200 protein-coding genes, 1 tRNA gene, 3 pseudogenes and 2 riboswitches (1 of these 206 only partly in view) are annotated in these 230,686 nt (G+C 65.8%); of the genes and pseudogenes, 77 read left to right on the top strand and 127 right to left on the bottom strand.

Going from position 1 to position 230,686, the window contains the following annotated elements; all coding sequences use genetic code 11:
• Window positions 1-304: 304 nt before the first annotated feature.
• From SR870_RS03285 to SR870_RS03240, 10 genes are all read right to left on the bottom strand, one after another.
• A complete protein-coding gene (locus SR870_RS03285; protein WP_322516620.1) occupies window positions 305-997 on the bottom strand; it encodes a DUF2848 domain-containing protein in 693 nt (230 codons plus the stop codon).
• 95 nt (window positions 998-1,092) lie between these two features.
• Window positions 1,093-2,172: an ABC transporter substrate-binding protein gene (locus tag SR870_RS03280; protein ID WP_322516619.1), complete on the bottom strand. Its 1,080-nt coding sequence runs from the start codon at window positions 2,170-2,172 to the stop codon at window positions 1,093-1,095.
• 118 nt (window positions 2,173-2,290) lie between these two features.
• Complete coding sequence (locus SR870_RS03275; protein WP_322516618.1) at window positions 2,291-3,052, bottom strand: ABC transporter ATP-binding protein; 762 nt, start codon at window positions 3,050-3,052, stop codon at window positions 2,291-2,293.
• Window positions 3,049-3,819, bottom strand: coding sequence for an ABC transporter ATP-binding protein (locus tag SR870_RS03270; RefSeq protein ID WP_322516617.1), 771 nt, complete (start codon window positions 3,817-3,819; stop codon window positions 3,049-3,051). The genes SR870_RS03275 and SR870_RS03270 overlap by 4 nt, the downstream gene beginning before the upstream one ends.
• On the bottom strand, window positions 3,816-4,676 hold the full coding sequence (locus SR870_RS03265; RefSeq protein WP_322516616.1) for a branched-chain amino acid ABC transporter permease: 861 nt from the start codon (window positions 4,674-4,676) through the stop codon (window positions 3,816-3,818). The genes SR870_RS03270 and SR870_RS03265 overlap by 4 nt, the downstream gene beginning before the upstream one ends.
• 1 nt (window position 4,677) lies before the next feature.
• Window positions 4,678-5,550, bottom strand: a complete 873-nt coding sequence (locus SR870_RS03260) for a branched-chain amino acid ABC transporter permease (protein ID WP_322516615.1) — start codon at window positions 5,548-5,550, stop codon at window positions 4,678-4,680.
• A 139-nt stretch (window positions 5,551-5,689) separates the two neighbouring features.
• On the bottom strand, window positions 5,690-6,070 hold the full coding sequence (locus SR870_RS03255; RefSeq protein ID WP_322516614.1) for a cupin domain-containing protein: 381 nt from the start codon (window positions 6,068-6,070) through the stop codon (window positions 5,690-5,692).
• 15 nt (window positions 6,071-6,085) lie between these two features.
• Window positions 6,086-7,558: a 4-hydroxyphenylacetate 3-hydroxylase family protein gene (locus SR870_RS03250; RefSeq protein ID WP_322516613.1), complete on the bottom strand. Its 1,473-nt coding sequence runs from the start codon at window positions 7,556-7,558 to the stop codon at window positions 6,086-6,088.
• A 34-nt stretch (window positions 7,559-7,592) separates the two neighbouring features.
• The gene (locus tag SR870_RS03245) at window positions 7,593-8,114 is read right to left on the bottom strand and encodes a flavin reductase family protein (RefSeq protein ID WP_322516612.1); all 522 of its coding nucleotides are present in this window, start codon (window positions 8,112-8,114) and stop codon (window positions 7,593-7,595) included.
• A gap of 182 nt (window positions 8,115-8,296) precedes the next feature.
• Window positions 8,297-9,136: a MarR family winged helix-turn-helix transcriptional regulator gene (locus SR870_RS03240; RefSeq protein ID WP_322516611.1), complete on the bottom strand. Its 840-nt coding sequence runs from the start codon at window positions 9,134-9,136 to the stop codon at window positions 8,297-8,299.
• A gap of 180 nt (window positions 9,137-9,316) precedes the next feature.
• Here SR870_RS03240 and SR870_RS03235 point away from each other — a divergent pair, with 180 nt between their 5' ends.
• Window positions 9,317-10,210 carry an ABC transporter substrate-binding protein gene (locus SR870_RS03235; RefSeq protein ID WP_322516610.1) on the top strand — a complete coding sequence of 298 codons (894 nt, stop codon included), beginning with the start codon at window positions 9,317-9,319 and terminating at the stop codon, window positions 10,208-10,210.
• Between the two features lie 34 nt (window positions 10,211-10,244).
• Here the strand turns inward: SR870_RS03235 and SR870_RS03230 are convergent, their stop codons facing one another.
• A complete protein-coding gene (locus SR870_RS03230) occupies window positions 10,245-10,571 on the bottom strand; it encodes a cysteine-rich small domain-containing protein (protein ID WP_322516609.1) in 327 nt (108 codons plus the stop codon).
• 222 nt (window positions 10,572-10,793) lie between these two features.
• Window positions 10,794-11,002, bottom strand: a riboswitch (cobalamin riboswitch).
• Window positions 11,003-11,162: 160 nt separating this feature from the next.
• Window positions 11,163-11,372, top strand: a riboswitch (cobalamin riboswitch).
• A gap of 200 nt (window positions 11,373-11,572) precedes the next feature.
• On the opposite strand from SR870_RS03230, the gene cobT reads away from it, so the two are divergent.
• Together cobT and SR870_RS03220 are read left to right on the top strand one after the other, a co-directional pair.
• Window positions 11,573-12,637 (top strand): nicotinate-nucleotide--dimethylbenzimidazole phosphoribosyltransferase, encoded by a 1,065-nt coding sequence (gene cobT / locus SR870_RS03225; protein WP_322516608.1) that lies wholly within the window; start codon window positions 11,573-11,575, stop codon window positions 12,635-12,637.
• Window positions 12,634-13,410, top strand: coding sequence for an adenosylcobinamide-GDP ribazoletransferase (locus tag SR870_RS03220; protein WP_322516607.1), 777 nt, complete (start codon window positions 12,634-12,636; stop codon window positions 13,408-13,410). Before cobT ends, SR870_RS03220 begins: the two co-directional genes overlap by 4 nt.
• Here the strand turns inward: SR870_RS03220 and SR870_RS03215 are convergent.
• Window positions 13,401-13,934: a protein tyrosine phosphatase gene (locus SR870_RS03215; protein ID WP_322516606.1), complete on the bottom strand. Its 534-nt coding sequence runs from the start codon at window positions 13,932-13,934 to the stop codon at window positions 13,401-13,403. The genes SR870_RS03220 and SR870_RS03215 overlap by 10 nt on opposite strands.
• Window positions 13,935-14,037: 103 nt before the next feature.
• Here SR870_RS03215 and SR870_RS03210 point away from each other — a divergent pair, with 103 nt between their 5' ends.
• Both SR870_RS03210 and SR870_RS03205 read left to right on the top strand, forming a co-directional pair.
• Window positions 14,038-15,615, top strand: coding sequence for a cobyric acid synthase (locus SR870_RS03210; protein ID WP_322516605.1), 1,578 nt, complete (start codon window positions 14,038-14,040; stop codon window positions 15,613-15,615).
• Between the two features lie 302 nt (window positions 15,616-15,917).
• A complete protein-coding gene (locus tag SR870_RS03205) occupies window positions 15,918-17,198 on the top strand; it encodes a DUF892 family protein (RefSeq protein ID WP_322516604.1) in 1,281 nt (426 codons plus the stop codon).
• Between the two features lie 666 nt (window positions 17,199-17,864).
• Here SR870_RS03205 and SR870_RS03200 read toward each other — a convergent pair.
• From SR870_RS03200 to SR870_RS03170, 7 genes and pseudogenes are all read right to left on the bottom strand, one after another.
• Window positions 17,865-17,940: transfer RNA gene (locus tag SR870_RS03200), tRNA-Lys, on the bottom strand.
• Window positions 17,941-18,106: 166 nt separating this feature from the next.
• Window positions 18,107-18,754: a Spy/CpxP family protein refolding chaperone gene (locus SR870_RS03195; protein WP_322516603.1), complete on the bottom strand. Its 648-nt coding sequence runs from the start codon at window positions 18,752-18,754 to the stop codon at window positions 18,107-18,109.
• Between the two features lie 152 nt (window positions 18,755-18,906).
• Window positions 18,907-20,194 (bottom strand): annotated as a pseudogene (locus SR870_RS03190) (TRAP transporter large permease).
• Window positions 20,191-20,751 carry a TRAP transporter small permease gene (locus tag SR870_RS03185; protein ID WP_322516602.1) on the bottom strand — a complete coding sequence of 187 codons (561 nt, stop codon included), beginning with the start codon at window positions 20,749-20,751 and terminating at the stop codon, window positions 20,191-20,193. The pseudogene SR870_RS03190 and the gene SR870_RS03185 overlap by 4 nt, the downstream one beginning before the upstream one ends.
• An 85-nt stretch (window positions 20,752-20,836) precedes the next feature.
• Window positions 20,837-21,835, bottom strand: a complete 999-nt coding sequence (locus SR870_RS03180; RefSeq protein WP_322516601.1) for a TRAP transporter substrate-binding protein — start codon at window positions 21,833-21,835, stop codon at window positions 20,837-20,839.
• A gap of 196 nt (window positions 21,836-22,031) precedes the next feature.
• Complete coding sequence (locus SR870_RS03175) at window positions 22,032-23,606, bottom strand: 2-isopropylmalate synthase (RefSeq protein ID WP_322516600.1); 1,575 nt, start codon at window positions 23,604-23,606, stop codon at window positions 22,032-22,034.
• A 108-nt stretch (window positions 23,607-23,714) separates the two neighbouring features.
• On the bottom strand, window positions 23,715-23,888 hold the full coding sequence (locus SR870_RS03170; protein ID WP_322516599.1) for a hypothetical protein: 174 nt from the start codon (window positions 23,886-23,888) through the stop codon (window positions 23,715-23,717).
• A 255-nt stretch (window positions 23,889-24,143) separates the two neighbouring features.
• On the opposite strand from SR870_RS03170, the gene bioB reads away from it, so the two are divergent.
• Window positions 24,144-25,154, top strand: coding sequence for a biotin synthase BioB (gene bioB, locus SR870_RS03165; protein ID WP_322516598.1), 1,011 nt, complete (start codon window positions 24,144-24,146; stop codon window positions 25,152-25,154).
• A 79-nt stretch (window positions 25,155-25,233) separates the two neighbouring features.
• Here bioB and SR870_RS03160 read toward each other — a convergent pair whose 3' ends face one another.
• The 4 genes from SR870_RS03160 to SR870_RS03145 all read right to left on the bottom strand — a co-directional run bounded on the left by SR870_RS03160 (window position 25,234) and on the right by SR870_RS03145 (window position 28,784).
• A complete protein-coding gene (locus SR870_RS03160) occupies window positions 25,234-25,950 on the bottom strand; it encodes an NUDIX hydrolase (RefSeq protein WP_322516597.1) in 717 nt (238 codons plus the stop codon).
• A gap of 11 nt (window positions 25,951-25,961) precedes the next feature.
• Window positions 25,962-26,984: an ABC transporter substrate-binding protein gene (locus SR870_RS03155; protein WP_322516596.1), complete on the bottom strand. Its 1,023-nt coding sequence runs from the start codon at window positions 26,982-26,984 to the stop codon at window positions 25,962-25,964.
• A gap of 53 nt (window positions 26,985-27,037) precedes the next feature.
• On the bottom strand, window positions 27,038-27,835 hold the full coding sequence (locus SR870_RS03150; RefSeq protein WP_322516595.1) for an ABC transporter permease: 798 nt from the start codon (window positions 27,833-27,835) through the stop codon (window positions 27,038-27,040).
• A gap of 163 nt (window positions 27,836-27,998) precedes the next feature.
• Window positions 27,999-28,784 (bottom strand): ABC transporter ATP-binding protein, encoded by a 786-nt coding sequence (locus SR870_RS03145; RefSeq protein WP_416221181.1) that lies wholly within the window; start codon window positions 28,782-28,784, stop codon window positions 27,999-28,001.
• A gap of 123 nt (window positions 28,785-28,907) precedes the next feature.
• On the opposite strand from SR870_RS03145, the gene SR870_RS03140 reads away from it, so the two are divergent.
• Window positions 28,908-29,699 carry an ATP-binding cassette domain-containing protein gene (locus tag SR870_RS03140; RefSeq protein WP_322518393.1) on the top strand — a complete coding sequence of 264 codons (792 nt, stop codon included), beginning with the start codon at window positions 28,908-28,910 and terminating at the stop codon, window positions 29,697-29,699.
• Window positions 29,696-31,243, top strand: coding sequence for an ABC transporter permease/substrate-binding protein (locus SR870_RS03135; protein ID WP_322516593.1), 1,548 nt, complete (start codon window positions 29,696-29,698; stop codon window positions 31,241-31,243). Before SR870_RS03140 ends, SR870_RS03135 begins: the two co-directional genes overlap by 4 nt.
• 92 nt (window positions 31,244-31,335) lie before the next feature.
• Here the strand turns inward: SR870_RS03135 and SR870_RS03130 are convergent, their stop codons facing one another.
• From SR870_RS03130 to SR870_RS03110, 5 genes are all read right to left on the bottom strand, one after another.
• The gene (locus tag SR870_RS03130) at window positions 31,336-32,187 is read right to left on the bottom strand and encodes an SDR family NAD(P)-dependent oxidoreductase (RefSeq protein WP_322516592.1); all 852 of its coding nucleotides are present in this window, start codon (window positions 32,185-32,187) and stop codon (window positions 31,336-31,338) included.
• 210 nt (window positions 32,188-32,397) lie between these two features.
• On the bottom strand, window positions 32,398-33,630 hold the full coding sequence (locus tag SR870_RS03125; protein ID WP_322516591.1) for an ABC transporter substrate-binding protein: 1,233 nt from the start codon (window positions 33,628-33,630) through the stop codon (window positions 32,398-32,400).
• 69 nt (window positions 33,631-33,699) lie between these two features.
• The gene (locus tag SR870_RS03120; protein ID WP_322516590.1) at window positions 33,700-34,464 is read right to left on the bottom strand and encodes a FadR/GntR family transcriptional regulator; all 765 of its coding nucleotides are present in this window, start codon (window positions 34,462-34,464) and stop codon (window positions 33,700-33,702) included.
• Window positions 34,465-34,841: 377 nt separating this feature from the next.
• On the bottom strand, window positions 34,842-35,861 hold the full coding sequence (ilvC, locus tag SR870_RS03115) for a ketol-acid reductoisomerase (RefSeq protein ID WP_322516589.1): 1,020 nt from the start codon (window positions 35,859-35,861) through the stop codon (window positions 34,842-34,844).
• Window positions 35,862-36,039: 178 nt separating this feature from the next.
• Window positions 36,040-36,915, bottom strand: a complete 876-nt coding sequence (locus tag SR870_RS03110; RefSeq protein ID WP_322516588.1) for an EamA family transporter — start codon at window positions 36,913-36,915, stop codon at window positions 36,040-36,042.
• Window positions 36,916-37,131: 216 nt separating this feature from the next.
• On the opposite strand from SR870_RS03110, the gene SR870_RS03105 reads away from it, so the two are divergent.
• A complete protein-coding gene (locus SR870_RS03105; RefSeq protein ID WP_322516587.1) occupies window positions 37,132-37,530 on the top strand; it encodes a host attachment family protein in 399 nt (132 codons plus the stop codon).
• A 9-nt stretch (window positions 37,531-37,539) separates the two neighbouring features.
• Here the strand turns inward: SR870_RS03105 and ilvN are convergent, their stop codons facing one another.
• From ilvN to miaA, 3 genes are all read right to left on the bottom strand, one after another.
• Window positions 37,540-38,082, bottom strand: coding sequence for an acetolactate synthase small subunit (gene ilvN / locus SR870_RS03100; RefSeq protein WP_322516586.1), 543 nt, complete (start codon window positions 38,080-38,082; stop codon window positions 37,540-37,542).
• Window positions 38,083-38,268: 186 nt separating this feature from the next.
• Window positions 38,269-40,047, bottom strand: coding sequence for an acetolactate synthase 3 large subunit (locus SR870_RS03095; protein ID WP_322516585.1), 1,779 nt, complete (start codon window positions 40,045-40,047; stop codon window positions 38,269-38,271).
• 447 nt (window positions 40,048-40,494) lie between these two features.
• Window positions 40,495-41,442 carry a tRNA (adenosine(37)-N6)-dimethylallyltransferase MiaA gene (miaA, locus tag SR870_RS03090; RefSeq protein WP_322516584.1) on the bottom strand — a complete coding sequence of 316 codons (948 nt, stop codon included), beginning with the start codon at window positions 41,440-41,442 and terminating at the stop codon, window positions 40,495-40,497.
• Here miaA and serB point away from each other — a divergent pair.
• The 12 genes from serB (at window position 41,441) to SR870_RS03030 (ending at window position 55,393) form a co-directional block, all read left to right on the top strand.
• Window positions 41,441-42,334, top strand: coding sequence for a phosphoserine phosphatase SerB (serB, locus tag SR870_RS03085; protein WP_322516583.1), 894 nt, complete (start codon window positions 41,441-41,443; stop codon window positions 42,332-42,334). The two genes, miaA and serB, sit on opposite strands and share 2 nt — an antisense overlap.
• A gap of 1,133 nt (window positions 42,335-43,467) precedes the next feature.
• On the top strand, window positions 43,468-45,219 hold the full coding sequence (locus SR870_RS03080) for an ATP-binding protein (protein ID WP_322516582.1): 1,752 nt from the start codon (window positions 43,468-43,470) through the stop codon (window positions 45,217-45,219).
• Window positions 45,220-45,306: 87 nt separating this feature from the next.
• The gene (locus tag SR870_RS03075) at window positions 45,307-45,885 is read left to right on the top strand and encodes a peroxidase-related enzyme (RefSeq protein WP_322516581.1); all 579 of its coding nucleotides are present in this window, start codon (window positions 45,307-45,309) and stop codon (window positions 45,883-45,885) included.
• Between the two features lie 188 nt (window positions 45,886-46,073).
• On the top strand, window positions 46,074-46,394 hold the full coding sequence (locus SR870_RS03070) for a hypothetical protein (protein ID WP_322516580.1): 321 nt from the start codon (window positions 46,074-46,076) through the stop codon (window positions 46,392-46,394).
• A gap of 167 nt (window positions 46,395-46,561) precedes the next feature.
• Window positions 46,562-46,843, top strand: a complete 282-nt coding sequence (locus tag SR870_RS03065; RefSeq protein ID WP_011442233.1) for an acyl carrier protein — start codon at window positions 46,562-46,564, stop codon at window positions 46,841-46,843.
• 25 nt (window positions 46,844-46,868) lie between these two features.
• The gene (locus tag SR870_RS03060; protein ID WP_322516579.1) at window positions 46,869-47,339 is read left to right on the top strand and encodes a 3-hydroxyacyl-ACP dehydratase FabZ family protein; all 471 of its coding nucleotides are present in this window, start codon (window positions 46,869-46,871) and stop codon (window positions 47,337-47,339) included.
• On the top strand, window positions 47,332-48,534 hold the full coding sequence (locus SR870_RS03055; RefSeq protein WP_322516578.1) for a beta-ketoacyl-ACP synthase: 1,203 nt from the start codon (window positions 47,332-47,334) through the stop codon (window positions 48,532-48,534). The genes SR870_RS03060 and SR870_RS03055 overlap by 8 nt, the downstream gene beginning before the upstream one ends.
• Before the next feature lie 28 nt (window positions 48,535-48,562).
• Window positions 48,563-49,843 carry a beta-ketoacyl-ACP synthase gene (locus SR870_RS03050; protein WP_322516577.1) on the top strand — a complete coding sequence of 427 codons (1,281 nt, stop codon included), beginning with the start codon at window positions 48,563-48,565 and terminating at the stop codon, window positions 49,841-49,843.
• Between the two features lie 34 nt (window positions 49,844-49,877).
• Window positions 49,878-50,900: a zinc-binding dehydrogenase gene (locus tag SR870_RS03045; protein ID WP_322516576.1), complete on the top strand. Its 1,023-nt coding sequence runs from the start codon at window positions 49,878-49,880 to the stop codon at window positions 50,898-50,900.
• Window positions 50,900-51,832, top strand: a complete 933-nt coding sequence (locus SR870_RS03040; RefSeq protein WP_322516575.1) for a lipid A biosynthesis lauroyl acyltransferase — start codon at window positions 50,900-50,902, stop codon at window positions 51,830-51,832. The genes SR870_RS03045 and SR870_RS03040 overlap by 1 nt, the downstream gene beginning before the upstream one ends.
• Before the next feature lie 112 nt (window positions 51,833-51,944).
• Window positions 51,945-53,114 (top strand): diguanylate cyclase, encoded by a 1,170-nt coding sequence (locus tag SR870_RS03035; protein WP_322516574.1) that lies wholly within the window; start codon window positions 51,945-51,947, stop codon window positions 53,112-53,114.
• Between the two features lie 317 nt (window positions 53,115-53,431).
• Window positions 53,432-55,393 (top strand): B12-binding domain-containing radical SAM protein, encoded by a 1,962-nt coding sequence (locus SR870_RS03030; RefSeq protein ID WP_322516573.1) that lies wholly within the window; start codon window positions 53,432-53,434, stop codon window positions 55,391-55,393.
• Window positions 55,394-55,405: 12 nt separating this feature from the next.
• On the opposite strand, the gene SR870_RS03025 is transcribed toward SR870_RS03030, so the two are convergent.
• The 9 genes from SR870_RS03025 to SR870_RS02985 all read right to left on the bottom strand — a co-directional run bounded on the left by SR870_RS03025 (window position 55,406) and on the right by SR870_RS02985 (window position 64,617).
• Complete coding sequence (locus SR870_RS03025; protein WP_322516572.1) at window positions 55,406-56,518, bottom strand: polyamine ABC transporter substrate-binding protein; 1,113 nt, start codon at window positions 56,516-56,518, stop codon at window positions 55,406-55,408.
• 10 nt (window positions 56,519-56,528) lie between these two features.
• Window positions 56,529-57,683, bottom strand: coding sequence for an aminotransferase (locus SR870_RS03020; RefSeq protein WP_322516571.1), 1,155 nt, complete (start codon window positions 57,681-57,683; stop codon window positions 56,529-56,531).
• Between the two features lie 7 nt (window positions 57,684-57,690).
• On the bottom strand, window positions 57,691-58,017 hold the full coding sequence (locus tag SR870_RS03015) for a rhodanese-like domain-containing protein (protein WP_322518392.1): 327 nt from the start codon (window positions 58,015-58,017) through the stop codon (window positions 57,691-57,693).
• A gap of 237 nt (window positions 58,018-58,254) precedes the next feature.
• Window positions 58,255-59,076 (bottom strand): flagellar motor protein MotB, encoded by an 822-nt coding sequence (locus SR870_RS03010; RefSeq protein ID WP_322516570.1) that lies wholly within the window; start codon window positions 59,074-59,076, stop codon window positions 58,255-58,257.
• 30 nt (window positions 59,077-59,106) lie between these two features.
• On the bottom strand, window positions 59,107-59,880 hold the full coding sequence (locus tag SR870_RS03005; protein WP_322516569.1) for a motility protein A: 774 nt from the start codon (window positions 59,878-59,880) through the stop codon (window positions 59,107-59,109).
• A 221-nt stretch (window positions 59,881-60,101) separates the two neighbouring features.
• Window positions 60,102-60,821, bottom strand: a complete 720-nt coding sequence (locus SR870_RS03000) for an RraA family protein (protein ID WP_322516568.1) — start codon at window positions 60,819-60,821, stop codon at window positions 60,102-60,104.
• Window positions 60,822-60,964: 143 nt separating this feature from the next.
• On the bottom strand, window positions 60,965-61,834 hold the full coding sequence (gene pssA, locus SR870_RS02995; protein ID WP_322518391.1) for a CDP-diacylglycerol--serine O-phosphatidyltransferase: 870 nt from the start codon (window positions 61,832-61,834) through the stop codon (window positions 60,965-60,967).
• 75 nt (window positions 61,835-61,909) lie between these two features.
• Entirely contained in the window at window positions 61,910-62,608 is a 699-nt protein-coding gene (locus tag SR870_RS02990; protein WP_322516567.1) for a phosphatidylserine decarboxylase, read from the bottom strand.
• Between the two features lie 47 nt (window positions 62,609-62,655).
• A complete protein-coding gene (locus SR870_RS02985; protein WP_322516566.1) occupies window positions 62,656-64,617 on the bottom strand; it encodes an ABC transporter ATP-binding protein/permease in 1,962 nt (653 codons plus the stop codon).
• A gap of 194 nt (window positions 64,618-64,811) precedes the next feature.
• On the opposite strand from SR870_RS02985, the gene SR870_RS02980 reads away from it, so the two are divergent.
• Entirely contained in the window at window positions 64,812-65,411 is a 600-nt protein-coding gene (locus SR870_RS02980; RefSeq protein WP_322516565.1) for a TIGR00730 family Rossman fold protein, read from the top strand.
• 228 nt (window positions 65,412-65,639) lie between these two features.
• Window positions 65,640-67,715, top strand: a complete 2,076-nt coding sequence (locus SR870_RS02975; protein WP_322516564.1) for a c-type cytochrome — start codon at window positions 65,640-65,642, stop codon at window positions 67,713-67,715.
• Window positions 67,716-67,766: 51 nt separating this feature from the next.
• Here SR870_RS02975 and cimA read toward each other — a convergent pair whose 3' ends face one another.
• From cimA to cysS, 5 genes are read right to left on the bottom strand one after another with little or no spacing between them, the layout of a single operon-like run.
• Window positions 67,767-69,365 (bottom strand): citramalate synthase, encoded by a 1,599-nt coding sequence (gene cimA / locus SR870_RS02970; protein WP_322516563.1) that lies wholly within the window; start codon window positions 69,363-69,365, stop codon window positions 67,767-67,769.
• Entirely contained in the window at window positions 69,362-69,871 is a 510-nt protein-coding gene (locus SR870_RS02965; RefSeq protein WP_322516562.1) for a GNAT family N-acetyltransferase, read from the bottom strand. The genes cimA and SR870_RS02965 overlap by 4 nt, the downstream gene beginning before the upstream one ends.
• A gap of 3 nt (window positions 69,872-69,874) precedes the next feature.
• Window positions 69,875-70,006: a hypothetical protein gene (locus tag SR870_RS02960; protein WP_322516561.1), complete on the bottom strand. Its 132-nt coding sequence runs from the start codon at window positions 70,004-70,006 to the stop codon at window positions 69,875-69,877.
• Complete coding sequence (locus tag SR870_RS02955) at window positions 70,003-70,359, bottom strand: hypothetical protein (protein ID WP_322516560.1); 357 nt, start codon at window positions 70,357-70,359, stop codon at window positions 70,003-70,005. Before SR870_RS02955 ends, SR870_RS02960 begins: the two co-directional genes overlap by 4 nt.
• On the bottom strand, window positions 70,356-71,777 hold the full coding sequence (cysS, locus tag SR870_RS02950; RefSeq protein ID WP_322516559.1) for a cysteine--tRNA ligase: 1,422 nt from the start codon (window positions 71,775-71,777) through the stop codon (window positions 70,356-70,358). The genes SR870_RS02955 and cysS overlap by 4 nt, the downstream gene beginning before the upstream one ends.
• A gap of 311 nt (window positions 71,778-72,088) precedes the next feature.
• Between cysS and SR870_RS02945 the strand changes: the two genes are divergently transcribed.
• The 3 genes from SR870_RS02945 (at window position 72,089) to SR870_RS02935 (ending at window position 75,318) form a co-directional block, all read left to right on the top strand.
• Complete coding sequence (locus SR870_RS02945; protein WP_322518390.1) at window positions 72,089-72,397, top strand: hypothetical protein; 309 nt, start codon at window positions 72,089-72,091, stop codon at window positions 72,395-72,397.
• Between the two features lie 186 nt (window positions 72,398-72,583).
• The gene (locus SR870_RS02940) at window positions 72,584-73,735 is read left to right on the top strand and encodes a DUF2865 domain-containing protein (RefSeq protein ID WP_322516558.1); all 1,152 of its coding nucleotides are present in this window, start codon (window positions 72,584-72,586) and stop codon (window positions 73,733-73,735) included.
• Between the two features lie 245 nt (window positions 73,736-73,980).
• Complete coding sequence (locus SR870_RS02935; RefSeq protein ID WP_322516557.1) at window positions 73,981-75,318, top strand: FAD-dependent oxidoreductase; 1,338 nt, start codon at window positions 73,981-73,983, stop codon at window positions 75,316-75,318.
• On the opposite strand, the gene SR870_RS02930 is transcribed toward SR870_RS02935, so the two are convergent.
• Window positions 75,315-76,064, bottom strand: a complete 750-nt coding sequence (locus SR870_RS02930) for a helix-turn-helix transcriptional regulator (protein ID WP_322516556.1) — start codon at window positions 76,062-76,064, stop codon at window positions 75,315-75,317. The genes SR870_RS02935 and SR870_RS02930 overlap by 4 nt on opposite strands.
• A gap of 206 nt (window positions 76,065-76,270) precedes the next feature.
• Between SR870_RS02930 and SR870_RS02925 the strand changes: the two genes are divergently transcribed.
• The 3 genes and pseudogenes from SR870_RS02925 to SR870_RS02915 all read left to right on the top strand — a co-directional run bounded on the left by SR870_RS02925 (window position 76,271) and on the right by SR870_RS02915 (window position 77,741).
• Window positions 76,271-76,519: an antitoxin gene (locus tag SR870_RS02925; protein WP_322516555.1), complete on the top strand. Its 249-nt coding sequence runs from the start codon at window positions 76,271-76,273 to the stop codon at window positions 76,517-76,519.
• A 45-nt stretch (window positions 76,520-76,564) separates the two neighbouring features.
• Window positions 76,565-76,687: pseudogene (locus SR870_RS02920) on the top strand (VapC toxin family PIN domain ribonuclease); the annotation flags it as partial.
• 34 nt (window positions 76,688-76,721) lie between these two features.
• Window positions 76,722-77,741, top strand: a complete 1,020-nt coding sequence (locus tag SR870_RS02915; RefSeq protein WP_322516554.1) for an HNH endonuclease — start codon at window positions 76,722-76,724, stop codon at window positions 77,739-77,741.
• Window positions 77,742-77,837: 96 nt separating this feature from the next.
• Here SR870_RS02915 and SR870_RS02910 read toward each other — a convergent pair whose 3' ends face one another.
• The 6 genes from SR870_RS02910 to rpiA all read right to left on the bottom strand — a co-directional run bounded on the left by SR870_RS02910 (window position 77,838) and on the right by rpiA (window position 84,538).
• Entirely contained in the window at window positions 77,838-79,595 is a 1,758-nt protein-coding gene (locus SR870_RS02910; RefSeq protein ID WP_322516553.1) for an NAD+ synthase, read from the bottom strand.
• A gap of 44 nt (window positions 79,596-79,639) precedes the next feature.
• Window positions 79,640-79,993, bottom strand: a complete 354-nt coding sequence (locus tag SR870_RS02905) for a diacylglycerol kinase (protein WP_322516552.1) — start codon at window positions 79,991-79,993, stop codon at window positions 79,640-79,642.
• Between the two features lie 138 nt (window positions 79,994-80,131).
• The gene (locus SR870_RS02900; protein WP_322516551.1) at window positions 80,132-81,520 is read right to left on the bottom strand and encodes a class II 3-deoxy-7-phosphoheptulonate synthase; all 1,389 of its coding nucleotides are present in this window, start codon (window positions 81,518-81,520) and stop codon (window positions 80,132-80,134) included.
• Window positions 81,521-81,717: 197 nt separating this feature from the next.
• A complete protein-coding gene (gene gor, locus SR870_RS02895; protein WP_322516550.1) occupies window positions 81,718-83,103 on the bottom strand; it encodes a glutathione-disulfide reductase in 1,386 nt (461 codons plus the stop codon).
• Between the two features lie 203 nt (window positions 83,104-83,306).
• The gene (locus SR870_RS02890) at window positions 83,307-83,816 is read right to left on the bottom strand and encodes a DUF2059 domain-containing protein (RefSeq protein ID WP_322516549.1); all 510 of its coding nucleotides are present in this window, start codon (window positions 83,814-83,816) and stop codon (window positions 83,307-83,309) included.
• Window positions 83,817-83,839: 23 nt separating this feature from the next.
• Window positions 83,840-84,538 carry a ribose-5-phosphate isomerase RpiA gene (rpiA, locus tag SR870_RS02885; RefSeq protein WP_322518389.1) on the bottom strand — a complete coding sequence of 233 codons (699 nt, stop codon included), beginning with the start codon at window positions 84,536-84,538 and terminating at the stop codon, window positions 83,840-83,842.
• 148 nt (window positions 84,539-84,686) lie between these two features.
• On the opposite strand from rpiA, the gene SR870_RS02880 reads away from it, so the two are divergent.
• The 5 genes from SR870_RS02880 to SR870_RS02860 all read left to right on the top strand — a co-directional run bounded on the left by SR870_RS02880 (window position 84,687) and on the right by SR870_RS02860 (window position 89,776).
• Complete coding sequence (locus SR870_RS02880; protein WP_322516548.1) at window positions 84,687-85,364, top strand: HAD-IA family hydrolase; 678 nt, start codon at window positions 84,687-84,689, stop codon at window positions 85,362-85,364.
• A gap of 160 nt (window positions 85,365-85,524) precedes the next feature.
• Window positions 85,525-85,989, top strand: a complete 465-nt coding sequence (locus SR870_RS02875) for a PEGA domain-containing protein (RefSeq protein ID WP_322516547.1) — start codon at window positions 85,525-85,527, stop codon at window positions 85,987-85,989.
• 105 nt (window positions 85,990-86,094) lie between these two features.
• Window positions 86,095-87,132 carry a GTP 3',8-cyclase MoaA gene (gene moaA, locus SR870_RS02870; RefSeq protein WP_322516546.1) on the top strand — a complete coding sequence of 346 codons (1,038 nt, stop codon included), beginning with the start codon at window positions 86,095-86,097 and terminating at the stop codon, window positions 87,130-87,132.
• Between the two features lie 171 nt (window positions 87,133-87,303).
• Window positions 87,304-87,906, top strand: a complete 603-nt coding sequence (locus SR870_RS02865) for a TRAP transporter small permease subunit (RefSeq protein ID WP_322516545.1) — start codon at window positions 87,304-87,306, stop codon at window positions 87,904-87,906.
• A 28-nt stretch (window positions 87,907-87,934) separates the two neighbouring features.
• Complete coding sequence (locus SR870_RS02860; RefSeq protein WP_322516544.1) at window positions 87,935-89,776, top strand: TRAP transporter large permease subunit; 1,842 nt, start codon at window positions 87,935-87,937, stop codon at window positions 89,774-89,776.
• A 288-nt stretch (window positions 89,777-90,064) separates the two neighbouring features.
• Here SR870_RS02860 and SR870_RS02855 read toward each other — a convergent pair whose 3' ends face one another.
• Both SR870_RS02855 and SR870_RS02850 read right to left on the bottom strand, forming a co-directional pair.
• A complete protein-coding gene (locus SR870_RS02855) occupies window positions 90,065-91,153 on the bottom strand; it encodes a TRAP transporter substrate-binding protein (protein ID WP_322516543.1) in 1,089 nt (362 codons plus the stop codon).
• A 218-nt stretch (window positions 91,154-91,371) separates the two neighbouring features.
• Window positions 91,372-92,490, bottom strand: coding sequence for an Mrp/NBP35 family ATP-binding protein (locus tag SR870_RS02850; RefSeq protein ID WP_322516542.1), 1,119 nt, complete (start codon window positions 92,488-92,490; stop codon window positions 91,372-91,374).
• 346 nt (window positions 92,491-92,836) lie between these two features.
• Between SR870_RS02850 and SR870_RS02845 the strand changes: the two genes are divergently transcribed.
• The 5 genes from SR870_RS02845 to SR870_RS02825 all read left to right on the top strand — a co-directional run bounded on the left by SR870_RS02845 (window position 92,837) and on the right by SR870_RS02825 (window position 98,488).
• Window positions 92,837-93,706, top strand: coding sequence for an NAD(P)-dependent oxidoreductase (locus tag SR870_RS02845; RefSeq protein WP_322516541.1), 870 nt, complete (start codon window positions 92,837-92,839; stop codon window positions 93,704-93,706).
• A gap of 172 nt (window positions 93,707-93,878) precedes the next feature.
• On the top strand, window positions 93,879-95,471 hold the full coding sequence (locus SR870_RS02840) for a HAMP domain-containing sensor histidine kinase (RefSeq protein WP_322516540.1): 1,593 nt from the start codon (window positions 93,879-93,881) through the stop codon (window positions 95,469-95,471).
• A gap of 45 nt (window positions 95,472-95,516) precedes the next feature.
• A complete protein-coding gene (locus SR870_RS02835; protein ID WP_322516539.1) occupies window positions 95,517-95,723 on the top strand; it encodes a DUF1289 domain-containing protein in 207 nt (68 codons plus the stop codon).
• A gap of 10 nt (window positions 95,724-95,733) precedes the next feature.
• Entirely contained in the window at window positions 95,734-96,270 is a 537-nt protein-coding gene (locus SR870_RS02830; protein ID WP_322516538.1) for a TIGR02281 family clan AA aspartic protease, read from the top strand.
• Between the two features lie 229 nt (window positions 96,271-96,499).
• Entirely contained in the window at window positions 96,500-98,488 is a 1,989-nt protein-coding gene (locus SR870_RS02825) for an adenylate/guanylate cyclase domain-containing protein (RefSeq protein ID WP_322516537.1), read from the top strand.
• A 302-nt stretch (window positions 98,489-98,790) separates the two neighbouring features.
• Here SR870_RS02825 and dusA read toward each other — a convergent pair whose 3' ends face one another.
• The 6 genes from dusA to SR870_RS02795 all read right to left on the bottom strand — a co-directional run bounded on the left by dusA (window position 98,791) and on the right by SR870_RS02795 (window position 107,428).
• Window positions 98,791-99,777 (bottom strand): tRNA dihydrouridine(20/20a) synthase DusA, encoded by a 987-nt coding sequence (gene dusA, locus SR870_RS02820; RefSeq protein ID WP_322516536.1) that lies wholly within the window; start codon window positions 99,775-99,777, stop codon window positions 98,791-98,793.
• Window positions 99,778-99,963: 186 nt separating this feature from the next.
• A complete protein-coding gene (locus SR870_RS02815; protein WP_322516535.1) occupies window positions 99,964-100,089 on the bottom strand; it encodes a hypothetical protein in 126 nt (41 codons plus the stop codon).
• A gap of 15 nt (window positions 100,090-100,104) precedes the next feature.
• Window positions 100,105-100,359, bottom strand: coding sequence for a hypothetical protein (locus tag SR870_RS02810; protein ID WP_322516534.1), 255 nt, complete (start codon window positions 100,357-100,359; stop codon window positions 100,105-100,107).
• A 176-nt stretch (window positions 100,360-100,535) separates the two neighbouring features.
• Window positions 100,536-104,219, bottom strand: coding sequence for an autotransporter outer membrane beta-barrel domain-containing protein (locus tag SR870_RS02805; RefSeq protein WP_322516533.1), 3,684 nt, complete (start codon window positions 104,217-104,219; stop codon window positions 100,536-100,538).
• Between the two features lie 504 nt (window positions 104,220-104,723).
• Complete coding sequence (locus tag SR870_RS02800) at window positions 104,724-104,951, bottom strand: ATP-binding cassette domain-containing protein (protein WP_322516532.1); 228 nt, start codon at window positions 104,949-104,951, stop codon at window positions 104,724-104,726.
• A 311-nt stretch (window positions 104,952-105,262) separates the two neighbouring features.
• Complete coding sequence (locus tag SR870_RS02795; protein WP_322516531.1) at window positions 105,263-107,428, bottom strand: TonB-dependent receptor; 2,166 nt, start codon at window positions 107,426-107,428, stop codon at window positions 105,263-105,265.
• A gap of 509 nt (window positions 107,429-107,937) precedes the next feature.
• On the opposite strand from SR870_RS02795, the gene SR870_RS02790 reads away from it, so the two are divergent.
• From SR870_RS02790 to SR870_RS02765, 6 genes are all read left to right on the top strand, one after another.
• Window positions 107,938-108,441: an SAM-dependent methyltransferase gene (locus SR870_RS02790; protein ID WP_322516530.1), complete on the top strand. Its 504-nt coding sequence runs from the start codon at window positions 107,938-107,940 to the stop codon at window positions 108,439-108,441.
• Window positions 108,438-109,490, top strand: a complete 1,053-nt coding sequence (locus tag SR870_RS02785; RefSeq protein WP_322516529.1) for an iron ABC transporter substrate-binding protein — start codon at window positions 108,438-108,440, stop codon at window positions 109,488-109,490. Before SR870_RS02790 ends, SR870_RS02785 begins: the two co-directional genes overlap by 4 nt.
• A gap of 1 nt (window position 109,491) precedes the next feature.
• The gene (locus tag SR870_RS02780) at window positions 109,492-110,514 is read left to right on the top strand and encodes an iron ABC transporter permease (protein ID WP_322516528.1); all 1,023 of its coding nucleotides are present in this window, start codon (window positions 109,492-109,494) and stop codon (window positions 110,512-110,514) included.
• Window positions 110,511-111,311, top strand: coding sequence for an ABC transporter ATP-binding protein (locus tag SR870_RS02775; protein WP_322516527.1), 801 nt, complete (start codon window positions 110,511-110,513; stop codon window positions 111,309-111,311). Before SR870_RS02780 ends, SR870_RS02775 begins: the two co-directional genes overlap by 4 nt.
• A gap of 3 nt (window positions 111,312-111,314) precedes the next feature.
• On the top strand, window positions 111,315-111,938 hold the full coding sequence (locus tag SR870_RS02770; RefSeq protein WP_322516526.1) for a DUF2478 domain-containing protein: 624 nt from the start codon (window positions 111,315-111,317) through the stop codon (window positions 111,936-111,938).
• 138 nt (window positions 111,939-112,076) lie between these two features.
• A complete protein-coding gene (locus tag SR870_RS02765) occupies window positions 112,077-112,868 on the top strand; it encodes a TOBE domain-containing protein (protein ID WP_322516525.1) in 792 nt (263 codons plus the stop codon).
• 396 nt (window positions 112,869-113,264) lie between these two features.
• On the opposite strand, the gene mntR is transcribed toward SR870_RS02765, so the two are convergent.
• The gene (gene mntR, locus SR870_RS02760) at window positions 113,265-113,732 is read right to left on the bottom strand and encodes a manganese-binding transcriptional regulator MntR (RefSeq protein ID WP_322516524.1); all 468 of its coding nucleotides are present in this window, start codon (window positions 113,730-113,732) and stop codon (window positions 113,265-113,267) included.
• A gap of 169 nt (window positions 113,733-113,901) precedes the next feature.
• On the opposite strand from mntR, the gene SR870_RS02755 reads away from it, so the two are divergent.
• The 5 genes from SR870_RS02755 to SR870_RS02735 are packed head-to-tail and all read left to right on the top strand — an operon-like array spanning window position 113,902 to window position 118,521.
• Window positions 113,902-114,906: a hypothetical protein gene (locus tag SR870_RS02755; RefSeq protein ID WP_322516523.1), complete on the top strand. Its 1,005-nt coding sequence runs from the start codon at window positions 113,902-113,904 to the stop codon at window positions 114,904-114,906.
• Between the two features lie 54 nt (window positions 114,907-114,960).
• On the top strand, window positions 114,961-115,890 hold the full coding sequence (locus SR870_RS02750) for a metal ABC transporter substrate-binding protein (RefSeq protein WP_322516522.1): 930 nt from the start codon (window positions 114,961-114,963) through the stop codon (window positions 115,888-115,890).
• 18 nt (window positions 115,891-115,908) lie between these two features.
• The gene (locus tag SR870_RS02745) at window positions 115,909-116,790 is read left to right on the top strand and encodes a manganese/iron ABC transporter ATP-binding protein (protein ID WP_322516521.1); all 882 of its coding nucleotides are present in this window, start codon (window positions 115,909-115,911) and stop codon (window positions 116,788-116,790) included.
• Window position 116,791: 1 nt separating this feature from the next.
• The gene (locus SR870_RS02740) at window positions 116,792-117,667 is read left to right on the top strand and encodes a metal ABC transporter permease (RefSeq protein ID WP_322516520.1); all 876 of its coding nucleotides are present in this window, start codon (window positions 116,792-116,794) and stop codon (window positions 117,665-117,667) included.
• A complete protein-coding gene (locus SR870_RS02735; protein ID WP_322516519.1) occupies window positions 117,664-118,521 on the top strand; it encodes a metal ABC transporter permease in 858 nt (285 codons plus the stop codon). The genes SR870_RS02740 and SR870_RS02735 overlap by 4 nt, the downstream gene beginning before the upstream one ends.
• Before the next feature lie 83 nt (window positions 118,522-118,604).
• Here SR870_RS02735 and SR870_RS02730 read toward each other — a convergent pair whose 3' ends face one another.
• From SR870_RS02730 to SR870_RS02710, 5 genes are all read right to left on the bottom strand, one after another.
• Complete coding sequence (locus SR870_RS02730) at window positions 118,605-119,186, bottom strand: hypothetical protein (protein ID WP_322516518.1); 582 nt, start codon at window positions 119,184-119,186, stop codon at window positions 118,605-118,607.
• Between the two features lie 54 nt (window positions 119,187-119,240).
• Window positions 119,241-120,437: a patatin-like phospholipase family protein gene (locus SR870_RS02725; RefSeq protein WP_322516517.1), complete on the bottom strand. Its 1,197-nt coding sequence runs from the start codon at window positions 120,435-120,437 to the stop codon at window positions 119,241-119,243.
• A gap of 309 nt (window positions 120,438-120,746) precedes the next feature.
• Window positions 120,747-123,803: an efflux RND transporter permease subunit gene (locus SR870_RS02720; RefSeq protein ID WP_322516516.1), complete on the bottom strand. Its 3,057-nt coding sequence runs from the start codon at window positions 123,801-123,803 to the stop codon at window positions 120,747-120,749.
• Window positions 123,800-124,873: an efflux RND transporter periplasmic adaptor subunit gene (locus tag SR870_RS02715; protein WP_322516515.1), complete on the bottom strand. Its 1,074-nt coding sequence runs from the start codon at window positions 124,871-124,873 to the stop codon at window positions 123,800-123,802. The genes SR870_RS02720 and SR870_RS02715 overlap by 4 nt, the downstream gene beginning before the upstream one ends.
• Window positions 124,870-125,946, bottom strand: a complete 1,077-nt coding sequence (locus SR870_RS02710) for an efflux RND transporter periplasmic adaptor subunit (protein WP_416221120.1) — start codon at window positions 125,944-125,946, stop codon at window positions 124,870-124,872. The genes SR870_RS02715 and SR870_RS02710 overlap by 4 nt, the downstream gene beginning before the upstream one ends.
• 95 nt (window positions 125,947-126,041) lie before the next feature.
• On the opposite strand from SR870_RS02710, the gene SR870_RS02705 reads away from it, so the two are divergent.
• The 3 genes from SR870_RS02705 to SR870_RS02695 all read left to right on the top strand — a co-directional run bounded on the left by SR870_RS02705 (window position 126,042) and on the right by SR870_RS02695 (window position 129,572).
• Window positions 126,042-126,662, top strand: a complete 621-nt coding sequence (locus SR870_RS02705) for a TetR/AcrR family transcriptional regulator (protein WP_322516513.1) — start codon at window positions 126,042-126,044, stop codon at window positions 126,660-126,662.
• Between the two features lie 168 nt (window positions 126,663-126,830).
• A complete protein-coding gene (locus SR870_RS02700) occupies window positions 126,831-128,351 on the top strand; it encodes an ATP-binding protein (protein ID WP_322516512.1) in 1,521 nt (506 codons plus the stop codon).
• A 111-nt stretch (window positions 128,352-128,462) separates the two neighbouring features.
• On the top strand, window positions 128,463-129,572 hold the full coding sequence (locus SR870_RS02695; protein ID WP_322516511.1) for an S-(hydroxymethyl)glutathione dehydrogenase/class III alcohol dehydrogenase: 1,110 nt from the start codon (window positions 128,463-128,465) through the stop codon (window positions 129,570-129,572).
• A 451-nt stretch (window positions 129,573-130,023) separates the two neighbouring features.
• Here SR870_RS02695 and pqqE read toward each other — a convergent pair whose 3' ends face one another.
• The 9 genes from pqqE to SR870_RS02650 form a co-directional block, all read right to left on the bottom strand.
• Entirely contained in the window at window positions 130,024-131,205 is a 1,182-nt protein-coding gene (gene pqqE / locus SR870_RS02690) for a pyrroloquinoline quinone biosynthesis protein PqqE (RefSeq protein WP_322516510.1), read from the bottom strand.
• The gene (gene pqqD, locus SR870_RS02685; RefSeq protein ID WP_322516509.1) at window positions 131,202-131,510 is read right to left on the bottom strand and encodes a pyrroloquinoline quinone biosynthesis peptide chaperone PqqD; all 309 of its coding nucleotides are present in this window, start codon (window positions 131,508-131,510) and stop codon (window positions 131,202-131,204) included. Before pqqD ends, pqqE begins: the two co-directional genes overlap by 4 nt.
• A gap of 10 nt (window positions 131,511-131,520) precedes the next feature.
• Window positions 131,521-132,285 (bottom strand): pyrroloquinoline-quinone synthase PqqC, encoded by a 765-nt coding sequence (pqqC, locus tag SR870_RS02680; protein ID WP_322516508.1) that lies wholly within the window; start codon window positions 132,283-132,285, stop codon window positions 131,521-131,523.
• Window positions 132,282-133,205, bottom strand: coding sequence for a pyrroloquinoline quinone biosynthesis protein PqqB (gene pqqB, locus SR870_RS02675; protein ID WP_322516507.1), 924 nt, complete (start codon window positions 133,203-133,205; stop codon window positions 132,282-132,284). The genes pqqC and pqqB overlap by 4 nt, the downstream gene beginning before the upstream one ends.
• Before the next feature lie 137 nt (window positions 133,206-133,342).
• Window positions 133,343-133,423: a pyrroloquinoline quinone precursor peptide PqqA gene (pqqA, locus tag SR870_RS02670; protein WP_041798311.1), complete on the bottom strand. Its 81-nt coding sequence runs from the start codon at window positions 133,421-133,423 to the stop codon at window positions 133,343-133,345.
• 168 nt (window positions 133,424-133,591) lie between these two features.
• Window positions 133,592-143,620, bottom strand: coding sequence for a hypothetical protein (locus tag SR870_RS02665; RefSeq protein ID WP_322516506.1), 10,029 nt, complete (start codon window positions 143,618-143,620; stop codon window positions 133,592-133,594).
• A gap of 40 nt (window positions 143,621-143,660) precedes the next feature.
• Window positions 143,661-144,065: a hypothetical protein gene (locus SR870_RS02660; RefSeq protein ID WP_322516505.1), complete on the bottom strand. Its 405-nt coding sequence runs from the start codon at window positions 144,063-144,065 to the stop codon at window positions 143,661-143,663.
• 34 nt (window positions 144,066-144,099) lie between these two features.
• Complete coding sequence (locus SR870_RS02655; protein WP_322516504.1) at window positions 144,100-144,516, bottom strand: hypothetical protein; 417 nt, start codon at window positions 144,514-144,516, stop codon at window positions 144,100-144,102.
• Window positions 144,500-145,351 (bottom strand): hypothetical protein, encoded by an 852-nt coding sequence (locus tag SR870_RS02650; protein ID WP_322516503.1) that lies wholly within the window; start codon window positions 145,349-145,351, stop codon window positions 144,500-144,502. The genes SR870_RS02655 and SR870_RS02650 overlap by 17 nt, the downstream gene beginning before the upstream one ends.
• A gap of 252 nt (window positions 145,352-145,603) precedes the next feature.
• Between SR870_RS02650 and SR870_RS02645 the strand changes: the two genes are divergently transcribed.
• From SR870_RS02645 to SR870_RS02595, 11 genes are all read left to right on the top strand, one after another.
• Complete coding sequence (locus tag SR870_RS02645; protein WP_416221119.1) at window positions 145,604-146,308, top strand: GntR family transcriptional regulator; 705 nt, start codon at window positions 145,604-145,606, stop codon at window positions 146,306-146,308.
• Between the two features lie 128 nt (window positions 146,309-146,436).
• Window positions 146,437-147,714 carry a formyl-CoA transferase gene (frc, locus tag SR870_RS02640; RefSeq protein ID WP_322516501.1) on the top strand — a complete coding sequence of 426 codons (1,278 nt, stop codon included), beginning with the start codon at window positions 146,437-146,439 and terminating at the stop codon, window positions 147,712-147,714.
• Window positions 147,715-147,942: 228 nt separating this feature from the next.
• A complete protein-coding gene (locus tag SR870_RS02635) occupies window positions 147,943-148,956 on the top strand; it encodes a tripartite tricarboxylate transporter substrate binding protein (RefSeq protein WP_322516500.1) in 1,014 nt (337 codons plus the stop codon).
• 83 nt (window positions 148,957-149,039) lie between these two features.
• Window positions 149,040-149,537 carry a tripartite tricarboxylate transporter TctB family protein gene (locus SR870_RS02630; RefSeq protein ID WP_322516499.1) on the top strand — a complete coding sequence of 166 codons (498 nt, stop codon included), beginning with the start codon at window positions 149,040-149,042 and terminating at the stop codon, window positions 149,535-149,537.
• 90 nt (window positions 149,538-149,627) lie between these two features.
• Window positions 149,628-151,160 carry a tripartite tricarboxylate transporter permease gene (locus SR870_RS02625; RefSeq protein WP_322516498.1) on the top strand — a complete coding sequence of 511 codons (1,533 nt, stop codon included), beginning with the start codon at window positions 149,628-149,630 and terminating at the stop codon, window positions 151,158-151,160.
• Between the two features lie 122 nt (window positions 151,161-151,282).
• Window positions 151,283-152,257, top strand: coding sequence for a 2-dehydropantoate 2-reductase (locus SR870_RS02620; protein ID WP_322516497.1), 975 nt, complete (start codon window positions 151,283-151,285; stop codon window positions 152,255-152,257).
• Window positions 152,258-152,424: 167 nt separating this feature from the next.
• Window positions 152,425-153,210 (top strand): fumarylacetoacetate hydrolase family protein, encoded by a 786-nt coding sequence (locus SR870_RS02615; RefSeq protein WP_322516496.1) that lies wholly within the window; start codon window positions 152,425-152,427, stop codon window positions 153,208-153,210.
• Window positions 153,211-153,605: 395 nt separating this feature from the next.
• A complete protein-coding gene (locus SR870_RS02610) occupies window positions 153,606-154,601 on the top strand; it encodes a nitronate monooxygenase family protein (protein ID WP_322516495.1) in 996 nt (331 codons plus the stop codon).
• A 38-nt stretch (window positions 154,602-154,639) separates the two neighbouring features.
• Entirely contained in the window at window positions 154,640-155,608 is a 969-nt protein-coding gene (locus tag SR870_RS02605) for a quinone oxidoreductase family protein (protein ID WP_322516494.1), read from the top strand.
• A gap of 131 nt (window positions 155,609-155,739) precedes the next feature.
• A complete protein-coding gene (locus tag SR870_RS02600; protein WP_322516493.1) occupies window positions 155,740-157,119 on the top strand; it encodes a cation diffusion facilitator family transporter in 1,380 nt (459 codons plus the stop codon).
• Between the two features lie 217 nt (window positions 157,120-157,336).
• Window positions 157,337-159,652 (top strand): PAS domain-containing sensor histidine kinase, encoded by a 2,316-nt coding sequence (locus SR870_RS02595; RefSeq protein WP_322516492.1) that lies wholly within the window; start codon window positions 157,337-157,339, stop codon window positions 159,650-159,652.
• A gap of 61 nt (window positions 159,653-159,713) precedes the next feature.
• On the opposite strand, the gene SR870_RS02590 is transcribed toward SR870_RS02595, so the two are convergent.
• Window positions 159,714-163,181 (bottom strand): autotransporter domain-containing protein, encoded by a 3,468-nt coding sequence (locus SR870_RS02590; protein ID WP_322516491.1) that lies wholly within the window; start codon window positions 163,179-163,181, stop codon window positions 159,714-159,716.
• A gap of 413 nt (window positions 163,182-163,594) precedes the next feature.
• Between SR870_RS02590 and SR870_RS02585 the strand changes: the two genes are divergently transcribed.
• Both SR870_RS02585 and SR870_RS02580 read left to right on the top strand, forming a co-directional pair.
• Complete coding sequence (locus SR870_RS02585) at window positions 163,595-164,626, top strand: helix-turn-helix domain-containing protein (RefSeq protein WP_322516490.1); 1,032 nt, start codon at window positions 163,595-163,597, stop codon at window positions 164,624-164,626.
• Window positions 164,627-164,737: 111 nt separating this feature from the next.
• Window positions 164,738-165,019, top strand: coding sequence for a hypothetical protein (locus SR870_RS02580; protein WP_322516489.1), 282 nt, complete (start codon window positions 164,738-164,740; stop codon window positions 165,017-165,019).
• Window positions 165,020-165,023: 4 nt separating this feature from the next.
• Here SR870_RS02580 and SR870_RS02575 read toward each other — a convergent pair whose 3' ends face one another.
• From SR870_RS02575 to SR870_RS02550, 6 genes are all read right to left on the bottom strand, one after another.
• Window positions 165,024-167,993 carry a bifunctional [glutamine synthetase] adenylyltransferase/[glutamine synthetase]-adenylyl-L-tyrosine phosphorylase gene (locus SR870_RS02575; RefSeq protein WP_322516488.1) on the bottom strand — a complete coding sequence of 990 codons (2,970 nt, stop codon included), beginning with the start codon at window positions 167,991-167,993 and terminating at the stop codon, window positions 165,024-165,026.
• Window positions 167,990-169,459 (bottom strand): sensor histidine kinase, encoded by a 1,470-nt coding sequence (locus SR870_RS02570; RefSeq protein WP_322516487.1) that lies wholly within the window; start codon window positions 169,457-169,459, stop codon window positions 167,990-167,992. Before SR870_RS02570 ends, SR870_RS02575 begins: the two co-directional genes overlap by 4 nt.
• Before the next feature lie 112 nt (window positions 169,460-169,571).
• Window positions 169,572-169,913 (bottom strand): hypothetical protein, encoded by a 342-nt coding sequence (locus tag SR870_RS02565; protein ID WP_322516486.1) that lies wholly within the window; start codon window positions 169,911-169,913, stop codon window positions 169,572-169,574.
• Between the two features lie 221 nt (window positions 169,914-170,134).
• Entirely contained in the window at window positions 170,135-171,256 is a 1,122-nt protein-coding gene (locus tag SR870_RS02560; protein ID WP_322516485.1) for a hypothetical protein, read from the bottom strand.
• A 123-nt stretch (window positions 171,257-171,379) separates the two neighbouring features.
• Window positions 171,380-172,060, bottom strand: coding sequence for a response regulator transcription factor (locus tag SR870_RS02555; protein WP_322518388.1), 681 nt, complete (start codon window positions 172,058-172,060; stop codon window positions 171,380-171,382).
• Between the two features lie 273 nt (window positions 172,061-172,333).
• Window positions 172,334-173,923, bottom strand: coding sequence for a Do family serine endopeptidase (locus SR870_RS02550; protein WP_322516484.1), 1,590 nt, complete (start codon window positions 173,921-173,923; stop codon window positions 172,334-172,336).
• 350 nt (window positions 173,924-174,273) lie between these two features.
• Here SR870_RS02550 and SR870_RS02545 point away from each other — a divergent pair, with 350 nt between their 5' ends.
• Together SR870_RS02545 and SR870_RS02540 are read left to right on the top strand one after the other, a co-directional pair.
• Window positions 174,274-175,179, top strand: a complete 906-nt coding sequence (locus SR870_RS02545) for a ferritin family protein (protein WP_322516483.1) — start codon at window positions 174,274-174,276, stop codon at window positions 175,177-175,179.
• Window positions 175,180-175,247: 68 nt separating this feature from the next.
• Window positions 175,248-175,736 (top strand): ferritin family protein, encoded by a 489-nt coding sequence (locus SR870_RS02540; RefSeq protein ID WP_322516482.1) that lies wholly within the window; start codon window positions 175,248-175,250, stop codon window positions 175,734-175,736.
• Window positions 175,737-175,766: 30 nt separating this feature from the next.
• Here SR870_RS02540 and SR870_RS02535 read toward each other — a convergent pair whose 3' ends face one another.
• The 12 genes from SR870_RS02535 to SR870_RS02480 all read right to left on the bottom strand — a co-directional run bounded on the left by SR870_RS02535 (window position 175,767) and on the right by SR870_RS02480 (window position 188,325).
• Complete coding sequence (locus SR870_RS02535) at window positions 175,767-176,228, bottom strand: cytochrome c-type biogenesis protein (RefSeq protein ID WP_322516481.1); 462 nt, start codon at window positions 176,226-176,228, stop codon at window positions 175,767-175,769.
• A gap of 148 nt (window positions 176,229-176,376) precedes the next feature.
• Window positions 176,377-178,359, bottom strand: coding sequence for a heme lyase CcmF/NrfE family subunit (locus SR870_RS02530; protein WP_322516480.1), 1,983 nt, complete (start codon window positions 178,357-178,359; stop codon window positions 176,377-176,379).
• A complete protein-coding gene (gene ccmE / locus SR870_RS02525; RefSeq protein WP_322516479.1) occupies window positions 178,356-178,853 on the bottom strand; it encodes a cytochrome c maturation protein CcmE in 498 nt (165 codons plus the stop codon). The genes SR870_RS02530 and ccmE overlap by 4 nt, the downstream gene beginning before the upstream one ends.
• Window positions 178,854-178,982: 129 nt before the next feature.
• Window positions 178,983-180,086, bottom strand: a complete 1,104-nt coding sequence (gene ccmI / locus SR870_RS02520; RefSeq protein ID WP_322516478.1) for a c-type cytochrome biogenesis protein CcmI — start codon at window positions 180,084-180,086, stop codon at window positions 178,983-178,985.
• A 161-nt stretch (window positions 180,087-180,247) separates the two neighbouring features.
• Window positions 180,248-181,648, bottom strand: a complete 1,401-nt coding sequence (locus SR870_RS02515) for a hypothetical protein (protein WP_322516477.1) — start codon at window positions 181,646-181,648, stop codon at window positions 180,248-180,250.
• A gap of 213 nt (window positions 181,649-181,861) precedes the next feature.
• The gene (locus SR870_RS02510; RefSeq protein WP_322516476.1) at window positions 181,862-182,365 is read right to left on the bottom strand and encodes an RT0821/Lpp0805 family surface protein; all 504 of its coding nucleotides are present in this window, start codon (window positions 182,363-182,365) and stop codon (window positions 181,862-181,864) included.
• 110 nt (window positions 182,366-182,475) lie between these two features.
• Window positions 182,476-183,645, bottom strand: a complete 1,170-nt coding sequence (locus SR870_RS02505; protein WP_322516475.1) for a Fic family protein — start codon at window positions 183,643-183,645, stop codon at window positions 182,476-182,478.
• A 163-nt stretch (window positions 183,646-183,808) separates the two neighbouring features.
• Window positions 183,809-185,206 (bottom strand): sensor histidine kinase, encoded by a 1,398-nt coding sequence (locus tag SR870_RS02500; RefSeq protein WP_322516474.1) that lies wholly within the window; start codon window positions 185,204-185,206, stop codon window positions 183,809-183,811.
• Between the two features lie 37 nt (window positions 185,207-185,243).
• The gene (locus SR870_RS02495; RefSeq protein WP_322516473.1) at window positions 185,244-185,933 is read right to left on the bottom strand and encodes a response regulator transcription factor; all 690 of its coding nucleotides are present in this window, start codon (window positions 185,931-185,933) and stop codon (window positions 185,244-185,246) included.
• 109 nt (window positions 185,934-186,042) lie between these two features.
• Window positions 186,043-186,615, bottom strand: coding sequence for a 3TM-type holin (locus SR870_RS02490; protein ID WP_322516472.1), 573 nt, complete (start codon window positions 186,613-186,615; stop codon window positions 186,043-186,045).
• 2 nt (window positions 186,616-186,617) lie between these two features.
• Window positions 186,618-187,385 (bottom strand): glycoside hydrolase family 19 protein, encoded by a 768-nt coding sequence (locus tag SR870_RS02485; RefSeq protein WP_322516471.1) that lies wholly within the window; start codon window positions 187,383-187,385, stop codon window positions 186,618-186,620.
• Window positions 187,386-187,602: 217 nt separating this feature from the next.
• On the bottom strand, window positions 187,603-188,325 hold the full coding sequence (locus SR870_RS02480) for a class I SAM-dependent methyltransferase (RefSeq protein WP_322516470.1): 723 nt from the start codon (window positions 188,323-188,325) through the stop codon (window positions 187,603-187,605).
• Between the two features lie 168 nt (window positions 188,326-188,493).
• On the opposite strand from SR870_RS02480, the gene SR870_RS02475 reads away from it, so the two are divergent.
• Complete coding sequence (locus SR870_RS02475; protein ID WP_322516469.1) at window positions 188,494-189,612, top strand: class I SAM-dependent methyltransferase; 1,119 nt, start codon at window positions 188,494-188,496, stop codon at window positions 189,610-189,612.
• Between the two features lie 203 nt (window positions 189,613-189,815).
• Entirely contained in the window at window positions 189,816-190,643 is an 828-nt protein-coding gene (locus SR870_RS02470) for a hypothetical protein (RefSeq protein WP_322516468.1), read from the top strand.
• Window positions 190,644-190,758: 115 nt separating this feature from the next.
• On the opposite strand, the gene SR870_RS02465 is transcribed toward SR870_RS02470, so the two are convergent.
• The gene (locus SR870_RS02465) at window positions 190,759-192,108 is read right to left on the bottom strand and encodes a DUF2793 domain-containing protein (RefSeq protein ID WP_322516467.1); all 1,350 of its coding nucleotides are present in this window, start codon (window positions 192,106-192,108) and stop codon (window positions 190,759-190,761) included.
• Between the two features lie 15 nt (window positions 192,109-192,123).
• The gene (locus SR870_RS02460; RefSeq protein WP_322516466.1) at window positions 192,124-195,990 is read right to left on the bottom strand and encodes a baseplate multidomain protein megatron; all 3,867 of its coding nucleotides are present in this window, start codon (window positions 195,988-195,990) and stop codon (window positions 192,124-192,126) included.
• Between the two features lie 527 nt (window positions 195,991-196,517).
• Here SR870_RS02460 and SR870_RS02455 point away from each other — a divergent pair.
• On the top strand, window positions 196,518-197,009 hold the full coding sequence (locus SR870_RS02455) for a hypothetical protein (RefSeq protein WP_322516465.1): 492 nt from the start codon (window positions 196,518-196,520) through the stop codon (window positions 197,007-197,009).
• 261 nt (window positions 197,010-197,270) lie between these two features.
• Here SR870_RS02455 and SR870_RS02450 read toward each other — a convergent pair whose 3' ends face one another.
• From SR870_RS02450 to SR870_RS02405, 10 genes are all read right to left on the bottom strand, one after another.
• The gene (locus tag SR870_RS02450; RefSeq protein ID WP_322516464.1) at window positions 197,271-197,714 is read right to left on the bottom strand and encodes an NlpC/P60 family protein; all 444 of its coding nucleotides are present in this window, start codon (window positions 197,712-197,714) and stop codon (window positions 197,271-197,273) included.
• Window positions 197,715-197,753: 39 nt separating this feature from the next.
• On the bottom strand, window positions 197,754-198,683 hold the full coding sequence (locus tag SR870_RS02445) for a DUF2163 domain-containing protein (protein ID WP_322516463.1): 930 nt from the start codon (window positions 198,681-198,683) through the stop codon (window positions 197,754-197,756).
• A gap of 149 nt (window positions 198,684-198,832) precedes the next feature.
• The gene (locus tag SR870_RS02440) at window positions 198,833-199,468 is read right to left on the bottom strand and encodes a DUF2460 domain-containing protein (protein WP_322516462.1); all 636 of its coding nucleotides are present in this window, start codon (window positions 199,466-199,468) and stop codon (window positions 198,833-198,835) included.
• 185 nt (window positions 199,469-199,653) lie between these two features.
• Window positions 199,654-200,238, bottom strand: coding sequence for a phage tail tape measure protein (locus SR870_RS02435; RefSeq protein ID WP_322516461.1), 585 nt, complete (start codon window positions 200,236-200,238; stop codon window positions 199,654-199,656).
• Window positions 200,235-200,438 carry a rcc01693 family protein gene (locus tag SR870_RS02430; RefSeq protein ID WP_322516460.1) on the bottom strand — a complete coding sequence of 68 codons (204 nt, stop codon included), beginning with the start codon at window positions 200,436-200,438 and terminating at the stop codon, window positions 200,235-200,237. The genes SR870_RS02435 and SR870_RS02430 overlap by 4 nt, the downstream gene beginning before the upstream one ends.
• Window positions 200,435-200,749, bottom strand: coding sequence for a gene transfer agent family protein (locus SR870_RS02425; RefSeq protein ID WP_322516459.1), 315 nt, complete (start codon window positions 200,747-200,749; stop codon window positions 200,435-200,437). Before SR870_RS02425 ends, SR870_RS02430 begins: the two co-directional genes overlap by 4 nt.
• A 96-nt stretch (window positions 200,750-200,845) precedes the next feature.
• Complete coding sequence (locus tag SR870_RS02420; protein WP_322516458.1) at window positions 200,846-201,253, bottom strand: phage major tail protein, TP901-1 family; 408 nt, start codon at window positions 201,251-201,253, stop codon at window positions 200,846-200,848.
• Window positions 201,254-201,266: 13 nt separating this feature from the next.
• Window positions 201,267-201,677, bottom strand: a complete 411-nt coding sequence (locus SR870_RS02415; protein WP_322516457.1) for a DUF3168 domain-containing protein — start codon at window positions 201,675-201,677, stop codon at window positions 201,267-201,269.
• Between the two features lie 185 nt (window positions 201,678-201,862).
• Complete coding sequence (locus tag SR870_RS02410; RefSeq protein ID WP_322516456.1) at window positions 201,863-202,183, bottom strand: head-tail adaptor protein; 321 nt, start codon at window positions 202,181-202,183, stop codon at window positions 201,863-201,865.
• Entirely contained in the window at window positions 202,180-202,749 is a 570-nt protein-coding gene (locus SR870_RS02405) for a head-tail connector protein (protein WP_322516455.1), read from the bottom strand. The genes SR870_RS02410 and SR870_RS02405 overlap by 4 nt, the downstream gene beginning before the upstream one ends.
• A 61-nt stretch (window positions 202,750-202,810) precedes the next feature.
• Here SR870_RS02405 and SR870_RS02400 point away from each other — a divergent pair, with 61 nt between their 5' ends.
• Together SR870_RS02400 and SR870_RS02395 are read left to right on the top strand one after the other, a co-directional pair.
• On the top strand, window positions 202,811-203,578 hold the full coding sequence (locus tag SR870_RS02400; RefSeq protein WP_322516454.1) for a S1 family peptidase: 768 nt from the start codon (window positions 202,811-202,813) through the stop codon (window positions 203,576-203,578).
• A 264-nt stretch (window positions 203,579-203,842) separates the two neighbouring features.
• On the top strand, window positions 203,843-204,160 hold the full coding sequence (locus SR870_RS02395; RefSeq protein ID WP_322516453.1) for a hypothetical protein: 318 nt from the start codon (window positions 203,843-203,845) through the stop codon (window positions 204,158-204,160).
• A 28-nt stretch (window positions 204,161-204,188) separates the two neighbouring features.
• On the opposite strand, the gene SR870_RS02390 is transcribed toward SR870_RS02395, so the two are convergent.
• From SR870_RS02390 to SR870_RS02375, 4 genes are all read right to left on the bottom strand, one after another.
• The gene (locus tag SR870_RS02390; protein ID WP_322516452.1) at window positions 204,189-204,437 is read right to left on the bottom strand and encodes a hypothetical protein; all 249 of its coding nucleotides are present in this window, start codon (window positions 204,435-204,437) and stop codon (window positions 204,189-204,191) included.
• Window positions 204,438-204,622: 185 nt separating this feature from the next.
• The gene (locus tag SR870_RS02385; RefSeq protein WP_322516451.1) at window positions 204,623-205,918 is read right to left on the bottom strand and encodes a DNA-packaging protein; all 1,296 of its coding nucleotides are present in this window, start codon (window positions 205,916-205,918) and stop codon (window positions 204,623-204,625) included.
• Entirely contained in the window at window positions 205,860-206,753 is an 894-nt protein-coding gene (locus tag SR870_RS02380) for a hypothetical protein (protein WP_322516450.1), read from the bottom strand. Before SR870_RS02380 ends, SR870_RS02385 begins: the two co-directional genes overlap by 59 nt.
• 71 nt (window positions 206,754-206,824) lie before the next feature.
• Window positions 206,825-207,091 (bottom strand): hypothetical protein, encoded by a 267-nt coding sequence (locus SR870_RS02375; RefSeq protein WP_322516449.1) that lies wholly within the window; start codon window positions 207,089-207,091, stop codon window positions 206,825-206,827.
• A 246-nt stretch (window positions 207,092-207,337) separates the two neighbouring features.
• On the opposite strand from SR870_RS02375, the gene SR870_RS02370 reads away from it, so the two are divergent.
• Window positions 207,338-211,672, top strand: coding sequence for a hypothetical protein (locus SR870_RS02370; RefSeq protein ID WP_322516448.1), 4,335 nt, complete (start codon window positions 207,338-207,340; stop codon window positions 211,670-211,672).
• 92 nt (window positions 211,673-211,764) lie between these two features.
• On the opposite strand, the pseudogene SR870_RS02365 reads toward SR870_RS02370, so the two are convergent.
• A pseudogene (locus SR870_RS02365) lies at window positions 211,765-212,049 on the bottom strand (phage major capsid protein); the annotation flags it as partial.
• Window positions 212,050-212,160: 111 nt separating this feature from the next.
• On the opposite strand from SR870_RS02365, the gene SR870_RS02360 reads away from it, so the two are divergent.
• Window positions 212,161-212,832, top strand: a complete 672-nt coding sequence (locus SR870_RS02360) for a DUF4433 domain-containing protein (RefSeq protein ID WP_322516447.1) — start codon at window positions 212,161-212,163, stop codon at window positions 212,830-212,832.
• A gap of 11 nt (window positions 212,833-212,843) precedes the next feature.
• Window positions 212,844-213,881: a macro domain-containing protein gene (locus SR870_RS02355; RefSeq protein WP_322516446.1), complete on the top strand. Its 1,038-nt coding sequence runs from the start codon at window positions 212,844-212,846 to the stop codon at window positions 213,879-213,881.
• A gap of 176 nt (window positions 213,882-214,057) precedes the next feature.
• Here the strand turns inward: SR870_RS02355 and SR870_RS02350 are convergent, their stop codons facing one another.
• From SR870_RS02350 to SR870_RS02275, 16 genes are all read right to left on the bottom strand, one after another.
• A complete protein-coding gene (locus SR870_RS02350; protein ID WP_322516445.1) occupies window positions 214,058-215,311 on the bottom strand; it encodes a phage major capsid protein in 1,254 nt (417 codons plus the stop codon).
• Between the two features lie 127 nt (window positions 215,312-215,438).
• The gene (locus SR870_RS02345) at window positions 215,439-215,885 is read right to left on the bottom strand and encodes a hypothetical protein (RefSeq protein ID WP_322516444.1); all 447 of its coding nucleotides are present in this window, start codon (window positions 215,883-215,885) and stop codon (window positions 215,439-215,441) included.
• Window position 215,886: 1 nt separating this feature from the next.
• A complete protein-coding gene (locus tag SR870_RS02340) occupies window positions 215,887-216,561 on the bottom strand; it encodes a hypothetical protein (RefSeq protein WP_322516443.1) in 675 nt (224 codons plus the stop codon).
• 97 nt (window positions 216,562-216,658) lie between these two features.
• Entirely contained in the window at window positions 216,659-217,315 is a 657-nt protein-coding gene (locus tag SR870_RS02335; protein WP_322516442.1) for an HK97 family phage prohead protease, read from the bottom strand.
• A gap of 316 nt (window positions 217,316-217,631) precedes the next feature.
• On the bottom strand, window positions 217,632-217,820 hold the full coding sequence (locus tag SR870_RS02330) for a hypothetical protein (RefSeq protein ID WP_322516441.1): 189 nt from the start codon (window positions 217,818-217,820) through the stop codon (window positions 217,632-217,634).
• Window positions 217,821-217,829: 9 nt separating this feature from the next.
• A complete protein-coding gene (locus SR870_RS02325) occupies window positions 217,830-218,048 on the bottom strand; it encodes a hypothetical protein (protein ID WP_322516440.1) in 219 nt (72 codons plus the stop codon).
• 1,131 nt (window positions 218,049-219,179) lie between these two features.
• The gene (locus SR870_RS02320; RefSeq protein ID WP_322516439.1) at window positions 219,180-220,043 is read right to left on the bottom strand and encodes a hypothetical protein; all 864 of its coding nucleotides are present in this window, start codon (window positions 220,041-220,043) and stop codon (window positions 219,180-219,182) included.
• Between the two features lie 103 nt (window positions 220,044-220,146).
• Complete coding sequence (locus tag SR870_RS02315) at window positions 220,147-221,322, bottom strand: phage portal protein (protein WP_322516438.1); 1,176 nt, start codon at window positions 221,320-221,322, stop codon at window positions 220,147-220,149.
• A 196-nt stretch (window positions 221,323-221,518) separates the two neighbouring features.
• Complete coding sequence (locus SR870_RS02310) at window positions 221,519-222,790, bottom strand: DNA-packaging protein (RefSeq protein ID WP_322518387.1); 1,272 nt, start codon at window positions 222,788-222,790, stop codon at window positions 221,519-221,521.
• On the bottom strand, window positions 222,783-223,736 hold the full coding sequence (locus SR870_RS02305) for a hypothetical protein (protein ID WP_322516437.1): 954 nt from the start codon (window positions 223,734-223,736) through the stop codon (window positions 222,783-222,785). Before SR870_RS02305 ends, SR870_RS02310 begins: the two co-directional genes overlap by 8 nt.
• Before the next feature lie 120 nt (window positions 223,737-223,856).
• Window positions 223,857-225,536 carry a PAS domain-containing methyl-accepting chemotaxis protein gene (locus SR870_RS02300; protein ID WP_322516436.1) on the bottom strand — a complete coding sequence of 560 codons (1,680 nt, stop codon included), beginning with the start codon at window positions 225,534-225,536 and terminating at the stop codon, window positions 223,857-223,859.
• 285 nt (window positions 225,537-225,821) lie between these two features.
• Window positions 225,822-225,977, bottom strand: coding sequence for a hypothetical protein (locus SR870_RS02295; RefSeq protein ID WP_198135124.1), 156 nt, complete (start codon window positions 225,975-225,977; stop codon window positions 225,822-225,824).
• 438 nt (window positions 225,978-226,415) lie between these two features.
• Window positions 226,416-226,550 carry a twin-arginine translocation pathway signal protein gene (locus SR870_RS02290; protein ID WP_322516435.1) on the bottom strand — a complete coding sequence of 45 codons (135 nt, stop codon included), beginning with the start codon at window positions 226,548-226,550 and terminating at the stop codon, window positions 226,416-226,418.
• 142 nt (window positions 226,551-226,692) lie between these two features.
• Window positions 226,693-226,857 (bottom strand): Flp family type IVb pilin, encoded by a 165-nt coding sequence (locus SR870_RS02285; RefSeq protein ID WP_322516434.1) that lies wholly within the window; start codon window positions 226,855-226,857, stop codon window positions 226,693-226,695.
• Between the two features lie 240 nt (window positions 226,858-227,097).
• Window positions 227,098-228,495: a TAXI family TRAP transporter solute-binding subunit gene (locus tag SR870_RS02280; RefSeq protein WP_322516433.1), complete on the bottom strand. Its 1,398-nt coding sequence runs from the start codon at window positions 228,493-228,495 to the stop codon at window positions 227,098-227,100.
• A gap of 182 nt (window positions 228,496-228,677) precedes the next feature.
• Complete coding sequence (locus SR870_RS02275) at window positions 228,678-230,273, bottom strand: MDR family MFS transporter (RefSeq protein WP_322516432.1); 1,596 nt, start codon at window positions 230,271-230,273, stop codon at window positions 228,678-228,680.
• 340 nt (window positions 230,274-230,613) lie between these two features.
• Between SR870_RS02275 and SR870_RS02270 the strand changes: the two genes are divergently transcribed.
• Window positions 230,614-230,686, top strand: the 5' portion of a protein-coding gene (locus SR870_RS02270) for a linear amide C-N hydrolase (RefSeq protein WP_322516431.1). It continues 995 nt past the right edge of the window; 73 of the gene's 1,068 nt are visible here — the first part of the coding sequence; the start codon lies at window positions 230,614-230,616; its stop codon lies beyond the right edge, outside the window.

Below are 230,686 nucleotides of genomic sequence, written 5' to 3'. Positions count from 1 at the left end.
ACATGCAAAGGCGGTAGCCGCTAGTCCATGCGGTTTTCAGAATGACGTCCCGAGCGGGATGACCCGACGCCCTCCCCATTCGCAATTTTCGTTTTATGTTTCGTATTCTTCAAAATTCGGACGCAAGCGTCAAGAGAGTTGCGCGATTGTGTTGCATTCGCACCGCCCGTAACCGAACGCAGCCCTGAAACGACAGAAGACAGTCCTTGCGGCAGCAAGAATCGAAAACGCCCGGTGACGAGCACCGGGCGCTTCAGCCTGTCGGAGAATTGCTATCAACTCGAACCGCGACGACGCTCGCCGATCAGCCGAGCACCGGCAGCGTCTCGACATCGTAGCCGTGCGCGATGCGACGGCCCAGAACGGGATCGAAGAGTTCGTAGTCGAAGCGCGAAGCCGGCCTGATGCCGCCTTTCGCCGCGAAGGTTCCGCCGAAGATCGCGGCTCGCTCCGGAAGCCCGGAACCGCCGAAGCCGCGGACGATCAGATCGGCGGGCGGCAGCATGCCCGCGAGCGTGCCCTCCTGATAGAGCACCCGCTTGTCGGCGATCGTCGCGTAGGAGCGCAGCACGAGCTGGTCCCAGTGGTTCGCGACGTCGTCGAAGCACCACAATTCGGGGGCGATCGGCTTGTCGCACATCTGCTTCGAGACGGTGATGTTGTAGGTCTCGACCTTGCGATCGGTGTGATCGGAGCCGACGCCGACATACATCCGTCCATCGAAGCGCATCAGCACGAATTCGACCTCGCCGCTCGAATGCTCGTCGCTGACTTCGATCGCCGGCCTCGTCGTCAGCCGGCTCGCCGCCACACGGTAGTAGATCGGCGTCGAGGCGGGCGGCGCGATTCCGAGCTCCGCGAGTTCGGCAATGTGCTTGTCGCGAGCCACCGGATCGCGGCCGGTCCAGCCCGCGATGATCAACGCATCGAACTGCAGGGATCGCGTGACCTGTCGGTCCTGATCGTGAATGACGAAGTCGATTGGCACGGAATGCATGGTTTCTCTCGTGACGAATGACGGAACGACGCCGACCGGATTCGGCGACCCGCGGGGGCTCGGCTGCCTCCGCGGGCGCTGCCGAACGCTGCGGGCTATTCGCCCTTGCGGGTGTCGAGCAGGCTCCACTGCGCGTCGCGCGCTTCGATCACGTAGATCGGCTTGATGGAGTCGTGGTCATCGCCGAACGAGATCTCGCCCTCGAGAGCGGGAAAGCCCTTCAGCTTCGCCAGCGCGTCCCGGATCGCGGTCCGATCCGCGGCCACCTTGTCCGGCTCGCCGGTGACCGCCGCAACCTTGATGGCTTCTGCGAACAGATAGACGATGTCGTACGCGGATGCATCCTGCTGGTTCGGCTCGTGCCGGGTCATCCCTGCGGCCGAGGTCTTGGCCGCGAACTGCTTGGCGAAGGATCTGGTCCGGTCGTTGAGATCGGCGAAGAACGTGGTGCCGATGGTCATCGAATTTCCGGCTCCCGCCATCCGGCGCGGCAGATCCGGATCGGCGACCGTGGTGCCGCCGATCAGTCGCGCGCTGACGCCCTGGCGCTTCAGCTCCTTGGCGAGGTTGATCGCCGCTTCCGGCGGAGCGCCAAGACCGATGATGTCCGGCTTCATCTGTGCCAGTTGCGAAACCTGCGGCGACAGATCGAACGCATTGTACTGGAAGTCCACCGCCCCCTTGTTGTCGATGCCGTATTTCTTCAACAAGACGGGCAGCACCGCCGTGCCGATCGCTTTGGACACCGTGTCGTCGGTCGCGAAGGCCGTGGCGGCCGTGCCCATCGGCAGCTTCTTGTCGCGCAGCGCCGCCAGCACCTCGTCGATCACCGTCTTTTCGTCACGGGTGTTGCGGAAGGCGTAGCTGAAGCCTTTCGTCAGCCCGGGCGCCGACGACGACATCGACATCTGCACGATGCCGAGACGCTCGCCGGCCGGGAACGCCACACGCACTTCGCCGGAGCTGAACGGTCCGATCACCGCCAGCGCCTTGTTGTCCTCGGCGAACTGGCGCACCGCGAGCGCCGCCTGCTTCGGATCGCCGCCGGTGTCGAACTTCACCAGCTTGAGCTTGCGGCCGCCGATGCCCCCCTTGGCGTTGATCTCGTCGACCGCGAGATCGACGGCGACCTCGTTGGTGTTCGCGAGACTGACATAGGGTCCCGTCTTCGCCATTGAAAAGCCGAGGATGAGATCCGCCGCTCGTGTCGCTCCCGTCGAAACCAATGTCAGTCCCAGTGCGACACCCGCCGCCAAGACGCCGTTTGCTTTCATCACCCCTGCTCCTTTTGCTTCATTGAGAGTTCGCTCGCATCGACGAAGGCTCGTCCGCAATGTCCGCGGCTCCGCCGAGATAGGCTTCCAGCAACCTGTGATCGTTCCGCAGCGCCTCCGACGGGCCGGCGATCGCGACCTTGCCGAGTTCGAGCACGGTCGCACTGTGCGCAACCGACAGCGCCTTGCCGGTGTTCTGCTCGACCAGCACGATCGTCAGGCCGCTGCGATTCATCTCCTCGATCAGATCGAACACCTTCGAGACGAACAGCGGCGACAGCCCGAGGGAGGGTTCGTCGAGCATCAGCACCTGCGGCCGCGCGACCATCGCCCGGCCGATCGCCACCATCTGCTGCTCGCCGCCCGACAGCGTGGCGGCGGCCGTGTGCCGGCGCTGGCCCAAATTCGGAAAGCGTTCATAGATCGCGGCGATCTCGTTGCGGACCGCCTGCCGGTCGCGGCGCAGATGCGCGCCGAGCAGGAGATTTTCTTCGACGGTCAGCGACACCAGAACCTGCCGGCCCTCGGGAACGAGCACCAGTCCCTGCGCCAGGCGGTGGTGCGCGCGGGAGCGCGACACATCCGTTCCCCGCAATGCGATCCGTCCCCGGCTCGCCGGGACGGCGCCCATGATCGCCAGCAACAGCGTGGTCTTGCCGGCGCCGTTCGCTCCGAGCACCGTGACGATCTCGCCGTCGTCGACGGACAGCGATACGCCGTCGATGGCGGTCACCCCGCCGTAGGCCACGGTCAAATCCGAAACCGAGAGGATGGCCGTCATGCCGCCGCCTCCGATCCGAGATAGGCCGCGCGGACCACCGCATCGCGCTGAACCAGCGAAAGCGGCCCCTCCGCGATCTTCTCGCCGAAATTGAGCACGACGACGTGGTCGCAGATCTTGTCGACGAAGTGCATGTCGTGCTCGACGATCAGCAGCGTCACGCCGCGCGCCTTGAGCAGTTCGAGATGCGAGGTCAGGCCCTGCGTCTCGACGGGATTGAGGCCCGCGGCCGGCTCGTCGAGCATCAGCAGCGAGGCCCCGGCGAGCGTCGCCCGCACCAGATCGATCCGCTTGCGAATGCCGTAGGGAAGTTCGCCGACCATCGCGTCCGCATAGCCGTCCAGCCCCATCTCGGCGAGCGCAGCGACCGCCTCCTGCCGCCAGCGGTGATTGCGAAACGGCCGAAACGGCGTCAGCAGATCGACCAGTCCGGAAGTGCGGACGTGCTGCCCGACCAGCAGGTTTTCCCAGACCGTGAGATGCTGCATCAACCGGACGTTCTGGAAGCTGCGCGCGATTCCCAGCGCGATCCGGCGGCGTGATGGAACGGACGTGATATCACGCCCGTCGAAGGTGACTTTGCCGGCATCGGGACGGAACACGCCGCTGACGATGTTGAAGGCGGTGGTCTTGCCGGCGCCGTTGGGCCCGATCAGTCCGACGGTCTGGCCGCGCGCGACGGCGAAGCCGAGATCGCGAATGACACGAACGCCGCCGAACGACTTGCCGACGCCGTCGAGCGCGAGAAGCGGGGCGGCCGCGCTCATGACCGCACCCGCGACGTCGCAGCACGCCGTCCGACGGCGCGGAACAGAGCGCGGATTCCCGTCGGGGTGACGAGCCCCTGCGGACGAACCGCCATGAAGGCGACGATCAGGGCCGCGAACAGAACGTAGCGCCAGGATTCTCCGGCTCGCAGCAGTTCCGGGGCCAGACTGAAGAAGATCGCCCCGACCAGCGGACCCCAGACCGTCTGCGTGCCGCCCAGCAACACGTACAACACGGTGTAGATGCTCAGGCTGACGCTGAAATGCTGCGCCTCGATGAAGCTGAAGTGATGGGCGTAGAGACCACCGCCGATGCCGGCGATCACCGCGCCGATCGTGAAGGCGGCGACCTGCAGGGCGCGAACCCTCAGCCCCAGCAGATCGGCGACCAGGCGATCGTTCTTGATCGCGGTCAGATAGAGCGTGAAGCGGGTCTGCGACAGCGCGACCACGAACAACACCACGGCGGCCGTCATCGCATAGACCGCGATCGGCGGCGCGTAGAGCGGGACCTGATAGCCGGCCGCGGCACCGACGACTTCGAGATTCAGGAACACGGCCGAAATCACCTGGCCGAGCGCAAAGGTGGCGAGCGCCAGATAGATACCGTGGGTGCGCAGGATCGGAATGGCCACGACCAGCGCGATCGCGCCCGCCGCAGCGCCGCCCATCGGAAGCGCGGCTGCCAGCGGCCAGCCCGTCTCGGTGGTGAGATACGCCGCCGTATAGGCACCGATCGCCATGAAGCCGGCGATGCCGAGATTGAGCTGCCCGGCGACCAGCGGCAGATACACCGCATAGGCCGCCATGATGTTGAAGCAGAGGATGATCAGAACGCCGGTCTGGTAGCCGCTCATCTCAGAGCTTCTCCCGGATCGCCGGCCGGCCGAACAGACCGTGGGGCCGCAAGATCAGAAGGGCGAGCAGAGAGCCGTACACCGCGATGTTGACGGTGTCGGCGCCGAACGCCCAGATCGATCCGACTTCGATCACGCCGATGATCAGGCCGCCGATCACCGCGCCCCAGACGCTTCCCATGCCGCCGATGATCATCGCGGCGACGCCCTTGAAGCCGACGCCCTCCCCCATGAACGGCGAGACCTGGAGATAGCTGAGCGCGAACATCACGCCGCCGAGCGCGGTGAACATGGCGGTCAGCACGAAGATCTTCGGCACCAGCCGCCCGACGTCGACGCCGAGAAGGACGGCGGTGCTTCGGCTCTCGGCGATCGCCCTGATCTGCCGCCCGAGATTGGTCCGGCCCAGCACGATTGACAGGCCGATCACGAGCAGGAACGTCACGACCAGGCTGATGGCTTGCGCGGCGCCGATGACGAGGCCGCCGATGCGGAAATTGAAATCACCCAGCAACGACGGAAACGCCTGCTGGTCCGAGCCGACGCCGAGCAGCGCCAGATTCTCGAGCAGCACGAGGAAACCGAGCGACGACACCAGCGGCACTTCCGGGTCGGCGCCCCGGGTCCGGCGATAAGACAATTGCTCGACCGCCAGCGAGACCAGCGCCGCCGCCGCGAGCGCGGCGCCGATCGCGAACGCCCAGTGCCACCCGCCGGTGAGCATCACCCAGGTCACCATTCCCCCCACCATGAACAGGCCGGGAATGGAGAAATTGAGGAAGTTGAGGATACCGATCGCCAGCGTGAACGACACGCCCACCAGCACGTAGATCGAGCCGAGCATCACGCCGTTGATGAGCTGCTGGGCGATCATGCCACACGCCTCCGGCGGACGACGCGCCGCAGCTCTCCGCCGAGCGCCAAGTGGCGGCGAGATTCCGCGGAGGAGCGAACGGCAGCGCGCCCGTCCGCAAGGCGAATGGTCGTGATGACTGTCGGCATCGCGGCGGGCATCAAACCGGATCGAAGTAATGGAGTTCGAACAGCACGCAGCCCTGCTCCGACTTGAACGGTCCGTGGAACGCCCCCGGCGGACGGCAGGCATAGGTGAACGGCTTGAAGCTCTCGCCGCCGTTTCCGTTCTCGTCATTGCCGACCGTCAGGTCGCCGGAAACCAGAAACACTTCTTCCCAATACTCGTGGACGAACGGCTTGGTGGTGAACTCGCCGGGCTCGAAGCGAAGGAGCCGGCTGCGCGAGCCGCGGCGGTTCTCTTCGTCGAGGCCGCCGGACAGAATCTTCTGCTGAATGCCCTTGGGATAGCCCGCCGGCACTTCCCACCCGGTCGTCATGTCGACCGCCCGGAATTCGTCGTGGATCTTGTTGACAGCCATGTTGTTCTCCCTGGATCAGGCGGCTTGAGAGGTCTGGAGCTCGTCGGCGAGCTGGTAGCCGGACAGCATTCCGTCGACGAGCGATCCCGCGCCGTCCCAGTCGTAGCAGCGGAACGAATGTCCCTTGGTCACGAAGGTCGCGCCGGCGTAGAACATCTCGTATTGCTGGTGACGCGACGCGAATTCGGAACCGACGGCGTCCCAGGCGAGCTTGTAGAACTTGACCTTGTCGATCGCACTCGCGGCCGGCGATTGCTGGGTGCGCTCCACCAGCGCGGCGATCTCCGGATTGGCGAGGTCCTGGATCGACGACGGCAACATGATCATGCCGCCGCCGGCGAGATCGCGCAGCGTATTCAGGATCTTCGGATAGAGCTGCTGGGTGAGCGTCTGCGCGGCGTACAACGTGTGCCGGTCCGGCACGAAGTAGCGCCCGTAGTGAACGCCCTTTGCCTCCATCGCGGCGACGAACGCGTCGATCATGCCGCCTTCCGCGGCGAGCTGCCCCAACGTTTCGCGAACCTGCGGGAAGCCGAGCACGCCGTTGATTTCGGCGGTCCGGCGCGCCAGGCCGATCAGAAAGCGAACCTTGACCGACAGCCGCACCATCGCCTGATAGTTCTGATAGACGTGCGCCGGAGTCGCATGGAACTGCTTCTGGCACATCTCGATGTTCTTGAAGACGAAGATGCGATCCCACGGCACCTTGACGTCTTCGAAGTGCAGCACGGCGTCGTTCTCGTCGAACCGGCTGGACAGCGGATTGTCGAACACTGACGGCGACGACGCTTCGTAGGATTTGCGCGAGAGGATCGACAGGCCCTTGGTGTTCATCGGAATCGCGAAGGACAGCGCGTAGGCTTCGTCGCCCGGCTGCAGCGGCTGAATGCAGGTGACGAACACCTCGTCGGCCATGATGCCGCCGGTGGCCAGCATCTTGGCGCCGCGCACCGTGATGCCTTCCGCGTCCTGATCGACCACGCCCGTGGTCAGGAAAGCGTCCTTCTGCTGGCTGGCGCTCTTCGACCGGTCCGCCTGCGGATTGATGATGACGTAGGTCAGATAGAGGTCCCGGTCGCGGGCGTAGGCGTAGTAGTCCGCCAGCGCCTTGGCGCGCGCCTCGTCGTAGGCCTCGAACTGATCGAGCCCCATGTACATCCCGGCGATGCAGGAAGCGACGTGATCGGGAGCCCGTCCGAGGAAGCCGGCATGCAAGCCGCCCCAGGCCTCCAACGCGCGGCGCCGGTCCCGCAGTTCCTCGAAGCTCTCCGGCAACTGCCAGATCCGGTTCGCCCGCTCGCCGGTCGGCGTCGCGAAGGTCATCAGATCGCGGTTGCCTTCGTCCGTCGCGAAATCGAACAGCTTTGCGACCGAGCGGATCGACCGCTGGAACGCCGGATGCCGCGTGGTGTCATCCACCTTGCGACCGTCGATGAACACGGCGCGCCCGTCGCGGAGCCCTGCGATATGCTGATTTCCTGTCTTCATCGTCCGTCGTTTCCTTTGCTTTGCCCGTCGTCGATCAGTAGTGAATCGGCAGCGGCCACATCGGCTCGCTGCCTCCCTGCCGACCGAGGCACTGATATTTGCCGCGGAAGAACACCAACGGCTCCTCGTCTTCGCGAACGCCGAAGCGCACCACCCGGCCGACGAAGATGACGTGATCCCCGCCGTCGTATTGCGCATAGGGCGCGCATTCGAAGTGCGCGAGCGCCCCCGCCAGCAGCGGCGCCTCGGCGTGTCCTATCGAATGCGAGACGTTGCTCCATTTGTCGCTGGACGCCTTGGCGAACTGATTGGACAGCGCCTCCTGCCCGCGGCTCAGGATGTTGACCGCGTAGCCGTCGGCGGCCTGCATCGCCGCCAGGCTCAGCGCGCGGCGGTCGACGCTGAACAGAATCAGCGGCGGATCGAGCGAGACCGAGTTGAACGAACTCATCGTCATCCCGATTAAGGCGTTCGCTTCGCCGCGGGCGGTGATGACCGCCACGCCCGTCGCGAACTGCGACAACGCCGAACGAAAGCTTCTCTGATCCAGACTCATCGATGACCCGCGACCTCAACTAGCTTTGATCCAAAGCTATCTTCCAAAGCCAGTCAAGCGCGAATGCGATGCATTCGCCCAAAAAAGATGCGGCAGCGCGGCATCAAAACGGGCAATGGCGCATCGGCCGCCGCGCGCGGCAGCCGGCCGTCATGTCGGGGATGGGAAGAACTGCGGCGGCGTCAGCGCCGGCGGGCGACCTTGCGCGGCACTTCCGGCACAGCCGGAGCCGAGGGCGCGGTCAGGAAGCTCATCAGCGTCACCGCCTTGTCGCCGCACGGCACCAGTCGCGCCATCATCGAGGACAATTGCCGGAATTCCGACGCGCTCAGGCAGTCGAACAGCGCGTCGTTCACCGGCGCCTGCATCTCGACCAACTGGTCGAGCAGCTTCCGGGCCTTCGGCGTCACGGTGAGAAGGACGCGCCGACGATCTTCCTGATTGGCCCGCTTGTGGAGCAGACCGGCCTTGACGAGTTTCGATACCTCGATCGTGACGAAGGCGCCGGAGAGATGCAGATGTTCGGCCACGCGACTCACTCCGACTCCCTCTTCGCCCTGCAGATGCGCCACCGAAATCAGGGTCGTGTAGGCGATCCCGGAGATACCAAGCCGATCGCCGAACCCGGCGCGGCATTGGTCCACCCGCGCGCTGAACGCGAGGAAATCATGAATGAAGGTCCGGAAGATCCGATCGTCCCCTCCCGGCATCAGTTCTGATTTCGAAACGGTTGGGCGGCGCAAGGTTTCAACTCCCTGGATTGTCGCGGCCGAGAGGCAGTCGACCTTGTCGTACAGAAAGAGCCGTTTGTACAGATTCGCGTCGGCAGCCATCTGCGCGAGGGGAACAGACCGTGCGGAACGGGTGGTCGCACGCGCGCGCCCGTGGCGCGGAGCATCGATCAGAGAGATAGCAGAATTGGCGCGGCTGCGGTTGCTGATCGAGGCCCGATCGACGCCGCGTCCGCAGAATCTGTCGAAACTCGCCGGCCCCCGCCCGACGGCGTCGGTGTCTTGCGTCAAATCAAGTGCGAGAAGGAACGGACGTGCTTAGTCCGTGCACCGCATCGAAGCCACGCGCGAGCAGTGAGATTCCGAACGCAACGCGGCCGCGTCTCGCGCCGCCGGACCGAAGCCGCCACAGCGGACGCCCCGGCCTCGGGGTCAAGGTCTCGACTGAACTAAGGACTTGGACGTCGCGCCATGAATTCCCCGATCAGGCATCTGAAGCGCGTGCTGCTGTTCGGCGCGCTCGTCTTGGCCGCCGGCACTGCGCTGCCCGGCCCGGCGATCGCAGCCAGCGCCCGGATCGCCTCGATCAACATGTGCACCGATCAGCTTCTGATCGCATTGGCCGATCCGGTGCAGATCGTCGGCCTCGGCCCCTATGCCCGCGACCCACATCTGTCCTGGTCGGCGAAGCAAGCGCGCAGTTTTCCACGGCTGTCGGGCGAAGCCGAAGACCTGTTGCTGCTGGCGCCCGACATCGTTCTCGCCGGGCGCTACGGCAAGGCGGCGACGCGCGAGCTGTTGCGCAGCAATGGAATCGCGATCGAAGAATTCGACGTCCCGCGCAACATCGACGACGTGAAGGCGCAGATCCGGCGTGTCGGCGATCTCGCAGGCCACCCCGAACGGGCCGACGCGATCATCGCGCGGATCGATCGATCCGTCGCGCGCACCCGAGCGATGGCGTCGCGTTGGCGCGACCGCATTCTTCCGGTGTCGCGACGCGGCTGGATCGCGGGCAGCGACGGCTTGCTGAGCTCGCTGCTGGAGGTCGCCGGCCTCTCCAATGCGGCGGCGGAGATCGGCCTGACCTATGGCGGTTTCGCGTCGCTCGAAACGATCGTCGCGTCGCGGCCGGATCTGCTGCTCGTCGCAGACGACAAGCCTTTCGCGGAAGATCAAGGCAAGGCGCTGCTGCTCCACCCGGCGATCCAGCGCGCCTACCCGCCGAATCGCCGTCTCGTCTTCCCGGATCAACTGACGATGTGCGGCGGGCCGATGCTGCCCGATGCACTCGACCAACTCGCCGATTCGATCGCGCGGATTCACCAGGACGAGGACGCCTCCGTGCCCCGGCAGCATCCCTGACGAGGCCTGCGCGCGTCGCGCAGCGGCGGGGGCGTCATTCTTGCGACGCCTCCTTGATCCGCTTCGGATCCTGATCGCCGCCATCCCACAGCTTCGGCTTCTCGAGCCACCGCTGGATGAAATTCCACGAGCGGCGATAGCCGTTGTGAGGCAGCGTGCAGGCGCTGCAGTCCTTGCGCTTCAGGCCGTTGCGATCGGTGAACACCTGATAGGGCCCGGGGCACTCATAGGCGATCAGCGGGCAGTAGCAGAACAGGCAGTTGAACTCCCGCGCGACGCCCTGATGGCACGGCAGGAACGGGCAGGCCTCGTTGGTGAAGCCCTTGAAGGCCTCGTTCGTCGTCGTGTCTTTGGGTTCCATGTCCACTCCATGGCAAGGCCCTCTCCATCGCTCGGCGGCATCGCATCGACGCACCGGCGTGCGTCGCGCGAACCGCCGTTCTGGTGACGGCCAACGCACGGCGAATGCCCGCGATGCGCTATCAGCGATCGGTCAGGCGATAGCGGCGATCTGCGCTGCGACGACTTCGAACTACGTCTGAATCATCATGAGGTTCTCCGCTGTCGACCCGCCGTCGACATCAAGTGGACGATTGCCTGCGGCCGGTCTCCTGGCTCGCGGATATGGTCCGGATCGCCTTCCCGAGCGCGACAACGATCGCTCAGTGGCAGCTTGATCGCGGACGATCCGCCTACAGTTGCGGGGGCAGCCGCGGAATTGGCGATCGCTCGCCGCACCGCATTCCCTGTTTCACCTCTCTTCCGAGAGGCACCGAAGGCAATGCAACCAGAGCACGCCTCGCGTCCCCACGCAAGCGCGATCCGGATTCGGAAACGACTACCAAGATGCGCGCCGGGAGCCCGCCGCGCACGATCAGCAGGATCGCTTGCACCTTCGTCTGACAGGCCGCCTCGAGCCTCCTCTCGTCTTGCGTCCGCCGGGGCATCGTGCTGTTGTCGGTCCGTCTACGGTGCCTCTCGGAAGAGAGGTGAAACAGGGAATGCGGTGCGGCGCGAAAGCGCCAAAGCCGCGGCTGCCCCCGCAACTGTAAGCGGATCGCTTCCGATCACACGCGCCACTGAGACCGCCGAAGCGGCTTCGGGAAGGCGATCGGGACAACATCCGCGAGCCAGGAGACCGGCCGTAGATCCGTGCAATGCCATTCGACGGTGGGTCGAAGAAGGACGTTCAGATGCCGCATCAGCTTTCCACGTAGCGCCCTCATCATCGTCGTCGAATTCGTTCCGTCGATGCTGTCCGAGCCTGCTCGCGACGGCGCGGAGATGTTTGTCCGACGACTTCGAAGCGTCTTCCGCCTGCGCGGAGGTACGCGCTTGTCTCCTCCTCACTCTCGCAGCCCCATGCACGCACCACCAAGCGACCCGCGTTTCTGCACGATCACGGCCGTCGATCACGCGCTCGAGCCGCTGCTACGCAGCCGGATCGACGCCAAGGCAAAACCGCCGGGCTCGCTCGGCCGGCTGGAAGACCTCGCCGTGCAACTCGGGCTGATCTGGCATCCGGCGCCGCCGCGCGCGGACCGCGCCACGGTTTTCATCTTCGCCAGCGATCACGGGATCGCGGCCGAAAGCGTGTCGCCCTATCCGGTGAGCGTGACGCGGTCGATGGTCAGCGCCTATCTCGCCGGATGCGTCGGCGTGAATGTCCTGGCGAAAGCCACAGGCGCCGATGTCTGCGTGGTCGATGCGGGGATCGACGACGACCTGCCGCCCTGCCCCGGGCTGATCGATCGCAAGATCCGGCGCGGCACCCGCAATGCCAGCCGCGAGCCGGCGATGACCATTGACGAGGCGCGGCGCGCGATCGACACCGCAGTCACACTGGTTGCCGATGAGATCGACGGCGGCGTGGACATCGTCGCGATCGGCGAGATGGGCATCGGCAACACCACCTCGGCCGCGCTGATCACCCATCGTCTCGCCGCGGCGCCGATCGCCGACTGCGTCGGCCGCGGCGCGGGGCTCGACGACGCCGGCGTCGCCCACAAGCGCGCCGTGGCGGAGCGAGCGGCGGCGCGGACGACTGCCACCGCCCCGCTCGACGTCCTCGCCGAATTCGGCGGTTATGAAATCGCGATGATGGCCGGCGCCGTGCTGGCGGCGGCGGCGCGGCGCCGTCCGGTGGTGATCGACGGCTTCATCGCCAGCGCCGCAGCGCTGGTCGCGGTGCGGCTGCATCCCGAGGCACGGGATTATTGCGTGTTCTCGCATCGCTCGGCCGAGCGCGGTCACAAGGTCCTGCTCGAGACGATGGCGGCGACGCCCTATCTCGATCTCGGCCTGCGGCTCGGCGAAGGCACCGGCGCGCTGATGGCGATCCCGCTGGTCCGCGCCGCCGCCGGGATCCTCACCGAATTCGCCGACCTCTCCGACGTTCTGGCCGGCACGATCGGGCAGCGTTCGTGATCCGCCGGCTGCAGCCTCTGCTGAACGCGATCCAGTTCATGACGCTGATTCCGACGATGGGCGCCTCGCGCCTCGACGACGACTGGGTGCTGCCCGCCGCCAAGTACTTCCCTCTGGTCGGCGCGCTGATCGGGCTCGTTAGCGGCGGCGTGCTGCTGATTGCCTCCACGATCTGGACGGGCCTAGTGCCCGCCACGCTCGCGGTGCTCGCCGGCGTGATCCTCACCGGCGCGCTGCACGAAGACGGCGTCGCCGACACCGCCGACGGGCTGTTTGGTGGCCGGACGCGCGAGCAGCGGCTCTCGATCATCAAGGACAGCCGGATCGGCAGCTACGGCGCGGTGACGCTGGTGGCGAGCCTCGTTCTCCGCATCGTGCTCCTTGCGAGCCTGCCTCCCTGGCTCGGCGCCGCGGCGCTGGTGGCAGGCCACAGCCTCGGTCGTGCCGGCATCGTGCTGGTGATGTCGCTGCTGCCCTATGCGGGCAATGTCGCGACCGCCAAATTGAACTACCCGACCGCGCGGATCGGCGGCGGCGGCGCAGCAGCGGCCGCGGCGTTCACCGTGCTCGGCCTGCTATGGCTGGCGATCGCCGCCCCTGCGGCCGCGATCTTCGGACTGGCCGGCGCTGTGACCCTGGCACTATTACCAGCCTTGGCGGCGCAGCGTCTGCTCGGCGGCTATGTCGGCGACGTGCTCGGCGCCACCGAACAACTCGCCGAGATCGGACTGCTGCTCGGCGTCGCCGCGATTGCAGGCGGGGGTCAGATCTGATGCGCCGGACCGTCGCGCCAGTCGAGCGGCAGGCAGAACGGGCTCGCTTCGCCGTCGTACTCGCAGCCCCGCCCGATGCGCTCGATCGCCTCGACCATGCGGCCGTTGCGCGCGAGAATGTCGTCGGCGATCGCGACCATCAGCCGGTTCGGCGTCGCGACCGGCGAACAGCGGCGCAGTTCCTCGGCGATCGCGTGCTCGTCTCCCGGCGCGCGCGCGCAGGCGATGATATAGGCCGCGGCCGGCGAGCGGCTGACGCCCATCCAGCAATGCACCAGAACGTCCTCACCGCTTTCGCAACCGTGCGCGAAATCGATGATCCTGCGCACGATCGCATCGTCCGGCGCGACATGGACGGAGCCGGTCTCGACGACGTCGTTGAAAGCGAGGATCAGCCGTTGTTCGGGCAGCCAGTCTTCGTTGAAGACGACGCGCTGCCACGGCGCCATCAGCGACAGCGAGCGCGCCGGCCGCAGCCGCGCGACGAGATCCTGAGCATGGCTGAGGGCGCTGACGATGATCACGCCGGCGTCGTATCGCCGACGCCGCGCCGGCGTCAAGCCGGCTTTGGATCGCCTCGCGATTCCTCCGCACCCATTTTGCTTCCCTCCCCTGACGAGTTTCCCCATGACCGCACCCGACGTCGATGAGTTGATCTCCCGCATCCAGTTCACGCCGCGCGCGAGCGCAGGTCCGCGGCGCGCCCGCGCGCTGATGATCCAGGGCACCAGCAGCGACGTCGGCAAGAGCATGGTGGTCGCCGGCCTGTGCCGCGCCTACAGCCGCCGCGGGCTGGTGGTGCGTCCGTTCAAGGCGCAGAACATGAGCAACAACGCGGCGGTCGCCGGCGATCCCGATCTGCCGCCCGGCCCCGACGGCGAGGCCGCGCGCGGCGAGATCGGCCGCGCCCAGGCGCTGCAGGCGCGGGCCTGCCGGACCGCGCCGTCGATCCACATGAACCCGGTGCTGCTCAAGCCGCAAACCGAGATCGGCGCGCAGGTGGTGCTGCGCGGCCGCGTGCTCGGCAATTGTCCGGCGCGGATCTATCACCACATGCGGCAGCGGCTGATCCCGGCGGTGCTCGACAGCTTCGAGCGGCTCGCCGGCGAGGCCGATCTCGTGCTGGTGGAAGGCGCCGGCAGCGGCGCCGAGGTGTATCTGCGCGCCTCGGACATCACCAATATGCGCTTCGCCGAGGCCGCCGATCTGCCGGTCGTGTTCCTCTCCGATATCGACCGCGGCGGCACGATGGCGGCGCTGGTCGGCAGCTACGTGCTGCTGAACGACGGCGACCGCGCCCGCGTCGCCGGCTATCTGATCAACAAATTCCGCGGCGACTTCTCGCTGTTCGAGCCCGGCTGCCGCACCATCACCGAACAGACCGGCTGGCCGTTTCTCGGCGTGCTGCGCTGGTTTCCCGGTGCCGATCGATTGCCGGCGGAAGACTCGCTGGCGCTCGAGCGCGCCGCGGCCGCGAGCCGCGGCCGGGTGAAGATTGCGGTGCCGCGGCTGCAGCGCGTGGCGAATTTCGACGATCTCGATCCGCTGGCGGCCGAACCCGACGTCGATCTGCGCTGGATTCAGCCCGGTTCGCCGATCCCCGGCGACGTCGATGTCGTGGTGCTGCCGGGCTCGAAGGCGACGCGCACCGAACTCGACCTGATCCGGCGCGAAGGCTGGGATATCGACATCCGCGCGCATGTGCGCCGCGGCGGCCGGGTGATCGGCCTGTGCGCGGGTTTTCAGATGCTCGGACGGGTCGTGCGCGATCCGCTGGGCATCGAGGGGCCGGCGGGCGAAACGCCCGGCCTCGGCCTGCTCGATGTCGAGACCGAGATCTCGGACGACAAGCGCCTGACCGAGATCGACGCCATCGACCGGCGCGGCGGCTGTCGCGTCACCGGCTACGAAATGCACATGGGGCGCACCACCGGCGCGGGCCTGGCGCGGCCGTGGCTGCTGCTCGACGACGGCCGCGGCGAACCGCGGCCCGAAGGCGCGGTGTCGCCGGACGGGCGCGTCATGGGCGCGTATCTGCACGGCCTGTTCGGTGGCGACGCGTTCCGCTCGGCGTGGCTGACCGAACTCGGCGCCGCGACCTCCGGCCTCGACTTCGAGCGCCGCGTCGAAGACGCGCTCGACACCCTTGCCGACCATTGCGAGGACAATCTCGATCTCGACGCCCTGCTGGCGCTGGCGCGATGAGGCCGCGGCCGGGGCACCGCCGTTGAACGGCGCGAGGTCCCGGCGCGTTCTCGTCGGGTGATTGTTGAACGACAGGCGCCGGATCGCGTTCCCCGCCGGCGAGACCGGCTCATTTGAGACGCGAGCGCCGTGCGGCGCCGCGACTGCAGCCGTTTGCGGGCGTCATCGGTACACGATCATCGTTCCGTTTCGGGCCGGCGCCCGTTCCATCCAGACGTTCGCATCCTCCCGGCGGAACGTCCGACAGTGGAGACGGTTGAGCAAGAACTTCCCGTCGCGCAAACACTCAAGAAGGCCTGGCCATGTATCACCACGTGAAAAAACTCATGTACACCGTACGTGTCGATGAACCCGATGTGCGTTTCGGCAATATGTTGCTGGAACAATTCGGCGGCGCCAATGGCGAACTCGCGGCCGCGATGCAGTACTCGATTCAGGGGCTCAACTGCGAAGATCCCGACCGCAAGGATCTGCTGATGGACATCGGCACAGAGGAGCTCAGCCACCTCGAAGTGGTGGGCTGCCTGGCGCGATTGCACCTCAAGCCGTCGAAGTTCGACCGGCAGGCGGCGGAGACCGATCCGTTGATCGCCATCGCCGGCGGCGGTGGCGTCAATCTCTTCAACTCCCAGGGCAATCCATGGACGGCCGACTATCTGAAAATCACCGGAGAGCTGGATGTCGATCTGCGTAGCAACATCGCGGCCGAGGCGCGCGCCAAGATCGTCTACGAAAGGCTGATCAATTTCTGCGACGATTCCGGCACCAAGGACGCGTTGCAGTTTCTGATGACGCGCGAAATCACGCATATGAAGGCGTTCGCCGCCGCGCTCGAAAGCATGAAGAAGCCGGCCTTCTCGATCGGCGCGATCGCGCCGACACCGGGCCTGGTGAATCAGTACTTCAACGATTCGACCGGCGTCGGCGATGAGGGCGAGCTTGATACCCGGGGTCCGTGGAATGAGGGCGGCGATTGGGAACTGGTCGATTCCCCCGCACTGCAACAATCCAGCGACGCCGAGGCCGCGAGTTCGATCCGCACCGAAAGCTCGCCGCCGACCGCCCCCGACGGGCTGGACGACCTGCTGATCGACGAGCTTCGCGACATCCTGCATGGTGAAAAGCAGCTCATCAAGGCGTTGCCGAAAATGGCGAAGGCCGCGCGCTTCGATCAGCTTCGCGAGTTGTTCGAGCTCCACCTCCACGAAACCGAGCAGCAGATCGAGCGTCTCAACGAGTGCTTTTCGCTGCTCGGCGTCAACGCCCGCGCCAAACCCTGCAAAGGCATGATGGGTCTCGTCGAAGAGGGACAAGAGATCATGGCGGATGGCCAGGAGAAGACCGACGCCGCAGCGGACCTTTCGCTGATCGGCGCCGCCCAGCGGGTCGAGCACTACGAGATTTCCGGCTACACCACGGCGAAGAATCTGGCTCAGCAACTCCGCCACTCCGCGGTGGTTGCGCTGCTGTCCAAATCATTGGCCGAGGAGCAGAATGCAGATCAGTTGCTCAACCAAATCGCACGCTCGCTGATGTCGGTGGCGAAAATGCCGGCGGCCATCGAGCAGACCGAGGAAGCTTGACTCAACGGAGCCGGCGTCCGCGCCGGCTCCGCCTTCCCGCCGACGGACGCACAGGAGCGTTTGATCGATTGATTGAACCGATATGGCTCTCACCGGATGCACGGACCCCTCACCCTGAGAGCCTGACCGGAAATGACGGCCGCCAGATCAACGCCCTAACCCGTCTGCGAGCGAAGCGAAGCAATCCAGAGGCGCCGTATGGGGCGCATGGTTCGAGACGGCGCTTCGCGCCTCCTCACCATGAGGTTTGCTGCGGCGAGTATCCCTGAACTCCAATGCTGATTCCATTGGAGACAGAACGGCTCTTGAGCGCTTCATCGATTGATTGAAGCAATCCGGCCTTTCCAGAGGCACTGAGTCCTCATCCTGAGGAGCCCGGCGAAGCCGGGCGTCTCGAAGGATGGGGCAACGCAGTGCCGGTGGCGCATGGTTCGAGACGGCGCTGCGCGCCTCCTCACCATGAGGATGTAGTGGTGGCTGCGCATCATCAATCCTGATGCCACCTAAACCAGAACGGCCCTAACCGTCCCCCGCACCGACCTCTTGGGTCGAGGTCTTCGCGAGACATCACGCAAACACAACGTCAAAGGCATGTCACATGCCCGCTGATCGCCCGGGCAAATGCCAGGTCGCGTTTAGTGAAGTGTTTGATTTCTCAGGGAAACATGGTGGGCGCACCAGGGCTCGAACCTGGGACCCGCTGATTAAGAGTCAGCTGCTCTACCAACTGAGCTATGCGCCCGGAACCGATCCGGAATTTCCCGTGCGGGACGGCTGCGTTTAGCAAAGCAGGCCGGGGATGTCCAGCAAGCCGGGCGACTTTTTCCCGCTCCGGATCGATCTTTTTGGAAGGCGGAAAACCGCCGGACGCCCGGCGGTTTTCGCGGCCGACAGGGCTGGCGCCGCACTCAGAGCTGGCGCGGGCCCGGACCGTCGTCGATGTCGTCGCGGTCGTCCATCATGCCGGGGCGGGAGCCACGGTCACGATCACCGTCACGATCCCAGTCGCGATCCCGGCGCCGGTCGCGGTCGCCGTCATCGTGCATGAATCGCGGATGGTGCCGCCCCATGCCCCAGCCGTGGTGGGCGCCTTCGAACCGTGTCAATGCCCGCAGCCGGCGCTTCTGGGCGTCGTCGAGCGACTTGTAGAGCGGATCGGCGGCGTCGGCGATCTTCTTCATTGCCGCGGCGGTGGCGGCCATGCCGTCGGCGCGGTCGCGCAGCCGCTCAACCGGATTGCCCGGCCCGCGGCTGTCGCGGTCGTCGTCGCGCGCCTTCATCCGCGCCTCGGCGCGGTCGATCCGCAGCTTGGCGAGTTCCTTGACGGCGGTTTCGAGCGGCGGCCAGAGCTTCTCCTGATCCGGCGTGAGCCGGAGCCCCGCCCTCACCGCTGCGATCCGCGCATCGGCGAAGGCGGCGCGGTCCTCCGCGCTGGCCCAGGAACGATCAGCGCGATGATCGCGATGATGATCGAGCCAGCCGCGGTGCTGCGCATAGGCGGCGGACGTCCCGGCGAGAACCAGCGCGGTGGCGCCGGCGAACAGAACCTTCTTCATGGAAGCCTCCTTGCAAAGGTGCCCTGAAGATGTGGTCCGCCCGGCGCCCGATCAACTTACGGTTTCGACAGAATGCCGCTGATTACCAAGATGTAATCCGGCGGAAACATATCGACCGCGTTCGGAAGCAATCGCAACATTCCGTCACGCGCCTACTTGATCGCCGGCCCGAACACGAGATTGGGCAGGAAGGTGGAGATCTCCGGAATGTAGGTGATGATCATCAGGAAGCTGAGCAGCACCAGCAGGCGCGGCCGCGCGCACCACCTTGGTGAGCGGCATGCCTGTGATGCCTGAGGCGACGAACAGATTGAGCCCGACAGGTGGGGTCACCAGCCCGATCTCCATGTTCACGACATAGATGATACCGAGATGGATCGGATCGATGCCGAGCTGCATCGCGGTCGGGAACAGGATCGGCGCGGTGATCAGCACGATCGCGGTCGGATCCATGAAATTGCCGGCGACCAGCAGGATGATGTTGACGATCAGCAGGAAGTGCCACGGCTGCAGCTGGGCGTCGGTGATCAGCCGGGCGATGTCCTGCGGAATTTGCGCCGTGGTCAGGACGTGGGCGAACAGGAAGGCGTTGCAGATGATGAACATCAGCATCACCGAGACCCGGCCGGAATCCAGCAGCACCCGCGGCACCTCGACGATCTTGAGGTCGCGATAGATGAACACGGCAGCGACGAAGGCATAGACCGCGGCCACCGCGGCGGCTTCGGTCGGCGTGAAGATGCCGCCATAGATGCCGCCCATCACGATCAGGATCAGCAGCAGCCCCCACGAGGCCTGGCCGAACAGCGACAGCCGCTCGCCCCAGGAGGCCTTGGGCTGTCGCGGCAGCTTCTTGATCCGCGCCGTGACATAGATCGCCACCATCAGCGCGAGGCCGAGCAGCAGGCCGGGAATGATGCCGGCGATGAACAGCCGCCCCACCGACGATTCGGTGGCCGCCGCAAACACCACCATCACGATCGAGGGCGGGATCAGAATGCCGAGCGTGCCGGCGTTCACGATCACGCCGGTGGCGAAGGACTGGGTGTAGCCGACCTTGACCATGCCGGCGATCACGATCGAGCCGATCGCCACCACGGTAGCCGGCGACGATCCCGACACCGCCGCGAACAGCATGCAGGCCAGCACCGAAGCGATCGCCAGGCCGCCCGGCAGATGGCCTACGGCGGAGATCGCGAAATTGATCATCCGCTTGGCGACGCCGCCGGTGGTGAGAAAATTGCCGGCCAGAATGAAGAAGGGAATCGCCAGCAGCGTGAACTGCTCGGTGGTCTGAAAGAACTTGAGCGACAGCGAGGCCAGACTGTCGTTCTGGAACAGCAGGATGGTCAGGATCGACGACAGGCCGAGCGACATCGCGATCGGCATGCCGAGGCCGAGCATCGCGAACAGCGCGGCGAACAGAAAGACGGTGTTCATCGCTGCACCGTCGTGGCGTCGAGTTCTTGATGATTGGGGAGGTGATGCTCCACCGCTTCCTGGGCCTCGTTGGCGAGTTCATAACCGCCGGATTGCCCGGTGATGATCCGCCATCCCATTTCGAGCAGACGGATGAACAGCGCCGCGAAGCCGAGCGGCAGGCAGATGCTGAGAATCCAGCGCTTGACCGGAATATCCTCGGCCTCGACGTCGATGATCATCAGGCGGTTGATGTATTCGTAGGAGCCGTAGACCATCAGGCCGGCATAGAGCAGCGCCAGCGCCACGACGATCAGGCCGACGATGCGCCGGCCGCCCGCGGGCAGCAGATTGACGGCCGCATCGACGCCGATATGGGCCCGGACGCGGACGCAATAGGCGATGCCGATCATCACCAGCCAGGCGAACAGATAGAAGTTCGCCTCGAGCGCCCAGATGAAGCCGGAGTTGAAGCCGTAGCGCAGGACGACCTGCACGAATGTCAGAATCGTCATCGCGCCGAGGATCAGGGCGATCAGCCCCTCCTCGATGCGATGGAACAGCGTCCGCAACGTCACCGGCTTCCTCCCCCAAGGTCGTCACAACGGCGGCCGCGGAATTCCGCGACCGCCGTCATTCAATCGATCGATCGATAGCGCTCGATCAGTTGGTCTTCGATTCGTTCGACGCCACCGCAGCGTCGATCAGGTCCTTGCCGATCGCGCCTTCGAACTTGGCCCACACCGGCTTCATCGCGGTGACCCACTGCTTGCGCTGCTCGGGCGTGAGCTGATGGATCTTGCTGACGCCCGAAGCGGCGATCTTCTGCTTGGCTTCGTCGTTGAGCTTGCCGGCGACGTCGTTATTGACCTTGGTGGCCTCGTCCATCGCCTTCTTCATGGCGTCCTGCAGGTCCTTCGGCAGAGCGTTCCACCACTTGGCGTTGACCACGACCATGTAGTCGATCACGCCGTGGTCGGACTCGGTGATGTCCTTCTGCACTTCATAGAACTTTTGCGAGAAGATGTTGGACCAGGTGTTCTCCTGGCCGTCGACGGTGCCGACCTGCAGCGCCTGATAGACTTCCGAGAAGGCGAGCTTCTGCGGGGTGGCGTTCAGAGCCTGGAATTGCGCGGCGAGAATGTCGGACGCCTGGATGCGGAACTTCAGACCCTTGGCGTCTTCCGGCTTCAGCAGCGGCTTGTTGGCCGAGATCTGCTTCATGCCGTTGTGCCAGTAGGCAAGGCCGAGGAAGTTCTTCGATTCCATCGAGCGGAGCAGATCCTGTCCGGCCTTTCCGGCCTGGAAACGATCGACCGCGGCGATGTCGTTGAACAGGAACGGCAGATCGAACACCTGAATCTGCTTGGTGAACTTGTCGAACTTCGACAGCGACGGCGCGATGAACTGCACGTCGCCGAGCGCGACCGCTTCCATTTCCTTGGCGTCGCCGAACAGCTGCGAGTTCGGATAGACTTCGACCTTCACCTTGCCGTTGGTGTATTTCTCGGCCAGTTCCTTGAACTTGATCGCGGCCTGCCCCTTCGGCGTATTGTCCGCCACCACGTGGCTGAATTTGACGATCACCGGCTGCTGCGCGGCAGCAGGGCCGGTCAGCGCGAGCGCTGCGATCGATGCAACTACAAATATGGATTTACGCATGTTCTCTCCCAAATCGTTTGAGGAATGCGCCCCGGCGCTCCTCCATCATTCGACTACCAGCCGCACCAATATAGAGAAGCGCTACGAAAGGCTATTGCCCCTTTAGCAGGGGCGCGGCAAAAAGTTGCTGCAACGCAAAAAGGCGGTGCAACATGCACCGCCTCGGTCGTTTTGCGGGTCGCGTGACCGATGCCGATCAGCCGGCCACGGCGACCGCCGGCGCGTCCTGACGGACGTCGCGCTGGCGCTTGGCGACGATCTTGTTGAGCGCCCCCAGATAGGCCTTGGCCGACGCTACCAAGGTATCGGGATCAGCGGCCCGCGCGGTCATCGAGCGGCCCTCGTGCGACAGCCGGACCGAGACTTCGGCCTGGGCATCGGTGCCTTCGGTGACGGCGTGGACCTGATACAGCTCCAGCTTGGCCTCGTGCGGCACCAGCGCCTTGATGCAGTTGAACACCGCGTCGACCGGGCCGTTGCCCTCGGCTTCCTCGATCCGGATCTGGCCGTCGACGTCGAGCTTCATGGTGGCGCGCTGCGGGCCATGGGTGCCGGCGATCACCGTCAGCGATACCAGCTTGATCTGGTCCTGACCGTGCAGCAACTGCTCGTCGACCAGCGCCTCAATGTCCTCGTCGTAGACGTCCTTCTTGCGGTCGGCCAGCGCCTTGAACCGCACGAACACGTCCTCGATCTGGTTGCGCGACAATTTGTAGCCCAGCTCTTCCATCTTGTGGATCAGGCCGGCCCGGCCGGAATGCTTGCCCATCACCAGCGAGGTGCCCTTCACGCCCACCGTCTCCGGCGTCATGATCTCGTAGGTCTGTGCGTTCTTGATCATGCCGTCCTGATGGATGCCGCTCTCGTGGGCGAACGCGTTACGGCCGACGATCGCCTTGTTGTACTGCACCGGGAACGAGGTCGCCGCCGACACCGTCTTGGAGGCGTGGGTCAGCATCTTGCTCTCGATGTTGTTCCAGTAGGGCAGCGAGTCCTGACGCACCCGCATCGCCATCACCACTTCTTCCAGCGCGGCATTGCCGGCGCGCTCGCCGATGCCGTTGATAGTGCACTCGATCTGGCGCGCCCCGCCCTGCACGCCGGCGATCGAATTCGCCACCGCCATGCCGAGGTCGTCGTGACAGTGCACCGAGAACCTCGCCTTGTCGGCGTTCGGCACCGTCTCGCGCACCTTGCGGAACATCTCGCGATATTCCTCGGGCACCGCATAGCCAACCGTGTCCGGCAGGTTGATGGTGGTGGCGCCGGCCTTGATCGCGGCCTCGATGCAGCGGCACAGGAAGTCGAAATCGGTGCGGGTGGAGTCCTCGGCCGACCACTCGACATCGTCGGTGTGGTTGCGCGCCCGCGTCACCGACGAGATCACCATCTCGTAGACTTCCGGCGCTTCCATCTTCAGCTTGTACTTCATGTGCACCGGCGAGGTGGACAGGAAGGTGTGGATGCGGCCGCGCTCGGCCGGCTTGATCGCCTCGGCGCAGCGGTCGATGTCCTTGTGCGCCGCGCGGGACAATCCACAGATCACCGAATTCTTCGAACGCTTGGCGATTTCGTGTACCGCCTCGAAGTCACCGTCCGAAGCAAATGGATAGCCCGCCTCGATCACGTCGACGCCCATGTCGTCGAGCATCTTGGCGACGTTCAGCTTCTCTTCGAAGGTCATGGTGGCGCCGGGGCACTGCTCGCCGTCGCGCAAGGTGGTGTCGAAAATGATGACGCGGTCCTGCTCGGACTTCGGGGTCGTGGTCATGAGAGATTTCCTTGGTTCGGTGCGCCGTCTCTGCGGAGATTTCGGCGCGAGTGGGTCTGGCATTCTTGCGATCCCCTGAGTGCCCAGGCGCATGCGCCCAGACGGCCCTCAGGGGCGAATAAGCAGAAGCAGCCCGCCAAGCGCGAGGGTGATCAGCGCGAGGGTCTGAAGCGCGGCCTGACCGATCGGCGCAGCCGGAATCGCGGACGCGGCGATCGCCACCGTCCTCTTCATCCCAGCCTTGTCGCCGCGAATCGCCATATCCGACACCTTGAGGTCCATATCGTGCGCGACAACCCATAACGGAAGGTTGACGAAAGAGAGTTGACGCAAGTCGCCGACGGACCGGACAGTTATCCTTCTAGACGACCTCACCGAGGGTTCGCAACGGCAAATGATGGACAAAATCCGCGAATAAACGTCAGAAATCCTGACCTAAACCATCGTCGGCCCGCCCCTGCGCCGGAGCGGGTTTCCTCTCTGGGCGAAACCCCTTATGGCTTTGCGCAAGCTGACAACACAGCATGGAGCGATGCGTTGAACTCGATCGATCTGGCCTCGCTGGCCGCCGCCACCCCGACCCTGCGCCATGACTGGACCCGGGAAGAAGCCGCCGAGATCTATAACTCGCCGTTCGCCGACCTGATCTTCCGGGCGCAGACCATTCACCGCCAGAGCTTCGACGCCAACGCGGTGCAGTGCAATCAGTTGCTCAACGTCAAGACCGGCGGCTGCGCCGAGGATTGCGGCTATTGCAGCCAGTCGGCGCATCACGACACCGCCCTGCCCGCCTCCAAGCTGATGGACCCGCAGAAGGTGATCGAGGGCGCCAAGGCCGCGCGCGACGCCGGCGCCACGCGCTATTGCATGGGCGCGGCCTGGCGATCGCCGAAAGAGCGCGACATGGCACCGGTCATCGAGATGGTGAAGGGCGTCAAGGCGCTCGGCATGGAAGCCTGCATGACGCTCGGCATGCTCACCGAGGATCAGGCGCAGCAGCTCGCCGACGCCGGCCTCGACTACTACAACCACAACATCGACACCTCGGAAGAGTTCTACTCGTCGGTGGTGAAGACCCGCAGCTTCGGCGACCGGCTCGACACCCTGGCGAAGGTGCACGACGCCGGCATCAAGGTCTGCTGCGGCGGCATCCTCGGCCTCGGCGAGAAGCCGACCGACCGCGTCGAGATGCTGCGCACCCTCGCCAACCTGCCGCAGCATCCGGAGAGCGTGCCGATCAACATGCTGATCCCGATCGAGGGCACGCCGATCGCGTCGACCGCCAAGCCGGTCGATCCGTTCGAATTCGTCCGCACCATCGCGCTGGCGCGGATCATGATGCCGAAGTCGGACGTGCGGCTGGCCGCCGGCCGCACCGCGATGAGCGACGAGATGCAGGCGCTGTGCTTCCTCGCCGGCGCCAATTCGATCTTCATCGGCGACACGCTGCTGACCACGCCGAATCCCGGCGACAGCAGGGACCGCGCGCTGTTCGCCCGCCTCGGCATCACCCCGCGCGACGACCTCGGCGTCCACGCCCACGGCTGAGGCCCGGACGACAAAGTTCGTCATGGCCGGGCTTCATCCCGGCGGGACGAGCCCGGCCACGACGGTTTGATGGTGGCGACTAATCCTCGCCGTGCAGCAGCATCGTGAGGTAGGCGGTGACGAAGCGCGGCATCGATGGCAGAAGATCGGCCTCCGACCGCACCAGATGCACCCGGCTGAATTCCGGGTGCGCGTCGCGCGCCAGATGCGCCTCGATCCGCGACTGCAGCGCCTCGCCGGGCAGATAGACATCCAGCAGGCGCAGCATCGCCACATAGGGGCCGGCCTCGACGCAGTGCCAATGATCGGCCGCGCGATAATCCGAACGCCGCAACCCGGTCTCCTCCTCGACCTCGCGCGCGACACTGGCGGGAATATCGAGCCGCTTGCCGCGGACGTCGGACGGGTCGGGCGTGCCGCCGGCGAAATACACCTTGCCGGCATTGGCGGTGTGCGCGCCCATCTCGCCGAGCACGATCGCGCCGTCGCTCGAGCGGATCACCCCCATGCCGAAGCCGTTGAACACCGACAGATCCGGAAACTCCCATTCGCGCCAGCACAGGAAGCTGGCGAAGTCGGTCTCGAAATAGTCGGCGCTGAAGCGGCCGCCCTCGAAGCGCGGCCGGCGCCCCATCAGCACGCGGCCGTTCCACAGCTTCGGCTGCTCCAACTGCCGCGCCGCGAAGTATCCATCGATCTTCGACCGGTGCGTTTGCGCGAACGGCCACGCATGGTCGTCGACCCACAGGTCGAGTTGCGTCACACGATGGATCGTGACCGGCGCGGACGCGCTCATCGCGGTCGCTGCTACTTCGCCACACCCGACGTCTTCGCCTGCTCGACGAAGGCGTTGGTGTAGGTCCTGGTGACGTCGATATTGGCCTTCGCCACATCCGGCGAGCTGGTGCTGAACACCGCGAGCACCGCGTCGGCGCCCTTCGGGTCCATCAATCCGGTGGTCGAATACATCGGGATCGTGTTCTTCAGCGCGGCGACGTATTGCGCCTTGTCCTTGCCGACGATGTTCGGCGGCATCTTGTCGGCGATCTCTTCGGCCGAATGCGCGTGGATCCAGTTCAGCGTATTCAGGATCGCGTTGGTCAGGCCCTGCGCCTCCTTCGGATGCGCCTTGATCCACGCCACCGTCGAATACAGCGCGCCGCCGGGATAGTCGCCGCCGAACACCTCGCGGGTGTCGTGCTCGGTCCTGGTGTCGCTGAGGATGCGCAGATCGGCGTGTGCCGCCTGCAGGATCGTCACCGCCGGATCGAGCATCACCGCGGCGTCGATCTGGCCCTGCTGAATCGCCGCCACCGCGGTGGCGCCGAGGCCGACGCCGATCACCGAGACGTCGTTCGGATCGACGCCGTTCTTCTTCAACAGATACTTCAGGAAAAAATCGGTCGACGAGCCCGGCGCGCTGACGCCGACCTTCTTGCCGGCGAGGTCCTTGACCGACTTGACCTCCGCGGTGTGCCGCGGCGACACCACCAGCACCAGCCCCGGATAGCGGTCGTAGACCACGAAGGACTGCATCTCCTGCTTCTTGGCGGCGAGATTGACGGTGTGGTCGAAATAGCCGGAGACGACGTCGGCGCTGCCGCCGAGCACCGCCTTCAGCGCATCGGAGCCGCCCTTGAGGTCGACCAGTTCGACGCTCAGTCCGGCCTTGTCGTATTCGCCGAGCTGCTTGGCCAGCACCGTCGGCAGATAGCACAGGCACGCCCCGCCGCCGATCGCGATCGTCACCTTGCTCTGCGCGGCCGCGAGCGTGGTCGTCAGCAGCAGCGCCGACAGCAGCGCGGCGACCTTGGCGAGTATCGTTTTCATGACGTTTCTCCCGGAACGAAGCGGTGCAGGATAGGCGAAAGCCGCCGAGGACTCTAGTCGGTCTGCTGGACGGCGCCGCCCGGCTGCGGCCGCCACACCAGCAGCCGCTTTTCGACCAGGCTGACCACCAGGTCGATCAGGATCACGAATACCGACAGCACGAACATGCCGGCGAACACGCCGGCGACGTCGAAGCTGCCTTCAGCCTGCTGGATCAGATAGCCGAGCCCGGCGGCGGCGCCGAGATATTCGCCGACCACCGCGCCGACCACGGCGAATCCGACCGCGGTGTGCAGCGACGAGAACATCCACGACAGCGCCGACGGCCAGAACACGTGCCGCATCATCTGCCGCTCGCTCATCCCCAGCATCCGCGCATTGTCGACCAGCGTCGCGCTGGTTTCCTTGACGCCCTGATAGACGTTGAAGAACACCACGAAGAAGACGAGGGTCACGCCGAGCGCGACCTTCGACCAGATCCCGAGGCCGAGCCACAGCGTGAAGATCGGCGCCAGCACGACGCGCGGCAGCGCGTTGAACATCTTCACATAGGGATCGAACACCGCCGCGACCCGCGGCTGCCGCGCGAACCAGAACCCGACCAGCACCCCCGCCACGGAGCCGATCACGAACGCCAGCAGCGATTCCCACAGCGTGATCATGAGATGCTTCCAGATCACGCCCGAGGCGAACCAGGCATAGACCTGCTTGGCGACGTCCACTGGATTGGAAAAGAAGAACGGCGGCAGCAGCAATTTGCCGGCGATCGGCACGGTGGTGAGCAACTGCCACACGCCGAGCGCGACAACCGCGACGAGGAGCTGCAACGACAGGAGCTTCAGCCGCGACATGGCGAGGCCCCCGCGTACTCCCCTCCCCCTTGCGGGGAGGGGTCGGGGGTGGGGGTCAACGGGCACTGAGCCCGTCGCCACCCCCCACCCCAACCCTCCTCCGCAAGGGGGGAGGGAGTTCGCCGTGCGAGGGTCAAGTCAGCGGCCTTCACGAACACTCCCATCACGCCACCGCCTGCCCATACGCCTTCATCACCTGCTCACGCAGCACGCCCCAGATCTCGCGATGCAGCGCGTGGAACTCGTGCGTCAGCCTGATCTCGAAAATGTCGCGCGGCCGCGGCAGCTCGACGCGCCAGTCCCCGATGATGCGCGACGACGGCCCCGACGACATGATCACCACCCGATCGGCCAGCGCGATCGCCTCCTCGAGATCATGCGTGACGAACAGCACCGCCTTGCGATGCGCGCTCCAGAGCTGCAGCAACAGATTGCCCATGATCTGCCGCGTCTGCGCGTCGAGCGGGCCGAACGGCTCGTCCATCAGCAGGATCTTCGGATCGCGGATCAGCACCTGCGCGAGGCCGACGCGCTTGCGCTGGCCGCCCGACAGCATGTGCGGATAGCGGCCGGCGAAGGCGCCGAGCCCGACCGTCTCGAGCCAGCCCTGCGCCCGGCTCAGCGCCTCGGCGCGCGGCGTGCCGACGACGTCGAGGCCGATCGCGACATTGTCGATCGCGGTCTTCCACGGAAACAGCGCGTCGGCCTGAAACAGATAGCCGGCGTCGCGATTGAGCCCGTCGAGCGGCGCGCCGAAGATCCGCGCCTCGCCCGCCACCGGCCGCAGCAGCCCGGCGGCGACGTTGAGCAGCGTGGACTTGCCGCAGCCCGTCGGTCCCACGATGGCGACGAACTCGCCATCGGCGATTTCGAGCGACGCCTTCTCGACGGCGGTGTAGATGCGGCCGTCGGCGAGCCTGAACGCCACCGTCGCGTCCCGCAAAGCGATTGCCGTCGATGCCTTTCCGCCCACGCCTCGTCCTCCATTCCCGCGCGGACCATTCAACGCCGCGTGGCAAACTGCAAGTGCGGCTTGCGCTTTGCCGCGACCCGCCGTCATGTAGCCGGCATGATGCGCGACGCCACGCCGATGATCGCCTATGACCGCGTCGACAAGAGCTTCGACGGCGGCCGGACCAAGGCGGTCGACGGCCTCTCGCTCGGCGTCGCGCGCGGCGAGTTGCTCGCCATCGTCGGCGGCTCCGGCTCGGGCAAGACCACGCTGCTGCGGCTCGCCAACCGGCTGATCGACGCCGACACCGGCACGATCACGATCGATGGCGAGGACATCCGCGCCGCCGATCCGATCGCGCTGCGCCGGCGCATCGGCATCGTATTTCAGGCCGGGGCGCTGTTCCCGCATCTGTCCGTCGCCGGCAATATCGGCATCACGCCGAAGCTGCTCGGCTGGCCGCGCGACAGGATCGCCGCCCGCATCGACGAACTGCTCGATCTGGTGCGGCTCGACCCCGCTCAATATCGCAACCGCTTTCCGCACGAACTCTCCGGCGGCCAGCGCCAGCGCGTCGGCGTCGCCCGCGCGCTCGCCGCGAAACCCGCCATCGTGCTGATGGACGAACCGTTCGGCGCGCTCGATCCCTTGACCCGCGACGCGCTGGCCACGGATTTTCGCGCGCTGCACGAACGGCTCGGGCTCACCACCGTGCTGATCACCCACGACATCACCGAGGCGCTGCTGCTGGCCGACCGCATCGCGGTGATGCGCGCCGGCCACCTGCTGGCGCAAGGCAGCGCCGCGGAGCTGGCGCACAGCACCGATCCTTATGTCACCGAACTGCTGCAGACGCCGCGCCGGCAGGCGCAAAAGCTATCGGCACTGCTGCCGCAGGACGGCGCGGCATGAGCCTGTTCGGCGATCCGCGCTGGAGCGAGGCGCTGGCCAATCTGCCCAACTACCTCGGCGCGCATGTCCGCGTCAGCCTCGCCGCGCTGACGCTCGGCCTCGCGATCAGCCTGCCGCTGGCGATGGTCACGCGACGCAACGCGATCTTGCGCGGCGCCCTGCTCGGCTTCGCCGGTGTGGTGCAGACCATTCCCGGCCTGGCGCTTCTCGCGCTGTTCTATCCGCTGCTGCTGGCGCTGGCGGCGCTGAGCCTGAGCGCTTTCGGCGTCGGCTTCTCGGCGTTCGGCTTCCTGCCCGCGGTGCTGGCGCTGGCGCTGTATGCGATGCTGCCGGTGCTGCGCAACACCATCACCGGGCTCGACGGCGTCGATCCAGCGCTGCTCGAGGCCGCGCAAGGCGTCGGCATGACGCCGCGGCAGACGTTGACGATGGTCGAGCTGCCGCTGGCGCTGCCCGTGATCATGGCCGGCATCCGCACCAGTGCGGTGTGGGTGATCGGCACCGCGACGCTGTCCACTCCCATTGGCCAGACCAGCCTCGGCAACTACATCTTCGCCGGGCTGCAGACGCAGAACTGGGTGCTGGTGCTGTTCGGCTGCGCCGCCGCCGCGGTGCTGGCGCTCGCGGTCGATCAACTGCTGGCGCTGATCGAGACCGGCCTGCGGCTGCGCAGCCGTGTCCGCACAGCCCTCGGCGGCGTCGGCCTCGCCGCGCTGGTGATCGCGACGCTGGCGCCTTCGCTGGCCGGCACGCGATCGACCTACGTCGTCGGCGCCAAGACCTTCACCGAGCAATATGTGCTCGCGGCCCTCCTCCAGCAACGGCTCGAAGCCGCCGGGCTGTCGGCCACGACCCGCGCCGGCCTCGGCTCCAGCGTGATCTACGACGCGCTGAAGAGCGGCGACATCGACGCCTATGTCGACTACTCCGGCACGCTGTGGGCGAATCAGTTCAAGCACCCCGGCATCGCCGCGCGCGAACAGGTGCTGGCCGATCTGAAGCAGGATCTCGCCAAGGACGGTGTCACTTTGCTCGGCGATCTCGGCTTCGCCAACGCCTATGCGCTGGTGATGCCGCGCGCCAGGGCCGAGGCGCAGGGCATTCGCTCGATCGCCAATCTCGCCGCCCGCGCGCCGACGCTGACCATCGCCGGCGACTACGAATTCTTCTCCCGGCCGGAATGGGCCAATTTGCGCAAGGCCTACGGCCTCGCCTTCGAGACCGAGCGGCAGATGCAGCCCGATTTCATGTACGCCGCCGTCGCCTCCGGCGAGGTCGACGTCATCGCCGGCTACACCTCGGACGGGCTGATCGCCAGATACGATCTCGTCGTGCTCGACGATCCGCGCGCCGCGATCCCGCCTTACGACGCGGTGCTGCTGCTGTCGCCGCAACGCGCCGGCGATGCGAAGCTGCGCGCCGCGCTGACGCCGCTGCTCGGCCGGGTCGGCATCGACGCGATGCGCGAAGCCAATCTGCAAGCAGGGTCGGGCAAGACGCCGGACGTGGTGTCGCGAGCGCTGTGGGAGAAGGTGAAGCCGTAGGGCGGATAAGCGAAGCGCCATCCGCCACCTACGCTTCGACTCGCAAGGCGGCGGATGGCGCCTTCGGCTTGTCCGCCCTACCGGACATTCGCTTACTTCGCCGGCTGCAGCCCCAACCTGCGCGCGACGATCCTGTCCACCCATCGCGGCGGCAACTTGGTCGAGAGCCAGAATTGCAGCGGCCCTGGCGTGATCACGTCGTGGGCCTTCGGCTTCGGCGACGTCAGCGCGTCGAGGACGTGCTGCGCGATCGTCTCCGGCGGCAGCCCGCTTTCATCCATTTTCGGCAGCATCGCGCGGATCTTCAGCAGCGCCGGATAGAACGGCGAATTCGCGAAACGCGAGACGTCCTCCTGCTCGGCCTTGGCCCAGATCGGCGTCTTCACCGCGCCGGGCGCAACGATCACCACGTCGATGCCGAACAGCATCATCTCGCGGCGCAGCCCGTCGGACAGGCCGTTGAGCGCGTGCTTCGACGCCGAATACGCCGCCATCAGCGGATTGCCGAATTTACCTGCGATCGACGACATCATCACGATCCGCCCCGGCGACCCGCGCAGCGTATCGTCGGTGCCGAGCAGCGGCGCGAACGCCTGCGTCGCCACGATCGGGCCGATCACATTGACCTCGAACTGCCGGCGGAAATCATCCGCCGACAGATCGATCACCGCGCCCGACACCGCGATGCCGGCATTGTTGATCAGCCCGGCGAGCCGCTCACCGCCGAGCGCGGCGCGCACCTCGGCCGCTGCAGCGTGCACCGCCGCCTCGTCGGTGACGTCGAAGATCAGCGGCGTGAAGTTCGCGCCGAATTCATGAATCAGCCGCTCCGCATCCGCCGGCTTGCGGACGCTGCCGAACACGCGAAAACCCTTGTCCAGCAGCAGCTTCGCGATGGCGTGACCGATCCCGGTGGAGACCCCGGTGACGACGACAGATGGCATGATCCGCTCCTCTCGAACGCATGACCGTAGCACAGCCAAATGAAAACGGGACCGCGTCACCGCGATCCCGTTCGCATTGGATGTGACGCGAAGTCTTGCGCCGAGCACGGCGAGCTCCCTCGCCCCGCTCTTGCGGGGAGAGGGGTGGGGTGAGGGGCGACACGAGTCGCTGGCTCTCGGCTCCGCCGAGACGCCCCCTCACCCTCGCGCTTACTGTCCCGCGACCGCGACTTCGCCCTTGATGACGTCGCCGAAACGCTGCCAGCGTTCGCCCTTGAAGGACATCATCTGGAACTGATCGATCGGCGAAAAGTCGGTCGCGCTGGTGTTGACGGTCACGCCCGGCAAGAGGCCGTCGAGCTTGACGTCCTTCATGCTCGCGGCCTGCTTCATCAGGTTCGCGCGGCTGAGATCGTCGCCGCACATCCGCAGCGCCTCGGCCATGGTCTGGGCGATGCTGTAGCCGGACAGCACGGTGCTCTCCATCGCCTTGCCTTCGGGAATGTACTTCTCGACGAAGGCGTGGAAGACCTTCATCCCCGGATCCTCGTTCCACTGCGGATCGGTCGGGTCCTTGGCGAAGGTCGCGGACACCAGATCCTGCGCATTGTCGAGGCCGGCCGGGCGCAGCACGCTGCCGAGCGACGAGCTGGCGTTCGGCACGATGTGCAGCGGCTTCCAGCCGAGTTCGGCGACCTTCTTGATCGCCTGCGCGGCGAACTTGCCGGTCGCGAACGAGAGCAGCGTGTCGGCGCCGGCCGCCTTCATCTTGACGATGTGGGAATCCACCGTCGGCTCGGAGACCTCGTAGCTGGATTCGGCCACGATCATCGTCGCCGCCTTGTCGCCGAGGCCATCCTTGAGACCGCGAACGTAGTCCTTGCCGAAATCGTCGTTCTGGTAGAACACGCCGATCTTGGCGTCGGGCTTTTCCTTCAAGAGATACTTCGCGTAGGCGGCGGCTTCGGCCTGGTAGCTCGGCAGCCAGCCCATCGTCCACGGAAACGCCTTGGGGTCGTTCCAGCGCGACGCGCCGGTGGCGAGGAACAGTTGCGGGGTCTTCTTGGCGTTGAGATATTTCTGGATCGCGATGTTCGAGGCGGTGCCGACATTGCCGACGATCGCCAGCACCTCGTCGCTCTCGACCAGCTTGCGGGTCTGCTCGACCGTCTTCGGCGGCGAATAGGCGTCGTCATAGGAGATCAGGTTGATCTTGCGGCCGTTGATGCCGCCCTCGTCGTTGATCTTCTTGAAATAGGCCGCATAGGTCTTGCCCAGAATGCCGTAGGCCGAGGCCGGGCCGCTATAGGGCACGGTGTTGCCGAGCTTGATCTCGGTGTCGCTGGCGCCGGGGCCGTATTTCTTCTGGGCCAATGCCGGGCTCGCGGCCAGCATCGCGATCGCAGCCGCAAAAGCGGCTACGGAAGTCGTCTTGATACGCATTTTTGATCCTTCTTTTTGCGTTTCCCCGAAGCGGCTGTCGGCCGCGCGAAGTTCTCCCGTTGACCGGGGTTAGGTCGGCGCGTCGGATGCGCGCGTGTCTGATTTGGGTGGCGTGTCGGTCGCGGTCGCGCCGCCCTGCTCCGCCAGTGCCCGCACGTCCGCGGCGGCGGTCTGGACGTGGCGCTGCACCAGCGACGCTGCGGCCGCTTCGTCGCGCGCTTCCACGGCGGCCACGAAGGCGCGGTGATCGTCGAGCGAGCGGCGGCGGATCGCAGCCGAGTCGAAATAGCGCCGCCGCCAGGTCGTGCTCATCAGCATCAGCGGCGTCAGCGTGCGCACCAGAATGCGGTTCTGGCTGGCGGCGACCAAAGCGAGGTGAAACTCGACATCGGCATCGGACGGATTGCGGTCGGCGTCGACCAGCGCCGCATAGGCATCGAGCAATCGGTGCAGCTTCGCCAGGTCGGCCTCGGTCCGCCGCCGGCAGGCCAGCCGCAGCGCCTGCTCTTCACAGATGATCCGCGCCTCGGTGACGTCGCGCGTCACCTGAGGATCGAACGCCAGCCCGAGATCGGCCTGCAGCACCAGCGCATCGAGCCCGCCGTCCTCGACCGCGTTGCGCAGGAAGATGCCCGATTTCGGCCTGCGCTCGGTGATCCGCATCGCGTCCAGCACCGCCAGCGCCTCGCGCACCGAACTGCGCGCCACGCCGAACCGCTCCGACAATTCCCGCTCCGACGGCAACCGGTCGCCCTTCGCCAGCCGATGGTGCTGCACGAATTCGAGCGTCCTGCGGACCGTGTGGGTGGCTTCGGAATTGAGCGGGGTCGCCATAACTGACCCTACCAATCTGGTCTGACCAGATCAAGACACCGAGGCTGCGGCGGATTGCACCGCGTTTTGGGCAGTGCCTCGTAGGGCGGATAAGGCGCCCTTGCGCCGCCATCCGCCACTCCGGCCCCACGCGCAAAACAGCGGATGGCGCCTTCGGCTTATCCGCCCTACGGAGGCAAACCCGTCGCAAACGAAAACGGGACCGCGTCGCCGCGGTCCCGCTTCGATTGCCACCATCATCGTGTCGTCATCCTGAGGTGCTCGCCCGGCAGGGCGAGCCTCGAAGGATGCGGCGGCGGGTGCAAGCGGCCCATCCTTCGAGGCCACCGCTTCGCGGTGGCGCCTCAGGATGACGGTGAGCGCGTGGTTGCCCTCGCTTAGTTCTTGCTCTTGTCCACGAGCGCGCCCTTCTTGATCCAGGGCATCATCTCGCGCAGCTTGGCGCCGACTTCCTCGATCGGGTGGGCGGCGAGTTTGGCGCGGGTGGCCTTGAACGAGGTCTGGTTGACCTTGTTCTCGAGCATCCAGTTGCGGGTGAAGATGCCGTTCTGGATGTCGGCGAGCACGCGCTTCATCTCCGCCTTGGTCTCGGCGGTGACGATGCGCGGGCCGGTGACGTATTCGCCGTATTCCGCGGTGTTGGAGATCGAGTAGTTCATGTTGGCGATGCCGCCTTCATAGATCAGGTCGACGATCAGCTTCACTTCGTGCAGGCACTCGAAATACGCCATCTCCGGCGCGTAGCCGGCTTCCACCAGCGTTTCGAAGCCGGCCTTGATCAGCTCGACCAGGCCGCCGCACAGCACCACCTGCTCGCCGAACAGATCGGTCTCGCACTCTTCCTTGAACGAGGTCTCGATGATGCCGGCGCGGCCGCCGCCGATCGCCGAGGCGTAGCTGAGACCGAGGTCGTGGGCGTTGCCCGACGGATCCTGGTGGATCGCGATCAGGCTCGGCACGCCGCCGCCGCGCTGATATTCCGAGCGCACGGTGTGGCCCGGGCCCTTCGGCGCGACCATCAACACGTCGAGATCGGCGCGCGGCTCGATCAGGTTGAAGTGGACGTTGAGGCCGTGGGCGAACAGCAGCGCCGCGCCCTGCTTCATGTTGTCGTGCAGGTGGTCGCGATAGATCTCGCCCTGCAATTCGTCGGGCGTCAGCATCATCATCACGTCAGCCCACTTCGCGGCCTCGGCGACTTCCATCACCTTGAAGCCGGCGGCTTCGGCCTTCTTGGCCGTGGCCGAGCCCTTGCGCAGCGCGATCGCGACGTCCTTGACGCCGGAATCCTTCAGGTTCAGCGCGTGGGCGTGGCCCTGGCTGCCATAGCCGACGATGACGACCTTCTTGCCCTTGATCAGGTTCAAATCGGCGTCGCGATCGTAGTAAACTCGCATTCTCGTTCCTCTCTTCGGCGGCCCGTCCCGCCCCCTGCTGTGGTGATCGGGCCAGTCCCGGCCGACCGTGAAATTGCTGCCGGTTTCTAGGGCGCTAGGTGCCCTGAGACAAGCCCGCAGCGGTGTTTTGTGGCCGCGGCATGGCTGCCGCACTGCGAAGCCGGGGCGCCTACGACTTTCAGGCGGTCTCCGGCAGCGCCGGCCGGGCGCGGCCGAACAGCAGCATGATGGCGAGGCCGGCGACAACGATCAGCATCCCGGCCAGCCGCAGCGGGCCGAAGGTCTCGCCGAACACCAGGCTGGAGGCCCCCGCCCCGATGAACGGCACCAGCAGCGCGAACGGCACCACCTGGACGGCGCTGTAGCGCTGCAGCAGCCGGCCCCAGATCCAGTAGCCGATCGTGGTCGAGCCGATCGACAGCGACAGCATCGCCGCCATCACCCCCGGCGACAGACCGCTCACCTCCCGCCAGATCGCCGGGCCGCCATCGGCGGCGAAGGCGGCGAGCGCCAGCGGCGGCAGCGACACCAGGCTGATCCAGGCGAACAAATCGAGCATCGGCACGTCGCGGGCCTGTCGCAGCAACAGGTTGGTGAAGGCGAAGGCGATCGGCGCCGTCATGGTGACGGCGAAGGCCAGGAAGGTGAAATCGTAGCCGACGGTGAAGCAGATCATCAGCAGGCCGCAGGCCGCCACGCCGATGCCGATCAGTTGCACCCGGGTCGGCCGCTCGCCGAGCAGCACCGCAGCAAACGCAATGGTGAACAGCGCCTGGCTCTGCACGATCACCGCGGTGAGCCCCGCCGGCACGCCCTGCGACATGCCCCAGCTCTGGGTGAGATATTGCCACACCAGCAGCAGGCTGATGCCGATCCAGATCGACCAGGCGAGCTTCGGCCGCGGCAGCAGCAGGCACGGCAGCGCGGTGATGGCGAAGCGCAGCAGATTGAGCACCGTCGGCGACATCTCGGTCAGCGCATAGCGCGTGAACACGAAGCCCAGCCCCCAGATCAGCGCAACGACGAGCGCGAGCGCGATGTCGGCTGGCCTCATGATGTCTCCGCCCTGAATCGGCCGCGCGTTGCGCGCGCCGTTGCCGGGTTCGTAGCCGATCCCGCGCTGATGCGTCACCCGCCGTCCGCGCGGAACAGCCTCCCGCGCGACGATGGCGCGACCGGAACGGCGGAACCAAGGCCGGCACAGCCGGTTGCCTCGGTTGAGCCGGCGGCCGCGACTGCGGCCGGCGAAATCACCAGGAGAGCTTCCCCCATGACCCTTATTCCGCACAACGCACTGATCGTCGTGGCCGATGGCGGCGGAGCGATTCTGCTTCGAAACACCGGCAAACCGGCCAGCGTTGTGCTGCGCGAAGAACGCAGGCTGGCGCCGGAAAATCTCGATGACGACGGCCCGTCGGGCTCGCGCCCCGAGGATCAGACCCAGAGCCAGACCGACGAAGCCACCTTCGCCAAGCAGCTCAGCCTGCTGATCAACAAGATGAAGCTCGCCGGCGAGTTCGACAGTCTGGTGCTGATCGCCGACCCGCAGACGCTCGGCCAGATGCGCCCGATCCTGCACAAGACCGTCGAAGCCTCGCTGATCCGCTCGCTGGCGAAGGACTACACCAACAGTTCGTTCGACGACATCGCCGAGGCGATCGCGGCGTAGCTCCCCCGCTTACATCCCCTCCGCGCCGCGGCCGATCGCGGCGACGCCGGTGCGGACCACTTCGACCAGGCCGAGCGGCCGCATCAGTTCGATGAACTGATTGATCTTCGACGTGTTGCCGGTGATCTCGAACACGAAGCTCTCGGTCGAGGCATCGATCACCCGGGCACGGAACGCCTCGGCGAGCCGCAGCGATTCGACGCGGTGGTCGCCGGTGCCGCGCAGCTTGACCATTGCCAGCTCGCGCTCGATCGAGCGGCCGGTCAGCGTCATGTCGACCACGCGATACACCGGGACCATGCGGTCGAGCTGATTCTTGATCTGCTGGATCACCATCGGCGTGCCGGTGGTGACGATGGTGACGCGCGACAGATGTTTCTGGTTCTCGGTCTCCGAGACGGTGAGGCTCTCGATATTGTAGCCGCGCCCCGAAAACAGCCCGATCACCCGCGCCAGCACGCCGGGCTCGTTCTGCACCAGGACGGACAGCGTGTGGGTCTCGTTCGGGTCGTGGCGATCTTCCATGAAATAGGCGGATGCGGGCTGGGTCATTGTGGCGTTCTCAGGTTTGAGCCGAATTATTCTTGGCCGTCATTCTGTTGTTTGCCGTCATTGCCGGGCTTGACCCGGCAATCCATCCGCTTCGGAAAGTCGATTTTGCGAAGAGCGATGGATGCGCGGGTCGAGCCCGCGCATGACGCCGTCAATGTTGCGAAGCGGTGCGCGACGCCATCATCCTCACACCAGCGCCTTGCCGCCGGCGAAGGCCGCCGCGGTGGCTTCGTCGGTGGCTTCCGCCGGCAGCAGCATTTCGTTGTGGGCCTTGCCAGACGGGATCATCGGGAAGCAGTTCTCCAGCGCGGCGACGCGGCAGTCGAACAGCACCGGCTTGTTGACCTTGATCATGTCCATGATGGCGCCGTCGAGATCGGCCGGCTTGGTCACCTGCATGCCGACGCCGCCATAGGCCTCGGCGAGCTTGACGAAGTCCGGCATCGCCTCGGTGTAGGAATGCGACAGCCGGTTGCCGTGCAGCAATTGCTGCCACTGCCGCACCATCCCCATGTACTGATTGTTGAGGATGAAGATCTTGATCGGCAGTTCGTACTGCACCGCCGTCGCCATCTCCTGCATCGTCATCTGCACCGAGGCGTCGCCGGCGATATCGATCACCAGCGAATCGCGATGCGCGACCTGGACGCCGAGCGCCGCCGGCAGGCCGTAGCCCATGGTGCCGAGCCCGCCCGAGGTCATCCAGCGCTTCGGCTGTTCGAAGCCGAAGAACTGCGCCGCCCACATCTGATGCTGGCCGACTTCGGTGGTGATGTAGGTGTCGCGGCCGCGCGTCGCCTCGTACAGCCGCTGGATCGCGTATTGCGGCATGATCAGGTCGTTGTTCTTCTTGTACGCCAGCGAATTGCGCGCGCGCCAGGTCGCGACCTGCTGCCACCACGGCTTGATGTCGGGCTTCTTCGCCTCGGCCTTGAACACCGCGAGCAGATCGGTCAGCACGCTGGCGACGTCGCCGATGATCGGCACGTCGACGCGGATGTTCTTGTTGATCGACGACGGGTCGATATCGATGTGGATCTTCTTGGCGGTCGGCGCGAACGCGTCGGTGCGGCCGGTGATGCGGTCGTCGAAGCGCGCGCCGATGCACAGCATGACGTCGCAACCGTGCATCGTCATGTTGGCTTCGTAGGTGCCGTGCATGCCGAGCATGCCGAGCCAGTTCTTGCCGGACGCCGGATACGCGCCGAGCCCCATCAGCGTCGAAGTGATCGGGAAGTCGGTGACCTCGACCAGTTCGCGCAGCAGGCGGCACGCCTCGTCGCCGGAATTGACCACGCCGCCGCCGGAATAGATCACCGGCCGCTTGGCGGCGGCGAGCATCGCCACCGCCTTGCGGATCTGGTTCGGATCGCCCTTGGTGACCGGCTTGTAGGAGACGTGGACGTCGTCCTTGCGCGGCGGGTGATAGGTGCCGGTGGCGAACTGCACGTCCTTCGGCACGTCGACCACGACCGGGCCCGGACGGCCGGAGGTCGCGACGTAGAACGCCTCGTGCAGCACGCGCGCCAGATCCTTGATGTCCCGCACCAGCCAGTTGTGCTTGGTGCACGGCCGGGTGATGCCGACGGTGTCGCATTCCTGGAAGGCGTCGTTGCCGATCAGGTGAGTGGGAACTTGTCCGGTGATGCAGACGATCGGGATCGAATCCATCAGCGCATCGGCGAGCGGCGTCACCATGTTGGTGGCGCCCGGGCCCGAGGTCACCAGCACGACGCCCGGCTTGCCGGTCGAGCGCGCATAGCCCTCGGCGGCATGGCCGGCGCCCTGCTCGTGGCGGACCAGGATGTGCTGCACGTCGGACTGCTGGAAGATCTCGTCATAGATCGGAAGCACCGCGCCGCCGGGATAGCCGAAGATGTGCTCGACGCCGTGATCCTTCATCGCGCGGACGATCATCGCGGCGCCGGTCATCTGGTTGGGATCGTGGCTGGTGCTGTCGCTCATGGTGGGCTCCGGGGGCGCCGTCTGGCGCTGACGTTCGGGTGGTTCGGACAGGTTCGGGTCGAAAGCGTTCGGACAATAAAAAAGGGCCCCAGAAAGGCCCTCAGCGCACCGTCCGTTCGCGGGATGGACTCTAGCCATCCCCGGCGGTGCGCCTGGGTACGATGACGAGAAGCAGATCGGTAATTTTGTGTCGCATGTGGCCAGCTCGGCTTCCCAAAGGTTGCGCGGGACCATACCGCTCAAACTTCCAATGTCAAGGCGGTGAAACGCCGTAAGGATCAAACCTTAGCCGGATTTCGGCGCCCTCGCGAGCGGTAAATAGGTGCAGGCGGGTGCGATTGATAGCCGGGTCATTCCGGGGCACGCGCAAAGCGCGTGAACCCGGAATCTCGAAGTTCGGCGCACTCGGCATGCCTCCACAACATCGAGATTCCGGGTTCGCGCGTTTCACGCGCGCCCCGGAATGACATCCTCCAGCGCCCTCCCCGCCTCCTCCGGCGTCACCCAGCGAAACTCCGGTAACTGGTGCCGGAACCAGGTGAACTGCCGCTTGGCGTAGTGCCGCGTGTCGGCGGCGCCGATGACGGCGGCCTCGTCCAGCGACAGTTCTCCCCGCAGATGCCGGATCAGCGCCGGGACGCCGTGGGCCTTCATCGCCGGCAGCAGCGGATCGAGATCGCGCGCGGCCAGCGCCGCGACTTCGTCCAGCGCGCCGGCCCGCAGCATCGCGGCGAATCGGGCGTCGATCCGGGCGTACAGCGCCTCCCGCTCGGGGGCGAGAAACACCGCGGTAACGCCGTCTAGCGGCAGCAGCGGCGGCGAGGCCTCGCCATGCCAGTCGGCCAATGGCCGACCGGTCGCCAGCACCACCTCCAGCGCCCGCGCAATGCGCGAACGATCCGCCGGCGCCAGCCGCTCGGCTGCGGCCGGATCGTGCCGGGCCAGTTCGGCGTGCAACGCCGCCACGCCGTCGCGGTCGAGCCGCAGCCGGACCGCGTCGCGGACCTCGGCGGCAACCGGTGGCACCAGAGACAGCCCGCGGGTCAGCGCCTTGAAATACAGCCCGGTGCCGCCGATGAAGATCGGCAGCCGGCCCGAAGCGCGCGCCTCGGCCAGTGCCCCGGCCGCCGCCTCGACATAGGCGCCGGCGGAGAAATTCACCGCGGCGTCCACCGTGCCATAGAGCCGATGCGGGACCAGCGCCTCCTCGGCCGGGGTCGGCCGGGCGGTGATGATCCGCAGATCGCGGTACATCTGCATCGAATCGGTGTTGATGATGACGCCGCCATGCGCCTGCGCCAGCCGCAGCGCCAGCGCCGACTTGCCGCTGGCGGTCGGCCCTGCGATAAGCACGGCCGCCGGCTTTTGCCCCTGCTCCGGAACCGTTTTCCCCATGTCGCTCGTCGCCACGCTCATCTGCAATCCGAACAGTCCCGCGCTGGATTCCACCGTGCTCGAAGGCGCGCGCGCCGTGCTGCCGCAGCCGAATGCCGCGGTCTGGCTGCACGACGAGGTCGCCGCCGACATCAGCTTCAGCAGCGACGAAACCCCCCTGGCCCTCGCCGACCGGCTGCGCGAAGCACGCGGCGATCTGCCGATCGACGTCGTGGTGCAGCCTCTCGCCACAAGGCGCAAGAAGCTTTTTCTCGCCGACATGGATTCGACCATGATCGGCCAGGAGTGCATCGACGAACTCGCCGACTTCGTCGGGCTGAAGAGCCACGTCGCCGCGATCACCGAACGCGCGATGCGCGGCGAGATCGAGTTCGAGCCGGCGCTGCGCGAGCGCGTGGCGCTGCTGAAGGGGCTTTCGCTCGACATCATCGACAAGGTGTTGGCGACCCGCATCACGCTCAATCCCGGCGGCCGCGCGCTGGTGCAGACGATGCGCGCAAACGGCGCCTATACCTGCCTCGTCTCCGGCGGCTTCACCCAGTTCACTCACGCGGTGGCGGAGCGCCTCGGCTTCGCCGAGCATCGCGCCAACGAATTGCTGAGCGAGGACGGCATGCTCACCGGCCGCGTCGCCGAGCCGATCCTCGGCCGCGAAGCCAAGCTGGCGACGCTGCTGGAACTGCGCGAGGCCGACGACCTCGACGCCATCGACACGCTGGCGATCGGCGACGGCGCCAACGACCTCGGCATGATCCAGGCCGCCGGCCTCGGCATCGCCTATCACGCCAAGCCCGCCGTCGCCGCCAGCGCCCACGCCCGCATCGACCACGCCGACCTCACCGCACTGCTCTACGCGCAAGGCTACAAGCGCAGCGAATTCGTCGGCGATTAGTATGCTCAGCAGTCCGTAGGGTTGGCAAAGTAGCGCAGCGACGCACCCACGCGAGACAAACACGCTCTTTTTCCCGCGGCGCACCTCCTCTCGTTCGTCATTCCGGGGCGCGAGCGCAGCTCGCGAACCCGGAATCCATAACCCCGGTCGACGCGTTGAGGCACGGCCTGACAGGCGGCCTGCCGACTACGCAACGACGGTGGCTATAGATTCCGGGGCGCGCCGACGCGCGTGACCGCGCGTCGGCGCGCCCCGGAATGACGAACGCGAAGGCATGGGTGGATCGGCGAGCGCCGCAATCCTTCGTTGCATCGCTTGACAACATTCCTATTATGATTATAGTCCGCATCGTCCTGTCCGTGAGGGGCGCTTCGCGAGGCGTCGTACAAGCGGGACAGATCGGCGGGCCGGGCAACCGGTCCGGAACGATGGTTCGATCAAGCCGGCGCTGTGCCGGTGGAATCGGATTGATGCGGCGTCCTGCGCGTTGCGGTTCGCACCCGCGCGTCCGGGAGGCTTCGGGTACCCGTCCGGGCCTACTACGAGGCTCTGCGACTTGTTAGTTCGCTGGACGGGGGCAGGTGAAGGCGGCGTAATCCGCCGGATCCGTGGGGTTTCATTACCCTTGCCTGTCCCCGGAAGCACGGGCCTGACAGCCTAAAATCGCCGCAGGTGGGCGCGCCGACGAGGCGTCGCGCGATCCTTCGCAAGAAGTGATCGCGAGAACCACCACAACCCGCGCCACGCGGCGCGCCCCCACCCCTCGCTGTGACAGCGACGGGTGCACAGCTCGGGCTCGGCAGAGCCGCGAGAGCAAATCGTCGTGGCTGTTTGACAATCGAATCGAAGCCCACGATGAGGCGGATTGCGACGACGCCCGCGAAGGCGCATCACGCTCTTCCGTCATCTCCCGTCACCGGCCAGGCGGCGCACCAGTTTTCCGCATGGTCAACGCCGGGTTAACGCCGACGCGCCCGGCCGCGACGCATTGTCCGCAAAAGCGAGCACAACCTCCAGCCGCATACCACGTTCGGCGCTGCGCGGACGCTGTGTGACCGCCGCCACTTAACATTTTCTCAGCAAGGCGTCCGCATAGTCGCAACCTGAACAGACAGACCGGACGAGCTCAATCCATGGTAGAAACTAAGTCCCAGCCGGCGTTCGGCAAGATCATCTCGGTGCGCGGGTCGATGGCGCGCGCCGGGCTGATGCCCGAAAGCCGGCTGTCGCCCGCCGCGTTGCGCGCCACGGTCGGACGTTTCATCAGCATCCGCACCGCGACCTCGACCATCATCGCGATGATCACCGAGGCGACGAGCGAGAACATCTCGCCGAACGAGCCCCATATCGCGATCGCGTCGGTCGATCTGCTCGGCGAAATCCTGCCCGGTCCGGTGCGCGCGAAGTTTCAGCGCGGCGTCACCAACTATCCGACGATCGGCGACGCTGTCGAACTGATCTCGAGCGAAGATCTGCGCATCGTCTACGCGCCGACCGGCTCCGACCAGATCAATGTCGGCATGCTGCAGCAGGATCCTTCGGTGATCGCCTATGTCGACATCGAGGAAATGCTGTCGAAGCACTTCGCCGTGCTGGGCTCCACCGGCGTCGGCAAATCGAGTGGCGTGTCGCTGCTGCTCAACGAAATCCTGAAGTCGCGGCCGGCGCTGCGGATCTTCCTGCTCGACGTCCACAACGAATACGGCCGCTGCTTCGGCGACAAGGCGCTGGTGCTCAATCCGCGCAATCTGAAGCTGCCGTTCTGGCTGTTCAATTTCGACGAGATCGTCGACGTGCTGTTCGCCGGCCGCCCCGGCGTGCCGGAAGAACTCGACGTGCTCGCCGAAGTGATCCCGATCGCCAAGGGCCTGTATGTGCAATACACCAGCGCCGACCGGCTCGGGCTGAAGCGGGTCGATCCGAAATCGGTCGGCTACACCGCCGACACGCCGGTGCCGTATCGCCTGGTCGACCTGATCTCGCTGATCGACGAGCGCATGGGCAAGCTCGAGAACCGCTCGTCGCGCATCATCTATCACAAGCTGATCTCGCGCATCGAGACGGTGCGCAACGACCCGCGCTACGCCTTCATGTTCGACAACGCCAATGTCGGCGGCGACACCATGGCGGAGGTGATCAGTCATCTGTTCCGGCTGCCGGCCAATGGCCGCCCGATGACGATCATGCAGCTCGCCGGCTTCCCGGCCGAAGTCGTCGACTCGGTGGTGTCGGTGCTGTGCCGGATGGCGTTCGACTTCGGGCTGTGGAGCGACGGCGTCTCGCCGCTGCTGTTCGTCTGCGAAGAGGCGCATCGCTACGCCAGCGCCGATCGCGCGATCGGCTTCGGCCCGACCCGCAAGGCGGTGTCGCGGATCGCCAAGGAGGGCCGCAAATACGGCGTCTATCTCGGTCTGGTGACGCAACGCCCGGCCGAACTCGACGCCACCATCCTGTCGCAATGCAATACGCTGTTCGCGATGCGGCTCGCCAACGACCGCGATCAATCGCTGCTGCGCTCGGCGGTGTCGGACGCGGCCGCCAATCTGCTGTCGTTCGTGCCCTCGCTCGGCACCCGCGAAGTGCTGGCGTTCGGCGAAGGCGTCGCGCTGCCGACGCGGCTGCGCTTCAAGGAAGTGCCGCCGCAGCAATTGCCGCGCTCGGAAGCCGCGACCTCGACGGTGCCGTCGACCGCCGCGGGGCACGACATGCACTTCGTCAGCGCCGTGCTCGAACGCTGGCGCGGCGCCACCTCGCACCGCGACGTGCCGAATGATCCCGGCACGATCGAACGTCCGCTGGCCCGCACGGTCGAAGCGCCGATGTTGCAGCCGTCGCTCGGGCTCGATCCCGACCGCTTCTCGCTGCTGAAGAAGCCGCTGCGCTGACGCAGTGCAACATCGCGCGCGCTTTGCCGCGCGCGCGCCGATCGCCTAAGCTCCGCGCAGCGCATGTCGCGCCTTGCGGAACCTTCGATGACATCAGCAGCCGTCTCCCGTTTTCCCGTCCCTGCGCTTGCCGATATGCCCGACGACATCCGCACCCGGATCCTCGGCGTGCAGGAGAAGTCCGGCTTCGTGCCGAACGTGTTTCTGTCGCTGGCCGGCCGGCCGGACGAGTTCCGAGCCTTCTTCGCCTATCACGACGCGCTGATGGAGAAGGACAGCGGGCTGTCGAAGGCCGAGCGCGAGATGATCGTGGTCGCGACTTCGGCGGCCAATCAGTGCCAGTATTGCGTGATCGCGCACGGCGCGATCCTGCGCATCCGCGCCAAGAATCCCCGGATCGCCGACCAGATCGCCGTCAACTATCGCAAGGCCGAGATCACCGAACGGCAGCGGGCGATGCTCGACTTCGCCATGAAGGTGAGCCGCGAGGCCGAGCGGGTCGGCGACGCGGATTTCGATACGCTCAGGGAACACGGCTTCGGCGACGACGACATCTGGGACATCGCAGCGATCGCGGCGTTCTTTGCGCTGTCCAACCGCATGGCCAATGTCACCGGGATGCGGCCGAACGACGAGTTCTATCTGATGGGACGGCTGCCGAAGTGATGACGCTGCCGATCGCAGCGGGAGCCTGATGCTGTGCTGCCGTGGTGGGATTCAAATGCGTCTCGTCGGGTCGCGCGAGGCACAGCGCGCGACAAACGCACTTCCGTCAAGTTGCGGAGTTTGCCTCGCGACCTACATCCACTAGGATAACCGATCGAACAATCTCGCCGCCGCGAGGGCCGGCCGCCATGAAAAACCACCGCCTCAGCCTCCCCGACGACGACCACCGCGTGCTGCCGTTCCGGCCACGGAGGACGGGCCCCACCGCCCATGTCGGGAAACTCCCGCCGGTCCAGAACGATCTGGCCGCCTACGAGCGCGGCCACGACGAATCTCAGGACGATTTCCGTCACCGGATGCTGACGAACATCGCCGCGCTGGCCTTCACCATCGTATTGACGGCGGTCGGGTTCTGGCTCGCCACCAGCATCGCCGACCTGCGCAAGACACAGGATTGCGTATTGATGGGCCGAAGCAATTGCGCGCAGATTGCGACGCCGCCGGGCTGATTCCCTGAAACCGGCACAAATGGGCCAAAGCCGGGCCAAAGGGGCTGTGGCCCACGTGCCATTGAACTCGGGGCAGCGCTCCGTTATACGGGCATTCACCTGTCGTCACGACCACCGCCGCGCTCGACGTGGGCGGCCATTTCCGACACAATTTCAAAGGCTTAATGATGACTTCCACATTCGATCGGGTGGCCACCATCATCGCGGAAACCTGCGACATCCCGCGCGACACGATCACCCCGGAAAGCCACGCGATCGATGATCTGGGGATCGACAGCCTGGACTTCCTCGACATCGCCTTCGCGATCGACAAGGCGTTCGGTATCAAACTGCCGCTCGAAAAGTGGACCCAGGAGGTCAACGACGGCAAGGCGACCACCGAACAGTATTTCGTCCTGAGCAATCTCGCCGCCCGCATCGACGAATTGGTCGCCGCCAAGGGCGCGTAGTGGCGGTTCGAAAGCCGCCCGCGCCATGAACCTCGAATATTTCCATCTGATCGATCGGATCGCCGAGCTTCGTATCGAGCAACGCAGCATCACGGTCGAAGCGCTCGTACCCCAGACGAGCACGATCTTCGAAGGTCATTTCCCCGGCTATCCGCTGATGCCGGGCGTGCTGCTGATCGAGACGATGGCGCAGACATCGGGCTGGCTGCTGATCGCGCTGATGCAGTTCCAGCGCATGCCGTTTCTCGCCGCGGTCAAGGAAGCCAAGATGCGCAGCTTCGTCACGCCCGGCGAGACGCTGTCAGTCGAGGCCACGGTGATCCACGAGGGCTCGGGCTACACCATGACCGAAGCGAACATCAAAAGCGGCGGCAAGCTGGCGTGCAACGCGACGCTGACCTTTCGCCACGTGCCCTTCCCTCATCCGGATCTGCGCGGGCACATGGAAGTGATGGCCAGACAGATCGGATTTCCGGAGCAGATGATCCATGGCTGAGACGTCGCACAAACAACCTGTGGAAGCCTGGATCACCGGCATCGGTCTCGCGACCTCGTTGGCCGAAGGCCTCGACGCGCATTGGGACGTGCTGGCGCAGCGCCGCGTCAACGTCGACACCACCGGCTTTGCGCCCTACATCGTGCACCCGCTGGCGCCGCTGAGTTTCGACAAGCAGATTCCAAAGAAGGGCGATCAGCGCCAGATGGAAGCCTGGCAGCGGATCGGCACCTATGCGGCCGGCCTCGCGCTGGATTCGGCGGGGATCAAGGGCAACACCGAGATCCTGTCGCGGACCGACATGATCGTCGCCGCCGGCGGCGGCGAGCGCGATCTTTCGGTCGACTCCGCGGTGCTCAACTCCGAGGCCCACGGCGATTCTCCGCCCGGCGCGCTCAACGAGCGGCTGATGAACGACCTGCGGCCGACGCTGTTTCTGGCGCAGCTTTCCAACCTGCTCGCCGGCAACATCGCCATCGTCCACGGCGTGACCGGCTCGTCGCGCACCTTCATGGGCGAGGAAGAAGCCGGCGTCGACGCGGCGAGAATCGCGCTGGCGCGCATCGCCGCCGGACAGAGCGACATCGCGCTGATCGGCGCCGCGCAGAACGGCGAGCGCAAAGACCTGCTGATGCTCTACGAATTCGGCGACTTCAATCTCAAGGACAACTACGCGCCGGTGTTTTCGCGCGGCGACAAAGGCGGGTTCGCGCTCGGCTCCGGTGGCGCCTTCCTGGTGATCGAATCGAAGGCGCATGCCGAGGCGCGCGGCGCCAAGCCCTATGCGCGGCTGACCAATGTCGTCGCCGACATGTCGCGCCGGCGCGCGCCGGGCGACGTCACCGTTTCGATGGACAAGCTGTGGGCGCAGCTAGGCCCGTTGCACGACAACGCCGCGATCATCACCGGCGCGACCGGCGCTGAGCCGGCGACGGCTGAAGAAGCCGCATTCCTGCGGGCGCATGCCGCTCATCCGGTCCGCGCGACGGGCACGGCGTTCGGGCACGTCATGGAAGCGCAGTTTCCGCTCGGCATCGCACTCGCGGCGCTGTCGCTGTCGCGCGGCGCGCTGTTTCCGGCCAACGATCCGAGCGGGCTGGAGATTGAAACCGCGACGGCCCCGGACCAGATTGTGGTGGTCGGCGCCGGCCATTGGCGCGGCGAAGGCATGGCGCTGGTCGAGGCCATTCGGTGAGCTCGACCGACCGAGCGAGGGGAACGCGATGACCGCGACGCACGACAAATTCGGCAGGCCGATCGTGGTCGTCACCGGCATGGGCGTGGTGACATCGCTCGGCGCCGGCAAGACCGACAATTGGTCCAAGCTCACCGCGGGCGAATCCGGCATCCGCACCATCACGCGGTTTCCGATCGACGGCCTGAAAACCACGATGGCCGGCACCGTGGATTTCGTCCCGGTGGAGCCGTTCTCCTCCACCGTGCTCGGCGAAAAGCTCGCCGACATCGCCACCGAGGAAGCGATCGCGCAGGCCGGCATCGGCCGCAAGGGCGACTTCCCCGGCCCGCTGTTTCTCGCCGTGGCCCCGGTCGAGCTCGAATGGCAGCCGCGCCAGGAACTGGCGCGCGCCACCGGCGCCAACACCGCGATCGACTACGACGCCCTGCTCCGCGTCAGCGGCGGCGGACGGTTCACGCACTATCACCGCCGCTTCCAGTTCGGCTCGGTCGCCGATCATCTCGCCGAAACGTTCGGCACCAAGGGTTCGCCGATCTCGCTGTCGACCGCCTGCGCCTCGGGCGCGAGCGCGATCCAGCTCGGCGTCGAGGCGATCCGCCGTGGTGAAGCCGACGCCGCGCTGTGCGTCGCCACCGACGGCTCGGTCAACGCCGAGGCGCTGATCCGGTTCTCGCTGCTGTCGGCGCTTTCGACCCAGAACGACCCGCCGCAGGCCTCGGCCAAGCCGTTCGCCAAGAACCGCGACGGCTTCGTGATGGCGGAAGGCGCCGGCGCGCTGGTGCTCGAAAGCTACGAATCCGCGGTGGCGCGCGGCGCGGCCATTCTCGGCGTCGTCGCCGGCTGCGGCGAACTCGCCGACTCGTTTCACCGCACCCGCTCGAGCCCCGACGGCAAGCCGATCATCGGCTGCATCAAGAAGACGCTCGCCGACGCCGGCCTCGGCGTCGAGCAGATCGACTACATCAACGCCCACGGCACCGGAACGCCCGAAAACGACAAGATGGAATACAACGGCATCTCCGCGATGTTCGGCGAACGCGCCTCGACGATTCCGGTGTCGTCGAACAAGTCGATGGTCGGCCACACTTTGTCCGCCGCCGGCGCGGTCGAGGCGATCTTCTCGCTGCTGACGCTCGAGCATCAACGGATTCCGCCGACCATCAATTACGACGTGCCGGATCCGCTGATCCCGCTCGACGTGGTACCGAACAAGGCGCGCGACGCCCGCGTCACCGCGGTGATGTCGAACTCGTTCGGGTTCGGCGGCCAGAACGCTTCCCTGATCCTGACGCGCGAGCCGGTCTAGCCGCGTCAGGACGCAACTGCTTCGGACACGATTCATGCGCGCGCTCACTCTCGTTGCCGATCGCGATCTCGCGGTCTCCGATCTGCCGCCTCCCCCGCCGCCCGCGGCCGGCGAGGTGCAGATCCGCGTCGCCGCGGTCGCGCTCAACCACATCGACGTCTGGGGCTATCGCGGCATGGCCTTCGTCAAGCGCAAGCTGCCGATCGTGGTCGGCGCCGAAGCGTCGGGCACGATCGAGGCGGTCGGCGACGGCGTCACGCGCTTTGCACCCGGTCAGAAAGTCGTGATGTATGGCGCGCTGACCTGCGGCCACTGCAAGCCGTGCCTCGAAGGCCGCGATAATTTCTGTGAGAATGTCGGCGGACTGATCGGCTTCCACGTCGACGGCTTCGCGCGCGAACTGATGAACATCCCGGCTCGGCTGGTGATCCCGGTGCCGGACGGCGTCAGCCTGCGCGACGCCGCCTGCGCGCCGATCGCGTTCTCCACCGTGCAGCACATGCTGTTCGACAACGCCAAACTGCAGCCGGGAGAGACCATTCTGGTGCATGCCGGCGGCTCGGGCATCGGCACCGTCGCGATCATGATGGCCAAGGCGATCGGCTGCACCGTGATCACCACGGTCGGCGACGACAGCAAGATCGAAGGCGTCAAGAAGCTCGGCGCGGACTACGTCATCAACTACCGCAACGACCGCTTCGAGCACGAGACGCGAAAGATCACCAAGAAGAAGGGCGTCGACGTCGTGTTCGAACACGTCGGCGCCGACACCTTCAACGGCTCGCTGCTGGTGATGAAGCGCGGCGGCAGGCTCGTGACCTGCGGCTCGACCTCGGGCCCGACCGCGACCATCAATCTGATGCAGCTGTTCCAGCAGCAGTACCGCATCTTCGGCTCGTTCGGCGCGACGATGAAGAACATCGCCGAAAGCCTCGACAAGATGGCCGCAGGGATGCTGCCGGTGATCGACACCGAGGTGCCGCTCGACGACGTCGGCGCCGCACTGAAGCGGATGGAAAGCCGCCAGGTGTTCGGCAAGATCATCGTCCACTTCTGATGAAACTACACCTGCTCCGCGCCAAGCTGCGTGCGCAACGCGCGGCCAAGACGGCTGCCGGTAATGTCGCCGGCTCGGCGGCGATCGGGGCATTGCATCTGGCGCGGAAATTCGATCCGACCAAGACCGCCGACTTCTTCGGCGCCCTGGTGCGCAAGCTCGGCCCGCGATTGCCCGAGCAGCGGATCGGCCGCGCCAATCTCACCGCCGCCTTCCCCGAGAAGTCGCCCGAGGAGATCGAGGCGATCCTCGCCGGCGTCTGGGACAATCTCGGCCGCGCCGGGGCGGAATTCGCGCATCTGGATTCGGTGTGGGATTACGACCCCGAACATCCGGAGCAAAGCCGCGTCGAAGTCACACCCCGCTCGCTCGAATTGTTCGAGCAGCTCCGCACCGACGGCAAGCCGGCGCTGATCTTCGCCAGCCACCTCGGCAATTGGGAACTGCCCGCCGTCGCTGCCGTCGCGCATGGACTCGACACCGCGGTGCTGTATCGCCGGCCGAACATCGCAGCCGCGGATCGGATCGTCGAGGAAATCCGCTCGGTCAAGATGGGCCAACTCGTCGCCGCCGGCGGCACCGCGCCGTTCAAGCTGGCGCAGGCCCTGCAAGAGGGCAAGCACGTCGGCATGCTGATCGATCAGCACTACACCAGGGGCGTCGACGTCACCTTCTTCGGCCGCACCTGCAAGGCCAACCCGATGCTCGCGCGACTGCTGCGCCAGATCGACTGCCCGCTGCACGGCGCCCGCGTCATCCGCCTGCCCGGCCATCGTTTCCGCGCCGAACTCACCGAACAGATCCAACCCGTGCGCGACGCCGACGGCCAGATCGACATCCAAGGCACGATGCAGGCGGCGACGTCGGTGATCGAAGGCTGGATCCGCGAGACGCCCGAGCAGTGGCTGTGGCTGCATCGACGGTGGCGCTAGTCAGCCGGATATCGACGCCTGAGTTAGTCGTGCATTAACTACCTACTCCGAATTTCGCTCGCCCATCGACAGGTTGTTGTCGGTCGTTACACAACCGATAGTGTATTGATCGATGCGCGTCGCGGAGGCGATCACCATGCAGAGTGGTCAAGGACCGGTGGAGGAAACGGAAAGCTCGAACGGATCGAACGCGGATCCGGTAGGATTCGCGCGCCTGAATCGCGAGCTCACCGAAGCCAAGCAGGCCCTCGAGACGCTCTACAGCGCCCTCGACAACGTCGATAGCGGCCTGCTGATCCTCGACCAAGACCTCCGCGCGATCTACAGCAATCCGGTGCTTCACGTGATGTTCAGGGCCAACAGCACGGAGGAGATCCGGACGGAGCGACCGCGATATGCGGACATGCTCGGTGCCGCTGCCCAGGCGGTCGCGGTGAACCTCGAAGACTACGTCGAGCGGCGCCTGGCATGGGTCCGGTCCGGCGATCCGAGACCGATGGATCTGACGATGGCGGACGGGACGACGCTGCGCTGTCACCTAGCCGTCCTGCCCGGCGGTGGGCGAATGCTGATCTACAGCAATGTCACCGACATCGTGCGAAATGCGCAGGAACTCGAGCGGCTGGCGACGACGGACGGCATGACGGGCGTCTACAATCGCCGCCACTTTATGACCCTGGCGAATCGTGAGTGGGCCAGAGCTCGTCACAATGGATGGCCGGTGTCGTTCCTGATGATCGACATCGATTACTTCAAATCGATCAACGACGGTTTCGGCCACCAGGTGGGCGACGACGTCATCGTGCACCTGGCGAACCTCGCGCGCGGCTGCAAGCGTCAATACGACGTTCTCGCGCGGATCGGCGGCGAAGAGTTCGCTCTGCTGATGCCGGAAACGGATTTGCAACAGGCAAGGATCGTCGCGGAGCGATTGCGGCGAGAGGTCGCCGCGAACGCGATGGTGGTGGCCTCGCGCCCGGTCTCAGCCACGGTCAGCATCGGCGTTGCGACTTCTACGCCGGCGATGCACGAGGTATCCGATCTGGTCACGGCGGCAGATCGAGCTCTCTACGACGCAAAGCACGCCGGCCGCAATCGGGTGATCTGCCGCGTTCAGCGCGAATGCGCGCCGAGCGTTGCGGTGTTTCATTCTGATCCTCAGTACGAACAGGCGGGCATCGATGTGGAAGACGATTCCAACCGAACCCATCAGGCAGATCGGCTGCCGGAACGGGCTCGCCTGACCGCCCCGTCCTCACCCGCATCCACAGCCGGTCGATGATGCGCTGCGTCGCGAGCGGAGATCACGAGCAGCCTTGCATCACTTCAAGAGCGATTTTCGGGCGATGCAGCAAGTTGGTCAGATCCTGCAACGCCGCGACCGATCGCGTAGCGGATATCGACGCCGGTGTTCGCCCCATCACGCCACTGAGGGCATTTGGCGACCGAGTGCAAACAGCACCTGCAACGCGTGTGCGCTGGGAACGCTGAGGGCCATTCATGCCCCACGGACCGCGCCAGGCGGCCGTCAACTTGACCCAGGCGCGTATTAACTTCAAACTGATAGGATAAATAGGTCGGCGAGGAACGAGGCATTACATGGAACTTCCCAGGCGTGCCCGTGGTGACGAACTACTGATTCCCGGCAAGATGCTGGCGCTGCGACAGCGGCTGCGACATCTTTCCGCAAGGCACGACCTCGCCACAGTCATCGTCAGCGCCTTCGATCATAGGACCCGTGTCCTACCCTTCATTCTGGCCGATACCCGCATGGCCCCCGGCGGCGTGCGGGCGATCGGTTCGGCGCTGGTCGATGTCGGCTTCGACAAGACGCGGATCGTTCTGCAGCAATGGAACCGCAACTTCAGTCCGTTGCACATGCGCCTCGATGGCCGCATCCCGGATCTGTTCCTGGTTTCGAGCATGCACCTGCATTCGGCGGAATGCGACCGGCTGATCCAGGAAGCCTGCCGGATCGAGCCCGACAAGCGGCCGCTGATCATCGTGGGCGGTCCGCGGATCCGGTACGAGCCCTGGCACGTCTTCGGCGCAGATCGGAACGCGAACTGGGCCGCGGACGTGGCCGTCACCGGCGAGGAATATGTCTTCCTCGAACTGCTGGACGTCCTGCTGTCGATGCGGGCGGCCGGCGAATCGATGCGGTCGGTGTTCGCACGCGCACGCGACGGCGGCGCACTCGATCAGATTCCGGGGATCGTCTTCGGCCGCACTGCGCCGCGCGGCGGACCGATCGAGGAACTGGTGGACACCGGCGTGCAGCGTCTTCTCGGCGATCTCGACGAGCTTCCGGACTCGGTGCACGGCTACAAACTGCTGGAGCCGCCCAGCAACGAGATGACGCTGGCAAGCCATGCGTTGCCCGCCAATCGCGTGAGAAAGCACAGCCCGATCGCCGGGATCGTCATGACGGCCGGCTGCAAGTTTCGTTGTTCGTACTGTCCGATTCCCGCTTACAATCAGTCGCAGTTTCGGGCCAAGAGCGGCGAACGCATCGCTGAGGAAATCGGGCAGATCGCCACCACTTTCGGCCTTTATAATTTCTTCGGCGCCGACGACAATTTCTTCAACAACACCAAACGCACGCTCGATATTGCCGGAACCCTCGCCCGCAAGGCCCGGGCCGGCCGACCGTTCTGCAAGATCCGGATCGGAACCGAAGTCACGGTGCACGACACGGTCGGGATGCGCGATCACCTGCCGCTGATCAGGGAGGCGGGATTCGCGGCAGTGTGGCTCGGCGTCGAGGACATGACGGCGACGCTGGTCAAGAAGGCGCAGGACAAGGACAAGACCGAACTCGCATTCCGATTGCTGCGCGAGAACAACATTCTGCCGATGCCGATGATGATGCACCACGACAGCCAGCCGCTGGTGACATGGAAGTCGAACTACGGTCTTCTCAACCAGATCAGGTTGCTGCGGAAGGCCGGATCGATCACCACGCAAGTGATGATGCTGACGCCGGCCCCCGGATCGAAATGGTACGAGAACGTGTTCGATTCGGGGATGGCTTTCAGCAAGGCGGGCGACGTCGCGGTCGAGCCCCACATCATGGACGGCAACTATGTCGTCGCCTCGAAACATCCCCGCCCCTGGATCAAGCAGGTCAATCTGCTGATCGCCTACACCTATTTCTTCAATCCGGTTCGCTTTCTAAGCGCGCTGATATTCTCGAAGTCGGCGGGGGTGTTCTCGAGCGCCGAAACGAGGACGGCGGAAGAGGTCAAGGATTACTCGGCCTCCAAGAAGATGCTGCGCCGCGCCGAGCTCAGGGTGCGGGCCCATCTGATCGATGCCGGCGCGCAGATCTACGGCATGATCGGACTGGTCCAGACCTACCGCCGAACGGCGGGATGGGCATGGCGGCTGTTTCGGCAAGATATCCAACGATATGATCGCACGCCCGTCAGTCCGATTCCGATGCGCGGCGTCGGCGGCAAGCCGTCCGATCACGCGCTCCCCGGCACGATCAATTTCAGCGATATCGGAAAGCCTGCCGTTCGCGAAGCGTCCGCGCGGGACATGGCGGGGACTGCCTGACCAGGGACGATTTCACCGTCCCGTCTTGACCCGCGTCCACAACCGGTTGATCACCCGCTGCGTCGCCGCGTCGCGCGCGGTGATGACGAACAGGCGCGACTGCATCGCCTCGTCCGGATAGATCGTCTTGTCGTTCAGCACGCGGGCGTTGACGAACTCCTGGCTCGCCTTGTTGCCGTTGGCGTAGGACAGGAAGTCGGAATTGCGCGCGGCGATCTCCGGGCGATAGAGGAAATTGATCAGTTCGTGCGCCTCGGCGACGTTCCTGGCGTCGGCCGGGATCGCGAGATTGTCGAAGAACATCTGCGCTCCCTCCTTCGGGATCGCGTAGCCGATCTCGACGCCGTTGTTGGCTTCGGTGGCGCGCGCTTGCGCCTGCTTGATGTCGCCGGACCAGCCGACAACCAGGCAGATCTCTCCGGTCGCGAGCGCATTGAGATATTCGGACGAGTGAAATTTGCGCACCGACGGCCGAACCTTGGCGACGGCGTCGGCGGCCTTCTCCAGATCGGTCTGCCTGGTCGAATTCGGATCGAGGCCGAGATGAGTCAGCGCCGCGGGCAGGATATCGTCGGCCGAGTCCAACATCTGCACGCCGCAGTCCTTGAACTTCGCCAGATTCTCCGGCTTGAACACGATGTCCCAGCTGTCGATCGCCGCCCCCTCGCCGAGAATGCGCTTCACCGCTGCGGCGTTGTAGCCGATCCCGGTGGTGCCCCACATGTAGTTCGCGGCATATTGATTGCCGGGATCGTACAGCGCGAGCTTCTTCGTCACCACGTCCCAGGCGTTCTTCAGGTTCGGCAGTTTCGAGGGATCGAGCTTCTGGAACACCTTCGCACCGATCTGGCGCTGCAGGAAATACGCGGTCGGCACCACGACATCGTAACCCGACTTGCCGGCGAGCAGCTTGGTCTCCAGCGTCTCGTTGCCGTCGAAGGTGTCGTAGACCACCTTGATCCCGGTCTCGCGGGTGAACTCCTCCAGCACGCCCGGCGCGACGTAGTTCGACCAGTTGTAGAAATTCACCACGCGATCCTGCGCCAGCGCCGGCGCGCCGAGGCTCGTCGACAGTGCCAGGGCCACACCGACAAGCCACGCTCGCGGGAACAATTCGTGTCGCATCGTCGAGACCCTAACGCCTGTGCACCGCGTCCGACAGCCGCTCGAGAGCGGTGTCGAGCGTCTGATCCTTCTTGGCGAAACAGAACCGCACCACCGAGGTGACCGGCTCTTCCTCGTAGAACGCCGACACCGGAATCGCGGCGACCTTGTACTCGTTGACGATCCGTTTGCAGAATTCCTCGTCGGTCTCGTTGAGGCCGAGCGGCGACAGATCGACGGTGAGGAAATACGTGCCCTGCGACTGGATCACCGGAAAGCCGATGCTGGACAACCCCTGCGCCAGCCGGTCGCGGCTCTTGGCAAGGCCCTTGCGCATCTGCAGGAAGTAATCGTCGCTCTTGCCGAGTCCGTACGCCACCGCGACCTGGAGATTGGGCGCCGTGGTGAAAGCGAGGAACTGATGCACCTTGGCCGCGACCCTCAGCAGCGACGGCGCGGCGCAGACGAAGCCGACCTTCCAGCCGGTCAGTGAAAAGATCTTGCCGGCCGAGCCGATCTTGATGGTGCGGTCGCGCATCCCCTCGATCGCAATCAGCGGGATGTGGCCGAGGCCGTCGAAGGTGACGTGCTCCCAGACCTCGTCGCAGATCGCGACCGCGTCGAACTCCTGGCAAAACCGCGCCAGCAATTCGAGATCCTCGCGCGGATAGACCACCGCAGCGGGATTGAGCGGATTGTTGAACACGATCGCCTTGGTCTTGTGACTGAAGACCTCGCGCAGCGCCTCCTCGGTGACGCGCCAATGCGGCGGCTCGAGCCGGACCAGCCGCGGAATGCCGCCGGCCTGCCGGATGATCGGCAAGTAGGAATCATAGACCGGCTGGAACACGATGACTTCGTCGCCGGGCGAGACCACCGACAGGATCGCACTCGCCAGTGCCTCGGTCGCGCCCGAGGTCACCATCACCTCGGTCATCGGGTCGAGATTGACGCCGTGCCAATGCGCGTAATGGGCCGCGATCGCCTGCCGCAGCTCGGGGATCCCCATCATCGAGGGATACTGGTTGTAGCCGTTGAGCACTGCATCCGCGGCGGCGCGGCGGATATCCTCCGGGCCCGGATCGTCCGGGAACCCCTGGCCGAGATTGATCGCGTCGTTGTCGCGCGCGAGCTGCGACATCGCCTCGAACACGGTAACGGGCAGATCGGCGAAGACCCTGTTCATCGCGCCATCAGCCGCCGGGCTTGGTCGGCAGGCCCGCCGCTTTCCAACCGAGGATGCCGCCGGCGAGATGCTTGTCATAGGCGAGGCCGGCCATCTGCGCCGCTTGCGACGCGGTCACCGAGCGTTTGCCGGAACGGCAGGCGAACACGACCTGCTTGCCGGCCGGATCGGGGATGGCCCTGGGATCGAAACTCGACAGTGGAACCACCACCGCGTCCGGATAGGCTTCTGCCGCCACTTCGTTCGGCTCGCGCACGTCGACCAGAAGATAGCGCCCCTCCGCGATCCCTTTGGCGACGTCCTGCGGCGTCAAATCCTCAACCTGGCCAACCACTCTCGTCTCTCCCGCGATTGCACTGCCTGGACCCAATTGTGCAACAACGAGAACGACGCTCGGCCATTGCATCGCCAAAGTCGCGCCTAGCGCGAGGAAAATCAAGCTTCGGAAAACGAGTGCGGTCATGCCGGGTGGATAGTCCGGCGGCGAAGGAAATGCACCGCCCCATTGGTCGAACGCGAACGCCGCATCGTGGACCCGCTCTGTGGCCGCGGCCTTCCGTCCGGTTCGCGGTTACGGCTTGAGCCCCGGCGGCAGTGCGGGGCTTTCGCGCATCAGCGTGATGGTCACCCGGCGGTTGGCGGCGATCGCGGGGTCCTCGGGGAACAGCGGCTGGGTGTCGGAGCGGCCGGTGACCGCAAAGAAATGAGAGGTCGGAACGCCCTCGCGTTCGAGGATCTGGCGCACCGCATTGGCGCGATCCGCTGACAGATCGAAGCCGTTGTAGTCGCTTCGCGACGACATCAGCCCGGCCGAGGTGTGGCCGGCGATGGTGAGCCGCAGCGGACTGGCGCGAAGCGGCCCGGCGAGCCGCTGCAGCAGACGCCGTGTGCGCTCGAACGGAGCCTTGGAGCCGTCGGCGAACATCGCGCGTCCGTCCTGGTCCATGATTTCGAGGTTGAGGCCCTGCTTGGTCTCTTCGAACATCACATTCTTGGAGAGCTCGGCGATTTCGGGCATGTCCTGCAGCGCCTGCCGCAGCGACGCCGAGGCGAGCGCGAACTCGCGATCCTCCTTGGTCTGGATGCCCTCGTCCTTGGAGACCTCGCCGGGCGACGGCTTGGCGGTCGACAGTTCGGGATTGACGTGTTCGGTGTTCTTGACCTTGCCGCGGGTCGGCAGCCCGTCGTTTTCGATGATGCCTGAATAGCGGGCGTCGGACTGGACGCCGAACGCTTCGCGCATCGAGCCTGCGACGACCTTCAGCTTGTCCTTGTCCTGCGTCGAGAATGCCGTCAGCATGACGAAGAACGCCAGGAGCAGCGCCATCAGATCGGCGAAGGTCACGAACCAGCCGTGACCGCCGTGTGCCTCCTCCCGTTTCTTCTTGGCCATGGCGCGCTTTCCGGCTGCTTCCGACTCCGACTAAGCGGGCACGCCTTCGTCTTCCTCGTGGCGGTGCTTTTCCGGCAGATAGGCGAGTAGCATTTCCCTGACGAGGGTCGGACTCTTGGAGTCCCGGATCATCAGAATTCCGTCGATGATCAGCGTGCGGTTGGTTTCCTCGTCGACCAGCTTGCCATGCAGCTTGTCGGCGATCGGAAGACAGATCAGGTTCGCCACGACCGCGCCGTACAGCGTCGCCAGCAGCGCGACCGCCATGAACGGGCCGAGCTTGGAGGGGTCCTGCATGTTGGAGAACATCTGCACCATGCCGAGCAGCGTGCCGATCATGCCGAATGCCGGCGCGCAGTCGCCGATCGCGCGATAGATCTTCGATCCCTCGTTGAGGTGCAGCAGGAAGTTGTCGCGATCGCGCTCGAGGTTGTCGCGGATGAATTCGAGGTCGTAACCATCGGCGACGTAGCGGATACCCTTCGCCAGAAAGGGATCGTCGGCCTCCACCTTTTCGAGCCCCACCGGCCCGGATTTGCGGGCGATCTCGGCGATCCGGGCCAGTTCGTCGACCAGGTCGCGGGCCGACAGGTTACTCATGGTGAAGGCGAATTTGGCGCCGAGCGGCAGGCCGTGCAACATCGCCGACAATGGAAAACGGATCAGGGTCGCCGCGGCCGAACCGCCGAAAATGACGATGACCGCGTGGACGTCGTAGAACATCCCGAAATTGCCGCCCATCAAAATGAGGGACGACACGACAGCAGCGCCCGCGACCAGGCCGATAAGTGTGGCGATATCCATCTTGTACTCCGACACGCGCACGCGCGCGCCAGCCCGCGCTGACGGCGGCGCAGTGCATTCTACGCTGCGCGGCTTCACCGTAAGCAGCCGCCATTAAAGACGCGTAAAGGTTAAGCGTCGGGGGGAACCCTTGCGGCGACGAACGATGTCCCGGCGCCTGGAGCGTGCCACGCCTTACTACGTCAACCTTCTGATAACCATTGCGGGTCGATCGAGGGGACTCAGTGAATCTCCCCGGACCGGATCAGCGCCTCGCGCAGCCGCTGCAGCGAGAACGACGGATCGCGCGCGATCTCGAGGATCGGCACCTCGCGTCGGCCGCAGAGTTCGGCGGCGGCCGGCAGTTTCTCGGCGAGGTGATGCGGGATCACGATCGCACCATGGCTGTCGGCATGGATCAGGTCGCCGTCATGCACGGTCATGCCGGCGACGCGGACTTCCGCGGCAAAGCCGGTGACGTGGACGTGGCCGTGTGACGGACCGATCGAACCGGCGAGCGCCTGGAAGCCCGGCGCCCATTGCGGGATGTCGCGGACGGAGCCGTCGGTGATCACGCCGAGACACCCCAGCGCCTGATGCAAGGCACTGTGGACCTCGCCCCAGAACGCGCCGAAGCCGGCGTCCGGGCCGTCGATGTCCTGGATGACACTGATCCGCGGACCGTGCCCGGAGCCGACATACTCGTAATACGCCATCCGTTGCGCCTGCTGCTCGGCCGCGGGCAGACCCGAGGCGACCGTGGCGCGGATGGTCGCGGTGCGGGCATAGCCGACGATCGGCGGCAATTGGGGAAATGGACACACCAGTGGGCGCGTCGTGAAGCCGATGGCGCGGCGCTCCGGGGCAACGATTTCCATCGCATTGCAGATCGTCGGCGTGTCGTACCGCGTCAGCGCTTCGAGCACGGCGGCGGGCAGAGATCCGGATTCGGATTGGGGCACGGGCTTCCTCCAGCGTCGCCGCACCCGGCCGTCTCGTCACGGAGGCCGTTCAGAGCGGCGAACGCCCATGCGCTATAGCGAATTTCGGGAGAGCGCCCAAGACACGCCGCCGCATGGCAGCGCTGGCGGCGCGGCCGACCTGCTCAGTTCAGCCGGGTCGGTCGATCGTCTTTGGCGGCCGCTTCCGGGATCACCAGAGTCGGCTTGCTGCCTGCGGGAGATGCCGGCGGAGACTCCTGCGTGGCGGCAGCCCGCTGGTGATCGCGATAGGACCGCCAGCCGAGCGGCAGGCCGAGCAGATACAGCACCGAACACGCCGACAGGATGTGCCACGGGTAGCCGATCAGCAGTGCGATGAACAGCACCACCGAGACGAACAGCGGCAGCACCATTTCCGGCGCCACCCGCATCTTCACCGTCTTGCCGGAGAACACCGGCAGCCGCGACACCATCAGGAACGCGATCAGCAGCGTGTACAGCGCCGTCAGCACCGCGGGCGGCGTCGGCGCGCCGAGAAAGGCCATATAAACCGGCAACAGAACGGTGATGGCGCCGGCGGGCGCGGGCACGCCGGTGAAGAAATTGGCCGCGAAGGCCGGCTTGTTCGGATCGTCCATGGTGGCGTTGAAGCGCGCCAGCCGCAGGCCGCCGCTGATCGCAAACACCATCGCGGCGATCCAGCCGACATTGTTGAGATCGTGGAGCTGCCAGAAATACAGGATCAGCCCCGGCGCCACGCCGAAATTGACGAAATCAGCCAGGCTGTCGAGTTCGGCGCCGAATTTCGACTGACCCTTGATCATCCGCGCGACGCGGCCGTCGATGCCGTCGAGCACCGCGGCGAACACGATCGCCGCCACCGCGAGTTCCATCCGGCCTTCGGTCGAGAGCCGGATCGCCGTCAGGCCGGCGCAGATCGCCAGCAGGGTGATGACGTTGGGCACCAGCAGCCGCACCGGAATCGGACCGAACCGGCGGCGCGGCATCTCGGGTGGGGTCTCGTCATATTGCATCGGCATCGCCCTGATCTCGCAAGCCTCATCCTCGGCCGCCATCATGGCAGCCTTCAGGCCGACGCCCCGACAGCGTCAATCGGCCCGATAGGTGCGGCCGCCGTCGCCGAGACTGAAGTCCGCCAGCACGGTTTCGCCAGCGATCGCCGTCTGCCCCTCGGACACTAGCGGCTTGGCGCCTTCCGGCAGGTAAACGTCGAGCCGCGAACCGAACCGGATCAGGCCGAACCGTTCGCCGGCGGCCAGCGGCTGGCCTTCGCGGACGAACGAGACGATCCGCCGCGCCACCAGCCCGGCGATCTGAACCACACCGATCTGCCCGGCCGGGGTCGAGATCACCAGCGAGTTGCGCTCGTTGTCCTCGCTCGCCTTGTCGAGTTCGGCGTTGATGAACTTGCCCGGCGAATAGATGATGCGCTCGACCCGGCCCGCCACCGGGCTGCGGTTCACATGGCAGTTGAACACGCTCATGAAGATCGAGACGCGCGGCAGCGGCTTGTCGCCGAGCCCGAGCGCCGGCGGCGGGATGATCTGGACCACCATCGACACCCGGCCGTCGGCCGGAGCCACCACCAGGCCTTCACGCACCGGCGTCACCCGAACCGGATCGCGGAAGAACAGCACGCACCAGATCGTCAGCACGGTCCCGATCCAGCCGAGCGGGGCCCAGATCAGGAACAGCACCAGGGTCGCGAGCGCGAACGCGCCGATGAACGGATAGCCTTCCCGATGAATCGGCGGGATCTGGGCACGGATGGAATTCACGACGGACATGGAAAGTCCCCTACTTCAAAAACGAGTGGCTGAAAGCTGCAACACGATTACTCCGCCGCCGCGGAAGTTGCCAGATCGTCGTCGATCGCGGGCGAACGAACCGGTGAATCGTTCGGGACGACGTCGTCCCCGATCATCGCCAGGCGCTCGCGCGCCTCTTCCGCCTCGCGCTGCCTGTTCCACATGCTGGCGTAGAGCCCGCCATGCTCGAGCAGTTGCGCATGCGTGCCGCGTTCGGAAATCCGGCCCTGATCGAGCACGATGATCTCGTCGGCGCCGACGATGGTCGACAGCCGGTGCGCGATCACCAGCGAGGTGCGGTTCTGTGACACGCGCTCCAGCGCGCCCTGAATTTCGTGCTCGGTATGGCTGTCGAGCGCCGAGGTGGCTTCGTCCAGCACCAGGATCGGCGGCGACTTGAGAACGGTTCGCGCAATCGCGACACGCTGCTTTTCGCCGCCGGACAATTTCAGCCCGCGCTCGCCGACTTCGGTCTCGTAGCCCTTCGGCGACGACTTGATGAACGTGTCGATCTGAGCAGTCCTCGCCGCTTCCTCGACCTCTTCGTCGGTGGCGTTCCAACGGCCGTAGCGGATATTGTAGCGGATGGTGTCGTTGAACAGGACGGTGTCTTGCGGCACCATGCCGATCGCAGCCCGCAACGAGTTCTGGGTGACGTCGCGAATGTCCTGGCCGTCGATGCGGATGTGGCCGGCGGAGACGTCGTACAGCCGGAACAGCAGCCGCGAGATCGTCGACTTGCCGGCGCCCGACGGGCCGACGATCGCCACCGTCTTGCCGGCCGGCACCTCGAAGCTGAGGCCCTTCAGGATCGGGCGCGACGGATCGTAGGCGAAGCGGACGTCCTCGAACTGCACGGTGCCGGTGGTGACCACCAGCGGCTCGGCGTTCGGCTTGTCCTTGACCTCGGGATTGCGCGACAGCACCGCGAACATCTTCTCGATGTCGATGATCGCCTGCTTGATCTCGCGATACACCATACCCATGAAGTTCAACGGCTGATAGAACTGAATCATCATCGCGTTGATCATGACGAAATCGCCGACGGTGTTGGTGCCGTTGCGGATGCCGACGGCGCACATCAGCATCGTCGCGGTCAGGCCGAAGGTGAAGATCACCGCCTGCCCCGCATTGAGCACCGCGAGCGAAGTGTAGGTGCTGACGCTGGCGCCCTCGTAGCGCTCCATCGATTTGTCGTAGCGCCGCGCCTCGCGCTCCTCGGCGCCGAAATACTTCACCGTCTCGTAATTCAGCAGCGAGTCGATCGCCTTCTGGTTGGCGTCGCTGTCGGAATCGTTCATCCGGCGGCGGATCTCGATCCGCCACTCGGTCGCTTTGTAGGTGTAGAACATGTAGACGACGACGGTGGCCATGATCACCGCGACGTAGCGCCAGTCGAACTGCCACAGCAGCACCGCCATCACCAGCGCCAGTTCGATGATCGTCGGCACCAGTTGCAGGATCACCATCCGCACGATGACTTCGATGCCGAGCCGGCCGCGCTCCAGCACCCGGGTCAGACCGCCGGTCTTGCGCTCGAGGTGGAAGCGCAGCGACAATTCGTGCATGTGAACGAAGGTGCGATAGGCGAGCTTGCGCACCGCATGCATCGCCACCTGGGCGAACATGCCGTCGCGCCATTGCGTCAGCACCGCCATCAGCACCCGCGTCAGGCCGTAGCTCAGCGTCAGCGCCAGCGGCGACGCGAGCAGCCACAGCGTCCAGTTCGAGGGTTCGACCGGTGCGGTGTCGGCGCCGGTCAGCGCGTCGGTCGCCCATTTGAACGTGAACGGAACGACCAGCGTCGCCGCCTTGGCGACCAGCAGCAGCACCACCGACCAGGCCACCCGCATCTTCAGGTCGAACCGGTCGCCCGGCCAGATATAGGGCCACAGATGCACCAAGGTCGCGCCCAGCGTCGCCTTCTGCGCTACGGCGTCCTCCGCAGCAGGACTGCCGCTTTGCGAATGCGAATGTGGGTGAGCCATCAAGCGTGCCTGAAAACAGACCGCAGCCGGGACGCGGCCGCGGACAGATGATCCGTCGGGTCCGCCTTCATATAGTGTTTCGTTTGCGACGTGCACCCTCAGACGACGATTCTTTGCGTCATAACAGGCTGTTGCGCGTCGCGAAGCGGACGACTGTCTTGACGCTGTAATCCCGCGGTGCCACATCGCTCACCATGAGCGAAATCAAAACCGTCTGCGTTTATTGCGGGTCCGGAGCGGGCACCAACCCCCTTTTCATCGAGGCGGCCCGGGCCTTCGGCAAGGAACTCGCCGAGAGCGGCGTGACGCTGGTCTATGGCGGCGGCGCGATCGGGCTGATGGGCGCGGTCGCCAACGCCGTGCTGGATCACGGCGGCACCGTCACCGGGATCATCCCCGGGTTTCTACGCACCAAAGAGATCGCGCTCGACCGCGTGCAGGACCTGATCGTCACCGACGACATGCACGAACGCAAGCGGCTGATGTTCGAACGCTCCGACGCCTTCGTGGCGCTGCCCGGCGGCGTGGGCACGCTGGAGGAACTGGTCGAGCAGATGACCTGGCAGCAGCTCGGCCGGCACCGGAAGCCGATCCTGATCGCCAATATCGAAGGCTTCTGGGACCCGCTGCTCGGACTGCTGGCGCACATGACCGAAGCCGCCTTCATCCGCCCCCAACTCTCGGTCAACGTCCTGACCGCAGATTCCGTCAGCGAAATTCTGCCGAAGCTGCGCGCCGCCGCGGCGCCGGAGCAGGCCAAGATGATGCCGCCCGAGATCGCGCGCCGGCTTTGATCGCCACGTCCGGACAAGGCCCGTGCTGATCGGTCGCCTCTGAGACATGACTCGAAGGCTTCTTCCACGGGCTGCGTTCGGGCGGCATTCGTTTCGATTTTGCTCGCCCCGATGAGTGTAGACCGGTCAGCCGCGATAAGGTTTGGATATAGGGGGTTGTCCCGAGTTGCTCCCCTTCCCCGCGATGCCTAGCCTCGCGCCGAAAAACACACCTGAATCGAGCAACTCATGACTGCGAGCAAGGGCCGCTTCGGCAAACGCTTCGGAATCATCGCGGCCATCGCCGTCCTTGCGATCGGCGGCGCCGCCGCCTGGATCGTGCAACCGCCGCCGATCGAGCAAAATGATCCGGGCTTCGGGGCCAATGTCGATCCCGCGCTGGTCGCGCGCGGCGAATACATCGCGCGGCTGGGCGACTGCGTCGCCTGCCATACCGCCGAGGGCGGCCCTCTCATGGCCGGCGGCCGCGCGCTCGAGACGCCGTTCGGCACCGTCTTTTCGACCAATGTGACGCCCGATCCGAAAACCGGACTCGGGCAATGGTCGTTCGGCGCGTTCGATCGCGCGATGCGCAAGGGCGTGTCGGCGGACGGCCACAATCTGTATCCGGCGATGCCCTATCCGTCCTACGCGAAGATGACGGACGACGACATGAAGGCGCTGTGGGCCTATCTCCTCAAGGGCCTCGCGCCGGTCGAGCAGGCCAATCGCCCGCTCGCCATGCAGTTTCCGTTCAACATGCGCATCGGTCTCGCCGCCTGGAATTTCGCCTTCCTCGACGCGACGCCGTTCAAGCCCGATCCGGCGAAGGATGCGGTGTGGAATCGCGGCGCCTATCTCGTCCAGGGTCTCGGCCATTGCGGCGCCTGTCACACGCCGCGCGGCCTCGGCTTCCAGGAAAAGGCGATGAGCGACGCCGGACCGGGGGGCCATTTCTATCTCGCCGGCGCCAAGGTCGAGAACTGGAATGCGATCGAGCTGCGCGATCTATGGACCGTCGAGGACACCGTCCTGCTGCTGAAGACCGGCCAAAATCGTTTCGCCACCGCCTCCGGCAGCATGACCGACGTCATCCTGCATTCGACGCAGGGGCTCTCCGACCAGGACCTGACCGCGATCGCGACCTATCTCAAGGCGCTGCCGTCCGATCGGCCGAAGGCCGAGGCGCGGATCGCCTCGACCGAGGCTCCCGCGAACACTTTCACCACCCGCGGCGGGCTCGGCTATGCGCAGTTCTGCACCGACTGTCACCGGGCCGATGGCGCCGGGGTGAAGGGCATCTTCCCGCCACTCGCCGGCAATCCGACCGTCACCGCGAAAGATCCGGCGACGCTGGTGCATATCGCGCTGACCGGCTGGAAGACCACCGCGACCGCCGCCCATCCGCGGGTCTGGACGATGCCGGCCTTCGCCCGCCTCGCCGATCGCGAGATCGCCGAGATCCTGTCCTTCGTGCGCGAGAGCTGGGGCGAAGGCGCAGCTCCGGTCACCGTGGCCGAGGTCGCCGCGGCGCGTGCCGCGCTCGATCCGAAGATCGACAAGTCGCTGTTCGAGACGCCACGCCTCGCCGACCTGCTGGCGCAGCCGAATGCGCCGCAACTGGTGCGCGGCATGCGGCTCAACGCCGAAACCCGCGCGCTGCTGCCGAACCATGTCGGCGACGATCTCAATTGCGCATCCTGCCATCTCAACGCCGGAACGGTGGCGGACGGCAGCCCCTATGTCGGCGTCTCGGCGTTCTTCCCCAGCTACGCACCGCGCGCCGGCCGCGAGATCACGCTGGAGGACCGCATCAACGGCTGTTTCCTGCGCTCGATGAACGGCAAGCCGCTGCCGGTCGACGGCGCCGACATGCAGGCGATGGTGGCGTATTTCAACTGGATGAAGGGCGCGACCAAACCCTCCGACAAGGTGGCCGGACGCGGCGTCGGCAAGGTCGACACGACGTTGAAGCCCGATCCGGACAACGGCAAGACGATCTACGTGGCGCAATGCGTAGCCTGCCACGGCCAGAACGGCGAAGGCCTGAAAGACGCCGCCGGCCGGCTGGTCTATCCGCCGCTATGGGGCGAGCGTTCCTTCAACATCGGTGCCGGCATGGCGCGCACCTACACCGCCGCCGCCTTCGTCAAGCGCAACATGCCGATCGGCACCCACGAGAAATTCCCGCTGGGACAAGGCAGCCTGACCGATCAGGAGGCGATCGACGTGGCGGAGTATTTCAGCCACATGGAGCGGCCCGACTTCCCCGGCAAGGTCAAGGACTGGCCGAACGGCAACAGGCCGAAGGACGCGCGCTACTGATAGGTTCTATCCGACAGCGCCCCTGTCCAAACGGCGCAGCGCCGCTCATCCTCAGAGCGGCGCGTTCGATTTCACCAGCTTGTAGACCACCGAATCCATCAGCGCCTGGAACGAGGCGTCGATGATATTCGGCGACACGCCGATCGTGGTCCAGCGCTCGCCGAGTTCGTCCTCGCTCTCGATCAGGACCCGAGTCACGGCCTCGGTGCCGCCATTGAGGATACGGACGCGGTAGTCGACCAGCTTCAGGCCCTCGATGTACTTCTGATACTTGCCGAGGTCCTTGCGCAACGCGACGTCGAGCGCATTGACCGGGCCGTTGCCTTCGGCAGCCGAGATCAGCGTCTCGCCGTCGACCACCACCTTGACCACCGCCATCGCCACGGTGACGCGGTTGCCGTGCGAATTGTAGCGCTGCTCGACGTTGACGTCGAACTGCTCGACATGGAAGAACTCCGGCACCTGCCCGAGCGTGCTGCGCGCCAGCAGATCGAACGACGCGTTGGCGGACTCGTAGGCGTAGCCCGCCGCCTCCCGCTCCTTCATCTTCTCGATCAGCCGGCCGAGCTTGGGATCGTTGCGGTCGAACTCGATCGTGGTGCGCGACAGCTCCGCAACCACATTCGACTTGCCGGCCTGATCCGACACCAGCACCTTGCGGTGGTTGCCGACGGATTCAGGCGTGACGTGCTCGTAAGTGTGCGGGTCCTTCATCACCGCCGAAGCGTGGATCCCAGTTTTCGTGACGAAGGCGCTGCCGCCGACATAGGGCGCGTGCGGATTGGGCGCGCGGTCCAGAATATTGTCGAGCGCGCGCGACACCTGCACCAAGCTCGCCAGCTTGTCGTCGGAGACGCCGATCTCGAACCTATCGGCGAATTCCTTCTTCAGCTTCAGCGTCGGGATCATCGACACCAGATTGGCGTTGCCGCAGCGCTCGCCGAGTCCGTTCAGCGTGCCCTGGATCTGCCGCGCGCCGGCGCGCACCGCGGCGAACGACACCGCTACCGCCTGCTCGGTGTCGTTATGGGCGTGGATGCCGACATGGCTGCCGGGGATGTGTTTGACCACCTCGCCGACGATCGCCTCGACCTCGTCCGGCATGGTGCCGCCATTGGTGTCGCACAGCACCACCCAACGCGCGCCGGACTCGTAGGCCGCCTTGGCGCAGTCCAGTGCGAACGCCGGGTTCTCCTTGTAGCCGTCGAAGAAGTGCTCGCAATCGACCAGCACTTCGCGACCCTTGTCCTTGGCGAGCGAGACGCTGTCGCGGATCGAGGCGATGTTCTCGTCGTTGGTGGTCTCCAGCGCAACGCGGACCTGATACTCCGACGATTTGGCGACGTAGCAGATCGCGTCCGCCTTGGCGTCGAGCAGCAGCGCGACGCCGGGATCGTTCGAGGCCGAGCGGCCCGGCCGCCGCGTCATGCCGAAGGCGGCGAAGGTCGCGCGCTCGAGCTTCTGCTCGGTGGCGAAGAATTCGGTGTCGAGCGGATTGGCGCCGGGATAGCCGCCCTCGACATAGTCGATGCCGAGGTCGTCGAGCAGGCCGGCGATCAGCCGCTTGTCGTGCAGCGTGAAGTCGACGCCGTTGGTCTGCGCGCCGTCGCGTAGCGTGGTGTCGTAGAGATACAGCCGTTCCCGACTCATTGGTCTGCTCCCGGCGCTGCGGGGTCCGCGAGCGTCTTTTTCATCGAGGTGTTGGCGAGCCATTCGCCGTTGATCGTGACGGTGTTGCGCTGGGTCGCGACATAGCCGCGCTTAGCGAAAAATTCGGCGGCGTTGTCGCTGGCGTCCACCGTCAGCGCCTGTGCGCCGCGGGCGCCGGCGAGCTTTTCCAGCGCGTCGATCAGCGTCGCGCCGACGCGCTGGCCGACGAAATCAGGATGCACGAACAGCATGTCGATATGACCCGTCCCCTCGAGCGACGCGAAGCCCACCGGCGCGCCGCCCAGCGTCGCGATGAGCGTGAGCTGCGACGCGAGCCTGGCGGCGAATTTCTCCTCGTCGTCGGCGGCCGAGACCCAGGCTTCCTGCTGCGCCTCGCTGTAGTCATCGGACGTGAGCTGCTCGATCGACGCGAAGAAGATCGCAGCCGCGATCTCGGCATCCTCGGGCAGATACGGCCGCAGCGCCGGTTTCGGATCAGCGTTCATAACTCACCAGAAATTGTACAGCTTCAGCACCAGCGCCGTCGCGCCGGCGAGCAGCGCGATCTTGATCGCGATGTAGTACAGCCAGTGCCTCGGAAACGGCGTGTCGGGGCGATGCGAGGGATTGTTCTCTGTCATTGGATGATCTCCCGTTCGGCCTTCGCTACTTTTGCGCCTGCGACCTCCGCGCCTGACGCTTCGACGGTTGCGACTTCCGCGTTCGCAGCCCCGAACAATCTTTCGTTCGTCATTCCGGGATGCGCCCGCAGGGCGCAGACCCGGAATCCCGAGGTTGTGGCGGCGAGATTCCGGGTTCGCACGCTGCGCGTGCGCCCCGGAATGACGTCGGTAAGAGGCAGTGCGGCTCCCCAAACACCACCGTCATGCGCGGGCTCGACCCGCGCATCCATCTTCGCAACAATGGCGGCGTGACTTGCGGGATGGATTGCCGGGTCAAGCCCGGCAATGACGACCGTGGAGACGCCGCTCATCGCGCGATCTCCCAGGTCGTCACCGGCTTGCCGTCGGCGTCCTTGCCGTCCTTGATCGCGATGCCCATCGCGGCGAGCTCGTCGCGGATGCGGTCGGATTCTTTGAAGTCTTTGCGCACGCGGGCGGCCGTTCGTTCCGAGATAAGCGCATCAATTCTATCGCGCTTCTCAAAAGCAGAATGAACGGCTTTGGTGAGAGGTGACCTATAGCTGGCAAGATCAAGCCCCATTAGCTTCAATCCGGCTGCCAACCCAGAATAGTCCTTTGCTCTTCCCAGGCGATGCAATTCTGCAATCGCACGCGGAGTATTGAGGTCATCTAGAAGGGCCTCGCAAAGATTCACTGATGGAGGTACCGCCTCAATGCCTTCGATTTTGTTCGCCCAACTGTCCAAAGCTTGCCGAGCTTCCTCCAGATTTTGATGAGTCCAATCGATCGGTTGGCGATAGTGCGTCCTTAACATTGCCAAGCGTAGCTCAAGTCCCTCCCACTTCCGTCCGCCGAATTTCTCCGTCTCCAGCAACTCCCTGATCGTGACGAAATTCCCCAAACTCTTCGACATCTTCTCGCCTTCGACCTGCAGGAAGCCGTTGTGCATCCAGGTCTGGGCCATGCGCTCGGTGTGGAAGGCGCAGCAGCTTTGGGCGACTTCGTTTTCGTGATGCGGAAACACCAGGTCGATGCCGCCGCCGTGGATGTCGAAGGTCTCGCCGAGATGCTTCCACGACATCGCGGAGCATTCGATATGCCAGCCCGGCCGTCCTTGCGTCGTGATGCCGGCCGGCGACGGCCAGGACGGCTCGCCGGGCTTCGACGGTTTCCACAGCACGAAGTCGGTGGCGTCGCGCTTGTAGGGCGCGACGTCGACGCGGGCGCCGGCGATCATTTCGTCGAGCGATCGATTGGCGAGCGCGCCGTAGCGCGGCAGCACGCCGTTGGCGGCGTTCATCGCCGCCGGCGAAAACAGCACGTGATCCGCGGCCACATAGGCGAAGCCGCCTTCGACCAGCCGGTCGATGATGGTGCGCATCTCGCCGATGTGTTCGGTGGCGCGCGGCTCGACGGTCGGCCGCAGGCAGCCGAGCGCATCGACGTCGTCGTGGAATTGCTGCTCGGTCTGCTCGGTGACCTTGCGGATCGCCTCGTTCAGCGGCAGGCCGGGATAGTCACGCGCCGCGCGATCGTTGATCTTGTCGTCGACGTCGGTGATGTTGCGGACGTATTTGACGTGATCCGCGCCGTAGAGATGCCGCAGCAGCCGGAACAGCACGTCGAACACGATGACGGGCCGGGCGTTGCCGATATGGGCGAAGTCGTAGACCGTGGGACCGCAGACATACATCCGCACGTTGTGCGGATCGATCGGCGCGAAGTCGCGCTTCTCCTTGGTCAGCGTATCGTAGAGGCGCAAAGCCATGGATTCCCGTCCCCTGCGGCCGGGCGTCCAGTGATCTCATGAGAGAAAAGACGGCCTCAGCCAGCGTTGAGCTAGCTCATAATCTCGCGGCAGATGCCACAAATCGAGAAAAGACCGTTCATCGGCGCACCATGGCCAGCCGCCGGAACGGCGTCAAGCCCGTCGAATGCCCTAAGGGAACGGGACCGACCGATTTCCGATGGGAGCCCTTCCCCGGCTCCGCGCCGGCCGGGTTCCCGCCCATGGTTAACCAATCTTTACCCTTTGTCGGCTATCGGTCGGAGGCCGCTGCTCTGGTCCACTGGTGTCCCATGAAACTGATTCCAGCCCTTGTTGCCTGCCTGGTGCTGCTCTCGGCTTCTGCCGCCTCGGCGGACAGCCGCGTCTTTATTATCGCCAACCAGCCGGACGGCAACGGCGTCGACCAGTGCCTGGCCAAGAGCGAGCGATGCGGCGCCCATGCGGCGCTGGCTTATTGCAAGGAGCGGGATTTCGTCCAGGCGACCGCCTATCGCCGGGTCGACCCGGACGAGGTCACCGGCGCGGTGCCGAAGACCGTCGGCGCCGCCTGCCTGCGGGGCGGCTGCGACGAATATGTCGCGATCACCTGCCAGCGTTAGGCTGCGCGAAATCGCCTGTGGCTCCGCCACAGAGACGCCCCGGAAACGACGTGACGATGCCGCGAGAAGCCGTTAAGAGGTGCTTTACCGTCGCGGTTTCAACGGATTGCCCGGCGGATTCGATCGCGCGGGTTTGCTGAGACGGTTCGGCGGACGCCGATCTCACCATCCGCTCGGAATCCCTGAATGCCGGAATTGTTCGAGACCGCGAAGTCCCCCCGCCGCTGGTTGCTGGCCGGCGCCGCGCTGTTCGCCGCCGTGCTTCTGGACATCGCCACGCCCGGCTCCGGCGCGCATGCGCAGCAGGGCTATCCGCCCCCCGGCGGCGCACCTCAGGGCGCGGTCAATCCGGTCTGCCCGCGTCTCGAAGCGCAACTCGCGTCGATCGACCGCGGCGGCGGAGATCCGGCCCGCGCCGAGCAGATCCGCCGCTACGAGGACGCCGTCAACCGCCAGCAGGGCGAGCTCGACCGCGTCACCATGCAGGCCAAGCGGATGGGCTGCGACAGCTCCGGCTTCTTCTCGCTGTTCAACGGCCAGTCGGCGCAGTGCGGCCCGGTCAACAACCAGATCCAGCAGATGCGCGGCAATCTCGACCAGATGACCTCGGGCCTCGAGCGGCTGCGCACCGGCGGCCCCGGCGGCGGCGACCGCGACAATCAGCGCCGCTCGGTGCTGATGGCGCTGGCGCAGAACAATTGCGGCCCGCAATACGCCGCGGCCGCGCAGCAAGGCAGCGGCAATTTCCTCGACAATCTGTTCCGCGGCAACTCGCCGAACGTCCCCGGCGCGCCGCTGCCGGATTTCAACACCGATTCCGGCACCTTCCGCACCGTCTGCGTCCGCACCTGCGACGGCTATTACTTCCCGATCTCCTTCGCGACCGTACCGGGCCGTTTCGCCGACGACGAGAAGACCTGCAAGAGCCTGTGCCCGGCATCCGACGCGGCGCTGTACGCCTATCGCAACCCCGGCCAGGACATGAACTCCGCGGTGTCGATCAACGGCCAGCCCTACACCTCGCTGCCGGCCGCGTTCCGCTATCGTCAGGAATTCAACCCGGCGTGCTCGTGCAAGGCCGCGAACCAGAGCTGGGCCGACGCGTTGAAGGGCGTCGATGACACTTCCGCGCGCGAGCATGGCGACATCATCGTCACCGAGGAGAGCGCCAAGCGGATGGCGCTGCCGCCGGCGCAGCGGGCCGCGGCCCGCAAGGGCAATGCCGCCGCACCCCCGGCCACACCGGCGAATGGCGACGCCAAACCGCCGGCCACCACGAGTTCGTCCGATCCGGGCACGATCCGCTCAGTCGGCCCGACCTTCATCCCGGCGCGGTAAGGGCTCAGCGGAGGCGCGCGCAGCGCCGATTTGCTTGCGGCAAACCCGTGACAAACATTGGGCGAAATGTGGCGACGGCGTCTGCGCGCCGGCGATGCATCCTGGGCGCCGATAACAGTCCTCCGATACCGCCATTGCCGGCGACACCGCCCTCGCCCAACCCGCATAGCCCATCCGGGCCATAGCCGGCGGCGCGCCGGCCATCCTAGCTTCCCCGCTTCGCCGACAACGAACGGAGCTGGTCGATGCGAATCATTGTGGTCGGCGGCGGCATCGCCGGACTGGGCGCGGCCCATCGGTTGCGCGAGGACGGCCACGAGGTCGTGCTACTCGAACAGGACACCGAACCCGGCGGGCGCTGCCGCTCCGTCGAGTGGCACGGCGTCTGGGCGGTCACCGGGGCGTTCGCCTTTCTCGGCGCCGAGACCAATCTGATCGATCTCGCCCGCAAGCTCGGCATCGATCAGCCGGACGGCATGGTCGACCTCACCGCCGCCCATCAATGGAACGTGCTGGTCGAGCGCAAGCGGACCGTGGCGTTCGGCGCCTTCGACCTGATCAGCGCCGCCAAGCATCCGGCGATTCCACTGCTCGAAAAGGCCAAGCTGCTGGCGACGCTGCCGAAGCTCGCCCAGGTCGCCGTGGCCGGCGATCCGCGCGACATCACCAGCGCCGCGGCGCTCGACGACGTCAACGCCTGCGAATATTTCCGCCGCTACTCGCCGACCTTCGTCGATTACTTCCTCGAACCCTGCGTCGCGATGTTCTGCGGCTACGGTGAGGACGACTACTCGCTGGCCTGGACGGCGTGGAGCACGGCCGGCCGGCTGTCGTGGTCGGGCGACCGGATCTGGAGCTTCAAGGAGCGCGGCGCAGGCCGGATCACCTGGGAGCTCGGTCGCAGCCTCGCCGCCGATCCCAAGGTCGAGCTCCGGCTCGGCTGCCGGGCCAGTGCGGTGCGCTACGATGCCTACGGGGTGCAGGTCGACATCCAGCAGGACGGGCACGCCGAGACACTCAGCGGCGATGCCGTCGTCATGGCGGTGCCCGGCAACAAGGTGGCTGCGCTGATGCCGATGCTGGACGACGCCCGCCGCGGATTCTTCGACAAGATCGATTATTCCGGTCACCACATCGTCTACTATCTGCTCGACCGTCCCAAGGGCGATCTGCTCGACACCTACGTGCTGCCCGCGGCCGACGGATTTCGCCGCACCGGCAATCTGCGCTTCACCGACATGGGCAACGGCACCACCTTCGCGCATTCGCAATGGAAGGATTTTGGCTGCCGGCAGCACGCCGACGCCAGCACCGCGGATCTGCTGACCATCGCCTGGGGCGACGTCGTCGACGCCCTGCCGCAACTGGCCGAGACGCGCGTGATCGACAGCTTCATCTCGCGTCAACCGGACGCGATCTGCAAGCGGCCGAAGGGCTATATCGGCGGCCTGCAGCGGTTTCACGACCTCGGGCCGCTGCCGCGCGTCGCGTTCTGCGGCGACTATCTCACCAACAGCACGGTCGGCCAGTCGCACTGGTCGGGGCTGCAGGCCGCCGAGGACCTCATCGGGCGCGGCGCTTAGCTGGCGTCGCCCCCATGGCGCTGCGTACCGATCAGCGCGCTCAGTTCGGTGCGATTGCGCGTGCCGGTCTTATCGAGCACCGCGCGCATGTGGTTCTTGATCGTCCACGGACTGGCATCGAGCATGCGCGCGATCGATTTGTTCGGATGGCCGGCCGCCGCCAGCGCCGCAACCTGCCGTTCGCGCGGCGTCAATGCGTGGAACAGGTCGTTGCCGGCAAACAGCGGCACCGTCGCCGCGGCGCGCGCGATGACGCCGTGATACGCCATCTCCAGCAGCGGCAGCAGCGCCAGCGCCAGCCCGCGGTCACGCTCGTCGAAATCGCCGAGCCCGGCGTCGCGGACCAGACTCAAAGCGCCGACGATGCGGTTCTGCTCACGCAACGCCATGATCAGCACGAAGCCGGCGCCGCTGTCGGCCAGCAGCGTCTCGCGCGGCAGCGCCGCGCGGCGGGCAGCCGGCAGCAGGTCCGACAGCCGCGTCACGCCGTTCTCCGACGCCTCCCGATCGAGCCAACTCCGGATCGGATCGCGCGCCCTCACCTCGGCGCAATAATGCGCCTGGCACCAGGACGGCCAGTTGACGAAGTGCATCTCGCCGGGCCGCCCGCGCTGCCGATCGGACAGCACCGCGCGGGTCGCGCCGAACAAGGGCCGCAGCGACAGCATCGCCGCCTCGGCGAACGCCGCCGGCGCGGCAGGGCGCGACAGATCGGGGACCATGACGGCAGGATCGTGGATCGGCATTCGCGGCTCGCTGTGATCGGCGGGTGCACCGTGCCGATCGCGAAGCGACGACGGCATGGGCCGGTGCGGGCGCCCATCAAACCGGGTGGCGGCGGAAGGGGCAAGAGCGCATCGAATCGGGGACGCGTTGCACGGGCGATCAGCCTTCGAGCGAACGCCAATTCATGATATCCATGCTGATGGATTTCACGAGCATGGAGGCCTCCATGACATCTCGGACCGCCAAGATTGTCACCACCGGCCGCGGCCAGTTCGTCAGGCTCCCGGCCGAGTTCCGCTTCGAGGGCAGCGAAGTCTACGTGCACCGCGATCCCAGAACCGGCGACGTCATCCTGTCCCGCAAGCCGCATTCCTGGGACGGCCTGATCGCACTCTACGATCAGGATCAGGTGCCCGACGATTTCATGAGCCCGGCCGACCGGAGAGGGCCATCGCAGGATCGCGATCTGGTCTAGCGCAGGAGCGAGCTACGGCTCGATCTCGAACCTGGCATCGCCAGTAAATTCCTACTCCGTGTCGACGTACTGCCCTGAGACCAGGACGTCACCAAGGCCTATGCCGACCTCCGCGCAGCATGCGACGCCAAAGGCGTCACGCTCGCGCCCCTCGACATGATGATCGCCCCCCTGAGCGGCACTTCGCTTATCATCAACCTCGATGTATATTGAATCAATGCGCTGCATCTTTTGCCTTAAAGAACGCCAGCCAAGTGTGGAGCACGTCTTTTCGCTTGCGATCGGCGGTACGATCACTACCGACCGAGTATGTGGCGAATGCAATTCCGCGCTGGGAAGCCGCGTCGATTCCGCGCTCAACAACTTTCTGCCCATCCGAATACGCCGCGCAGAACTAGCACTGACCGGGAATAGTCGTGATCCGCCTTCGATATTCGAGATGTTTCTCGGCGACCAGCAACTTGTCGGACCGGCAGCGAATCGTATCCAAACGTCCTTTAACAAGGCAACCGGAACGCTCGACCATCGCCAACTCTATCATGCCGCCGATCTGGTGACGTCAGACGGCAAGAAAGTTCGTCAAATTACGCTGGACCAGCGCGACAAGGGGCAAATTCCGAAGATCATTCAGCGTGAGCGCAAGCGGCAAGGCTTGCCGCCGCTATCGTCGGAAGAGCTCGCGATCGAAGCTGGAAAAGCCACGCTCAGCACAATAGAACGACCATTAATCCAAGTGAACGTTAATGTGAGATTCGCCTTTTTGCGGCAGGCGATGATGAAGATCGCATACGAACTAGCGTTCGTATGGCTCGGGGAAAGTTATCTGGACGACCCGATGTCACTCGAGTTGCGGCATGCGATATTGATGGATGACATAACCTCAAGCGACATGCTGCCCGGATATGTGGGCTGGGCGGAGCCGTGTCCGGCTTTCAATTTTTGGATTCCGCATAGAGCCCACCATCTCGCCTTTTCATCAGTCGTCGATGGGTCCGTGATCGTTGCAGCTAGAGTTTTCGATATTTTCGCAGTAGCCATGCCCGTAAGTCGCAATGCAAGCCGCTATGTCGACAGCCATGCAGACGCGATGAATCTACCGTTTCTAGCGATTGATACAGCGAACAAAAGAACAGTTAAAACTACGCTCGGCGAAGAGCAACATAGGATTGCGCGCGAGATGACTAAAAATCGAAGGCCCCCACCCTTTCCCGACCCCCTTTAAGCCGGACATAGTGCACGAAGTAACAGATGAACTCAGCGGAGCCCTTGTTCGATCTCTGATACTGACCGGCACCGCTTCATTGGCCCACAACTAACCCTACCCCTCGAACGCCTCGCTCGACGCTCGCCCTGCCCGCACCACCAGCGCCTCGTCCGGCTCGGCCAGCGCCTCGGCCTTGTCGCGAAAGCGGTTGGTGATCGGGTAGCGGCGGTCGCGGCCGAAGTTTTTGCGGGTGACTTTGACGCCCGGTGCGGCCTGGCGGCGCTTGTATTCGGCGATGTTCAACAGCCGATCGATCCGCACCACGGTGTCCTTGTCGAAGCCGTCGGCGACGATCGATGCCAGCGGCTGCTCGCGTTCGACCAGCCGCTCGAGGATGGCGTCGAGCACCTCGTAGGGCGGCAGCGAATCCTGGTCGGTCTGGTTGTCGCGCAACTCCGCGGTCGGCGGGCGCACGATAATGCTCTCGGGGATCACCTCGCCGTCGGGGCCGAGCGCGCCGTCGGGCTTCCAGCGATTGCGCAATGACGACAGCCTGAATACTTGCGTCTTGTAGATGTCCTTGATCGGATTGAAGCCGCCGTTCATGTCGCCATACAGCGTGGCGTAGCCGACGCTCATTTCCGACTTGTTACCAGTGGTGACGACCATCGCGCCGGTCTTGTTGGAGATCGCCATCAACAGCGTGCCGCGGGTGCGCGCCTGCAGATTCTCCTCGGTGATGTCGCGTTCGAGGCCTTCGAACGGCTTCGCCAGAATCTCCTCGAAGCCGTTGACCGCGGCCGCAATCGGCAGCACTTCGTAGCCGAAGCCGAGTGCATTCGCGAGCCCGGCGGCATCATCCAGCGAGATCTGCGCGGTGTAGCGGAACGGCAGCATCACGCCGCGGACCTTGTCGGCGCCGAGCGCATCGACCGCGATCGCGGCGCACAGCGCGGAATCGATGCCGCCGGAAATGCCGAGCAGCACGCCGGGGAAGCCGTTCTTGCGGACGTAGTCGCGCAGGCCGAGCACGCAAGCGGCGTAGTCGCCCTCGTCGCCGTCGGGCACCGCGGCCACCGGGCCGTCGCAGCGCCAGCCGGAGGCGCCCTTGTGCCAGTGCAGCGTCGTGATGCACTCGGCGAACGCCGGCAATTGCGCCGCGAGCGAGCGGTCGGCATTGAGCGCAAAGGATGCGCCGTCGAACACCAGTTCGTCCTGGCCGCCGACCTGGTTGAGATAGACCAGCGGCAGATCGCTTTCGGTGACGCGCGCGACCTGCACCGACAGCCGCAGATCGCCCTTGCCGCGCGCGTAGGGCGAGCCGTTCGGCACGATCAGGATCTCGGCGCCGGTCTCGGCGAGACATTCGACGACGTTCTCGTAGTCCTCGGATTCCTCGAGCCAGGTGTCCTCGCAGATCGGCACGCCGACGCGGACGCCGCGGATCGTCACCGGACCAGCCACCGGGCCGCGTGCGAACACGCGCTTCTCGTCGAACACGCCGTAGTTCGGCAGATTGACCTTGTAGCGGATCGCCGCGATGCGGCCGCCGTCGAGCAGCGCGCAGGCGTTGTAGAGCTTGCCGCCGTCGACCCAGGGCGAGCCGATCAGCATTGCCGGCCCGCCATCGGCGGTCTCGCGCGCCAGCTCCTCGACCGCCGCACGACAGGCCGCCTGGAACGCCGGCTTCAGCACCAGATCTTCCGGCGGATAACCGGAGATGAACAGCTCAGGAAAGACGATGACGTCGGCGTTCTCGGCCGCGGCCTGCGCGCGCGCCGTGCGCGCCATCGCGGCGTTGCCGGCGATGTCGCCGACCGTCGGATTGAGCTGGGCGAGCGAGATCGTGAAACGGGCGGCTGTGTCGGTCATCCCCGAGATTTAGCCGCCCCCTGCCCGCTTCGCAATTGGCAGAGCTAGACCAGCCCCATGCGCTCGCCGAGCGCGAACAGCCAGACCATCCCGGCAATCGCGAGGGCGACCCCGACCGCGGCCGAGCCCATGTCCTTGACCCGCCCGATCTGCGGGTCGTGCTCGGTGGTGAGCCGGTCGGCGAGCTTCTCGATCGCGGTGTTGAGCAGTTCGACCACGATCACCAGGGCGACCACGGCGATGAGTTCGACGCGGCGGGAGGCCGTTGTGCCGATCAGCCACGCGGCCGGAACGGCGAGGACGAGCGCGACCAGTTCCTCGCGGATCGCCTGCTCGGAGCGGATCGCGAATTTGAGCCCGCGCCACGAATTGATCGTCGCCCGCCAGAACCTCAGCAACTGACCCAGCCCCTATTTGTCGTCATGCCCGCGCTTGTCGCGGGCATCCACGTCTTCGGAGGCGACGCCAAGTAAGGCGTGGATGGCCGGGACGAGCCCGGCCATGACGGAAGAGAGATCGATGATGGCGGCCGACTCTTAGAGCCCCGCCGCCACCGGCAGCGGGCTGACCTTGCCGGCGCGGCCCTGCTTCAGCAGATCCGCGATCAGGAACGCCATGTCGATCGACTGCTCGGCGTTGAGCCGCGGATCGCAGGCGGTGTGATAGCGGTTGTTGAGGTCCTCGTCGGTGATGGCGCGGGCGCCGCCGATGCATTCGGTGACGTTCTGCCCGGTCATCTCCAGATGCACGCCGCCGGCATGGGTGCCTTCCGCGGTGTGGATCGTGAAGAACGAGCGCACTTCGGAGAGGATGCGGTCGAACGGACGGGTCTTGTAGCCGGAGTTTGACGTGATGGTGTTGCCGTGCATCGGATCGCACGACCACACCACGTTGCGGCCCTCGCGCTGCACCGCGCGGATCATCGCCGGCAGATGATCGCCGATCTTCTCATGGCCGAACCGGCCGATCAGCGTCAGCCGCCCGGCTTCGTTCTCCGGATTGAGCACGTCGATCAGCTTGAGCAATTCGTCGGTCTTCAGCGACGGGCCGCATTTCAGGCCTATCGGATTCTTGATGCCGCGGAAGTACTCGACGTGGGCGTGATCGAGCTGGCGGGTGCGGTCGCCGATCCACAGCATGTGGCCGCTCGTCGCGTACCAGTCGCCCGTCGTGGAGTCGACGCGGGTCATCGCCTGCTCGTAGCCGAGCAGCAGCGCTTCATGGCTGGTGTAGAAATCAGTGGTGCCGAGCGAAGAATCGACCGCGAAGGTCAGGCCGCAGGCGCGCATGAAATCCAGCGCGCCGGAAACCCGATCGGCGAGATCGGCATAGGCCTTCGATTGCGGACTGTCGCTGACCGACTGCAGCATCCAGCGGTGCACGTTCTCGACGCTGGCATAGCCGCCCTTGGCGAAGGCGCGCAGCAGGTTCAGCGTCGCGGCGGACTGCCGATACGCTTCGAGTTGTCGGCGCGGATCGGGTACGCGCGCGAGCTCGGTGAAGCCGATGTCGTTGACGATATCGCCGCGATAGCTCGGCAGCTCGACGCCGTCGCGCTTCTCCATTGGAGCCGAGCGCGGCTTGGCGAACTGCCCGGCGATGCGGCCGACCTTCACCACCGGTGAGGCGCCCGCATAGGTCAGCACGATCGCCATCTGCAGGAAGACGCGGAACAGATCGCGGATGTTGTTGGCGCCGTGCTCGGCGAAGCTCTCGGCGCAATCGCCGCCCTGAAGCAGGAAAGATTCGCCGGCGGCGACGCTCGCCAGCGCCTTCTTCAGGTTGCGCGCCTCACCTGCAAAAACCAGCGGCGGAAAGCTCGACAGCTGCGCCTCGACGTCGCCCAACGCCTTCGCGTCCGGGTAGTCCGGCATCTGCTGAACCGGCTTGCTGCGCCAGCTATCGGGTGTCCAACGTTCGGACATGAGACCAACTCCTGAGGACCTGCCGCTCTATATATGTTCGCGGAGGCCGCGTTATACACAGGCTCCCCCCCGGCCGCCAGCCGGATTTCCGCGCAGCCTGACAACCCGTTGCGAACAATACGAGAATCGCCTCAGAGCGGCAAACCCGGCGGCTGCAGCAAACCCGGGGCAAACCACGGGCAAACTCGGGGGCGGGCTTATTCGGCCGCTTCGCGGACGTAACGGGCGGTCGGCGTCCGCATCGTCACCAGTTCTTCGGCCGCGGTCGGGTGCAGCGCCATGGTGGAATCGAAGTCCGCCTTGGTCGCCTTCACCTTCACCGCGATCGCGATCAGTTGGACCAGTTCGGCGGCCTCCGGGCCGACGATGTGGCAGCCGAGCACGCGGTCGCTGTCGCCGTCGACGATCAACTTCATCAGCGTGCGGATCTGGCTGCCCGACATCGTCGCCTTCATCGGGCGGAAATCGGTCTTGTAGATATCGACACGGTCGTACAGCGCGCGCGCCTGGGACTCGGTCAGGCCGACCGTGCCGACCTCCGGCTGCGAGAACACCGCGGTCGGGATGTTGGTGTAGTCGACCTGCGAAGGCCGATTGCCGAACACGGTGTCGGCGAAGGCGTGGCCCTCGCGGATCGCCACCGGCGTCAGATTGATGCGATGGGTGACGTCGCCGATCGCGTAGATGTGCGGCACCGAGGTCTGGCAGTACTCGTTGACGGCGATGCCGCCATTGTCCGGATTGATGGCGACGCCGGCCGTCTCCAGCCCTAGATTGGCGACGTTGGGATGCCGGCCGATCGCGAACATCACCTGGTCCGAGGCGATGCTGGAGCCGCTCGACAGATGCGAGGTGTATTCGTCGCCGAGCTTCTCGACCCGGGCGACGGTGCAGCCGGTGAGAATGCTGATGCCGGCCCGCTCCATCTCGGTGCGGACGTGGCTGCGGACATCCTCGTCGAAGCCGCGCAGGATGTTGTCGCCGCGATACACCAGTGTGACGTCGCAGCCGAGCCCGGCGAAGATGCAGGCGAATTCCAGCGCGATGTAGCCGCCGCCCTGGATCAGAATCCGCTTCGGCAGTTCAGGCAGATGAAACACTTCGTTCGACGAGATGACGTGCTCGATGCCGGGAATCATCGTGCCGTGGTTGGGCGCGCCGCCGGTCGCGATCAGGATGTATCTGGCGCGCACCATCTCGCCGGTCGACAGCCGCAGCGTGTGCGGGTCCTCGAACACCGCGCGCGCCTTGACGGTGCGGGCGCCGGACTTCTCGACATTGGTCGCGTAGATCGCCTCGAGCCGCGCGATCTCCTTGTCCTTGTTGGCGATCAGCGTCGGCCAGTCGAAATGCGCCTGCGGGATCGTCCAGCCGAAACCCGCGGCGTCGCGGATGTCCTGATGGATGTGGGAGGCGTAGACCATCAGCTTCTTCGGCACGCAGCCGCGGATCACGCAGGTGCCACCGAAGCGATATTCCTCGGCGACGGTGACGCGGGCGCCGTGGCCGGCGGCGATCCGGGCGGCGCGCACGCCGCCGGAGCCGCCACCAATGACGAACAGATCCGTGTCGAAGTCGGTCATGACGTATTCGCCCTGAGGCTGAAGAGGTCGTTGAAACTCAGTAGCTCGAAACTTGTGAGGCCGTCATTGCGAGGAGCGCCCGGATCGGCGCATTGCGCCGTCCGAGTGCAGGCTCCGCGACGAAGCAATCCAGCTCTGTGCACTGGGCTGGATTGCTTCGCTTCGCTCGCAATGACGAAAGAGGCGGACCGCCACGCGGCCGGTCAGATCGCCTTGCCGCGCTTGCGCATCTCGGCACGGAACTGGCCGTTGACTTCCTCGGAGAAGGTCTGCGCCCATTGCTGCATGTACGCCATGCTCTGCTGGATCGCCTTCGGCTCTTCGTTCAGCAGCTTCTGCCCGAGCGGCGTCTTGTAGAACACCACCAGGTCCTTCAGCTCCTGCTCGGTGAAATCCTGGGCGTAGATCTTCGCCATGCCGTCGCCGATTTCCTTCTCGCGGCCGGCCATATTCTTGGCGACCACGACGGCGACTTCCTTGAGGTCCTGCTGATAGTTCAGGTTGGTCTGCATCAGCGTGTCCATGGTGCGCTGGACGATGTTCGGCACCGCGCTGGCATAGATCGTATTGGCGCGCTTCAGCTCCAGGATCTCCTTGGCGGCCGCGACCGCCGCCGGGGTCGGCGGCTTGGTCTGGGCCTGCGCATGGCCGGCCGACAAGGCCAGGCCGAGCGCCAGCACGACGGCCGGCAGTGCTTTCGACAGATACTTCATTTCCAATTCTCCTGGATTTGGCGCTACGCCCGTTCGACAGTTCGAATTCCGTCGGTCCCCGCGAGCACCACGGTGCCGGCGATTCCGATAAACAACCCGTGCTCGACTACGCCCGGAATCTCGGACAACAAATGGGCCAGGCGAGGAGCATCCGGGATCCGCCCGAGATGGGCATCGACGATCCAGTGGCCACCATCGGTGACGAAAGCATGGCCGTCCTTGCCTTCGCGAAGCTGCAATCGGCCGGATGCGCCGACCTTGGCGCACGCCTGTTCGATCGCGCGCCGGGTCGCGGCCAGCCCGAATGGAATCACCTCCACCGGCAGCGGAAACTTGCCGAGGCAGTCGACCCATTTGGATTCGTCGGCAATCACGATCATGCGATCCGATGCGGCCGCGACGATCTTCTCGCGCAGCAGCGCACCGCCGCCGCCCTTGATCAGCTCGAGCCGGGTGTCGATCTCGTCGGCGCCGTCGACCGTCAGGTCGAGCCGGTCGATCTCATCGAGCGTAGTCAATCGAATACCGCAACGCTCGGCATCGGCCCGGGTCACCTCGGACGTCGGCACGCCGATGACATCGAGACCGGCGCGGACCTTTTCGCCCAGCAGCTCGACGAAATGCTTCGCGGTGGAGCCGGTGCCGAGACCGATCTTCATCCCGCCGCGGACCTCGTCCAGCGCACGCGCCGCGGCCTGCCGCTTCAAATCTTCCTTGTTCATCGGATCCCGACCCCTGCTCCCAACCGACCGTCCCCGGCGCAGCGCGGCATATCTAGCGACGTTTGCGGGATAACAACAGGGTGGATTGCATCGCCTCACCGGCATCAGACGGTTGCGGAAATCCGCCGGGACCGCTAGCGCTTCCCGCATGAGCACATCCCGCACCGTTGTCTTCGACCTGGACGGCACGCTGATCGACACCGCGCCGGACCTGATCAACGCCCTGAATTACATCCTGGTCCGCGAGGGCATGCCCGCGGTGCCGCTCGCAACCGCCCGCAACATGATCGGGCAAGGCGCGCGGCGGCTGCTGGAGCGCGGCCTCGAGCTCGACGGCCGGGTCATCAGCCCGGACGACGTCAACCGCCTCGCCGTCGATTTCATCGACTATTACGCGGCCAATATCGCGGTCGAGTCGCGGCCGTTCGAGGGGCTGGAACAGACGCTCGACGTGCTCGCCGGCCGGGGCTACCGCTTCGCGGTCTGCACCAACAAGCTGGAATGGCTGTCGAAGCTGCTGCTCGACCAGCTCGGCCTGAGCTCGCGCTTCGCCGCGATCTGCGGCGCCGACACGTTCGGCGCTGCCAAGCCCGATCCGACGATCCTGCGCGAGACCATCGGCCGCGCCGGTGGCGATCTGGCTTCGGCCGTGATGGTGGGAGACGCCGGTCCGGACGTCGGCGTCGCACGGCGCGCCGGGATTCCGGTGATCGGCGTGGAGTTCGGCTACACCGAGGTTCCGATTGCCGAACTCAAACCGGATTTGCTGGTCGGCCACATGCGCGACCTGCCGGACGCTGTCGGGCGCTTGCTGCCGCCGGTTTAGGATTCGACTGTATCGGCTTGATCGAACTACATAATATACGCGTGGACAATCGTTAACCAATACTTAAGATTGCACCCGAACCGGTTGCAAGCATGCCGTCGGCCGCTTATGGTCTGCCGGGGGCTGTGGCTGATAGCCGCACCAAGGGTGGACATTCCAGATGCGTCGTTTCGTAGTCGTTGCTGCCGCGGGCCTGAGCCTGGCCGGCTGTTCGTCGTTGTCGCTCGACGCGTTCAAGTCGGCGCCGCCGACCGCCACCGTTCAGCTCGAATCCACACCCGCCGGGGCCAATGCGGTCGCCTCCAGCGGCGAGAGCTGCAAGACGCCGTGTTCGATCACGGTCGCCGCCGCCGACTTCAGCGTTACGTTCAGCATGGACAAGTTCCAGCCGGTCACGGTGCCGGTTCAGGTCGTGGTGACGCCCGGCGATTTCACGACGTCCGCAACGGCCGCGGCCAATCCGAATCCGGTGATGGCCGAATTGCAGCCCGTCAAACCCGTCCGCAAACCCGCGAAGCGGGTCAGGAAGCCCAAGCCTGCTGCGACAGCGGCACCGGCAGCATCGGCGCCGGCGACCGAGTCTTCGCCGTTCCCCGATCCGGCCTCCCCCGCTCCGGCGCGCTGAGCCTTCTGCAACGCAGCAAGCCGCGCGATTGTGTGCGGCGGTAATCATGCATAAATAGCGGTGAGCTCCATGCCGCCGCGGCGGCACTTGTGACAGGGCCGCCGGATGATCGATGCTGACGTCACCCCCCCGCCGACCGTCGGCGCTTCGACCATGATCGATCCGTTCGGCCGGACGATCAACTATCTGCGGGTCTCAATCACCGACCGCTGCGATTTCCGCTGCGTGTACTGCATGTCCGAGGACATGACCTTCCTCCCGCGCGCCGATCTGCTCACGCTGGAGGAACTCGACCGGCTGTGCTCGGCGTTCATCGCGCGGGGCGTGCGCAAGCTCCGGCTGACCGGCGGCGAGCCGCTGGTCCGGCGCAACATGATGTCGCTGGTGCGCGCGCTGTCCCGCCACCTCGAAACCGGCGCGCTCGACGAACTGACCCTCACCACCAACGGCTCGCAGCTCGCACGCTTCGCCGCCGAACTACGCGATTGCGGCGTTCGGCGCGTCAACGTCTCGCTCGACACCCTCGATCCGGCGAAGTTCCGCGCGATCACCCGCTGGGGCGAATTCGACCGGGTGCTGGCCGGGATCGAGGCCGCGCGCGCGGCCGGCCTCGCCGTCAAGATCAACGCGGTGGCGCTGAAGGGGACCAACGAGGACGAGATCCCGTCGCTGATGCGATGGGCCCATGGGCTCGGCATGGGGCTGACGCTGATCGAGGTGATGCCGCTCGGCGAGGTCGGCGAAGGCCGGATCGATCAGTACGTGCCGCTGTCGCTGGTCCGGGCCCGGCTGTCGACCAACTACACCCTGACGGATTTGCCGGACTCGACCGGCGGTCCGGCCCGCTACGTCCGGGTCGAGGAGACCGGGGGCAAGCTCGGTTTCATCACCCCCCTCACCCACAATTTCTGCGAATCCTGCAACCGGGTGCGGATCACCTGCACCGGCACGCTGCACACCTGCCTCGGCCAGGAAGACGCATCCGACCTGCGCCGCCCGCTCCGCGCCTCACCGGACGACGATCTGCTCAATGCGGCGATCGACCGCGCCATCGGCACCAAGCCCAAGGGGCACGACTTCATCATCGACCGCAAGCACCACCGCCCCAGCGTCGGCCGGCATATGAGCGTCACCGGCGGCTGATTCCGGCCGATCAGTTCGTCCGTGTATTAACCGTTTGATCCATCATTGGAATGCCATTTTCCAATTGACGGCACGGTTGCGCGCTGAAATGGTGCCCCGGCTTCGCGCCTCCGGCTGTGAGAGCTACTTCGCTTATCACGAAGACCGGGCGGAAACGGGAGGAACCGAGCGTTGCGGGCCTTGCTGGGACTGAGCAGGAAGATCGACGCCTTCAACACGCTGATCGGGCGCTGGTTGTCGTGGATGATCGTCGTCGCGGTGATCATTTCGGCAGGCAACGCGGTCATCCGCAAGGTGTTCGATATGTCGTCGAATTCCTTCCTCGAGGCGCAATGGGTGCTGTTCAGCGTCGTGTTCCTGCTGTGCTCGCCCTGGACCCTGCTCAAGAACGAACACATCCGGATCGACATCATCAATCATACCCTGCCGCTCAAGCTGCGCGGCTGGATCGACATGATCGGCCATGTTTTCTTCCTGATGCCGTTCGCCATCATCCTGCTGTGGTGGTCGATCCCGTTCTTCCTGGTCTCCTACCATCAGAACGAACAATCGTTCAGCGCCGGCGGCCTGCCGCAATGGCCGGCGAAGTCGCTGATCATGATCGCCTGCGTCCTGCTGATCGTTCAGGGCATCTCGGAAATCATCAAGCGCGCGGCGATGATGGCGGGGGTGATCCCCGACAGCAACGTGCTGCAGGGGTCGCAGCATGCGGCCGAACTCGAGGCCGAGCGGCTGGTGATGCATATCGGCAGCGACAAGCCTCGAGAACAATAGTGGTCATTGCCTTGGGGAGCCGGTTCGAATGACCGCGATGTTCATCCACTACATGGCGCCGATCATGTTCGGCTCCCTGGTGATCTTCCTGCTGCTCGGCTATCCCGTCGCGTTCTCGCTCGCCGCCAACGGCCTGATGTTCGCGTTCATCGGCATCGAACTCGGGCTGTTCCGCCCCGACTTCATGCAGGCGCTGCCCGAACGCGTCTACGGCGTGATGAACAACGACACGCTGCTGGCGATTCCGTTCTTCACCTTCATGGGGCTGGTGCTGGAGAGATCCGGCATGGCCGAGGATCTGCTCGAGACCATCGGGCAGTTGTTCGGCTCGATCCGCGGCGGCATCGCCTACGCCGTGGTGTTCGTCGGCGCGCTGCTCGCGGCCACCACCGGCGTGGTCGCCGCCTCTGTGATCTCGATGGGCCTGATCTCGCTGCCGATCATGCTGCGCTACGGCTACGACCGCCGCGTCGCCACCGGCGTGATCGCCGCATCGGGCACGCTGGCGCAGATCATTCCGCCGTCGCTGGTGCTGATCGTGATGGCCGACCAGCTCGGCCGCTCGGTCGGCGACATGTACGAAGGCGCGTTCATTCCCGGCATCGTGCTGTCGCTGCTCTATGCGGGCTACATCTTCCTAGTGACCGTATTCGCCCCGAAGGCGGCGCCCGGCCTGCCGCTGGAAGCGCAGACCCTGCGCGACCACGACACCCTGCAGAACCCGATGATCGTGCCGCTGGCGGCGATCTCGGCGGCCGCCACCGCCTATTTCTTCGCGGTGCATCTCGGCGGGTTCGGCTGGAGCATGCCGGCGTTCGACAAGATCGGCCTGCCCGCGATGGCGATGCAGGGCTTCTGGTTCGTGGTGCTGCTCGCGGTGCTGTTCCGGCCGTTCATCGGCGTGATCCGCACCATGACCCTGTCGCTGTATCTGGTCGTGGTGCTGTCGACCACGATCGGCATCGTGGCGATGCGCTACACCGATGTGAAGGGCGGCGCGGACTACGTGGTGCTGACGATGTCGGTGACCGTCGCGCTGTCGTTCGTCATCGCCGTGATCAACCGGCTGCTGCGCCTGAAGCTGCTGTCCCGGCTCGCCGAGCAGGTCGTGTTCGTGATGGTGCCGCCGCTCGGGCTGATCTTCCTGGTGCTCGGCACGATCTTCATCGGCGTCGCGACGCCGACGGAAGGCGGCGCGATGGGCGCGGCCGGCGCGGTGATCCTGGCGCTGATGAAGCGCCGGCTGACCTTCGACCTCACCCGTCAGGCCACCGAGGCGACCGCCAAGCTGTCGGCCTTCGTGGTGATGATCCTGGTCGGCGCCCGCGTGTTCTCGCTGACCTTCTACGGCGTCGACGGCCATCGCTGGGTCGAGGAGCTGCTGACCTCGCTGCCCGGCGGGCAGCTCGGCTTCCTGATCTTCGTCAACGCCCTGGTGTTCGTGCTGGCGTTCTTCCTCGACTTCTTCGAACTCGCCTTCATCATCATCCCGCTGCTCGGCCCCGCGGCGGAGAAGCTCGGCATCGACCTGATCTGGTTCGGCATCATCCTCGCGGTCAACATGCAGACCTCGTTCATGCATCCGCCGTTCGGCTTCGCGCTGTTCTATCTGCGCTCGGTGGCGCCCAAAGAGTCCTATATCGACCGGATCACCGGCAAGCGGATGGCGCCGATCACCACCGGGCAGATCTATTGGGGCGCGGTGCCGTTCGTCGTGATCCAGTTGATCATGGTGGCGCTGGTGATCACCTTCCCGGCGATGGTGATGCACTACAAGGGCATCGCCAGCACGGTCGATCCGTCGAAGATCGAATTCGACATCCCGCAGATGGAAACGCCGCAGCTCGATTTCGGCCCGCCGAAGTTCTAGCCGGATCACTCCATCGGCCGACGCGGACGCGCAACGGGCGCCGCCGCAATCAGCCTATCAATTCCGTCATGGCCGGGCTCGTCCCGGCCATCCACGTTTTTGTTCGCAATCTCAACCGAAAGCGTGGATGGCCGGCACAAGGCCGGCCATGACGGGGAAAGTCAGTCCCGCACCTTCATTGTTTGTACTTTCAGCAGGCTCCTTCGATGGCGACGGGGCCAAAACTCGGACAAAAAAAGCCCGGCCCCCTCGCGGAGGCCGGGCTGTTTCGTGATTGCTGACGCCTGATCAGCCGCGGGTGCGCGAGCGGATCATGAAGCTGTCGTAGGTGTATTCGGCGACCTGCCACCACAGATACTGGTCGGAGCGATACGCCTGCATCGCGTCGATCGCCTTCTTGAAGTCGGGGTTCTTCGCCGAGATCTCGCCCCACAGCTCGTTGGTGGATTTGAGGCAGGCGTCGAGGATTTCGTTGGAGAACGGACGCAACTGCGTGCCGCTCGCCACCAGCCGCTTCAGCGCGGTCGGGTTGAGCATGTCGTAGCGCGCGTTCATCCAGGTGTTGGTGTTGACCGCCGCGTTGGCGAGGATCGCCTGATAGTTCTTCGGCAGCGCGTTGAACTTCTCGAGGTTGGTGAAGGCGTGCACGGTCGGGCCGCCTTCCCAGAAGCCCGGATAGTAGTAGTACTTCGCGACCTTCTGGAAGCCGAGCTTCTCGTCGTCATACGGGCCGACCCACTCGGCGGCGTCGATGGTGCCCTTTTCCAGCGCCGGGTAGATGTCGCCGCCGGCGATCTGCTGCGGCACCACGCCGACCTTCTGCAGCACCTGACCGGCGATGCCGCCGATCCGCATCTTCAGGCCGCTCATGTCGGCGACGGTCTTGATCTCCTTGCGGAACCAGCCGCCCATCTGGGTGCCGGTGTTGCCGCAGGGGAAACCGACCACGTTGTGCTTCTTGTAGAACTCGTTGGCGAGCTCGTTGCCGCCGCCCTGATACAGCCACGAATTCTGCTGGCGGGCGTTGAGGCCGAACGGGACCGAGGCGAACACCGCGAAGGTCGGGTCCTTGCCGACATAGTAGTACGACACGGTGTGGCACATCTCGACGGTGCCGTTCGAGGTGGCGTCGAGCGCCTGCAGACCGGGGACGACTTCGCCGGCGGCGAACACCTGGATCTGAAACTTGTTGTCGGTCATCTCGGCGACCTGCTTCGCGAGATATTCCGCGCCGCCATAGATGGTGTCGAGCGACTTCGGGAAGCTCGAGGTCAACCGCCACTTCACCTCGGGGGACGACTGCGCAATCGCCGGCGAAGCCACCGCCGCGACCGCGGCGCCGGTTGCTGATACTTTCAGAAAGTCACGACGTTTCATAAGGCATCTCCTTGTTGCCGGCGTTTCCCGGATTCCTTGGCTTGCGTTTCGCGGTCGAGAATGTCCGGTACGAAGCCGATTGGTGGAAGCGTCTCTATCACGGATGCTGCGCGGCGGAAACGCCGCCGCTGGCCGGATACTCCAGATTCAACCAAAGTCGAAGGCGGACTCATCGCGGTCGCGCGTGATCCGCGATCGCACCGCGCGCCCGCCCTGCGTCAGATTGCAGCGGCGGCTTTGAGGCGGTCCCGGACCTGTCCGGCGATGGCGCGATAGATTTCGGCATGCGGGCCGTTCGGCTCGCTCTCCACCACCGGCGTGCCGGCGTCGGAGCTGGCCCGGATGTCCATATGCAGCGGGATCTCGCCGAGGAACGGCACCGCCAGCCGCTCGGCCTCGTGCCGGGCGCCGCCATGGCCGAAGATATCGGACCGGGTGCCGCATTCCGGGCAGAGGAAGTAGCTCATGTTCTCGATGATACCGAGCACCGGGACGTTCACCTTGGTGAACATCGCCAGCCCGCGCCGCGCATCGATCAGCGCGAGGTCCTGTGGCGTCGAAACGATCACTGCCCCTTTCAGCGGCACGTTCTGCGCCAGCGTCAGTTGGGCGTCGCCGGTCCCCGGCGGCATGTCGACCACCAGCAGATCGAGCTGCCCCCAGTCGACGTCGCGCAGCATCTGGGTGATCGCCGACATCACCATCGGCCCGCGCCAGATCATCGGCGCTTCCTCGTCGACCAGGAAGCCGATCGACATGATCGACAGCCCGAAGCGCCGGATCGGAATCATCCGGCGGCTGTCGTCGAGCTGCGGCTTCTCCTGGATGCCGGTCAGGCGCGGCACCGACGGGCCGTAGATGTCGGCATCGAGCAAGCCGACCCGCAGGCCGAGATCGCGCAGTCCCAGCGCCAGGTTGAGCGCCGTGGTCGATTTGCCGACGCCGCCCTTGCCGGAGGCCACCGCGATCACCGCGCCGACGCCGGGAATGTCCGACTGCTTCGACATCGGCGACTGCGCGCCGCCGGCCGGCGCCGGCCGGTGCGCCGCGGCCGGCGCGACGCCCGATCGTGGCGGCTGCGCCGCGCCCGGACGGCGCTCCGCAGTCAGCGCGGCGAGCGCGCTGGTGACGCCGGGAACCGCGCGCGCCGCCGCCTCGGCCGCGGCCCGCACACTTTCCCAGGATCGCGCCTCGGCGGCGTCGACATTGATCGAGAAATACACCTTGCCGTCAGTCACGGCGATTTCCGACAGAACCTCGGCCTGCGTCAGGGCGACGCCGCGCGGGGTCATCACCTTGGCCAAGCTGTCGCGAATCTGTTGCTGCGTCACGCTCAATGGAAATCTCCTGCGCCGATATGCGCCGCACCGGTCGGGCCCCACCGATCACATGGCATCGCCCTATTCAAGGCGGAATCGGTTGTCGCCGTCTTCGCCCGATCGTCGCGGCCGGTTTACAGCAGTCGCCGAGTCCAGCGAAACTCTCTTTTGCACCGCGAGAGGGTCACCCCGCGCGACGCGGATACCCGGTCGATGGACAATTCCCCGCACCGGCCCTTGCCCGTCGGGCCTCGCAGCCTATGCTGGCGCACCTGCCGCCGCCGGCCTGTCTCGGGGCCGCACGCAATCCTCCACATCGATCGGCCGGCCTTCGCCGGGCCGCGCAATCCTGAAGGGTACAGACATGGCCAAAGTCGCTTTCCTCGGTCTCGGCGTGATGGGTTTTCCGATGGCCGGTCATCTCGTCAAGAAGGGGGGCCACGAGGTCACGGTCTATAATCGCACGGCGGCCAAGGCGAAGGCGTGGGCCGAACAGTTCGGCGGCCGCGTCGCGGCGACGCCGGCCGAGGCGGCGAAGGATCAGGACTTCGTGATGGCCTGCGTCGGCAACGACGACGATCTGCGCGCGGTGACCACCGGCGCCGACGGCGCGTTCGCGGCGATGAAGTCGGGTGCGATTTTCGTCGACCACACCACCGCCTCCGCCGAAGTGGCGCGCGAACTCGATGCCGCCGCGACCAAGGCCGGCTTCGCCTTCATCGATGCGCCGGTGTCGGGCGGCCAGGCCGGCGCGCAGAACGGCGTGCTGACGGTGATGTGCGGCGGCAGCGACGCGGATTATGCGAAGGCCGAACCGGTGATCGCGTCCTATGCGCGGATGTGCAAGCTGCTCGGCCCGGCGGGCTCCGGCCAGCTCACCAAGATGGTCAACCAGATCTGCATCGCCGGTCTGGTGCAGGGGCTGTCGGAGGGCATCCACTTTGCGAAACAGGCCGGGCTCGACGTCAACGCGGTGATCGACACCATCTCCAAGGGCGCCGCACAGTCCTGGCAGATGGAGAACCGCCACAAGACCATGATCGACGGCAAGTATGATTTCGGCTTCGCGGTCGAATGGATGCGCAAGGATCTGTCGATCTGCCTCGCCGAGTCGCGCCGCAACGGCGCCAGCCTGCCGGTCACGGCGCTGGTCGACGCCTTCTATGCCGAAGTCGAGAAGCTCGGCGGCCGGCGCTGGGACACCTCCAGCCTGCTGGCGCGGCTCGAACGCTGAGACGCAGGGACTACGGATTCGCCCGACGATTGCGGTTTTCACGCGGCGACAACCGCAATCGTTAGCCAGCTGTTAACCGGAATATCATTCCCTCTAGGGCTACTCTCGAAGATATGAGCCAAGTCTAGGCTGGTGTAGCTGCGCGCGTTTTTGCGCTGGAATTGTGTTGGTGATGAGTGAGTCCGCCGAAAAGCCCGAAGTCTTCCAGCTTCCGGCTGAAAACCCGGTGGTCGCCCCGGCGCGCAACCGGCGCGCTGCGGCTCAACGCGTCCGCGAAGCCCGCGACCGGCTGACCTCGACCAGCGGCACCCGCCCCGCCTTCGACCACGAACTCGTCCGGCAATTCGCGCAGACAAGGCTGTCGGCGTCCTTCGTCATCATGCTGCTGGTGGTGGTCACCGGCATCCTGTTCGCATTCTGGTTCGATCCGGTCACCGCCGGCTGCTGGACCGTCGGGATGCTGTGCATCCACGCCGTGATGATCCGCAACTGCAGCCGCTTCCTGCAGGAGCCCGCCTCGCCGTCACGCACCCGGAGCTGGCGCCGCCGCTTCGTGGCGCTCGATCTGCTGTACGGCCTCGCCTGGACCACGATCCTGGTCCACCCGATCGGGCTGACCGTCGTCTCCAACACGCTGTTGATGTTCCTGATGCTGCTGGTGGTGGCGGTGTCGAGCATGCTGGCCGCCAGCCTGCCGATCGCGGCACTGGCGGCGACCGTGCCGGTCACCGCGGCGATCACTCTGAATTTCGTGCTCGGCGGCACCTTCGACAGCTACGTGCTGGCGGCGCTGACGGTCGCGGCGGAAGCCTACTTCGCGCTGCTCGCGCATCGCCTGCATTCGACCACGCTGGCGACGCTGGAAGCGCGCGCCGAGAAGGACGCGCTGATCGGCGAGCTCGAACAGGCCAAGGCGATTTCCGACGAGGCGCGGCATCGGGCGGAGGCCGCCAACGTCGCCAAGTCGCGGTTTCTCGCGCAGATGAGTCACGAGCTGCGCACGCCGCTCAACGCCATCCTCGGCTTTTCCGAAGTGATGAAGAGCGAGATCTTCGGCGCGCATGCGGTGCCGGTCTACAAGGACTACTCGGCGGACATTCACAATTCCGGCGTCCACCTGCTCAACCTGATCAACGAAATCCTCGATCTGTCGCGGATCGAGGCCGGCCGCTACGAACTCAACGAGGAAGCGATCTCGCTGGTCCATGTGGTGACGGATTGTCATCACCTGCTGAAGCTGCGCGCCTCCAGCCGCGGCATCACCATCCACGAAGTGTTCGAGCAGGGCATGCCGCGGATCTGGGGCGACGAGCGCGCCGTGCGCCAGGTCGTGCTCAATCTGCTGTCGAACTCGATCAAGTTCACGCCGCAGGGCGGCGAGATCTGGCTCAAGGTCGGCTGGACCGCGTCGGGCGGCCAGTATCTCAGCGTCAAGGACACCGGCTCGGGCATCCCCGAAGAGGAGATCCCGGTGGTGCTGGCGTCGTTCGGCCAGGGCTCCAACTCGATCAAATCCGCCGAACAGGGCGCCGGCCTCGGCCTGCCGATCGCCAAGAGCCTGGTCGACATGCACGGCGGCACCTTCACGCTGAAATCGAAGCTGCGGATCGGCACCGAAGTGATCGTCACCTTCCCGCCGGAGCGGGTGATGTCGGCGCTGGCGCCGATGGCCGACGAGGCGCCGCTGCAGCCGAGCCTCGGCGACACCGACGAACGCAGCCGCGCGCGCGGCAAGCCGATCATGAATGCCGGCACCGGGCTGTAGCGATGGGGGCTTGCGGAGATCATCCAATGTCCGTCACGATCCGGCATGAGCATCGAAACGCCCTGCATCGCGGTCTGCCTGATCGATCCGCAAACCGGCCTGTGCTACGGCTGCGGCCGCACGCTTCCCGAAATCGCACGCTGGCACCGGCTCGCCAGCGACGAGCGCCTCGCCATCATGGACGCCTTGCCGGAGCGGATGGCCGCGGCCGGCCTGGAGCCGCCCAAGCCGCGCTCGGACCGCGCCGACTGACGGGTGCCCCGTGAGCCGGATCCTGCTGGTTCTGGCGGTGCTGCTGGGGACCGCGGGCGCGGTGGTCGCCTATGGCGACCCGAAGCGTATCTCGCAAGCCGGCGATACGATGTCGACGATGCTGAAGAAGGGCGTCGCGGCGGCGACCGCAACGACGGGCGCCGGGCATGGCCGCGTGGTCCGGATCCCGCGCGGCACCGGCGGCGAATTCGCCGTGCGCGCCAAGGTCAACGGCGTCAACGCGCCGATGGTGATCGACACCGGCGCGACCTCGGTCGTGCTGACTTACGAGACCGCAAAGGCCGCCGGGCTGCCGCTCGAATTGCTGAATTTCGACGTCGAGGTCGAAACCGCCGGCGGGCGCACCCGCGCCGCCAAGCTGTCGCTCGACAGCATCGCGATCGGCAGGCTGGTGGAGCGTTCGGTGCCGGCGCTGGTGGTGCCGCGCGGCCAGATGAAGACCAATCTGCTCGGCATGAGTTTCCTCGACCGGCTGGAAAGCTGGGAGGTCCGCGCCGACCAGTTGCGGCTGCACGGCTATCCGTAAGCCTGTGGGATGCCGCCGATCGTTCGGGGGCCGCTGCGGTTCGAATCGAACGCCGGACCGCGCGTTCGAGGATCGAAGGCCCGGTGTCGATCGCTGGTCGTCGTCGCCGGTTTGAGGGACAGCAATGCGCGTGAACCGAGCGGCGCATTTGATCGGGCGACGGGCCGCGCATGATCCGAAACCTGGACGACCGAGTTTCGGAGGCGATCATGCGACAACAGGTTGTTCGATGAAATTCACCACCCGATTGATCCTGCTCGTCACCGTGCTGACGGTCGGCGCGACGCTCGTCACCGCCGCGCTGCTCACCTGGACGACACGCCGGGCCATCATCACCGAGGCGGAAGCATCCGGCGAGATGGTCGCGCGGCTGCTGGCGCGCAGCGCCAGCCTCGCCAGCTCGATTCCGGCCGAGGTGGAATCGATGATCGCCGACGAGATGGTGGCGCAAGGCAGCATTCTGGCGCAATTCGTCGAAGCGGCGGAGCGCGCGGGCATGACGCCCGACGACATCAATCGCCGGCTGAAGAGCATCACCGACGCGACCGTCTTGGACGAGATCTGGATCACCGACGACAAAGGCCATGCCTATCTGCACAGCACGCCGGGGATCGACTTCACTTTCAGCTCTTCGCCCCAGGTCCAGCCGCAGGCCTTCGCGTTCCACGATCTCCTGACCGGCAAGCAGAAGGTGGTCGACCAGGACGCGCGCAAGCGCGACATCGACAATCAGCATTTCAAGTATGTCGGCGTCGGCGGCATCGACAAGCCGAGGATCATTCAGGTCGGGCGCAGTGCGAAACTGCTCGAGCAGTTGACGGCGAAAGTCGGGCTGCAACGGGCCGTGGAGAACCTGCTGGCGGACGGCGACATCGACGCGGTGTGGGTGTTCGACCGCAAGCTCGACGCGATCGTCGGTCCCGGCGTCTACGGTGTGGACCGGCACGAGGGCCCCAACAAGCAGGAGCTGGGACCGGTCGGCTCGGTGATCGCCGACGGCCGGACCCGGCACGTCGAGAGCCGGGAGAACCTGAGCGTCATCGCGCCGGTTCACAACGACAAGAAGGAGATCGTCGGCGCCGCATTGGTCCGCCTGCCGATGAACCGGGTGTGGGCGACGGTGCAGAGTCAGGCCGAGATCGCCGCGGTGACGGCGTCCGCGATCGCCGCTCTGGGCATTCTGCTGTCGATCGGCGTCGCACGCCACCAATCCGCGCCGCTGCGCCAGATCACCCGGGCCGCGTCGGCGCTGGAATCCCAGACCTTCGAGCCCGCGATGCTCGCGGCCGCCGCCGATCGCGGCGACGAACTCGGACAGTTGGCGCGGGTGTTCACCGGGATGGCCGGTCAGGTCGCGGCACGCGAGGAGCATCTCGATTCGATGGTGAGGCAGCGCACCGCCGAACTCGAAGCCCGCACCCGCAGTCTCGAAGGCCTGTCGGCGGCGCTGTCGAAATACCTGTCACCGCAGGTGTACTCCTCGATATTCAGCGGCCATCAGGTCGCCGAGATCGCCTCGAAGCGCAAGAAACTGACGATCTTCCTGTCGGACATCGCCGACTTCACCGCCACCACCGACAAGCTGGAATCCGAAGACCTGACGGCGATGCTCAACCGCTATCTCGCCGAGATGGCGCAGATCGCGCTGAAGCACGGCGCCACCATCGACAAATATGTCGGCGACGCCGTGCTCGCCTTCTTCGGCGATCCGGAGAGCCGCGGCGTCAAGGACGACGCCGTCGCCTGCGTGATGATGGCGATCGAGATGCAGACCAAGCTCAAGCAACTGGAGACGGAGTGGCTGGCCGCGGGCGCGCAGCGGCCGTTCCGGGTGCGGATCGGCATCAACACCGGCTATTGCACCGTCGGCAATTTCGGCAGCCCCGATCGGATGGACTACACCATCGTCGGCGGCGAGGTGAATCTCACCTCGCGGCTCGAACAGAACTGCGAGCCGGGATCGATCCTGATCTCCCACGTCACCTGGTCGCTGGTGAACGACTTCATCGACGCGGAGGAGCGGCCGGCGCTGACCGTCAAGGGCTTCGGCGAGCCGGTCCGTGCCTACGCGGTCCGCGGCCTCAAGGCCGCAACGCCGGCCGAGATCATTCGCAAGGAATTGCCCGGGATGCGGCTGTTCATCGACACCGCCTCCGCCGATCGCACCGAGGTGCGCGACGCGCTCGCCAAGGTCGTCGCCGATCTCGACGAGGCTTGAGGATCAACGCCCTGCGAGGGGGCGGGACAATCGCATCTGAGCGTTCGCAGTCGCCGCAACGATCACCCTCCCCTGGAGGGGGAGGGTCGCTCGCGTCAGCGAGCGGGGTGGGGTGGCGAAGAGTTCATCCGCCGTGCCCGCGGCCCACCCCACCCCGTCCCGCACCCCGCTCTGCGGGCTGCGTGCCGACCCTCCCCCTCGAGGGGAGGGTGAAGAGGCTCGGGGCACTAATCCTGATACTTGACAGGCGACAGCCCTGCGCCGAGCGGAGGGTCGCCGAACTACTTGCCCATTCACGCCGCCTATGCGGCCGCGCGCTGTTCGACCGCGACCATCGCCTTGCGCAACACGCTGGTGTCGGCATCCGGCTTGACGCCGAATTCCGACAGATAGCGCCGGAACGCGCGCGCCCCGGGGACGCCCTGATACGCGCCGATGAGGTGCCGGGTGATCGCATGCAGCCGCATGCCCTGCGCGAGTTGCTGCTCGATATACGGGATCAGCGCCTCGAGCGCGTCCTTCATCGTGGCGTACCGCGCGGCATCGCCGAACAATTCCGGATCGACGTCGAGCAGCCGCCACGGCTCCTGATACGCGGCGCGGCCGAGCATCACGCCGTCGACATGCGCCAGATGCTGCTTCGCCTCGGCGATACTGCCGATGCCGCCATTGATGATGATCGGCAGATCGGGCATCGCCCGCTTCAGCCGGTACACCCGATCGTAGTCGAGCGGCGGGATGTCGCGGTTTTCTTTCGGCGACAGACCGTTGAGCCACGCCTTGCGCGCATGCACGATCAGCGCATCGACGCCGGCGGCGACGACGCTGCGCGCCAGCGTGTCGAGCGCCGCTTCCGGATCCTGATCGTCGATGCCGATCCGGCATTTCACCGTCACCGGAATGCGCACCGCGCGCTTCATCGCCGCGACGCAATCCGCGACCAGTTCGGGCTCCGCCATCAGGCAGGCGCCGAACCGGCCGTCCTTCACCCGATCGGACGGGCAGCCGACATTGAGATTGATCTCGTCATAGCCGAAATCCTCGCCGATCTTCGCGGCGGTCGCCAGGTCGGCCGGATTGGAACCGCCGAGCTGCAGCGCCACCGGATGTTCGGACGCATCGAACCCGAGCAGCCGCGCCCGGTCGCCATGGATCACGGCGCTCGCGGTCAGCATCTCGGAATACAACAGCGCACGGCGCGTCAGCAGCCGATGGAACACGCGGCAATGCCGGTCGGTCCACTCCATCATGGGCGCCACGGCAAATCTATGCGATTGATTTGACAGCATTTTTCGAGAACATTCAGGTCGTTAGGTCGCGTCGTGTGCACTCCATTCTACGCCATGACGCGACGTTTTTTCCGGTTTTTCGACGCATCAGTGCACACGGAGCGCACACGCGTGCAGGACGCTGAGGAATGGGGGATTGATATCGAGCGTCGGATCGATCGGCAACAACCGGCGGCGACACGCAAATCACGAGATGCTCAGTTCTTCGGCGATCTCATCGCACTTCATCGCCAAGACTTTGTGGAAGTGGGCAAGACCATCGGACGCTCGAAGAGCGCCAGGCTGATCTTCCTCGACGAGAGACTTGGACATCTTCGTCTCCCAGAATTAGATCGAGACCGCCTTATCAAGTTTGGAAAAGAGCGCGCGCTTGAGGGCACCGGTCCTGTCACCGTTGGTACTGAAATTGGATATATCCGGCGCCAAGCAGGACCGCGTCGCCGCCAGCGCGCCGTCGAACCGGCCGCGCAGCAGCGCGCCCTCCTCCTCGTCATCGTCGCGCCAGCCGGCCGCGCAGCCCTCAGGAGGCGGCGCGCTCGCCGAAGCGCTGCGCCGGGCCGCCGAGAAGAACGACGGCGGCAAGGGTAATCGATAGCTCTACTTATCGCGGGATTCGCCACTCATTCCGGGGCGCAAGCCCCTTGGGCGAGCGACCCCGGACTCTTGCCACGAGTGCGGCGTCCAGCAGGAGCGGAGGGGACGGCGCAAGAGTCCGAGTTCCCGCGCGCCAGGCTTGTCCCGGCCATCCAGGGCAGCCTTCAGAACCGGACCAGCAGATTGCCCTTGATCGAATGATCCTGCGCCGACTCGGCTATCTGGCTCACGTAGGAAATCCCGATGGTCGCCTGCGACGTCATTACGAAGTCCAGTCCGCCTTCAATCAACGCAGCATTCTGTGCAAGCGGGATGCCGGAAATGTTGAATGCCGCGCCTGCTCCGCGAAACGCCAGAGCGGCAGACGGCGCCACGTCGCCGAAGGCATGCTGCCATGCGACGGACGCACGCGGTACCAGCACCGCGCCATTCGGTAGCACGAAAGGACTCGCCAGCCGCGCGCCAATTGAGGAATAGCCCACATCGTTGCTGCTGTGCATGCCGTTGAGCGCTGCGCTGCCGCCGGCCTCGTTGAAGCCGTCGGTGCTGAGATGTACGCCCGCGAGGCCGGCAAAAGGCTCGGCCGCAATTGCGCCGAGCAGCAGGCCATAGCCGACTTCGCCAAACACCTGAGTCGTCGTGGCACCATAGCGCGCGCGGGTGCGATCGAAGAAGCCGGGGAATGCGATGATGCGGCTGGTGTCGACTTCGCTGCGGCTGATGGACACTCCGGAGCGCAGGTTCCACGATCCGTAATTGGTGCCCGCATAGGCGGCCAGGTGCGCCGTCTCGATCACCGCTGAGCTTGCGCGCGAGGCGACGGTGACATTCGAGTTGGTGTAGCCGCCGGCCAAGCCTGCGCGCCAATGATTGCCGAAGCGGGCGTCGACACCGGTGACGAACCCGCCCAGATCCCGGGTGATGGATGCGGCGTTCTGATCGCTGGCGATTTTGCCCCAAGCCCCCACGCCCTGTGTCCACCAGGCGATCTCGTGTTCATGGGCGGCGACTGGCCTGGCCCTGGCCGGCGCCGCCGTCCCGCGCGGATCCGCGGAAGCGAAAGCATCCGCGTTGGCAGCGAAGCGATCCTCAAAGGCGAGCGCCGGCTGTGCGTAGACGACGGTCGGTCCGCCGCCGAGCGAGGCCATGAGACCGCTCGCGTCGCCGAACGACGCTTGCCGCATGCGCCCGAGCAAGGCTTGGCGCACGACGCGACTATCATCGAGCATGACCGTTTGAGTGCTGGCGTGAAGCTCTCCCGAGAGCGCATCATATGCTTGCAGGGAACCGGCCGCGGAGGCCTGTGTCAAAATCGATTCGAACAACGGATTCCCAGCCGGAAGCGCATCAAGCGCGGCAGCGACGCTGACTTGGTTCGGTGTCACCGCCACATCGACAAAGGCGCGTGTCTGCTGCAGGCTGAGCAGCACCGATGTCGGCGTGTAACTCAGCACCGTGCTGAGGAAGATAGAACTCGGCGCGACAACGTTGGCGAACGTGCCGGTCACGCCTTGCGCCGCCGTCAGGATTGTATAAGTGAGATCTCTGGCGGGAGTACCAAATACCTGAACGGTTCCACCCGCCAGGGTCGCGGATCCGCCCACGGCGAGCCGGCTTGACGGTGCTGCCGCAGTGACATCCACCTCGAACACCGATCCCGCGGCGAAGCTGATATTGCCCGATACGTTCAGTGTCGCATTGCCCGGCGCCACGGTGCCGCCATTGCCGACGGCCAGGTTCTGAACGGTCCCATTGCCCGTGAGCGTACCACCGTTACTGGCAAACACCGTCGAGGCCAGCGAGCCACTGACGTTCAACACGCCAGCGTCGATGGTGGTCGCACCCGTATAGGTGTTGGCACCCGAGAGCCCGAAGACGCCGGTGCCAACCTTGCGCAATCCGCCGGCTCCACTGACGATGCCCGAAAATTCGGTCGAGCTGCCGTCACCGCCGGTGGTCAGCGTCGCCGATCCCAACGCGACCGCGCCGCTGCCCGACAGCGAGCCGATGGTCTGATCGAAACCGTTGAGATTGAGGGCGCCAAGGCTTGCGACCGAAAAGGCACTGACCGGTGACAAGACATCCGCAGCGCCGGTTTGAAGCGTTCCCGCATCGACCGTCGTCGCACCCGAATAGCTGCCCGGTCCGACCAGCGTCAGAACTCCGATGCCGGTCTTGATCAACCCACCGGCGCCGTCGATCGGGCCTCCGAGCGTTGCATTGTTGCCGTTGGTGTCGAAGATGCCACTGCCGGCGCCAAGGCTGATTGTGCGGTTGGTCATCAGCCCTGTGAGAAATTGCAGTGTGCCCCCGCCGAAGGTGAGGCCTCCGGTTGTTGCGCCGAGATCGGAGTCCGCTGCGACCTGGAGTATTCCGCCGTTCAGGAAGGTCCCGCCGGAATAGGTATTGAGGCCGGACAGAGCCAACGATCCGGCGCCGGTCTTGGCCAGGCCGCCGCTGCCTGACAGCACACCGCTCAGCGACGCGCTCAACCCGTTGGTGTCGATCGCCGAGACCGTGCCGGGAAGCAGCGTGAACGGGGTATCGCTGTCCAGGTTGGATCCGAACACCTGGATAGTGCCGCCACCAAGGTTGAATTGATAGGTGCCAACGCCAGTCGTCGTAATCGGATTGACGCCGCCGATCTGCAGCGTGCCACCGGTCAGATTGTAGACTCCGGTTCCGGCGAGAAAATGGATCACCCCGCCTGCGAGCGTCAATACGCCGCCGGATTGATTGACGGTGCCGCTCGAGCCGGCAAACTGTCCGATATCCATTCCGGCCGCCAGCGTCGCGGTGCCGCCGCTCAGATTGTATTCGCCGGTGCCGGACTGGCCGATCCGCAACAGCGCGCTGCCGCCGACCGTGTTGAAGGTGCCGCCGCTTTGATTGAAGTAGCCGAACCCGCCGGAGGCATTGCCGAAGCTTGCGCCAGAGCTTCCGATGTCGAGGTTTCCGGCGCTCAGATTATAGATGCCGGTGCCCGCCGGACCGCCCCCGCCGCCGACGCGGGCTCCGAACAGCGCGAAATTCAGGCCGTTGAGGACCACATTCGAACCTGCACCGTCCTGGGTGATGATGCCCAAGCTGCCGGCGTTGCCCACATACATTTGGCGGCCGCCGCTGAAGCTGGCGTCGCCGGAGATGTGCAACAGAGCGACATCGCCGACACTGGCGCCAAGATACAGAGTGCCGGCGGTCGCGGAGAGCGCCAGCGAGCCATTGCCCGAGAGGTTGTAGGTGCCGGTGCCTCCAACGACGCCGATCTGAAGCGCTCCGCCGGCCAAGTCGACGCTGCCGCCGCTTTGATTGAACGTCCCCGTGGCGCCGGTGCCGCGCCCAATGTTGAGCGCCAGATAGTTCGCTTGCGAGCCGACGAAAGAGACCACACCGCCGGTCATATTGACCGTGCCGTTGCCGCCAGCGTCCCGGCCGACCGACCACCCCGCAGGGCCTGTGGTCGGCGCAAAAGTGAGATTTGTGCCGTCACCGAACGTCAGGGTTCCGGTCGTCCCCACGCCGACGTTGAGAGTGGGCGTCAGTCCGAAATTGAGGTTCAGCGGCGATGCCTGCCCGGGCAGTACGAACCCCGTATCGGCAGTGATCGGCGTTGCGCTGAGCACATCGATAGTGTTGGGCTGGCCAGCGGTGATCGCTTGCTGAATGGCTGCGTCAAATTCGGATTGGTTGGTGACTGTGACGGTCTGCGCCGAGAGGGGAAGCACGCTTGTGAACACCGCCCCAATAGGTAGGAATAGACGTGCCCCGGAGCACATTCTGCGTTTTGAAATCTGGCGGGACCAAGGCTGCACACCACGCGATCGGTCCCCGTCGATGATCGAAGCCATTGGCTGGTTCCTTGTTCGACCGGGGCGAACTGGATTCCGCCAGTGACTCACAACTATCCGGTCGCTGAAAGGCAGCATGCTCGCTTCGTAGATATACGATGATCAATATTGCTCTGTTCCACTCGGTTGTTCGCCGACAGGCGATACGACCTGGAACTCCGCTGGCGGATGATGGGGAGGCCGCGTAGTGGATCGATCTACGAAATGACGACCGAGCGTGACGCCAGCAACAGCGTCAACGACATTTACCCGAGCTACCCGGCTGTTGGTGAGAACGCCCGAGCCTCCTACCGCCCGGCGATACCAAAGCAGCGCCAGCGTCATAGCCGGGCTCGTCCGGTGACCCACAGCTCCGACTCGATCACCACCACGGAAGCTGGCAAGGGCCGGCGGCCATCGACAAGCCACCTCGTTCAGAATTTCGCGCTGCAGCGCTCGGTTCAATTCACCAGATTGGCGCCGCGTTCAATGACGAATTCCTTTTCGAACAACCCGCGCGAATGGTTAAGATCGGATTGCGAAATCAGCACGGTGAGGTCCTTTGCCGCGCAATGACGCCAGCACTTCGGAGAGCCGCTCCGACAAAGCCGGGGCGATGCCTTCGAACGGTTCGTCCAGCAACAGGCAGCGGGTGCCGATGGCGAGTGCGCGGCCGAGCGCAACCAGCTTCTGCTGACCGCCGCTCAAGAGCAGTGCCTTGCGATGCCGCATCTCGGTCAATTCGCCGATCACCTCGTAGACGAAATCCATCCGCGCCTGGCGATCGATCCACGCTCGCTAATTCCGTTGCCGCCGCGACTGCTCGCGATGATGCCCATCCCGCTCGACCGAACCTGCGACGTGTCGCTTGAGGAGCAGATCTGCAACTACATTCGCGAGCGCGTCACCGAGGGCAAGCTGCCGCCCGGCGCGTCGGGATTTGCAGCCTCGCGGTCAGCGACATCCAGACCGGCAAGACCGACACGTCGCGATCGCTGAATGCCACCCCCCGGCCGGGTTCGAGGCTCCCACCGCAGGCGGAAGCCGCGAATCCGATTGCCCGCTCAGAACGTCGCCTTCGCCCCGATGTAGTAGGTCCTCCCGGCGTCGGGATAGCCCCATGCCAGCGAGTACTCCTGATCGAAGATGTTCTTCACGCCCGCGGACCAGGTCAGATTCTCCCTCATCCGGTATTCAGCCGTCATGTTCGCCAACATGTAGCTGCCGGTCTTGACGTAACTGGAGACCGACTTGTTGGCGATCACTTCGTTCTTCGCCGACCAGCGATCGTCGGCGAATTGCAGGCTCGGCGTGAGCGTCACCGATTCGATCGGGCTGTAGCTCGCATACAGCATCCCCTTCACGGTCGGGATGCCGGTCTGCTGTACGGTCGGGTCGGACGGATTGGTGAGAACGTTGCGAATGTAGGAGACGTTGCCGCCCAGCAACAACGATGCGCTGAGGGCATAGTCGACAGCGAAGTCGATGCCGTACCTGTAGCCGTCGCCGACGTTCTGATTCTGCGTGATGGCCGACACTTTTCCGGAGATCGGATCGGTGAAACTCCTGCCCGTCGCGACCGACTGGATCATATCTGTGACGTCGGCATAGTAGACCAGAACCGAAACCTGGCTTTTTGGCGCAAACGCATTGGTCCATCCGAGCTGATAGTTGACCGCCCGTTCCGGGCGCAGGTCGGGGTTCGACGCCGCGGTGCCGAACCTGGAGCTGTATCGCTCGAACAACGTCGGAAAACGGGTCCGGTCGGAAATGTTCAGGAACAATTGGGCCGTTTCTGAATAGCGCCAGATCGCCGCCGACTGCCAATTGAATGCCGAATCATTGGTCAGCTGATAATTGACCCAATAAGGCTGATAGTAGGTGCCGGATTTGTACTGGCCGATCACGTAGTCCTCGGCCCTGTTGAGATGCCGCAGATCATAACCGACGCCCTGCACCCAGTCGACACTGGGGGTGATGTGGACGGTGTTTTCCGCGGCCACCGAATAGGTATCCTCGGTCGAGGTCTGGGTGGGCTCGACGAAACAGGTCGCGCTCGAGGTGATACTGGTGGCGCAGGACGAGCTCTTCGGTGCCGTCGCAGCATTCAGGCCGTAGCGGTCGGTGAACAGTTCGTTCCATTCGGAGTGGCTGTCCCGCCGGACGTGTGTGGCGAGCTTGAGCGTGTCGAAAGCCCCGAAATCCTTGCCGAACTCCAGCGCGTTGCCGACCGCCCAGTCCTGATAGACCGACCGCGCCGCACTGGTGGAATATCGCTGCGTCTGGGCCGCGTTGTCCCACATGTCGATCGCGTTGTCGAAGGTCTCCCAGAACGTCCGGGTCTTGATGTAGGCATCGTCGCCGATCTCCGTCCTGGTCGCGGCCGACAGGATCTGCACGTTCCAATAGGGCCACGACCAGTATTTCTGCGACGCGGTCGGTTCGACATTGTACGGCGCGTTTTTCGAGCCGTTCTGCTTGATGAAGTTGATCGAATACTCGTCGGTCGGGTTCGGCGTCCAGCCGGCCTTCAGGTTGACGCTCCAATCCTTCGAATCGGAGAAGTCGCGGCGGCCGCCGTTCTCGATGGCGGTGGGCGTGAAGCTCGACGGCAGCTCCCAGCCTTCGACCTTGCGCCAGGTGCCGCTGGCCTGGAAGTAGTATTCGTCCTGCCTGGAGCCGACGCGCGCGTAATTCTTGAAGCCGTCGAACTTGCCGTTGTTGCCGAACTCGGCCTGGCTGCGCCACTCGCCCTCGAACGGCCTGACGGGCTTCTTGGTCACGAGATTGATCGCGCCGCCGAGACCGCCTGATCCGTCGAGCACGGAGACGTAACCCTTGGCGATCTGGATCTGCGCGATGTCGTCGGTGAGAAAGCGTGAGAAATCCAGGCGATTGTCGGCCGGCAGATAGATGCGCACGCCATCGATCGAGAGCGGCACCTGCAGGCGATCGAAGCCATGGATGTAGATGTTGGTCTCGTTGCGCTGGTTGCCGCTCGGCGCGGCGACGACGCCGGGCACCAGATCGACGGCCTTGTCGAGCGTGTTCTTGTTGAAGGTCTCGGTCTGCGCGTTGGAAATCGTGCTGCCGCCGAACTCGCCGAATTCCGAACCCTCGCCGGCCGGCGCGGTCACGTGAATCATGCCGAGTTCGTAAGCCCCCTCATTCCCTGCCCGCGCCACCGCGATCGAAGAGACCGTCGCGGCACTCGCCAGCAGAATCGTCACGCGCCTTATCCGTTTCATAGTGCCCCTCTGTCCAGTTCACGCGCGTCGAAGCGAGAACCACCGCAGCCCGCGCGCAGCGCCGTCGGTGGAAGATCGAGTGTCTTTTTGGCGGCTGCGTTCGGGTTGCCTGAAGCGCCCCTCACGACCTGAAGGCGCGGGTTCAGCTTTCGGAGCGCACGCATATTTATATAAATTATTTACCGAAGTTACTTTTCGAACGAAGCAAAGATCCCGCACAATGCCATTCCGCGTGCATTCCGAATTGGTACCCGCAATACGGGAAATAGTGGTAGTCGTGTGCTTTTTTGCACAGTATTTCACCGTAATCGGTTGAATTCAGCCCCAACTGTGGCGGAAGAGCAACTATTCTAAGTCCAATGGATGTTTCTCGACGGACAGGCCACTGATTGACCGACAGTTCCAATCATGTAATTCGAGGTTACAGATCAGACGTCTCTGCCTCAGGCTCGGGCGCGAACCGACCTCGGCGAACGAGAACTGGACACCACATGAGCATGGACAACGAAATCAGAGACGGCGAAGTGGCCACGGACTGGTCCGGCGAAACCGATGCCGGGCTGGTCTTCATTGGCCGGATCTACACGCCGTGGTCGGAGCTCGGCAGTTGCCCGCGCGCCGGCCGTGCCGACGGACCGCTTTGCCGCATCGAGATGTTCGATCCCTGGCTGCCGGCGCTCGCCGGCATTGCGGATGGCGCGATGCTCGAAGTGTTCTATTGGTTGCATCGTTCGCGGCGCGATCTTCTGCTGCAATGCCCCCGCAATGACGGCGTCACGCGCGGCACCTTTTCGCTTCGCTCACCGATCCGCCCAAACCCGATCGGAACCTCGATCGTTCGCCTTGAGGGCCGTGACGGCGCCAGTCTGCTGGTCCGCGGGCTGGATTGCCTGGACGGCACGCCTCTGATCGATCTGAAACCCGATCGTTCTGAATTCATACCGATGGCACTGCCCAAGCCTGGAGACTTTCAGGTGGGAGGGACACGTTCGTGATCGGTCTCGCAGGGCGCAGCATCGTGCTGATCGTCCTCCTCCTGTTCGCCCAGTTGCTCGCGTCGTCGTCGTCCGCGGAAGCTCGCACCGTCGTCGATTCCGCCGGCCGTCGCGTCGAGGTCCCCGACACCATCAATCGCGTATTTGCTTCGGGCCCGCCGGCGGGCGTGCTTCTCTACGTTGTCGCGCCGGAGAAGATGATCGGCTGGGGCCGCACGCCCCGCGACATCGACAAGCCCTTCTTGCTCCCGGCGACGCGCGAACTTCCCGAACTCGGACGGCTGACCGGCCGCGGCGACACCATCAATACGGAGCGCCTGATGGCGAGCCGGCCCGACGTGATCATCGATTTCGGCGCGACCAGCGACACCTACCGATCGATCGCCGAGCGCATCCAGGCGCAGACCGGAATTCCCTATCTGCTGATCGACGGGCGATTCGAGAACACGCCCGCAGCGCTGCGGCTGCTCGCCGACATTTTGGGCGTCAGTGAACGCGGCGAAGCCCTGGCCCGCGCCAGCGAAGCGATCTTCGCCGAGGTCGACCGCGCCGTCGCGGCGGTGCCGCCGGCGGTGCGGCCCCGGATCTACCTCGCCCGCGGCCTCGACGGGTTCGAAACCGGATCGCGCGGGTCGATCAACACCGAGATCATCGAACGCGTCGGAGCCGTCAATGTCGTCGAAGGCGTCCGCGAGGCGGGCGGCCTCGCACGCGTTTCGCCGGAGCAAGTCATCGCATGGGCGCCGGACACGATCATCACTATCGATCCCGCCGTTCGGCGCATGATCATGGAACGTCCCGAATGGCAGGTCGTCCCGGCTGTGCGGAGCCGACGCGTATTTCTGCTTCCGAACCGGCCATTCGGCACCATCGATCTGCCGCCTTCGGTCAATCGCTTGATCGGATTGCCGCTCCTCGTCCACACCCTCTATCCCGACCGCGCACGGACAAACCTCGAGGCCGACCTGCGTGGCTTCTATCGGCTGTTCTATCAGGTCGACATCCCGGACGCGGAGATCGAGAAATTTCTCGAAGGTCTCGGCCACTGACGTGACGCATTTTCGGGTCACGCCGGTCGCGCTCGGCCTCGCCGTTCTGCTGACTCTCGTCGTCATTCTCGCCGCAGGCACCGGGCCTTACCAGATTCCGCCACGTGACGTCGTCGCCGCCATCCTCGATCGGGTGGCCGGCAACCACGACCAGGGCCAGACCGCGACCGTGCTGTTCCAGATTCGTCTGCCGCGAATCGCCGCCGCGATCTGCGTCGGGGCCGCGCTATCCGCGGCGGGCGCGGCCTATCAGAATCTGTTTCGCAATCCGCTGGTGTCGCCCGACATTCTCGGCGTGTCGCACGGCGCCGGATTGGGCGCGGTGATCGGCATCCTGTTCGGCCTCCCGGTTGCAGTCATCGAACTGATGGGCTTCGTCACCGGGTCATTGACGGTCGTGCTGGTCTCCGCCCTCGCCTGGTCGCTGCGCGAACGCGGCGACATTCTCATGCTGGTTCTCTCCGGCATCGTGGTGGGCGCACTGGCGGCGGCAGCGATCTCGCTGGTCAAGATCATCGCCGATCCCTACTCCCAACTGCCGATGATCACCTATTGGCTGCTCGGCAGCCTCGCCAGCATCCGCCCCGACGATCTCGCAGTGGTGGTTCCGACCGTCGCCATCGGACTGATCCCGCTGTTCCTGCTGCGCTGGCGGATCGCCGTGCTGTCGCTCGGCGACGACGACGCCCGCGCGCTCGGTGTCGACACGCGGCGAACCCGGCAGGTGGTGATCGCCGCCGCGACGCTCATCACCGCCAGCGTCGTCGCCGTGTCCGGGGTGATCGGCTGGGTCGGCCTGATGGTGCCGCATCTGGCGCGCCTGCTGGTCGGCGCGCGTTTCGATCGGCTGTTGCCGGTGTCGATCCTGCTCGGCGCGTCCTTCATGGTGGTAGTCGATACTCTGGCGCGAACCATTGCGCCCATCGAAATTCCGATCGGCGTATTGACGGCGCTGGTCGGCGGCGGCCTGTTCGTCTGGCTGATCACCCGACACGGCGCGCGCGCGTTGTGGAGGCGCGAATGACGCCCCGCCTCTCTTTGCGGAATGTCACGATCGGCTATGACGGTCTGGCGCTGGCCGGCGGCATCGACCTCGACCTGTCGGGCAGCAGCACGACCTGCCTGATGGGCCCCAACGGCGTCGGCAAGACCACGCTGTTCAAAACGATCCTCGGTCTGCTGCCGCCGCTGAACGGCCAGATCCTGATCGGCGGCCGCGACATCGCGACAATGAGCCGCGAACAGATCGCCCGCCACATCGCGTTCGTCCCGCAGGCCTACCAGGGCGATCCGAGCCACACGGTGATCGACCTCGTAGTGATGGGCCGCACCGCGCGGCTCGGAATGTTCGAGACGCCGAGCCGCGACGACGTTGCCGCTGCCCGACGCGCGCTCGAGACACTGGGGATCGCCGGCATCGCCGAACGCTCCGCCGATCGGATCTCCGGCGGTCAGCGGCAATTGATGTTGATCGCGCGCGCGCTCGCCCAGGACACCGACATCATCGTGATGGACGAACCGACCGCCAGCCTCGATCTCGGCAACCGGCTGGCCCTGCTCGATCAGGTCCGCGCCCTGGCATCGCGGGGACTGGCGCTGCTGGTCTCGACCCACGAACCGGAGCACGCCTTTGCCATCGCCGATCGCGTCGCCGTCATCGGCCCGGCGCAGAGCTTCGAAGCAGGCGCGGTGGACGATATTCTGACCGCCGTTCGTCTCCGCAGCCTCTACGGAGTCGAACTGGCTCTCGAGGTGACCCCCTCGGGGCGGCGCGTGGTGTCGCGATCCCCGCTTTCCCATCCAGCAACTACAAAGGTGTAGCGCATGTCGTGCGATGCTCGAAACCACTGCCTTGATCACCAGGACGACGATGGCGGCCCCGCGACCAAGACCGGCGCGGGGAATCGAGCGGGTGGCCCGATGCCTCTCGCCGTAGTGGTGTATCGCCCCGGCGATCCGCTCGAACAAACGCTCGGCGCGGTCCGCGACCGCCTCGTCGCCCGTCCCGCGACCCGAATCGCCGGCCTCGTGCCCCGCTATGGTTCGCCCCACGCGAATGGCCGCGCCTCGCTTTGGCTCGATGACGTGGTGCGGGGCGACTCCATCGCCTTGTCGCAGGATCTCGGCGCCGGATCGACATCGTGCATCCTCAGCGCCGACGGGCTCACGATGGCGCAGGTACGGCTCGCTGAAGCGATCGCCACCCGGCCGCAGCTCGTTCTGTTCGGACGGTTCGCGAAAGAGGAAATCGCCGGGCGAGGCATTCGCGAGGAAGTCGGACTCGCCGTCGCCGAGGACATTCCCGCTGTTGTTGCGGTGGATCGATCGATGCTGCCGGGCTGGATCGATTTTGCGGGCGACGACTGGACAGAGTTGCCCGTGGATCCGGACGCGATCGTCGCCTGGTTCGACTCACTTGCCGCGCAACGGGGCACGACCATCGGCTGAACTCGGCATGCGCTACAATATCGGACGCTGTTTCCGCTGAAGTGGTATTCTGGGCACTGCGGTTGGTGCGCCGCGCTTTCCCCTCGCAGCGCGATCGCCTAGGGTGGCGCGCCCAACCCACTCACGCGACACCATGCGATGGCCGACGACAAGATCGACGCATATCTCGAGCTTCGGAGCGGCGGGCGTCTCCTGGTCGGTCGTGACCGTATCCGTCTGCTGGAGGCCGTCGCCGAACACGGCAGCATCAGCAAGGCCGCGAAGGCGATGGGGATCAGCTACAAGACCGCGTGGGAAGCCGTCGACGCCATCAACAACCTGCTGCCGACGCCCGCGTTCGTGACGCGGACCAGCGGTCGCGTCGGCGGAGCCGCCGAGATGACCGAAGAAGGCCGCCGGCTGATCACCGCATTCCATCGTCTCGAAGACCATCTGGCGAGGATTTCCTCGCTGATCGCCGAAGAAGGCCTCGCAGACATCGGCGACGCCCTGCTGTGGGCTACGGGATTCAAAATATCGGCGCGCAACATCTTCCGTACCGAGGTGGTGAGCGTTCGACGATGGCCGGTCGACGTCGAAGTCGTCCTCAAAGTGTCGGACGAACACTCGATTCACGCGATCATCACCAACGCCGCGACGGAACAGCTCGACCTCGCCCCCGGCCGAAAGGCGCTGGCGCTGGTGAAAGCTCCGTTCGTGCGACTGGTATCACCGGACGAGGCATCGCGGCTGCGGCGCAATCTGTTTCGCGGCACGGTGGTGCGGCGCATCGATGCAGAGGTTCATTCGGAGGTTCATCTCGACCTCGGCAAAGGCAAGACGCTCGTCGCGGTGGTGCCGCGTCATCAGGTCGAGGATCTCGGACTCGTCGAAGGCTCGACCGCTGCGGCGACGTTCGAACCCGATCACGTCATCCTCGCTGCTGGCTGAGTTTTTCTCACTCACGATGTGAAACAAACGTAGATGCGGGCTCCGGCTCTTGCTGCAAGATCCAGCTACGTGGACCCGGTCGCGGCAAACGAACAGCGCGGGGGCCGCAGCAAATTGCGGAAGATCGGCGCATCTCAGGAGAAGGAGTGAACTGGCTGTGCCCGCGCGGCCATCCGGCGAAGTGTCCGCGGAATGCAAAGAGGCCAACAATCTTTGGAGACTGCTGGCATTACCTCTAGTTCAACCGGCCTTCCCCTCCGACGCCGTACTCGAGCCGTCGGCCGGGACCGGGCTGCTGGCCATTCTCGCCGAATTGCCCGGCGCGACACTCACTCTGAACGAACTTCATACGACTTGCTACTTGGGCCTGCTTCAGCCGGCCCGGCGGGCCGCTCGTCATCGCGAGCCGAGGAAATGAGCGAATGCCTTCAGGGTCGCGTCCGAGACGTGGTGCTCCATTCCCTCGGCATCGGCCTCGGCGGCTTCGGCCGGAACCCCCACCGCGATCAGCAGGTCGACCACGAGCCGATGGCGCGTGTGGACTTTTTCGGCCAGCGCATGTCCGTTCTCGGTGAGAAAGACACCCCGATAAGGACGCGAGGTCGCCAATCCGGCCCGCTTCAGGCGCGCGATGGCCTTGATCGCGGTCGCATGCGACACCCCGAGCCGTCGCGCGATATCCGTCGGCCGCGCCTCTCCGACGCCCGTCAGCAGATCGGCGATCAGCTCGACATAATCTTCGAACAACGCGGTCGACTGCGCCGACCGCGTCTTGCCGAAGCGCCGCGCCTGAGTCAGCTCCGAGGGTAGTTCGGTGCCGGCGCCGTCGTTCGGGGGTGGCTTCTGGTGAGCCGTCAGCGCCATGGCGTCCGTCCTAAGCCTTTGAGATTGCGCGCCAGAGAGATCACGCTTCGTTGGTCGTGTCAAAATGTAGCCAACGCTACATCTTAGGGTGAGTTGACATCTGCGAACCGTTCTCTAGTCTGTAGCCAAAGCTACATCATGTATAATTGGCTGGAATGTGGAGATGTTGGTGCGAAGAATTCGGTCGCGGGCGGGTATCCCGGCCGGACGTCAGCAGCCCAAGCGGGCTCTCGTCGCCGTGGCGGCGGCGACGGGACTAGGTGCGCTTGCCCAGGTGGGGCCCGCAGCGGCGGCGGATCGACCGTCATGGCTCACCGCTCTCGCCCCCTCGCAGGCGAGCGGCTTCGCCGGTGCAAAGCCGGCAGCGCCGGCTCATCAAGCCAAGGACATCGATACCGAGCATATCTTCGGCTTCACCATGGGATCGGACATCGGCCGGCGCGGCGACATCGAGATCGAGATGGAAAATGTCGGCGCGTTCGGCAAGCGAAGCGGCAGCTACGCTACGCTCGCCACCCTGAATCAGGTGAAATACACGGTCACGGATCAATTCCGCATCGCGCCGGGCTTCGGCCTCGGCGGCCAGCGGATCGATGGCGCACCGGGCTACGACGACCGGCGCCACGTCACCTTCAACGGCGCGACGATGGAATTCCGCTACAAGCTGATCGACAGGACCTCCGCGCCGTTCGGGCTGACGCTGCACGCCCAGCCGGGCTGGAGCCGCGTCGATGAAGGCAGCGGCATGCGGATCGAACACTACGGCGCCGAATTCGCCGCGCTGTTCGACCGCGAACTGATCCCCGACAGATTGTTCGCCGCCTTCAACGTCTGGTACGGCACCGGCGCGACCCGCGAGCGCGCGACCAGGCTGTGGAGCCACGATTCCGACCTCGAATTGCACGGCGCGCTGTCCTACGCGTTCGTGCCGGACTTCGTCGCAGGCGTCGCGCTGCGCTATCTGCGAGCCTATGAGGGCGGCGGCCTGGACCGCTTCGCCGGCGACGCGGTGTTTGTCGGCCCGACCTTCTCCTACAGCATCTCGGAGAGTCTCGGAGTGTCGGGAACCTGGCAGATGCAGGTCGCGGGCGGAGCGCTGGGCGACAGCCGACGTCTCGACCTCGAGAATTTCGAGCGTCACCAGGCGATGCTGCGCCTCAATGTGCATTTCTAGAAAGCCACGGGACCGGGCCCCAGCGGCAGCCGACGCAAATCAGGGAAACGAGACATGAAGCCGAAGGTCACCGACCGCCGCCGGATCACGACAGCCTTCGCAGCCGCATTGGCGGCTGCCTTCGCCGGCGTGCTGCTGGCCGGGCCGGTCCAAGCGGAAACGCGCAAGCCGTTCCGGGTGGTGACGACCTTCACCATCATCCAGGACATCGCGCAGAACGTCGCCGGCGACAGGGCCGTGGTGGAATCGATCACCAAGCCGGGGGCGGAGATCCACGACTACCAGCCGACACCGCGCGACATCGTACGCGCGCAGTCGGCAGACCTGGTGCTGTGGAACGGATTCAACCTCGAACGCTGGTTCGAGCGGTTCTTCCAGAGCGTCAAACAGGTGCCGAGCGTGGTCGTCACCGAAGGCATCGCGCCGATGGGGATCGCCGACGGGCCCTATGCCGGCAAGCCGAACCCGCACGCCTGGATGTCGCCCTCGAACGCCCTGATCTACGTCGAGAACATCCGCAAGGCGCTAGGCACCTACGATCCCGCCAACAAGGACGCGTACGATCGCAACGCCGCCGCATATTCCGCGCGGATCAAGGCACTCGACGAGCCGCTGCGGATGCGGCTGGCCGCCATTCCCCGGGACAAGCGCTGGCTGGTGTCGAGCGAAGGCGCTTTCAGCTATCTCGCGCGCGACTACGACATGAAGGAGGCCTTCCTCTGGCCGATCAACGCCGACGAACAAGGCACGCCCCAGCAGGTGCGCAAGGTGATCGACCTGGTACGCACGAACAACATCCCGGTGGTGTTCAGCGAAAGCACGATCTCGGACCGCGCCGCGAAACAGGTGGCACGGGAAGCCGGGGCGCGCTACGGTGGGGTGCTATACGTCGACTCGCTCAGCGCCGCAGGTGGGCCGGTCCCCACCTATCTGGATCTGCTGAAGGTGACCGTCGAGACCATCGCGAAGGGGTTTGGCGCTTGATCGCGCCTCATCACGAACATGGCTAGTTCGGAATTCGGCGCGACGCCCGTCGCAAGCATCACAGTGCAGAATCTCACCGTCACCTACCCGAACGGCTTCACCGCCGTGAAGGACGCGTCGTTCGCGCTCGACCCCGGCACGATCTGCGCCCTGGTCGGCGTCAACGGCAGCGGCAAATCGACGATCTTCAAGGCGATCATGGGCTTCGTGCGGCCCACCTCCGGCGTGGTGAAACTCTGCGGTCTGTCGGTCGCGGAGGCCCTGAAGAAGAACATCGTCGCCTATGTGCCGCAGAGCGAGGATGTCGACTGGAACTTCCCGGTGCTGGTCGAAACCGTGGTGATGATGGGCCGCTACGGCTACATGAACTTCCTGCGGATTCCGTCGCGGCTCGATCGCCGCAAGGTCGACGAGGCGCTGGAGCGCGTCGGCATGAGCGACTACCGCCACCGCCAGATCGGCGAACTGAGCGGCGGCCAGAAGAAACGCGTGTTCCTCGCTCGCTCGCTGGCGCAGGGCGGCCGCATCATCCTGCTCGACGAGCCGTTCACCGGCGTCGACGTCAAGACCGAAGCTGCGATCGTCGACCTGTTGCGCGAGTTGCGCGATTCCGGGCACCTGATGCTGGTCTCGACCCACAATCTCGGCAGCGTTCCGGAGTTCTGCGATCAGGTCGTCCTGATCAACCGCTCCGTTCTCGCCGCCGGGCCGACCGCCGAGACCTTCACGCGAGACAATCTCGAACGGACGTTCGGCGGCGTGTTGCGCAACCTGCAGCTCGGCGGCACCGGATTGGAGCGCGACGACGAGCGCCAGCGGCTCACGGTGATCACCGACGACGAACGGCCGCTGGTGCTGTACGGCGAGCGTCGGAGCCAGCGGCACGAAGAGGAGACCTGAGATGGCCGAGGGCTCCCTGCTCGCCGAGATGCTGGTGCCGTTCGGCTACGACTACATGATCAAGGCGATGTGGGTCAGCGCGCTGGTCGGCGCCGTCTGCGCCTTTCTGTCGGCCTATCTGATGCTGAAGGGCTGGTCGCTGATGGGCGACGCGCTGGCGCATTCGATCGTGCCCGGCGTCGCAGCCGCCTATATCATCGGCGCGCCGTTCGCACTCGGCGCCTTCCTCGCCGGCATCCTCGCCGCGGCCGGCATGCAGTTCGTCAAGCTGAACTCGCGCCTGCGCGAGGACGCGGTGATCGGGCTGGTGTTCACCACGCTGTTCGCGCTCGGCCTGCTGATGGCCTCGATCTGGCCGGCCTCGGTCAGCGTCCAGACCATCGTGCTCGGCAACATCCTGGCGATCTCCGACGGGGACGTCGTCCAGGTGGCGCTGATCTCGGCGGTCTCGCTCGGCATCCTGGCCCTGCTGTGGAAGGACCTGATGGTGACCTTCTTCGACGAGAACCACGCGCGCAGCATAGGCCTCAATCCCCGCGCGCTCAGGATCGTGTTCTTCACCCTGCTCAGCGCCTGCACCGTCGCGGCGCTGCAGACGGTCGGCGCCTGCCTCGTCATCGCGATGGTGGTCACGCCCGGCGCCACCGCCTATCTCCTCACCGACCGCTTCGGCCGGCTGATCCTGATCAGCATCTCGGTCGGCGCGATCACCAGTTTCGTCGGCGCCTATATCAGCTACTTCCTCGACGGCGCGACCGGCGGGGTGATCGTCACGCTGCAGACGCTGGTATTCCTGACGGCGTTCTATTTCGCGCCGAAGCACGGCATGCTGGCGGCGCGCCGTCGTCGGCTCGCCGCCGCGGAGGTCGCGTCGTGAGCGAACTGGTCGACTGGTTCGCCGGGCCGCTGGCCTACCCCTTCATGCAGCGCGCGCTGATCATATCGGTGATGGTGGCGGCGGTCTGCGCCGTGCTGTCGTGCTACCTGGTGCTCAAGGGCTGGTCGCTGATGGGCGACGCCGTCTCCCACGCGGTGCTCCCGGGTATCGTGCTCGCGCATGTGCTGAACCTGCCATACGCGGTCGGCGCGTTCGCGGCCGGGCTGTCCTGCGCCGTGTTCACCGGGTATTTGAGCGCGAACAGCCGCGTGAAGGAAGACACGGTGATGGGCATCGTGTTTTCCGGCATGTTCGGCATCGGCCTCGTGATGTTCACCAAGATCGATACCGACCAGCATCTGAATCACATCCTGTTCGGCAACGTTCTCGGCGTCACGCCGCGCGACCTGATCGAAACCGCCATCGTCGCCGGGGGCACGCTGCTCGTGATGATCCTGAAGGGCCGCGATCTGTTGCTCTACTGCTTCGATCCCAACCACGCACGCTCGATCGGCCTCCCGGTGACGTGGCTGCACTACGGGTTGCTGGTGCTGCTCGCGCTGACCATCGTCGCGTCGCTGAAGGCGGTCGGAATCATCCTGGTCATCGCGATGCTGGTCGCCCCCGGGGCAACCGCTTATCTGCTGACCGACAGCTTCGACCGGATGCTGGTGATCGCCACCGCGGTCGCGACCAGTTCGGCCGTGCTCGGGACGTTGGTCAGCTTCCATATCGACGGCGCGACCGGCGCCTGTATCGTGCTGACCCAGGCGGTCGTTTTCGTTCTGGCGTTTCTGTTTGCGCCGAAACGAGGCTTGTTACGACAGGCCAGCGGAATTGGCAGCCCGCCGTGAGGGATCGGAATGCGACCGACGAAACGGCCGAGCACGGACGCAGTTCAGGCCGGCGCCCGGCTGACGGAATCGCCGGGCCGATGCTACGTCCCGCGCCGCCCGCCGCGCTTCAGGCTGTCGGGGCGGATCACGATTTCCTTGAGCGCACCGCCTGATACGACCACCACCACGAACACCAGTTTTCCGCCGGTGTGGTGAAGGCCGGCGCTGATCGCTTTGCCCGGTCCGTACTTCTCGGCGATCTCGATCGCATCGGCCAACGCCATGTTGGCTCGCCTGAAGTCGTCGATGCTGCGTCGGTCCTCCCCATGCAGATCGGAGGCCGACATCACCATCGCGGATCGAACGATCCGGCGCGTCGCGGCCTCGACCACCGTGTTCCAGATCTTGCCGTCGCGATATGATTTGACCTCGAACGACGGCGCCGCGCCGTCACCGTTGAAGCTCAGATCGTAAACCCTGGCCCCGGACAGGCTGGCCTCCACCATCCGGACGAGATCCGCACCGGAGCCGGCGGCGATCGGCTCGGCGCCGGTTTCGTCGGCAGAACCCGGCGTCGCGCCGACGTTCAGCTCGTGAGGCTCGCGCGCGGATTGGACCGCCGACGTCAGACCGAGCGATAGCGACGCCGCCGTCAGGGCGAACAGGACGATACGTGCAGACATGTCCGCCTCGCTCTCTTCGGGACGCGGCGGGAGGCCGCGTCGACAGCGTCACGATCAGTTGGCGCCGGCCAGTCGCCGAACCGGTGGGGCCGCCGCGACCGGCACGGCGGTCGGCGTATCCTCAGGAGGCGACTTCGACCACGCACGGCCCGACCTCGCCCGGTCATAGCCGTACTGAAACAGGCTCCGCATGTAAGCGGTGTCGAAGCCCGCGGACGGCGACGGCGGCCGATCGCTTTCGATGTAAGTCAGATTGAAGCCGTATTTGTTGCGGCGGGCGGCATCATAGGTGCTGTAGAGGATCGACCTCGTCTGCGCCTTGACCAGCGTCGACGACGACCGCGCGGCGATCTCCAGCGTCCTGTTCTGGACGACCTGGAATTCCGGCTCGATCTTGTTGTTCATCAGGATGTAGAGCTGCAGATCGAGCGACTTGCCCCATGACGCGTTGCGCAGCAGATAGGCCTCCGGCAGCGTCAGCACCGGCGCGGTCACGCCGCCATCGACATGCATCTCCTGAAACCGGACGCCGTTGGCCTCGGCATTCACCAGCATCGGCGGAAACACCGCCGGCAGGCTCGCCGACGCCGCCACCACGTCCCTGAACAGATTGAGCCCAGCCATCGTGCGCAACGAAGCGATCCGGCCCATGTTCCAGATCACGGCGCGCTGGGAATCCAGATTGGTCGTCGCCACGAACAGCATCCGGCCCCTGGCGTGCTCGGCTGCGACCGCGGCGACGAAATCCGCGTCGATGTACCGAGCGACCAGTTCGCGCAGACGGGTATTGCCGAACAGTCCCGAGCCGAAGATCGCATTGAACGGATTCGGCGAGTCGAGCAGGCTCTCGGCGATGCCGCTGGTGTAGAACTCGCGCAAGGTCGGGTCGTATTGCGGCCCGAGAAACGCGAACGGCGCAATCAGCGCGCCGGTGCTGACGCCGGAGACGATCGAGAACGACGGACGCGTGCCGGCGTCGGTCCATCCGTTGAGCACGCCCGCCCCATAGGCGCCGTCGGCACCACCGCCCGACAGCGCCAGATAGGTGCGCGGCCCCGCGATCATCTTGTCGTCCCGGAAGGCGGATGCCGGCTCGTCCGCATAGCGCCGCAAATCCGTGAGGTCGAGGACCCGGGCCGCGGAGGCTTCCGCGGCGGTGTACGGCACGCGCGGCGCAGACGCGCAGGCCGCCAGCAGCGAACTCAACGCGATCGCCAGAGGGACGACCAACGACCGGGGAATGTGACGCATGACCATACCGGACGATCGAGGAAAAGGCTTAAGGATTCGATGAGGCGCCGCGATGACGGCAGTCCATCATCGCGTCCGCGGATTGGGCCGGCTGGGCCGAGCGCGGAACCCGTTCGAGGTAGTCCTGATGGATCGCCTGAATGGTCTTGCGGTCGTCGAATTTGACCCGCCAACTGCTCGGGGACCCCTGTCCGACGATCAATCCCTCGCGCTCGCCGTATTTGGGATGACGCTCGCGGCCCAGTCGGCTCATCCGAACGCGGGCGCCGCGACACAATGGCGGGACGGAAGTTTCGAGTTCTTTATTTGTCATGCTGACGTGCCTTCTTCCGGCATCTTGATACGGAACCACGCAATGTAGAGCGCGGGTAGGAACAACAGCGTCAGCACCGTTCCGACGATGATGCCGCCCATCATGGCGAAGGCCATCGGCCCCCAGAATACTTCACGGGCGATCGGGATCAGCGCGAGGCTGGCCGCGGCGGCCGTCAGCAGGATCGGCCGCATCCGGTGCTCGGTGGCTTCAACCACGGCGTCCCAGGGCGGCTTGTTCTCGCTTCGCAAATGTTCGATCTGCACGATCAGAATGACCGAGTTGCGGATCAGGATGCCGATCAGCGCCAGCACCCCGAGGATCGCGACGAAACCCAGCGGCGCGCCGCTCGGCAACAGCGCCGCGACCACGCCGATCAGCGCCAGCGGCGCGACGGCGAACACCAGGAACAGCCGGCTGAAGCTCTGCAACTGGATCATCAGAATGGTCGCCATCGCGAACAGCATCACCGGCACCACGGCGATGATCGGCGACTGCGACTTTCCGCTCTCCTCGACGCTGCCGCCGACGGTGACGGAATAGCCGACGGGAAGTTTCGCGCTGAACTGCGCGATCGGCGCCTTCAGTTGATCGACGACGGTCGCCGGCTGAACGCCGTTGCGGACGTCGGCCTTGAGGGTGATGGTCGGCAGACGCGACCGCCGCCAGATCGTCGGCTGTTCGAGCTCGTAGCGGAAGTTCGCCACGGCCGCGAGCGGCACCGACTGCCCGTTGCTGCCCGACAATTGCAGATTGCGCAGCGTTTCGATCGAACCTCGCTCCGACGCATTGGCGCGGCCGAGAACCTTGACGAGGTAGATGTCGTCGCGAACCTGCGTGATCGACGAGCCGTCGACGACGCCGTTCAGGGTGGAGGCGATGTCTTCCGAGGTCACGCCGAGCTGGCGGGCCTTGTCCTGCAGCACGTCGACCTTGACGACACGCGCGGGCTCCATCCAGTCGTAGACCACGTCGCCGAGATGCGGGTTGGCGGCGACGATGCCCGCGAGCTGACGGGACAAGGCGCGTACCTCGCCGATGTCGGGCCCGCTCACGCGATACTGGACCGGCCGTCCGACCGGCGGACCGATATCCAGCAGCTTCACCAGGGCGTCGGTGCCGGGGAACGTCTTCTTCAGATAGGCCTGCAGCTCGGTCTTCAGCCGGTTGCGGTCCGCCAGGCTCTTGGTGACGATCACCATCTGGCCGAACGTGGCGTTGGCCGGCTGGACGTCGAACGACAGCAGGAAGCGCGGCGCGCCCTGCCCGACATAGGTCGACCAGTGATCGATACCGTCCTGGCCCTTCAGCGCCTCCCGCTCGAACTGCGCCATCTGCGCGCTGGTCTCGGCGATCGAACTGTTCTGCGGCAGGCTCCAGTCGACGATGAGTTCCTTGCGATCAGACGACGGAAAGAACTGCTGCTGGACGAATCCCATGCCGACGATCGACAGCGCGAACGCGGCGAGCGTCACCCCGATCGTGAGCCAGCGCCACCGCATGCAGAACAAGAGCGCGCGGCTGAAGGCGGTGGAGAACCATCCCTTGTTGTCGTGATGGCCCTTCATCTTGTCGGGCAGAATGGTGACGCCGAGCAACGGCGTGAACAGCACGGCGACGATCCAGGATGTCAGCAGCGACACCGCGATCACGACGAACAGCGTGAACGTGAATTCGCCCGCGGCGCTGTTGTTGAGGCCGATCGGGATGAAACCGGCGACCGTCACCAGCGTGCCCGTCAGCATCGGAAAGGCGGTCGACGTGTAGACGTAGGTCGCCGCCTTGGTCAGCGAATCGCCGACCTCCAGGCGCGCCACCATCATCTCGACCGCGATCATCGCATCGTCGACCAGCAGGCCGAGCGCGATGATCAGCGCGCCCAGCGAAATCCGTTGCAGCGAAATGCCGCTGTAGGACATCACCAGGAAGGTGATCGCCAGCACCAGCGGAATCGAGATGGCGACGACCAGGCCGGCGCGCATGCCGAGGCTGATGAAACTGATCGCCAGCACGATGACGACGGCCTCGAACAGCGCATGCGTGAACCCGGACACCGCCTCGTCGACGATCTGCGGCTGATCCGAGACCAGATGAACCTCAGCGCCGACCGGCAGGTCGGCCGAGATACGCGCCATCTCCTTCTTCAACGCGTCGCCGAATTCCAGCAGGTTGGCGCCGGCCTTCATGCCGATGGTCAGGCCGATCGCGGGCTCGCCCTTGTACCGGAACAGCGACGTCGGCGGATCGGTGTAGCCGCGGCGGATGGTGGCGATATCGGTGAGCGGAAAGAACCTGTCGTTGACGCGCAGATTGATCGCCTTGAGGCTCTCCTCCGAGGTGAACTGTCCGCTGACCCGCACGCTGATCCGCTCCGGGCCGGCCTGCAGCACGCCGGAGGGCGCGATCGCGTTCTGGGCCTGCAGCGACGTCATCACCGAGCGCTGGTCGAGCCCCAGCGCCGCGACCTTGCGGGTCGAGAATTCCAGATAGATCACTTCGTCCTGCGCGCCGACGATGTCGACGCGGCCGACATTGGGCACCTGCAGGACCTTGGCGCGCACGTCCTCGACCTTGTCGCGCAACTGGCGCTGCGTCAGGCCGTCGCTGGTGAAGGCGTAGATGTTGCCGAACACGTCGCCGAAGCGATCATTGAAAAACGGCCCGACGACGCCGGTGGGGAAATCGCTCTTGATGTCGTTGATCATGTTGCGGACGCGGACCCATGTCGGGACCACGTCGCGCGCCTTGGTGGTGTCGCGCAGATTGACGAACACCGTCGTGCTGCCCGAGGTCGTGATGCTCTTGGTGAAGTCCAGCGACTCCAGCTCTTCGAGCTTCTTCTCGATCCTGTCGGTGACCTGCCGGGTCGTCTCCTCGGCCGAGGCGCCCGGCCATTGCGCCTGGATCACCATCGTCTTGATGGTGAAGGCCGGATCTTCCTCGCGTCCGAGCTCGAAATAGGACAACAGCCCGGCGGCCATGAACGCGATCATGAAATACCAGACCAGAGAGCGGTGCTGCAGAGCCCAGTCGGAAAGGTTGAAAGACTTCACAGCGAGCTTCCCTCTCCGAACCGAACCGTCTGGCCTTCCTCGAGATGATGCACACCCGCCGTCACGATACGCGCGCCAGCCTGGATTCCCTCGACCACGTCGACCGAGCCGTCATCGTTGGTGACGATCCGCACTTTGCGTTTGGACACCGCCCCGGTGGCAGGATCGACCATCCAGACGTTCGACTGGCCGCCCTCGGTCAGGATCGCCGTGCCCGGCAGTCGCAGTCCGCGCGTCGGCTTGCCCGGAATCAGGGTCGTGATGGTGGATCCCAGACGAAACGTCTCCGGCGGATTCTCCAGCGTGATCCGGACCCTTCGGGTGCGGGTCACCTGATCGGCCTGCGGCGACACCTCACGCACTTTGCCGTCGACACGAATCCGCGGGTCGAGCTGCAGCGCGACCTTCAGCGGCATGTCGATCTGCAGGGCGCCGGCGAGGTCGTCGGCGACGTCGATCACCGCCTCGCGAACGTCCGGTCGCGCGACCGTCACCACGGTCTGACCGGGGCTGACGACCTGGCCGACCTGCGCACCGACAGCGGTGACGACGCCGGCATATTCGGTGGCGATCTTGGTGTAGCTCAGTTGCTCGCGCGCCTTGGTCAAGCTCGATTGGGCGCGAATGACCGAGGCCTGCGCCGCGGAATTGCCCTGCTCCGCGGAGTCGAGCGTCGCCTTGGTCACGGCGCCGGTTTCGATCAGCGTGCGCTGGCGGGCGACGTTGCTACTGGCGTTGACCAACTGGGCCTGCGCCGAGGCGACGTCGGCGACGGCGGACCGGACGGCCAGTTCCGCCGCGAACGGATCGATTGCCGCAAGCGCCTGCCCCTTCGCGACGGTGTCACCGACATTGACGGGCCGCGCGATCATCCGCCCGAGTACGCGGAAACCATAATCCGTCTTGTACCTGGGCTGGATCGTGCCGACGACGCCTATGCTGGTCGCTTCGGGCGGGGCGACCACAGTCGACAGCACCGGCCGGATCGGCTGCGGCTGGCTGGCTTTCTCCTGGCATCCCGCGATGAACACGCAGGCCGCTATCACGCCGATGACCCGCGACGCTGTCATGCGTTTTCCCCGTCATAGGTGACGATTTCCGCGGGCCGGAGCATCTTGCCGCCGTCGACGACGACCCGCTCGCCCGGTTTCAGGCCGCCGGCCACGACGATCGAACTGGTCTCGTAGGTTTCGACCTTGATGCTCCTGAGCGATACGGCGCGCGTCTCGGGGTCGACCACCCAGACGGCGGGCCCTTGCTGATCGGAGGTCAGGGCGCTCCAGGGCAGCACGATCTTGTCGACGGACGGGCTGCGCCCCTCGCCTGTGACTGCGCTGCCGAGCGTCATCGCGGCCGGCGGATTCTCGATCGACAGTTTGACCCGAACGGTCCCGCTCTTCGGGTCGACGGTCGGAGAGATTTCTCGCGGACGCGCGATCGCGGTGACCGAGGGATCCGACACCAGCGTCAGCTTGATGGTGCCGCCCTCGATCGGCTTCAGAAACACCGATTCGTTGACGTCGAACACAGCGTCGCGCGCGCCGTCCTCGGCCAGCGTGTAGGCCGACTGGGCGGACTGCGCGACCTGCCCCACCTCGATGTTGCGCGCCGTGATGATGCCCGACGCGCTCGCCCGAAGCTCGGTATAGGTCAGGGCATCTCTTGCGATTTCGAGCTGGGCCCGGGCGTTGTCGAGCGAGCCTTCGGCGGTCCGCAATCCTTCCTGCGCCTGGTCGAACGAGCCCCGGGTGGTGAAGCCGCTGGCCATCAGCGACTTCTGCCGTTCGAAGGTCGCGGTGGCGAGACGCAGCTGCGCTTCCGCGGACGCGACCGCCGCCTGGGAGCCGACGAGGTCGGCCCGTTGCTCGGTCGGATCGATCCGCGCCAGCACGTCGCCGGCGTTCACATGGGCCCCGACATCGACCAGCCGCTCCGTCACCCGACCACTGACGCGGAACGACAATTCGCTGGTCACACGCGCCTGGACGTCGCCGGTGAGACGAACCACCGTCTGCCGGGGCTGAAGGTGAACGATCTCGGTCTTCACCAGATTCGCCGGCCGGCCCTGCTGAGCCTTTTCGTTGCAGGCCGCCAGCGGCAGCGCCAGGAGCAACAACAGGATCGTTCGAAGCGGCGGTAACATGATAGGCTGGCTCATATGATCGACCATGCTGCTCTGCAATAATATTGACTGACTCGAAAGTCAATAGTATGCTGCGAATGATTGGAGCTCCCGTCATGCCTGCCGAAACCAAGAAGCGCGCCCGGCGCAAAGCCGAACGTCCGGCCGAGATCCTCGATGCAGCGTTCGAGGAGTTTGTGAAGCATGGTTATTCAGCCACGCGACTGGAAGACGTCGCGGCGTTGGCCGGCGTGACAAAGGGGACGATTTATTTCTACTTCGACACCAAGGAGCGGGTGTTCGAAGAGATGGTCCGGCACAAATCCATGGAGTTCCTGCCTCGGTTGGGGGACTACGCCGCCACCCTCACCGGTTCGCACACCGATCGGCTGCGCGCGATGGTCGTCTACGCATACGCCCACATCGCGGAGAACAGGGCCTCCCGCGAGGTCCTGCGCTTCCTGATCTCCGAAGGTGGGCGATTTCCCGATCTGGTCGACAGACATTACGAAGAATTCGTCGTGCCAATGATGCAACACTTCAAGAATGTGATCGATGCAGGCGTCGCCGCAGGAGAATTCCGAGATGCTCCCGCAACGGAGTTCGTCGAGATCGTGATGAGTCCGGCCCTGTTGATCAGCCTGTGGTCGCTGCTGTTCGGAACCCGCAAACGCTTCGATATGGACTGTTTCACGGAAGCCAGCACCGATCTGCTGCTTCGGGGGCTGATCCGGTGAACATCGAAGGAGTGTATGTGAGCGCAGACGCCGCGATAGCCTGAGACGGTTCCGGGGGAACATTCCGGCAACCACCCGTGCATAACGGGCAGCCATGGGTTCACGGCGCTCGACGCAGTGCGGTCGGATTGTTAAGCCCCTCCCCCGAAAGGAGCATCGAGCGAAGTCATGACCGTTGTGATCGAGATGGGGCAGACCACGACCAACGGACCGGCGACGCTCGACCTCGAGGAATTGCTGGCGACCCGCCTGCTGGTGCAGGGCAATTCCGGCTCCGGCAAATCGCATCTGCTGCGCCGGCTGCTCGAACAGAGCGCGCCGTGGGTGCAGCAATCGATCATCGACCCCGAAGGCGACTTCGTGACCCTGGCCGAAAAATTCGGCCACCTCGTCATCAATGCCGAGGACCACACCGAGCGCGGGCTGCAGGCCGCGGGCGAGCGCGCGCGGATGCATCGCGTCTCGACCGTGCTCAATCTCGAAGGACTCGACGCCGAGAATCAGATGCGCCGTGCCGCGGCCTTCCTCGGCGGGATGTTCGACGTCGCGCGCGACCATTGGTACCCGATGCTCGTGGTGGTGGACGAAGCGCAATTGTTTGCGCCGGCGGTCGCCGGCGAAGTCTCCGACGAAGCCCGCAAGCTGTCGCTCGGCGCGATGACGAATTTGATGTGCCGCGGCCGCAAGCGCGGCCTCGCCGGCGTGATCGCGACCCAGCGGCTGGCGAAGCTCGCCAAGAACGTCGCCGCCGAAGCATCGAACTTCCTGATGGGCCGCACCTTCCTCGACATCGACATGGCGCGCGCCGCCGACCTGCTCGGCATGGAGCGGCGGCAAGCGGATGCGTTCCGCGATCTCGAGCGCGGCCAGTTCATGGCGCTGGGCCCGGCTCTGTCGCGCCGCCCGCTGGCGCTGCGGATCGGCCCAACCGAGACGCACCCGCGCAATGCCACGCCGCGGCTGATGCCGTTGCCCGAGGAAGCGTTGCAGGATGCGCGCGCGATCATTCTCGCTGAACCGCCACCGGAAGTATCGACGCGTCCGCAGCGGCGCTCGGCGCCGGATCTGCTCAGCCAGTTGATGGCGGCGAAATCCGCGGCGCTCGACGCCCGTCCCGATCCGGTGGAGCAGCCGCTGAGCGCCGAGGAACTGGCGGCGCGGCGCGAACGGCTCGACCGCATCCTGCGCGCGATCCTCGCCGAACCCGACGCCGGCTTCCGCGCCATCGGCGTGCTGTATCAGGAGTTCATCGTGCGCTGCCGGATCGAAGGCCTGGCGGCGACGATCCCGGACCTGACCGACTTCCGCCGGATGCTGACCCACGCCCGCGCCGGGCTAACCGCCGAGCAGATCGCGGATGACGACGGCTGGCAGGACGTCTCGATCCGCGCCGGCATGCTGCCCGACGACATGCAGGGCGTATTCATGATGATCGCGCGCGCCGCCAAGGAGGGCTGGCCCTGCCCCGGCGACGCCGCGATCGCGCGCGCCTACGGCACCCACTCGCTGCGCCGCGCCCGGCGGTTGCTGACCTATATCGAGGAACAGGGCCTGATCGTCTGCCAGTTCGACGGCGCCGGCCGGCGCACTGTGACGCTGGTCGAACTCGCCTGGGCGACCGCGCCGGGCGACCCGAATGCGGCCGAAGAGATGCCCGCCGAGGCCGCCTGCGACGCGTCGTCGGCCTGAGAGGCGGCTGCGCGCTGTTCAGAAGCGCTCGCGAAAAAACGGTTCCGGTGACGCCGCCGATTTGCGATACCGGACGCCAATCGCAGTGACGCCGATGCAGGGAGATTCGCCATGAAGACACGGGCCGCCGTCGCGTTCGAGGCCAAGAGGCCGCTCGAAATCGTCGAACTCGATCTCGACGGGCCGAAGGCCGGCGAGGTGCTGGTCGAGATCAAGGCGACCGGGATCTGCCACACCGACGCCTATACGCTCGACGGCCTCGACTCTGAAGGCATCTTCCCCTCGATCCTCGGCCACGAGGGCGCAGGCATCGTGCGCGAGATCGGACCCGGCGTCACTTCGGTGAAGCCCGGCGATCACGTCATCCCGCTGTACACGCCGGAATGCCGGCAGTGCAAAAGCTGCCTGAGCCAGAAGACCAATCTCTGCACCTCGATCCGCGCCACCCAGGGCAAGGGCGTGATGCCGGACGGCACCTCGCGCTTCAGCTATCAGGGCAAGCCGATCTATCACTACATGGGCTGCTCGACGTTCTCGAACTTCACCGTGCTGCCGGAAATCGCGCTGGCGAAGATCCGTGACGACGCGCCGTTCGACAAGAGCTGCTACATCGGCTGCGGCGTCACCACCGGCGTCGGCGCGGTGGTCAACACCGCCAAGGTCGAGCCCGGCGCCAACGTCGTGGTGTTCGGCCTCGGCGGCATCGGCCTCAACGTCATTCAGGGCGCCAGGATGGTCGGTGCCGACAAGATCGTCGGCGTCGACATCAACGACGACAAGGAGGAATGGGGCCGCCGCTTCGGCATGACGCATTTCGTCAATCCGAAGAAGATCGACGGCGACATCGTCCAGCACCTGGTCGGCCTGACCGAAGGCGGCGCCGACTACACCTTCGACTGCACCGGCAACACCACTGTGATGCGCCAGGCGCTGGAAGCCTGCCACCGCGGCTGGGGCGTCTCGGTGGTGATCGGCGTCGCCGAAGCCGGCAAGGAGATCTCGACCCGCCCGTTCCAACTCGTCACCGGCCGCGTCTGGAAAGGAAGCGCCTTCGGCGGCGCCCGCGGCCGCACCGACGTCCCGAAGATCGTCGACTGGTACATGAACGGCAAGATCGAGATCGACCCGATGATCACCCACGTGCTCAAGCTCGAGGAGATCAACAAGGGTTTCGAGCTGATGCACGAAGGCAAGTCGATCAGGTCGGTGGTGGTGTTCTAGACTTTTCCGCGGTCATTCCGGGGCGCTCACGAAGTGAGCGAACCCGGAATCCAGTCGCCAAGCCTCTCCCCGTCATTGCGAGCGAAGCGAAGCAATCCAGCTCCGAGCACTGAGCTTCTGGATTGCTTCGTAGCTTCGCTCCTCGCAATGACGACTGTTCCGTCATTCCGGGGCGCTCACGAAGGTGGGCGAACCCGGAATCTGCAATGCCCCTCACCTCTCAACGTCATTCCCGGATGCGCTGCGCAGCAGCGCAGGCCCGGAATCCATACTCCCTGTGCCTGCGTTGCGCACAGCCGTTGTCAGGCCGTGGATGAGCATCAACTCCAGGGGCTATGGATTCCGGGTTCGCCGCTGCGCGGCGCCCCGGAATGACAAACGAGGGGATGTATTTGCGAAGAGACTCCGGGTTCGCGCTGCGCGCGCCCCGGAATGACGTGGTGAGTTGGTGCTACCCGCCCTCCGCCGTGCCGCCGGCGAAATTGCGATACACGAACTTTTCGCCGCCGGCTTCCGCCTCTGCTTCCGCGGTCTTGAAGATCCGCTCGTGCAGCGGCGACAGCGCGCAGGCCGGATCGGTCGCGGCCGCGTCGCCGGCCAGCGCGAAGGCCTGGCAGCGGCAGCCGCCGAAATCGATCTCCTTGAAGGCGCAGCTCGCACAGGGCTGCTGCATCCACGAGGTGCCGCGATAGCGGTTCAGCGCCTCCGAATTGCGCCAGATCTCGGCGATCGACGCACCTCCGCGCACCGAATCGAAGGCGAGGCCGGTGATGGTCTCGGCGGCGTGGCACGGCAGCACCTTGCCGCTCGGCGAGATGTTGAAGAACTGCCGGCCCCAGCCGCCCATGCATGTCTTCGGTCGCAGCGCGTAGTAATCCGGCACGACGTAGTCGATTGCGAGCTGCCCCTTCAGCCGCGACTGCGCGGCCTCCACGATCGCCGTGCAATCCTCGATCTGCTGCAGCGTCGGCATCAGGGCGGCGCGGTTCTTCAGCGCCCAGCCGTAATATTGCACATTGGCGACTTCGAGCCGGTCGGCGTCGAGCGCCACCGCCATCTCGATGATGTCGGGCAATTGATGCAGGTTCTGCCGGTGCATCACCGCGTTGACGGTGAGCGGCAGATCGAGCTCGCGGGTCCAGCGGGCGACCTCGACCTTCCTGGCATGGCCGCCGGCGAAGCCGCCGACGCGGTCCGCAACGGCCGGCTCGTTGCCCTGAAAGCTGATCTGGACGTGGCACAGCCCGGCATCCGCCAGCGCAGCGAGGCGCTCGCGCGTCAGCAGCACCGCCGAGGTGATCAGGTTGGTGTAGAGCCCGACGTCGGTCGCGTGCCGCACCAGTTCGACGAGGTCCTTGCGCGCGGTCGGCTCGCCGCCGGAGAAATGCACCTGCAGCACGCCGATCGCGGCGAGTTCGCTCAGCACGCGCTTCCATTCGTCGGTCGCAAGCTCCGCGCCGCCGCGCTCGAGCTCGACGGGATTGGAGCAATACGGACATTGCAGCGGGCAGCGATGCGTCACTTCCAGCAGCACCGCGAGCGGAATCCCGAAGCTCTCGGGGACGGAGCCCCGCGACTCCAGCGCCGCGACGCCATCGACTTGGTGATGGGTCTCGTTCACCGCGGCGCTCATGGCGCGCTCTCGCGCGCTTCGGTGAGGAACCCCTTGTCGGCGAGGTCCTGCAGCATCGTCACCACGTCGGCGCCGATCTCGGCGCGATCGGCGGTGTACTTCAGCGCCAGCGCATCGACGATCGCAACAACGTCACGCGTGCCGTCGCAGAGCTGCAGAATCTCGACCGCGATGTCGTCGGGCGCCAGCACGCGCTCGGGCGCGAGGATCACCCAGCGCTGCCTTGTTTCATCGAAACGCAATTTCGCGTGGCGCGGCAGCACCGGCCGGCTCTGTTCGTTGACGCTGATGTGGCGCGACGCCATCGCCCTGCCCTCACTTGCCCTGCGGCACGAAGGCGCCCGGCGGGATGTGGCCGTCGACATAGGCGTGATGCAGCGCGTCGAGCTGCGCCCACAACACGTTGGTCTTGAAGATCAGCGCATTGCATACCGCTTCGCGTTCCGCCGGCGTCGTCGCATGGCGCTTGACGTAGTCGAGCGCGAACTCGGCGTCGCGCGGCGCCTGCGTCAGTCTGCGCTTGAAATAGCTCATGATCTCCGGATTGACGAAGTCGTAATGCGCCAGCATACCGGCGATACGCTCCTCGTGCAGGTTCGGCGCGAACAGCTCGGTCAGCGACGACGCGATCGCCTCCAGCGGCGTGCGGTCGCGGACGAAATGCACATAGGCGTCCACGGCAAAGCGGGTCGCCGGCAGAATGCCCTGGGTGGACTCCACATAGGCGCTGTCGAGCCCGAGCCCCTCGGTCAGCTTCAGCCAGCGCGCGATGCCGCCCTCGCTGCCGGCATCGCCGTCGTGATCCTCGATCCGGTGCCGCCACTCGATTCGCGTGGCGCGGTCGCGGAAGCGCGAGATCACCACCGCGTCCTTGATCGGGATCGTGCTCTGGTAGTAGTAACGATTCAGCGCCCAGGCCTGCACCTGCCCTCGGTTCAACTTGCCGCCGTGCAGCAGCCGATGGAACGGATGCAGATTGTGATAGCGCGCCGCGCCGATCTGGCGCAGCGCGGCTTCCAGCTCGTCGGCGCTCGCCAGCGGCGCGGCGCCGTTGATCGAAAACGCGGTCATCGCATTCACAGCGTCACCTCCGTGCCGTCGGCCGGGATCTGCCAACCGGCCGTCTCCGCGGCGCGGCGCTCCGCGGAGTCGCACAGCAGCGCGGGATTGGAGTTGTTGATATGCACGAACAGCTTTTGCGCAATGCCGAGACCGTCGAGTGCGGCGATCGCGCCGTCCTCGCCCGACATCGCGATGTGCCCCATCGCCTGCCCGGTCTTGCGGCCGAGCCCGGCAGCAATCAGTTCGTCGTCGCGCCACACCGTGCCGTCGAACAGCAGCAGCGGCGCGCCGGCCAGCCGCGCCTTGAGATCGTCGGTGACCCGCGCGCAGGCGGTGAGGACGTGCACGGACTGGCCCGTAGCCTTGTCGGTGATGGTCAGGCCGAGCGTATCGCCATCCGCCGCCTCGCCGCCCGGATGCGGTCGCCCTTCGAGATACCATGCGCCCTTACTGGGCACCGCGAACGCCACCACGTCGAGGCCCGATGGCGTCGCATCCGGCAGCATCGGCTCGAACGGCCGACCGATCTCGATCGATCGGCGCGGCACCAGTTTCTCGTCGAGCACGTTGAAGATGCTGTTCACCTTCAGGATCGCCAGCACCTTGGCGTGGGCGTAGATCGCGAATGGCGATCCCTCGCGCATCGACAGCAGGCCGGCCACCGCATCGACTTCGCCATTGGTGAGGATCACGCCCGCGATCGGGCTGTGGCGCAACGCGCCGGCCTTCGGATGAAGCTGCGGCGTCGCGACGATCTGCTGGCGCAGATCCGGCGAGGCATTGATCAGGAACCAGTGCCGGCCATCCGCGCTGACCGCCACCGACGCCTGCGTGCGCGCAAGCGTCGGATCGGCGAATGCCGCGCGGCAGACCTCGCAGCCGCAGTTCCACTGCGGGACCCCGCCTCCAGCCGCCGCCCCGAGAACGACGACGCGCATGGGGGTCCTCCAATGTCCGCTGAAATTGAGATCGTGCGGCCTGTTGCCGCCGGCCCACGCCGTCAGGCCGTCGGTGCCGGACTAAACGAAAGCAGCCGGCGTCGATGCGCCGGCCACCCACGCTCGTTGCGGATCGATTACTTGCGCACCGCGCAGGCGTACATGTTGATTTCCATGCCGACGGAAACTTCAACGATCGCAGGCTTCTTCCAGGCCATGAGGTCCTCCCGAGGATTGCAGACTGTCGTCACGCCTTGAAGATTAAGGCTGCACTGGAACGCATGCAAGCACCGGATGGTTTCGCCTCCGGCCATCAACACAAGGTGAGCACCGCAACATGAAATCCGTGCGGCGCAACAATGACGTGTCGGTGCGGCTATTCGTCATTATTCCCACCACGCCGGCGCGGCAGCCGGCACCGCAATGCGCACATCGGTCAGGCGGAGCAATGCGACCTGTTTGTCGCCGGTCTGCGAAAACAGATCGAGCAAGAATTCCAGCCGCGCCCCGCGATCGCTCGGAGCGAAGGCGGTGTGCCACTGCATCAATGCGCCGACCAGGTCGCGCTTGAACTGGTCGAAGCTCGCCGGGTCCGCGCGCGCCGCGGTCAGATCAATGTCGCGATCGCCGAGGAAGATCGCCGAGCGGCTGAGCAGCGCCTGATCCTTGCCGCCCTGCGCCAGCGTGTAGGCGTAGTTGGCGTTGACCAGCAGCCGCATCGTCGTCGCATCCACGCCGGGGACCGCCGGCCCGGCGACGAACGGCTGCAGCATCTGGTCGATCGCGGCGGACAGATTTGTCGCACCGCTGCCGACGACGATCGGCGAGGTCACCGTCTGCGCGGGGCCGACCGGGTCTTTCAGTTCGGTCCATGGCGTGGTGTAGACGAAACCCGGATCGACGCTGGTGCCGGCCGGCATGCCATCGGGCACCAGATTGGCATTGCGCACGACATTGGCCATGACATGCGCGGTCTGCGCCGCCACCATGAACAGGCCGGGCAGCGTCACGCGCAATTCGCCGGGCGCCTCGCTGCGCTGCCGCAATGCGTAGATGTCGGTCGGCTTGTTGCTCGCGGGCGGCGTGACATAGCCGTCGATCTGCGGCCACGGCGGCAATGTCGTCGTGGTCTGATCGATCGCGCGGGTCACCTTCAGGTCGGGCTGGCTGCTGAAATCGATCAGGTAGCGCCAGGTCGCGCGCGGCACCCCTTCGGCTCCGTCCGACCGCAGCAATCGCGCGGCCAGTTGCTCCGCCCTCGCCTGCTTGGGGTCTTGCACCCACGCTGCCCAGGTCGATGCAGCGCCGCCGACCAGCGCGTCGAAACGCTGCAGCGCCTTGCGTGGCGCGTCCGGCGGGGCGCCGTCGAACGCGGCGGCCGGCACCTGCGCGAGGAACGGCGCGAGCTGCGGATATTCGAACGAGAACCGCGCCAGCGCCTCGAACAGGTTGTTCGGCGGCGGCCGCGGCGGATCGTCGCCGGCGGCCTCCACATGCGTGGTGCGTTGCAGCCGGCGGCCGAGGCCCGGCGCGGGTGGATCGTTCAACAGCACCAGCAGCGTCAATTCGTCCTGCGCCGCGCTCGGCGCCGACACGGTGAAGCTGTAGCTCCACAACAGCGCATCGGCGATCGAGGTGATCGTCGCCGGCAGCACGCTGGCCTGAGTGGCGATCGCCGGCATCGCCGGGAACAGCCGCAGCGGCACCGGAATGGCGTTGCGGCCCATCGGCATATTCAGCACCGGCCGGCCGCCGGCCGGCGCGAACGCCGGCACGATGAAGCTCAGCCACGCCGACGGCTCGTAGCCGTAGCGCTTGTGGTCCGGATCGAAATCGTGCTCGAGGAACGCGACGTCGAATTCCGGGCGCAGATCGAGCCAGGCATGGGCGGCCGGATTGCGTGCCGAGGCGAGATAGATCAGCGGCTCGTCGCCCGTGGCGAGCGCGAGATCCGCGGACGTCAGCGTGAAAGCCTGCGAGGCCGCCGCCGACAGGCTGGGATCGCGCACCTTGCCGAACAATTGCGGCGGCGCGTCCGGCTCGTCCTTGCCCGCGAGCGTCACCGCCGCGGGCAATTGCACCACCGAAGCGAGCGCGTAGTCCGTCGACAGGCTCTGCAGCAACGCCTGCCGGAACCGCTCGGTCGCCTCCGCGAGGTCGACGCTCTGGCCGGGGATGCGCAGCACTGCGGCGAGGCCAGTCGCGATCTGGTCGGCGAGGGTTTCCTTGCTCGCCGCAAGATCGGCGTAGCAGGCCGGATCGAGCGTCGCCGAGGCGCTCGCCATCAGCGGCGCGAACAGACCATCCGCCGCGGACAGGAACTGCCCGGCCCACACGTCCATGTCGATGCTCGAAAACACCACGTCCTGATCGGCCTTGACGCCGCCGTTGGCGTCGTAGACGCGAACCTTGACGGTCGCGGTGATCAGGCTGGTGGAGAGCGGCAGCGGCGCGCAGGACAGCGGCAGTTGCGCCGCCGGCGGCGATGCGCCGGCATTCGGAAATGAAACGGCGATGCCCGCGGAGCGCGCGAACCGCACGCACCACAGCGGCGCCTGCGCGGCCTGCCCGGCCGCCGCGGCGGTGAGCGCAGCGCGCGTCCTGCCGAGCCGCGCTTCACGCCGCTTGCGCGCCAGTGCATTGTTGGCCTGGACGCCCTGCGCCAGCTTCAGCTCGCCGCTGCCGCCGTCGAAGCCGGCCCACGCCGCTTCGAACGCCTGCGCGAATGCCGACAACTGCATGTCCGGCCCGTCGCCGCTGCCGGTCGGCGCCAGCGACACCGCCGCCGCAATCCATGACCGGCTGATCTGCACCGCCGGCAGTGCTGCGGCGATCGCGGGATCGACCGTCTCGGGCGCGCGCGCGAACACCAGTTCGACGGTGAGTTCGAAGATGTCCGACGGCAGCTCGGCGACGTAGCTCTTGTCGAGCAAGAACAGCGCCTGCAGCGGCGGCGGCGGCGCCGGCGTTTTGCCGGCGAGCAGCGCTTCGAGAAAAGCGATGATCGACTGGACGAAGGCCGTCAGCACCGCGCGCAGGCTGCGGCCGTCGCTCAATGTCGTCAGCGGCAACGCCGACAGCACGGTCTCGATCTGGATCGCGGCGCCTGGGCTCGCGAGCTGCAGAGGATCGGTGAGCTGGTCCAGCACCAGCCTGTAGCTGCCGATCGCGCTGGCGATCGTCACCGGATCGTCGGGCGACAGCGCGCCGCCGCCGAGATTGGCCGGATCGAACACCAGCAGCAGCGTCAGTTCGACGGCGCTGCCTGATGCACTGAACGCGTAGTAGGAGCGGATCGCCGGCCACGCTTCCACCGCCACCAGCACGTCGTTGTAGACGAACGGCACCAAAACGGATGACGGCTTCGGCAGTGCATTGCCGTAGATGTCGAGGAGCTGGATCGAGAACCCGACCGAACAGCCGATCCCGACGTAGCGATTGCTCTGGCCGAGCAGCGCCGCGATGGCGACGCTGTTGCTGAAGATCCAGTCGGCGCCGCGCTCGGCCTGGTTGGGGCCGACCGGCATGCTCCAATTGGTCGGCAGCGTCACGCTTGCGCCGATCGCCGCGGCGACGCGCGGCGTCGGCGCGACGATCTGGTCGATGCGATATTGCAGCAGGCTGTACAGCGCCTCGGCATAGGCCGCCTTCTCGGCCGGCGATGGACTAGCGCCGAGGCCGGGCGTTGCCGGCGGCGCCGGCCAGTCGATCGAGAAGCCGACGCTGCCGCCGAGGCTGCCCGGCGTCGTCGTCTGCCACGCCCCGCCCGAATCCGAGACGGTCGCAGCGACCGGTCCCTTGCTATCCTCGGGCACGCTGCCCAGCACGAAGCAGTTCGCCCACGGCGTCAGCGGCGTCGCGACATCCGGCGCACCGGCGGAGATCAGCAACGCGATCTGGGCATCGCCGGTGCTGAAGGCGGCGTCGGGGACGCCGTCGATGTGCAGATAGAAGCCGTCGGCATTGACCACCGAGACTTCCCACACCAGCAGCGCGAAGGCGGCGGCATCCGCGAGGCGTGCCGACACCGGCGGCTGCTGCGCCGCCGCGCGCAGCGCCGGCTGGCCGGTGGCCATCAGCACCGGCGGCTCGTTCAGAGTCGAGAGATTGGCCTTGGTGAGCACGACCGCGTCGGGCTTGGCGCAGGACGCATAGCTGCTCGACCCGTTGGCGATCAGCAGCGACAGCGTCGTTCCCGCCCACGCATCGGCAGTGATCAGCCGGTCGAGCAGATCGCGCGTGCCGGTGTCGGCGCCGATCAGGCGGAACACGGTCGCGAGCGGCTTGTCCTGTCCCGGCGGAATGATCCGGCGCAGGCTCATCCCGACAATCAGTGCAGCGGTCGCCTTCAACGGGGACGGGGACGCGTCGCCCGGGACCTGCGCCAGCCGCGCCACCGCGCCGCTTCCGCCGAGCGCATAGAACTGCCGCATCCGGGTCAGCAGCGCGTCGGCCATCGGCCTGACATTGGCGATGTGGCCGTCATTGCGGCTCCAGAGATACGACCGCGCGATGTAATATGGGCACGGCTGGGTCTTCAGCGGCGGCAGCGCCACGAAGTCGCCGCCGGCGCCGAGCCAGGACGGCTGCACCATCGTGTCCAGCACCAGCCCGGCGCCGAGATCGTCGGTGACCGACGCCGCCTTGCCGTCGGCGCCGAACACGATCCAGTCGGAGACGTTTTCGCCCGGCGCGTAGCCGAGCGTGAAGCTGGTGATCCACTTCCCGCCTTGCTGCGCCAGCGCGACCTGCTGGCCGGTGAGCTGATATATCGCCGTCAGCTCGCTGCCGAACGGCTCGCTGCCCGGCACCGGCAGCCGCAGCCCGTACAGCGCGAAGCGCGACATGTAGCCGGCGAGTTGCGCGAAGCCGGCCGGGCCGAGCGTCGACAGCGCCTGGTCGAAGCTCAGATCGGGATCGGCCGCAGCGATGTCCTGCAGATTGGCGACGAGCTGCTTGGCGAGCAGCACGATCATGTCGGTGCAGATCAGGCCCGCCGCCGATGTCGGAAACGCGCTGTCCGTCATCGCCTCGCGCGCCAGCGGCTGGCGCGGCATCCCCTGCGCGAGCTGATCGAAATAGCGCTTCAGCGCCTCGGCGTAGCCCGCCGGCAGCGGCGGCGCATCGAACACGATCTGGCTGCCGTTATAACTCAGCGCCAGTTGCGGCAGCATCGGGAAGAACGCGAAGTCTGCCGCCGTGGTCAGGCTCGCCTGCGGCAGGATGGTGAATTTCAAGCCGGACAGGAACGTGCCGACCGCGCCGTCGAACGTGCCGTCGTCCAGCCTCGCCGTGATCGCGGCGAGCTGCTCGGTCAGCGTGACGCCCTTCGCGTAGTTCGCCTGCAGAAAATGGCCAAGCGCGGTGGAGAGATTGGAGAAATCGTCCGGCGCCGTCGATTCCGGCTGCAGATTGATCGCCAGCCCCGCGACCGCCTGCGGCATCGCCGCATTCGTGCTGTTGATCACCGCGGGCTGCAGCGTGAAGTACAGCGTGATCGCGATCGCATCGCCCGGAGCTTCCAATGCGAAGCGCGCAGCGATGGCGGGATGCAGCTCCTTGCGGACGCGGACCGGAGGCGCGGGCGCGCGCGTCGGCCGTGCCTCGATGCGGCGCGCGGTCGGCGGCGTCGGGCCGATCATCAGCGCCGGCGGACCGCTGCCGATATGGATCGGCGGGAACACGTCGAGGTCGGCGTCGAAGCTGAACGAAATCCGGATGAAGACGATGCGGAATTCGACGTAGATCGACACCTTGAACGCCAGCCGGATCACCGTCGAATGCGCGGTCTCGTAGGCGACCTGCAGCACCAGCGTGGCGCTGATCGAGATCGCCGCCGAAATGATCCGCAGATCGACCGCGCCGGTGAAATAGGCCTCGACGCCGAGCTGGCCGGCGAACCATTTGTAGTCGACGCCCTGCTCGGTCATCTTGCCGTGCGTCGAGGACAGAAAGCCCTCGAAGGTGGCGAAGGCGATCAGGCCCGCGCTCAGGAACATCGGGCCCTTGTGGATTTCCTTGACGATCCCGAACGACAGGCCGAGCCCGAACCGCCAGATCACCGCGAAGTCGTCGCCCAGTTCCTCGGGCGCGTCGGCCGAACGCAGCTTGGCGAAGTACAAGCCGCCGGCGGCCTCGACCGGCACGCCCTCGATAGAGAACGACACCGAGAACGGCTGCGCCAGCCCGGCCCCGTCCGGCGCGAACGGCCAGCCGATATCGACCCGGAAATCGCTGTTGGTGTAGACGATCAGTCCGACCGTCGGCAGCATGATGTTGTAATCGTCGGTGCCGATCGGCTGGGTCCAGGTGAACGATCCGCTCCAGGCGCCGAGATTGTCGCTTATCTTGCGATAGGCGATTTCCAGCACGAAGCCGCGCAGGCTGGAGAGGATGCCTTTCTTCTTTTCCGGGGGCGCCGCGATGTTCGCCGCGACCCGACCAGCCACGGCCACCGGGCCAGACGTGCGCACCTTCGGCTCGGGCGGCGCCGCGCCGATCGACAGCCGCGCGCCGTAGACATAGGGATCGGAGAACACGAACTGGAACGTCACCGGGGTGAATTCGAGATCGACCGCGACGGTGACGCCGGCCGAGGGATCGTAGGACACCGGGATTTGCGCCGAACCGTCCGCGATGTCGTCGAGCGCCGCCTTGGTCGACAGCGGCACTTCCGACAGCATCGAGATGATGATCGGAATGACGTCGTTGGACTGGATGTCGTATTCGACCTTGAGGCCGGCGACGACGTAGACGGTCGGGGTGACGCTGAGATGCTTTTCGGTCGCGCGCACTGGCCGCGGTTCGGACGGCGCTGCGGCGCCGGCCAGATCCGGCTCGCCGAGAAACCAGGCGAGGTTGATGCCGCCGTCCTCGTCATCGCCCTCGTTGCGGCCTTCACCGTCGTCCGCCGGCAGGCCGAAGAAGGTAAGCGAACGCTCGCCGGTCGAGGGGATGTAGAGCGGAAACGCGCCCAGCGCGAACAGCACGTCGCGCAGCATCAGCACATAGACGTCGTCGCCTGCGAGCTTGGGACGCAGCAATTCGACCGCGCCGTATTGCGTCGGCAGCACGCCCTGGAGCTGGAACGTGCCGTCCTTCATCGACGGCGGCGGCGCCAGCAGCAGCCCGACCTGATCGGCGACTGCCCGCGTCTTGCCGGGAACCCAGCCGAGCAGCAGCACGCCTTCGAGCGGCGCCTGTGACGTCAGGCCGCCCATCGTGCCCATCATCACCTGCAGCGCCAGCGCGTAGACCGGCTCGACGCTGTCGAGGCCGACGCCGGTGACGGTGACCGTCTTCAACGCGGCGAATTCCGCCTGCGGCCGGAAGCCGAGCAGCTTCAGCGGCAGCGTCGCCATCAGGCTGTGATCGCGCGGCGCGCCGGCTTCGGCGTCGAGCAGCACGCCGCCGAGGTCGGTCGCGATGTTCGGCGGCGGCGTGAGGCCTTGGTCCGGCACCACGCTCTTCATCGTGAACGCATATCCGGTGTAGCCGAGCCCGCCGGAATACGCGTCGTGGAGTCCATAGGAGAACAGATCGATCGGCGCAGGACCGTCGCGTCGCGGTGCAGTCGCCGGCTCGGTGTTGAAGCCGAGCGCGCCGTCGAGCGTGAACGCGGCCCACACCGTTCGGCCGGCATCGCCGCCGACGCCGTCGCTCCCCTCCGTCAGCGGCGCGAGCCCGGCGCTGGTGACGGTCTGCGCCGCGAGTGCACGGTACCGATCGGCGTCGGCCGGGAACGTGAAGACGCGCTGCTCGCTGGTCACGAACACCACCGAGGTCTCGCCGTCGCGCTGCTGCAGCGCGCCGTCGATGACGATGGTGTTGGTGGCGGGGAAATCGTTCTGGCCGGCGACGGACAGCGTCACAGGATCGTCGAACAGCGTCGCGATCGAGTAAGCGATCTGCGATTCGAAATGCGCCAGCAGGCTGTTGGCGAACAGCGCCTTGAGCGACAGCGTCTGAAAATCGAAATCCGCCGTCGGGGTCTGGAACGCGTAATCGTAATAGATCAACCCGAACAGCGAGCTGTGCTGCAGGGCGTCGTCGGCCGACGCCGCCCGCTTCGGCGCGTTGGTGGTGATGCCGAAATGATGACAGCACAGCGGCTTGTCGGATCGCATCCCGCACAACAGCATCGCGATGTCGGCGGGTAGCTCGGGCAATCGCAGCGGCGCGTCGAGCGCGATGATGCCGGTCCAGTCCGGATCGTTCATCCGTGCGACGAAGTCGCCGAAATAATCGTAAGCCCCCGCGGCGCGCGCCGCCTCGCTCGCGAGCTTCGCCTGATGAATATAGTCGACGATCTGCCGCGAGATCGTTTCGGCCCTGCCAGCGCCGGCGAACAGCTCGGGGTCGGTCCAGCCCGACGGCTCGGCGGCGAGTTCGGCGAAGGAGCGCCCCGCCGCGAGCTTGAACGCCAGCACGCAATTGACGTCGAGCGACGGCCCGTCGTCGGCGTTCGACACCGCGATCTCGATCGGAAATTCGCCGAGCTGCAGCAGATTGTCGAAGGCGCCGAGGTATGCGGGATCGGCGATCACCAGAAACGCCGCCGGATTCATCAGCGCGGTCGACAGATACGGGCTGACGACGTCAAACGGCCCGGTGCCGCCGCTGCAGCCCGACGGCGTCGTGCCGTGGAGGAAGCGCAGCCATTGCTCCGGCCGCTGCGGGCTGCGCGCCAGCAGCAATTGCTGCCAGCTCCCGGCCGGCGTCGCGGACGTCATCGCCCCGCTGTTGAGGCCGACCAGCAGGCCCTGCGGCGTCTGGACATAGCCGCCGCTCAGCGGCTCCAGCGTCGCCATGTCGAAGAACAGCGGCCCGAGGCAGCGATCCGCCGCGATCGCCGCGAACCGTGCCGGCGACAGCACCGCGGTCTCGAAACTGGTGAGCGCATCGGCGCTGACGGCCGGGTTCGGATTGTCGATCGTCCGGTCGGAGAAATACACATCGCCATAGGGCGCCAGCGGCAGCACCTGCCCCGCGGCCGCATCCGACAGATCGGCGATCCGCGCGCCCACCGCGATCGGAAACGGCTCGGTCCCGGTCGGCGCGCTCTGGAAATACACCGTGTCGACCGCCTGCGCGCAGAAGCTCTGCTTGATGGTGCCGGGGAAGGTCTTGTCGCTGTTCGCGCCCTTGATCACCTGCACCCAGTTGGTGGTGTAAACGTCGGACAGCGGACCGCGCGCATCCCAGGCGCGGGCGATATGCATCTCGGGCGGATAGTGCGCGGCGAAGCCCGGCCGCTCGCCCTGGAAATCGAGCAGATCGCTCTGCGCGATCAGCAGGAACTCGCTGCCGAACAAGCCGCACATCAGCGCCAACGGATCATCGGCGATCGGCGCGCCTGCCTTGGTCTTCGGCAACGTCGCAACCAGATATCGCCCGGCCGGCGTGAGGTAGGCCGTCTGCGGCGCGGCGCCGGGTTTTCGCGCGAGGCTGAAACCGGCGCCAGACTGCGGCGTCAGCCGCAACGTCGCGCCCGCCGTGCTGCGCATCGCCTCGCTGACCGGCAGCACCGGCTTGCCGTCGCCGTATTTGTCGAGATCGAACACAAACCGGGTGCGCGTCGCATTTGTCGGCTGCAGCGGATCGATCGTCACCCGCAGCGGCAATTGCGCCGCGACCGGCGCGCGCGGATCCGGAAAGGCGCCGAGCAGCAATGGAAACCGCATCGCGATCGGGGTTTCCAACGGCCCCGCGAAGAACCGGATCTCCGCCGACGCCGGCGGCGTTTCGCTGTCGTCCTCGGGCGCGAACAGCGCGAAGAAGCTGCCGCGATCCGGCGCGAAGGCGAAGCTGAACGTGCCCAGCGACGGCCCCGCCATCGGCATCGCCACCGGCTGATCGCTCGGCAGCGGCAGCGACGCCTGGCCCGCGCCCTGGCTTTGCAGCACCAGGCCGCTGCTGCCGCTGGCGACGAGCTGCAGCGCAGGCGGATCGTCGCCGAACGCAGGCGCGACGATCACTTCGGCGCTGATCTGCAGCGCCAGATCGCAGAACGCAATCGCGCAGCCCGGTTTGACCCGCCCGCTGCCGTCGCCGGCGGATTTGGCGATGGTGATGAATTGCGCGGCGGCGATCCGCGGCGGCGTGAGGTCGCTCGCCCACACCACCCATTGCCGCATCGGCGCCTGCGGCTGCAGCCGCTCGTTCAGCGCCGCAACGACATCCTTCGGGTCGGCGACCGCCGCGCCCGCCTCGACGAAGACGAAGCCGCCCGAACAGTTCGCCCAGGCGTCGTCCGCCGGCAGCATCTCGGGGAACGATCCGGGATCGCCGACCAGCGCGTAGTACACGCTGGGCGCGGTCTGCGGCGTCGCGCCGACGGCGCGATACAGCGGGACGCCGGGCACGACCAGTTCGAACTGCAACGACGAGGTCCGGGCACGCGTTCGATCCGCCATGATGCACCTTTGCCGCGCCGACGATGCCGCGATCCCGGCGCTATCGCGCCGTCAACTGCATCGCCCCGCTCTCGATGAGAACGCCGACCGAGTCGATCAGGTAGTAGTTGCCGCGAAACACGTAGAGCGCGAGGTCCTCGAGCAGCGGATGTTTGGCGCCGTCGATCGGCACCGTGCAGGCGCCGATCTCGCCGGACCAGTTCACCTTGATGTCGTTACTGCCGTTGAAGAACTTCCCCGGCCCGTCGCTCGGATTGAGCGTTCGCGACACCTGAAGGCAACCCGGCGTGTACTTCGCCGGCGCGGGCCCCGCACTCCATGCCGCGATCGCCGGATTGCCGCCGACCTGCGTGCCGTTGGCGCTGAAGCGGTCCATGTCTTCGCTGAACACGTTGAACACGAACACGCTCCCTGCGGGCGTCTGCAGGGCGCCGGGCGATGTCATGCTCTGGCCATGAGATCGGACACGGCGCCCCTGCTCACGCCTTGACGAGACCGCCGGCCAGTTCGCCGAGAGCCGCCGCGCCGATCACCTGCCCGGTGTCCTTCTCGACGCCGTATTCGTTGACGAGCTGCCATTTGTTGCGATCGATGAACAGCAGCAGATCCTGGATCAGCGGAAACCCCGCGCCGTCGATCGCCACCGAGGCGCCGAACAGGCCGTCGGCCCACTGGATCGTCAGCCGGTTGGTGCCGTTGAAGAACTTGCCCGGCCCGTCGCTGGCATTGAGCGTGCGCGGCACCGCCACGGCATTCGGCCGATATTTCGGCGTCGCGTCGGCGAACCAGCCGGGGATATCGCCGTCTTTCACCGTGACGCCGTTGGTGCTGAGCGTCAGCGTCTCGCTGAAGACGTTGAAGACGTAGACCGAACCGTTGTTATCCTTCGTCGCCATGGTGACGATCTCCTGTGGGTTGACGTCGCGAAGCGCTTTCGTCCCGGCCGGGATGAAAGTGAGGGGCGTCGAATTCGATCGGACCGGTGGTGCAGTCCGCGCCGAATTCGTCGAACAGGTACCAGCGGTCGCGCATCAGATAGAGCAGCAGATCCTGCACCAGCGGGAATTTCCTGCCGTCGACATTCAGCGTGAACGTGCCGATGGTCTCGGTGGTGACCGTGATGGCGTTGGCGCCGTCGAAGATCTTGCCCTTCGCATCGCTCTTGTTGAGCACGCGCGCGACCGCGAGGGTGTTCGGCGTGTAGATCGCCGCGCCGCTTCTGCCGTCGCTCCAGGCCGGGATGTCGCCGGCCCTGCCGCCGTTCGACATGAAGTCCAGCCCTTCGCTGAACAGGTTGAAGACGTAGACCGAGCCGGTCTCCGACTCCCGGCTCGCCTTCGCGCGGCTCGGCACGGAGCGCCGATGATCTCCTTTCGGCTTTGCCGAATAGGACGCGAGGAAGATGCCGCTGTTCGCGAGCAGCACGATCTGGCTGCGAAACAGATAGGCGATCAGATCGCCCGGATAGTCACCAATGTCGAACTGGTAGGTCCAGGACACATCGTTGGTGATCAGCAGCGCGTTGCGATCGACGAACGCGTTGCCGACGGGCTGCGCGCCCGAGGCGCGCGCCCCGGAGGTCGAGAACGGCACATAGTCGATCCGCGGCGAGGTGTTCTTGATGACGTAAGGCGCGCTGCCGTCGGAATTGACGACCACGGACTGGGACGGGCCGTAGGTGCCGCTCACCAGCGGATTGAACATGAACACACGCCCGATCCCGTTCGTCATGCCCGATCTCCGCATGGGGCAACCCCATGCCGAAATACTCGTATAAGTTGTATTTTCGCGCAAGCACTATTTTGATCGCTTTTCTCGCGAAACAGCCTCTGTGCTGGCATCCCAACCAATGACCGCAGAGCAACACGACTCGCGTATCGGACGTCCACCTTGACGACCTGGCATTTGGCATGCCAGTTCAGCGAACAGACGTTCCCGTTACGGTATGGAAGATCGATGACTGCTCGCGCCAGGACCAGACCGATGGACTTGATCGCCGAGCCCGATCTCGCGATGGCGCCGCTCGCGCCCGAGGTCAGCTACAAGGCCAAGGCGTACCAGGCGCTGAAGCAGGCCATCCTGAAGATGGACATCTACACCACGCCCGAGCCGGTGATGCTCGACGAGCGCGCGCTGTCGGACAAGCTCGGCGTCAGCCGCACGCCGATTCGCGAGGCGATCGCGATGCTCGAGCAGGACGGGCTGGTGAAGGCCGTGCCGCGCCGCGGCATCATGGTGGTGCGCCGGACCAAGGCGGAAATCGTCGACATGATCCGCGCCTGGGCGGCGCTGGAGAGCATGGCGGCGCGGCTGATCACCACGATGGCGCGCAAGCGCGACATCACCGCGCTGCGCGACGTGTTTAAGGCGTTCGGCCCAGAGCGCCTGCCGCAGGATCACATCCAGGAATATTCCCGCGCCAACATCGTGTTCCACCAGGCGCTGATCTCGCTCAGCGAGTCGCAGGTGCTGGTCGACATGACGGACGACATCCTGATCCACGTGCGCGGCTATCGCCAGCTCACCATCGGCCGCAAGGAACGCATCGCCGCGTCGTTGCCCGAGCACCTCGCGATGATCGAGGCGATGGAAGAGCGCGACACCGAACTCGCCGAGAAGCTGGCGCGCGAGCACACGCTGCGGCTCGCCGCCTATGTCGAGGCGCATGGCCAGGAGCTGTTCGCGTGACCGCGCGTCGGGCATGCGGACGACGAGACTGACAGACGATTCCCGGTGCACAACGATGCGCCGGGGGAACACAACACCGGAGCGATGCCGCCTCGCGCGCGCATCGAAGTAACAGACGGAGCACGACCATGACCAAGGCGCTCGACGGCGTTCGCATTCTCGATTTCACCCACGTCCAGTCCGGGCCGACCTGCACCCAGTTGCTGGCGTGGTTCGGCGCCGACGTCATCAAGGTCGAGCGCCCGGGCACCGGCGATATCACCCGCGGTCAGTTGCAGGACATCCCGAAGGTCGACAGCCTGTACTTCACCATGCTGAACCACAACAAGCGCTCGATCACGCTCGACACCAAGAACCCCAAGGGCAAGGAAGTGCTCACCGCGCTGATCCGCTCCTGCGACGTGCTGGTGGAGAATTTCGGCCCGGGCGTGCTCGATCGCATGGGCTTCACCTGGGACAAGATCCAGGAGATCAACCCGCGGATGATCGTCGCCTCGATCAAGGGCTTCGGCCCCGGTCCTTATGAAGACTGCAAGGTCTACGAGAACGTCGCGCAATGCACCGGCGGCGCCGCCTCCACCACCGGCTTCCGCGACGGCCCGCCGCTGGTCACCGGCGCGCAGATCGGCGACAGCGGCACCGGGCTGCATCTCGCCCTCGGCATCGTCACCGCGCTGTATCAGCGCCATCACACCGGCCGCGGCCAGCGCGTCACCGCCGCGATGCAGGACGGCGTGCTCAATTTGTCGCGCGTCAAGCTGCGCGATCAGCAGCGCCTCGCGCACGGCCCGCTCAAGGAATACAGCCAGTTCGGCGAAGGCGTGCCGTTCGGCGACGCAGTGCCGCGCGCCGGCAATGATTCCGGCGGCGGCCAGCCCGGCCGCATCCTGAAGTGCAAGGGCTGGGAGACCGATCCCAACGCCTACATCTATTTCATCGCCCAGGCCCCGGTGTGGGAGAAGATCTGCGACGTGATCGGCGAGACCGGCTGGAAGACCCATCCGGACTACGCGACGCCGCCGGCGCGGCTGAAGCATCTCAACGACATCTTCGCCCGGATCGAACAATGGACCATGACCAAGACCAAGTTCGAGGCGATGGAGATCCTCAACCAGGACGACATCCCCTGCGGACCGATCCTGTCGATGAAGGAACTCGCCGAGGACGCCTCGCTGCGCGCCACCGGCACGATCGTCGAGGTCGATCATCCGACCCGCGGCAAATATCTGTCGGTCGGCAACCCGATCAAACTGTCGGACTCGCCGACCCATGTCGAGCGCTCGCCGCTGCTGGGCGAGCACACCGACGAAATTCTGCGCGACGTCCTCGGCTTCAACGATCATCAGGTCGCTGAAATCCACGATTCCGGCGCACTCGCTCCGCCGCGCAAGCAGGCCGCGGAATAGCGGCTGCTGCAACGCAGCTCGACGACGGGTCGGCCGGAACCGCCGGCGGCCTCGTCGTGCCTTCGAACAACTGATAACTACGCGTCACTTCTTCGATCGAAGATCGGCGATTTTCAGCAATTTCATTTGCAAGCTGTGTCAGGTTGATGGAACATCCGATGTAAAGCCAACCGACCAGTGCACCGAAGCCGACGCAAGATCGGCGTTCAATCCGAGGGAGAACGCGACATGAAGAGTGGAGTGACTCGTCTTGTGTTCGGCGCCATTGCGGCAATCTGCACCGCGGGTGCGGTGGTTCCCGCCGGCGCGGCCTGGCAGCCGACCCGCCCGGTCGAATTCATCGTCCCCGCCGGCACCGGCGGCGGCGCCGACCAGATGGCGCGGACGCTGCAGGGGATCGTCACCAAGTACAATCTGATGAAGCAGCCGCTGGTGGTGGTGAACAAATCCGGCGGCGCCGGCGGCGAAGGCTTCCTCGACGTCAAGACGGCGGCGAACAATCCGCACAAGATCATCATCACGCTGTCGAACCTGTTCACCACCCCGCTCGCCACCGGCATTCCGTTCGGCTGGAAGGATCTCACGCCGGTCGCGATGCTCGCGCTCGACGAGTTCGTGCTCTGGGTGAATGCCGACAAGCCCTACAAGACCGCCAAGGACTTCGTCGATGCCGTGAAGGCGGCCCCGCCCGGCAGCATGAAGATGGGCGGCACCGGCTCGAAGCAGGAAGACCAGATCATCACCGTGGCGCTGGAGAAGGCCACCGGAGCCAAGCTCACCTACATTCCCTACAAGGGCGGTGGCGAAGTCGCGGTGCAGCTCGTCGGCAATCACATCGACTCGACGGTCAACAATCCGATCGAGGCGGTGGCGCAATGGCGCGGCGGCAAGCTGCGACCGCTCTGCGTGTTCGACGGCAAGCCGATGGACTACGGCGATCCGATCGCCGACGGCAAGGCGTGGAAGGACGTGCCGACCTGCAAGTCGCAGGGGCTCGACATCGAGTATCTGATGCTGCGCGGCATCTTCATGGGGCCGAAAGCGACCCCGGACCAGGTCGCCTATTACATCGACCTGTTCAACAAGGTCCGCGATACGCCGGAGTGGAAGGACTTCATGAAGAACGGTGCGTTCAACACCACCTTCATGACCGGCCCCGAATTCACCAAATGGGTCGAGACCGAGGACAAGCGGCACGAAACGCTGATGCGGGACGCCGGCTTCCTGGCGCAAGGCAACTGACCGCGCTTGCCGACGCATGTGACTGACGAAAGCTCCGGCGCGGAGCGACCGCCCGCGCCGTCTCTCATGTCGGGGACGATTTCATGTCTGCATCGACTGACGGCAACCTCGGTCCCTCGCACAAGCTCGTCGAGGCCGGCGTCGCATTGCTGATCGGCGCCGCGGGGGTCGTGGTGATCGTCGGCAGCATCAGGGCCGGGATCGGCTGGGGCGCCGAAGGCCCGCGCGCCGGCTTCTTCCCGTTCTATATCGGGCTGTTCATCGTGCTCGCCAGCGTGATCAACCTGATCTCCGCGCTGCGCGCCCGCCATCATCATCTGTTCGCCGAATGGAGTCAGCTCGGCCACGTCATGAGCGTGCTGATCCCGAGCGCGCTGTTCGTCGGCGCGATGCCGTTCATCGGGCTCTACGTCTCGTCGGCGCTGTTCATCGGCTGGTTCATGCGACGGCTCGGTAAATATCGCTGGCTCACCGTGTTCGCCGTCGCGATCGGCGCGCCGGTGGTCACCTATCTGGTGTTCGAGCGCTGGTTCCTGGTGCCGCTGCCGAAAGGTCCGCTCGAGGATCTGCTCGGTCTCTAGTTTTTCGCTCCGCCTGTCTTCTCCGCGTGGACCGGCGCTGACTCAGTTTTCGAAAGCAATCGATATCCTCGCAGTTCAGGACCCGTCCGGATGGAAGAACTCACCAACCTGTTCCACGGCTTCGCCGTCGCGCTGATGCCGTTCAACATCCTGGTGATGGTGATCGGCATCGTTCTCGGCGTCATCATCGGCGTGCTGCCGGGCCTCGGTGGCGCCAATGGCGTGGCGATCCTGCTGCCGCTGACCTTCAGCATGCCACCGACCTCTGCGATCATCATGCTATCCTGCATCTATTGGGGGGCGTTGTTCGGCGGGGCGATCACCTCGATCCTGTTCAACATCCCCGGCGAACCATGGTCGGTCGCCACCACTTTCGACGGCTATCCGATGGCGCAGCAGGGCAAGGCCGGCGAAGCGCTGACCGCCGCTTTCACCTCGTCCTTCGTCGGCGCGCTGTTCGCGATCATCATGATCACGCTGGTCGCGCCGCTGGTGGCGCGGTTCGCGCTGGAGTTCGGGCCGCCCGAAAAATTCGCGGTGTACTTCCTCGCCTTCTGCAGTTTCATCGGGCTGTCGAAAGAGCCCGCCTTCAAGACGGTCGCGGCGATGATGCTCGGCTTCGCGCTGGCCGCGGTGGGACTGGATTCGATGACCGGCCAGCTCCGGCTGACCTTCGGCTTCACCGAAATGCTGAACGGCTTCGACTTCCTGATCGCGGTGATCGGCCTGTTCGGCATCGGCGAGATCCTGCTGACCATGGAAGACGGCCTGAGCTTCCGCGGCAGCAAGGCCAAGATCAATCTGCGCGTCGTGCTGCAGACCTGGAAGGAACTGCCGCGCTACTGGATGACGTCGCTGCGCTCCAGCGTGATCGGCTGCTGGATGGGGATCACGCCGGCCGGCGCCACGCCGGCCTCGTTCATGAGTTACGGCATCGCCAAGCGGGTGTCGAAGAACGGCAAGAATTTCGGCAATGGCGAGATCGAGGGCGTGATCGCGCCGGAGACCGCGGCCCACGCCGCCGGCACCGCGGCGCTGCTGCCGATGCTGTCGCTCGGCGTGCCGGGATCGCCGACCGCAGCCGTGCTGCTCGGCGGCCTGCTGATCTGGGGCCTGCAGCCCGGCCCGATGCTGTTCGTCGAGCAGAAGGAATTCGTCTGGGGCCTGATCGCCTCGATGTATCTCGGCAACGTCGTCGGTCTATTGATCGTGCTGACCTGCGTGCCTTTCTTCGCCGCGATTCTGCGGATTCCGTTCAGCATCGTCGCGCCGCTGATCCTGGTGCTGTGCGCGATCGGCGCCTATTCGGTGCACAACTCGACCTTCGACGTGATGCTGATGCTGGTGTTCGGGGTGATCGGCTATCTGCTGAAGAAGTGCAATTATCCGCTGGCGCCGCTGGTGCTCGCGATCGTGCTCGGCGACAAGGCGGAAGAGGCTTTCCGGCAGTCGCTGCTGGCCTCGCAGGGCGCGCTCGGCGTGTTCTTCTCCAACGGGCTGGTCGGCACCATCATGGCGCTCGGGCTGATCGCGCTGTTCTGGTCGCCGATCAACGCGGGCTACGCCCGGCTGCGGTCCGCGGCGACCGGGCGGCCGCGGCCGGCCGGCCCCGATTACGAATAGCACCATGAGCATCGCATGCTTGAACCATCCGCCGATCTGACCGATAAACCGCCGCACCGCATCGTTCGCGGCTGCAACCTCCACGATCGCCAGGCGTTCTGGCGTTGAGCCCAGGGAATTCGATGAAAGTCTGTATCTACGGCGCCGGCGCGATCGGCGGTTATCTCGGCGTGCAGCTCGCGCAATCCGGCGCCGACGTCAGCCTGGTTGCGCGCGGCGCGCATCTCGCGGCGATGCAGCAGAACGGCCTCAAGCTCTTGATCGGCGACGAGGAGCGCGTGGTGAAGGTCCGCGCCACCGACAAGCCGTCGGAACTGGGCCAGCAGGACTTCATCATCATCTGTCTCAAGGCGCATTCGATCACCGGCGCGATCGACGCGATGAAGCCGCTGCTCGGCTCGCACACCCGCATCGTCACCGCGGTCAACGGCGTGCCGTATTGGTACTTCTACAAGCACGGCAATCAGTTCGAAGGCCGGACGCTGGAGAGCATCGATCCCGGCGCGCGGCAGTGGAACGAACTCGGCCCGGAGCGCGGCATCGGCTGCATCGTCTATCCGGCGACCGAGCTGGAAGGCCCGGGCGTCGTCCGCCACGTCTATGGCGACAAATTCCCGGTCGGCGAGGCCTCGGGCGAGACCACGACCGATGTCGAAAATCTGTCGAAGCTGCTGGAGGCCGCCGGCCTGAAGGCGCCGATCCTCGATCGCATTCGCGACGAGATCTGGCTGAAGCTGTGGGGCAATGTCTGCTTCAACCCGATCAGCGCGCTGACCCACGCCACGCTCGACGTGATCGCGTCCGATCCGGCGACGCGTGCGCTGGCGAAGGCGATGATGCTGGAAGCGCAGGCGATCGGCGAGACCTTCGGCGTCAAATTCCGCGTCGACGTCGAACGCCGCATCGAGGGCGCGCGCAAAGTCGGCGCGCACAAGACCTCGATGCTGCAGGATCTCGAACGCGGCCGGCCGATGGAGATTGATCCCCTGGTCACCGTGGTGCAGGAAATGGGCCGCATGACCGGCATCCCGACGCCCGCAATCGACAGCGTCCTCGGCCTGGTGATCCAGCGCGCCAAGGTGGCGGGGCTGTACTAACTGCCCGACTACCTCTCCACGTCATGGCCGGGCTTGACCCGGCCATCCACGGACACGAGCAGGGCCGTGCCTGAAGGCGTGGATGCCCGGGTCGAGCCCGGGCATGACGCGGTGAAACGGGTGAGCCCGACCACCACGACGATCGGAACATTGAGGAGACCTTCGCCATGACCAAATGGGTTCGCTTCCACACCGACGGCGCGATCGGCTTCGGCACCATCGCGCATTCCGACATCGCCGTGCATGACGGCGAGATGTTCGGCGCCAACAAGCCGACCGGCCGGACGCTGCAGCTCGGCGATGTCGAGCTGCTCGCGCCCTGCACGCCCGGCAAGATCATCGGGCTGTGGAACAATTTTCACGCGCTGGCCGCCAAGCTGAACCAGTCGATTCCTCCGGAGCCGTTGTACTTCCTGAAAGCCACCACCAGCGTCGCCGCGCATGGCGCCGTGGTGCACCGTCCGGCGTCCTATGACGGCAAGGTGGTGTATGAAGGCGAGCTCGGCATCGTCATCGGCAAGCGGTGTAGCGGCATCTCCGAGGCCGACGCGGCCGCGCACATTTTCGGCTACACCTGCGTCAACGACATCACCGCCGCCGACATTCTCAATCGCGACCCGAGCTTCCCGCAATGGGCGCGGGCCAAGAGCTTCGACGGCTTCGGCCCGTTCGGCCCGGCGATCGCCACCGGTCTCGATCCGGCGACGCTGTCGATCCGCACCATCCTCAACGGCGCCGAGCGGCAGAACTACCCGGTTGCCGACATGGTGTTCCAGCCGCACAAGCTCGTCAGCCTGCTGTCGCACGACATGACGCTCGAGCCCGGCGACCTGATCTGCTGCGGCACCTCGGTCGGCGTCGGCGTGATGAAGGAGGCGACCAACAGCGTCACCATCGCGATCGAAGGCATCGGCGAACTGCACAACGAATTTCATCAGGCAGCGAAAGCGTAGCCTCCTGCACCGTCATTCCGGGGCGCGCCGTCAGGCGCGAACGAATCCAGAAGTTTTGGCGCGGCAGAGATTCCGGGTTCTCGCCTGCGGCGAGCCCCGGAATGACGCGCTGAGAGGAAGTCGCCCAGCTCTATGCGCGGCCCGATGTGAGCCCCACACACGTCATTCCGGGGCGCGAACGAAGTTCGCGAACCCGGAATCTCGAAGTTGTTGCGCACTCGTCGTCTTTTCACGTCGAGATTCCGGGCTCGATCGCTTGCGCGAGCGCCCCGGAATGACTCGTCGAGAGGGTGCCCCTTTCCCCGCGCATTGGACATTTCCTCCCGGCTTCGGCAATCTGCCGCCCGAACCACAACAGCAACAGGCGCGCGAGGCGCCGGTCCAAGGGGCACAGCATGATCAAGACGCGATTCACCGAAACCTTCGGCATCGAGCATCCGATCGTTCAGGGCGGCATGCAGTGGGTCGGCCGCGCCGAGCTGGTCGCCGCGGTAGCCAATGCCGGCGCGCTCGGCATGATCACCGCGCTGACGCAGCCGACGCCGGAGGATCTGACCAAGGAGATCGCGCGCTGCCGTGACCTCACCGACAAGCCGTTCGGCGTCAATCTCACCATCCTGCCGGCGATCAAGCCGCCGCCTTATGCGGAGTACCGCCAGGCGATCATCGAGAGCGGCGTCCGCATCGTCGAGACCGCTGGCAACAAGCCGCAGGAGCACGTCGAGGAATTCAAGAAGCACGGCGTCAAGGTGCTGCACAAATGCACCAGCGTCCGCCACGCACTGTCGGCGGAGCGGATGGGCGTCGACGGCATTTCGATCGACGGCTTCGAATGCGCCGGCCATCCGGGCGAAGACGACACGCCGGGCCTGATCCTGATCCCGGCAGCGGCCGACAAGATCAAGATTCCGATGATCGCCTCCGGCGGCTTCGCCGATGGCCGCGGCCTGGTGGCGGCGCTGTCGCTCGGCGCCGACGGCATCAACATGGGCACGCGCTTCATGTGCACCAAGGAGAGCCCGATCCACGAAGCGGTCAAACAGAAGATCGTCGACAATGACGAGCGCGCGACCGACCTGATCTTCCGCACTTTGCGCAATACCTCGCGCGTCGCCAGGAATGCGATCAGCCAGCAGGTGATCGAACTGGAGAAGCAGGGTGCGACCTTCGAACAGGTCAAGGAGCTGGTCGCGGGCGCCCGCGGCAAGATGGTCTACGTCACCGGCGACACCGACGAAGGCGTGTGGTCGGCCGGCCAGGTCCAGGGCCTGATCCACGACATCCCGAGCTGCGCCGAACTGGTGTCGCGGATCGTGCGCGACGCCGAAGCGATCATTCGCAGCCGGCTCGAAACGATGCTATCGGGTGGCGCGCGCCAGGCCGCGGAATAGCCGCGGGCCGGCGCGCCACCGAGACGGGAAGCGTTGAGATGAAGGCCTATGTCTACGGCGCCGGCGGCGCCGCCATCGCCGAGGTCGACAAGCCGGCGCCGACCGGACCGCAGGTCCTGATCCGCGTCCGCGCCTGCGGCCTCAATCGCGCCGATCTCGGCATGACCAAGGGCCATGCCCACGGCGCGGCGGGCGGTGTCGGCGCGGTGCTCGGCATGGAATGGGCCGGCGAAATCGAGGCGGTCGGCGACGAGGCGCATGGCTGCGAGGTCGGCCAGCGAGTGATGGGATCGGGCGTAGCGGCGTTCGGCGAATACACGCTGGCCGATCACGGTCGGGTGTTTCCGATTCCGGACAGCGTGAGCTTCGAGGAAGCCGCCACCCTGCCCGTCGCGCTCACCACCATGCACAACGCGCTGATCGCGGTCGGCAGGCTGCGCCCCGGCGAGACCGTCCTGATTCAGGGCGCGAGCTCGGGAGTCGGCCTGATGGCGCTGCAGATCGCGAAGCTGAAGGGCGCGAGATTCGTGATCGGGTCGTCGACCGACAAAGGCCGCCGCGACCGGCTGAGCGAGTTCGGCGCCGATCTCGCGATCGATTCCTCTGCCGAAGGCTGGGTCGATCAGGTGCTCGCCGCCACCGGCGGCGCCGGCGTCGATCTGATCATCGATCAGATCTCCGGCAAGGTCGCCAACCAGAACCTCGCCGCGGCGCGCGTGCGCGGCCGCATCGTCAATATCGGCCGGCTCGGCGGCACCCACGCCGATTTCAACTTCGACCTGCACGCGGCGCGCCGGATCGATTATGTCGGCGTCACCTTCCGCAGCCGCAGCATCGAGGAGATCCGCGAGATCTTCCGCCAGGTTCGCGGCGACATCTGGCCGGCGGTCGAATCCCGCAAGCTTCGATTGCCGATCGACCGCGTCTTCCCGTTCTCGGAGATCGGCGAGGCGTTCGCTCACATGGAAGCGAACCGTCACCTCGGCAAGATCGTGGTGACGTTCTGAGCGGTTCCCGCAATCGCCACGACGCAGCCGCTTGAATAAGAACAATTTGCAATAACGGCGGTCGCGAAATCGCGAGGGCGATCCACTTCGGCCGGCTTTTATGTTCAGGATCGGGCTGCTACACCGCGCCCATGAGCAATTTCGCCAGCACCAAATCGCGTGTGGCTGCGGTGTCCGTGCTGGCGAGCGCCAGCATGGCCGCGGCGAAATTCGCCGTCGGCATCGCCATCGGATCGCTGGCGCTGATCTCCGAGGCGCTGCACAGCTCGATCGATCTGGTCGCGACCATCATCACCTGGTTCGTGGTCCGGGTTTCCGACCGCCCGGCCGACGATGCCCATCACTACGGCCACGGCAAGATCGAAAGCCTGTCGGCGCTCGGCGTCATCGCATTGCTGTATGTCCTGGCGGGCGGCATTCTGGTCGAGGCCACGAGCCGGTTGCGCGAGGGCGCTCCGCCGCCGGCCTTCTCGCTGTGGGCCTTCGCAATTCTCGGCGTCGACATCCTGGTGAATTCCTGGCGCGCCTGGGCGTTGCATCGCACGGCGGTCGCGACCAAGAGCCAGGCGCTCGCCGCCGACGCGCTGCACTTCGCCTCCGATGTGCTCGGCTCGTTCGCGGTGATCGCCGGACTGTCGCTGTCGGCGATGGGCTTCGCCTGGGGCGACGCCGCCGCCGCGATCGGCGTCGCGGTGATGATCTCGATCCTCGGCCTGCGGCTCGGCCGCTCGACGATCCAGACCCTGCTCGACCGCGCGCCGGAGGGGGTCTCCGACAAGGCCCGCGACGTGATCAGCGCGGTGCCGGGCGTCGTCGGCATCGAGCGGTTGCGCACCCGCATGGTCGGGCCGACGCATTTCATCGACGCGCTGGTCGAGGTGCCGCGCACCTACCCGATCGACCGGATCGACGAGATCAAGCGGCGCGCCGACGACGCGCTGAAGCTCGCCTTCGAGGACGCCGACCTCACCTTCACGGCGATTCCGGTCGCGCGCGACAACGAGACGGTGCGCGAGCGGATCATGGTGATCGCGCGCAATTCCGGCCTCGCCGTCCACCACGTCACCGTCCACGATCTCGGCTGCAAGATCACCGTCAGCATCGATCTCGAGGTCGACGGCAACATGCCGCTGGTCGAGGCGCACGACATCGCGCACGAACTCGAACGGCACATCCGCGACGATTTCGGCACCGACGTCGAGGTCGACACCCATATCGAGCCGCTCGAACCGGAGATGCCGCAGGGCTACGAAGCCGCGCCGGAACGCGTCGAGGAGATTCGCGCCGCGCTGATCGGTTTTGCCAGCAACGGCGCGATCCACGACATCCACAGCGTCAGGGTCCGCGACACCGAGGCCGGCGAGATCGTCAACTTCCACTGCTACGCAGAGCCGACGCTCAGCGTCATCGCGGTGCACGATCACGTCGACGAGATCGAGCGCCACATGCGCCGCGCGTTCCCGAGCGTGAAGCGGGTGATCAGTCACGCCGAGCCGCCCAACGCCGATTGAGCGCGACACCTGAGACTCCTACGAGTCCACGTTCTTGTTTCGGACTCGGCTCACGCACAAATGAGCGCGCGATTCATCTTTGGATAAGAAATATTCCGATCCGCCGAATCGTTGACTCTCGACAGCCCGCCAAAAGTGGATTCAAATCAGCTCGTGATTCGAATGGCGAAACGTCGTTCGAACCGGGTGCTGACGGACATTAGGCGGGGGCCACGGTATGGCGCGCGTGCAGGCGGCGAACGCCTGCGCTCAATCCGATTCGATCAAAGGATTGGCGCAGTCGATCGCTAAACCGGCCTACCATCGGCTACTGACGGCCGAGCCGGTGCTCCGCCGCGCCGTCCCGATCCTCATCATCGCCTTCCTCATCACGATCTGCTTCGGCGCCGCCGTTCAGTTCATCGATCAGAGCCGGCAGAAGCGCGCCGCGCTCAATCGCGATCTCTGCGCGCTCGCCGATCTGCTGGCCGAGCGGCTCGAACATATCGGCGTAGTACGTCTCGATCGTCCGGCCTCGATCGAACGCCTGCAGAATCTGCTGCCGGGACTGATCCCGTCCTGGGGCATCGCAGCCGGGCGCCACGTGATCGTCACCGGCGCCGATCAGCGCGTCCTGGCGCGCGTGCCCGGCGACGAGGGCACGAGCGCCGCCAACAGTTTCCTCGACATCATCAGCGCCACGCCGCCGCTGACGCGATCCGCGCAGCAAGGCACCGTCACCCAGATCATCCTGCCGAGCGGCGCGTCGGCCCTCGCAACGCTGCACACCATCAAGTCGCTGCCCGGCCAGGTCATCATCATCCACGAAGACACCGGCTCGATCCTGCGCTCCGATGCGGCGCTGCAGATCACGCTGTCGGCCACCACCGGCTTCGTCGTCCTGATCCTCGGCTTCGCGTTTCACTGGCAATCGACCCGCGCGCAGGAAGGCGATCTCATCAACGACGCCGTGCGCAGCCGGATCGATACCGCGCTCAATCGCGGCCGCTGCGGCCTGTGGGACTGGGACCTGTCGCGCGGCCGGATCTTCTGGTCGCAGTCGATGTTCACGCTGCTCGGCCTGGAGAGTCGCAACGACCTGTTGACCTTCGGCGAGGTCAACGCGCTGGTGAACAGCGACGACATCGATCTGTTCGCGATCGGCGACAAGTTGATCGCCGGCAACGCCGATCACATCGACCACAGCTTCCGGATGCGCCACGCCAACGGCCACTGGATCTGGCTGCGGATGCGCTGCGAGCTCAGCCAGGAATCGCAATCCGACAACAAGCACCTGATCGGCATCGCGGTCGACGTCACCGAACAGAAGAGCCTCGCCGAACGCACGGTCGAGGCCGATCTGCGGCTGCGCGACGCGATCGAGACCATCCCCGAGGCGTTCGTGCTGTGGGACGCCGAAAACCGCCTGGTGCTGTGCAACTCGCACTTCCAGCGGCTGCACAAGCTGCCGGACATCGCGGTCGCGCCGGGCACCTCCTACGAGACGGTGATCGAAGTCGGCCGGATGCCGGAGATCCGCACGCGGTTGTGCGATGTCGGCGGCGGCTCCACGCCGGGCGCGCGCACCTTCGAGGCACAGCTCGACGACGGTAGCTGGCTTCACATCAGCGAGCGCCGCACCAAGGACGGCGGTTACGTCGCGGTCGGCACCGACATCACCCGGATCAAGGCGCACGAGCAGAAGCTGGTCGACAACGATTTGCGGCTGCGCGCAACCGTCGCCGACCTCAAGATCTCGCAATACAAGCTGGAGCGACAGGCGGTCGAACTCGCCGATCTCGCGCGCAAATATTCAGAGGAGAAGACCCGCGCCGAGGAAGCCAATCAGACCAAGTCGAAATTCCTCGCCAATATGAGCCACGAGCTGCGCACGCCGCTCAACGCCATCATCGGATTTTCGGAGATCATGGGCAGCGGCATGTTCGGCACGCTGGGCTCCGAGAAGTATCAGGAGTACTGCCACGACATCATGACCAGCGGGCACTATCTGCTGGAAGTGATCAACGACATTCTCGACATGTCGAAAATCGAGGCCGGTCGGATGCGGCTGGAAATGGAAAAGCTCGATCTCGCCCGCACCCTCGGCGAATCCCTCAAGGTGGTCGCCGGCCGCGCCGAGAACAAGCGGCTGGAACTGCTTTCGGAGATCGAGGACGACATTCCGATCGTGGCGGACCGCCGGGCGATCAAGCAGATCCTGATCAACCTGCTGTCGAACGCCGTGAAGTTCACCCCCGATGGCGGCCGGGTGATGGTGCGCAGCCGGACGCTGCCGAACGCGATCGTGATGATGATCGCCGATTCCGGCATCGGCATCGCGCCGCAATCGCTGCGCCGTCTCGGCCAGCCGTTCGAGCAGGTCGAGAGCCAGCTCAGCAAGACCTATCACGGCTCCGGCCTGGGCCTGGCGATCGCCAAGTCGCTCACCACGCTGCACGGCGGCTCGATGCGGCTCCGCTCGACGCTGGGCGCCGGCACGGTGGTGATGGTGACGCTGCCGCGCGACTGCCAGCGCCGCCGGATGGCGGCCTGATCGATCCGGGGCCGTCGACCAGCGCCCCGAGAAGCGTTGGCCGACCGGCCGGTCGGCACCGTCACCAGTTGAAGCGCGCGCCCGCCGAAAGCTGGTGACTCGCCGCATTGCTGCGGTACTCACCATTGTAGGCCGCGAACATCCGGAACGAGTCGGTGCGCCAGCCGGAGATCTTGGCGCCGACCAGCGCCGCATTGCGGCCGGGCTGGGCCGCCGAGACCAGAAAAGGCTGGTCGAGCAGCGCCGCCTGGCTGACCAACGTCGTATCGCGCAGGTCGTAGCCCCACCCGAGTTTGAGTTCAGGCATCAGGGTGGCGCCGTCTGCGACACGCAGTCGGGCGCTCAGGGCCGCGCCGGTGACGGTCGTCAGCTTGTCGTAGGTCTGCGCAGCATAGACCAGCCCGATCGGAAGCTGGCTTTCGCTGTAGCCGTCGCGGCGGAAGCCCTGCCAGCTCAGGCCGGCGAACGGCTTCAGCGTCACATCGGGTGCCAGCGCGAAGCGATACCCCGCCTCCAACGCAGTGCCGAGGCCGACGCCATTAGCATTGCCCTGCAGACTGGTCGGCGCCAGCATGATCTGACGGCCGGTGGACAAATCACTGGTCCCGGCCACGATCCGGAAATCCAGCACCGCCGCGCCCGGCATCCAGCTCGCATAGGCGGCGCCGGCGTAAGTATCCGATTTGCCCTGGATATCGGTGCTGCTCGCCGTAGTCCGCGCATAGCCGAAGGCGCCGCCGGCCACGAGACTGTTGGAGAACCAGCGATCGGCGCCGAGAGTGAAGCCGGCGCTGACGGCCTTGGAGCCCGCCAGATCACCATTGTCGCGCACGCGGGAGTTACGGCCGAAGCCCTGCCCCCAGACCGACCAGCCGTCCTGGACGCGGTCCGTCGGCGCAATGCCGGCGAACGCCTCCATGGCCGAACTCGTCGCGGCGCTGGTCGTGTTCTGCCCGGCATAGGACAACGCGAAGGATTGCGCCGTGCCGTTCTGTCCCCGCTCGCCACCCAGGGCCATCGTCTCCTGACGATCGCCGATCGCGCCGAGGAAGCCGGTGAACGCCTGCAGCGACGCGCTCGCGACCGCCGGCTGGCCCGGGCCCGACAATTGCGTCAAGGCCTTGTCGTACTGCGTCTCGGTCTCCAGCCTGTACAGCGCGTCGTACAACGCCTTTTCCCGATCGGAGGGCAGCACGCCGGCGGCCGGTCGTTGACTGTCGAGGATGCCGGCGACCGATCGCGCGTTGCCGCCGAGCTGACCGCTGTCGGCGAAGGAGCTGAAGCTCGCCGGCGTCACCACCAGCGTCAGAGCCGTCGGGTCATAGACCAGATCGAACCGGCCATTGGCCGGCAGGCCTGCGACCGGCTGCACCAGGGACGAGAAGCTGCCCGCCGTGCGCGCGCCGTCCTGCGCCTGCACGATGGCGAAATCCGTACCGAGCGCAGGCGTGTAGTTGCTGACGGTGCCGACGCTGTCGCGCAGCACCGGCGTGAGCGTACCGGCCGCGTAGAACACGTTGCCGGCGCCGGTGACGTAGATCTTGTCGTAGGTGCCGGGACCGCCCGGCACGAGCAGCGTGCCGTCGATGTCGATCCGCGTCGTCGCCGTCGAGGTCAGCGTGACGTTGCCGTTGAAGGTCAGCTCGCCGACCGAATTGCCGTTCAGCACCGTGCCCGCCGGCACGATGTTGTTGGCGACGAAGTCGCCGATATTGGCCATCTTGCCCGGCGACAGCGTGCCGGCGATCGTGCTGTCGCCGACCACGGTGCCGAAGCCCGCCAGCGTCGCAGGCTGAGCGACACTGAGCATGCCGCCCGTCGTCATCGTCAACGTGCCGTCCACCGCGAGCGTGCCGAGCTGCGCATAGACGTTGCCGGCGGCGTTGGTCCGGCCCGAGATCGTCAGAATGCCGGTGCCGATCTTGCTGAATTCGCCATCGGTGTTGAGCAGCCGACTCCAGTACACGGTCTGGTCGGCAGCGACGTTGACGGCTGCATTGGCGGCCAGCGTGGTCGGCCCCTCCGTCGCGCGATCCAGCCGGATCAGGCCGTGGCCGAACACGGCGTCGATGCCGGCCGCCCCCAGATCCTCGGTGGTCGAGAACAGCAGATGCGCGAGGTCTTGCGCGTTGTAGCTCGGATTGGCCTGGATCAGCACCGCGATCGCGCCCGAGACGGTCGGCGTCGCCATCGAGGTGCCGGCCGCGAAGCCGTAAGTGTCATACGGGATCGTCGAGTAGATTTCGGTGTTGCCGTCACCACCGGGAGCGGCGACGCACCAGCTCGCGGTGACACCGCACAGATTCGAATACGACGCCGCGCCCCTGGTCGAGCCGACCGCCATCACCGCGATGATCTGGCCGTTCTGACGTTGCAGCGAGGTGTAGTCGTATCCCTCTCCCCCATCGTCGTAGACCCCGAGCCCGGCATGGGCCGGGTTGAGGAACGGCAGCAGCGCCAGACCGGACGGATTGTCCGCCGCGTCGGGGCTCTTGAGACGGTCGTTGCCGGCGGCGGCGACGATGATCTTGCCGGCCTTGAGCGCGTTGAGCGCCGCATTCGCCTCGCTGGAGACGCCGGAGACCGGCCACTGCTTGAGGCCGAGGGTCTCGTCGTAATTCGGCCCGTAGCTGGCGTTGTAGATCATCGTGCCGGACAGGCTGGTGAAGTAGTTCAGCGCGTCGGCGGTGCTGTCGCTGACGGTCGAATATCCCTCCTCGGTGATCGCGCGGATCGGAATGATGTTCGCGTCATACGCCACGCCGTGGGCGGCGACGTTGTCGAACTTCTCTCCGGCGACGATGCCGGAGACGTGCGAACCATGGATATCGAGCTTCTTGGCGCTCTGCGGCGAGAGGTCGTTGGGGTCGTAGGTGCCGCCGTTCTCGACCACGTAGTTCTTGCCGAGATTGATCAGCAATTTGTTGACCAGTCCGGCATTGGTGGTGTCGAAGCCGGTGTCGGCGACGGTCACGGTGACGCCGGCGCCGGTGAAGCCGCGGGTATACGCCGCCTGCGCGCCGATCATCGTCAGATTCCAGGTCTGGGCCGCGAGGCTCGGCAACTGGGTCGGCAGGTTGGGCGAGTTGTTGTTGTTCGTCATCGCGACGTTCTGATAGGACGAGGCGCCGAGGCCGGACGCCGTGGTCGTCGCCGTGGCCATGACCTGCGCGGCGTTCGGCGCCAGCATCATCCGCTGACCCGAGGTCAGCACCCCGAGATCGGCCGCCGTGACGACATGGCGGGACGCCGCCGGCGAAAGGCCGGCGGCGTAGTCGACCACGGTATTGCGCAAAGCGGGATTCCGGTAGGTGCTGTCATAGGCCTGCGCGATCAGTTCGCGCTCGCCTTGCCGCAGGGCGTCGGCGAGCCGCGCCTTCAGCTCCGACGGCACCGCCGATCTGGCGATCGATTTCGGCTTTTTGCCGGGCTCCGCCGCATACAGCGCGGCTGAAACCGGGGCACTCACGAGAAACGTGGTGCCCAGCAACAGCATCGAGAAATCACGGAAACGTCCCCCAGTCGCCACCGAATGCTCCTCCTCAGCAGATGCGCGCCCTGCGTGCGCGCCCGGTCCTGTTCGCCACGATGTTGGCACGTCCGACATTCGACGCGCCACTGTTTCGGGTCGTTTCTAGAACGGCGCCGGATCGGTGCGACAGAGTGCTGTGAGCTTGGGAGGCCCGCGGGCGGCGCTTTCCCTTGACGTGGCGTCTCAGTGGAGCCGGACTCGTCCCCGTATGGGACAAACCGCGAGGCCGAGGCGCGCGAACGTCGCGGTGGACCGGTGGCCGCAGCGCGGCGCGGCGGTGATTCCACCCGTGATCGGCGACTTATCCATCGTGTCCCGGGAGGGATTGCGGTAGAACCATCGCCTGTGTTCGGGCGCGGCGTCCCGCGAGACCATCCGAAGACAATATCGGCCCTACCAGATCGCGCGTGATGGCGTCCCTTCCCCGACTGTTCTACGTCACTTCCAGCCTGGACGAGGCGACAGCCCTGGCCACCTGGAGCGCAGTGATTTCGCCGCTGTTCGAGCCGCGCCCATGCCGCCCAAGCAGGAAGACGCCGACCGGATCGGCCTATGGTATCATCATCGGCGATCTGATCATCGCCAAGGTCGCCTTCAACGCACAGGACTTCGTCCGGGACGAGCAACGCATCGCCGCGACGCCGGACCACCTGTTGCTGCATCTCTATGTAACCGGCGGTTTCAATGGCGTCGTCACGCGGCAGCAGACCGACATCGGCCCCGGCAAGGTCGCCCTGATCGATCTGGCTCACCCGATCGCGACGCGCGCCTTCGCGTCCAGCACGGTGTGCCTCATCGTTCCGCGCAGGCTGCTCGGCGGCCTTCCGCTCGACACGCTGAAGCCGCGGCTCGATCCGTTCCGAAACGATCTGCTCGCGGCGTATATGCGATCGCTGCAGGAACGCAGCGCCCAATTGACCGAGACCGACGTGGCCGCCACGGTCACCGACACCGTCGACTTTCTGCGACGGCTGCTTGTCCCGGTTCCCGACGATTCACCGGCGCCGCAAAGAGGAACCGACGAGACGGTTCTGACGCTCACCGAGGCGCTGATCCGCGACAATCTCGCCTCGCCCGATTTGTCCCCCGACTGGCTGGCCGACAGGCTCGACGTATCTCGGGCTTCTCTGTATCGGCTGTTCGCAGATCGCGGCGGCATCATGCGCCACGTCCAGGAACGCCGGCTGCTCGCCGTCCAGGCGGCGCTGAGCGATCCCGTCGAAACCCGCCGCCTGTCGCGCCTGGCGTCCGATCTGGGGTTCAAGAGCGAAGCGCATTTCAGCCGGAGCTTCCGCATCCGCTTCGGCGTCACCGCCAGCGCCTACCGCAAGGCGCAACTCGACGCCTCCGCCGCGATCCAGCTCACCAGCCCGGCCGTGGTGCAGCAATGGTGGACGGCGGTGGCGCGAAGCCCGCCGGTTCGCGACCTCGCCCCCGGCTGAGGAGCGGGACCGCAACCGGGAAGCGGCCCTTCCGCTGTAGCCGAATTCCGTATTGCGCGGCTGCGTCGGCCACGTGTATGAGCCGATCGTCCGTCCGCGGAGGGATCGGCGTTGAATTTCAGTGCCCGCTTTCATCAGTTTGCGACGTGGTCGTTTCGGGCCGCGATCGTGGGCGGCCTCGTCGGCGTCGCCTATCTCGCGATGCGCGGCGATGCCGACATGCCCGGCGCGCGCCTCGTCGCGGCGCAGACCGCCGTGCCGGCCGTCGGCTTTCCCCCGTGCCAGCCGATCGGCTACACCGCAGAGGGCGAGCTGGTGTATTCGATGGATTGCGAACAGTTGCCGGCGGAGCCGGCTGCGAATGCGCCGATCCCGGCGCCGACCGCAAAATAGGCTGCTACTCGCTCTTCCCGCCGATCAGCCGGTTGAAGATCGCCCGCACCTCGGCCTGGGTTTCCTTCACCCGCGCTTGCAGCGAGGAGAAATCCGGCGCGTCGCCAGCGCGCACCAGCACGCGCAGCAGATCTTCGCCGGCGGCCTCGGGCTTGAACTTGTCACTGACGCACAACCGCAGGATCTGCGTGAGGTCGTGATACAGCCGCGCCGCGGGGCGCAGCACATCGGCGTCGGGCTGCGCCAGCACGCCGAGCCTGGCCGCGTTGTCGATCGCCGCCAGCGTATTGACGGCGAGAATCTCCGGCATCGCGGCGGCATGCACCAATTGCAGATATTGCGCGATGAAGTCGATATCGACCATGCCGCCGGCGGCGTATTTGAGATCCCAGACGTCGCCCTCGCCCTTCTCCTGTGCGATCGCGGCGCGCATTTCGGCGACGTCGTTGGCGATGATCGCGGCGTCGCGCGGCCGTGTCAGCACCGCGCGGATCACCTGTTCGATCCGCGCGCGGAACTCCGGTGACGCCGAGATCACCCGCGCGCGCGTCAGCGCCAGATGCTCCCAGGTCCAGGCCTCGACCTCCTGATACTCCGCGAACGAATCCAGCCGCGACGCCAGCGGGCCGGCGCGGCCCGACGGCCGCAGCCGCATATCGACATCGTACAACACGCCGTAATTGGTGCGCGTGGTGAAGGCCGAGATCAGCCGCTGGGTGAAGCGCGCGAAGTACTGCGCGCCCTGCAGCGAACGTTCGCCGTCGGAGTCCGGCTGCTCGTGATCGAAATCATAGATCAGGATCAGGTCGAGATCGGACGCCGCCGTCATCTCGCGGCTGCCGAGCTTGCCCATCGCCAGGATCGCGGTCTCCTGCTCCCGGATCCTGCCGTATTGCGACACGAACTGCTTGCTGACCAGATCGTGCACCGTGCCGACGATGCCCTCGGCGACGTCGGCGAAGGCGACGCTGGCCTGCTGCGTCGACACCGTGCCGGACAGAATCCGGGTGCCGATCAGGAACAGGCTCTCCTGCCCGAACAGCCGCAGCCGGTCGAGAAACTCCTCGTAGGAGCCGGCATCCGCCAGCGTCGCCGCGAGCCGCGCCGACAGTTCGATGCGGTCGGGCATCGCGCCGAAGAAGCGTGGGTCGATCAGCCCGTCCATGATCTGCGGCTGCCGCGCCAGCATGTCGCCGAGCCGCGGCGCGGCGCCGAGCACCAGCGCGACCAGCGTCAGCAGATCGCGGTTCTGGCTGAGCAGCGAGATCAGCCGGCCGCCGCGATGCAGCGCCTGCAGCAGCCGGTCGAATGCGTTCACCGCGTTGTCGGGTTCCTCGGCGCGCGCCAGTTCCTCGATCAGCGCCGGCACGAAATCGTGGAACGCGCGCTGGGTCGCCTCGACCTTGAGGATGCGGTAGCCACCGGCCATCCATTGCTGCAGCGTGGTCGCCACCATCAGCGGCTTCTTGTAGCCGAGCGTGCGCAGATGATCGAGCAGCACAGTGTCGTCGGGGCCGCCGGCGTAGTCGATCGGCAGCTTGGCGGTGCCGGTCGGATCGCCCTCGAACAGCTTGCTGTAGTGGCCCTGCACGCAATCGAGATGCGCCAGCAGATCGCGCGCGAACGCCTCGCGGCTGGCATAGCCGAAGAACCGCGAGAACCGCTCCACCGCCTCGATGCTGTCCGGCAGCGTGTGGGTCTGCTCGTCCGCGATCATCTGGATGCGATGCTCGACGCGGCGCAGGAACTGATAGGCGGCGGACAATTCATCGCGCGCCTGAAACGTGATCCAGTCGCGATTCGCCAGAATGTCGAGCGCGGCGAGCGTCGGCCGCACCCGCAATTCGGGATGCCGTCCGCCCGCGATCAGTTGCTGGGTCTGCGCGAAGAATTCGATTTCGCGGATGCCGCCGCGCCCGACCTTGACGTTGTGGCCCTCGACCGCGACCTCGGTCTGGCCGCGGAAGGTCTGCATCTGCCGCTTCATGTCGTGGACGTCGGACAAGGCTGCGAAGTCGAGATGCTTGCGCCAGACGAACGGCGCGATCTCGGACAGCAGCGCATCGCCCGCAAACTGATCGCCGGCGCAGGCGCGCGCCTTGATCATCGCGGCGCGCTCCCAGGTGCGGCCCTCGCGCTCGTAGTAATTGAGCGCCGATGCGGTCGACAGCGCCACCGGCGTCGACGCCGGATCCGGGCGCAGCCGCAGATCGACGCGGAACACGTAGCCGTCGTGGCGGCGCTGCTGCAGGATACGGCTCAGCCCCTGCGTCACCCGCACGAAGAACGGCTGCGGCTCGATGTCGGGCGCGAGCGTCGGCGCGTCGAGCTCGTAGAACACGATCAGGTCGATGTCGCTGGAGTAGTTCAGCTCGCCGGCGCCCATCTTGCCCATCGCCAGCACGATCAGGCCGCTGCCCTCTTCCGGCGCGTCGCTGTTCGGCGGCAGGATGCGGCCGCGCGCCGCCTCCTGCCGGAGCAGGAAGCGCAGCGTCATCTGCACCGATTGCACCGCGAGGTCGGTCAGCGCCTGCGTCACCTGCAGCACCGGCCACAGCCCGCCGATGTCGCACAGCGCGATCGACAGCGCCGCCTCCGCCTTCATCTTGCGCAGCACCGCCATCACCTCGGCCTCGTCGGAGGCGGTGGCGACCGCAGCCGCGGTAGCGTCGAGCAGCGCCTTGAAGCCGGTCTCCGGCTCGGACCGCAGCAGCCGCAGCAGACGGGCGGGATCGGCGCGGATCAGGTCGAACAGATAGGGCGACGCCTCGGCGATCGAATGCAGCGCAACACGAATGTTCGGACAGCGATCGGCGACGCCGCGGATCGCGTCGGCCTGATCGGCCGGAACGTCGGCGAGCCAGTCCGCGAAGCGTTTGGCGGCCTCGTCGGGCGCATGCAATTGCGGCCCGGCTGCGAAACGCGCAGCCAGTGCGGCGGGCGAAATGTCCGCGTCAATCGCGGAGGAACTCATGCGGGCGTCGGTTCTGGTGTGGTGTTGGCTGGAGCCAGTCCTTCGCCCGTGTGCGCCGGAATTGCAAGCGTGGCGCGCAAACCCGGTTGCGCGTCGGACAGCCGCAGTTCGCCGCCATGCAGCGTCGCCACCGCCGAGGCGAGGCTGAGGCCGAGTCCCGAGCCCGGCAGGGTGCGGCTCGCCTCCAGCCGCACGAAGCGCTCCACCGCGTGCTTGCGGTCGGCCTCCGGTATTCCGCGACCGCGATCGGTGACGCTGAGCAGCACCTGGTCGCCGTCGCGCCGGGCCTCGATCATGATCTCTGCGCGCGGCGGCGGCGCCGTCGCCGGTGCGGCGCCGGGCGGCGCCAGCGCGAGCTGCGGCTGGCCGTATTTGATCGCGTTCTCGACCAGATTGGCGAGCGCCTGGCTGATCAATTCGCGATTGCCGCGGACCGGCGCCGGCTCGCTCGTGACCTGCAGCGTCAGGCCGTTGTCTTCCGCCAGCGGCTCGTACAATTCGTGAATGTCGCGCGCGATCCCGGCGGCATCGAACGCATCCATTTCGCCACGTGCGTGCCCGGATTCCGCGCGCGCGATCATCAAGAGCGCGTTGAAGGTGCGGATCAGGCCGTCGGATTCCTCGATGGTGCGCTCCAGCGCGGCGCGATAATCCGCCTCGCTGCCGGACAGCGCCAGCGCCTCCTCGGCGCGGTTGCGCAGCCGCGTCAGCGGCGTCTTCAGATCGTGCGCGATGTTGTCGGAGACCTCCTTGAGGCCGCTCATCAGCGCCTCGATCCGCTCCAGCATGGCGTTGAGATTTTCCGCCAGCCGGTCGAGTTCGTCGCCGCTGCGGCCGACCGGCAGCCGGCCGGACAGGTCGCCGGCCATGATCCGCTGCGTGGTGCCGGTCATCGCGTCGATCCGGCGCAGCACGCGGCGCGCGACGAAGATGCCGCCGCCGAGCCCGAGCACGACGACGATCAGCACCGACCATTGCGCCGCCGAGCGCACCACGTTGAACAGCCGCCGCCGCTCCTCGAGGTCGCGGCCGATCAGCAGCCGGAACCCGCTCGACAGTTCGGTGACGCGCACCAGCGCGCGGTGCTCGCCGCGGTCCTGATCGTCGAGCCGGCGATAGAAGGTTTCGGTCCAGCCGATCTTGCTCATCACGCCGGGCGCCAGAGCGCCGACATTGCCGGCGACCGCCTGCCCCGCCGGCGTGGTGACGAGATAGAGATTGGCGCCCGGCCGCAGCGCCCGGTTCTCGATCGTCAACACCAGCCCGCGCAGCCCCCGCCGCGTGTAGACGTCGTCGACCTCGCCGATCTCGGCATCCACCGTGGTGGTGATCTGATCGGTGATCAGCCGCCGCGTATTCCAGGCGAAGTAGCCCAGCAACGACGCCGCGAACAGCCCGAACAGGAACAGATAGACCAGCGTCAGCCGAAACGCGGTGGTTCGGATCAGTTTACCGAATGCCGTCACGAATTAGCTCTCATCTGCATTGCGTCGAGCCAATTCAACTTACCAAGCTCGAAGCCACTATGACAGCAAGACTTCATGAGAATTCTTTAATGAAGTAAGTAGATAGAGCGATCTATCTTGCATTTGGGGCCTGGAGTCTTCCGACGCCGAGACCGGCTAAACCAGCAAGCTCCTTGATCACCTGAACCGTGCTAGCAGACAATCTTTCCACGGCCCGCTGTGAAGCAAGCAAGTCCTCCTTCTTCTGGAGTGTAGAAAGGGCGGATCGCAACCCATCCAGATCTTGTTGATATCCCTCGATCGTCAACTGCCCTGCAGATCCGCTGAATATTATTGCCAGCTCTATAGCCTTCCATTGCATTTCTGTAATCTTGGCAAGCGCTCTCTGTATGGCGCCGTCGTCAGGAACACCCGTGCGCAAAATCGCCTGATGAATAAGAGAAACGTCAGCCATAAGCATTCTGGTCCGTGAATTTAGATCATCGAGGTTCCGGATCACAAATTCACTACGAATCTTCTGTCTCTCCAAGGTTTGATTGATTCGAGGTACTATCCAGTATGTGCCAATAGCTGTGATCAGTCCGCCTACTATAAATCCGAGTAGAGTTGCCCAGACGGGCAACTTGTCTCGGAGACAGACCCCCTTCAAATAGGCCAGAAGGCGAAGTGTCCACATCACGGCGCCACCTCGACCTTCATGGGCGTCCTCAGACCAATGTTCTTTTCAGCTTTATCAGCGAGATCGCTCAATCGATCAATCTCTTGTTTTTGGAGCGCATTGTAAAGGTACTGTAGTTTTACGCCCGCGCTCTTAGCTGCATGAGAATCTTGAGGTGAGATTGAGTTCGTGACCTCGATGCCCCCGGCCAATTGAGCATCGCTCGGACCAAGAAGAGACACAGCGATTCCCGCACTTACGAAGGTCGCCATAATGGCTGAAAATGCCACCAGTCCGAATTTTCCTGGCGAATTGAAGTTCTGCGAGAAAGAATCGACTAACGCGGGAGCGTAAAAGGCCGCAATTGCCTGATCGACATCGAGCGTGGTGAATTGCTGCAATCGATTTAGTTCAATCGCATTGAACGCGGAAATAAAATACGAAACTAAGACGTTAGCTTCATGCGTTGCGAGCGGGTGCTTTCCGTCATATCGAGGGCCTTCCATCATTACCGCAGACTTTTCTGCTTGGACAAAGGATGGATAAGCCAGCCTAAAAAACTGATCGTTCTGAAATCCGCGCGGCACCATCTGAGCAGCGGGCGGCTTCGAGAGGTACACCTGCAGTTCCGACGGTACCATAGCACGCGGGACTTGGCTCAGCCACCGTACCTTCCGAACTGGAATCTGCTCGCCCGGATATCGGTCAATCTCGATTGTATCGTTTGCAGAAAAATCAGAGATAATCTCGGCGAAGTGTACTGGCGCGAAGGTTTGGCCAGGAACCACAATAAGATCGCCGGCTTTCATCTTAGCGAACATTTTCCGTATATTGGACGCGAGAGTTTTCTCAGGACCGTCATCCAACTTGGCATCTGAATAGTTGGAAGGATTGCGAGCGGGAGGCTGACCATCTCCCTTCCTCACGTAGTCCGCTACTGCCATGGATAGTCGTGTCCGCTGCCTCACCAAGGCTGCGTGCTTGACAACTTCCGGATTCAGTTCGAGGCCAGGAGCCTCAAGAAAAACCACATCGTTTGCAAGGAAGATGTTGAGAAACCGCCTTCGAAGGCCCGGGAAAACCACCCAAATCAAGGTGTCAGGCGAAACGACTTTCGTTGCAATGTCGATTTTGATCATGATTCCCCCATTCGGCGCGGGAACTTACTTGACCATAACCTTCAGTTGCAACCCGACTGATATGACTAAACAACCGTATCCGCAGATACTCATGCTTTAAGTCGGCGCGCGCGCCGGATATCGCTACCTCATACCATCCCTGATCATATACCCCGCACCCCGTATCGTGTGCAGCAGCGGACGGTCGAAGCCCTTGTCGATCTTGCCGCGCAGGCGGGAGATGTGGACGTCGATGACGTTGGTCTGCGGATCGAAATGATAGTCCCAGACGTTCTCCAGCAGCATGGTGCGGGTCACGACCTGGCCGGCGTGCTTCATCAGATATTCGAGCAGACGAAATTCGCGCGGCTGCAGCGTCAGCTCCTCGGTGCCGCGGGTGACGCGGTGCGACAGCCGGTCGAGTTCGAGATCGCCGACGCGGTAGCTGGTCTCTTCGGCCGGGCCGCCGTGGCGGCGTGAAAGCACCTCGACTCGCGCCAAGAGTTCGGCGAAGGCGTAGGGCTTCGGCAGATAGTCGTCGCCGCCGGCGCGCAGGCCCTTGATGCGGTCGTCGACCTGTCCCAGCGCCGACAGGATCAGCGCCGGGGTGCGATTGCCCTTGTCGCGCAGCGTGCCGATCACCGACAGGCCGTCGCGCTTGGGCAGCATGCGGTCGATCACCAGCACGTCGTAATCGCCGCTGTCGGCGAGCGCGAGGCCCTCTTCGCCGTCGCTGGCGAGATCGGCGACGTGGCCGACTTCACGAAACGCCTTCACCAGATAATCGGCGGATTCGCGGTCATCCTCGATGATCAGCAGGCGCATATGGGGTTCGGATTCGCTCGCGGGCTTCACGGTTTCTGGCACCATGGCGGGACTTCAGCCTTCATGCAAGGCGGCACGACGCGCCCACCGGACGTGGAAGCGGGCGATGGAGCTGGGGGAACTCCACCGCCCGCCTGGTCCTTCCGACGGAGGGGGGCTTACTCCGGCCGGAAGGTAGAAGGTGGGGACGAGCTGTTCACCCGTCCCCCGGAAAGCGCCGTCAGCGGGGGCGACATTGCCGGCGACACTCTCCAACTCTGCGTCGGGTGGCGATCAGCCCTTGGCCGAGATCGGCACCGCGACGAAGCGTGACGAACCACCCGAGCGGACCCGGATCAGCACGCTGTTCTTGTTGTCGTTCTTGGCGGTGTTGATGGCCTCGCGGACATCACCCGGGCTCGCGACATTCTTGCCCGCGACCTCGAGGATCACATCGCCTTCCTTGAAGCCGCGCTCGGCTGCGGCACTCTTCGGATCGACGTCGGTGACCACCACGCCATCCTTGCCGGCGCCGGCGACCGAACTGGCCGGCGCGACCGTCAGGCCGAGCCGCGGCACTTCGGCGCCGCGGCTGGATTGGCGTCCGCTGTCGCCGTCGTCATTGGCCTTGGCCTCGATCTGGTTCGGCAACTGGCCGAGCGTCAGGCTGAGTTCGCGATCGGCGCCCTTGTGGACCACGGTGAGCTTCACCGTATTGCCCGGCGCGAAGCCGCCGATGGTGCGGGCGAGCTCGCGCGCGTCCTTCACCGGCGTGCCGTTGACGGCGGTGATGACGTCGCCGGATTCGATGCCGGCCTTGGCGGCCGGGCCGTTGGCCTGCGGCTCCGCCACCAGCGCGCCGTCGGCCTTCTTCAGCCCGAGGCTGTCGGCGATCTCCGGCGTCACCGGCTGGATCTGGACGCCGATCCAGCCGCGGCTGACCGAGCCCTTGTCCTTGAGCTGCTGCACCACCGCCTTGACGGTCGAGGCCGGGATCGAGAACGCGATGCCGACGCTGCCGCCCGAGGGCGAGTAGATCGCGGTGTTGACGCCCATCACCTCGCCATTGACGTCGAAAGCCGGGCCGCCGGAATTGCCCTTGTTCACCGGCGCGTCGATTTGGATGAAATCGTCATACGGACCGTTGCCGAGGTCGCGGCCGGAGGCCGAGACGATGCCGGCGGTGACGGTGCCGCCGAGGCCGAACGGATTGCCGACCGCGAGCACCCAGTCGCCGATCCGCGGCTTGCCTTCGGACAGCTTGGCGAACGGGAAGTCGGTGCGGCCTTCGGCCTTGATCAGCGCCAGATCGGTGCGCTGGTCAGTGCCGATCACCTTGGCCTTGTAGGTCTTGCCGTCGTCGGTGGTGACTTCGACCTTGTCGGCGCCGTCGACGACGTGATTGTTGGTCACCGCATAGCCGTCGGCGGTGATGAAGAAGCCCGAGCCCTGCCCGGTCATCATGCCGCGGCCGGGATGGCCGCGCATGCCGGGCGGCATTTCACCGCCGAAGCGGCGGAAGAAGCGCTCCATCGGCGAGCCGGGCGCGAACGGCGATTCTTCGCTGCGCTCGCTGCGCTCGTCGTTCTTCGCCACCTTCTCGGCGATGTTGACCTTCACCGAGATCACCGACGGCTTCACCTTCTCGACGATGTCGGCGAAACCCACCGGCTGCAGCGCCTTGTGGACCTCGTTGCCGACCTGCGCGTGCGCCGGCGTGCTGAACAGATCGCCGGAAGCCGGGACTTGCGACAGCCCGAACGCGCCCGCGCCGAGGCCGGCCACCACCGACGCCATCAGCGCGAATTTCCGCGCCGAGAACAGCGAGCGGCGAACCGGCCGGCTGGACGGCTGCGAGGTGAGATCGGAAGAACGGTCGGTCATACAGGGTCTCCAGAACCATCGAATGTCGGGGTGCGGGCGATCGCACCGGTTGGTCTGAAGATGGGGGCTCGCTCCTTACAGCGCGCTGGATGAGGCATTAAACTTTTGTAACTTAGCGGTATTCCGGCGCGACGGTTGGTCGCGATAGGGCCCACGATCAGCTCACGGTTTTGTCAATACTCGTACATTTGTGTCGGGAATCCGATCCGCGGCCGCCGCGCGAGCTGCTGCACGAATTTGCGCAACTAACTGAAATATCAGCTCATCTCCAGTGGCCTGCTTCTTGCCAAGGCGGCATCAAGGACGCCCGTACGGCGTCGGTCCTAACCCAGCTAACAGGAGAGCGCGCCTTGGCCAATATTACCTTCTCTTCGCCCGTGATGGCGAAGGACGTCACCGTTTACGCCGTCGCCGGCGATCGCGGCACCATTCTCGCCGTCGCGAAGGCGCACAAGATCCCGATTCCGTTCGATTGTCAGGACGGCGAATGCGGCTCCTGCCTGGTGCAGGTCGAGCACTTCAATCCGAAGGCCAAATCCGCAGTGGCGCTGACCGAGAAGGAAAAGGAAGTGCTGCGTCAGCTCGGCAAGATCACCAAGGACGAGATCGCCAACGCCGAGGTCAACGACATTCCGCCGCGCTACCGCCTCGCCTGCCAGTGCTTCGTCCGCAACGAGGACATCATGGTGCGGTTCGAGGGCGACAAGACCCTGCCGCAGAAGCTCGCGGTGACTCACGCCGCGGCGCGCTTCAAGGGTGGCCTCGAAATCTCGACGCTGCCGGAGTTCTTCAGCTACGCCGCCAAGCTCGAGGAAGACGCCGCCCTGCATTACGACGAACTCGCCAAGGCGATGGCCGAGGCCGGCAACGAGTCGGTCGCGAAGCTGTTCGCGCAGCTCGCCGAATTCTCGCGGATGCATCTCGCCGAAGTGAAGGCGCGCGCCGGCAGCATCGATGTGAGCAAATCGGTGCCGCCGGACTACGCGTGGCCCGATCACGCCACCCCGGAGCGCGCGGCGGTGTGGGCCTCCGACACCTCGATGACGCGGCTCGGCGGCCTGAAGGCGGCGCTGCAGGGCGAACGTCGCGGCTACGAATTCTACCGTGCGATCGAAGCGACCACCAAGTCGCCCGAGGTCGCCGCCGCGGCGAAGGAATTCGTCGGCGAGGAAGCCGAGCACGTCCGCATCCTCGAAGCCTGGATCACCCAGGAAGAATGGGCGCTCAAGCACGCCAAGACGGCTGAAAACGCCTGACGACGAGATCCGACATCGGAGACGGCTGCCGTCGACCCGGCGGCAGCCGAACAGCGAAGGATATTCAGATGGAAACGGTCGAAGAGTTTCTGGCGCACTCGATCCGCCTCGAACAGGAAGCGGCGCTGCGGTTCGGTCAGCTTGCCGACGCGATGGATTCGTGCGGCAACAAGGAAGTCTCGAAGCTGTTCCGGCAGCTCGCGGACTACTCGCGGATGCATCAGGCCGACGCCCAGGCGCGCGCAGGCTTCCGCGACATGCCGGAGATGGAAATCGGCGATTTCAAATGGCCGGGTGACGAAAGCCCGGAGACCGCGGCTATCTGGGGCACCGACCCGTTCATCGGTCGCGATCTGGCGCTGGAAATCGCGCTCGAAGCCGAGACCGGCGCCTATGACTGGTACAAGAACGTGCTCGACACCACCGACAATCCGGAAATCAGGGCGCTGGCGAAAGAGTTCGTCGCCGAGGAAAGCGGCCACGTCGCCGAACTGCACCGCTGGATCGCATTGCACAAGGCCGGCAAGCCGCTGCCGATGGAAATCGTGCCGTTCTGAGGCCACACACGCGGCGCTTGGCGGATCGGATCAGACCGGACGGTCGGATCCTTCCGCCATCAGCCGCTCCAGCCGCGCCTGTTCGTCGGCGCTGAGCGGCTGCGCCGCGTCCAGCGCCCGCGGCGCATTGCGGGCGCGTCTGCGCACGTGCAGCCACAGCGCCAGCCCGCCGCCGAACAACACCAGCGGCGTCACCAGCCACAGCACCAGCGTGTGGGTTTCGAAGCGCGGCTTCAGCAGCACGAATTCGCCGTAGCGCGCGACCAGATAGTCCAGCACCTGATTGTTGCTGTCGCCGGCCGCGATCCGCTCGCGCACCAGGAGCCGCAGATCCTTGGCGAGCGTCGCATCGGAATCGTCGATCGACTGGTTCTGGCAGACCATGCAGCGCAGTTCGCGCGACAATTCCCGCGCCCGCGCCTCCTGCGCCGGATCGGCCATCACCTCGTCGGGCTGCACCGCCTGGGCCAGTGGCGCGGCGAAGGCGAGCATCGACAGGGCCAGAAGTATTACCGTCGCGAACTTTCGCACCGCACTCTCCCCTCATCCTGAGCAGCATCCGCAGGATGCGTCTCGAAGGATGATTGTTCAGCTACATCCTTCGAGACGCCGCTACGCGGCTCCTCAGGATGACGTTCGTTCACTCCGCCGGCTGCAGCGCGCGCTGCGGCTTGGCGGGTTTCGGCGCGCCTACGCGCAGCCGTCGATCGGACAGCGACAGCAGGCCGCCGAACGCCATCAGCAGCGGTCCGATCCAGATCAGCAGCACGAAGGGCTTGTGATAGATCCGCACCGTCACTGCGCCCGCGGCGTCGATCTCGCCGAGCGAGATGTAGAGCTGGCTGACGCCGCGCGTCAGCAGCGCCGCCTCGGTGGTCGAGGTTCCGCGGGTCGAGAAGCTGCGCTTCGACGGCGTCATCACCCCGATCGGCCGGCCGCCTTCGCTGATCGAAAAATGGGTCTGCAACTCGCGATAGTTTGGGCCCTGACGCTGCATCGCGCCGTCGAATTTGAGTTCGTAGCCGGCGAGCTTGGCGGACTCGCCCTCCTTCATCGCGGCGATGTGTTCGCTGTTCCAGGTGGTCTCGCAGACGATGCCGATCAGCGCCACGCCGACGCCCGCATGCGCGAACAGCGTACCCCATGCCGAGCGCGGCAGTCCGCGGGCGCGGCGCGACGAGATCGACAGCGGATTGCGCAACAGCCCGATGCGCTCGACGATATCGGCGAGCGCGCCGGCGATCACGAACACCGCGAGTCCGATCGCCAGCGGCGCCAGCACCGGGCCGCCGGTGGTCCAGGCCCAGACCAGCGCGACCGCGAGCAGCGCCACGACGCCGGCGGCCACCAGCCGCTGCGCCGCGCCGAGCAGGTCGCCGCGCTTCCACGCCAGCAGCGGGCCGAACGGCATCGCCAGCATCAGCGGCACCATCAGCGGCCCGAAGGTGAGATTGAAGAACGGCGCGCCGACCGAGATCTTGTCGCCGGTGAGAACTTCCAGCGCCAGCGGATACAGCGTGCCGACGAACACCGTGGCGCAGGCGGTGGTGAGGAACAGATTGTTCAGCACCAGCGCGCCCTCGCGCGAGATCGGCGCGAACAGCCCGCCCTGCTTCAGCGACGAGGCGCGCCACGCGAACAGCGCCAGACTGCCGCCGATGAAGACGCACAGAATCATCAGGATGAACACGCCGCGCGACGGGTCGGTGGCGAAGGTGTGCACCGAGGTCAAGACGCCTGAGCGCACCAGGAAGGTGCCGAGCAGCGACAGCGAGAAGGTCAGGATCGACAAGAGGATGGTCCAGACCTTCAGCGCGTTGCGCTTCTCCATCACCAGCGCCGAATGCAACAGCGCGGTGCCGGCGAGCCACGGCATCAGCGAGGCGTTCTCGACCGGGTCCCAGAACCACCAGCCGCCCCAGCCGAGTTCGTAATAGGCCCAGTACGAGCCCATCGCGATCCCCAGCGTGAGGAAGATCCACGCCATCAGCGTCCACGGCCGCACCCAGCGCGCCCAGGCGGCGTCGAGCCGGCCTTCCATCAGCGCTGCCGCGGCGAACGAGAACGAGATCGAGAAGCCGACATAGCCGAGATACAGCAGCGGCGGATGCACCGCGAGGCCGATATCCTGCAGCACCGGATTGAGATCGCGGCCCTCGAGCGGCGGATTGGGAATCCGCAGGAACGGGTTCGATGTGATCAGGATGAACAGATAGAACGCGCTCGCCACCCAGGCCTGCACCGCCAGCACATGGGCGCGCAGCGACAGCGGCAGATTGTTGCCGAAGGCGGCGACCATGCCGCCGAACAGCGCCAGGATCGCCACCCACAGCAGCATCGAGCCTTCGTGGTTTCCCCACACGCCGGTGATCTTGTAGAGCAGCGGCTTGGCCGAATGCGAGTTCTCGTAGACGTTGACGACCGAGAAGTCGGAGGTGACGTTGAGCCAGACCAGCGCGCCGAACGAGACGGCGACGAAGGCGAATTGCGCCAGCGCCGTCGAGCGCGCGACGTTCATCAGCCCGCCGTCGCCCAGCCGCGCGCCGAGGATCGGCACCGTCGACTGGATCAGCGCCAGCGCCAGCGCCAGCACCAGTGCGTAGTGACCGGCCTCGGCGATCATCGCGCCGGTCCGGCCGCGGAGGCGGAGGCCGCCGGCCCTGCGCCCGGCGGCTTCTTCTCGTAGTCGTCCTTCCAGTGGCCCTGCTTCTTCAGCGCGTCGGCGACTTCCTTCGGCATGTAGGTTTCGTCGTGCTTGGCGAGCACGGTATCGGCCTTGAACACGCCGGCAGTGTCGAGCGCCCCCTCGGCGATCACGCCCTGCCCTTCGCGGAACAGATCCGGCAGAATGCCCTTGAACGCCACCGGCACGGTGGCGGCGCCGTCGGACACCTTGAAGGCCACCGCGAGTTGTTCGCCGCGCGACAGCGAGCCGGGCTCGACCACGCCGCCGAGTCGGAAGCGCTTGCCGGCCTCGATATGCTGCTCGTGCACCATCTGCGGCGTCGAGAAGAACACGATCGAGCCGCGCATCGCGTTCAGCACCAGCCCCACCGCGACGACGAGCACCACGCCGGCGCCCCCGATCATCATCAACCGCCGCTGTTTACGAGTCATGGTGAGCCTTGCTTGTTTCGGCATCCCGAGCGCCGCCGTGATGGTCGACGCCTGATCGTTGCGTTTCGCGCTTGCGCGACATTTGCCGGACGATTTTGTCGGAAAACCGCATGAACTCCGGCCTCGTCGTCATCCGTCCAGCCCGAGAGTCTTCAGCCCGTCATTGAGCTGCTTCAGCCGCTCGGCATTGCCGGCCACCGCCTGCCGCGCCTGCGCCTGCGCCTGCTTCACCTTGTCGCCGTCGCCCAGCACCATATAGGCACGCACCAGCCGCAGCCATCCCTCGACGTCGTCGCCGTTCTGCTGCAGCCGGGCGGCGAGCTTGTCGACCATGCCGCGGATCATCGCGCTGCGGTCGGCCTCGCTCATGTTCTGCGCCGAAGCGATCGTCTCGTCGGGCAGCGCCGGCAGCGGCGTGCCCTCGATCCGGGCGATCTGCGCCTGCAGCATCGGCTTCCACGGCGCATCCGCCGGCGCCTTCGCCAGCATCGCGCGCCACATCGCCGCGGCATCCTTCGGCCGCCCGTCCTGTTCGGCAGCAAGGCCCAGGAAATACCCTGCCTTCGGATCGTCGGCCTTCAGTTTCACCGCACGCTCGAATTCCGACTTGGCGTCGGCCGTCACCACGCCGCCCGAAGCCGCCACCAGCACCTCGCCGAGATCGGCGTGGCGGTCGGCGGTTTCGCCCGCATAGGTCAGCGAATTGCGGTAAGCGCGCGCGGCGTCGTCGAACCGCCCGAGCTTGGTCAGCACCGGCGCCAGCACGGTCCAGCCGCGGCCGTCGGTCGGATTCTTCTCCAGATGCGCCTCGACCTGGGCCACCAGGCTTTCGAGCGGCTGCGAGGCCGCCGCGGTCTTGGTGCGGCTCGCCAGCGGATCGTCGCCCTGCATCGGCGAGCCGAGCGGCAGATACACCGCGAGCGCCAGCGCCGGCAGGCCGACCAGCGCGAACACCGCGACCCCACGCCGCAACCCGCGGCGCGTCGTCACCGGAGCCTTGCTTTCGGCATCGGCGCTGGCGAGCAGCCGGCGGCCGATTTCGACCCGGGCGGCGGAGGCTTCGGCAGGGCCGATCAGCCCGACGGCGGCGTCGCGGTCGACCTCGGCGAGCTGGTCCTTGTAGACATTGGCTTCGCTGCCCTGACGCTCGGTGCGGACGCCTCGGCCGAGCGGCCACAGTACGGCGAACACCGCGACGGCCGTCATGATCGCCAACACAAACCACAAGGCCATGCGAGGAGGGTTCCGGGGTAAGAAAGCGCAAACGCCGGCTGCGACGCGGTCGAAATCCGGCCGGGTTACACCATGGCCGGACCGCTGGCGCAATTGACATTTGCGACACCGGAGTACGGCAGCGCGACGTTCAAATCTTGATATGAATCAAGGTCTCGCGGTCAGCTCGCCCGCGCCGGCTTGCGCTCCACCACGACCATCGCGCTCTCGACCGCACGTCGCATCAGTTGCGCATAATCGTGGCCGAACAGCACTTCGCAGAACTGGATCGCGGCGAGCGCCTGCATGTGCCGGAACGGCTTCACCCGCGGTTCGCAGCCGCGCAGCGACTGCACCAGCGATTCGGTGGACTTCTCGACATATTGCTGCAGCTCGGAATAGGTCCGCAGCGTCATTTCGTTGATCGCGAGCTCGCTGGCGTAGTTGCGGCACACCGCGACGAAATCGATCAGCGCCGCCGACTCGTCGACCTCGAGCTGGTCGATCCGGCTGTTGGCCGAGATCTCCTTGTCGGGGCGCTGCCGCAGCAGCCTTCGCACCCGGCCGGGCACGCTTTCGATCTCGGATTTGAGCGCATTGGAAATGTCGACGCGGATCGCGGCGAGCCGCTTGCCCCAGGCCGAGTCGCTGCGGATGTCGAGCTCGGTGCGCAGCCCGCGGACGCCGTCATGGACCAGCTTCAGCTTCTCGGCGACGTTGCTGTAATGGCCGCGCTTGAGCTCGTCGCGGAGATCGGCGGTGAGCTGGGCGATGTCGTGAATCGCCATGGTGACGGCGACGCCGTAAGGGGTCGCCGCGACCCTGATCTCGTCGTCGGAGCCCGCCACCTTGAGCGCCAGCCGGACGATCTGCCACGGCTGGGTCAGGTGCTGCAGGATCATCGTCAGCGCGAACGGCAGCATGATCGGGGTCTGCAGCGCCGGGACGTTGAGCGAGGCGATCATCGACTGCACCTGCGAGTCGCCGAAGCTCCGCAGGTTGGACGACAGCTTGCTGTCGAACACTTCGAGCGCTTCGCGGTTGGCGAGCACGGCGCCGACGCCCGGCAGATCCTCGACGGTCGAGGGCGGTCCGACCCGCGACATCGCGCGCTGCCGGTCGACGCCCTGCTCCGGATTGATCACCTTGTCGATCGCCTCGGCCGCGGCGAGCTGCAGCTTGCGGACGAGGTCGTCGACCTGCGCCGCGGTGCCGCCGCGCAGGCTGATCAGCCCGCCCTCGAATTCGCGGACCTGCGCGGGAATCGCCTCGCGCGACAGCCACTGCCAGATCGAGGTCAGCGAGGCGCGGCGAACCTGACCCGGCCGCGGCTGCTGACTGTTGTCGATCAGGAACGGCTCCAGCACGCGGAACATCAGCCGCGCCGGATCATCGGTGCGCGGCGCTTCGTCTTCATCGGAGCCGCGGACGATCTTGCGCAATTCCTCGAGCACGAAGCTGGCGACCGCGACTTCTTCGCCGCGCTCCAGCGCACGCTCGAACTCGCGCATCAGCAACGCCTGCGACTGCGGCGGGAGCTGGGCGAGGTAATCCCTCAGCCGTTCGGTCGGTGTCTGGCTCATACGCCCGAATTCTGCACGCTTGCTGTCGCGTCCGGCCGCACCATGCGCGCGCAAGACGCTGTCTCCAGAGATAACAGCGGCGGTGTTAAGAAGGAGTTGAGGCAAACCACTATCGGACAGGATTGATGTTCCACATCAATCGCAAGCGAATGCTGCAACCGGCTGGGATAGCTCGATTAATCTGAGGCGAACGAGCGCGCGAGCGGCCCGAAATCAGCCCGCCGCCGTCCACGGCCCGTCATTGGTCCGGCAGGCAGTGCCGCGGGCGATCTCGAGCTGGCGGCCGACCGTGACGCTGTGGGAGAAGCCGCGGCAGGTCGCGCCCTGCTTGGCGTAGGCCGGGCCCGGCACGATGTTGCCATAGCGGCCGGAGGACGGGTTCTTCCACGGCACCGGCGCACCGGACTCGCCGTGATCGAGCGCTTCGAGTTCGGCCGTATAGGCCAGCCGGCGATCTTCCGCGTTCAGCAGCGCGCCGATCTTGGCCCCGATCAGGCCGCCCATCGCGGCGTCGTCGACCGCCGCGGCGGCGCCGTCTGCGGTCCGGCCGAGATCGGGCGTGACATTGCTGGTGAAGGAGTCGACGCGCGCGGCGAGGTTGGTGGTGCGGTCGCAGCCGGCCAGCGCCAGCGCGGCGAGCAACAGCAGCGCAGCCGAAGACTTCGCCGACCGCGACGAACGTCTCGCGCCGCAGCCGATCTCACGCGGAGGCGTCATTCCAGTCCCCAATCCGTTCCCCACCGGGGTTGTACCCCGAAAATCCTAACGCTCAAGGCAACGGAGCGAGAAAATCTGGCGACGCTGTGGCAAAGGCATGCGACCGAATGTTACTGAGCACGCCATGGGAGAAAGGCTCTTATCTTGTCGCTCTGCGCCCCAACTCTTCGCCCCGGAAAGCGCCGTATCAGACCCATGCCCGCCAGAACATTCAAATCTCGGCTCAGGGTCTTTTCAGTCTTCCCTGCGTAGTCTCTGGCTAACTTCGGGCTCAATCCCGGAATATCGACAATCTTGACCTGCTTTCCTTCGGACCCCAATTGCAGAACCAGCTCCCGTCGGCGCGAATCCGCCGGAGCAGATTTGCCGTGAAACTGCTTGTGAACATAATTTTCCCAAGCGACAGAAAGTTGCACTGTTCTTATAGTTTCAATCTGCTCCTTGAGCCCATCTACAAAGCCTTGGAGAGCATAAGTAACAAAACTGTCAGTCTCACCGCCTGTTTTACTTATCCTATCCAACTCTCTGTAATAATGCGATCGTGTAAGGTTATAATGATTACTGAGCAAATGCCCCGTTGGTGAAGCAAATCCATGCTCCATAAGAATATAATACTCTAGCAACCTCGCAGTTCGACCATTGCCGTCGCAGAACGGGTGGATGAGCGCGATGTACATATGCGCAAAAAGTGCTTTTAATATTGCGGTACTGTGCGCATCTGCGACAGTTTGAGCCCTAGTTTCTTCTAAGGTGTCGCACAGTCGTTCAAGCAAGTAATGGCAGTCCTCTGCCGGCGCCCCCCGGTACACATTGCCAACGACGACTGAATGCCGTCGAATTTGCCCTGCAACCCCGTCCTCCAGTGCAAGTCCTTTCAAAACTCTTGCGTTTAGATCACAGCAAAACTCTGGAGTTATCTTTCGGTGACCGTTCTGGGATCGGTCCTCCAGCATCCAGTTGCAGGCATCAACAATGTTCTGCACTTCTTGCTGGAGATACTGCTGTGACGGCGGCAGTTTAAGACGCCCCTCGATCTGCGCTTCAACCTGATCCTCGGTAAGGGTGTTTCCTTCGATCGCGGTCGTAGCCCGAGCCCCCTTTGCCAGAGTTACCCGGTGAAACTGTTGCGCGGTTTGGGGATTGAGTGGGACGCCCGCGATGTGCTGTGCCTTTGAAGCCGCCTCGCCAAGAAGCATCCAAGTGCGCGGCGGGAAGGTCTTCGTTCTCAGGTCAAACGTGATCCAAGGATGTGTCTGCAGATATGTCCGTTTTGCCAACATCCAGCCCTCCAAAAAAACACAATCAATTCATCCACTTAATATTCTAAGCGGATTTCAGTTGGCTCTTTTTGGCCCTTGTATTGTCCAGTGAATGTCGATGGTCAACTTAATTCGATTCCGAATGGTGAACAAAGTCTCGATGAGAGCTCGATAAGAGAAAAACTCATGCCGCAGGCAGCACCAGTTCCGCGCGCAGGCCGCCGGTCGGGGCGTGGCCGAGGGTGAGTTCGCCGCCGTAAAGCGCTGCCAGATCGACCACAATGGCGAGGCCGAGGCCGGAGCCGGGCTTGCTCTCGTCGAGCCGCCGGCCGCGGCGGGCGACCTGCGCCTGCTCCGCCGCCGACAGGCCGCGGCCGTCGTCGTCGACGATGATGCGCAGCAGCGGCGCCGGGCCGCTCTCGGCGGTCGCCGCAATGACCACCTGGCCGGCCGCCCATTTGCAGGCATTGTCGACCAGGTTGCCGACCATCTCCTCGAGATCCTGCTTCTCGCCGCGGAATTTCAGGCCGTCCGCCACCTCGGCGCGGACCTCGATGGCGCGGTCGCGGTGGATCTTCTCCATCGTCCGGCGCAGCGCCTCGATCACCGGTGCGACCTCGGTGACGGTGCCGATCACCGTCAGCCGCGCGGCGATCCGCGCCCGCTCCAGATGATGCGCGACCTGGCTGCGCATGATCTCGGCCTGCTCCATCACCTTGGCGGCGAACGGGTCGCCCTGGCGCGCCGCGGCCTCGTTGACCAGCACCGACAGCGGCGTCTTGATCGCATGGGCGAGGTTGCCGACATGGGTGCGGGCGCGTTCGACGATCTCGCGATTGGCCTCGATCAGCGCGTTAGTCTCGCGCGCCAGCGGCGCGATCTCGACCGGGAACTTGCCCTCCAGCCGCTCGGCGCGGCCGGAGCGGATGTCGGCGATCGAATGCGAGATCCGGTTCAGCGGCGCGAGGCCGAACCGCACCTGGAAGATCGTGGTCAGCACCAGCCCGATCGACAGCGCGATGAAGGTGCCTGCGAGGTAATAGTCGAAGGTCCTTGTTTCCTCGAAGATTTCGGTGGCGTCGCCGGCCACCGTCACGACGAATTTGCCGTCGGCGCCGAGATCGACCGGGCGCTCGACCATGCGCAGGGTCTGGCCTTCCGGGCCCTCGACATAGCCCTGGCGAACGCCGGAGGCGCCGAGCTCGATGCCGTGCTCTTCGAGCTTCGGCAGCTTGCGGTCCCACAGCGAGCGCGAGGCGCGCGGCTCGACCTTGTCGGTGTCGATGCGGACGATCTGCCAGTACCAGCCGGACAGCGGCAGGTCGAACAGCGGCTCGCCGATCGACTGGAACTGGTCGGGCGCGGCGTCGGGGGTCGCGACTTCGGCGATGATGGTGCGCAGATAGAGATTGAGCCGCCGATCGAACGCGCGCTCGGAGGCCTGGCGGTACACCGAGGACAGCACGATGCCGGTGATCGCCAGGATCACCACGACCCAGGCGGTCGCGGACAGGAACAGGCGGGTGGCCAGCGAGCTGGTGCGGCGGCGCGGCTTTGCGGCGGGTGCGGCCGAGCCCGGCATCAGCCCGGCTTCTGCAGCGACGCCCTCGCCCGGTCGTTCACGAGCGGTTCGCCAACTGGGCTTCGACCGGCGGCGGCGTCAGCAGATAGCCGAGGCCGCGCACGGTCTGGATGATGTCGACGTCGAGCTTCTTGCGGATGCGGCCGACGAACACTTCGATGGTGTTGCTGTCGCGGTCGAAATCCTGGTCGTAGAGGTGCTCGACCAGCTCGGTGCGGGACACCACCCGGCCGGAATGGTGCATCAGATAGGCCAGCAGCCGGTACTCGTGCGAGGTCAGCTTCACCGGATTGCCGCGGACGCTGACGCGGCCGATGCGGGTGTCGAGCACGACCGGGCCGCAGGTCAGCTCGGACTGGGCGTGGCCGGCGCTGCGGCGCAGCAGCGCGCGGATCCGCGCCAGCACTTCCTCGAGGTGGAACGGCTTGGCGACGTAGTCGTCGGCGCCGGCGTCGAAGCCCTGCACCTTGTCGCTCCAGCGGTCGCGCGCGGTGAGGATCAGCACCGGCATCGCGCGGGCATTGCGCCGCCAGGCTTCCAGCACCGAGATGCCGTCCATCTTCGGCAGGCCGATGTCCAGCACCACCGCGTCGTAGGGTTCGGTGTCGCCGAGGAAATGCCCCTCCTCGCCGTCGAAGGCGCGATCCACCACGTAGCCGGCGTCGGTCAGCGCGGTGGTGAGCTGGCGGTTGAGATCGGGATCATCTTCGACGACGAGCAGCCGCACCTTGAACTCCGCTGTTTCGATGCACCGGCGTTGTTACCTGCGGGAACAAGATGAGCGGCGGCGGCGTGAATGACCGATGAACGACGCCGCCTTGCGGCCGCCTTGCGCATTACTTTTTCTTCACGACGGCCTTGACCAGCGTCTCGATCACGCCGGGGCTGTTCTGCCCGGTGGCGGCGCAGACCTTTTCGCGGGTCCGGCCGCTGACATAGACGCCTAGCACGCCGAACCGGAAAGCCCAATAGGTCGCCAGCAGCGCGGTGGCGCCGATCAGGGCGTTGATGGTCTGGATGTCGCCGGTCCAGAATTCGTGCACCAGCACCGCCCACAGCGCGGCGCATTCCAGCGTCAGCTCCCAGGCATAGGCCGGCCGCCACCAGCGCTGGATCGGGTCGTTCGCGGCGATCTCGGCGCGGATCGTGGTCTGGGTCTCGCTGATCGCGATGCGCTGGGTCTCGGCCTCGGCGCGGACCGCCTCGGCCCAGCGCGCTTCCGCTTCGGCGATCTTGTCGCGATCGGCGGCGGGCAGCACCGCCTGCACCGCGGCCGGGGTCGGCTGCGGCGCGCCCAGCACCTCGGACAGAATTTGCCCCGCGGCGCCGCCGAGCGGGCCGCCGAGCGCACTGCCGAGCAGCGGCGCGCCGAGCGTGATCACCTGTTTGGCGAGATCGCTCCACTCCATGGTCAACTCCTCCTGAAGGCCGCGGCCAGCGCGGCGATGAGATTGCCAAGACGCGACGGCTGCTGCGCCGACCCCGGCGCTTGCGCCGGTTCCGGCTCCGGCAGCTCCGGCGCCAGCGGCGGCGACGCGACGACGACGACCGGCGCCTCGCCCAGCGCCGCCTTCCATTTCGCCAGCCACGCCTTGCGCTGCGACAGCCCGATCGTGCCGCCGTTCAGCCGCCGCGTGACGCCGGTGACGTCGTCGGCCTTCGCGTATGGCAGGCAGCCGCAGGCGACGAAATCGGCGACGCCGCAGGCGAGGAAATGCCGCGGATCGTTGACCAGATCGGGCCGGCGGACGAGGTCGAGCCCGGTCGCCTTGGCGAGCCGCGCATAGCCGTCGCGCCCGGTGGTCTGACAGGCGCCGCGGCCGCGGAAATTCCAGCCGTCGGCGGAGCCCGGCGCATTGCCCATCCGGCCGTTATAGACCTTGGCGGCGAGCGCCGGCGGATTGTGCGCATAAGGCGCGGCGCTCTGCAGCGTGCGGAACCGGGACGGCCACACCTGCATCATCCGCGCCGCGGTGTAGTTCAGGTTCTCGACCACGTCGCGGCCGGCGCCGCATTCGTGGCTGATCTGCGCCATCACATGCGCGACCACGAGCGGCGTTCCGATACCGTGGCGCGCGAACACCTCGCTCGCCGAGGCGATCATCCCGGCGCGCAGCCCGGGAATCTTCCGATCGCCATCCGGCCAGAGCCGGTTCAGAACCTCGCCGAAATCGGACATGCCAAACCTCCGCTGCAGCGCGCGCCGAAGCGACGGCGCAAACGCCGGTTAGTGATGAGTAAGAGAGGGAAAGGGAGCGCCGGGGGCGCGCGAGAACGCCGACGGCGGCTGGCGCCATCGGCGAGGGCAAAGTCAGTCAGACACGCAGACGCCGAGCCGGCACGCTCGAAATGCGGCCGGCGGTTTCAGGACGCCGCGAGCGGTCGCAGGCCGGACGTTACGACGCCGAACTCGTCCAGCCGGTCTTGAACCATTTGTCGTCGGGATTGATGCCGGCGCAGAGATAGCCGCCGATCTTGCTGACCAGCTTCGGATGCAGCTTGCGGAAGTGGTTGAAATAGGCGCGCCGCTTGATGATCGTGGTCATCAGCAGCTTGTTCTCGCCATAGGCGAAGGGCGCGATCTTCTGATGCGCGTTCTGCAGCAGGAAACGCGTGACGCCTTCGGTGACGCCGACCAGCGGGCTCAGATAGTCGTCGACGATCACCACCCCGCCGTCACAGATCACGTCCTGCGCGACCATCAGGTCGTTGATGACGAACTCCGCCCGATGGTAGCCGTCGACCGAAAAATACTTCGCACGACTCGGCAGCTTCGCCAGCAGATCGGCGCTGGAAAGCTGCATGCTGTCGCTCTCGACGATCGTCACCCGGTCCGGATCGTAGAACCGCGCGACGTGCCGTTCCAGGCTGGCCCGGATCTCCGGCCCGTTCTCGAAATTGTCGACCGCGACCACCGCCGGCCTGTCGCCCGAGGCGAGCGCCATCGCCAGCAGGAATTTGCCGCAATGAACCCCGATCTCCGCCACCGAGCCCGTCACGCCATGGGCCCGCACCATGTCCTCGACCTGCAGCAGCGTCTTGAAGAACCCCGGCTCGACCCAACCCGCGACCTCGTCGCTGTGGCGCAAATAGTCTTCGTAGGTCGAGGCGGATGACATCTTCAATTCCCCCAATGCGTTATCGGCGAGGTCCGATAGCACAAGGGACGAACCGGAGCCAACGTCAATCGAGGGAGGAAAGTGCTGCAGAGGTTTATCTGAACGACCGTTGAACTTTGTCGGCCGGCGAAGGTTCAGCTCCTGCCGTCAAATCATCAATGGCCTGTCATGCACAGACTCGATCTATTGCGGCCAATTCCCGACGTCGCGGACGCGATCTACATCCCTGTTTTCGCGGATACATCCGTTGCACCGGAGCATGTTTCGCTGTTGGTCGATGGCCGCCGACACCCAATCGAAGCCGCTTCATCCCACTCTTCCACCCGGCTTTCCGCGGTCATCGACATTGCCTCCGCGGTTCCCGCTGCAGGCGGATCGATGGAACTGACGTTGACCGGAGCGGACGAAATACTGCTCTCGGCAAAAGTGACGGTGCCGTCCGCTATCTCCGCCGCAGCGCACCAGATCGCCTCGACACGAGCCAGCCGGCTGGAATTCGTGCGCCACAACCTGGCGTGCGCTTCCTGCGGCACCCGGCTGAACTCCGACGAATGCCGGACATGCTGGGCTCGCTTCCATCAGGACACGCGCGCGGTCAACGCGGTCGCCGATGGTGGCTATCGGATCCCGTCGGCGATCGACACGTCGCTCTGCGTGTTCGACACCATCGAAATCGAGGCCATCGAACGCGCAGCATCGACCGGAGGCATGGTCCTGAACTTCGGCGCAGGCATCCCGAGCCACGCCTACGACAACGTCATCAATCTCGAAATCGCCGACATGCCGTGCACCGACATCGTCTCGGTCTCCGACCGCCTTCCCTTCGTCGACGATACATTCGACGTCGTGATCGCGCTGCATGTGCTGGAGCACGTGCAACGGCCATGGATCACGGCGAAAGAGTTCGAGCGCGTCCTGAAGCCCGGCGGCATCGCGATCGTCACGGTGCCCTATGTCTGTCAGGTCCACGGTTTTCCGCATCATTACTTCAATCCGACACCGCAGGGCCTCAAAACGCTGTTCGAGGGAATGCAGGTCGTGTCCCACACGATGAAGGGCGACGCGCATCCGATCAATTCGGTTCAGCAGATTCTCGGATGCTACTACTCAATCCTCCCGCCCGACGCCCGCGCTGATTTCGCCACGATGACCATTGGAGAACTGCTCTCAATTCCGCTTGCGGAAGCCGTCGGCAGATCGTGGGCACAGGCAGCCGACGAACCTGGCCGCTGGCTGATCCCTGCGCATACGACGTTGTCGGTACGGAAGGTAACTGAATACAAATAATTCTCGATAGTTGTTGTTCAGGGTCAACCGCACGGTCTCGATGCGTAGTTAGTAGCAGCACTTTACCGCGCGACCCTCCAAATCAACACTTTGATACCACCGATTGTTGTAGATTGAGCACACCGCTAGTTTTGCTTGCGTGCAACCTTTCCCCGAGCACTCGCATAGATTACACCCCGGCAATCACGTCGGGAGATTTTACTATGTTGCATCGTTTGGGTGAAATTTCTGGCATTAATCAGAAGGACGGCTTCGTTCAGTTTACCGATTTTGGTCGACATACACCGCCCGAACGGCTCTACTTCTATCACTCAATGGACCTTCCAGAAGCCGGCAACGTTACCGGCCATTGGGACTTGCGCACTTGCACTGACGACTATCTCGGAAACTACGATTTCGCGGGAAAGCGCGTGCTGGACTGTGGTGTAGCTTCCGGCTTTCTAGCATTCGAAATGGAGAAGCGCGGAGCCAAGGTCACGGGCCTCGATATTGACGAAGAACGCTATGTGAAGGGAATGCTAATTCCCTGGTTCGATTTTGAGGATCGCCTCGGATTCTCGTTTGAACAATGCGTTCGCTACCGACTTGATTCTCAAGAGGCGCTGCGCAACTCGTTCCTGCTGTCGCGGCGCTTACTCGGCTCCCAAGTGGAGCTATGGCTTGGCGACGTGATGCAGGATCCAATTCCCGTCGAGCGAGCTGATGCTGCCCTGTTTGGTGCCATTTTGTTGCACCTCAACAATCCGCTCGCAGCTCTCCTTAATGTTGCTCAGCACGTCTCCGATGCGATCATCATCACGGAAACCGATGAAGGAATGAGTCTTGATCTAGATGCGCCACCCGCGCTCTATTTCCGACCGGATCTCAGCAGCAGAACCAACCCCGGTACTTGGTCAATCATAACGCCGGCGTGGCTGCGGGCAGTTTTGCAAATCGCCGGATTCACTAAATTTTCTGTTAAGACGTTTACGGCGAAGCACAACGACGGAAATCATGCAGCACCAATGTACTGCTTTGTAGCGCGGCGATAGTGATCGTCAACTCAACCAGCCATCAGAAGTCGTTACCAAAAGAGTGGTTTCGAATTGACCTTCAGGACCGCATTGATCAGCGGGCGAACTAATTGTGCCGCATCCATTTGGCATTTTAGACAATCTCAATCGCCCCAGTGGCAGCCACGGTCTGCCCTGACGTCACACCGATATTGGTGTTGTCGCATCTCGTGAACACGACGATGTTTCCGCCAGCGGCCACCGACGCCACCATCAGGACATTCGCACTCATATTGTTCGCCGCCAGCATGCAGTGCGCGACCGGAGTCACCCCCGGCGGCAGCGTGGCGTAGAAATACGACACGGCGCTGCCGATATCGGCGACCGCGATGCTGACGCGGAGGAAGACGGTTTTGCCGATGCGCTTGTAGGCGCCGGTGGCGGTGACGGCGCCGAAGCTGCCGCCGCCCGGCGTCACGATCGGCGTGTAGGGCGTCCAGGCGCCGCGGTCGACGCCGCCGGCGATCAGGAACCAGCGCGCCGCGGCGCCGTCGTAGCGCAGCAGCGCCGCCTGCTTGGCGCTGATCGCGACGTCGCCGCCGAGCGAGAACCGGTTCGCCGGCTGCGAGGCGGGGCTGTCGCCGGCGAGCGTCAGCGGCGCGGTGCCGGCATTGACGACGCACAGGATGCGGCCCTCGGCGCCGCCGGCGAGCCCGGTCAGGCTGCGCGCGGCGTCCGACCAGAGCTTCAGCACCGAGGCCGCACCGAGCCCGGCCGGCGCGTAGTCGAGCTGGTCGGCGGTGAGCTGCGGCGGCGCGGCGACCCCGGTCAGCGCCAAAGCGCGCGGCAGCGCGCAGCCGCCGCCGGCCGGATCGATCGTCAGCGCCTCGACCCAGTTCGCGCCGTCGGCCGAGACCTTGAGCTTGAACGCATCGGAGCCGATCAGGCCGAATTCGGCGCGGCCCGAATAGGCGTCGGAGAACACCACCGAGGCGGTGTCGGCCGCGGCCGCCTTGGAAAGCTGCACGCGGATGTCGCCGCTGCCGCCGGCGGCCGGGTCGATCGCGGCGAACAAAGCGGCGTCGGATTTGACGCTGAGCAGGTTCGGTGCATCGGCCGTGGTATTGACGCCGAGCCGCGCGGCGTTGTCGAGCGACACCCGCAGGTCGCGCAGGTCGCGCCAGTCGCCGCCGTCGAACACCAGCAGCACGTCGTCGGCGACCGACCACACGCACCAGCCCTGTTTCGGCGCGAGGAACGCCCACGCGCCGTCCTGCCAGGTCGCGATCGCATGCGCCTGCCCGCTCCAGGCGCCGGTGGCGCCATCGGCGACGATATGGCGCGCGCCCTCGGCCGGGCCCGGCGGCGGCGCGCTGCGGTCGCGGTCGGCGACCGCGATCTGGATCGCGGCGTCGAGAATCCGCAGCGCCTCGTTGTGGGTGACGTGCTTCTGCGCCTGGCTCGCCTCGATGAAAGGCAGCCCGAGATTGGCGGTGGCGGTCATGGCGTTTCCTTTGGTCTACAGCGCGAGGGTCGCTTCCGTGGCGAAGCCGCGGCCGACGGTGGCCGAGAGCTGCGCGACGCGGACGCGCAGGCCCGGTTGCGGCGCGCCGAAATCGGCGAGTTCGAACGCCGCCGGATACAGCGCCTGCGGCGCGGCGCTGATGAGCGTGCGCACCGATGCGCCGTCCGGCGCGAGGATGTCGACCGCATAGGCCTCGGCGTCCTCGCCGAGCGGCACCTCGTTGCCCCAGCCGTCGCCGTCGATCCGCGTCCGCCTGATCCACGACAGATGCACGCCGTCCGCATCGCGCCTGACCTTCAGATGCACCGGCGCCAGCGGCCGCAGCGCCGTCGGCCCCGGCGTCACGCTCAGCGCCGACGCGCTGGCATCGTCATGGCTGCGCCCGGCCGCGACAACGCGCAGCGCCTTGGCGCGCCCCAGCGCGTCGAGCCCGCGCGCCAGCGGCACCAGATGGCGGTCCAGCAGCACGAACGCGGCACCCGCCGGCACGGCATCGCGCATCGCGTGCTCGCTGCCGGCCTGGCCGCGCAGCAGCCGAGACAGCAAGTAAGTGTTGCCGTCGATCAGTTCGGCCTGCGCGAATTGCAGGATCTCCCAGTCGCCGTCCTGGTTCTGCACCGCCGCGGCGTTGCCGCCGGCGAGCACCCGCGCGTCCGACAGCGACGACAGCGCGCCGCCGAGGATCCGCACCCGCAGCCGGGTGGCATGATCCCACACCGCCACAGGCCCGCGCGGCAGCGGATCCAACGTCTCGCCGATGATCGCGCGCACCGGCGCGCTCGCCAGCGGCTGATAGCTCGCGCCGTCGGCCGAAGCGTAGATCACTTCCGACCCCGGCCACGGATTGGCGAACACCGCGAGCCGCGTCAGCACGTCGGGCGCCGCGGCGTCGATCACCGGCAGGTCGAGCGCCACCACATGCGCCGGCCCCAGCGCCGCGGGAAGCTGCGGCGCGATCCGGCGCGGCGCCCGCAGCGGCAGCGCGAACACCTCCGGATCGATGCTGCGCGCCCTGACCGCGCGCGACTGCGTGTCGACGATCTCGCTGATCTCGAACAGCCGCCGCCGGCCGTTCAGCGTCAGCGCCACCACGTCGCCCGGCGCCAGCGCCAATTGCTGCGGCCCGAGCGCGAAGCTCGCGGTCTCGCGCCCGGCCCACAGATCCTGCAGGAAGATCTCGGCGCGCCGCGCCGCCGCGGCGTCGCTGGTCACCACCGCCAGATCGGCATGGACGATGCGATGCGCGGAGCCGACCAGCCGGCGCGACGCCGCCGCCGCGCGGCGATAATCGGCGAGCGCGTCCGTGAAGCCGAACGCCACTTCGAGCGGCAGCTCGGTCTCCTGCGCCCGCGTCAGCCGCGACGGCGCGCCTTTGTCCGGCAGCACCAGATCGTCCTCGCCCAGTTCCGCCACCGGCGCGCCGCCGCGCGGCACGAAGCGCAAGCTGCCGTCGGCCGCGGCGGCGTCGAACGCGTAAGCCATGGCCAGCGGCTCGATCATCGCCCGCGGCGTCATCGGCCGGTCGACCACATAGCCGTCGCAAGCGTCGCGCAACGCGCTGGCATCGACGCCGACGACGCCGACGACGCCGCTGTCGGCGCAGAGCTGCGCCACCAGCGCATCGAGCGGCGCGCCGCCGAGCCGTCCGGTCAGCCAGTGCCCGCTCTGCCAGTTCGGCGCGTCGCTCCAGACATCCCCGGCCGCCGGAAACACCGGATAAGGCCGCGCATCCCAGGTCCACAGATGGATCGCCGACGGATCGATCATCCGCCCGCCATACACCGGCGACACCGGATTGCGCGCCTCGCTGGCGCCGAACGCCGGATCGAACGCGGCGAGGAGCGCTTCGAGGTAGCGGCGCTGGATCAGATCGTCGCGGTCGCCGCTGGAGAAATACGGCGCGTAGTTCTCGCTGGATTTCGGATCGGGAAACACGCTCGGCTGGTTGGCGCCCTTGTCGACCGCGGGGCAGCCGACTTCCGTCAGCCACACCGGCTTGCTCATCGGCGCCCACGCCGTCGGCGCGGCAAGCTCGACGCCGCCGACGCGTTCGTGATGCGGCTGCGACCAGAAGCTTTTGATGTCCTTGACCCGGAAGGTCCACGGCTTGCCGAGCCCGTCGGTGATCGGCGACCTCGCCTGCGCGGCGCGCGCGGAATCGTCCGGGTAGTACCAGTCGAACGCCTCTCCGGCGGTGACGTTGCGGTCGAGATAGGCGCGGTCGTAAGTCGAGCCGGCGATCGCCGCGTCGAGATGACCGGCGTCGTCGCGCCAGTCGGCGAGCGGCGCGTAGTAGTCGATCCCGATCGCGCCGATCGAAGGCGATGCCCACAGCGGATCGAGCGGAAACCGCACCTCGGAGGCGTCCGGCGTCACGACGTCGGCGCCGTATTCGGTCCAGTCCGCGCCATACGTGACCAGCGTGCCGCCGCCGACGATCGCCTTGACGTCGTTCGCCAGCGCCACGAGCTGCTGCACCGCCGGATAGACGCCGGCGCCGGAGCGCACCCGCGTCAGCCCGCGCAGCTCCGAGCCGATCAGGAACGCATCGACGCCGCCCGCCTCGGCGCAAAGCCGCGCGTAGTGCAAAATCATCCGGCGATAATTCCAGGCGCCGCCGGCGAAGAAACTCGCCACCTGCGCCGCCGCCGCCGCGCTGCCCTGCGGCGAGCCGGCCACGCCCGGCGCCGGATCGCAACTGATCCGCCCGCGCCACGGATAAGGCGGCTGCGGCGCAGCGCCGGTCCACGGATTGGGCAGGCCGTTGCCGGCCGGCACGTCCATCATCACGAACGGATAGAACGTCACCTTCAGCCCGCGCGCCTTCAGCTCGCCGATCAGATGCGTGACGCTGTCGTCCGACGGCGTGCCGCCGTAAGCCGGCCGTCCGTCGACCTGCGACACCAGCCAGGCATCGCCGCGGCGCGCGCCGTCGACCGACCAGGTCGCGCCGTCGACCCATTTGTCGCGGCTCTCGACGCCCGGCCGCACGCTGCACTGGCCGGCGCGCAGATCGGAGCCGAACCACGCCACCACGATCGCGACGCGCTCCAGCCGCGGGCACACGCCCTGCAATTCGTCGAGCGCCGCGACCACGTCGGAGACCGCGTGCGCGACGTGGCGGTTCTCCGGCGCGACGCTGCCTTTGTCGACGATCTGCACCCGCGTCGCCGGCTCGTAGCCGTATTCCGTCGTGCCGGGGATCAGCGTCACCGCGCGCGCCATCGCTTCCAGCGCGCCGACCGGCCGCACGATCTCGAACGACAATTGCGGAATCCGGTTTCCGTAATCGGCCAGCGGCAGCCGCTCGAACACCACATAGGCCAGCCCGCGATAGGCCGGCGCGTTCGCCGCGCCCTCCTTGGCGATGATCAGATCGTCCGGCGCCTGGTCCTCGTCGCCGCGATGGACGCGCAGATCGAGGCCGGACAGATCGAGAGGCTTGCCGTCGGCCCAGATCCGCGCCACCCGGCCGATCGGCCCCTCGCACAGCCCGACCGCGAGATTGGCGAAGTACGTATAGGTCGTGGTCGTGGTGCTCGCGCCGCCGCCGGAGCCCTTGCCGCCGCCCGACGAACTCTCTTCCGTGGTGATCACTTCCTCGAGTTCGGTCGCCCAGATCACCTGCCCCGCCAGCCGCACCCGGCCGTAGACCCGCGGAATCGGCGCACCCTCGGTCGAGGCCATCACCTCGAGATCGGCCAGCCGCGGCCCCTCGACCGATTTCGACCCGGCGCCGAACAGCGACTGATCCAGCGCGTTGCCGATCACAGCGCCCGCAATCCGTCCCGCGATCGCGCCGACCGGCCCGAACACCGCACCGACCGCCGCACCGGCGACTGAAAGAACCAGAGCTGCCATGGATGATTACTTCGTTGGAGATCGGTGAGAACAATCGCCGGCCGCGCGCGTGTTGGACACGACCTCGCCCCACCCGCTGCGCGCCCCCTCTCCCGCCTGCGGGAGAGGGTTGGGGTGAGGGCGCCACGAGTCGCTGGCTCTCGGCCCGTCGAAACGCCCCCTCACCCGGCACGCATCTGACGATGCGCGCCGACCTCTCCCCGCGCGCGGGGAGAGGTGAAGAAGCGCGCCTAACTAGCTCGATGCCAGAAGACGACCTCGCCGCCCGCACCGCGCGCTCCCTCTCCCGCTTGCGGGAGAGGGCCGGGGTGAGGGCGCCACGCGTCGCTGGCTCTCGGCCCCGCCGAAACGCCCCCTCACCCGGCACGCATCTGACGATGCGCGCCGACCTCTCCCCGCCCGCGGGAGAGGTGAGAACGCGCGCCCGTCGACGCGCAGCGCGACGTAAGTCGAATCCCGGTGGCATTGACGGCGGCCACGGCATTTGCATCGTACATCCTTCGCGGCGACGGCCGGAGCAGGATGAGATGATTCAGGAACTGGTGGCGAGTGCAGCGGTCGCGGTCGCGGCGTGGTTTGTCGTCAACTTCGTCGGCAAGCCGGTGGTCGCCCTGCAGAAAGAGCGGATCGCGGCGCTGCAGACCGCCGAGCGCTACTACACCGTCGACGGCGGGGCGAGCGACGAGGTCCGCGACGCCGCCGAGAAGGCGCTGTTCGAGACCGGCACCACGCTGCGCGCCTATCAGCGCGGATGGTCGACCGCCGTGCGGCTGTGGTGCTGGGTGTGGGGATACGATCTGGGCCTCGCCGCCCAGGCGATGTTCGGGCTCGCCGACAGCGCGCGCGGCACCGTCCTGTTTCCCCCGGACGTCCGCAAGAACACGCTGAACGCGATCTACGTCGCGCTCGGCGCGCACCAGCATCTCGCGCCCGAAACCGTCGCTTCCATCAAACAGATGATCGTCCAGGCCCGCTCCGCGCCGATCGCCCCCGCCCACGCCGACGGCGCGCCGTCCTGAGTTCGCACGCCGTCTTCGTGGAGACCCCGACACCGCAACAGCCGCAGCCTGCTCCCTCTCCCGCCCGACGTCGATGCGCAACTTGGGCTTTGCCTATCCGCATGTCGTCCCCGCGCAGGCGGGGACCCATACGCCGCAGCATCTCGATCGAGGCACCGCGACAGAGGCCATGCTTCTCTTGAAAAGCAAGGGGGTATGGGTCCCCGCCTGCGCGGGGACGACTCCTCTAGGAGGCCGCGTCGAAACTAACGACCTCTGCACTTACTCCACCACCCCCGGAAAGCTGAACGCATAAGCCAGCCGTCGCCGCCACCAGGGCGCGATCGCGATCTCGCAGACCGACGCGCCGTCATGGGCATGGATCATCGTCGTCGCCGAACTCGCGATCGCGACGTGCTTGGCGACGCAGCGCTCGCGCCAACGGAACAGCAGCACGTCGCCGGCGCCGAACGCATCCGGCGCGATCGGCCGAAGGTGCCGCAGCGCCGCCTCCGCCAGCGTCTCCGCGCCCTGCGCCTCGGCCCAGTCCGGCGCGTAAGGCGGCGGCGCTTCCGGCTCGTCGCCGATGCAGCTGCGCCAGACGCCGCGCACCAGCCCCAGGCAGTCGCAGCCGACGCCCTTCACCGACGCCTGATGCCGATAGCGCGTGCCGATCCAGCTCCGCGCCTCGGCCACCAGCGCGTCGCGGGCAACAGTTCTGCTCATGATCGCCTCTCGCGTGACAGAAGGATCGCGGCCGGTCTGCTAACCGATGCCGCCGCCGGCGCCGCCGCCGCCATATCCGCCGCCGATCGAGCCGCCGCCATGGCCGGGCGCGCCGGGCACCGGATAGCCGACGACGAAATCATTGCCGGGGATCTGCGGGAAGCCGCGGAAATTGACGCCATTGCCGAAGCGGTCGCGGCAGGTGGCGAACTGCTTGTCGCAGCCCGCCGTGACCACGAAGCCGTCGCCGGCCGCGACCGGCTCGGCCATCGCCTGCCACAGCGACAGCCGGACCTCGCCCGCAACGACGCGATGCTGCTTGATCTCGATCGCCGCGCCGGCATTGGCGCCGCTGGTCCAGCTCAGCCGGCCGGCGCTGAACAGCCCCGCCGCATAGGCTTCGAGCCCGGCCACCGCCAGCGTCGAGGTTCCGAGCGCGGCGGTGACGTGGCCGGCGCCGCGCAGTGTCGGGTGATTGATATCGACGCGGCAGCGGCCGTCGCCGAGATCGGCGCCGCAACCCGCGGTGTAGAGCCGCCCGCTTTCCTGCGACAGCAGATCGGCGAGCCCGCGCAGCTCCGCGGTGAACGCCTGCCCCTCGCGCCGCACCTCGCCGACCGAACCGCGCGCGGTCAGCACCCGCAGCGACGGATCGCTCCAGTCGACCAGCCAGCTCTCGACCGTCGCTGCGTCGTAGCGCCCGGCGGCGAGATCGGCCTCGCGCAGCAGATCGTCGGACAGAGCGCCGGAAATCTCGGCGCCGTCGACCGACAGATCGAACCGCTGCGCCGCCTCCGAGGCCGCAAAGCCGGTCCCGGCCCGGCAGCTCACGCCTTCGATCAGCAGATCGCGATCGTGATCGGTGAAGCCGAGCACGCCGCCGTCGCGCCGCCGCACGATCCAGCACTGAGCGAGCGTGGTCGCGCCGGAGTCGAGTTTCGCTTGCAACGCGGAGGAAATGGAGCGCATGGACGATCACCTGTTCTTTCCTTCTCCCCTCGTGGGAGAAGGTGGCGCGGACGAAGTCCGCGACGGATGAGGGGGCGCCGTGCCCTCGGCCCCTCACCCGGCTTCGCTTCGCGAAGCCACCCTCTCCCACAAGGGGAGAGGGTCAGTCCTCATACCCCGATCTCGACCACCGGAATTTTCGGGATCGCGCCGGCGGAGAACGCCGACAGGTCGACTTCGAGATAATCAGTGTCGAACCGCACCGGCACGTCGAACTGATAGCCGGCGGTCACTGCCGCGCCCGGCGGCGGGATGTGGCCGGCGAGGAACGTCACCACGCCGGTGGTGATATCGACGACGAAGCCGCCCGTCGCCTCGACGCCATTCACCGCGACGCGCACCGATCCCGCGACCGGCTTGGCGATCCGCCGCGCATAGGGCGCAAAGCCTGCGCCATAGCTCTTCACCAATTGATAGTTCGCGGTCGCGCCGTCGCCGATGCCGATGCCCTGATCGAGCGGCGACGGCGGATGCCCCGGCGCGGCCGACGACGAGTCCAGCCGGTCGCGCCAGCGGAAGCCGTAGAGCTGCCCGCGCCGCTCCTCGAAGAACGCCACCACCGCCTGCAGCGCTTCCAGCGTGCGGACGCCGTAGCCGGCGTCGAACCGCCGCCGCGACTCCGCCCAGCGCGCATTGCGCTGCTCGCGGCCGGAGCCGAACGACACGATCTCGGTCCGCCGCTCCGGCCCGCCCGCGCTCTTCAGCGCGATGTCGAGCGGGAACAGGATCTCGTGGAATGCGGTCATGATCTTGCTCGCAACAAAGGCACCGTCATGCTGAGGCTCGCGCCCTCTTTACCCTCCCCCTTGTGGGGAGGGTGGACCGGCGACGCGCAGCGGCGTCGGGCCGGGTGGGGGTGGCCACGCGCGCAGTGCCCGCGGCCCCCCACCCCGCTCGCTGCGCGAGCGACCCTCCCCGCAAGGGGGAGGGTTCACAGCCCGCGCTGCCCGCGCGAGACGGCGCGCGCGATCTGGCCAGTGACGTAGCTCTCCGAGCGGCGGAAGCTGTCGGCGTCGGGCGTCGCGATCTGGATGTTGATCACGCTGCCGCCGCCCTGGCTGGCGACACCGAGCTTGCCGTCCGGCCCGCGCTGCAGCGGCAGGATCGCCTCCGGCCCCGCTTCGCCCGCGAGCCCGACGCCGCCGCCGAGCATCGGAAAGTAGGTCGGCGTGCCGATCACCCCGCCCGCCGCAAACGGCTTGATCGCGCCGTCGGCCGCCTTGGTGGCGCCGCCGAACAGGCCCGAGAACAGGCCGTCGAAGCCGGTGGCGAGGCCGCTCGTCAGCGGCTTCAGCGCCGCCTTCAGCGCCAGGTCCGAGACCCTCAGCACCAGCGACTTCAGCACGTCCTCGAACTGCTTGCCGCCGGTGACCGACTGCGAGAACGCGCTGGTCATCGCGCGGGCGAAGCCCTTGGCCTCGCTGCTCAGCGCCTGGGTCTTGGTGGTGAGCTGGTCGACCTTCTGCGACGTCTCGTCGACGCAGTCGCAGTCGCAGTCCTCGCAGTTGCTCGTCATCGCGCCTGCTCCTGGTGATCGGGATAGCGCCGCATCAGGTCGTCGAGACCGCCGCGATCGAGCGGCGCCGCGATCCCGCCGCGCGCGCCGATCAGCGCGCTGGCGAGCTCGCGCGGCGTCATCCGCCAGAACTGATCCGGCGACAGCCGCAACACGCCGAAGCCGAATTGCATCGCCTCGGCCCAGGGAAACGGCGTCACGCCGCTTCGCCGAAGGTCGCGGCGATCAGCTCGGCCGCGATCGTCGCATAGCCGGTGGCGCCGCCCGCGACCGTCATCGCCGCGACCTCGTCGTCGCTCACCGCCTCGCCGGCGCCGCGCAGGCCCGCCGCGATGATCCGCACCAGATCGCGCGCCGACAGATGCCCGCTGCCGAAGCGCTGCGCCAGCGCCACAAGGTCGGACGCCGCGAACGCGCTCTCCAATTCGGCCAGCGCGCCCAGCGTCAGCACCAGCGTGCGCGTCCTGCCGCCGATCTCCGCCTCGATCTCACCGCGATGTCTGTTGGCCATGATGGGCTCCGTGTTGGCTCACCCTCCCCCTTGCGGGGAGGGTCGCTCGCGCAGCGAGCGGGGTGGGGGTGGCCGCGCGCACGATGCGCGCGGTGGTCACAGCGCTGCGAAGCCGAGCGCGCCGGCGCTTTCCAGCGTGACGTCGAACGTCACCTCGCCATTGTGCTCGCCGGCGAATTCGAGGCTGGCGATCTGGAACGGACCGGAGATCGCGCCGAAATCCGGCACGATCAGCTGGCAGTCGCTGATCAGCCCGTTGAAGAACGCACTTCGCACCAGCGCGTCGGAGGCCGCGTCCTTGAACAGGCCGCGGCCGGAGATCGAGGCGCGGCGGACGCCGGCGCCGGCCAGCAGCTCGCGCCAGCGCTCGACGGATTCGGCGTGAGTGATGTCGACCAGTTCGGCGTTGAACGCGATTCTGCGGCTGCGCAGCCCCGCGACGGTGACGTAAGTACTGCCGTCGCTGATCTTGACCAGCAGATCCTTGCCCTTCTGTGCGCCCATGCGCGTCTCCTTGCTAATTGTTCGGTTCGGTGACGGCGCGGAACCGCACCAATGCGTGATAGGTGCGGCCGTCGGGCTCGCGGCGGATATCGGCGAGCGCGAAGCGCAGATTGACCAGGCGGTGGCCGGCGGGCTGCAGCGGCGCGTCGTCGAGCGCCTGCAGCAGCGCGCCGGTGATGACATGCGCCTCTCTATGCCCGCCCTGCCGCGACCAGGCGTGCAGCGTGAGCTGATGCTCCTGCATCGGCGAATCGTCGGCGGAAGCATCGCTGATCCGCGCCTCGCCGAGCGTGACATAAGGCAACGCCGCGTCGCGCGGCGGCTCGTCATAGACCCGCGCGCCGCCGAGCGCGGCGAGTAGTCCGCTGTTCGAACTAAGCGCCTGATGGATCGCAGCGCGCAGCGCCACGGGTGCGGTGGGCATGGCGAAGACCTGCTTGATGCTGTGAGAAAGGATGAAGCGTGTCCGGCTCCCCTCCCCCTTGCGGGGAGGGTCGGCCGAGCGAAGCGGAGGCCGGGGTGGGGGTGCAACGAGCACTGAGCGCGTGGCCCACCCCCACCCGACCGGCCTTACGGCCGGCCACCCTCCCCGCAAGGGGGAGGGGAAACTCAACCCAGCCGCGTCTCGGCATCGATCTCGAGCCAGGTGCCGGCGTCGCGTTTGCGCCACGACACGATGCGATAGATCCGCGCGCCATCGATCAACCGATGCGCCCGCGTCAGCGCGACGCCGCCGCGCAGCGTGATCGCCACGCGCAGCATCGCTCGGTCGGCATCGGCATCGACGCCCTCGCGCGCCGCGTGCTGAACGACCCGCGCCCACACCACGGCTTGCGGCGCGTAGCTGCGGACCACGCCGCCCTGCCCGTCGTCACTCTCGACCGGCGCCTGCAGCGTCAGCCGCGTGTTCAGTCGGCCCGGATCGATCACAGCGCCGGCACCCGGAAGCTCGCGATCATCGCCGCGACGCTGCCCGGCAGCATCGCCACGCTGCCGCCGATCGCCGCCATGCCGCGATTGTCGTACCAATGCGCCGCCAGCGTCCGCACCGCGTGGCGCAGCAGTTCCGGCACGTCCGAGGCGTGCGTGCCGTAGCCGAGCTCGACGTCGAGCACGATGCCGCCGGCGCTGCGCCCCGGCTCCCGCAGCGACCACACAGGCGCGGCGATCACGCCGTCGGACGTATCGACCACGAAGTTCTCGACGTCGATCGGATGCGCCGTGCCCTGCGCGTCGAGCACCCGCGCCGCGAGCAGCGCCCGCAGCGGCCCGATCCGCAGCGCAATGCGGCCGTCGCGCGGCCAGGCGTCGCGCGTGATCCGCCAGCTCTGCAAAAGCAGCGCGCGCCGCGTCATCGCCTCGATCTGCGCGCGCGCCGCGGCCTGCAGCGACGCGATCACCGAATCGTCGTCGTCGTGATCGAGGCGCAGGAACGCCTTCAACTCGGCGAGCGTCCACGGCTCCACCACCGGCCCCGCCAGCAAAATCGCCGACATTGCTCATCCCTCCGCCATGTTCGGGTTGACAGCGCGGCGGCGGCGAGGCTCAAACCTCGCCATGCTCCGCCGCTCCACACTCGCTCTGCTCTTCGCCGCCGCGGTCGCCGCTCCCGCTTCCGCGATGGTCGGCGGCGCGCGCGACGCGACCGACGGACTCGGCCGCGCGCTCGTCACCATCGTCGGCTCGCGCGGCAATTTCTGTTCCGGCGCGCTGATCGCGCCCGATCTGGTGCTGAGCGCCGCGCATTGCGTCGCGCCCGGCGCGGACTACAAGGTCGTGCAACGCGACGCGCAGGGGCAGCCGCAGCTCCGCGACATCCGCCGCCTCGCTGCGCACCCGCGCTTCGACCAGCGCGCGATCCAGGCCAACCGCGCCACCGCCGACGTCGCGCTGCTGCAGCTCACGGCTCCGCTATCCGGCAAGACGCCGCTGCCGTTCGGCGCGCCGGGCGATCCGCTGCAAGCCGGGCAGCGCTTCACCGTCGCCGGCATCGGCGTGGCGCAGCGCGGCGACGGCAAGAGCGGCGGCACGGCGCGTAGCGCCGAACTGATCGCCACCGGCCGCCCCGGCCGGCTGCAGATCCGCCTGGTCGATCCGATGACCAACAACACCCGCGACGGCCAGGGCGCCTGCACCGGCGATTCCGGCGGCCCGGCGCTGCAGCAGCAGGACGGCCGCGCATTGGTGATCGGCGTGGTGTCGTGGTCGACCGGCGCGAACAACGCGAGCGGCTGCGGCGGCCTCACCGGCGTCACGCCCTTGACGCTGTATCGCGACTGGATCGAGACCACGGCGCGTAGCTGGGGTTCGACGCTGGCGAAGTAATCAGGCTCTCAGCGCGGTTTTCCCTCATCCTGAGGAGCCAGGCTTTGCCCGCCGGGCGAAGCCGGGCGTCTCGAAGGATGGCCGCGCACACCGGCGGCGGCGCAGCACGCGACACGCTCATGGTTCGAGACGGCCGCTCCGCGGCCTCCTCACCATGAGGCCGAACCTGTTGCAGCAAGCCCTCTCGCCGCCGATCGGCCGCCAGATCCTTAATCTTTGTTAACCATAATGCGCCACCCTGCGGCCCTGATCCGGAGCCCCGCCATGCCGCGCCTCGCCGTCCTGCTGATCGCCCTCGCCGCCGCGGCACCAGCCGCCGCGGCAGACCTGCCCGCGCACAGCAGGATCGGCCGCATCTTCGCCGAGCCCGAGCCGCGCGGCCGCATCGTCGCAATGGTGCCGCCGCCGCGCGACGTCATCAGCGCCTCGCCGGTCTACGCGCCCGAGGTCGACATCCCGCCGCTGGTCAACGGCTATTACGGCAAGCCGAATTCCTATCACTACTTCAACTATTACGGCACGCCGGCGAGCGCGATCTGGGGCCGCCTGCCCTACGCCTGTGGCTGGTACGGCTACTGCTGAGCCACGGGCGATCGGGTCGCCCGCGCGCTCAGCGCAGCGGCTTGCGCGTGCTGTGCGGCCTGGCCTTGCGCGGCGTGTCGACCCGCTGCCGCGGATACACCGCCGGCGGCGTCGTATAGGGCTGCTGCAGTTGCTCGCGGGATTCCTTCAGCCGCCGCTGATAGCCCGGCGAATCCATGATGCTCGCCGCCGCGCCCCGCGCAAAGGCCGGGGCGCTATCGATCGCGACCAGCGCGAGCGCCGCACAGGCGACGGACAGTGTGATCGTTCGCTTCATCCGGTTTTCCCTCGCTGCGGCAAATCCCGCCGCCCGCAATCGTTCCACCCCGCAGCGAGCCGCCGTCTCCCCACTTCCCCGTAGGGTGGGTTAGCGCGCAGCGCGTAACCCACCGACTCGCCTCACCACGGGCCCCACCGCGATGATGCGGCGCGCGCGACCCATCCTATACGACTACCCTTCCCTCACAACTGCCTGATCCGCGGCCCGCCGGCATTGCGGCCGTTCATCAGCCCGGTGATCGCCCACACCAGCGCGTCGAGCCGGTCCGGTGAGCGGCCCGACGAGAGGCCGTCGATGCCGAAGTCGCACATTTCGTCTTCGAGCAGCGGGAAGCAGCCGACATGCTTGACCTTGCCCTGCTCGTACAGCGCCGCGACCGGCTCGGCGCGCACATATTTGCCGCGGCTGGCGCGGACTTCCTTCAGCGGCACCGCCCCGTCGGTCTCGCGCAGCACCGCGCGCACCATCTCGCCGCCCATGTTGACTTCGGCGATCAGCGTGTCGGCGTCGAGCCGGTGATACAGCGCCACCGCCTTCGCCGCCCAGGCGGCCGGCGACAACCCTGCGGCGGAGGCGTCTTCCAGCACGTAGTAAGCGCCGCTGTCGCTGCGGCCGACGGCGACGATGCCGCAGGCATCCGCGCCGACCTTCGACGTCCCCGGCGGGTCGATCGCCACCACCACGCGCGCCAGCCCCGGCGGCTGCGCGACGCGGCAGGTTTCGATCAGCGCCCGCGACCACAGCGCATCGGCGCGGTCCTCGATCAGGTCGCCGTCGAGTTCCTGCCGCCCCATCCGGGTGCCGGCATAGCGGCCGACCACGGCATCGAGAAACGCCGGCGACAGATGATCGGCATTCGCCTTGGTCGGCGCGCGCGTCACCCGCGTGCGCGGATCGGTCAACAGCCGCTTGATCAGCGGCAGCGGCCGCGGCGTCGTGGTGACCAGTTGGCGCGGCTGCAGGCCCAGCCGCAGCCCGAATTGCAGCGTATCGAAGCAGGCCTCGGCGTAGCGCCATTTCGCCAGTTCGTCGCACCACGCGGCGTCGAATTGCGGCCCCCGCAGGCTTTCCGGATCGTCGGCGGAGAACACCTGCCCGACCGCGCCATTGCGCCATTCCAGCCGCCGCCGCGACGCGATCCACTCCGGCCGCTCGGCGCGCGGCGAACAGCGCAGCAGGCCGGACTCGCCCTCCACCATCACCTCGCGGGCGTCCTGCCAGCTTTCGCCGATCAGCGCGATCCGGCGATGCGGCCGCTCGGCATAAGGCGGCGTACCATGCGCCAGCGCCCGCACCCATTCGGCGCCGGTCCGCGTCTTGCCGGCGCCGCGGCCGCCGAGCAGCAGCCAGGTCGTCCACGGCCCGCCATTGTTGCCAACCTCGCCATGCTCCTGATGCGGATGCGCGAAGGTCGCGAAATCATGCTGCAGCCGCGCCAGCGTCCGCGTCCCCGCCTGCCGCAGGAACGCGTCCGTCATCCCGGCATCGGACAAGCGCCTCAATGCGGTGCGCAAGCTGACGACGGAATTCATCGGCATCGGCGGGGAGGTCTTCATCGGCATCGGCGTTCACGCCTCCCGGCTCGCGCAGCTGGCGAACCTTGAACAGGGTCTGCGTCAGCGCAGCCAGCGTCCGGGCGATGCGCTCGGCCTCGGTCGCACGGCTGCCGCCGAGCACGGCATCCTCGCGCAGATTCTCGACCTTGCGCAGCTCTCGGTCCACCGCAGCCTCCAACCGGAGCGCCAGCGACGCCGCTACCGGCTCGGCCTCAGCGGACTCAAACTCGGCCAGAGACGCATCGGTCATGGCTCGATCGACCTCGGCCGGTTCCGGCATCGGTTGCAAGGGCGGCTTACCGGCGGCCCGCGCCGCCTGCAATATCTCGGCCGCAGCCAGGTTGAGCTGCAGCGCCACCGGCAGATCGCGCGGCGGCCGGTCCTTCCGCAATTGCCAGCCTTCGGTCTTGGCCAGCCGGTCGAGCGTCATCCGGTGCACGCCGAGATCGGCGGCGATGCGATCCATCGACTCGTCGGTCTCCTCGTAGCGCCGTCGCGCATGCGCGACCGCCTCGGGCGTAAAGCCGCGGGCGCGCTGGATCGCCGGACGCGTGATCGGGGCGAACCGCGGCCGGCTCGCCCGCGTCACCCAGCCTTCGCGCTCGGCCAATTTGCCGAGCGTCCGTCGGCTGATGCCGAGATCGGCGGCGATTGCCTGCAGCGGGTCGTCGGTGGTCTCAAAGCGCTGCCTGGTCAGCGCGATGGCTTCCGGCGTGAAGTCACGGGGAAGACGACGGCCCGGCGAATCATCAGTCATGGCGCGTTCACCTCGACGGCCCGGATCACAGCCCGACCGCCCGATCGCATTGGCAGATGCCAGGCATCAGCCTAGAATGTTGCGCGGCCCGCCGCTTCCCTGGCGGCCATCTCCAGCTTCAGCGCCTGCGGCAGCTCGCGCAGCGCCCGGTCCTTGCGCAGCTTCCCGCCCTGCTGTTGGACGAGCCGATCCAGGGTCCGGCTGTGAATGCCCAGATCGACAGCGATCGAGTCCTGCGGTTCATCGGTGTCTTCGTAACGATGCCTTGTGTGGGCAAGGGCCTCGGGAGTGAAGCCGCGGATGGGGCGCCGGGCGAGGTAGGGAGGACCTGTCACCATGCTGCGATCATACCAAGCCGTTGAGGCCGTACCTGAGCCCAGTTAACGCTGCTCGTTGACGCACCGAAAGAGCGACACGCACAGCCACACCGATTTCGGTGGATTTGTAGGACAGTTGCGAGTCCAGCTTTCATTTCGAAGACTGACGTCTCGACGTGGCACTCCGAGGGGGCCGTCATAGCGTCCTCCCCACCAACTTCGGTATGATCACGCATATTGATTCTGAAACCAACTTGGATGGCCTCAGTGGGTATTTTGACCACAATTCCCCGTTCATTCCGCGACCTGTCCGACGAAGATGTTGCTGATATCGAGAAAGCCTCCGCCCTAGCCAGGCTGGGTTGGTCTGGAAGCTTCGGATGGGAAGAACTGCTGCATTCAAAGCGTATCCTTATCGTATCCGAAGCCGGCGCCGGCAAAACGTACGAATGCCAAACACAGAAGGACAAGCTCTGGGAAGCGGGTGAGCCCGCCTTCTTTCTAGATCTTGCAACCCTCGCCGGAAGTTCTCTCCGAGACATGCTCAGCCACGAGGAGGAAGAACGCTTCGACTCATGGCTACGTTCTCAATCCGAAATCGCAACATTTTTCTTGGATTCTATCGACGAACTAAAACTGACTCTTGGCAACTTTGGCCAGGCGCTGGCCCGACTTAACAAGGCCATTACGGGCCAGCTCGGCCGCGCAAGAGTGATTATCACAACGCGTCCGGTGCCGATTGACCGAGAATTGATCATCAAGTATTTGCCGATACCGAGAGCGGGCACGGCCACCCCCTCGGCGACACTCTTCGCCGACATGGTAACGGACAGACGCAAGGTCAACTCCGCCGATGCCTCCCCCGTAAAGGCATGGCGCAATGTCGGCCTGATGCCGTTGTCGCGCGAGCAGATCCGAGAATTCGCGATCCACCAAGGCGTCTTAGACCCCGACGCGCTTCTAGCCGATATAAGCCAACGTGATGCGGAAGAGTTCGCCCAACGACCGCAAGATTTGGTCGAGCTGTGCTCAGATTGGCGCGAGCATCATCGCATCCGATCGCATCGTGAACAGGTTGAAACCAATATCGCCGTAAAATTAAGACCACGGCACGATAGGAAGGAGCTAGCTGAGCTATCGCAAGACGACGCGATTGAAGGAGCCAGTCGAATTGCGTTGGCGGCAATCCTCACACGTAAACTCACGCTACGCTATAGCGCCGAAGTCGACGACGTCTTTGCGACTGAGGCAGCGCTAGACGTTTCTAAAATCTTACCAGATTGGAGCCGTGACGCGCGAGGAGCATTACTGGAGCGACCTCTTTTCGGCTTCGCAAGTTACGGTCGCGTTCGCTTCCACCATCGATCCGTTGTGGAGTTCTTGGCGGCAAAGCGGCTCGAAGCACAACTTAAACTAGGCGTTTCGATCAAATCGATTAAGCGTCTGCTATTCGCAGAAACAGCGCAGGGCACGCGAATAGTTAAGCCCTCAATGCGTCCGATCACCGCATGGCTTTCGATTTGGCGCGATACTGTTTTTGACGATGTTGTCAGTATCGATCCAACCGTCGTCCTAGACCACGGCGATCCGCAATCGTTACGCCCAGCGCAACGCGTTCGAGCCCTTAGAGCCCACGTGAACCGCTACGGAAACGGCGGCTGGCGCGGACTGCACACACCTCGTATCCAGGTAAATCGCTTTGTATGCACCGAGCTCGCCGAGGCGATAAAGTCGCTTTGGGCTGAAGGGATCGAGAATCCCGAGGTCACCGACCTTCTGTTGCAAATCATCGAGGCCGGAAAGCTCAATGAATGTACGGATCTTGCACATGATGTAGCAATGGACCCAGCACGGCCGGACCACCAGCGGAGCGTAGCCATCGACGCCTTGGTGGAATGGGACGACCCGCGACTTGAGGCGCTTTCGCGATCGGTTACAAATGATTCCGCTCTTTGGCCGGACAAGATAGCACGCCAGGCGATACTTCGGCTACTCCCCACTCACATGCCGGTCGATCGCCTGTCTCAGATCCTACGCCGTGTGAAAGAAGGGCGGCGCGGTGTCGGCGATCTGACCTATTGGCTGCCACGTAGAATCGAGACGACGCCACTATTGCCCAATTATCTCGATAATCTGCGTCAAGCACTATCAGATTTGGTTGTTGAGCAATTGGCGTGGGACAACGATCATTTTCCTCACCTTCGAACAAAACGGCCGGATTTAGTCACCCCCCTTATTGCCACTTGTTGTCGACAGGCTTCGGATGGCGTGAGAACTGCGCCTTGGATTGCAGCGAGCTTACTTGCGATCCGCATATCCAATGATGATTACTCCGAAAAGGATGCCTTAGCGAAACTTCGGCAGGCCATTGCATCACTTCCTGCTGACGCCCGCGAAGCCGCATTCTGGGAGGAGGACGCTCTTCTACAAGAGCTTCACCGGTCTGATGACACGTGGCACAGAGCGTTCGATCTATCGCAAGGTGGCGGTTTAGCTCTAAACGACGAAACAGACGCCGCCTGGATTAGGAAACGGCTGTCTGCATCAAATGAGCCGCTGGAGCATCGCGAGATGATGCTTTGGATCGCGCTTCGACTACTCGACCACACGGTGGATCGACAGCAACTTCTCACGACTCTGAAGCCACTTGTCGCGGATGCACCAAGCCTCACGGCAGCAATCGACGGTCTTTCAAAGCCGCAAAACGGCAAAAAGGAATTGCGTCGAATGGAGAAGGCCAGTGCTAAGCGAAAAAAACAGACTGAGCTACGTGCGACAAAGGCCCACGCAAGTTGGGTAACATTCTGGCGCGAGATTGTTAGAGACCCCAATGCGGTATTCGCTCCAGACCGCGCAGAAAACACAGCTTGGCATCTATGGCAAGCGGTTGAGCGTTCGGGACGGAAAAGCAGAGCTTCGGGCTGGGATCGACAGTTTATTGAAGAACAATTCGGCAAGTCCGTCGCCGACCATCTTCGTGAAACCATGATGGCAGCTTGGCGCAACGATAGACCTACCCTTCGCAGCGAGCGACCCGAGGCCGAGCGGAATACATTTCTAATTAGATGGCAATTCGGCTTAGCCGGAATTTATGCTGAAGCGGAAGATGCAAACTGGGCAAAGCGGTTGACTGAGCAAGAAGCGGAGCTTGCCTGCCGGTATGCACCGATTGAACTGAACGGCTTTCCATCGTGGCTCGCAAGCCTGGCTGTCGAGCATCCCACCGCAGTCGACCGCGTCCAAGGAGGAGAGCTCAGTTTTTCACTGCGCGAGGCGACGAACGGCAATTCGTCTTCGACGATCTTGCAGAATATCGACCATGCACCAGCGATCATTGCTGCACTTTTCATTCCCCGAATCCGTGCTTGGCTGGCAGGCGAATTTAGCATCCACATCACCAACTCGACTCCCGAACACGAACTGCGTCAGGCAATCGCAATCCTTATCAGGATGGGCAATGATGATGATCGGAACTATATAGTATCGACATCGAAGGCCCATCTGTCAGACGGCATAGACACACCTTTCGCCTACGCTTGGTTACCTGCCCTGCTTTATCTCGAACCGAGTGCCGGCATACAGACATTAGAGATGAGCCTCGAAGAATGCATAGCCTCTCAGGACGGTCTTGGGGTGCAGCTATTTGGAAGGCTCTTCAAGAACGACTATGGCGGCATTGGAATTGACCTTCGGGCGCCCGGCTTCACGCCACCTCTACTACTTCGACTTCTGCGATTGGCCTATCGCCATGTTCGTGTCGACGACGACGTGCACCATGAAGGCTCCTTTTCACCCGGCGTGCGAGACAATGCTCAGAGTGCCCGAAACGCAATTTTGAGTGCGATCTTTGCAACCACCGGCCCAGAGGGATGGGCTGTGAAGGTTGAAATGGCGGGGGATCCTCTATTCAAGCATATAAAGGATCGAACTACGGCTATCGCAACACAAAGGGCCGCTGAGGATGCCGACTCCACGACGATGACTGAGGCAGAATTTTGCGTTCTGGACAAAACTGGAGAAGCGCCTCCGTTGACGCGAGAAGAAATGTTTTCGCTGATGCGCGATCGACTAGAGGATATTGACGACCTGTTGCTGCAAGACGTCTCTCCTCGAGAACTGTGGGCCACAATTGCAGACGAACGTGTCATGCGGAGAGAACTGGCGCGCGTTTTACGAGAAGGCGGAAAGGGAATCTATACGATAGACCAGGAGGCAGTGACTGCGGATGAGAAGGAAACTGATATTCGCTTCAGATCGGCTGGCTCTAGTCAGCAAGGGACGATAGAACTCAAGCTTGGGGATAGGAGACCCGGAACCGACCTGTTCGATACGCTCCGAAACCAGTTACTCATGAAGTATATGGCGGCGGACGACTGCAGAGCGGGATGCCTCGTCGTAACGATATCTACCGATCGGAAATGGGAACATCCTAAGACAGGCACAGCGCTGACCTTCGAAGAACTTATGATGGTGCTGAGCGAGGAGGCCTCCCGTATTTCACAGGAACTTGGAGGCGCGGCGAAACTTATGGCAAAAGGAATTGATCTCCGGCCGAGATTGACTACCGAACAAAAAGCTAATCGTCGAAGTTCAATGAAATAGTCGAGGCCCGGGCGCATTAATGCAATAGGGTGGTTGCGGCACTGAGCGCCTCATCCACCCTACAATGCTGCACCAGCGGCGGTAGCGCCCCGTCAGCTTGCCGCGAATTTCAACAGCTTGATCGCGTCGAAGTCCTGCACGCCGCCGCCGACCCGCTTGGTGGTGTAGAACAGCATGGTGGGCTTGGCGGAATACGGGTCGCGCAGGACGCGGATGCCCTGGCGGTCGACGATCAGATAGCCGCGCTGGAAGTCGCCGAACGCGATGCTGAGCGAGTTCGCGGCGATGTCCGGCATGTCCTCGGCATCGACCAGCGGGAAGCCGATCAGGCTGGCGCGGCCCGAGACGGTCGCCGGCGGCTGCCATGGATAGACGCCGGGGCAGACGATCCAGAGGCCGGATCTGATCGAGCCCGATCTCGACCGCAGCCGGGGCTAAGCCTGCTATATTGCCAGTAGGCCGAACACAGCCCCCCGTAGGATCTTTCCGTGCAGCCCCCCGTCCCGACTCCGATTTTCCACATCACGGCCATCGACAATCTAGTCTCGGTCGCGGCCCAGGGCGCGCTGCTGGCGAAGCATCAGGCCGCCGCGCGGGGGCTGATCGCGGCGAACATCGCTTATGATCATATTCAGGGCCGCCGGGCGGTGCGGAATGTGCCGATCGCTCCAGGAGGCACCCTGCATGACTATGTCCCGTTCTATTTCGCGCCGCGATCGCCGATGCTCTACACCATCAACCAGGGCAACGTGCCGGGTTGCGACTATCGGCAAGACGACATCGTCCATCTCGCCTCAACCGCACAGATCGTGGGCGACGGCGGTCACCGATTCGTGTTCTCGGATATTCATGCCGCCCTGGATTATGCGCGGTTTTTCGACGACCTCGCCAGCCTGGCGAAAATCGACTGGAGGATCTTCTTCGAAGCCCCGCTGCGGGAGGGGTATTGTCAATACTGGCAGAATCGCCAATCTCCACTGCATCATGTGCGGCGTCTGGAGATTCGGCAGGCAGAGTTTCTGGTTCACCAGCAGCTGCCGGTTGCCGCCGTCTCGGAAATTGGCGTAAGAACCGACCAGGCAGCTGAGCGGGTCAGGCAAGCGCTAGCGGGCTCCGGCTGGAACCCGACGGTCAGGGTGGTGCCCGGCTGGTATTTTTGACGGAAGTTGCAATGACGATCAAACTCGTGACGGGCAACCTGCTGGAGCAGCGCGTCGATGCGATCGTCAACACGGTCAACACCGTCGGCGTGATGGGCAAGGGCATCGCGCTGCAGTTCAAGCGCAAATGGCCCGCCAATGCCAAGGCTTACGAGGCCGCCTGCAAACGCGGCGACGTCGTTCCCGGCAAGATGTTCGTGTTCGACAATGGCGGCCTCGTCGAACCGAAATTCATCATCAACTTCCCCACCAAAAGGCATTGGCGCCAGCCATCACGGATGGCGGATATCGACGCCGGGCTCGTCGACCTGGTCGCGCAGGTCAAGCGCTTGAACATTCGATCGATCGCCATTCCGCCGTTGGGCTGCGGCAATGGTGGTCTCGATTGGAATCTCGTACGCCCCCGCATCGAGGCGGCCTTCCGAGACCTGCCGGACGTTCAGGTTCAACTGTTCGCGCCCAACGACGTTTCCGGCGTGCGCGAGCTTGAACCCGAGGCGCAAAGGCCGCGGATGACCCCCGGGCGCGCCGCGATTCTCAAGCTGCTCTCGATCTATCGGGAGATGCGCTACCCGCTGAGCCAGATCGAGGTGCAGAAGCTCGCTTATTTTCTCGTGAGCGCGGGCCAGGATCTCGGCCGACTGACATTCACGAAGCACACTTATGGTCCGTACGCCGCGGAGCTCCGTCATGTGCTGACGAAGATGGACGGCGCTTACTTGCATGGCGTCGGCGATGGCTCGAAGCCATCCGAAATCACAGTCGTCGGCGAGGCGTTGCAGGAGGCCGAGGCCTTCCTCGAGTCCCGGGAGGACAGCGAGACCGCTCAACGCGTCGACAAAATCGCCCGGCTGATCGACGGGTTTGAAACCCCGTACGGCATGGAATTGCTCGCCACCGTCCACTGGGTCGCGACCAAAGGCGGCGCAACCGAGATCGACCCCATCGTTGAAGCCGTCTGCAATTGGAACGAGCGCAAGCGGCAGATCATGACGCCCGCGCACATCAAGGCGGCGCACGACAGACTGATCGCCGAGCGCTGGGTGTGAACTCGCAGCATGGTTCCGCAGCGCGATCGGGCGACTTACGTCGCGCAGCAACGCAGAGGCAGGTTGCGGCGCTGTGCGCCTCACCCACAGATCGGTCTAGATGACAGAGCCGTGCGCGGGGCGCCCTCACCCCGGCCCTCTCCCGCGAGCGGGAGAGGGAGATCGGGCGCTGTGCCTCAGCTCGCCGCGAATTTCAGCAGCTTGATCGCGTCGAAATCCTGCACGCCGCCGCCGACGCGCTTGGTGGTGTAGAACAGCACGTAGGGCTTGGCGGAATACGGGTCGCGCAGGACGCGGATGCCCTGGCGGTCGACGATCAGATAGCCGCGCTGGAAGTCGCCGAACGCGATGCTGAGCGAGTTCGCGGCGATATCCGGCATGTCTTCGGCATCGACCAGCGGGAAGCCGATCAGGCTGGCGCGGCCGGAGACGGTCGCCGGCGGCTGCCACAGATAGACGCCGGTGGAGTCCTTGAACTTGCGGACCGCCGCCTGGGTGCGCCGGTTCATCACGAACGAGGCGTTCTGGCGGTAGCCCGGCTTCAGCCCGTAGATCAGGTCGATCAGCACGTCGGACGGGCTCGATGCGGCGAAGGCGCCGTCGGCGCCGGAGGCGATGGTGCCGAGATTGCCCCAGCTCCACGACGCGTTCGCCACCGTCGGGTAGGCGAGAAAGCCCTTCGGCTTGCCGAGGCCGTCGCCGGTGATGAAGGCCGCGCCTTCCTGCACCGAGAACACCAGTTCGACCTCGCCGGCGATCCACTGGTCGAGATTGACGACGGCGTCTTCCAGCAGGTTCGCGGTCGCCGCCGGCATCGCATACAGCTCCATCGCCGGGAACGACAGCGCGTCGAGCTGCGGCGAGCCGGTCTGCGGCCGCGCCGCGGTCTCGCCGACCCAGCCGGTGGTGGGGCCGGTGATCATGAACGGCTTCTTGTAGACGTTGCCGGAGATCTGCCGCACCGCGGCGATCGCGCGGATCGGCGAGACCACCGCCAGCCGCTCGCCGATGGTGTGCTCCAGCTCGTCCGGCACCAGGAAGCCGCCGTCGGGATTGGAGCCGATCGACATCGCCTTGGTTTCCAGCGCGCGCAGCCCGGCGGTGTCGCCGAAGCGGATATAGGCGTCGAACGCGCTCTTGTGCTCGCGCGCCGCCGGAATCGGCGAGTTCGCGCTGCCGAGCTGCGGCCGCGCCGCCTTCAGCGCCAGCTCGTCGAGCTTGCGCTGCTGCGCGTCGAGCGCGGCGTCGATCCGCGCCACCTTCTCCTCGGCCAGCACATCGCCGCGCCGCTTCTCGATCGCCTGCAAGCGGGAATCGTTCTCCGCCTTGTAGTCCTCGAAGGTGCGCATCAGCGTGTCGTAGACCTGCTGCGCATCGTCGCCGGCAATGCCGGCCTTGGTCTCGGGGGCGTGGGTGATGTCGTAGTCCATAGGGTTCTCCTGGGTGGGGACACGTGAGCAAGTTGCGGGCAAACAAAAACGCCGCGGCCCGGAGGGCTGCGGCGTCGGCAGTGTGGCGACAAAGTGATGTGGGGCGTCGGCGCCGAGAGACGACGTTCTAGACGGGCTTGCGCATCAGCCGCCGCACCGTCGCGGCGAGCTCCTCGTTGTACTCATCGATCGTCGTCCCGAACCGGACCTGCCGCAGATGCGGTGGCAACAGATCATGCTGAAGCCGGTCGATGATACGGTCGTGCGAAATATCGATCGTCATGTCGCGCCAATCCCATGTGCGCTCCCCGTCCGGGGCAGCAACCTGGATTTCAATCGACCAGTCGCGATACCCGGCGAGCAACGTCTGCAACGCAGCCAGCATCTCCGGCTGCAACAACTGGATGTCGTACAAGGTGATGAACTGAGAATAACAGCCCGGACTACGTTTCGAAGACACCCAGACCGCGCGACCAGCTTTCGCGAGCTCGCAGACATAACTGTCGATCACCTGCACGATGGCATGGTGCAACAGCCGCCATTCCCGTTTGTGGCCAGCCGCGTCGCCGCTCATCTCATTCCCGCCCGAGCCGCACTCTCGCGATGAACCTTAACATCCGCATCGCGCGGTTGAAATCTCGGATACGTGGGTCCTGCGAGATATCAATCTCTCGCAAAAGCTCCCGAGCCTGGCTCGGTGTCATTGATTCAGGCGTTATCTGGTTCTCAGACAGAAAACGCGAACCTAGTTCTGCAACTCCTTGATTGTATTCGCGGTGGAGGTTCTTCACGCCGCCCCATATGTGCTTGTAGGGCGTACCTTCTGGATCAAATCTAACCGAATCACGCGCAAGCGTACCGGTGGTTGCATCTTCGAATACCTTCCGCGTTTCCGGACGCAAATTCCATTTACTAAACACCGCATAAGGATTGAAGTGGTGTCCTCTACGACGTGATTGTGCAGAGATATCGGTCGGAGGGGATTTCAGGTTGCTGTCCGTTTGTCCCGGGGCTCCGGATGCCGTCCACTCGCCGCCGTCCGGATTGCCCTTCGGCACCCGCGGTTGGTTCGGGTTGTACTTGCGATCCAGTGCAGGGAAGACATCTTCCGGCAGGGCACCCGGCGCGAGAAAACGCGCGACGTCGGGCCTGATCCAACGCTCGGCGTCCGGGCGCATCCAGAGCGTCGCATTCGGATGCATGAAGCGCGCGCGCTGATGCGCCGCGGTGCTCTCGGTCGCGCGCCACATGTGTTGCCTCTGTCGATCGGGAAGTGAGTGAAGGGATCTGATCCTGGGCGCAGTCGTTGGACGGCCTAGCCCCGCCTGTCCGGCGAGGTGAGCGCCCTCACCGGCCGCGGCTGATACTTGCGAGCGCCTGTTTGCGATCGGCGCGGGAGGACAGCGTCAGGGCCGTCCTCCCGCGCCGCGCGGGCAGCGCCGGTGCATCCGCGGCGCTGGCCGATCCTGTCTGTGCCGCCTGCAGGCTCCGCCAGGCCGCCTCGGCGGCGCGGCGCTGCAGCGATGGCGGCGGCGTCTGTTTGACCGTCTGCACGCGCGCGCCGTTGAGCAGCGGAAAGGTGACGATCGAGATTTCCCAGAGATCGACCTGATACAGCCGCCGCACTCGCGTCTTCGGGTCGATCTGGCCGCGCACTGTGCGATAGCCGATCGACAGCCCGTCGATCGCGCCCTCGCGCAGCAGAGCAAGTAATTCACGTCCGCGCGCCACGTCGGGGATCAGCCGGCCGCGCGCGCGCAGGCCGCGAAAATCCTCGACCAGATCGAGCCAAATGCCGACCGGCTCGGCGGGATCGTGCTGGAACAGCATCGGGATTTTTCGCACGCCGCGCTGCTTGAGCGTCTGCGTGAATGCGCCGGGCATCACCATGTCGCGCGCCTGGTCGATCTCGCCGAACAGGCTGGCATAGCCTTCGATGCTGCCGTCGGCAGCAAGCATCAGACGCGCCGGCGCGAGCCCGGCATCGGACAACGGGGCAAGCATCGGCGGCCTCGTAAGCGTGAATGACTGAGCAGTGAGTTGAATGGGCTAAGTCGGTGGACGGGACGGCGCGCAGGGCGGCTGCTTCACCGTCCCCGCAAGGTGGCGATCGCAGGTACGACAATTACGATTTCAGCGAGGCCCGCCCTCCCCTGGAGGGGGAGGGTCGCTCGCGTCAGCGAGCGGGGTGGGGTGGCGAAGAGTTCGTCCGCCGTGCCCGCGGCTCACCCCACCCCGTCACGCATCCCGCTCGCGCGGGCTGCGTGACGACCCTCCCCCTCCAGGGGAGGGTCAAGAAGCCGCTGCACGCGTCGATCGATTACTTCGTCCGCTTCGCCGCGCGGCGGCGTGTCACCTGCGCGGCGGCCTTGAGGCGCGGGCGCTTCGCCGGCGGCTTGCGCTGCGGCTGGCCGAGGTGGCTGAGGAATTCACGAAACACGCTGGTCGGGTCCTTGGCCGATTTGGTCTCGGTGCGGATCGCGCTCAGCATCGCGTGCAAACGGTCCATGACCGCCTCCTAATCGTGATCGCCGCCATTGTCGTCGCGGTCGCGGCGCCGCCGCGCCCGGCGGTTGAACAATTCCAGCGCGTGGACGAAATCGTCGAACCGCCGCGACGCCGCCGCCATCTCGCGCAGCGCAAACCACAGCCCCGCGGACGCGGCCGCGGCCCACAGCAGCAATGCGAGATGCGCGAGATCGCCGCGCTCGGTGAAAATCTTGATCAGATCGGACATCGGCGCCTCGCAGGCAGAAGGGCGCGCAGCGGGAGCCGACTCCAACCGCCGTCAGTCGCTCGTCATGTTGGGAGAACCGTTCGCGCCCGCTGCTCAGCGGCGCAGAAACCCGAAGCCGTCGCCGGGCGGTTCGTCGTTGATGTCTTCCTCGCGCAGCACCCGCGGCTCCGGACCCGGCCGAAAGAATCCCGGAAAGCGAAACGTATTCGGTGGCAAATCCTAGGCGTCGACCCACGCGATGCTGGTCGGCAACTCGCCGTCGCGCTCCATGAACTCTTTGACGGCCTTCCAGGCCTGCGCATAGGGGAATGAACAGCCCGATCGGCCGCAGATCGCGCTGCCGCGTGCGGATCCACTCGCGAAGACGGCGCATGTCGCCCTTGGAGAAACAATCCTGCGATTGTTTGGTCCGACCATCCCATTTGGAGTAGTGCAAGAAGACGCCGAAATCGAGAGTGGCGATCATCGTCAGATGCGCCACGACCCGATCGCGTTCGGCTCTATCAACTGTGCCATACAAACCGTCGGCCTCGAGCGCGTACTCGTCGCTTCCGCGAGACTCCTGCACCCATGGATAGGTCGCCGGCGCCAGGAAGAGGGTTCCAACGCCTTGGGCGACGGCCATCCGTCCGAAACCATGTCTTGGAAATTGATTCTTCGCCTCACTTTTGTCTCCAGCGCAGCCACGCTCCCTTCCAAATCCACTTGCGAGAACATCTTGGTCAGCGAAGATCATCTTAGGCCGGCGCGGTTAAGCCCACTCAGCCAAGCCCAACCGTGACAATCTCCGGCCACCGAGGATGACTGTGCCAAATTCTGACTGTTGTGACGACATCGGGTGTCTCGTACGATAGGATAGGGCTATCATCGGAAACGGTGCTGATGGCGACAAGCCGGTCCGGCGTTTCGAGTACCCCAGTGAAGGCCGGGTCCGTGCCAGGGTTCACCTCCGGCGCAGCTCCCATGACGATCTTTGTCGGCCCCTCGACCTCCGGAAAGCAGGCGGTTACAACGCAGCTCGGCGTCGACCAAATCAATTGACCGTCGACAGGCAACGGAGGCGTCCACCCACGCGCGCCGTGAATGAAGACAAGCGAATTCAACGGGGCTATGTCGCATGAGACGGGCATTCTAGCGACGTCCTTTCAGATAGGAGACATATCCGCCTTGCTTCAAGCTGCACGATAGACACTGCGGGTATAAGCGCTGAGCAAGACCGGCCGAATTTAGGGCAGTCGGCGGCTGATGGTCGATGACAAAATTTCCACGTGGGGTCCCGGGCTCGGGTGTGCCGCACGTCTGGCAACCCGTCTCCGACCCGATACGGTTGATTTCCCTATGCTCGCCCGCCGTGAAATTTCGATCTGGTCCCCGTGCTGGAAGCGACTCAGCGGCGAAAGGACCCATCCCGATACCCATGCCGCTCAATTCGTCGATTCGATCCCGAGCCTGTCTCGCCTCAGTGCGGTAAGCCTCGATCCTACCGTCGACGGTGTCATAAGTGTTTGGCGTCGGCTTCCAGGCCGGATCGAGTTGGCGAACACGAGCAAGTGCGCTATCCGCCCTCGCCTGCACAGCCTGTAGTTCTGCTTCTTGACCCGGAGTGAGTTCGAATGTTCGCCCGTTTATCCGAACGACCGTTCCACTCCGTCTGCCACCGGCCTGAGCGAATTGCTGACCCGCTGCGACAACAGGGGGGTCGGCATCCGAAATGATCCGATGATCGTTGCGCCCCACGATGCTGCTGCTGCCGATTGCACCACCATCCGTCCATCGCCCACCGCCGGTTTGCCCTGCCGGAATACGCGGCTGGTTCGGATTGAATTTGCGGTCGAGCGCGGGGAAGACGTCCGACGGATCAGTCCCCGGCAGGAGATAGCGGGCGATGTCCGGCCTGATCCAGCGGGCGGCGTCGGGCCGCATGAAGCGCTGCGCATCGGGCCGCATCCAGCGGTCGCGCTGATGCGCGAGCCACGCTGCTCGTTGGTCGATCATCGGGATGACCCGCTTGTTTGGGACAACAGCAGACCGCGCGATCGCGTCAGGGCTGCGCGACCGACGTTCACATCACGACAGGCTCAGCCTTCCGGCCCCGCCCTCACCCCAGCCGGTCGCCGCCGTCGAGCGGGGCGTAGCCGACGGCTTCGCGTTTCTCGTTGAGCGTCAGGAACGGCGCGGCGCTGACGCGCTCCCACAGCGCGACGCGGTCGCTCGACAGCGCGTCGATGCGGTCGGTGTCGATCACGAGGCGGATGCCGTCGCCGAATTGCGGCGCCAGCCATTGCGCCAGCGCGTTGCCGATCCGCGTCGCCAGCGGCAGCACGCTCTGGCGGACGAAGCTGCGGTTGGCCTCCTGATAGTTGGCGAAGGTGTTGTCGCCCGGAATGCCGAGCAGCATCGGCGGCACGCCGAAGGCGAGCGCGATCTCGCGCGCGGCGGCGTGCTTGGCTTCGAGGAAGTCCATGTCCTTCGGCGACAGCGCCATCGGCCGCCAGTCGAGCCCGCCTTCGAGCAGCAGCGGCCGGCCGGCATTGGCGGCGCCCTCGTAAGTGGTCTCCAACTCGCGCTTCAGCCGCGCGAACTGATCCTCGCTCAGCACCCCGCCTTCCGGCCCGGCATACATCAGCGCGCCGGAGGGCCGCGCCGAATTGTCCAAGAGCGCCTTGTTCCAGCGCGCCGCGGCGTTGTGCGTATCGACCGCGACCGCGGCGGCCTCGAGCGGCGCGAGGCCGTAATGATCGTCGAGCGGATGAAAGAACGTCAGATGCAGGATCGGCGGCAGCGGCGCGGCGTGCTGATCGAACCGCACGCTTCGGCCGCCGACCGCGTAGTCATAGGCCTCGGCCCAGCCGTCCGGCCCGGGCACGACTTTCATCCGGTCCGGCCGCAGCGCATAGAGTTCGTGCACCGCGTCGCCGAGCGCGACCGCTTCGAGATACGCGTTGCCCGCCAGCAGCAGATGCGCCACCAGCGTTTCCAACAGCGCGGCGCCGTCCTGCCGCGGATTCGGCCGCGCGATCAGTTGCGCCAGCGGATGCGCCTCCTTCTCCTGCGCGCCGTCGAACACCAAAAACGTGCACGCCGCCGCGTTCTCGGCGATCAGCCGGACGCAGCGATGCACCACCGCGTTGGACACGTATCCCTGCCGCGCCAGGCCCGAATAGTCCCGCGGCGTCCACCGCGCCACGCCCCCGGATTCGAACGCCAGCAATTTCGCGGTGCGCGACGCCTTCACTTCGGGCGGCGCAAGAAAGGCCTTGAGACGATCGAGCATGATGGATTTCCGCTTCCGATTTTCCGAACTACGTTTCAGTTCGATGCGTGCCCCGGACGCGCTGCGGCGCGCAGCGCCGCTGCGCAGATCCGGGGCCCCGGTTTTGTTCAGGCACGCGCACCCAACCGGGGTCCCGCATCTGCGATGCACCGCTGCGCGTTGCACCGCGTGCGGGACACGGGCTGAAAACTCGTCTTCACAACACCCGCACCCGCGGTTCGGCGGCGCGCGGCGCCAGCGCCAGATTGGTCACCGCCCACACCAGCGCGTCGACGCGGTCCGGCGAGCGGCCGGTTGATAGTCCCGTCGTGCCGAAATCGCACATCTCGTCTTCGAGCGCGGCGAAGCCGCCGACGTGCTTGACGCGGCCCTGCGCGTACAGCGTCGCGACCGGTTCGGCGCGCAGCCATTTGCCGCGGAAGGCGCGCACCGGCGTCACCGGCGCGCCGGCGTCGATTTCGTGGATCACCGCTTTCACCATGTCGCCGCCCTGGTTGATCTCGACCACCAGCGCGTCGGCGTCGAGCCTTCGCCACAGCGCGATCGCCTTGCTGGCCCACAGCGTCGGCGTCGCCGCCGCGACGCTGTCGTCGGCGAGCACATAGGTGACGCCGTTCTCGGCGATGCCGGCGGCGACGATGCCGCAGGAATCCGCGCGCTTGCCCGACGACGCCGGCGGATCGACCGCGACGACGAGACGCCGCAGCGGCGGCGCCTCGGTGACGCGGCAGGATTCGATCAGCGCGCGCGACCACAGCGCGTCGGGCCTATCCTCGATCAGTTCGCCGTCGAGTTCCTGCCGCCCGAGCCTTGTGCCGGCATAGCGCGCCATCACGCCCTCGAGGAACGTCGGTGCCAGATTCAGCGCGTTGGCGCGGGTCGGCGCGTGCGTCGTCACCGCCGATCGATCGCTAAGTAATCGTTTCAGCAGCGCGGTCGGTCGCGGCGTGGTGGTGATCAGTTGGCGCGGCTGCGAGCCCAGCCGCAGCCCGAATTGCAGCATGTCGAACGCGTCCTGCGCGTAGCGCCATTTCGCCATCTCGTCCGACCAGGCGCAGGAGAATTGCGGCCCGCGCAGGCTCTCGGGATCGTCGGCGGAGAACGCCTGCGCCACCGCGCCGTTGCTCCATTCCAATCTCTTCCGCGACGGCTGCCAGATCGGGCGCTGATCCGGCGGATGCACCGCCAGCAATCCCGATACGCCCTCGATCATCACTTCGCGGACGTCGTGCTCGGTCTCGCCGACCAGCGCGATCCGCGCCACCGGCTCACGCGCGAACGGAGCCAGCCCGAGCGCCTGGCAGCGGATCCATTCGGCGCCGCCGCGGGTCTTGCCGGCGCCGCGGCCGCCGATCAGCAGCCAGGTCAGCCACGGCGCGCCGTTCGGCGCCAGCTCCGGCGGGCGCTGGTGATCGTGCGCGAACACGTCCCATTGCGCGTCGAGGAAGGCGAGTTCGGCCTCACTCATCCCCTGCAGCAGGTAGTTGCGCTCCGCCATCGACCAACTGCTCCAGTCGTCGCGAAAGCGCGCGCCTGAGCTCGTCGAGGTCTCGGGGAATGGCGTCGTCATCGCGCGAACTCCTGCGCTGCTCGTCGTTGCGCAGCGTGCGTAGCGCGGCGAGTGTTCGGGCGAGCGATGCCAGCGTGCGGGCGCGGCGCTCGGCCTCGGTGCGCTGCCCGGGCTTGATGTGGTTGCCGCCGACGATCACTTCGATGCGCTCGATCTCGCGCTCGGCGGCGCGGCCGACGCGGTCGATCAGCGGCAGGCCGCCGAGCGGCGGCGGATCGTTGCAGCGATCGACCGCGGTCCGGGTGACGCCGCTCGGCCCGCGGCGGCGCGGCGTCGGCGCTTCCGTTCCGTCGTAGTCGGCGACGTCCGCGGCCGGCACGGACCCCGCGGCGTCCGCTTCCTCGACGCCGGTCCTGACGACGACCTTCTTGGCGGCGGCTTTCTTGACGACGACCTTCTCGGCGTCGACCTTCTTGGCGACAGTCGTCGCCGCCGCGGTTTTTTTGGCGATCCTTGATCCCACCGCCTCGGCGGCGCTCGTCTTGGCAGCGCTTGTCTTGGCGGCGGTCTTCTTGGCAGCGGTCTTCTTGGCAGCGGTCTTCTTGGCAGCGGTCTTCTTCACAACCACCTTCTTTTTCGCCGCGGCGACGTCGTCGGCAGTCACGGCAGCCGCCGCGCGTTTCGCCGCCGGCGTCTTCGTCGTGCGTCTGGTCGCGGCGCGCTCCAGCATCCGCTTCACCCGGGCCGCGCCGTCGGTGTCGGACGGGTCGATCCGGATGGGCGCGTCGACCTTGCGGGTCGTCGCCTTGATGGTGGCGAGCCGGGCGGCGGGCGCGTTGCGCGGCGCGCGCACGGCGGATCGCGCCGCCGGCTTGGTCGCCGGCGCGCGTGGACGGATGGCCATGGGCGCAGCCCTCGGTTCGGGGACGTCGGCGCGGCGACGTTCAGCCGCGAGACGAACAGCGGGCCGCGCGGCGCGAACGATGCGCGCCGCCGGCCCGTCGGTCGAATGTCGATGAATCGATCAGCCGGCTGCGATGCTGGCGGCCTCGGCGGCGGCGCGTTGCATGCTGGTCGACATTTCGCTGGTCACCGTGCTCTGCTCCTCGACCGCCACGGCGGTCGACGTCACGTATTCGCTGACATGGTTGATCGCTTCCTTGATCGCGTTCAGCGCGCCGGCGACGTCGCCCGAAATGGTGTTGAGGCTGCCGATTTCCTCGCCGATCTTGTCGGTGGCCTGCTTGGCCTGGTTGGCGAGGTTCTTGACCTCGGCGGCGACCACGGCGAAGCCGCGGCCGGCCTCTCCGGCCCGCGCCGATTCGATCGTGGCGTTGAGCGCGAGCAGATTGATCTGCCCGGTGATGTTGTTGATCAGTTCGACGATGCCGCTCATCGCCTGCGCCGCACTGGTGAGACGCTGCGCCTGGGCGTCGGCATTCGCCACGCGTTCGACGGCGCCGGCCGCGGTCTCGCGCGACTTGGTCATCGTCGCGGAGATTTCGCGCACCGACGCGTTGAGTTCCTCGGCGCCGGCGGCGACGGTTTCCATCATGCTGCGCACGCGCTCATTGCCCATCCGGGCGAGCACCTGCTGGGTGACGTCGGTGGCGTATTTCACCACCTTGAACGGCCGGCCGTTGAGATCGAGGATCGGGTTGTAGGAGGCCTGGATGTAGACTTCGCGGCCGCCCTTGCCGATCCGCTTGTATTCCGCCGCCTGATACTGGCCGCGGCCGAGCGACGCCCAGAATTCGCGATAGGCGCCGCCCTCGCGCTCGTGCGGTTCGACGAACAGGCTGTGGTGCTTGCCCCTGATCTCGGCCAGCGTATAGCCGAGCGCGTTCAGGAAATTGTCGTTGGCGTTGATGATGGTGCCGTCCATATTGAACTCGATGACAGCCTGCGACTTGCCGATCGCCTCGATCTGCCCCGCGAGATCCGCGTTCTTCAGCTTCTGCTCGGTGACGTCGGTGGCGAATTTCACCACTTTGGCGGGTTTGCCCTTCTCGTCGAGGATCGGATTGTAGGACGCCTGAATCCAGACTTCCTTGCCGCCCTTGCCGATCCGCTTGTATTCGGCGGCCTGGAATTCGCCGCGGTTCAGCGCCGCCCAGAACTCGCGATAGGCGGGCGTGCCGCGCATCGACGGCTCGACGAACATGCTGTGGTGCTTGCCCTGGATCTCGGCCAGCGCGTAGCCGAGAGTCCTCAGGAAATTCTCGTTGGCGGTTCGGATCGTGCCGTCCATGTTGAATTCGATCACCGCCTGCGACTTGCCGATCGCTTCGACCTGCCCGGCGAAATCGACGTTCTGCAGGCGGATCGCGGCGTCGGCCCATTCGACCACGACGCCGGCGCGGCTGCCGTCGGCATTGTTCAGCGGCGTCGCCACCAGATCGAAACTCCGCGGACCGACCTTGATGGTGGCGCGATGCACCGAGCTGAGGCTCTTCAGCATCTGCCGCTGATGGCTCGGGTTCTTGTGGAAGCCGTCGATATTGGTGCCGACCAGCGTGTCGACGTTGAAGTTGGGCATTTCCTTCTTCATGTCGGATTCGGCTTCGCGCAACAGCGACGTCACCGCATCGTTCATGTAGACGATGTCGAGATTGGCGTCCGACACCATGATGTTGGCTCGGACCGCCTTGGCCGCCATCAGCGCCAATGCGTCGGGGCTGTTCTTCGATCGGCGGCCGAACATTCGAATCTCCTCGCTCAGATCGCGACGATAGACTGATCATCGGTCTTATGAGCGAGACATCGGAACAATTACTTAATAGTCATCTTCGTGCAACTACGAGCCCGATCAGCTGCGGACGTCGCGTTCGCGGCAACTGTCGCATGAGACATCCCTATGCGACGATGTGGCGATAATCGCGCTGTTTCTTGCACGCGCGCGATCAGTTCGATTGCACCATCCGCCTGTTTGCTACCTTGCTGATACATCCGGATGCTGCACGAATGACCGCGCAGCGTACACAGCTACTCAGACTCTGAACCAGACGAACCAGATCACACCGAGAATCAGGATGGCTAAACCGGTGCTCGCCAACAGAAGCGCCAGCATGGACGGCCCGCGCTCGCCCTGCCTCGCTTCGGTTGCTGTCGTGGTTTCGACATGCCCCGGATCCTTGCCTGCCATCGATCGCCTCCTGCTGGTCGCCCGATACCGTGAACGGCATCTCAGAGCGCCAACGCGCGACCATCTGCGATGTTCCGGGTGGCGCTCCGCCGTTTGCCGCTGCGGGCGAGTCAGCACGATCCCGGCTGTCGAGATGATCGTAGCGTCACGGACGGGGTCGGAGGGGCGACGGCTGCGAAGTGCGGCGGCCGGCGCCTCGTCCCGCGAACCCAATTGTGGAGCATGGCCGAACCCTACTGCAGCAGCGTCACGCTGTCAAGGACTATTTTCCTGCGATGGATTCCGAGCAGGCGATGACGCCGACGCGTGCCGACCGGCCGCGGCCCGGCACGCTTTCCGGCGTCGCGGGTGTCGTTTCGCCGGAAGACTTCGCGGGAAGACACGAGTCGAGACGTGAAGCTGGAGGTCCCGGTTCTGCTGCCCCAACCGGGATCGGCGCTACCCGAACAGCAGCACCATCAGTCCGATCACCGGCGCCAGCAGCAGCATGATCGCGGCGATAGCCAGGGCGGCCATGATGTCGCGCACGGTCTGCCGGCCGAACGGGCCGGGGTGGAGTTCGATCTGCTGCATGGTGCCCCCGCACATTTCTCGTTTGCGGGTGCGGTGATAGCCGGGGGGGTCTGAAAATTTCCGCCGCGATATGCCCGGAATTGCGGGCCCGATCGTCAGCGCTGTTTAACCATTCCCGGCCGATCGCCGCGCCGATGCGCGGTCATTTGAGCGAGGTGTTCACGGAGGAGTAGCTGGTGTTGAGCTTGGCGCCGAGTCCGTTGACCGTGACGAGGATCACGATGCTGAGGCCGGCCGCGATCAGCGCATATTCGATGGCGGTGGCGGCGGAAGTGTCGGAAGTGAATCGGGAAATCAGGCGTCGCACCGTCGTCTCCTGTCATGCGCCCAGGCTCGGGCTTCGCGGTTTCTTCCGCGCCGGGTCCGCCCAAATTAGAGCGCAATGATTACCGGAGCATTGACGGGTTCCATGCCGGAACCAACCCGGAAACCCGGGAACAGCCCCAGCTACGCGGCGCTTGGCTCCGATGGCGCTACGCGCCGCTGGATAAGATGGCGCTACGCGCCGCTGGCTCGGATGGCGCTACGCGCCGCTGCTCAGATAGCGCTACGCGCCCGGGGCTCCGATGGCGTCAGGATGCGCCGGCGCGATCCCGCCGCTGGGCATCGTCAGCGTTTTCCGCCGGTCGGTCACGGCGTGATGGAACTGCTCGAGCACCAGGTTGAACGGCGCCAGATCGTCGATCGCGCCGTCGTCGTAGCAGTCCAGCATGTCGCGCAGGATGCGATCGATCTCGTGCTGCATGGCGTCGAGCTCGTCGAGCGAAGGCGCCTTGCGCGCTTTTGCGACCAGCGCGAGCGCGCGGTCGCGCATCCTTGCGCCGGAGGCGCGCTCATCGCGGGTGACGTAGGAGCGGAACCACGCCCCGGCCGATCCGAGGCCGGAGAGCAGCACGACCAGCCCCCAGATGTAGTCGCTGTTGCGCTCCATGAAGGTGCGCTCGGTGCCGTCGATGAACGCGGCGGCGCCGCTGTGCGCCGGCACCGCCGCGGCCTTGTCGGTGTCGGGCGCCTCGATCTTGCCGGCGATCGGCAACTCGCGCGCGAGCTGCTGCCGCGCGGCGAAGATCTGCCGGGTGAGCTGCGCGATCTCGACGCTCGACAACGCGCGCTTGGCGACGATCAGGTGGTTGACGCTGACGGTGTCGACCTTGTCCTCGGGCCGCGCCGGCGCGCTCGAGAAGGTGCTGCCGGGAATCTCCTCGGAATCGTAGATCGGATACTTCTTGGAGATCGAATCCGCGACGTCGACCGGCAGGAAGCGCGGCTCGCCGCGCGCCTTTGCGGTGGCGGCGATCGCCTCCGCCGTGGTCTTGCTGTCGAGCGGCCCGACCGCGAGATAAGCGGAAAGCGACTCGTCGCGCGCCATCTCGGCGATCGCCGAGGTGGCGAATTGTTCGGTCTGGACCCTGTCGGGCGCGACGCCCGATTCGGCCAGGATGACGTGCAGCAGCTTGATGTTGGCCGGCGTCCGCCCGACCACCCCGACCTTGCGGCCGGCGAGATCGGCGATGCTCTTCACGGTGCCGGCCTTCTTGCCTTTGCCGGGCACCGACCACAGCGTCACCACGTTCTTGCGCAGGATCGCGACCGCCTGGGCGTCGGCCGGCAGGTCGAGATCGCCGCGGGTGACGGCGAGATCGGCCTGCCCTTTGCTCCAGGCGGCGAGGCTCGGCGTCGCGCCGTCGGTGATCACCGGAGTCAGCCGCACCGCGCTGCGGTCGCGCGCGAAGCTCTGCGCCAGTGCCTGGATCAGCTTGAGGTCGTCGCTGCCCGGCGGCCCCACCGCGATCCGCAGCGTCACCGGCCGCACCTGATAGGCCACCACGCCCAGCGCCCCGACGCCGAGCAGCACCACGGTCAGCACCGTCGCCAGCCGCAGTCGCGTACGATTGCGCTGCCGCCGCTTGCGCAGCGACTCGCCGCTGCCGTCAGGCGAAGCCATCACCGCCGCCTCTCGTCGTCATTCCGTCCACGCCGTTCGTCCAGCTTGGCTGCGCCCCGCGCCATTGTCGAGCGCCCTGCGGCGCCCGCAAGGCGGTTCTGCGGCAGACTACTCGCTTTTCGAACACGGGTATCGAAATTCCGCTGAGCGGAGCCGAGGGCGGTGGCTGCGCCCGGCCGTCCCTACTCGGCCATCTCCAGCGGCGGCGGCGAGGTCTGCTCCGGGCCGGCGAGCGTGCGCTCTTCCATGATGGCGACGCAGATCGCCGAGGCGGCCAGCATCGCGGCGGCCGCAGCGAACACCCAGCGGAACGCCGCCACCATGTCGGCGGAAGCGACCGCGCCGATCGCGTGGCGATGCTCGGCGCCGCCGAGCTGGATCTCGCCGCCGAACGCGATCAGCAGCACCGCGGTGAACGCCGCCACGGTGAACGACGCCATCAGCGCGCGGAAGAAGTTCATCGCGCCGGTGGCGGTGCCGATCTGCGGCCGCGCCACGGCATTCTGGATCGACACCACGGTGACCGGAAACACCGTGCCGAGCCCGATCGAGAACAGCGACAGCAGTGCGAGAAACAGCCACAGCGGCAGCGGCGTCGTCACCGCGATCGCCGCCGCCATCAGCGCCGAAAAGCCGGTGCCGAGGATCGCGATCCGCTTGTAGCGCTCGACCTTCACCATCGCCCGGCCGGTGAACGCAGCGCCCAGCACCGACACCGCGGCGATCGGGATCAGCGCCAGGCCGGACTGGCTCGCGGTCAGATGATACACGGCTTCGTAGTACAGCGGCATGTGCACCGTCAGCCCGATCATCGCGCCCATCGCGAAGCCGCCCGCCGCCATCGCCCACGGCACCACCGTGCCGCCCATCAGTTGCAGTGGCAGGAACGGCTCGGGCGCCCGCAGCGCGTGCCAGACGAAGCACACCGCCAGCAACACCGCGCCGCCGCTCAGCGCCAGGATCGTCGGCGACAGCCACGAGAACCGCGTGCCGCCCCAGGTCAGCGCCAGCATCACCGCCATGGCCGACGCCATCAGCAACACGCCGCCCAGCCAGTCGACCTTGCGGCGGCGGTGATACACGGGAATCTTCGCCATCTTCGGCAGCAGCAGCGCCAGCGCGCCGGCCGCCAGCGGCACGTTGATCCAGAAGATCATCGACCAGTGCAGATGCTCGGCGAAGGCGCCGCCGAGGATCGGCCCGCCGATCCCGGCCGAGACCCAGACGCCGGAGAAATACGCCTGATACTGGCCGCGTTCGCGCGGCGTCACCACGTCGGAAATCACCGTCTGCACGATCGGCATGATGCCGCCGCCGCCCAGCCCCTGCAGCGCGCGGCCGAGGATCAGCACCAGCAGGCTCGGCGCCAGCGCGCACATCACTGAACCGGCGATGAACAGGCTGATCGAAGCGATGATCGTGGCGCGGCGGCCGTAGATGTCGGCGAGGCTGCCGAACACCGGCGCCACCGCGGTCGACGACAAGAGATAGGCGGTGATCACCCAGGACAGATTCTCGACGTCGCCGAACTGCCGCCCGATCGTCGGCAACGCGGTGGCGACGATGGTCTGGTCGAGCGCGGCGAGGAACATCGCCAGCAGCAGGCTCATCAGGATGGCGCGGACTTCGCCCTGCGACAGCGTATTCGCCGGCGCCAGCGGCGGCGCGTCGCCGAGATCGATCACTTCGGTGGGAATCTGCGAAAGTTCCGCCGCCGCTTCGTCGGACAACAGATGCCGGCCGGCCGGCTCGCGGCGGCGGTGTTCGGACATGCTCATGCGGGCACGGAATCTCGTCGGGCTGACATCGGGGGAAATCGCTGTTGAACCTCAATAGCGTATCAAATCCTTCGGAGACAGCGGCTTCGGCGCATGGGTGGTTCACGCATACCGGGGGCGGACGGCGCGGCGACGTTCCTCTGCGCCTCCCGCACCGCGGGATACTCGCCGCAGATCGCATCGACGTTTCATCAACTATGAGTCGTCCGACACATTGATTTGTTGCACTGTCGTGCCACGCTCGCCGCGGCGATCCAGCCGTATTGAACGATCGGATTTACACCGAGCCGGGTTCGGCCAGCGCGGCCGGACAACAGATCCAACCATCGGAGCCACAGCCATGATCGCATCCAGGCGTCGTTTCGTGACCGTCTCCATCGCCGCACTCGTCGTCGGCGGCGCGCTGCTCGCGC

The organism is Rhodopseudomonas palustris, assembly GCF_034479375.1.
Taxonomy (GTDB): Bacteria; Pseudomonadota; Alphaproteobacteria; order Rhizobiales; family Xanthobacteraceae; genus Rhodopseudomonas; species Rhodopseudomonas palustris_M.
Note: the sequence above shows the minus strand (reverse complement) of the source record. Positions and strands in the feature narration are given on the sequence as shown.

What these genes read in the sequence shown, in the direction of transcription:
- SR870_RS03285 (WP_322516620.1), bottom strand. Translation starts at nt 997, where the DNA reads ATGCATTCCGTGCCAATCGACTTCGTCATTCACGATCAGGACCGACAG.
- SR870_RS03280 (WP_322516619.1), bottom strand. Translation starts at nt 2,172, where the DNA reads ATGGCGAAGACGGGACCCTATGTCAGTCTCGCGAACACCAACGAGGTC.
- SR870_RS03275 (WP_322516618.1), bottom strand. Translation starts at nt 3,052, where the DNA reads ATGACGGCCATCCTCTCGGTTTCGGATTTGACCGTGGCCTACGGCGGG.
- SR870_RS03270 (WP_322516617.1), bottom strand. Translation starts at nt 3,819, where the DNA reads ATGAGCGCGGCCGCCCCGCTTCTCGCGCTCGACGGCGTCGGCAAGTCG.
- SR870_RS03265 (WP_322516616.1), bottom strand. Translation starts at nt 4,676, where the DNA reads ATGAGCGGCTACCAGACCGGCGTTCTGATCATCCTCTGCTTCAACATC.
- SR870_RS03260 (WP_322516615.1), bottom strand. Translation starts at nt 5,550, where the DNA reads ATGATCGCCCAGCAGCTCATCAACGGCGTGATGCTCGGCTCGATCTAC.
- SR870_RS03255 (WP_322516614.1), bottom strand. Translation starts at nt 6,070, where the DNA reads ATGGCTGTCAACAAGATCCACGACGAATTCCGGGCGGTCGACATGACG.
- SR870_RS03250 (WP_322516613.1), bottom strand. Translation starts at nt 7,558, where the DNA reads ATGAAGACAGGAAATCAGCATATCGCAGGGCTCCGCGACGGGCGCGCC.
- SR870_RS03245 (WP_322516612.1), bottom strand. Translation starts at nt 8,114, where the DNA reads ATGAGTCTGGATCAGAGAAGCTTTCGTTCGGCGTTGTCGCAGTTCGCG.
- SR870_RS03235 (WP_322516610.1), top strand. Translation starts at nt 9,317, where the DNA reads ATGAATTCCCCGATCAGGCATCTGAAGCGCGTGCTGCTGTTCGGCGCG.
- SR870_RS03230 (WP_322516609.1), bottom strand. Translation starts at nt 10,571, where the DNA reads ATGGAACCCAAAGACACGACGACGAACGAGGCCTTCAAGGGCTTCACC.
- cobT (WP_322516608.1), top strand. Translation starts at nt 11,573, where the DNA reads ATGCACGCACCACCAAGCGACCCGCGTTTCTGCACGATCACGGCCGTC.
- SR870_RS03210 (WP_322516605.1), top strand. Translation starts at nt 14,038, where the DNA reads ATGACCGCACCCGACGTCGATGAGTTGATCTCCCGCATCCAGTTCACG.
- SR870_RS03205 (WP_322516604.1), top strand. Translation starts at nt 15,918, where the DNA reads ATGTATCACCACGTGAAAAAACTCATGTACACCGTACGTGTCGATGAA.
- SR870_RS03195 (WP_322516603.1), bottom strand. Translation starts at nt 18,754, where the DNA reads ATGAAGAAGGTTCTGTTCGCCGGCGCCACCGCGCTGGTTCTCGCCGGG.
- SR870_RS03180 (WP_322516601.1), bottom strand. Translation starts at nt 21,835, where the DNA reads ATGCGTAAATCCATATTTGTAGTTGCATCGATCGCAGCGCTCGCGCTG.
- SR870_RS03175 (WP_322516600.1), bottom strand. Translation starts at nt 23,606, where the DNA reads ATGACCACGACCCCGAAGTCCGAGCAGGACCGCGTCATCATTTTCGAC.
- SR870_RS03170 (WP_322516599.1), bottom strand. Translation starts at nt 23,888, where the DNA reads ATGGACCTCAAGGTGTCGGATATGGCGATTCGCGGCGACAAGGCTGGG.
- SR870_RS03160 (WP_322516597.1), bottom strand. Translation starts at nt 25,950, where the DNA reads ATGAGCGCGTCCGCGCCGGTCACGATCCATCGTGTGACGCAACTCGAC.
- SR870_RS03155 (WP_322516596.1), bottom strand. Translation starts at nt 26,984, where the DNA reads ATGAAAACGATACTCGCCAAGGTCGCCGCGCTGCTGTCGGCGCTGCTG.
- SR870_RS03150 (WP_322516595.1), bottom strand. Translation starts at nt 27,835, where the DNA reads ATGTCGCGGCTGAAGCTCCTGTCGTTGCAGCTCCTCGTCGCGGTTGTC.
- SR870_RS03140 (WP_322518393.1), top strand. Translation starts at nt 28,908, where the DNA reads ATGCGCGACGCCACGCCGATGATCGCCTATGACCGCGTCGACAAGAGC.
- SR870_RS03135 (WP_322516593.1), top strand. Translation starts at nt 29,696, where the DNA reads ATGAGCCTGTTCGGCGATCCGCGCTGGAGCGAGGCGCTGGCCAATCTG.
- SR870_RS03130 (WP_322516592.1), bottom strand. Translation starts at nt 32,187, where the DNA reads ATGCCATCTGTCGTCGTCACCGGGGTCTCCACCGGGATCGGTCACGCC.
- SR870_RS03125 (WP_322516591.1), bottom strand. Translation starts at nt 33,630, where the DNA reads ATGCGTATCAAGACGACTTCCGTAGCCGCTTTTGCGGCTGCGATCGCG.
- SR870_RS03120 (WP_322516590.1), bottom strand. Translation starts at nt 34,464, where the DNA reads ATGGCGACCCCGCTCAATTCCGAAGCCACCCACACGGTCCGCAGGACG.
- ilvC (WP_322516589.1), bottom strand. Translation starts at nt 35,861, where the DNA reads ATGCGAGTTTACTACGATCGCGACGCCGATTTGAACCTGATCAAGGGC.
- SR870_RS03110 (WP_322516588.1), bottom strand. Translation starts at nt 36,915, where the DNA reads ATGAGGCCAGCCGACATCGCGCTCGCGCTCGTCGTTGCGCTGATCTGG.
- SR870_RS03105 (WP_322516587.1), top strand. Translation starts at nt 37,132, where the DNA reads ATGACCCTTATTCCGCACAACGCACTGATCGTCGTGGCCGATGGCGGC.
- ilvN (WP_322516586.1), bottom strand. Translation starts at nt 38,082, where the DNA reads ATGACCCAGCCCGCATCCGCCTATTTCATGGAAGATCGCCACGACCCG.
- SR870_RS03095 (WP_322516585.1), bottom strand. Translation starts at nt 40,047, where the DNA reads ATGAGCGACAGCACCAGCCACGATCCCAACCAGATGACCGGCGCCGCG.
- serB (WP_322516583.1), top strand. Translation starts at nt 41,441, where the DNA reads ATGTCGCTCGTCGCCACGCTCATCTGCAATCCGAACAGTCCCGCGCTG.
- miaA (WP_322516584.1), bottom strand. Translation starts at nt 41,442, where the DNA reads ATGGGGAAAACGGTTCCGGAGCAGGGGCAAAAGCCGGCGGCCGTGCTT.
- SR870_RS03080 (WP_322516582.1), top strand. Translation starts at nt 43,468, where the DNA reads ATGGTAGAAACTAAGTCCCAGCCGGCGTTCGGCAAGATCATCTCGGTG.
- SR870_RS03075 (WP_322516581.1), top strand. Translation starts at nt 45,307, where the DNA reads ATGACATCAGCAGCCGTCTCCCGTTTTCCCGTCCCTGCGCTTGCCGAT.
- SR870_RS03070 (WP_322516580.1), top strand. Translation starts at nt 46,074, where the DNA reads ATGAAAAACCACCGCCTCAGCCTCCCCGACGACGACCACCGCGTGCTG.
- SR870_RS03065 (WP_011442233.1), top strand. Translation starts at nt 46,562, where the DNA reads ATGACTTCCACATTCGATCGGGTGGCCACCATCATCGCGGAAACCTGC.
- SR870_RS03060 (WP_322516579.1), top strand. Translation starts at nt 46,869, where the DNA reads ATGAACCTCGAATATTTCCATCTGATCGATCGGATCGCCGAGCTTCGT.
- SR870_RS03055 (WP_322516578.1), top strand. Translation starts at nt 47,332, where the DNA reads ATGGCTGAGACGTCGCACAAACAACCTGTGGAAGCCTGGATCACCGGC.
- SR870_RS03050 (WP_322516577.1), top strand. Translation starts at nt 48,563, where the DNA reads ATGACCGCGACGCACGACAAATTCGGCAGGCCGATCGTGGTCGTCACC.
- SR870_RS03045 (WP_322516576.1), top strand. Translation starts at nt 49,878, where the DNA reads ATGCGCGCGCTCACTCTCGTTGCCGATCGCGATCTCGCGGTCTCCGAT.
- SR870_RS03040 (WP_322516575.1), top strand. Translation starts at nt 50,900, where the DNA reads ATGAAACTACACCTGCTCCGCGCCAAGCTGCGTGCGCAACGCGCGGCC.
- SR870_RS03035 (WP_322516574.1), top strand. Translation starts at nt 51,945, where the DNA reads ATGCGCGTCGCGGAGGCGATCACCATGCAGAGTGGTCAAGGACCGGTG.
- SR870_RS03030 (WP_322516573.1), top strand. Translation starts at nt 53,432, where the DNA reads ATGGAACTTCCCAGGCGTGCCCGTGGTGACGAACTACTGATTCCCGGC.
- SR870_RS03025 (WP_322516572.1), bottom strand. Translation starts at nt 56,518, where the DNA reads ATGCGACACGAATTGTTCCCGCGAGCGTGGCTTGTCGGTGTGGCCCTG.
- SR870_RS03020 (WP_322516571.1), bottom strand. Translation starts at nt 57,683, where the DNA reads ATGAACAGGGTCTTCGCCGATCTGCCCGTTACCGTGTTCGAGGCGATG.
- SR870_RS03010 (WP_322516570.1), bottom strand. Translation starts at nt 59,076, where the DNA reads ATGGCCAAGAAGAAACGGGAGGAGGCACACGGCGGTCACGGCTGGTTC.
- SR870_RS03005 (WP_322516569.1), bottom strand. Translation starts at nt 59,880, where the DNA reads ATGGATATCGCCACACTTATCGGCCTGGTCGCGGGCGCTGCTGTCGTG.
- pssA (WP_322518391.1), bottom strand. Translation starts at nt 61,834, where the DNA reads ATGCAATATGACGAGACCCCACCCGAGATGCCGCGCCGCCGGTTCGGT.
- SR870_RS02990 (WP_322516567.1), bottom strand. Translation starts at nt 62,608, where the DNA reads ATGTCCGTCGTGAATTCCATCCGTGCCCAGATCCCGCCGATTCATCGG.
- SR870_RS02985 (WP_322516566.1), bottom strand. Translation starts at nt 64,617, where the DNA reads ATGGCTCACCCACATTCGCATTCGCAAAGCGGCAGTCCTGCTGCGGAG.
- SR870_RS02980 (WP_322516565.1), top strand. Translation starts at nt 64,812, where the DNA reads ATGAGCGAAATCAAAACCGTCTGCGTTTATTGCGGGTCCGGAGCGGGC.
- SR870_RS02975 (WP_322516564.1), top strand. Translation starts at nt 65,640, where the DNA reads ATGACTGCGAGCAAGGGCCGCTTCGGCAAACGCTTCGGAATCATCGCG.
- cimA (WP_322516563.1), bottom strand. Translation starts at nt 69,365, where the DNA reads ATGAGTCGGGAACGGCTGTATCTCTACGACACCACGCTACGCGACGGC.
- SR870_RS02965 (WP_322516562.1), bottom strand. Translation starts at nt 69,871, where the DNA reads ATGAACGCTGATCCGAAACCGGCGCTGCGGCCGTATCTGCCCGAGGAT.
- SR870_RS02960 (WP_322516561.1), bottom strand. Translation starts at nt 70,006, where the DNA reads ATGACAGAGAACAATCCCTCGCATCGCCCCGACACGCCGTTTCCGAGG.
- SR870_RS02955 (WP_322516560.1), bottom strand. Translation starts at nt 70,359, where the DNA reads ATGAGCGGCGTCTCCACGGTCGTCATTGCCGGGCTTGACCCGGCAATC.
- cysS (WP_322516559.1), bottom strand. Translation starts at nt 71,777, where the DNA reads ATGGCTTTGCGCCTCTACGATACGCTGACCAAGGAGAAGCGCGACTTC.
- SR870_RS02945 (WP_322518390.1), top strand. Translation starts at nt 72,089, where the DNA reads ATGAAACTGATTCCAGCCCTTGTTGCCTGCCTGGTGCTGCTCTCGGCT.
- SR870_RS02940 (WP_322516558.1), top strand. Translation starts at nt 72,584, where the DNA reads ATGCCGGAATTGTTCGAGACCGCGAAGTCCCCCCGCCGCTGGTTGCTG.
- SR870_RS02935 (WP_322516557.1), top strand. Translation starts at nt 73,981, where the DNA reads ATGCGAATCATTGTGGTCGGCGGCGGCATCGCCGGACTGGGCGCGGCC.
- SR870_RS02930 (WP_322516556.1), bottom strand. Translation starts at nt 76,064, where the DNA reads ATGCCGATCCACGATCCTGCCGTCATGGTCCCCGATCTGTCGCGCCCT.
- SR870_RS02925 (WP_322516555.1), top strand. Translation starts at nt 76,271, where the DNA reads ATGACATCTCGGACCGCCAAGATTGTCACCACCGGCCGCGGCCAGTTC.
- SR870_RS02915 (WP_322516554.1), top strand. Translation starts at nt 76,722, where the DNA reads ATGTATATTGAATCAATGCGCTGCATCTTTTGCCTTAAAGAACGCCAG.
- SR870_RS02910 (WP_322516553.1), bottom strand. Translation starts at nt 79,595, where the DNA reads ATGACCGACACAGCCGCCCGTTTCACGATCTCGCTCGCCCAGCTCAAT.
- SR870_RS02900 (WP_322516551.1), bottom strand. Translation starts at nt 81,520, where the DNA reads ATGTCCGAACGTTGGACACCCGATAGCTGGCGCAGCAAGCCGGTTCAG.
- gor (WP_322516550.1), bottom strand. Translation starts at nt 83,103, where the DNA reads ATGACCGACTTCGACACGGATCTGTTCGTCATTGGTGGCGGCTCCGGC.
- SR870_RS02890 (WP_322516549.1), bottom strand. Translation starts at nt 83,816, where the DNA reads ATGAAGTATCTGTCGAAAGCACTGCCGGCCGTCGTGCTGGCGCTCGGC.
- rpiA (WP_322518389.1), bottom strand. Translation starts at nt 84,538, where the DNA reads ATGAACAAGGAAGATTTGAAGCGGCAGGCCGCGGCGCGTGCGCTGGAC.
- SR870_RS02880 (WP_322516548.1), top strand. Translation starts at nt 84,687, where the DNA reads ATGAGCACATCCCGCACCGTTGTCTTCGACCTGGACGGCACGCTGATC.
- SR870_RS02875 (WP_322516547.1), top strand. Translation starts at nt 85,525, where the DNA reads ATGCGTCGTTTCGTAGTCGTTGCTGCCGCGGGCCTGAGCCTGGCCGGC.
- moaA (WP_322516546.1), top strand. Translation starts at nt 86,095, where the DNA reads ATGATCGATGCTGACGTCACCCCCCCGCCGACCGTCGGCGCTTCGACC.
- SR870_RS02860 (WP_322516544.1), top strand. Translation starts at nt 87,935, where the DNA reads ATGACCGCGATGTTCATCCACTACATGGCGCCGATCATGTTCGGCTCC.
- SR870_RS02855 (WP_322516543.1), bottom strand. Translation starts at nt 91,153, where the DNA reads ATGAAACGTCGTGACTTTCTGAAAGTATCAGCAACCGGCGCCGCGGTC.
- SR870_RS02845 (WP_322516541.1), top strand. Translation starts at nt 92,837, where the DNA reads ATGGCCAAAGTCGCTTTCCTCGGTCTCGGCGTGATGGGTTTTCCGATG.
- SR870_RS02840 (WP_322516540.1), top strand. Translation starts at nt 93,879, where the DNA reads ATGAGTGAGTCCGCCGAAAAGCCCGAAGTCTTCCAGCTTCCGGCTGAA.
- SR870_RS02835 (WP_322516539.1), top strand. Translation starts at nt 95,517, where the DNA reads ATGAGCATCGAAACGCCCTGCATCGCGGTCTGCCTGATCGATCCGCAA.
- SR870_RS02825 (WP_322516537.1), top strand. Translation starts at nt 96,500, where the DNA reads ATGAAATTCACCACCCGATTGATCCTGCTCGTCACCGTGCTGACGGTC.
- dusA (WP_322516536.1), bottom strand. Translation starts at nt 99,777, where the DNA reads ATGCTGTCAAATCAATCGCATAGATTTGCCGTGGCGCCCATGATGGAG.
- SR870_RS02815 (WP_322516535.1), bottom strand. Translation starts at nt 100,089, where the DNA reads ATGTCCAAGTCTCTCGTCGAGGAAGATCAGCCTGGCGCTCTTCGAGCG.
- SR870_RS02805 (WP_322516533.1), bottom strand. Translation starts at nt 104,219, where the DNA reads ATGGCTTCGATCATCGACGGGGACCGATCGCGTGGTGTGCAGCCTTGG.
- SR870_RS02790 (WP_322516530.1), top strand. Translation starts at nt 107,938, where the DNA reads ATGAGCATGGACAACGAAATCAGAGACGGCGAAGTGGCCACGGACTGG.
- SR870_RS02775 (WP_322516527.1), top strand. Translation starts at nt 110,511, where the DNA reads ATGACGCCCCGCCTCTCTTTGCGGAATGTCACGATCGGCTATGACGGT.
- SR870_RS02770 (WP_322516526.1), top strand. Translation starts at nt 111,315, where the DNA reads ATGTCGTGCGATGCTCGAAACCACTGCCTTGATCACCAGGACGACGAT.
- SR870_RS02765 (WP_322516525.1), top strand. Translation starts at nt 112,077, where the DNA reads ATGGCCGACGACAAGATCGACGCATATCTCGAGCTTCGGAGCGGCGGG.
- mntR (WP_322516524.1), bottom strand. Translation starts at nt 113,732, where the DNA reads ATGGCGCTGACGGCTCACCAGAAGCCACCCCCGAACGACGGCGCCGGC.
- SR870_RS02750 (WP_322516522.1), top strand. Translation starts at nt 114,961, where the DNA reads ATGAAGCCGAAGGTCACCGACCGCCGCCGGATCACGACAGCCTTCGCA.
- SR870_RS02745 (WP_322516521.1), top strand. Translation starts at nt 115,909, where the DNA reads ATGGCTAGTTCGGAATTCGGCGCGACGCCCGTCGCAAGCATCACAGTG.
- SR870_RS02740 (WP_322516520.1), top strand. Translation starts at nt 116,792, where the DNA reads ATGGCCGAGGGCTCCCTGCTCGCCGAGATGCTGGTGCCGTTCGGCTAC.
- SR870_RS02730 (WP_322516518.1), bottom strand. Translation starts at nt 119,186, where the DNA reads ATGTCTGCACGTATCGTCCTGTTCGCCCTGACGGCGGCGTCGCTATCG.
- SR870_RS02725 (WP_322516517.1), bottom strand. Translation starts at nt 120,437, where the DNA reads ATGCGTCACATTCCCCGGTCGTTGGTCGTCCCTCTGGCGATCGCGTTG.
- SR870_RS02715 (WP_322516515.1), bottom strand. Translation starts at nt 124,873, where the DNA reads ATGACAGCGTCGCGGGTCATCGGCGTGATAGCGGCCTGCGTGTTCATC.
- SR870_RS02710 (WP_416221120.1), bottom strand. Translation starts at nt 125,946, where the DNA reads ATGTTACCGCCGCTTCGAACGATCCTGTTGTTGCTCCTGGCGCTGCCG.
- SR870_RS02705 (WP_322516513.1), top strand. Translation starts at nt 126,042, where the DNA reads ATGCCTGCCGAAACCAAGAAGCGCGCCCGGCGCAAAGCCGAACGTCCG.
- SR870_RS02700 (WP_322516512.1), top strand. Translation starts at nt 126,831, where the DNA reads ATGACCGTTGTGATCGAGATGGGGCAGACCACGACCAACGGACCGGCG.
- SR870_RS02695 (WP_322516511.1), top strand. Translation starts at nt 128,463, where the DNA reads ATGAAGACACGGGCCGCCGTCGCGTTCGAGGCCAAGAGGCCGCTCGAA.
- pqqE (WP_322516510.1), bottom strand. Translation starts at nt 131,205, where the DNA reads ATGAGCGCCGCGGTGAACGAGACCCATCACCAAGTCGATGGCGTCGCG.
- pqqD (WP_322516509.1), bottom strand. Translation starts at nt 131,510, where the DNA reads ATGGCGTCGCGCCACATCAGCGTCAACGAACAGAGCCGGCCGGTGCTG.
- pqqB (WP_322516507.1), bottom strand. Translation starts at nt 133,205, where the DNA reads ATGCGCGTCGTCGTTCTCGGGGCGGCGGCTGGAGGCGGGGTCCCGCAG.
- pqqA (WP_041798311.1), bottom strand. Translation starts at nt 133,423, where the DNA reads ATGGCCTGGAAGAAGCCTGCGATCGTTGAAGTTTCCGTCGGCATGGAA.
- SR870_RS02665 (WP_322516506.1), bottom strand. Translation starts at nt 143,620, where the DNA reads ATGGCGGATCGAACGCGTGCCCGGACCTCGTCGTTGCAGTTCGAACTG.
- SR870_RS02660 (WP_322516505.1), bottom strand. Translation starts at nt 144,065, where the DNA reads ATGACATCGCCCGGCGCCCTGCAGACGCCCGCAGGGAGCGTGTTCGTG.
- SR870_RS02655 (WP_322516504.1), bottom strand. Translation starts at nt 144,516, where the DNA reads ATGGCGACGAAGGATAACAACGGTTCGGTCTACGTCTTCAACGTCTTC.
- SR870_RS02650 (WP_322516503.1), bottom strand. Translation starts at nt 145,351, where the DNA reads ATGACGAACGGGATCGGGCGTGTGTTCATGTTCAATCCGCTGGTGAGC.
- SR870_RS02645 (WP_416221119.1), top strand. Translation starts at nt 145,604, where the DNA reads ATGGACTTGATCGCCGAGCCCGATCTCGCGATGGCGCCGCTCGCGCCC.
- frc (WP_322516501.1), top strand. Translation starts at nt 146,437, where the DNA reads ATGACCAAGGCGCTCGACGGCGTTCGCATTCTCGATTTCACCCACGTC.
- SR870_RS02635 (WP_322516500.1), top strand. Translation starts at nt 147,943, where the DNA reads ATGAAGAGTGGAGTGACTCGTCTTGTGTTCGGCGCCATTGCGGCAATC.
- SR870_RS02630 (WP_322516499.1), top strand. Translation starts at nt 149,040, where the DNA reads ATGTCTGCATCGACTGACGGCAACCTCGGTCCCTCGCACAAGCTCGTC.
- SR870_RS02625 (WP_322516498.1), top strand. Translation starts at nt 149,628, where the DNA reads ATGGAAGAACTCACCAACCTGTTCCACGGCTTCGCCGTCGCGCTGATG.
- SR870_RS02620 (WP_322516497.1), top strand. Translation starts at nt 151,283, where the DNA reads ATGAAAGTCTGTATCTACGGCGCCGGCGCGATCGGCGGTTATCTCGGC.
- SR870_RS02615 (WP_322516496.1), top strand. Translation starts at nt 152,425, where the DNA reads ATGACCAAATGGGTTCGCTTCCACACCGACGGCGCGATCGGCTTCGGC.
- SR870_RS02610 (WP_322516495.1), top strand. Translation starts at nt 153,606, where the DNA reads ATGATCAAGACGCGATTCACCGAAACCTTCGGCATCGAGCATCCGATC.
- SR870_RS02605 (WP_322516494.1), top strand. Translation starts at nt 154,640, where the DNA reads ATGAAGGCCTATGTCTACGGCGCCGGCGGCGCCGCCATCGCCGAGGTC.
- SR870_RS02600 (WP_322516493.1), top strand. Translation starts at nt 155,740, where the DNA reads ATGAGCAATTTCGCCAGCACCAAATCGCGTGTGGCTGCGGTGTCCGTG.
- SR870_RS02595 (WP_322516492.1), top strand. Translation starts at nt 157,337, where the DNA reads ATGGCGCGCGTGCAGGCGGCGAACGCCTGCGCTCAATCCGATTCGATC.
- SR870_RS02585 (WP_322516490.1), top strand. Translation starts at nt 163,595, where the DNA reads ATGGCGTCCCTTCCCCGACTGTTCTACGTCACTTCCAGCCTGGACGAG.
- SR870_RS02575 (WP_322516488.1), bottom strand. Translation starts at nt 167,993, where the DNA reads ATGAGTTCCTCCGCGATTGACGCGGACATTTCGCCCGCCGCACTGGCT.
- SR870_RS02565 (WP_322516486.1), bottom strand. Translation starts at nt 169,913, where the DNA reads ATGGCTGACGTTTCTCTTATTCATCAGGCGATTTTGCGCACGGGTGTT.
- SR870_RS02560 (WP_322516485.1), bottom strand. Translation starts at nt 171,256, where the DNA reads ATGATCAAAATCGACATTGCAACGAAAGTCGTTTCGCCTGACACCTTG.
- SR870_RS02555 (WP_322518388.1), bottom strand. Translation starts at nt 172,060, where the DNA reads ATGCGCCTGCTGATCATCGAGGATGACCGCGAATCCGCCGATTATCTG.
- SR870_RS02550 (WP_322516484.1), bottom strand. Translation starts at nt 173,923, where the DNA reads ATGACCGACCGTTCTTCCGATCTCACCTCGCAGCCGTCCAGCCGGCCG.
- SR870_RS02540 (WP_322516482.1), top strand. Translation starts at nt 175,248, where the DNA reads ATGGAAACGGTCGAAGAGTTTCTGGCGCACTCGATCCGCCTCGAACAG.
- SR870_RS02535 (WP_322516481.1), bottom strand. Translation starts at nt 176,228, where the DNA reads ATGCTCGCCTTCGCCGCGCCACTGGCCCAGGCGGTGCAGCCCGACGAG.
- SR870_RS02530 (WP_322516480.1), bottom strand. Translation starts at nt 178,359, where the DNA reads ATGATCGCCGAGGCCGGTCACTACGCACTGGTGCTGGCGCTGGCGCTG.
- ccmE (WP_322516479.1), bottom strand. Translation starts at nt 178,853, where the DNA reads ATGACTCGTAAACAGCGGCGGTTGATGATGATCGGGGGCGCCGGCGTG.
- ccmI (WP_322516478.1), bottom strand. Translation starts at nt 180,086, where the DNA reads ATGGCCTTGTGGTTTGTGTTGGCGATCATGACGGCCGTCGCGGTGTTC.
- SR870_RS02515 (WP_322516477.1), bottom strand. Translation starts at nt 181,648, where the DNA reads ATGAGCCAGACACCGACCGAACGGCTGAGGGATTACCTCGCCCAGCTC.
- SR870_RS02510 (WP_322516476.1), bottom strand. Translation starts at nt 182,365, where the DNA reads ATGACGCCTCCGCGTGAGATCGGCTGCGGCGCGAGACGTTCGTCGCGG.
- SR870_RS02505 (WP_322516475.1), bottom strand. Translation starts at nt 183,645, where the DNA reads ATGTTGGCAAAACGGACATATCTGCAGACACATCCTTGGATCACGTTT.
- SR870_RS02500 (WP_322516474.1), bottom strand. Translation starts at nt 185,206, where the DNA reads ATGCCGGGCTCGGCCGCACCCGCCGCAAAGCCGCGCCGCCGCACCAGC.
- SR870_RS02490 (WP_322516472.1), bottom strand. Translation starts at nt 186,615, where the DNA reads ATGGAGTGGAGCGATCTCGCCAAACAGGTGATCACGCTCGGCGCGCCG.
- SR870_RS02485 (WP_322516471.1), bottom strand. Translation starts at nt 187,385, where the DNA reads ATGTCCGATTTCGGCGAGGTTCTGAACCGGCTCTGGCCGGATGGCGAT.
- SR870_RS02480 (WP_322516470.1), bottom strand. Translation starts at nt 188,325, where the DNA reads ATGTCATCCGCCTCGACCTACGAAGACTATTTGCGCCACAGCGACGAG.
- SR870_RS02475 (WP_322516469.1), top strand. Translation starts at nt 188,494, where the DNA reads ATGCACAGACTCGATCTATTGCGGCCAATTCCCGACGTCGCGGACGCG.
- SR870_RS02470 (WP_322516468.1), top strand. Translation starts at nt 189,816, where the DNA reads ATGTTGCATCGTTTGGGTGAAATTTCTGGCATTAATCAGAAGGACGGC.
- SR870_RS02465 (WP_322516467.1), bottom strand. Translation starts at nt 192,108, where the DNA reads ATGACCGCCACCGCCAATCTCGGGCTGCCTTTCATCGAGGCGAGCCAG.
- SR870_RS02460 (WP_322516466.1), bottom strand. Translation starts at nt 195,990, where the DNA reads ATGGCAGCTCTGGTTCTTTCAGTCGCCGGTGCGGCGGTCGGTGCGGTG.
- SR870_RS02455 (WP_322516465.1), top strand. Translation starts at nt 196,518, where the DNA reads ATGATTCAGGAACTGGTGGCGAGTGCAGCGGTCGCGGTCGCGGCGTGG.
- SR870_RS02450 (WP_322516464.1), bottom strand. Translation starts at nt 197,714, where the DNA reads ATGAGCAGAACTGTTGCCCGCGACGCGCTGGTGGCCGAGGCGCGGAGC.
- SR870_RS02445 (WP_322516463.1), bottom strand. Translation starts at nt 198,683, where the DNA reads ATGCGCTCCATTTCCTCCGCGTTGCAAGCGAAACTCGACTCCGGCGCG.
- SR870_RS02440 (WP_322516462.1), bottom strand. Translation starts at nt 199,468, where the DNA reads ATGACCGCATTCCACGAGATCCTGTTCCCGCTCGACATCGCGCTGAAG.
- SR870_RS02435 (WP_322516461.1), bottom strand. Translation starts at nt 200,238, where the DNA reads ATGACGAGCAACTGCGAGGACTGCGACTGCGACTGCGTCGACGAGACG.
- SR870_RS02425 (WP_322516459.1), bottom strand. Translation starts at nt 200,749, where the DNA reads ATGGCCAACAGACATCGCGGTGAGATCGAGGCGGAGATCGGCGGCAGG.
- SR870_RS02420 (WP_322516458.1), bottom strand. Translation starts at nt 201,253, where the DNA reads ATGGGCGCACAGAAGGGCAAGGATCTGCTGGTCAAGATCAGCGACGGC.
- SR870_RS02415 (WP_322516457.1), bottom strand. Translation starts at nt 201,677, where the DNA reads ATGCCCACCGCACCCGTGGCGCTGCGCGCTGCGATCCATCAGGCGCTT.
- SR870_RS02405 (WP_322516455.1), bottom strand. Translation starts at nt 202,749, where the DNA reads ATGTCGGCGATTTTGCTGGCGGGGCCGGTGGTGGAGCCGTGGACGCTC.
- SR870_RS02400 (WP_322516454.1), top strand. Translation starts at nt 202,811, where the DNA reads ATGCTCCGCCGCTCCACACTCGCTCTGCTCTTCGCCGCCGCGGTCGCC.
- SR870_RS02395 (WP_322516453.1), top strand. Translation starts at nt 203,843, where the DNA reads ATGCCGCGCCTCGCCGTCCTGCTGATCGCCCTCGCCGCCGCGGCACCA.
- SR870_RS02390 (WP_322516452.1), bottom strand. Translation starts at nt 204,437, where the DNA reads ATGAAGCGAACGATCACACTGTCCGTCGCCTGTGCGGCGCTCGCGCTG.
- SR870_RS02385 (WP_322516451.1), bottom strand. Translation starts at nt 205,918, where the DNA reads ATGACGGACGCGTTCCTGCGGCAGGCGGGGACGCGGACGCTGGCGCGG.
- SR870_RS02380 (WP_322516450.1), bottom strand. Translation starts at nt 206,753, where the DNA reads ATGACTGATGATTCGCCGGGCCGTCGTCTTCCCCGTGACTTCACGCCG.
- SR870_RS02375 (WP_322516449.1), bottom strand. Translation starts at nt 207,091, where the DNA reads ATGGTGACAGGTCCTCCCTACCTCGCCCGGCGCCCCATCCGCGGCTTC.
- SR870_RS02355 (WP_322516446.1), top strand. Translation starts at nt 212,844, where the DNA reads ATGACGATCAAACTCGTGACGGGCAACCTGCTGGAGCAGCGCGTCGAT.
- SR870_RS02350 (WP_322516445.1), bottom strand. Translation starts at nt 215,311, where the DNA reads ATGGACTACGACATCACCCACGCCCCCGAGACCAAGGCCGGCATTGCC.
- SR870_RS02345 (WP_322516444.1), bottom strand. Translation starts at nt 215,885, where the DNA reads ATGAGCGGCGACGCGGCTGGCCACAAACGGGAATGGCGGCTGTTGCAC.
- SR870_RS02340 (WP_322516443.1), bottom strand. Translation starts at nt 216,561, where the DNA reads ATGTGGCGCGCGACCGAGAGCACCGCGGCGCATCAGCGCGCGCGCTTC.
- SR870_RS02335 (WP_322516442.1), bottom strand. Translation starts at nt 217,315, where the DNA reads ATGCTTGCCCCGTTGTCCGATGCCGGGCTCGCGCCGGCGCGTCTGATG.
- SR870_RS02330 (WP_322516441.1), bottom strand. Translation starts at nt 217,820, where the DNA reads ATGGACCGTTTGCACGCGATGCTGAGCGCGATCCGCACCGAGACCAAA.
- SR870_RS02325 (WP_322516440.1), bottom strand. Translation starts at nt 218,048, where the DNA reads ATGTCCGATCTGATCAAGATTTTCACCGAGCGCGGCGATCTCGCGCAT.
- SR870_RS02320 (WP_322516439.1), bottom strand. Translation starts at nt 220,043, where the DNA reads ATGATCGACCAACGAGCAGCGTGGCTCGCGCATCAGCGCGACCGCTGG.
- SR870_RS02315 (WP_322516438.1), bottom strand. Translation starts at nt 221,322, where the DNA reads ATGCTCGATCGTCTCAAGGCCTTTCTTGCGCCGCCCGAAGTGAAGGCG.
- SR870_RS02310 (WP_322518387.1), bottom strand. Translation starts at nt 222,790, where the DNA reads ATGAGTGAGGCCGAACTCGCCTTCCTCGACGCGCAATGGGACGTGTTC.
- SR870_RS02305 (WP_322516437.1), bottom strand. Translation starts at nt 223,736, where the DNA reads ATGGCCATCCGTCCACGCGCGCCGGCGACCAAGCCGGCGGCGCGATCC.
- SR870_RS02300 (WP_322516436.1), bottom strand. Translation starts at nt 225,536, where the DNA reads ATGTTCGGCCGCCGATCGAAGAACAGCCCCGACGCATTGGCGCTGATG.
- SR870_RS02295 (WP_198135124.1), bottom strand. Translation starts at nt 225,977, where the DNA reads ATGGCAGGCAAGGATCCGGGGCATGTCGAAACCACGACAGCAACCGAA.
- SR870_RS02290 (WP_322516435.1), bottom strand. Translation starts at nt 226,550, where the DNA reads ATGCAGCAGATCGAACTCCACCCCGGCCCGTTCGGCCGGCAGACCGTG.
- SR870_RS02280 (WP_322516433.1), bottom strand. Translation starts at nt 228,495, where the DNA reads ATGGCTTCGCCTGACGGCAGCGGCGAGTCGCTGCGCAAGCGGCGGCAG.
- SR870_RS02275 (WP_322516432.1), bottom strand. Translation starts at nt 230,273, where the DNA reads ATGAGCATGTCCGAACACCGCCGCCGCGAGCCGGCCGGCCGGCATCTG.